Here is a 230686-nt window from a genome sequence, read left to right on the forward strand (position 1 = left end):
CATAAGTGAAGCCTCTTTGACGGTTTTTTGTTGTTATGTCCGTGCTGCTCTCTTCTGGAGCAGCGCCCAAAGCGCCGCAGGCTCTACTCTGCGGCAGACGGGAGTGAGGATGGCATGCCCTCGCACGCTCCGCCAGTCTAGCGGCGACCTTTCTGGAGGGAAAAACGTGCTTATTCCGACAGAACGACCGGTATTTACGCCAGCAACGGCGGAAGTTCTTTGTTGAGGGCGAGTTTTTCCATCACGGCGCTGCCAGTCAGTGCGTAACCCAGCAGGCGACCGCTGGCGTCACGGCACAGGGCCTTGATGTCGGCGCCCTCGCCTTCGACACTCCAGACGCCTTCGGTGCCCCGAGGCGGTGGCGAAACCACCAGCGGGCAGATCGGGGTTTTCACGGTCACTGGCATCGGGCCGTAGCTGACGGCGGTGGCGTTGCCGGCCAGGGTCTGGGCCAACGCACGGGCGCAGCTCATCAGCGGCATCACGTACAGCAGGTTCAGTCCGTCGACCTCGGCGCAGTCGCCCAGGGCGTAGATATTGGCGTGGGAGGTCTTGAGGTGGCGGTCCACCATGATCCCGCGATTGGTCTGCAGGCCGGCGGCGGCGGCCAGGTCGACGCGTGGGCGCAGGCCGATGGCCGAGACCACCAGGTCGCAGGCGATCACTTCACCGTCCGACAGGTGAGCTTCCAGGCCATCAGCGGTGCGCTGCAGGCGATTGAGCACCGGGCCCAGGTGGAAACGCGCGCCGAGGCCTTCGAGGCCGGCCTGTACCGCGGCGGCGGCGGCCGGGTGCAACAGGGTCGGCATGACTTGCTCGCACGGTGCCACCAGGTCGATTTCATAACCGCCCAGGATCAGGTCATTGGCGAACTCGCAGCCGATCAGGCCGGCGCCGAGCAGCAGCACACGGCGCTTGCCGGCAGCGGCGGCACGAAAGCGCGCGTAGTCTTCGAGGTCGTTGATCGGGAAAATCAGGTCAGCCGCATCGCCTTCAACCGGCACACGCACGGTTTCTGCGCCCCAGGCCAGGATCAGGTCGCGGTAGGCCACCGCCTCCTCGCCGATCCACAGGCGCTTGTGCCCGGGGTCGATGCCGCTGACGCGGGTGTGAGTGCGCACTTCGGCCTTGAGTTGCTCGGCCATGGCGCCCGGTTCAGCCATGCTCAGGCCATCGGCTTCCTTGTTCTTGCCAAACCCGGTGGAAAGCATGGGCTTGGAGTAGGAGCGCCCGTCATCCGCAGTGATCAGCAGCAATGGGGTTTCGCTGTCGAGCTTGCGAAACTCACGGGCCAGGTTGTAACCGGCCAATCCGGTGCCGATGATCACGACAGGTGCGTTCATTCCTTTCTCCTTGTAATACTTTTCTGAAAATCGAGAATCAACCGATTTCGATCATTTCGAAATCCATTTTGCCCACGCCGCAGTCCGGGCACAGCCAGTCTTCCGGGACGTCTTCCCAACGGGTGCCAGGCAGAATTCCGTCATCCGGCCAGCCGTCCTTTTCGTCGTAGATCAGGCCACAGACGACACATTGCCACTTCTTCATTACTTGCTTCCTCAGGAGTCCAGGCTTCTTGGCCGACGGTCGATAGACCCGCATTGCCGTACGGCTCAGGGCGTTTTGTACTGATGGTGGCCGGCAGATGCAAGCATGATCGACGCAAACAGCCGGTTGCCTCCGGCAAAAACGTTGGACGCCATGGTAAGCTCGCCGCCTCTTTTGCTGCCGATACTGACTCACCGTGCCGCACTCAATCGACCCTCCCGATGCTTGCCAATGGTTGACCCAGAGCCTCCTGGCCCCTGTACCCACGTCCTTGACCCTCAATTGGCTGTTCAACGAAGACTCGCTGACGCGGCGGTTGACGTGGCTGTCCAACGACGGTTTCAGCGTCACGCCACTGTTCGAAGGCTGGCAACCGCTACGCGATGACGAATGTGCCGCCCTGGCGCTGGCGCCGGCCAGTATCGGTTGGGTGCGCGAGGTGTATCTGCGTGGGCATGGTCAGCCGTGGGTGTTCGCACGCAGTGTGGCCGCACGCGGCGCTCTGCAGGGCGACGGCCTGCATATGGATGAGTTGGGCAGCCGGTCCCTGGGCGAACTGCTGTTCTGTGACCAGGCCTTCACCCGCCAGGCCATCGAAGTGTGCCATTACCCTCGGCACTGGTTGCCAGCGGCCGATCAGGTCGACGGGCTGTGGGCACGCCGCTCACGCTTTGATCGCGGGCCGCTGAGCGTGCTGGTCGCGGAAGTCTTCTTGCCCAGTTTCTGGCACGCGCTGCACGCCCATCCGGAGAATTGCTGATGTACCAACGTCTGCTCAAGTCCCTGAACCACCTGAACCCCAGGGCCTGGGATTTCATTCAACTGACCCGTATGGACAAGCCCATCGGCATCTACCTGCTGTTGTGGCCGACCCTATGGGCGCTGTGGATCGCCGGCAAAGGCTCGCCTTCTTTAATCAATATCGTGATCTTCGTGCTCGGCGTGGTGCTGACGCGCGCCGGTGGCTGTGTGATCAACGACTGGGCCGACCGCAAGGTCGACGGCCATGTGAAGCGCACCGAGCAACGCCCGCTGGTGAGCGGCAAGATCAGCTCCAAAGAGGCACTGGTGTTTTTTGCCGTGCTGATGGGCATCAGTTTCCTGCTGGTGCTGCTGACCAATGCCACCACCATCCTGCTGTCCCTCGGTGGCCTGGCCCTGGCGGCGAGCTACCCGTTCATGAAGCGCTACACCTATTACCCGCAGGTGGTGCTGGGGGCGGCGTTTTCCTGGGGCATGCCGATGGCGTTCACTGCCGAAACGGGTCACCTTCCCGCTACGGCCTGGCTGCTGTATATCGCCAACCTGCTGTGGACAGTGGGTTACGACACGTATTACGCGATGACCGACCGGGATGACGATTTGAAGATCGGCGTGAAATCCACCGCCATTCTATTTGGCGATGCGGATCGCGTGATCATCCTTACGCTGCAAGGGCTGTCGTTGGTGTGCCTGTTGCTGGCGGGGGCGCGATTCGAGTTGGGTGGCTGGTTCCACCTGGGTCTGCTGGGCGCGGCGGGCTGTTTTGCCTGGGAGTTCTGGTACACCCGGGACAAGGACCGCATGAAGTGCTTCAAGGCGTTCCTGCACAACCACTGGGCGGGGTTGGCGATATTTGTCGGGATTGTGGCGGACTATGCGTTTCGCTGAGGTTTTTGTGGCGGTTGTCCCGACCTCATCGGGGGCAAGCCCCCTCCCACATTTGGAATGTGTTCCCCTGTGGGAGGGGTGGTACGACGATTCGACTTGCCCCCGGTGATTTCAGCGGCACCGCGTCATCAAGGCTTGATCACGTGCCACGCCCCACCTTTGCCATCACCGGTCTTGTCACCGGCCTTGTGGTCATCCTTGTAGGTGTAGACGGGCTTACCGTCATAGGCCCACTGGCTGGTCTGGTCATCGCGGGTGATAACGGTCCATTTGCCCATCGACTTGTCAGTGGACTCTGCCTTCAACGGCGGCCAATTGGTCGCGCACTGGTCCTTGCACACGGACTTGCCGTCAGCGTCCTTGTCGAAGGTGTAGAGCGTCATACCCTTGTGGTCCACCAGCATTCCGTCTTTGGTCATCGCCGGCTCCGCCGCAAACGCCAGGCCCGGCAGCGTCAACGCAGCCGTCACCAGCAGGGCTTTCCAGGAAATCGTGCTGTAAGTCATCGGAACCTTCCTTTTGTGGTTGTCAGGATTCGGACTCAAAGCGTAGTCCAGAGAGGCGGGAATTGCCCGAGCGACTAAATTACTGTCACACGACTGCAATAATTCCGTTATCTAATGCGGCGCAAGACAGTTAAATGACAAGAGGATTTTCGAGCATGGTTGGCAGGAGCATTCTGATTGTTGACGACGAAGCGCCCATCCGCGAGATGATCGCCGTTGCGTTGGAAATGGCCGGCTATGACTGCCTGGAGGCGGAGAACTCCCAGCAGGCCCATGCCATTATCGTCGACCGCAAGCCGGACCTGATCCTGCTGGACTGGATGCTGCCCGGCACCTCCGGCATCGAACTGGCCCGCCGCCTCAAGCGTGACGAGCTGACCGGGGACATCCCGATCATCATGCTCACCGCCAAGGGCGAAGAGGACAACAAGATCCAGGGCCTGGAAGTCGGTGCCGATGACTACATCACCAAACCTTTTTCCCCACGGGAGTTGGTAGCGCGCCTGAAGGCCGTACTGCGCCGCGCCGGGCCTACCGATGGCGAAGCGCCTATCGAAGTCGGCGGCCTGCTGCTGGACCCGATCAGCCACCGCGTGACCATCGACGGCAAACCGGCCGAGATGGGCCCCACCGAATACCGCCTGCTGCAATTCTTCATGACCCACCAGGAGCGTGCCTACACCCGTGGCCAACTGCTGGACCAAGTGTGGGGCGGCAACGTGTACGTGGAAGAACGCACCGTGGACGTGCATATCCGTCGCCTGCGCAAAGCCTTGGGCGATGCCTACGAGAATCTGGTACAAACCGTGCGCGGCACTGGTTACCGCTTCTCTACCAAGGGCTGAGCCAATCGGATCCTGACTTAACAGCTGACAAGGACGCATGTTCAAGTGAACCAAAACTGGCATGGCACCCTGATCCGCCACATGCTTTTGCTGATCACCGGCTGCCTGCTGGTTGGGCTGGTCAGCGGCTATTACGGCTGGAGTCTGGCAGTCGGCATCGCGCTGTACCTGGGCTGGACCCTCAAGCAACTGCTGCGCCTGCACGAATGGCTACGCCAGCATAAACCCGATGAGGCACCACCCGATGGCTACGGCCTGTGGGGCGAGGTGTTCGACAGCATCTACCACCTGCAACGTCGCGACCAGCGTGTGCGCGGCCGCCTGCAAGCGGTGATCGACCGGGTGCAGGAGTCCACCGCCGCGCTCAAGGACGCGGTGATCATGCTAGACAGCGACGGCAACCTGGAATGGTGGAACCGCGCCGCCGAGACCCTGCTGGGCCTCAAGACCCCCCAGGACAGCGGCCAGCCAGTGACCAATCTGGTGCGCCACCCGCGCTTCAAGGAGTACTTCGAACAGGAGAACTACGAAGAAGCCCTGGAAATCCCCTCGCCCACCAATGACCGCGTACGCATCCAGCTGTACCTGACGCGCTACGGCAATAATGAACACCTGATGCTGGTGCGCGATGTCACCCGCATCCACCAGCTGGAGCAGATGCGCAAGGACTTCGTCGCCAACGTCTCCCACGAGTTGCGTACACCGCTGACGGTGATCTGCGGCTACCTGGAGACGCTGCTGGACAACGTCGACGAGATCAACCCACGCTGGAGCCGGGCCCTGCAGCAAATGCAGCAGCAAGGCTCGCGCATGCAGACCCTGCTCAACGACCTGCTGTTGCTGGCCAAGCTGGAAGCCACCGATTATCCGTCGGACAACCAGCCGGTGGCCGTGCAAAGCCTGTTGCAGACCATCAAGAACGACGCCCAGGCCCTCTCCGGCCAACGCGGGCAGCAGATCAGCCTGGAAGCCGACCCGGCCGTGCTGCTCAAGGGCAGCGAAGGCGAGTTGCGCAGCGCGTTTTCCAACCTGGTGTTCAACGCCGTGAAGTACACCCAGGACAAAGGCAATATCCGCATCCGCTGGTGGGCCGACGAACAAGGTGCGCATTTGAGCGTGCAGGACTCCGGCATCGGTATCGACGCCAAGCACCTGCCGCGCCTGACCGAGCGCTTCTACCGTGTCGACTCCAGCCGCAATTCCAACACCGGTGGCACCGGGCTCGGCCTGGCGATCGTCAAGCACGTGCTGCTGCGCCACCGCGCACGCCTGGAAATCAGCAGCGTGCTGGGACATGGCAGCACGTTTACCTGCCATTTTCCGCCGGCTCAGGTGGCGCGCTCGCGAGCCCTCGGCAACGACAACTAAACCAAAGACACCACGGGCCTACATGTGGGAGGGGGCTTGCCCCCGATGGCGGCGGGTCAGATATGAATGTGCTGCCTGACATACTGCCATCGGGGGCAAGCCCCCTCCCACAGTGGACCGGTGTTGTTTTAGAGAGTGCATTCCAGGCCCCGCCCGGCAGTGGGCACTAGGCAAGCGCCCCGTCAGCCGCTACATTGGCCGACTTGCGCCTGCCTTTCAGGCCCGCCTGCCACCCCTTACTGAACATACGGAACCTGCAAAACCCCATCATGGACCCTTCCCCTGGTATCACCCTCGCGACACTCTTCGCCGACTTCGGAATGATTCTTTTTGCTCTGATCCTGGTACTGCTCAACGGCTTCTTCGTTGCGGCGGAGTTCGCCATGGTCAAACTGCGCGCCACCCGGGTCGAGGCCATCGCCCACAAGAACGGCTGGCGCGGGCAGATCCTGCGCACCGTACACAGCCAGCTCGACGCCTACCTGTCGGCGTGCCAGCTGGGCATCACCCTCGCCTCCCTGGGCCTGGGCTGGGTCGGTGAACCGGCCTTCGCGCACATCCTCGAGCCACTGCTGGGCGCCGTGGGCGTCGAGTCGCCGGAAGTGATCAAGGGCGTGTCGTTCTTTGCGGCGTTCTTCGTGATCTCCTACCTGCACATCGTGGTCGGCGAACTGGCACCCAAGTCCTGGGCGATTCGCAAGCCCGAGCTGCTGTCGCTGTGGACGGCGGTGCCGCTGTACCTGTTCTACTGGGCCATGTACCCGGCGATCTACCTGCTCAACGCCAGCGCCAACGCCATCCTGCGCATTGCCGGCCAGGGCGAGCCTGGCCCGCACCATGAACACCATTACAGCCGCGAAGAACTCAAGCTGATCCTGCACTCCAGCCGTGGCCAGGACCCGAGCGACCAGGGCATGCGCGTACTGGCCTCCGCCGTGGAAATGGGCGAGCTGGAAGTGGTGGACTGGGCCAACTCCCGGGAAGACCTGGTGACCCTGGACTTCAACGCGCCGCTCAAGGAAATCCTTGCGCTGTTCCGTCGCCACAAGTTCAGCCGTTACCCGGTATATGACGCGGTACGCAACGAATTCGTGGGCCTGTTGCACATCAAGGACCTGCTGCTGGAACTGGCGGCCCTGGACCACATCCCCGAGTCGTTCAACCTGGCCGAGCTGACCCGCCCGCTGGAGCGTGTGTCGCGGCACATGCCGTTGTCGCAGCTGCTGGAACAGTTCCGCAAAGGCGGCGCGCACTTCGCCCTGGTGGAAGAAGCCGACGGCAAGATCATCGGCTACCTCACCATGGAAGACGTGCTGGAAGTGCTGGTGGGCGATATCCAGGACGAACACCGCAAGGCCGAGCGCGGCATCCTGGCCTATCAGCCGGGCAAGCTGCTGGTGCGTGGCGACACGCCGCTGTTCAAGGTGGAGCGCCTGCTGGGCGTGGACCTGGACCACATCGAAGCCGAAACCCTGGCCGGCCTGATCTATGACACCCTCAAGCGGGTGCCCGAGGAGGAAGAAGTGCTGGAGGTTGAAGGCTTGCGCATCATCATCAAGAAGATGAAAGGGCCGAAGATCGTACTGGCCAAGGTGCTGTTGCTGGATTGACCGTCAATTGCCCAATGCAAAATTGGGCAATGCACCGACCGGCTGATTGAACTCATATGGGATCGAGACCAGCCCCGCCCCGGGAACGCGCTGCACCACAAAATGCAGATGCGGCCCGCTGCTGTTGCCGGTATTGCCCGACAACGCCAGCGGGCTCCCCACCGCTACATGCTGCCCGACCCGGACGCTGACCGAACCTTGCTTGAGGTGCAGGTACACGCCCTCGGTGCCGTCGTCGTGGCGCACCCTCACGAAATTCCCCGACGCATCACTGCCCCGCCCGGTCTGCTCGTTCTCGGTTTTCACCACCACCCCGCTGCGCGCCGCAATGATTGGCGTGCCTTCGGGCATGGCGATATCCATGGCGTAGCGGCTCTTACTATCGGTATGGCTGAAGGTGCCGTTGGGGCCTTGGGTCAGGCGAAACGGACCGCCGCGCCAGGGCAAGGGGTAGCGGTAGGCCTGAGGCGGGTAGCGGGCCGGAGGCCTGTCGATTATCGGCCGTTCAAGCTTGCGCTCCTGGATCACGAACGCCAGGGCGCCCGGCGTATACCGGTCGCTGATAAACACCAGGCCATTGGCATCGACGGATTTGTAGAGGGTCATGGCCTGGGTCGACACGGCGACCGTTGCCAACCCGCAGCACAGCAAGAAGCGCATAAGCATGGCGTAAACCTGCCGGGATGACTGAGCGGCAGGTTAGCGCGGTTTGATGACAACTTCAGGCAGGCAGCCCGTTGAAACAAATATCCACGTTCATTTGGGCGGCCGCCGACAAATTGACCAAGGCATCCAGGGAGAGTTTGTCGATCTTGCCGGTGAGAACGTCGTTAAGTCGGGGCTGACTGATCCCCAGTCTTTGCGCCGCATCTTTTTGAGAAAGCTCCCAGCGACGAATGGTTTGGCACAGCTCCAAAAGCAATTTTGAACGCAGCCGCATATTGGCGGCTTGCTGGGGTGTGTCTTCCAGAGCATCCCAGACACAACTGAAACGCTCGCCGTAATCTTTTTGATTCGTCATGGGCTCACCCTAACTCCTGCAATCTGGCACGAGCCAGCTCGATATCACGCCCTTCGGTTTTTTGTGTGGTCTTGCGCAGCGCGTGCAACACATAGATGGCCTCTGGCCGGTTGACCACATAAAACACCCGAAAAGCGCCCGACTCTTCAGTGATCCGGATCTCGCTGACGCCCCTCCCAATGGTCTTCATCGGCTTGCAGTCAAAGGGTTGCTCACCGTGCTGCAAGAGATCCAACTGAAACCCCACTGCCCTCCGGGCATCGAGCGGAAACGCTTTGAGATCCTTGAGCGAGCTTCCTAGAAACACCACATCCTTGTGCCTTGGCATTGGCTTCTCCTTTCATGGAAAGAAAAAGCGTAATCGACGATTCGGCCAAGGAACGTGGAGGTTTGTTTCAAGGCATAGCAAAGCCTCGCTGACACCGAAGCGTTATCGAAAGCCTATATCGAAACAGATATAAATCAAGGCACGTACCGGGAATCAGACAGTCGGTCGATTCCCGGCACTCAGGGAATCACGCACCCGGCACAAAATGCTTCTGCGCCGTGCCACGTGCGATCAGGCGGGAGATGTAGTCGAGCTTCTGCGCATCCTGGTCAATAAACCGGAACGTCAGCTGCAGCCAATCGCTGTCCGGCTTCGGTTCGAAGGCGACGATGGCGTGCAGGTAGCCATTGAGGCGGGCCACTTCGGCGTTTTCGCCTTGCTCCAGGTCGAGCACGGCGCTTTCCAGTACCTGGGGCAGGACTTCACCGCGACGCACCACCAGCAGCGCTTCCTTGATGCTCAGCGCCTTGATCACGCATTGCTGGGTGCCACTGGACAGGCGCAATTGGCCCTGGCCACGACCGCCAGCCGGCGCAGCCGCTACCGGCGCCTGCACCGGTGGGCTGTTGAGCAACCCTTTGTTAGGCGCAGGAGCGGCAGCCGCAACAGGAGCCGCACGCGCCACTTCGGGTTTGCCGCCGGTCAGGGCGCTCAAGGAATCGTTGCCGAAAGCCGAGTTCATCTTGGTCGGCGCGCTGGCGACCAGGGCGTCGAGGCGACCGATCTTGTGCAGGGCCTGCTTGACCTTGTTCAGCAACTGCTCGTTGGTAAACGGTTTGCTGACGTAGCCGGAAACCCCGGCCTGGATAGCCTGGACTACGTTCTCCTTGTCGCCACGGCTGGTGACCATCACGAACGGCATGGCTTTGAGGTGAGGCTGCTCGCGGCACCAGGTCAACAGCTCAAGGCCGGACATCTCTGGCATTTCCCAGTCGCACAGCACCAGGTCGAAGGTCTCGCGCATCAGGATGGCCTGGGCCTTTTTGCCGTTCACCGCATCTTCAAGCTTGATCCCGGGGAAGTAGTTGCGCAGGCACTTCTTCACCAGGTCGCGGATAAACGAGGCGTCATCCACCACCAACACACTGACTTTACTCATCGACCCTTCATCCTATAAAAACTTCGGCACGCAAGACGCCTGACTGATGGCATTTTGCCAAAAACTCTGCAGTCACGTTGGGACTTTCTTGTGCCCCCTCGCTGAAAAATTCGGGCCCGCAAACAAAAACGCCCGACCAAAGGCCGGGCGTTAATTTCTCGGGCAACCTTACTTATCGTCAGGTACGCCCGGAACATTAGGGATTTGATCGACTGAACCTTCAACTTCGGCCTTCATGCGCTTGAGGCCCATGTGCCGCACGTCGGTGCCGCGCACCAGGTAAATCACCAGTTCGGAGATATTGCGCGCATGGTCGCCAATCCGCTCCAGGGAGCGCAGCACCCAGATAATGCTCAAGACCCGCGAGATAGAGCGCGGGTCTTCCATCATGTAGGTGGCCAGCTCACGCAGCGCAGTCTTGTACTCACGGTCGATGACCTTGTCGTACTGGGCCACCGACAGTGCCAGTTCGGCGTCGAAGCGGGCAAAGGCGTCGAGCGCATCGCGCACCATGTTGCGCACCTGGTCGCCGATGTGGCGCACTTCCACGTAACCGCGCGGCGCTTCGCCTTCTTCGCACAACTGGATGGCGCGTCGGGCGATCTTGGTGGCTTCGTCGCCGATGCGCTCCAGGTCGATCACCGATTTGGAGATGCTGATGATCAACCGCAGGTCGGACGCCGCCGGCTGGCGACGGGCGAGAATGCGCAGGCATTCTTCGTCGATATTGCGTTCCATCTGGTTGATCTGGTCATCGATCTCACGCACTTGCTGGGCCAGGCCCGAGTCGGCCTCGATCAGCGCGGTGACCGCATCGTTGACTTGCTTCTCCACCAGCCCGCCCATCGCCAGGAGGTGGCTGCGCACTTCCTCGAGCTCGGCGTTGAACTGCGCGGAGATGTGGTGGGTAAGGCCTTCTTTGCTAATCATGTTGGCGTCCTTGGAGCGTCCGGTAAGGTGCGGATAACCGCAGCGTCAGTGCAATCAGAACCACAGCTTCCTAGCCGTAGCGACCGGTGATGTAGTCTTCGGTCTGCTTCTTCGCCGGATTGGTGAACAGGGTATCGGTGTCGCCGAATTCCACCAGCTTGCCCATGTACATGAACGCGGTGTAGTCGGAAACCCGCGCCGCCTGTTGCATGTTGTGGGTCACGATAACGATGGTGAACTTGGACTTGAGCTCGTAGATCAGTTCTTCGACTTTCAGCGTCGAGATCGGGTCGAGAGCCGAGCAGGGTTCGTCGAGCAGCAACACTTCCGGCTCCACGGCGATTGTGCGAGCGATCACCAGACGCTGTTGCTGGCCGCCGGACAGACCGAGGGCCGAGTCGTGCAGGCGGTCCTTCACTTCGTCCCACAGCGCCGCGCCTTTCAAGGCCCACTCGACCGCTTCGTCGAGGATGCGCTTCTTGTTGATGCCCTGGATACGCAGGCCGTAGACCACGTTTTCGTAGATGGTCTTGGGGAACGGGTTGGGCTTCTGGAACACCATGCCCACGCGCCGACGCAGCTCGGCCACATCTTCGCCCTTGCGGTAAATGTTGGTGCCGTAGAGGTTGATGGCACCGTCCACACGGCAACCGTCCACCAGGTCGTTCATGCGGTTGAAGGTACGCAGCAGCGTGGACTTGCCGCAGCCCGACGGGCCGATGAAGGCGGTCACGCGCTGCTTGGGAATGTTCATGCTGACGTCGAACAGCGCCTGTTTTTCACCGTAGTACAGGCTCAGGCCCGGCACTTCGATGGCCACGGTTTCCTGGGCCAGGCTCAGGCTCTGCTTGTCGCGACCCAGGGCAGACATGTTGATGCCGTGAGTGTGGGTGTCTTGCTGCATGGGATGCTCCCTGTGCTACCAATTCATTGTGTGTGGGAGGGGGCTTGACCCCTCCCACATTGAAAAGCTTTAGCTGTCCAACGCTTTGTATTTTTCGCGCAGATGGTTACGGATCCACACTGCCGACAAGTTGAGCGTGGCGATCACCAGCACCAGCAGCAACGCGGTGGCGTACACCAGCGGCCGGGCGGCTTCGACGTTGGGGCTCTGGAAGCCGACGTCATAGATGTGGAAGCCCAGGTGCATGATCTTCTGGTCCAGATGCAGGTACGGGTAGTTGCCGTCCAGCGGCAACGACGGCGCCAGTTTCACCACGCCCACCAGCATCAGCGGCGCCACCTCACCGGCGGCGCGGGCCACGGCGAGGATCATGCCGGTCATCATTGCCGGGCTGGCCATCGGCAGCACGATCTTCCACAGCGTTTCCGCCTTGGTCGCACCCAGTGCCAGGGAGCCTTCACGCACAGTGCGAGGAATTCGCGCCAGGCCTTCTTCTGTGGCCACGATCACCACCGGCACCGCCAGCAGCGCCAGGGTCAGCGAGGCCCACAACAGGCCCGGCGTGCCGAACGTCGGCGCCGGCAGGGCTTCGGCGAAGAACAGGCGGTCAACCGAGCCACCCAATACATACACGAAGAAGCCCAGGCCGAACACGCCGTAGACGATGGCCGGTACGCCGGCCAGGTTGTTCACGGCGATACGGATAACCCGCGTCAGGGTGTTCTGCTTGGCGTATTCACGCAGGTACACCGCCGCCAGCACGCCGAACGGGGTCACGATCATCGCCATGATCAGGGTCATCATCACGGTGCCGAAGATGGCCGGGAAGATCCCGCCTTCGGTGTTGGCTTCCCGTGGGTCATCGCTGAGGAATTCCCAGACCTTGCTGAAGTAGAAGCCGATCTTGGTGATCGTGCCCATGGCGTTCGGCTGGTACGCGTGCACCACTTTGCCGATGCCGATTTCCACTTCCTTGCCGTTCGCATCGCGTGCCGTCAGGGCGTCACGGTTGAACTGGGCGTGCAGGTCGGCCAGGCGGGCTTCGATATCTTGGTAACGGGCATTCAGCTCGGCGCGGTCGGCGTCCATGTCGGCCTGTGCGGCGGCGTCGAGCTTGCCTTCCAGTTCCAGTTTGCGGCCATGCAGGCGGATACGTTCCAGGCCTGCGTTGATTGCGCCGATGTCGGATTTTTCGAGGGTCTTGAGCTGGGCAGCCAGCTTGTTGACGCGGTCCACACGGGCCTGCAGCTCCGGCCAGGCAGCCTCGCCTTCGGCAATGACCTTGCCATCCTGCTTGACGTTGACCAGGGTGCCGTAGAAGTTGCCCCACTCACGCCGCTCGATGGTCATGAGGTTCGCCGGCGTGGTCTGGTCCTTGAGCCACTCGCCGACGATCCAGGTGAAGTCATTGCCGTTCAGGTCACGGTTGCCGACCTTGATCAGCTCGCGGGTCATGAACTCAGGGCCCTGGTCCGGCACCGGCAGGCCGGCGCTTTTCAGGCGTTCGCGGGGCACTTCTTCCTTCTGCACCACTTCGCCGATGACGATATGATTTTCCTGGCCCGGCACGTTGTAGTTGGCCTGGATCAGGTCGGCCGGCCAGAAATGGCCCAGGCCACGCACGGCAATCACGGCCAGCAGACCAATGGTCATGATAACCGCGATGGACACCGCGCCACCGCTGATCCAGACGCCGGGGGCGCCGCTCTTGAACCATCCATTCAGGGAGTTCTGTTTCACAGACTTCTACCTTTCTTAAAGCGACGAGTATTTCTTGCGCAGACGCTGACGGATCAGCTCGGCGAGGGTGTTCATGATGAAGGTGAACAGCAGCAGCACCAGCGCCGAGAGGAACAGCACGCGGTAGTGACTGCCGCCCACTTCCGACTCGGGCATTTCCACGGCGACGTTGGCCGCAAGCGTTCGCAGGCCTTCGAACAGGTTCATCTCCATCACCGGGGTGTTACCGGTGGCCATCAACACGATCATGGTCTCGCCTACCGCACGGCCCATGCCGATCATCAGTGCCGAGAAAATGCCCGGGCTGGCGGTGAGGATGACCACGCGGGTCATGGTCTGCCACGGCGTGGCGCCCAGGGCCAGGGAACCCAGGGTCAGGCCGCGCGGTACGCTGAACACGGCGTCTTCGGCGATGGAGTAGATGTTCGGGATCACCGCGAAACCCATGGCCAGGCCGACCACCAGGGCGTTGCGCTGGTCGTAGGTGATGCCCAGGTCGTGGGAGATCCACATGCGCATATCGCCGCCGAAGAACCAGGTTTCCAGGTACGGGCTCATGTACAGCGAGAGCCAGCCCACGAACAGGATCACCGGGATCAGGATCGCGCTTTCCCAGCCATCCGGTACGCGCAGGCGCAGGGACTCAGGCAGGCGGCTGAAGATGAAGCCGGCCACCAGGATTCCGATCGGCAACAGCATCAACAGGCTGAAAATGCCCGGTAGATGCCCTTCCACATACGGCGCCAGGAACAGGCCGGCGAAGAAGCCGAGGATCACCGTCGGCATCGCCTCCATCAATTCGATCACCGGCTTGACCTTGCGGCGCAGGCTCGGGGCCATGAAGTAGGCGGTGTAGATCGCGGCGGCAACGGCCAGTGGCGCGGCCAGCAACATGGCGTAGAACGCGGCCTTCAAGGTGCCGAAGGTCAACGGGGCCAGGCTCATCTTGGGTTCGAAGTCGGTGTTGGCGGCGGTCGACTGCCAGACGTATTTAGGCTCGTCGTAGTTTTCGTACCAGACCTTGCTCCACAACGCGCTCCAGGACACTTCCGGGTGCGGGTTGTCGAGCATCAGCGGCTGCAGCTTGCCGCCCGCCTCCACGATCACGCGGTTGGCCCGTGGCGACATGCCGTACACGCCTTGGCCGTCGACCACCGGGTCCACCAGCAGGGTGCGGTGGGCGGTGCTGTGGAATACGCCGAACTGGCCGGACGCGTCGAGGGCGGTGAAGCCCTTGCGGCGCTCTTCGGCGGAAATTTCCACGATAGGCGTGGTGCCCATCTGGAAGGTACGGATCTGCTTGAAGCGCTGCTCGCCATCCGGGTCGCGGGCCATGAACCACTGGGCCAGGCCGCCCTTGGAGTTACCGATGATCAGCGAGATGCCGCCCACCAGCTGCGTGCTCGCGGTGACTTCGGCAGTCCCGTCTTCCAGCAGTTTGTAGCGACCATTGAGGCTCTTGTCGCGCAGGCTGAACACATCGGCCAAGGCACGGCCGTTGATCACATACAGCCATTGCTGGCGCGGGTCGATGAAGATTGCCTTCACCGGCTCAGTCATCTGTGGCAGCTCGATGCGCTTCTGCTCGCTGGTGACTTCGCCGGTCATCATGTTTTCTTCGCGGCTCAGGGACAGCACATTCAAGTGCGAACCGGCGGAGCCTGCCACCACCAGGGACGAATCCGTAGCGTTGAGGGCCACGTGTTCCAGCGGGCGGCCGGCGTCATCCAGCACGATCGGCGTTTCACCGTAGGGGTATTCGATCGCCGGCGTGATGGTTTTCTTGCCGTCCGGGTAGGACACCTTATAGGTGTGGCGGAATACCAGGGACTGGCCATTGGATAGACCGAGGATCACCAGCGGGCTGCCGGGCTGGTCTTCGCCGATAGAAGCAACGCTGGTGCCGGCGGGCAGGGGCAGGTCGACACGCGTGAGCTCGGCACCGGTCTCGACATTGAAGAACAGCGCCTGGCCCTTGTCGGAAACCCGCATGGCGACCTGGTTCTGTTCTTCTAGGGAGATCATCAGCGGCTTGCCCGCGTCCCGGATCCAGGCCGGGGTCAGTGCGTCTTCCTTGGTCAATGAGGCGCCTTGAAACAGTGGCGCGACGACGTAGGCCAGGAAGAAGAAAATCAGGGTGATGGCGCCGAGGACGGCGAGGCCGCCGACCAGCACGTACCAACGGGTCAGGCGATCCTTGAGCGCGCGAATGCGGCGCTTGCGTTGCAACTCAGGCGTATTGAAGTCAATGCGCTTGGGGGGAGAAGTCGTCGTCATGGTGGAATTGGCCAGATCATTCATGCGCACACCCTAGCGATCCTGTATGACAGAAAGATGACAGTGCAGTGACGCAACAAATCCGCCGCGAAGCAAGGCTGGCAGCGGACTAGAAAATTCGGATGCGGGGCCGGTACGCCGGCCCCGCAGAGGCTATCAGTTGCCTTCTTTCAGACCCAGGTCAGCCAGGGCCTTGGCGGCGACTTTGGCTGGCAGTGGGATGTAGCCGTCTTTCACTACAACTTCCTGGCCTTGTTTGGACAGCACCAGTTTCACGAACTCGGCTTCCAGCGGGGCCAGAGGCTTGTTCGGCGCTTTGTTGACGTACACGTAGAGGAAACGCGACAACGGGTATTTGCCGTTCAGGGCGTTTTCTTCGCTGTCTTCGACGAAGTCAGTGCTGCCTTTCTTGGCCAGAGCCACGGTCTTCACGCTGGCAGTCTTGTAGCCGATGCCCGAGTAACCGATGCCGTTCAGCGAAGAGCTGATCGACTGCACGACCGAAGCCGAGCCTGGTTGTTCGTTCACGTTTGGCTTGTAGTCGCCTTTGCACAGGGCTTCTTCCTTGAAGTAGCCGTAGGTGCCGGACACCGAGTTACGACCGAACAGTTGCACCGGCTTGTTGGCCAGGTCGCCGGTCACGCCCAGATCACCCCAGGTTTTCACGTCGGCTTTGCCACCGCACAGGCGAGTCGAGGAGAAGATCGCGTCGACTTGTTCCATGGTCAGGTGCTGGATCGGGTTGTCCTTGTGCACGAACACGGCCAGGGCATCCACCGCAACCGGAATAGCGGTTGGCTTGTAACCGTACTTCTGCTCGAAGGCAGCCAGTTCGGTGTCCTTCATCTTGCGGCTCATCGGGCCCAGGTTGGAGGTGCCTTCGGTCAGCGCAGGTGGCGCGGTGGCCGAGCCGGCAGCTTGAATCTGGATGTTGACGTTCGGGTATTCCTTTTTGTAACCCTCGGCCCACAGGGTCATCAGGTTAGCCAGGGTATCGGAACCAACGCTGGACAGGTTGCCCGACACACCAGTGGTCTTCACGTACGCCGGGATTGCCGGATCAACACCAGCGGCCACCGCGTTGGCGGTCGCAACGCCAGCAGCGACAAAAGTCATTGCCGCCATCAAACGTTTCAGTTTCATGCCTTGCTCCTAGCAGATAGGGATAATTGGATCGGGGCCAAGTATCGGGAGGCCGTGTGAACACTCTATGTCTGTAATGTGACAATTAGATGAAAGGCCACTACTCAACGACGCCACGGAAAGCGCGCAGGCACGAGGCCTGGGAGGGAGAGATTGAGGCTTGGAAATACGTTGAAACGTGATCGTTCCCAGGGCCGGGAACGATCATCATCCATGGCTTAGCGCGAACGCTTCCACAAATACCCACCCACCACCATCCCCATCACACACAGGGCGGCAACGTAGTAGGCCGGACCCAGCGGGCTTTCCTTCATCAGCAGCGATACCGCCAGCGGCGTCAGCCCGCCGAATACGGCGTAGGCCACGTTGTAAGAGAACGACAGGCCGCTGAAACGCACCACGGGCGGGAAGGCCTTGACCATCACGTAGGGCACCACGCCGATGGTGCCCACGAACAGACCGGTCAGGGTGTACAGCGGGAACAGCCAGTCAGGATGGTTGAAGAGGCTGTGATAGAGCGTCCAGGATGTGGCCAGCAACAGCGCACAACCGATCACCAGTACCCGGCCGGCACCGAAGCGATCAGCCAGGGCGCCGGAGGCGATGCAGCCCAGGCTCAGGGTGACGATCGCCAGGCTGTTGGACTGTAATGCCACGGTCGGGCTGAAGTGATAGAGGGTCTGCAGCACGGTCGGGGTCATCAGGATCACCACCACCACGCCGGCCGACAGCAACCAGGTCAGCAACATCGACAAGACGATGGCGCCACGGTGGTCGCGCAGCACCGCGCGCAACGGCAACTCGGCGGCCAGTGCCTTGCGCTGCTGCATCTCGGCGAAGATCGGCGTTTCATGCAGCCAGCGGCGCAGGTACACCGACAACAGGCCGAACACACCGCCCAGCAGGAACGGGATACGCCAGGCGTAATCCGAGACTTGCTCCGGGCTGTAAATAGTATTGATGGCGGTGGCCACCAGCGATCCCAGCAGGATCCCGGCGGTCAGGCCGCTGGTCAGGGTGCCGCAGGCGTAACCGATATGCCGTGGCGGTACGTGTTCGGAGACGAACACCCAGGCGCCGGGTACTTCGCCGCCAATGGCCGCGCCCTGGATGATGCGCATCAGCAGCAACAGGATCGGCGCCCACAGGCCGATCTGCGCGTAAGTTGGCAGCAGGCCCATGATCAGGGTGGGCACGGCCATCATGAAGATGCTCAGGGTGAACATCTTCTTGCGGCCCAGCAGGTCGCCGAAGTGCGCCATGATGATGCCGCCCAGGGGGCGCGCGAGGTAACCGGCGGCAAAGATGCCGAAGGTCTGCATCATGCGCAGCCATTCGGGCATGTCGAGCGGGAAGAAGAGTTTTCCGACCACGGTGGCGAAAAACACGAAAATGATGAAGTCATAAAACTCCAACGCCCCGCCCAAGGCAGACAGCGACAGGGTTTTGTAGTCGTTGCGGGTCAGCGGGCGCGAAGGTTGCGCACTGCTTGCGGGCACGGAGGACATGGCAAGGCTTCTCTTATAGTAGTCGGGACGGCAAGCCCGGGACTTGCGGCAGGCATGGCAAGATAGCAAATCGCTCGCAAAAGCACAGCGGTGAGCGAATAACCGTTCAACCGCGCGAATTATTCCGCTTTCCTGAGCGTTATCTGCGCACAGAAGCACAGTTGCCGGAAAAAGCCGCAATACAGCCGCGAATTGCCGACCAAATGAACGCCCAGAGGTCGTCGTGGCGACAACGTGTCGATATACTCGGCCCTTGCAAGCGCAAGACCCCCAGTCTTGAGGGGCTGCTGTGCCAAACCGTCGTTGGAAGCCGTCCAGCCGATTTGGCAGAGCTTCCCTTTAGTACGCCTTACGAGAAACGCATCACGCGGAGTATGTTGGTGCTGAAACGTTTTTCCATAAGACGGCTATCCACTTGAAATACCCATGAAGCGTTACGGGTCAGAGGCACCCTTGGCATGATCGAACTCGAACAAGAAGATCCTATCCCGCAAGGCGATCTCGCCCTGCAAATCACCGCCCTGCCGCGTGAAACCAACGGTTTTGGCGACATTTTCGGCGGCTGGCTGGTCGCACAGATGGACCTGGCCGGCACCGCGATGGCAAGCAAGGTCGCGGGCGGGCGTGTAGCCACCGTGGCCATTGATCGCATGGCGTTCCTGGTGCCGGTCGCCGTGGGCGCGCAGCTCTCCTTCTATACCCAGGCCCTGGAAATCGGTCGCAGCTCGATCCAGATGATGGTCGAAGTGTGGAGCGACGACCCGCTGTCCAGCGAATGGCGCAAGGTGACCGAGGCGGTGTTCGTGTTCGTCGCCATCGATGGCAGTGGCCGCACGCGTTCGGTGCCGTCGCGCGCACGTTAAACCTCACCGGGTTTTGACGGTCAATTGCCCCATTGCCTGCCATGAAGAGTGCTTTGTTATGCCGACACCCCACGTTGAAACCGTGAAAATCGACGAGTTGGACTGCTGGCGCATCCGTCACAACGGCGCCGAACTGATGGTGGCCCGACAGGGCGCACATATCTTCAGTTACCAGCGCGACGGCGAGCAGCCGCTGATCTGGCCGAACCCTGAAGCGGTGTTCAAGCAGGGCAAAGGCATTCGCACCGGCGTACCGGTGTGCTGGCCATGGTTTGGCGTGTTCGACCGCAACCCGCAGAGCGTCAAGGCGATGCGCCAGAGCGATCAGCCAGCCGGCGCCCATGGTTTCGTGCGCACAGCGCTGTGGGAATTGGCCGCGAGCGCGCTTGAAGGTGAGGCACTGCGGGTGGACTTGGTACTGCCAGTTCCAACAGGCGGCTTTCCTGGCTGGCCCCACGAGGTCGATCTTAAACTGAGCCTGTTGCTGGACGATCAGTTGCACGTCCACCTGACCAGCCATAACCGTGGCAACGATACCGTGACCCTCAGCCAGGCACTGCACACCTATTTTGCGGTGAGCGACGTACGCAAGGTGCACGTCGAGGGACTGGACGGAGCGGCGTATATCGATACCGCTGACAACTGGGCAACGAAGCAGCAAGCCGGGTTGCTGCATTTCACCGGCGAGACTGACCGTATCTACCTCGATACGCCTGCACAGCTGAGTATTGTCGATAAAGATTGGCAGCGCCGTATCCAGCTCACTGCCGAGGGCTCGACGTCAACGGTGATCTGGAACCCCTGGACCGAACGTGCCAAGGCGTTTGATGACATGGCTGACGATGGCTGGACGGGCATGTTGTGCATCGAGACAGCCAATGTGCTGGATGATGTGGTGAGTCTGGCACCCGGTGAAAGCCACACCTTGGGCGTGAGCATCAGCGCTGTCGCCCTGTAAGAACGCCAATCACAATGTGGGAGGGGGCTTGCCCCCTCCCACATTGGTTATATGTTGCCCTTTAAAGATCGGATTCCTTGACCACGCGTACTTTTCCGGCATCCAGCGCATACGCCGCATCCGCCAGATCGTTGTTCACCTTCTCCACCTTCAACGTGCCGGTGACCCACAGCGGCGTATAGATATCATCCAGCTTCAAGCCCTTGGGATAACGCACCAGCACCAACTGGTTAGGCGGTGGTGGCGGCACATGGATACATGCGCCCGGATACGGTACGAGGAAGAACAAGGTGCTGCGGCCCTTGGCGTCGGTCTCCAACGGCACCGGATAACCGCCGATGCGGATGTTCTTGCCATTCATGGCCGCCACGGTCTTGGTTGAATACATCACCGCCGGCAAGCCTTTGCTCTGCTTCAGGCCACCCTTGTCGGTGAACGTGCCTTGGGCCTCTGGCGAGTTGTGGTCGATCTCGGGCATGGCTTCGAGCGCTTTTTGATCCGACAACGGCATCAGGTCGAGCCAGTCGGTTTCCGGCAGTTCGCCGGCGTGCGCCAGGCCAGGGCCCAGCAGGAGGAGTATCAACAAAAGACGGCGCATGGAGAGGCTCGGCAAGTACAGGTGGCGAGCATTCTAGCCCTCCGCGCCTGCGCAGCGCAGAGGGCTTCGTCGCTTAGATCATTTCTTTTTCAGCAGGCCGTAGATCACCAGCAGCACGATGGCGCCAATCAGCGCGCCGAGGAAGCCTGCGCCCTGGCCTGCCTGGTAGATGCCCAGGGCCTGGCCACCGTAAGTGGCGACCAACGAACCCGCGATGCCCAGCAGGATGGTCATGATCCAGCCCATGCTGTCGTCGCCTGGTTTCAGGAAACGCGCGAGTAGGCCGACGATCAAGCCGATAAAAATGGTTCCAATGATACCCATGGCATTTCCCTCTGAATGTAGGTGAGCTATGCCAAAGCCTAGTCAGGCTTTGGCATCCTGCAATCAGAGGACGGCGGTCGCCGAATGGTTCCCGCCGCTCCCTGGCTTATTGCTCGGCGATCAACGCTTCGACCTTGAGGATCTGCGCTTGCAGCGTCGCACGGTCCTTGCAGCGCAGGTTGGCGTGGCCAACCTTGCGCCCAGCCTTGAAGGCCTTGCCATAGTGATGCAGATGGCAGTCGTCGATGGCGATGACTTTTTCCACGGGCGGCACCACACCAATGAAGTTGAGCATGGCGCTCTCACCGACCTTGGCCGTGGAACCCAACGGCAAGCCCGCCACCGCCCGCAGGTGGTTTTCGAACTGGCTGCACTCGGCGCCTTCGGTGGTCCAGTGCCCGGAGTTGTGCACGCGCGGGGCGATTTCGTTGGCCTTGAGGCCACCGTCGACTTCAAAGAACTCGAACGCCATCACGCCGACGTAATCCAGCTGCTTGAGTACACGGCTGGAATAGTCTTCGGCCAGCGCTTGCAACGGGTGGTCGGTGCTGGCCACGGACAGCTTGAGGATGCCGCTGTCATGGGTGTTGTGTACCAATGGGTAGAAGCGGGTTTCGCCATCACGGGCACGCACGGCGATCAGCGAGACTTCACCGGTGAACGGCACGAAGCCTTCCAACAGGCAGGCGACGCTGCCCAGCTCGGCGAAGGTGCCGACCACATCGGCGGCGGTGCGCAGGACTTTCTGGCCCTTGCCGTCGTAACCCAGGGTGCGGGTTTTCAGCACGGCGGGCAGGCCGATACTGGCGACGGCGGCATCCAGGTCCGCCTGGGACTGGATATCGGCGAAGGCCGGGGTCGGAATGCCCAGGTCCTTGAACATGCTTTTCTCGAACCAGCGGTCACGGGCGATGCGCAGGGCTTCGGCGCTCGGGTATACCGGCACGAATTGCGACAGGAACGCCACGGTTTCAGCCGGAACGCTTTCGAACTCGAAGGTCACCAGGTCGACTTCGTCGGCCAGCTGGCGCAGGTGGTCCGGGTCGCTGTAGTCAGCGCGCAGGTGTTCGCCCAGGGCTGCCGCGCAGGCGTCCGGCGCCGGGTCCAGGAAAGCGAAGTTCATTCCCAGCGGGGTGCCCGCCAGGGCCAGCATGCGGCCCAGTTGGCCGCCACCGATTACACCGATTTTCATCGTCAACAACCTCAGGCGATGCGTGGGTCTGGATTGTCCAGCACGCTGTCTGTCTGCTCAGCACGGAATTTTTTCAGCACCGCATGGAATTGCGGGTGCTTGGCGCCCAGGATACTGGCGGACAGCAGGGCGGCGTTGATCGCGCCGGCCTTGCCGATCGCCAGGGTCGCCACCGGGATACCGGCCGGCATCTGCACGATGGACAACAGCGAATCCACGCCCGAGAGCATCGCCGACTGCACCGGCACGCCGAGTACCGGCAGGTGGGTCTTGGCCGCACACATGCCGGGCAGGTGCGCTGCACCGCCGGCACCGGCGATGATCACCTCGATGCCACGGGATTCTGCTTCATCGGCATACTGGAACAGCAAATCCGGAGTGCGGTGGGCGGAGACCACTTTCACTTCGTAGGGAATGCCGAGTTTTTCCAGCATATCGGCGGTGTGGCTAAGGGTGGACCAATCGGACTTGGAGCCCATGATCACGCCAACCAATGCACTCATCGTCGTGCCTCTTCTCTCTGGGCGCCCACAGGCGCGTCAAAAAACAACAAGCCACGCGGGAAATCCGGCGTGGCTTGGTGTACGAATTAAGGCCGGTTGGACCGGCCGAAGGCCGCGCAGTATACCGTAATAATCCAGATAAACAGCCCCTGGGATGACCATCTGTCTAGCGGTGCAAAGTGGCGGTTTTATTGACCTTGAAGTCAGTCCAAGGCACCACGAAACCTTGTGCGAAGGGGCTCAAGTATTCTGCGCCGCCCCGCCTTCGAGCTTGCGCCACAACAACCGCACATTCGCCTTGCGTACCAAGGCACAGCGGTACAGCCGAATCTCCAGCGGCACATGCCATTGCGGCCCGCCGCAGACCACCAGCTCACCACGCGCCAGCTCGGCACGCACGCTCAACTGCGGCACCCAGGCAATGCCCAGGCCTTCCAGGGCCATGCTCTTGAGGCTGTCGGCCATGGCGGTTTCGTACACCGTGGTGAAGCGCAGCGCACGCTGGCGCAGCAGCAAATTCACCGAGCGACCGAGAAACGCGCCGGCGCTGTAGGCCAGCAACGGGACGCTGCCGTCGCCTTCCAGGTCGAACATCGGTTTGCCATCGGCATCGGCGGCACACACCGGGAGCATTTCGGTGTTGCCCAGGTGCAGCGACGGGAAGATTTCCGAATCCATCTGCATCGCGGCGTCGGGGTCGTAGAACGCCAGCATCAGGTCACAACCGCCTTCGCGCAGCGCATGCACGGCGTCGCCGACGTTGGTGGCCACCAGCCGCGTGGCGATGTTCAGGCCTTCGTTGCGCAATTGCGCGATCCAGCGCGGGAAGAAGCCTAGGGCCAGGGAGTGCGCCGCAGCCACTTGCATGACCTCACCCTGCCCGCCTTCCAGGTGATGCAAATGGCGCAGCACTTCACCGAGCTGTTCGACCACTGTACGCGCCGTGACCAGGAACAACTGGCCCGCCGCCGTCAGCTCCACCGGCGTGCGCGAGCGGTTGACCAGGGTCAGGCCCAGGGCCGCCTCCAGGCTGCGGATGCGTCGGCTGAACGCCGGCTGGGTGACGAAGCGCCGCTCCGCCGCCTGGGAAAAACTGCGGGTCGCCGCCAAGGCGCTGAAGTCTTCCAGCCATTTGCTCTCAAGGTTCATTGCTGCCTCCCGTGGGTACGCACCATTTTGGCACACACGCCCGCCATGATAACCGGGTCACACTCACATTATGCCGTTTGTGCATAGGCCAGTGCTTAACAGCATTGGCCCAAAAAGTTCTACAAGCCTAGCATTCGCAGCGTTCCGGCCAGTTCCGGGTCCATATCGAGATGATTTCCGTCATGTCCTCCGCTGCATCTTTCCGTACCGAAAAAGACCTGCTTGGCGTACTCGAAGTACCGGCTCAAGCGTATTACGGCATCCAGACCCTGCGAGCGGTGAACAACTTCCGCCTCTCGGGCGTTCCGATTTCGCATTACCCGAAATTGGTGGTCGGTCTGGCAATGGTCAAGCAAGCGGCGGCTGACGCCAACCGCGAGTTGGGCCAGCTCAGCGAAGCCAAGCACGCTGCCATCAGCGAAGCCTGTGCCCGTCTGATCCGCGGCGATTTCCACGAAGAGTTCGTGGTGGACATGATTCAAGGCGGCGCCGGCACTTCAACCAACATGAATGCCAACGAAGTCATCGCCAACATCGCGTTGGAGGCCATGGGCCACAAGAAGGGCGAGTACCAGTACCTGCACCCCAACAACGACGTGAACATGGCGCAGTCGACCAACGACGCCTACCCGACCGCGATCCGCCTGGGTCTGCTGCTGGGCCATGACGCGCTGCTGGCCAGCCTCGACAGCCTGATCCAGGCGTTCGCCGCCAAAGGCGTCGAATTCAGCCACGTACTGAAAATGGGCCGCACCCAACTGCAAGACGCCGTGCCGATGACCCTCGGCCAGGAATTCCGCGCCTTCGCCACCACCCTGGGTGAAGACCTGGCACGCCTGAAAACCCTGGCACCTGAGCTGCTGACCGAAGTAAACCTGGGCGGCACCGCCATCGGTACCGGCATCAACGCCGACCCGCGCTACCAGGCCCTGGCCGTACAGCGCCTGGCGGTGATCAGCGGCCAGCCGGTTGTTCCAGCCGCCGACCTGATCGAAGCCACCTCCGACATGGGCGCCTTCGTGCTGTTCTCCGGCATGCTCAAGCGTACTGCGGTGAAGCTGTCGAAGATCTGCAACGACCTGCGCCTGCTGTCCAGCGGCCCACGCACCGGCATCAACGAGATCAACCTGCCGGCCCGCCAGCCGGGCAGCTCGATCATGCCCGGCAAGGTCAACCCGGTGATCCCGGAAGCCGTGAACCAGGTGGCGTTCCAGGTCATCGGTAACGATCTGGCCCTGACCATGGCGGCCGAAGGCGGCCAACTGCAACTGAACGTGATGGAGCCGCTGATCGCCTTCAAGATCTTCGACTCGATCCGCCTGCTGCAACGTGCCATGGACATGCTGCGCGAGCACTGCATCGTCGGCATCACCGCCAACGAAGCCCGCTGCCGCGAACTGGTGGAGCACTCCATCGGCCTGGTTACCGCGCTGAACCCGTACATCGGCTATGAAAACGCCACCCGCATCGCCCGTATCGCCCTCGAAAGCGGCCGTGGCGTGCTGGAACTGGTGCGCGAAGAAGGCTTGCTCGACGACGCCATGCTCGACGACATCCTGCGCCCCGAAAACATGATTGCTCCACGCTTGGTCCCGCTGAAGGCCTAAGCGTTTGTTGCACCGCTCACCAGGCTGAGGGACTAGACACCTCTCACCTTTTGAGGGCCTGAAGGCTCGTTCTTCAGGCCCTTTTTTTTGCCCCGAGGTTGTGAAATGAAGCCTATAAAAACGCCAATATCGCTCTGCAGGCCCACCGCCCAGCTGAAACCTTTAATCGCCCCGAGCAGACGGATCACGTTCGCCTAGGTATAGTGCCGCCCCTCTTCGCGTCAGAGATCGTCGGTAACGAGGTCCTGTGCAGCGCGAAACCGCATGAATAACAACACCCGCAAAAGGATTGGGGTCGAACGTCGTGCACTGCCTGGTGCTGAGCGATAGCGTCGAACCGTCCTGCGTTTGCCATTAGAAAAATCAGCGAGGAACACTCCATGCTCGAAGTCATCAACGACTTCCTCTCAGGGAAAGTACTGATCGTGCTCATTGTCGGGCTAGGCGGTTATTTCACGATTCGCTCGCGTTTCGTACAACTGCGTCACTTCTTCCACATGTTTTCGGTGTTTCGCGACAGCCTGAAAAACAGCTCCGACCAGCTCAGCTCCTTCCAGGCGCTGATGCTCAGCCTGGCCGGTCGCGTGGGTGCCGGTAACATTGCCGGTGTCGGTATTGCCGTGACACTGGGTGGCCCGGGCGCCGTGTTCTGGATGTGGGTCACCGCACTGGTGGGCATGTCATCGAGCTTTATCGAGTGCTCCCTCGGCCAGTTGTACAAGCGCACCGACGCGGAAGGCACCTTCCGTGGCGGCCCGGCCTACTACATCCAGCACGGTTTGCAGAAGCGCTGGCTGGGCATGGTCATGGCGTTCCTGTTGCTGGTGACCTTCGGTTTTGCTTTCAACGGCCTGCAAGCCCACGCCGTGACACACTCGCTGAACAACGCCTTTGGCCTGGACACCACCTACACCGGCCTGGCGCTGGCGGTACTGCTGGGCCTGGTGTTCATCGGCGGGATCAAGCGCATCGCCTCGATTGCCGACCTGCTGGTGCCGGTCAAGACCCTGGTCTACATCGCCGTGACTCTCTATGTAATCGTGCTGCAATTCGACCATGTGCCGGCCATGCTCGCGACCATCGTCAAGAGCGCCTTCGGCCTCGACCAGGCCTTCGGGGGCCTGGTGGGCAGCGCGATCATCATGGGTGTGAAGCGCGGCGTGTTCGCCAACGAAGCCGGCCTGGGCAGTGCGCCTAACGTGGCGGCGGTGGCGTCGGTCGAACACCCGATCGCCCAGGGCGTGGTGCAGGCGTTCAGCGTGTTCCTCGACACCTTCGTGATCTGCACCTGTACCGCGTTGCTGATCCTGCTCTCCGGCTTCTACACCCCGGGCTTCGAAGGCGACGGCATTGCCCTGACCCAGAACTCCCTGGCGGCGGTGGTGGGCGACTGGGGTCGCATGTTCATCTCGGTGGCCCTGGCGTTGTTCGTGTTCACCTCGATCATGTACAACTACTACCTGGGCGAGAGCAATCTGCGCTTCCTGGTAGGCAACAACCGCAAGGTGCTGATGGGCTACCGCGCCCTGGTGCTGGTGCTGATTTTCTGGGGTTCCATCGAGAACCTGAGCACCGTGTTCGCCTTCGCCGACATCACCATGACCCTGCTCGCGTTCGTCAACCTGTTCGCCCTGGCGTTCCTGTTCAAGATCGCCATGCGCATCCTCAACGACTACGACAACCAGCGCGCCGCAGGCATCAAGACCCCGGTATTCGATTCCAGCCAGTTCCCTGACCTGGACCTGGACCGCAAGGCCTGGCCAGCCAACCCGGTCAAGCCTGAGCCAAGCGCTCAAACTACCGCTGAACTGAACGCTCAAGCGCAACGCTGAGTGTAGAGAGATGACACGCCGCCCGGCCTTGGGCATGCTCTGGGCCCGGCGGCGTTTTTCGTTCAGGAGAAAATTCGATGTCCCCAGCTAACAACGTGATGGTGCTCTACACCGGTGGCACTATCGGCATGCAGGCCAGCGCCAACGGCCTGGCGCCCGCTTCAGGTTTTGAGGCGCGTATGCGCGAACAGCTTGCCGACGCGCAAGTGCCCGCCTGGCGCTTCCAGGAAATGTCGCCGCTGATCGACAGCGCCAACATGACCCCCGTCTACTGGCAGCGCCTGCACGCCGCCGTGGTTGAGGCGGTGGACGCCGGCTGCGACGCCGTACTGATCCTGCACGGCACTGACACGCTGGCATACAGTGCCGCCGCCATGAGCTTCCAACTGCTCGGCCTGCCGGCGCCGGTGGTGTTCACCGGCTCCATGCTACCCGCCGGCGTGCCCGACAGCGATGCCTGGGAAAACGTCAGCGGTGCCTTGGCGGCGCTGGGCGAAGGCCTGGCGCCGGGCGTGCAGTTGTTCTTCCACGGTGCGCTGATGGCGCCGACCCGCTGCGCGAAAATCCGCAGTTTCGGTCGCCACCCGTTTGCTGCCCTGCAGCGCAATGGCGGCGTCGCCCAGGCCGAAATGATCCCGGCCGCCCTGCATTACCGTCAGCCCAAAGTCGTGGCCAACGTCGGCGTGCTGCCGCTGGTGCCGGGTATTGCCGCCGGGCAACTGGATGCACTGATCGACAGCGGCATTCAGGCGTTGGTGCTGGAATGCTTCGGCAGCGGCACCGGGCCGAGCGACAACCCGGCGTTCCTGGCCAGCCTCCAACGCGCGCACGATCAAGACGTTGTGGTGGTGGCGATCACCCAATGCCATGAAGGCGGTGTGGAGCTGGATGTGTACGAAGCGGGCAGCCGTTTGCGCGGCGTCGGCGTGTTGTCCGGTGGCGGCATGACCCGCGAAGCGGTGTTCGGCAAGCTCAATGCACTGCTCGGTGCAGGGCTCGACACCGCCGAGGTTCGTCGTCTGGTGGAACTCGACCTGTGTGGCGAGCTGAGCTGACCGGCCTGTAACTTGCTTCCCTTCCAGCCATCCCCTGGCTGGAAGTCCCCTATGCTGCACTCCCACCTGACCACTCTCAACGCCGTGTCCCTGGTGCTTAACGCTTTCAAGGCCGAAGGCTTGCCGGCCCAGGAACTGCTGGCTGGCAGCGGCATCTGCGCGGCGGACTTGAGCCGCGCCGACACGCGCATCACCACCAACCAGGAGATGCGCGTGTGTGCCAATGCCGTGGCGCGGCGTCGGGATATCGGCCTGGAACTGGGCCGGCAGATGCATGTATCGGCCTATGGCATGCTCGGCTATGCCCTGCTCACCAGTGCCACCTTTGGTGACGCCTTGCGCCTGGCGCTGCACTACCCGGCGCTGTTGGGAACACTTTTCGAGCTGAGCCTGGAGGAAGATGGCCAGCGCGTCTGGTTCACCGCCCGTGATTATCGCGAAGACCCGACGCTTGAGATGTTCAATGTCGAATTGTGCCTGGCCTCGCTGAAGGTCATCTGCGACGACCTGCTGGGCCAGCCGCTGCCACTGCTCGCCGCACGCTTCGAGTACGGCGCCCCGGACTACTGCGCGCGTTATACCGAAAGCTTCCCTTGCCCGTTGCAGTTCCAGGCCAGCGCCAACGCGTTTGCCTTCGACCGGCACTGGCTCGAACAGCCACTGCCGCTGGCAGACACCGTCACCCACCACGCCATGGCCGAGCGCTGCCGCAAGCAGAACCTGGAGTTCACCGGGCGCCAGGCCTGGCTGGGCAGGATTCGCCAGTTGCTCACCGCGCAACTCAACGCCGCGCCGGGCCTGGAAGGCCTGGCCATGCAGATGAACTGCTCGGCGCGCACCCTGCGCCGGCATTTGCACGACCAGGGTTGCAGCTACCAGGAGCTGTTGGACGAGTTGCGCTTCGAGCGCGCCAAGCAACTGCTGGCGGAGGACCAGTGGCCGATCTACCGGATTGCGGAGGCCTTGGGGTTCAGCGAAACAGCGAGTTTCCGGCATGCATTTGTGCGCTGGAGCGGCGTAGCACCGAGCCAATTTCGAGCATGATGCGCCATTGAGGGGCGAATTACGGACAGACACTTTGGCCATATTCATCCCCTTTTGGCCGCTCCTGCCGTTCTCTTGAACCGCGCCCACCGCAAGACTGCATGCACCGACCCAGCCTGCGGAGAACAAGAATGCTGACGATCTACTCGGACGATCACCACCTGCACCACGGCCGCTGCGAATTGATGGACGGGCAACTGATGCCCTGCTTCGAAATGCCCTCGCGGGCCGACCATGTGCTGCAGCGGGTCAAGGACCGCGAATTGGGGCCAGTGCAGGCGCCATACGACTTTGGCCTGGCGCCTTTGCAGCGCATTCACAACCGCGACTACCTGGATTTTTTCAAAGGCGCCTGGGCGCGCTGGACCGAATACGGCGAGGACGGCGATCTGCTGCCCTACACCTGGCCCGCGCGCACCCTGCGCCGCGTGCTGCCCACCAGCCTGCACGGCCAATTGGGCTATTACAGTTTCGACGGCGGCGCGCCGATTACCGCCGGGACCTGGCAGGCGGCCTACTCGGCGGCGCAAGTGGCGCTCACCGCACAACAGGCGATCCAGGGCGGCGCCCACAGTGCGTTCGCGTTGTGCCGCCCACCGGGGCATCACGCCGCCAGCGACTTGATGGGCGGTTATTGCTACCTGAACAACGCCGCGATTGCCGCCCAGGCGTTTCTCGACCAGGGCCACCGCAAGGTCGCGATCCTCGATGTGGACTACCACCACGGCAACGGCACCCAGTCGATTTTCTACGACCGCCGCGATGTGCTGTTTACCTCGATCCACGGTCACCCGGAGGCCGAGTTTCCGTTTTTCCTGGGCTATGCCGATGAGAGGGGCGAAGGTGCCGGCGAAGGCTTCAACTTCAACTACCCGTTGCCCGCCGGCTCCGGCTGGGACACCTGGAGCGCAGCACTGGAGCAGGCCTGCCGGGAGATCGAACACTACGGCGCCGACATCCTCGTGGTCTCACTGGGCGTGGACACCTTCAAGGATGACCCGATCTCCCAGTTCAAGCTCGACAGCCCGGACTACCTGGCCATGGGCGCGCGCATCGCACGCCTGGGCAAGCCGACGCTGTTCGTGATGGAAGGCGGTTACGCGGTGGAAGAAATCGGCATCAACGCCGTCAATGTGCTCGAAGGTTTTGAGGGGGCCGCCCAATGAATATGCTCAAGTCGCTTATGCTCTGCGCCGCCGTGCTGAGCAGCACCGCACACGCCGAAGAAAAAACCCTGAAGGTCTATAACTGGTTCGACTACATCACGCCCAAGGCGCTGGAGGACTTCAAGGCGCAGAACCCGAAGATCAAGCTGGTCTACGACATCTTCGACACCAACGAAGCACTGGAGGCCAAGCTGCTCACCGGCAACTCCGGCTATGACGTGGTGGTGCCCTCCAACGTGTTCCTCGCCAAGCAGATCGAAGCCGGCGTGTTCCAGCCCCTGGACCGCAGCCAATTGCCCAACTGGAACCACCTCGACCCCAAGCTGATGAAGCTGATCGAAGCCAATGACCCCGGCAATAAATTCGCCGTGCCCTACATGTACGGCACCATCCTGATCGGCTTCAACCCGGCCAAGGTCAAGGCTGCGCTCGGCGACAACGCTGCGGTGGACAGCTGGGACCTGATTTTCAAGGAAGAGAACATCAGCAAGCTCAAGCAATGCGGCGTAGCCCTGCTCGACTCGCCTTCGGAGATCCTGCCGTTGGCCCTGCAGCACCTGGGCCTGGACCCCAACAGCAGCAACCCCAATGACTACGTCAAGGCCGAGGCGCTGTTGATGAAGATCCGCCCGTACATCACCTATTTCCATTCGTCCAAGTACATGGCCGATATCGCCAACGGTGACATCTGCGTGGCCGTGGGTTATTCGGGCAGCTTCTCCCAGGCGGCCAACCGCGCCAAGGAGGCCAGGAACGGCGTAGTGGTGGATATGCGCCTGCCCAAGGAGGGCGCGCCGATCTGGTTCGACATGCTCGCCATTCCCAAGGGTGCGCAGAACCCACAGGACGCCTACACCTTTATCAACTACTTGCTGCAACCCCAGGTGATCGCACCTGTCAGCGACTTTGTCGGCTACCCCAACCCGAACAAGGATGCGACCGAACAGGTCGACCCGGCGATCCGCAACAACCCCAACCTGTACCCCACCGAGGCGGCGATGGCGGGGCTCTATACCCTGAAACCCCTGGGCCGTGATGCCGAACGTGCCAGGACCCGCGCCTGGACCAAGATCAAGTCCGGCACCTGATTGCCATAGATAAACACCGCCTTCCTGACGGCATGCTTCCTAGCATGGCAACACCCGGGGCTCAGCCTCGGGCGTCGCCCACCCATGCCTGTCAGGTCCCTTATGACATCAACCACAGCATCGCCTGCTTCGTCGTCAGCCTCCCGCTTCTACTCCACAGCCACTTTGATCACTCAGTTGTCTGCCGGCCCTGCCTTTCGCGAGGTGGCGGCCGCATTGCTGCGACGCGAGCTCAAAATAAACTATCCCCATCTGGATATAGACCCCAATATCACCGTGGTCGGTACGCCCGTCTGGGACATCGTCGGCGATAAGATCATCGCCAAGCCCCCTCGGTATCAGGCACTGTCCGACGTGCTGGCCAAACAGGCAGTACTCGGTGTACCGACGCTGTATGTCGAAGGGGAACACTTTCTCACCCAACTGCCTATCGCTGAACCGCCGGTGCACCTGCCCGTGCGCATTGAAGACATCGCCAACACTATCAATTTGCTGGCACCGGTGATGATCATCGGGTTTCAGGAACAACAGGCCGATTACTGGAACTTGTCCAACGGCAATGCCGTCCCCCACTGGCATCAACTCTCTAGCGCCCTTCGCAGCTTCTGGAATGTGGACAAGGTCGAGGGCTGGACCCATGAAGACTGTGTCATGGCGCGCAGCCTGTACGTTGAACCGGACCCGGATCTGCGCAAGCGCAACGACCCTTATGCATCCCGAGCCTGCCTGGTGGATATCTTCCTGATCGACGACGCAGGCAAGGCCACCCACCTCAATGACAGCTTGATCGCGGTACTGGTCGGTAAACAGAACGGCCAGGAAGTTTTACTTACATACGCGCCGGGGCACGGCTATGACAAATTCAATTCCACCGAGGCACTGGGCAATGCCCTGGAGAATTATCTGCCGGACCGCGCCCTGGGCAAGAAAATCGATTGGCGCCTGTTCGAACCCAGCGGCAACTTTTTCGACCAACAAGCCTGCATCTTGATCTCCATTCAGATCGACGCCATCGGTGCACTGCACTTTACGGACACGATGCAAAGCCTGCCGGGGCCAATCACGGCACCTGCCGCCAAGGCTGTCAGCCAAAAGACACCCGGCCTGGACTGGTACAGGGAAGCCTTGCCGGAATGGCTCATCAAGGCCTCCAGTTCGGACCAGGATGCCTATGGCCGCCACCTGAAGGATCTGGCGGCGCTGCATAGCCTGAACGAAGGCCAGGCTTACGATGACGGCATTGCGCCGATCGAGCAGTACGCGCTCGAAGCGCTGAAACTGCAGATGAGCAAAGATCACGCAGAGGCCAGGGACCTGGCTTTGGAAAAGTTCGACATCGTGATCCAGAGTCCCGTCATCTGGGGCACCTTCACCGTGCCTGGACAAACCGTGACCACCACCTTCAGCCTGGCGCAACTGGCCCTGCAAAACCTGATCGCCCTGCCCCTGGGCAACAAAACCCTGCGCAGAAGCAATGGCGGCGCAATACCCAAGTGGCTCACTGTCAGCTACCTGGAAACCTTGATTACCGGCATTGATGTCGGCAACGCCTACCCCGCGCTGATCAAAAGCAAACTGCTGGATGACCCGACGGAATCGTGGCGACGCGAGCAGCTCTACACCAGCCATCTTCGCATTCAACTGCCGCTGCTGGCGCTGCACTGCAAACTCAACCGGATCGGCGGCATCGACGAACGGGGTTATCGCTATGTGAACGCCGTGATGCAAGACAACGCGACCGATCACAAAGTCGAAGGCAATACGATCGTCATCCGGCCGCTGGCCTTTGTAAGTCGGAACACCAGCGGCAAGCCGGACACGGTTGCGAACATGTTCGTGATCGGGCCCTCCCATATGCAGGCCGGGCCCTGCCTGCTCTACCGCCCCTTGCTCGAGGACCCCTTGAGCCAATACCCCTCGCCGGCCAATCTGATCTACGCGATCCAGCAATCCCCAAGCCTGCGCGAATCGGTGCTGGCCTGGCTGCCGGACAACGTGCGCACGGATTACGCCCGGTACGTGTTCCCAAGCTCCGTGCCGTCACCCTGGTCGGTGGTGGATTTCCTGGTGGACCCTGCCAAGGTGCTGAGCCTGAGCGGTCCGTTGCGGTTGGGCGAGGAAACCCTCGATGGCGACCGGCTAGCCGCCCTGTTCAAAGCCAATGCCAATGCGCTGGTCACGTTGGCCGACAGGCAGTCGGTCTCCAATGCCGATGCGCGCTGGGCCACTTTCGAGCGCACCGGCTGGCTGATCTTCAACGCCGCTTTGCCGTTCCTGGGGCGCACGGCCGGCGTTGCGGCGTGGATCTGGCAAATCATGGATCAACTGCAAGAAGTCGTCGACGCCGAGGAGGACCCCCTGCACCGGTTACGCTGGAATGCCATCACCGACTTGCTGCTCAACCTGGGCATGGCGATCACGTTGCACCGGGTAACTCGCCGCACCGAGGCGTTGCCTCCCCCTGCGAAGCGGCCGCTGATAGAGCCAACACTACCCGAAGAAAAACCATCGACCACCATTCGCAAGATCGCAGACGTCAATACCTCTGAAACCCCCGCAGACCGCTCCCAGCCGTTGCACACCAGCGGTGCATCCCACCGCAACCCTTCGCAACTGGGAGCGTTCCTGGACACCTACAAGGTCGAGAAACCCAGCAACCTGGGCGAACCGATCAGCGAGCAAGGCCCCAGCCAACACCTTTACAAGGTCGCGGACAAATATTTCGCCCCCGTGGGAAACCGCTGGTTCCAGGTGATCATTGATGAAAGCGACTATGTCGTGATTGTCGATGGGAAACAGCTGTCGCGCCTGGGCCCCTTGTTGATCGCCAACCGCCAAGGCAACTGGTTCGTCGATACCCGCCTGCGCTTGCGCGGCGGCGGGCCTACGTTGAAAGCCAGAAGGGCCAAGGCCTTGGCGCAAGAGCGCGCGAAACACTTGCGCACCCAGTTGAGCGAATTCGAAAAAACCAAAAAAGATGCACAGGCCGAGCTGCAAAAAGCCCACGCAGACATGACCAACGGGGCCGCCGAAACGGCCGATTCACGTCGGCAACGCTATCTGCAGACCCTGGTCGATCAACGCGAAAACTATGAATCGGCCCTGCAGCAACTCAAGCAGTTGAATATCTTCGCGCCCTCATCGGACTACGCGTCCAAGGCCATCACCTACCTCAAGGCACAGATCGAATTCACCCGCGCGGGTATTCGCGAGGCCCTCACCCGCTTTGCCCCCATGATGCGCAGGGTGCTGGACCAACTTCAGAATCCAACCGATGAACGCCCCTTCGATGACGCACGCGAGATGATGGGCCTGACCCAGGACATGCTTGAGCGCCTGGACTACATGAACACGCGCTTCGACGAACTCCGGCTGTTGTCCAGGGAAGGCGTCACCTTGATCCGAGACACCAAGGGCACCTTGCCGCATTATCCTCGCGAATACCTCAAGGCCCTGCAGATCACCCTCGCCCGCCACTTGTGCCTGTCGCAAAACACACTGAGCACCGCCCCGCAGGCCTGGTCGACCATCGATGCGATTGTCGACGCCGCCGATATCGTCGTCCAATGCCTGAACGACACCTTGCAGGAGCGCAGTGAGTCGCGCCTTGATGAACGTATCGACACCTTGGGCAGCCTGGTCGGTCAGTTCCAGATGCTTGACGAACGCTTGAGTGATTTTGCCGAACGCTTTACCGAACATGTACAGACGGACCCGGTCAGGCAGCTGCACACGCACATCAGCGAGTTCAGCCAGCAGGCTTCACAGAATCTGGCACTGCTGATCGTCGAGAGAGATGCGTTCAGGTTGCGCCCCGCCCCGGCGCCCGTGAGGCCGCGCCCCCTGACCAAGTTCATCCGTACCCGCTACGATGGCATCCGCATCGGCGAAGCGCGGCTGTCGTCGGCCGGGCAGGAGACCGACCTGGTGGATATCCGCTCCCCGACTACAAACAGGATCATCGCCACTTATCACCAGAAAAGCCCGGGGGTCTGGGTCGAAAGGCTGCCCACCTCTAAAAAACCGATGCCCACGCTCAGCACGTCCGTCGCCGTCAGCGAAGGCCAGGCCCTGCTGGACACACTGCCCGACTTCCATCGTCGTACCGAATTGCGTGCCAACCAGGAGGCACGTACACCAACGGGCATCGAATTTCTTTATCACCAGCAAGCCCAGCGCCTGGAACAGGCTGTCGAAGCCATTGACCGCGCCTTGACCCAAAGCAACATCACCGACGACGACACGCTCTCGGCCAGCACTGTCAACAAGGCGCTGACAGCAGCCATCGCCGAGCTGTACAACCGCAGTCGCAATCACGTGCGCAGGCTTTACAAGAAGTTGCCGCCGACCACCCAGAGTGTCGAGTGGCTGCTGGAGCATGATGAAATAACAATCCGGAAAACGGTCTCTCGACGCAGGCTCAAGGGCCCTCGCCCGGACTTTCTCGATGAATACAGCATCACCGAGCGCAGCTCTGGCAGCCCGCTGTGGTATGCGCACTTTCGCTACAGTGCCTCCTGGACACCGGCAAAAAACTACATCGCCGCGCGGTTGAAAACCGTGGCCGAACAACGCCAGGGCCGGACCGCTGACACCACCACAGGCCTGAGCGAAACCCAGCGCATCGACTTCTACCTCAGCGAAATCAGCCTGGAGCAAGCCCGCCGGCTGTTTTTCGAGAAGCGCAGAACCTGAACCGCCCGGGTCGACCGTTAATTAACTACCATCCGCGACCTTCCTTCTGTCATTACCGTGCGCATTCGCCCGGGTCAACGACAGAAGGAGCCGAAAATGCCCACCCACGCGCACACCAACAACAACCACAACCTGAACGGGCGCCCCACCAACGCCTACGAACTGCTCACCCAACTGACCACCGGACCGTCCACCCGGGAAGTGGCGTCCGATATCTTGCGGTCGGCTCTGCGCGAGCAGTATCCGAGGCTTAACATCGACCCGGATTTGACGATGGTCGTCACGCCACGCTGGCGGGTACTCAAATCGGGCATCGTGCCCGTGCGGCCCCACGTGGAGTCCCTCACCTCGGCGCTGGCACGCCAGGTGCTGGCCTCCAACCCGGTGACCTACATCGAAGGCGAGCACTTTCTCACGCTAAACCCGGAGTCACCGAGCGCCGTGCACCTGCCCGTGAAAATCGACGCCATTGCCCATTTGATCAATGAACTGGCCGGCCTGCTGTTCGTTGCGTCCCAGGAACATCAGCTTGACTACTGGAATGCGTCGAGCGGCAGCACATGGCCACGCTGGCAAATCTTTGCCTATACGTTGCGCAAAGCCTGGAACGTCAGCGTCCATGAGGATTGGGATGTCCTTGAGTGTGCTATGGCACGGGGCCTTTACCAGTTTCCGCGACGCGCCCAACGCGCCACCAGCGACCCCTATAACAGCCGTGCCTACCTGGTGGATACCAGCCTGTTACGCGATGGCCGCACCGTACATGTCGGCGTTCTGGACATGGCAGTGCTGGTCGGCGAGTACAACCAGCGCACAATGATCCTCGCTTACTCACTGGTCAGCGGTTACGAGCGCTTCGAATCCCTTGAGCAATTGGGCCAGGCGCTGCCGGCCAAGCTGATCCAACTGCAATCGGGAACTACCCTGCAGTGGCAGCTGTACGAGCCCGGCGACAATTTTTTCGACAGCCTGGCCTGTGCCCTGATCACCATGCAGATCGAAGCGATCGGCGAGGCGGAGTCATTGATGCCCGGCTCCATTACCCCGCCACCCGAGATGCCTGCCCCGCTCCTGCGGGTGTTCCCCGGTATCGAAAACCTGAGCGATCATGCGCTGTCCAACATCCGGCAGATACACCAGCAATTACCGGATTGGCTGACCGATGCCTCGGATCAGGACATCGCCTTTTACAGCCGCTACGTCATTGAATTGGCCCAGATCCATACGGCCAACCACGGCCGTTCGTTTCAGGACGATATCCCGCCCCTGCGCGACTACGCCCTGCAGCGACTGCAAGCGCACATCCGCACCCACAAAGAAGGCGCGGGCCTTGATCCTAGAAAAATCGAGGTGGTCATCGAGAGTCCGGTGATCTGGGGAACATTCGCCCTGCCCGGCCAGGTCGATGTCACCCGGCGCAACCTGATCGATCTGACGCTGGAAAACCTCACCGGCCTGCCGACAGGCCAAGCCACCGTGTTTTATGACGGCTCCCTGGCACCCGATTGGATGACGTTCAGCTACCTCAAGGACGTCATCGAAACACTCGACATCGGCGAGCACTACCCGGCACTGATCAAAAGTACATTGCTTGGCGATCCCATCAAGACCAGGAACCGGGAGTTGCTGTACGCCAGTCATTTGCGGGTGCAACTGCCATTGTTGGCGCTGCACTTGAAGATCCAGCAACGGCAGGGCATTGACGAGTTGGGCTACCGCTACGTCGCCGCGGCGCTGCAAGTGCAGCGCCAGGAACAGGAGGTCGACGGGCAGCAGATCGTGATACGCCCGCTGGCGTTTGTTCCGACCTTGCGCAAGGGCACTCAGCGTGACGAGGTCGCCAACATGTTCGTGATCGGCCCGCTCAACGCCGCCAGTGGCCCCTGCTTGTTGTACCGACCGCTGCTGGAGCCGGTGTTGATCCAGTTTCCGTCCAGACAAAATCTGCTGGATGCCATCAAGCAGGATCGAGCGCTGCGCGAATCCGTACTTGCCTGGCTACCCGACGACGTACGCTTCAACTACGAGCAATATGTGTTCCCCGATACCCTGCCGTCGCCGTGGGTCGTGGTGCGGGTGTGGGTGGAACCGGTGACGGCGGTGCATATGAGCGGGCCTATCGAACTGAGCGACGGCAGCGTGGGCGGTGACGCGCTCACAGCGCTGTTCCAGGCCAACGCCAGTGCCATGGTCACGCTGGCAGCCCGCCAGTCGGTTTCCAATACCCAGAAACGCTGGGCGACGTTTCGCCAGACCGGTTGGCGGATCTTCAACGCCACGCTGCCTTTCCTGGGCCCCACCGTGGGGGTTGCCGCCTGGATGTGGCAAATCATGGAAGACCTGGAACAGGTGCAGGAAAGTGTAGAGCCCTCAAGCGCCGCCGACGGCTGGAGCGCGCTCGTCGACCTGTGGTTCAACCTGGGCATGGCCCTGGCCTTGCATATAGGGATGCGCCATCCGGCCAAGGAGGCTGCAGCCAAGCCCCTCAAACCGGGCCTTGAGCCACTACCCGAAAACCCCATCGACACCCTGCCCCATATCGTCCCCGAAACAACGGACCAACCGCTGCCCAAGCCCGCGCCCGTTGAAACCAGACAGTTGCAGGACCTGCCTGCCAGCGACCTCTACCCCCTGCATCAAAACACGTTGCACATCAGCGGCGCATTGAGCCGCGCACCTTCGAGCCTGGGAACCCGGCTGGACACCTTCAAGACCGAGAAACCCTCCACCTTGGGTGAGCAGAACAGAAAACCGGGGGCCTACCTGAACCTGTATCCCGATAAAGACCGGTGGTATGCACCGGTTGGTGAGCGTTGGTTCGAAGTCAACCTGGACGAAAATGATAACGTGGTCATCGTTGATCCCCTTGCGCCCGCGCGTACCGGCCCCCTGCTGGTAAGCAACCGCTCCGGGCAATGGTTTGTCGACACACGCCTGCGCCTGCGGGGGGGTGGCCTGCGTAATCGCCGGCGCACCGCTCAACAGCAGAAACCGTCACGCATCAGCGAGTTGAGGCAACACCTCAGCGAGTTCGATGCCAGGGAAAGCAGCGAGCAAGCGGCGCTTTCGGAGTCCCTCGCCGCCATCGGCTCGGAGCCGGGCCCCGCGACCGATTTGCGCCGCGAGGCGTATATCCGAGACGTCAACCGGCGGCTGGACGAATACGAAGAGCCCATCCGGCAGCTCCGGGCGTTGGGCATCATCGACACGGTTCCCCACTACCAGGTGGCGATGGCCGACTACTTGAACAAGCAGTTGCTGCTCACCCGATCTGCGGTGGAGGAGCGCTTGCGGCCCTATCGAGACACCTTGAACAGCACCATTGCGCTCCTGGACGAAGACTCCGCCACTTTGCCGGAGGACAAAGCCCGCCTCGCCGAGGAAATGTCCACGTTGAACCTGGAAATGATCAGTCGCCTGGAATATGTCGACTCGCGTTTCAAAGAACTGGAGAAGCTGGGCGTCGCGGGCGCACAGGTGATCCAGATGTCGTCGAAGGCCTTGCCCAGCCTGAGCCTGCACGACCTCAAGGCCTTACAGATCATGGTCTCGCGCTACCTGTGCATCAAGCGCGGTAACGCCCCGGAGCAGCTGCAGGCTCGCACGCGCCTGAACACCATCGTGACGAACGCCGACCTCGCCGTACAAAGCTACCTCGATACCCAACAGCCTGAAGCCGACAGCCCCTTGCCCGAACGTATCGAAGCACTCGACAGCCTGGTGGACCAATTCACGATCACCGATCAACGCCTGCGTGATTTGCACACCGACGCCAGCCATCAGGTACTCAGGGAGCCTCTCAACGAGCTGCTCAAGCTTGTCGACCAATTCAACCAGCTGGCGGTTCGCGACCTGGCCGTGTTGATAAGGGAACGCAGGGCGCTGGAACCCAAGCCAGGCCCTTCTCGCGCTGCGCCGCCGGCACGCCGCAAAATCATCAAGACACGCTTTCACGGGGTGATCGTGGGCGAACCGCGCGAGGCGGACCCGACATTGGTGGATGTCATAGCACCATTGACCGGCAATGTGATCGCCACCTTCCACGAAAAGTCGCCGACCGTCTGGGTCAAGCACATCGAGGAACGCTCCCGCCCCTCAACCTCCCGACCCGTCAACCTGGACACCAGCCTCAAGGAGGGCCAGTCCCTTCTCGACGGCGTGCCCACCGTGCTCAAACGGCTCGAGAAGTCAGGCAAACCCTGGCGCCTGCCGCTGGATGTCGAAGGGCTGTACCACTTGGAAGTGCCGCCCCTGGAGCGGGCCATCGAGCACATCGAAGATGCACTCACCCAGCGCAACCTGACGGAAATCGACCACCCCCAGGCCGCAGAACTCAAGCGCAAGCTCAATGACGCGGTGCAGCAGTTCTATGCGCAAGGTAAAAGCACGCGTATCAGGATGATCAAGCAGCAGCCGCCTGTGGCCGATCGTGTGGAGTGGCTGTACAAGCAGGGCGAGATAACCGTGAGAAAAACCCTCACGCGCAAGCGCCTGAAACGCCGTAACGACTTTCTGGACGAATATGAAGTGCTCGATCACAAGACCCGTGCCGTGCTGTGGTACGCCCACTTTCACTATCCCTCGGCGCAAGCAGAGGTGAGGGACTTTGTCGCTGGCCACTTCAAGACCGTGGAACAACAAAAACTTGGCGGGGCCGTTCAGTACACCAGGCTGAACGATAAGCAGCAGATTGAAATTGAGCGAGCCGCCATCGGCCCCTCACTGGCCACAGAGATGTTTTTCAACACTTGATGCATCGTCAGTGAACACCTTGCCATACCGTACGCAGGCGCTCCAGGGCCTGCACGATGGCAGGTTCCGGCACGGCGGCGAACCCCAGCACCAGACCGGCGCGCTGGTCCGCAGGCGGGCTGGATTGCGCGAGCCAATAACTGCTCAAGCCATTGATTTCAACCTCTACGGCCCGCGCCAGGTCGAGCAGCTGTTGCTCGCGGGCGAGGCTGTCCACGCGCACGGTCAAATGCAGCCCTGCCGCGACACTGGGCAGTTCACCCACGCCGGCCAACCCGCTTGGCCAGCCCGCCAGCAAGGCATTGCGCCGGCTCAGCGCAGCACGGCGCATACGGCGGATATGCCGCTGGAAATGCCCGGCAGCCATGAACTCGGCCATCACCGCCTGGGTGCTGACTTCGGAGTGGCGCATGTCGACGGCACGGCGCCGGGCGAACGCATCCACCAGGCCCGCCGGCAAGACCAGGTAACCCAGGCGCAACGCGGGAAAGGCCACCTTGCCGAAGGTGCCGACATAGAGCACGCGCCCACTGCGATCCAGCGCGGCCAGGGGCGACAACGGTGCACCGCTGTAGCGGTACTCGCCGTCGTAGTCGTCCTCGATGATCCAACCGCCTGTGCGCTCGGCCCAGGCCAGCAGTTCCAGGCGGCGCGCCAGGCTCATCACCACACCCGTCGGATACTGGTGGGAAGGCGTGACGTAAGCCACCCGACAATCCTCCAGGCTATTGAGCACCTGGCAATCAATACCCTCGCCATCCACCGGCACGCCGTGCAATTTGCCGCCCGCCAGGGCGAACGCATGCCCCGCCGCGCGATAGCCGGGGTTTTCCACCGCCACGCCGTCCCCTGGCTCCACCAGCAACTGTGCACAAAGGCTGATTGCCTGCTGCGCGCCACTGGTGATCACTATTTGTTCAGCCGTGCACTGCATGCCTCGTGAGCTGCGCAAGTAGGCGGCAATCAGGCCCCGCAGTCGGCCGTCGCCCGCGGGGTCGCCGTAGCACAGCAGCTCCAGGTCCGGCTTGCGCCAGAAGGCCCCGTTCAGCTTGGCCCAGACCTCGAACGGGAACAGATCGAAGGCTGGCACACCCACGCGAAATGCCCGTGGCGGGCCGGCTGGAGGCAGAGACAGGTGGTTGGTTTTTATCCGTGCCAAGCCCGCGCTGTGGATAACTTCACTGTCCAGGTCTTCCGGCAAATCCGCCCACTTTGTGGATAAGGCTGGGGATAGGCCTGTTGAAAACCCTGTGGATACTTTTGTGGATAGTTTTTTTGCGGTGGGCAATTGGGCGACATAGGTGCCATCGCCGACCCGACTTTCAATAAACCCTTCTGCATACAGCTGATCGTAGGCGCGTACCACGCTGTTGCGGGAAATCGACAACGCCGTCGCCAGGTCACGGGTGGCGGGAAGGCGCGTCCCGCTGACCAACCGACCGTCCAGCACCCGCTGGCGCAGGGCGTCATACAGCTGGCGCGTCAGGCCTTGGCGGCGATCCAGTTCAATACCAGCGGGGTTGAACGACAGGGGCGGCGAGACAGGCGACATATTGGACCTATGAAATGGGTGCCAGATGGCTCTTTCAACGAGCCATTAGCCTGCCTAGGATGCAGGCATTCGCCAAGGAATTTTTCCATGTACACACCTCGCGCCTTTGCCCTCGACGATTTGCCCGAACTGCAGCAACTGATCCAGCACACCCGCCTGGCGCAGTTGGTGACCTTTGGCGAGCAAGGCCTGCAAGCCAGTCACTTGCCCTTGCTGCTCAACCCGGATGAAGGCCCCAACGGCATGCTCTACGGGCACCTGGCCAAAGCCAATCCGCAGTGGAAAGACCTGCAGAACGGCAGCGAAGCGCTGGTGATCTTTGCCGGTGCCGAGGCCTACATCAGCCCGGCGTTCTACCCGGCCAAGGCCGAGCACGGCAAAGTCGTGCCCACCTGGAACTACATCGCCGTGCACGCTTATGGCAAAGCCGAGGTATTCAACGATGCCGATCGCTTGCTCGCGGTGGTCACTGCGCTGACCGATCGCCATGAAGGCGGCCGCGCCCAGCCCTGGAAGGTCAGCGACGCTCCAGCCGATTACATTGACGGCATGCTCAAGGCCATCGTCGGCTTCGCCCTGCCGATCGAACGCCTGATCGGTAAACGCAAACTCAGCCAGAACCGCAGCGCGGCCGACATGGCCGGCGTTCGTGCTGGCCTGGCAACCAGCGCCGATGTGCGCGACCAGACCCTCGCCCGCTTTATTCCCCAAGGAGACCCAGAATGAGCCCGATCAATATCCGCCAGGTCACCGCCGCCGACCACGCTGCCTGGTTGCCGCTGTGGCAGGCGTACTTGAAGTTCTATGAAACCGAACTGCCGGACGCGGTCAGCCAAAGCACCTGGCAACGCTTGATCGACGCCAGCGAACCGACCCACTCGGCCCTGGCCTGGCAGGACGGCAAAGCGGTGGGCATGGTCAACTTCATCTACCATCGCTCCAATTGGAGCATCGAGAATTCCTGCTACCTGCAGGACTTGCTGGTGGACCCGGCCCAACGTGGCACCGGCGTCGGTCGCAAGCTGATCGAGTTCGTCTACGCCACCGCCAAGGCCGATGGCTGCGCCAAGGTGCATTGGCTGACCCACGAAACCAATGCCACCGCGATCCAACTCTACGAACGCATCGCCGAACGCCCTGGGTTCATCCAATTTCGCAAAGGTCTTTAAGGAGCGCAGCATGACTACTTCCCTCGCCGACTGGAAAGGCGCACCGGCCCCTACCGTCACACTGCTTGAAGGACGCTTCATCCGCCTGGAAAAACTCGACCCGGCCCGCCATGGCGACGAATTGTTCCAGGCCCTCCAGGGCCCCGGTGCCGACCCCAAGCTGTGGGACTACTTGCCATACGGCCCCTTCCCGGAGCGCAGCGCCTTCAATGACTGGCTGAACAACCACGCGGCCCACAGCGACCCGTATTTCTTCTGCGTGATCGACCGCCAGACCGGCCAGGTACAGGGGCTTCTCAGCCTGATGTCCATCGTTCCCGCACAGGGCCGCATCGAAATCGGCCACGTCACCTTCGGTGCGCCCATGCAGCGCTCGCCGAAAAGCACCGAAGCGGTGTACTTGCTGGCCAAATACGCGTTCGAACAGGGCTACCGCCGCCTGGAATGGAAGTGCAACAACGCCAACGATCGCTCCAGATACGCGGCCGAGCGGTTGGGCTTCAGCTTCGAAGGGGTGTTCCGCCAGCACATGGTGGTCAAGGGCAGGAACCGTGATACCGCGTGGTACTCGATCATCGATTCGCAGTGGCCCAAGGTTGGAGCGGGGTTTGAGAAGTGGTTATCGCAGGAGAATCAGCGCGGGGATGGGCAGGTGAAAACATTGGCGGAGTGTCGCGCCTGAATCGTCAAACCTGCGTTGATCCATGTGGGAGCCAGGCTCCCACATGGATCTTCAGTGCTAGCGCCATTACCTAGAGGCTTCTGCGAACCTTCACCACGCCCATCTTCAATCCGAATGGCCGGAAGACTGCATTCAGCGATTTCAGCGTCTGATTGCCTTCGCCATGCTCGATATGCACCAAAGTGCGCACGGAAATTTTGCACATCCTGGCAAACTGGCTTTGATGCAGGCCGGTGACTTCCGTACGCAAGCGGCGTACCGCTTCGGCGATTTCCAGCGTGCCCTCTGCCAAGGCATCCTGAATGCTTTCAATCAACAGGGTTCGTTCTTCGACTGTCAAGCTCATTTCAGTCCCCATTCTTTCAACCGCTGCGGCAGATGTTTCAACGCAATGCCTGGATGGTTCATTGTCACTGCAGGCAGGCCGCTGGCATTGAGTATGTCTGGCAGGGCTGAAAGCTGTTGCGCGGCCTCCCTCAGGTCTTCGAACAGCTTCTCGCTGTCGACAAGATCACCCAGCAAATGACATACACCCCGCCAATCCACATCGCCCGCCCGTTCAAGCTCCCTGGGCCATTTGGTCGTGCGCGTGATGCCTTCGTCGTCCATTACCATCGGCGCCAAATCGTAAATGGGTGCAAGACGCAGGGCGTTCACTTCGCGAATGATCGAGGTATTGCGACCATGGTTGTCCGAGTTGCCGAGGATTTTGTTCAAAAGATCGCGCTTGAGGTACTCAGAGACCAACGCCGGTACTTGATTGGACTGACCAGCCTCTCGCCACAATTCAACCAACAACGTGACAACCTCGCGATGCGCCATGGCGCTGCCAGGCACCGAGACACCCGCCAAAGAGTAGATTGACTCCACGGCATAGCGTTCAACCCCCTGCGCAGTGACGCGTCGATCAAAACGGTGCATCCACACACTGGGCTTGCTCGCCTCCTCCAGCGACAACCCCGACTTCGCCACAGTATCAATACCCAAGGTCTGCAAGGCTTTGTAGTAGTGGAATTCACTACGCAGAATGTCCTGATCTGTCTGCGTGCCTTTGTTGCGTGCAAATTTCACAAACCAATGCTGCTTGACCTGCTTGTCGTCCAGCACCGCATCCGGAAATAGCAACCCATCCTGGTTTTCTGTCAGCAGTAACTTTGGCGCCTCCCCGCCCGCGCCCGTGGCCCCACCGATGGCTGCGCCTTGCTCATAGGCATACTCAAGGAAACGGTTGTCCCGTCGGACAACCTCATCACGTTCAAACCCCATGGGGGTTCGATCGTCCAAAGCCTCAATCGATTCTTTGATTCGCATATGGCCAATGGAGGCAGGCGTACTGCGCATCAACAGAAAAAGGTCTGCACTGACGTCAGCCGGCTTATCCCCACCAATACGCGCCATCAGAAACCGTTTAGCGGCACCCGCCGGTGCGATGTCATGTACAAAAGCAGGAGCACTCTGGGCTCTCCCACCCTCCCATTGCAGTGGGAACCTGGCACTCACGGAGGTGGCGAAGGGCGTCGCCATTTCATCAAGGTGTTCCACCAGATAGCGCTGGTCATAACCAAAACTGCACCGACTTTCGAAACCCAGTTGCGGCGTATCGACTGTCAGGAGCATGGCGTCCTGCCATTTTCCTTCGGCGTAGATTTGTAATGTCAGACGGACCATGGCTCTCACCTGCAATTTAACGCATTCACCAGCTGAAAAAGCGAACTGAAATTGCAATATAGTGCAGATATGGAACCCATGCACCCCCTATGAACGCAATAAAATGCAGATTCAAAAAGCACCGACCAAAGTAGGATCAGTTTTTAATCGCGCATCACTAGAGACAACTCCCGCAAACCAGGGGTCGATGGCCTGACAGTTATCACCACACCATCTCGCTAAATTCCCGGCCTCATTCATCAGAGGTTGGGATTTCATGCCTTTTACACCGCACAGAGTTGCCCTTGTCATTGCCCTTGCACTCAGCACCGCCAGCCTTCAAACCGCACAGGCGCGGGGCGATATCGAATACAGGCCGTACTGGTATCAGCCCTACGATCCGCTGGATGACGACTGGTTCTACACACCCGAACCCAAAGCGCTGCCCCTGGACGGTTATCTCATCCGCAAGGCCACCTCGCACAACGGCTTGCAAGTGGCAAAAGTGCTGGAGCCCGCATTGATTCGTTTGCTGAAGTCCGGAGAGCTGACTTCCGAACAAATCAAAGCCCTGGATAAATTCGGGGAAGCGCTGGAGAAACAGCCCGGCGGGATCGGTGCAAGCCTTGAGCAATTGGCCGGCAGCCAGAACGCCAACCTCGCGGGTGCAACGCAAAACACCACACAACACATCGGCAGCCAATTGCTCTCGAACCTACGCACACTGCCCGCCGACGACGAGGGACACTTCTGGGTTCAAGGCCTGGGCCACGACGGCCGCCTCGACGAACAAGGCGGCAGCGCCGGCTTGAAATACAGCACCGAAGGCCTGCTGTTGGGCGCCGACTGGGCGCTGGATCACGCCTGGCGCGTGGGTGTCATGGGCGCAAAATCCACCAGCCACCTCGATACCCCGCGCTTCGCGTCCGAGTTGGACAGTTGGCACCTGGGCGGTTATGCCGTGCGCCAGGACGGCCCGTTGGCCCTACGCCTGGGCGCGATCTACAGCGACCATGCGGGGCAGAACAAACGTAACGTCAACCTGCTGGATTACAAGGAGCAACTCAGGGGCCAATACAACGCCCAGAGCCAGACCCTGTTTTCCGAACTGGGCTATCAACTGGGCAGCGCGGATCTCAGCGTGGAGCCCTTCGCCGGCCTCGGTTTCCAGCGCTACCACCGTGACGGCTTCAAGGAAACCGGTGGCCTGAGCGCGCTGAACGTTGGCGCACAAACCCAGCAGAACCTGAGCAGCACCGTGGGCCTTCGCCTGGCAACGGTGTATCGATTCGATAACCAGGTCAGCCTCACACCTCATCTCAGCACCGGCTGGAAACACCTCTACGGCGAGGTCGAAAGCCAGGTGCGCCAGTCCTACCGCGCATTGCCAGGGCGGGTTGACGGCTTCACGGTCCAGGGCACTTCGCTGGATCGCAATAGCCTGGATCTGCAAGCCGGGCTGGACCTGGCCCTGTCGACACAACACACCGTCGGCCTGACCTACAGCGCCCAGGCCGGTACCAACAGCCGTAACCAAGGCCTGATGGGACAATGGAAGATGAGCTTCTGACCCACCAAATTCCAGGCAAAAAAAAGGGGGCACCTGCCCCCCCGAGGATTAAGCGGTAGTGTCGAAGGCTGTTTTCAGCCTTCGATTTCAATCAGGATTTCGCCAGGGTTGACCCGGTCGCCCTTGGCCACATGAACGGCAGTCACCTTGCCGGCAATCGCGGCCTGTACTTCGGTTTCCATCTTCATGGCTTCGGTAATCAGCACGGCCTGGCCGGCCTTGACCACATCGCCTTCCTTGACCAGCACGTCGACGATATTACCCGGCATCGCCGTGCTGACATGGCCCGGCGCGGTAGCATGCTTGCGGTTGCTGCTGCCACCGCTGACGAACTCGTTGAGCGGCTCGAACACCACTTCTTCCGGCATGCCATCGATGGACAGGTAGAAGTGGCGCTTGCCCTCGGCCTTGACGCCGACACCAGTAATGTCCACGCGATAGCTTTCACCGTGCACGTCGATGACGAACTCAGTCGGGACGCCTTCGCCACCGGCACGCGCCACGCCGCCCGCTTCCGGGATCGGCAGCAGCACTTCCGGCGCCAGGGTGCCTGCGTCGCGTTCTTCGAGGAACTTGCGCCCGATGTCCGGGAACATCGCGTAGGTCAGCACGTCTTCTTCGGACTTGGCCAACGCGCCGATCTCACCACGCAGCTTGGTCATTTCCGGCTTGAGCAGGTCGGCCGGGCGTACGTCAATCACCTCTTCGCTGCCGATGGCCTGGCGCCGCAGTTTCTCGTTCACGGTGCCCGGCGCCTTGCCGTAGCCGCCTTGCAGGTAGAGCTTCACTTCGTTGGTGATGGTCTTGTAGCGCTCGCCGGCCAGCACGTTGAAGAACGCCTGGGTGCCGACGATCTGCGAGGTCGGGGTGACCAGCGGCGGGAAGCCGAGGTCTTCACGCACGCGCGGGATCTCGGCCAGCACTTCGCTCATGCGGTTGAGGGCGCCCTGCTCTTTCAACTGGTTGGCCAGGTTGGAAATCATCCCGCCCGGCACCTGGTTGACTTGCACACGGGTGTCGACAGCGGTGAATTCGCTTTCGAACTGGTGGTACTTCTTGCGCACGGCGTAGAAGTACAGGCCGATCTCTTGCAGCAGTTCCAGGCTCAGGCCGGTGTCGAACTCGCTGCCTTTAAGAGCGGCGACCATCGACTCGGTGCCCGGGTGGCTGGTGCCCCAGGCGAAGCTGGAGATAGCGGTGTCGATATGGTCCGCACCGTTTTCAATCGCCTTGAGTTGGCACATCGCGGCCAAACCTGCAGTGTCATGCGAGTGGATAAAGATCGGCAGGCTCTGCTCGGCCTTCAACGCCTTGACCAGCTCACCCGTGGCATACGGCGTCAACAGACCAGCCATGTCCTTGATCGCGATGGAGTCGCAACCCATGGATTCCAGTTGCTTGGCCTGGGCCACGAAGGCTTCGACGGTGTGCACCGGGCTGGTGGTGTAGGCGATGGTGCCCTGGGCATGCTTGCCGGCGGCCTTCACCGCTTCGATGGCGACGCGCAGGTTACGCACGTCGTTCATGGCGTCGAAAATGCGGAATACGTCGATGCCATTTACGGCGGCCTTGGCGACGAAGGCTTTGACCACGTCGTCGCTGTAGTGGCGGTAGCCCAGCAGGTTCTGGCCGCGCAGCAGCATTTGCAGGCGGGTGTTGGGCAATGCGGCGCGCAGTTTGCGCAGGCGCTCCCACGGGTCTTCCTTGAGGAAGCGCACGCAGGCGTCGAAGGTCGCGCCGCCCCAGACTTCCAGGGACCAGTAGCCGACTTTGTCGAGCTTGTCGCAGATCGGCAGCATGTCGTCGGTGCGCATGCGGGTCGCCAGCAACGATTGGTGGGCGTCGCGCAGGATGGTGTCGGTGACAAAGATTTTCTTGGACATTGTTGTATTCCTCACAGGCCTGCGTGGGCGGCGATGGCGGCGGCGATGGCCAGGGCCAGCTCTTCGGGTTTGCGCTTGATCGAGTAGTTGGTCAGCTCAGGGTGGCTTTCCACGAAACTGGTGTTGAACTGGCCGCTGCGGAATTCCGGGTTGCGCAGGATTTCCTGGTAGTAAGCGGCGGTGGTCTTCACGCCTTGCAGGCGCATGTCATCCAGGGCACGCAGGCCGCGGTCCATGGCTTCTTCCCAGGTCAACGCCCATACCACCAGTTTCAGGCACATGGAGTCGTAGAACGGCGGGATGGTGTAGCCGGTGTAGATCGCCGTATCGGTACGCACGCCGGGACCGCCGGGCGCGTAGTAACGGGTGATCTTGCCGAAGCTGGGCAGGAAGTTGTTTTTCGGGTCTTCAGCGTTGATACGGAACTGCAACGCGAAACCACGGTGCTGGATGTCTTCCTGTTTCACCGACAGCGGCAGGCCGGAGGCGATGCGGATCTGTTCACGAACGATGTCGATCCCGGTGATTTCTTCGGTGATGGTGTGTTCCACCTGCACCCGGGTGTTCATCTCCATGAAGTACACTTCGCCCTCGGCGAGCAGGAACTCCACGGTGCCGGCGTTCTCGTAGCCCACGGCCTTGGCGGCGCGCACCGACAGGTCGCCGATGTAGGCGCGCTGTTCAGGGGTCAGTTGCGGGCTTGGGGCGATTTCGATGAGCTTCTGGTTACGGCGCTGGATCGAGCAATCACGCTCGAACAGGTGCACCACGTTGCCGAAACTGTCACCGAGGATCTGCGCCTCGATGTGCTTGGGATTGACGATGCACTTTTCCAGGAACACTTCCGCCGAACCGAAGGCCTTGGTGGCTTCGGAGATCACACGGGGGAAGGCTTGTTCAAGTTCTTCGCGGCTGTTGCAGCGACGGATACCACGACCACCACCACCGGAGGTGGCCTTGAGCATCACCGGGTAACCAATGCGGTCGCCTTCGGTGAGTGCCTCGTGGATATCCGCGACGTTGCCTTCGGTACCCGGCGTGACCGGCACACCGGCCTTGATCATGCTGCGGCGCGCTTCGGTCTTGTCGCCCATGCGGCGAATGACTTCAGCCGATGGACCAATGAACTTGATGCCGCGTTCAGCGCAGATGTCCGCCAGTTCGGCGTTTTCAGACAGGAAGCCATAGCCGGGGTGCAGCGCATCGCAGCCGGTTTCCACCGCCAGGTTCACCAGCTTGCGTGGGTTCAGGTAGCCGGCCAGGGGCTCGGCACCAATGCTGTGGGCTTCGTCGGCACGCTTGACGTGCAACGCGTGGCGGTCGGCATCGGAGTAGACCGCGACCGAGCGAATGCCCATCTCGGCGCAGGCACGCACGATTCGTACGGCAATTTCACCACGGTTGGCGATCAGGATCTTTTTTATCACTTGGAAATTCCCTTGAGCCGATTGCTGCGTTCTTCGACCCGCTGGAGCCGGGTCGGCGCGTGACCAAATGTTTCATGACAGTCGCGAGACACACACTAAGCCCGCCAAGGGATTAACAAAAATCAATAATTATTGGGTTGGGCATAAGTAAAGACTTATAGTCATCCGGACAGCTTGCGGCGAGAGCACTAAGAAATGCGTAAGTCACTGATGAGACTGACATTGCGTCAATTGCAGATCTTCCATGAGGTGTGCGATTTGCGTTCCTACAGCCGTGCGGCCGAGGAAATGTCCCTCACGCAACCGGCCGTCAGCCTGCAAATTCGCCAGTTGGAAGAGCTGATCGGCCAGCCGCTGTTCGATTACGTGGGCAAAAAGCTCTACATGACCGAGGCAGCCGAAGCCTTGCAGCGCGCCAGCCGCGATATCTTCGGACGTCTGGAAAACCTCGATATGCAGCTCTCGGACATGCAGGGCTCGTTGCAGGGCCAGTTGAAACTGGCGATTGAGTCCAGCGCCAAGTACTTCGTGCCGCACCTGTTCGCCGCCTTCAAGCGCCAGCATCCGGAAGTGCAGTTGCAGTTGACGGTGGTGAACCGCGCCCAGGTGATTCGCCGGCTTTCGGACAACCGCGACGACCTGGTGATCATGTCCATGGTGCCCCAGGACATGGGCCTGGAATTCCTGCCGTTCCTCAACAACCCGATTGTCGCCGTGGCGCCGCCCGACCATCCCTTGAGCCTGCAAGGCCCGCTGCGCCTGCAGGACCTGGAACCCTACACCCTGCTGCTGCGCGAGCCGGGCTCCGGCACGCGACTGGCCTGCGAGGAGTACTTCAAGGAAAAACGCGTGCACTTCACCCAGACCGTGGAAGTAGCCTCGGCCGAGGCGCAGCGTGAATGTGTTTGTGCGGGATTGGGCGTGGCCCTGTTGACGCGTCATGCGGTCAACATGGAACTGGCCACCGGCGGGCTCCGGGAGCTGCCGGTGGAAGAGCTGCCACTGTACCGCAGTTGGTGCCTGGTGCAGGCCAAGGCCAAGCGCCTGTCACCGGTGGCCCATGCGTTCCTGGGCTTTATCCGCAGCGAGAGGGTGCAGATCAGCGTACTGGCTGAGCGTTTCGCTGGGCTGCCGCGGGCGCCTGCCAGTGGAGTTCCGGGTAGTCGCTGATGCTCTGGAGCAACTGGCGCTCCTCACAGCGGTCTTCGATTGCGCGACGGAACGCCATGCGGCGCTGGTCTTCCTGCTGACGACGGGTTTTGACGGAGCTGTTGCTGTCTTCGTAAGTCCGGGCCATTTGGAGTCTCCCAATGCGAGTACGGGGAGTTCAGGATGGCCCTGGGCGATGACGCAGCGATGACAGCCTGATGAAGATTCTAGGTTTGCAGGAGATCCAAATGTGGGAGGGGGCTTGCCCCCGATTGCGGTGTATCAGCCAGCAAATTTATTGGCTGACCCACTGCTATCGGGGGCAAGCCCCCTCCCACATTTTGCTCTGTGTACCGCTTTAGTCATCGAGGGCTTTGACGGACTTGGGCGACAGACGCAGGCTGCGCAAACTGCGCTTGACGCTCTTGAGGTGGTTGACCAGGCTCGGCCCGCGCGCCATGGCCACGCCCATCGCCAATACATCGATCACCACCAGGTGGGCGATGCGCGAGGTCAGCGGGGTATAGATCTCGGTGTCTTCATGCACATCGATCGCCAGGTTGACCGTGGACAGTTCCGCCAACGGCGTCTGGCTCGGGCACAGGGTGATCAACGATGCACCGCTTTCACGCACCAGGTTGGCAGTGATCAGCAGGTCCTTGGAGCGGCCCGACTGGGAAATGCAGATGGCGACGTCAGTAGGTTTCAGGGTCACCGCCGACATGGCCTGCATGTGCGGGTCACTGTAGGCCGCAGCGGTCAGCAGCAAGCGGAAGAACTTGTGCTGGGCATCGGCGGCCACCGCACCTGAAGCACCGAAGCCATAGAACTCCACACGCTGGGCCTGGGACATGGCCGTCACGGCCTTTTGCAACTCCACCGGGTCGAGCTTCTCGCGCACTTCCATGAGCGTGTGCAAGGTGGTGTCGAAGATTTTCAGGCTGTAGTCGGCGACGGAATCGTCTTCATGGATCGCGAACTGCCCGAAGCTGGCACCGGCGGCCAGGCTCTGGGCCAGCTTGAGTTTCAAGTCCTGGAACCCGGAACAACCGATGGCGCGGCAGAATCGCACGATGGTCGGTTCGCTGATACCCACGCTATGGGCCAGGTCGGCCATCGAACTGTGCATCACAGCCGCAGGGTCAAGCAGCACGTGATCGGCAACCTTGAGTTCCGATTTGCGTAACAGGTGGCGCGACTGGGCGATATGTTGCAACAGGTTCAAAGGGCAGGACTCTTGTTATGGGCAGGGCCAGGGATGTAGCAAGCTTGTAGTTATACTACAAGAATTGCCCTTTTGCCCGTCCGACGCATCACTAAATCGCCCTGCCCCCCTTTGAATCTAAGGGCGGCCGCGTTGTAGCCACAGGGGCGCCCCCGGCGTCGTTAAGGAAATTCTGCATTTTTCCGTAACAAATCTGCCAACCCATCGGCCTGCATCGGCCGACTGATCAAATAGCCCTGCACTTCGTCACAATGCTCACCCCGCAGGAAATCCAGCTGCTGCTGATCTTCCACACCCTCGGCCACCACCTTCAGCGCCAGCCCGTGGGCCATGGCGATGATTGCCCGAGTGATGGCCGCGTCTTCGCGCCCCTGGCCAAGGCCGCGAATGAAGGTCTGGTCGATCTTCACGTAGTCCACGGGAATGCGCTTGAGGTAGCTGAGGGACGAATACCCGGTGCCGAAGTCATCGATGGCCAGCTTCACGCCCAGGTCACGCAGTTGCTGGAAGGTGGCGATGATGTGTTCGACGCTGTCGAGCAGTTGGCTTTCGGTCAGCTCCAGCTCGAGGTATTGCGGGTCCAGGCCGGTTTCTTCGAGCACCTGGCGCACCAGGCTGACCAGCTTGCCCTGGCGCAACTGGTGCACCGAGAGGTTGACCGATACCCGGATCGGCGCCAGCCCCTGGCGCTGCCATTCACAGGCTTGCCAGCAGGCTTCGCGCAGTATGAATTCGCCCAGCGGTACGATAAGGCCGGTCTCTTCAGCCAGGCCGATAAATTCCCCCGGCGGCACCATGCCCCACTGCGGGTGGTCCCAACGGATCAGCGCTTCGGCAGCATTGAGCTTGCCAGTGGCCAAGCACAGTTTCGGTTGATAGAACACCGTGAGCTGACGCTCTTCGATGGCCTTGCGCAGGTGGTTTTCCAGCTGCAAGCGCTCCAGGGTGCTGGCTTGCAGGCTGTCGGTGTAGAACTGGAAGTTGTTGCCGCCCAAGTGTTTGGCGTGCTGCATGGCCATGTTCGATTGGCTGACCAATGCGGAAATTTCACGCGCGTTGTCCGGCAACAGGCTGACCCCCATGGAAGCACTCACCACCAGTTCATGCCCCTCCACCGTCACCGGCACCCGCAGCTTGGCCAGCAGCCGCGTGGCGACCCGCGCCAGGCTCGACAAGTTGCCGTAGGCGTCGAACAACACGGCAAACTCATCCCCGGACAGGCGTGCAATGGTGTCGGCCTCGGGCAAGGCATTGATCAGGCGTCGCGCCATTTTTTGCAGCAACTGGTCGGCCACTTCATGGCCCAGGCTGTCATTCAACAGCTTGAAGCGATCGAGGTTGATGTGCAGCAGCGCCAGGCTACGCCCACCCTGGCGGACACGCTGGTGCGCCTCGCGCAAGCGTTCGCGAAACAGCGAGCGATTGGCCAGGCCGGTCAGTTCGTCGTAGTGAGTGAGGTAGCGCATACGCTCTTCGGACTCACGCCGCGCCGAGAGATCGGCGAAGAAGCCTACGATATGGCTGACTTTGCCTCGAATATCCCGCACTACGTTCAACTGCAGCCACTGCGGGTAAAGCTCACCGTTCTTGCGGGTCTCCACCAATTCGCCCTGCCACGTGCCGTGGCTGAGCAACGCCTGGCGGATCACCGGAAAATGGCGGCGGGCGTCACGACTGCTGGGCAGCTCCACTACATTGCGGCCAATCATGTCATCGGTTTCGAACCCCGTAACGCGGCTGAAAGCCTGGTTGACGGCGATCAGCTTGTAGTCCGGATCAAGGATCACAATGCCTTCGCTGGCGGCTTCAAATACGGTCGAGGCCAACCGCTGCTGTTCCTCCAGGGCCTTGCCGGCGCTGATATCGCGGCGCGTACCGAGCATGCGCGTGACCCGGCCGCTGGGCGCACGCTCCACGGCGCGGCCACGGTCTTCGATCCACACCCAGTGCCCGTCACCATGGCGCACGCGGTATTCCACCTGATAGTCCTCGCTGCGGCCCTTGAGGTGTTCCACCAGGGCATGCTTGAGCAGCGGCAGGTCGTCGGGGTGCAGGCGCGGCTTGAGGTGGCTGAGCATTGCCGTGACGTACTCCGGCTCCAGGCCGAACAGCTCCTTGAGCTGGGTGTGATGGACCTCATCGGTTTGCAGGTTCCAGTCCCACAGGCCCAGTTCACTGGCTTGCAGCGCCATGGCCAGGCGTGCTTCGCTTTTGTTCAAGGCCAGGCTGGCGGCGTCCAGTTCCTGGCTACGCTGTGCTACGCGGTCTTGCAGGCCAATCTGGGCGTCACGCAACTCCTGTTCGACCTGACGGCGCTGCTCGACTTCACGCACCAGGTCCTGATTGAGTTGCTCGCTGCGCTGCTGCGCCTGTTGCAGGTGTTCGATCAGCGCCTGGTTCTGGAAGCGGCGCAACAGCCCGCGCTGGATCAGGCGATTGACCTGCCACGCCACCAGGCTCAAGGACGCCAGCAGGATCAGCCCAAGTACACCCCAACCGCGCTGCTGCGGGTCGCCGCTCCAGAACAGGTAGAAGATGGACGGCACCAGGCACGGCAAGGCAAAGGACAGGAACGCCGGCATGCTCACGGCGTACGCCACGCTGGCCGACAAGGTCGCCGCGCCGATCAGGCCGAATACCCAGGCCTGCTGCATGAAGCTGTCACCCGGCACCAGGGCGATGGCGGCCGTTGCCAGCGTCAGGCCACTGACCGCCGAGCCGAGCAGGAACATGCGCTGCCACACCGGCTGGGCCTGGCGGCTGGGCATCGCCGAGTCGAACGCGGCCACCTGGATCACGCGCATTGCCACCAGGGCCAGCAGCCAGATCAACCAGATGCTGTCCAACAGGTATTGCTCAGGGTTCCACAGTAGCCAGGCGCAGACCAGGCCATTGACCAACATCAACAGGGTCGGCAGCAGTGAGCCTTGATAAAGCAGGCGTGTGCGCTCGACCGCCATCTCCGTGGCGTAGTGTTTACGGATAACCTGCGCGGGAGCCGCCGAGGGGCCAAGCAGGTCGGTGCTAAGGGTCATAGGCAGTGTTCTTATAATGGTGAGCCCGAAACGTCGACGGAGCATACACAAGCAAGCGCTTGGGCCAAACTGCTCCATGTCATAAAAACTGCGCGGTCATGCAGCGCAAACTTCCGGGCCAGACGGCTTGAGCGAGACGCTGCGCGGGCTGCGACCATCGACCGACCGGTCATCACCCCGAGGGTTTTCCGTCGACCAGCCGGCATTGGCATTTGCCCCACTTCCCCGGGGGCCATAGAATGCGCCGATGCGCGATGATCTCTCCCTTTTGCTGAACTCCCTCAACGATGCCCAACGCCAGGCTGTAGCGGCCCCCGTTGGCCGTCAGTTGGTCCTGGCCGGTGCTGGCTCCGGTAAAACCCGAGTGCTGGTGCACCGTATCGCCTGGTTGATCCAGGTCGAGAACGCGTCCCCGCATTCCATCCTGTCGGTGACCTTCACCAACAAGGCCGCTGCCGAGATGCGCCACCGCATCGAACAGCTGATGGGCATCAGCCCGGCCGGCATGTGGGTGGGCACCTTCCACGGCCTGGCGCACCGCTTGCTGCGGGCGCACTGGCAGGAAGCGGGCCTGGCCCAGACCTTCCAGATTCTGGACAGCGATGACCAGCAACGCCTGGTCAAGCGGGTGATCCGCGAGCTGGGCCTCGACGAACAACGCTGGCCGGCGCGCCAGGCGCAATGGTTCATCAATGGCCAGAAAGACGAAGGCCTGCGCCCGCAACATATCCAGGCCAGCGGCGATCTGTTCCTGGCCACCATGCGCAGCATCTATGAAGCCTATGAGGCCGCCTGCGTACGCGCCGGGGTTATCGACTTTTCCGAGCTGCTGCTGCGCGCCCTCGACCTGTGGCGCGATAACCCAGGCCTGCTGGCGCATTACCAGAAACGCTTCCGCCATATCCTGGTGGACGAGTTCCAGGATACCAACGCCGTGCAGTACGCCTGGCTGCGCCTGCTGGCCAAAGGTGGCGACAGCCTGATGGTGGTGGGCGACGACGATCAGTCGATCTACGGCTGGCGTGGCGCGAAAATCGAGAACATCTACCAGTATTCCGAAGACTTCCCGGACGCGGTCACTATCCGCCTGGAGCAGAACTATCGCTCCACCGCCGGGATACTCAAGGCGGCCAACGCCTTGATCGCCAACAACACCGGGCGCCTGGGCAAAGAACTGTGGACCGACGGCGGCGAAGGCGAAGCGATCAACCTGTACGCCGCGTTCAACGAACACGATGAAGCGCGCTACGTGGTGGAAACCATCGAAAGCGCGCTGAAAACCGGCCTGGCGCGCAGCGATATCGCCATTCTGTACCGTTCCAACGCCCAATCGCGGGTGTTGGAAGAAGCCTTGCTGCGCGAACGCATCCCGTACCGCATCTATGGCGGTCAACGCTTCTTCGAGCGGGCGGAAATCAAGAACGCCATGGCCTACCTGCGCTTGCTGGAAGGCCGTGGCAACGATGCGGCGCTGGAACGGGTGATCAATATCCCGGCCCGTGGCATCGGTGAAAAAACCGTCGAAGCCATTCGCGACCACGCCCGCCACGCCGATGTGTCGATGTGGGAAGCCATGCGCCTGCTCATCGCCAACAAGGGCCTGACCGGTCGCGCGGCGGGTGCGCTGGGTGTGTTTGTCGAGCTGATCGAGAACCTGGCGGCCAAGTGCGCGCAAATGCCCCTGCATTTGATGACCCAGACTGTGATCGAGCAATCCGGGCTGATCGCCTATCACGAAGCGGAAAAAGGCGAGAAAGGCCAGGCCAGGGTAGAAAACCTTGAGGAACTGGTGAGCGCAGCCCGTGCGTTCGAAAATACCGAGGAAGACGAAGAGCTGACACCGCTGGCCGCGTTCCTCGGCCATGCTTCGCTGGAAGCCGGCGATACCCAGGCCGACGAGCATGAAGACAGCATCCAGCTGATGACCTTGCACAGCGCCAAGGGCCTGGAATTCCCTTACGTGTTCCTGGTGGGCATGGAAGAAGGCCTGTTCCCGCACAAGATGAGCCTGGAAGAACCCGGCCGCCTTGAGGAGGAACGCCGCCTGGCCTACGTGGGCATCACCCGGGCGATGCAGAACCTGGTGATGACCTACGCCGAGACCCGACGCCTGTACGGTAGCGAGACCTACAACAAGGTGTCGCGCTTCGTACGTGAAGTACCGAAGGGGCTGATCCAGGAAGTGCGCCTGTCCAACAGCGTCAGCCGCCCGTTCGGCGGGGGCCAGCAGCAGAACTCCAGCAGCATGTTTGCGGGCTCGGAGATTCCGCAGACCCAGTTCAGCCTGGGCCAGCAGGTCAGGCATTCGGTGTTCGGCGAAGGGGTGATCCTCAACTTCGAGGGTGCCGGTGCCCAGGCGCGGGTGCAGGTGAATTTCGCCGAAGGCAGCAAGTGGCTGATGATGGGTTACGCGAAACTCGAAGCCGTTTGAAACATTTGCCTACATGAAGGTTCTTGGCCCACCCTTGTTTTTAACAAGCGCGGGCCAATATCTGTAATAAGTCCTACAGACCGTTCTGAATCTGTCCTACGCAAAAGCCCGAAACATTATGCCGCTAGCCACTGTCACCACACCTGTGCAACATGGCGCGCGTGCAATCCACAAATGGGAATTCCCTTTATGAAACGTTTTCTTAGCATCGCCATGGCGTTGTGCATCGGCCTGACGATGAGCCTCGACGCCAACGCCAAACGCTTCGGTGGCGGCAAAAGCTCAGGCGCAGCACCGACTCACCAGACCAGCCAAATGGCTCCATCCGCCGGTGCCGGCGGTGCTGCGGCCACCGCAGGCGCCGCCGGTGCTGCAGGCGCTGCCGCCAAGGCCGGCGGTGCTTCGCGCTGGTTGGGCCCTCTTGCCGGCATCGCCGCCGGTGGCCTGCTCGCCTCCATGTTCATGGGCGGCGGCTTCCAGGGTATGCAGATCTTCGACATCCTGATCATGGCGGTCATCGCCTTCCTGGTCTTCCGCTTTATCGCCGCTCGTCGCCGCAAGCAGCAGGAGCACCTGGCTCCAGCCGGCGCGCCAATGCAGCGTGAAGTGTTCGAGCAAAAACCAGCCATGGGTTCGATCTTCGGTGGTTCGGCAGCACCTGCCGCGGCCCGCCCGGTGATCAATGCACCGGCCTGGTTCAACGAAGAACGTTTCGTCGAGGCGGCTCGCAGCCACTTCCAGTCCCTGCAGCAGCACTGGGACGCCAACGAAATGGACAAGATCGCCGAGTTCGTGACCCCGCAACTGCTGGAGTTCCTCAAGCGCGAACGCGCCGAGATTGGCGATGCATTCCAGTCGACTTACATCGACGACCTGCGCGTGCAGCTGGACGGTGTGGATGATCGCGCCGACAAGACCATCGCCACCCTGACCTTCAGCGGTGTGTCGAAGACCTCGCGTTTCGACCAGGGCGAAGTGTTCAGCGAAAGCTGGAACATGGAACGTGCACAGGGCGACAACCAGCCATGGCTGGTCGCCGGTATCCGCCAGAACGGCTGATCCCTGCACGCTTGGTAAACAGATACAAAAAACCCCGGACCTGTCCGGGGTTTTCTATTTCACGGTTGCACTTATAGCGAGCTACTGTATAAAACGCCCCTATAAACCGCGCCATCTAGCAAGAGGATCCCGGCCGTGGAAGAAATCATCGAACAATTGCGTGAAGCCAACGAACCGGTCCCGGTTCCCTTGGAGCTGCCTGACGAAGACCAACTGGTGGAGATCGAGGAACAACTGTTCATCGACATCCCGTTTGTCTTCCGTGAATTCCTGCTGACCGTCAGCGACGTGGTGTACGGCAGCCTGGAGCCGGTGACCGTCACCGACCCGCAGTCCCACACCTACCTGCCGGACGTGGCCGCCAACGCCTGGGATGCCGGTGTCGACCGCAGCCTGATCCCGATCTGCCAGGACGGCGACGACTACTACTGCGTCGAAGAAGACGGCACCGTGGTGCTGTGGTCCGGCGAAGAAGAAATCGTCACCGAAGAAACCTGGGAATCGGTGTGGCACTGGGCGCGGGACGTCTGGCTGGAAAGCTGACAGAGCTGTTTGGCTGACCGGGCTCGCTGTGGCGAGCGGGCTTGCCCCGCGTCGGGCTGCGAAGCAGCCCTCCCAAGCCCCTCAATGCTCCGGCGTATCCTTATGGTTATCCAGCGTCTCCAACAAGGCGACCTGCATCCGCGTATGCACGCGGATGAACCACCGCCAGAGCACCGCCGCCACCGCCGCCGTCACCACGGCAATCAGCACCAGCAACTTGTTGGTCGGCAAAATACTGGCCGACAAGGCTGCCAATAGCAGGAAGATCACCAGCAACGAAAGGATCGGGATCAACTCTGCAATCACCCTTCGCACCCGCTGGGTATGCCGCCCGGCCATTTCTGGCTTCACGCTCATCTCCGCCAGCAGCATCGACAGCGCCTTGAGCTTGCGATACGCGGCAATCAAGAATGGCAGCGACAACAGCAACGCCCCTCCCCAGATCAACGCCTTCTGCCAGCTTGGATCGCCGATCCAGCCTTCCAGATACCCACCGATGCGCGCCGCGAAAAAGCTGCCGGCAAAGAAGATCGCGATCACCAGCGCCAGGTTGACCCCGACTTGCAGGATGATCTTGCGGATCATCGATGCCAGCATCGCGCCTTCACCTTGAGGCTGGATACTGCGCAGCCATTCGCCGTACATGCCGAAAACCCGGCTCAATCGCTTGGGCATAACCGCTGCGATCTTCAAGGACAGCGGGTCGGCGCCGCGAATCAGGTACGGCGTGAGCAGTGTGGTGATGGCCGAAACCGCTACCGCGACGGGGTATAGGAAATCGCTGGTCACCTGCAGCGTCATCCCCAGCGCCGCGATGATGAAGGAAAACTCGCCAATCTGTGACAGCCCCATGCCCACGCGCAGTGAGGTACGGCCATCGTTGCCAGCGATAAACGCGCCCAGGCCGCAGGACAGCATCTTGCCCAACACCACGGCCACGGTGATCACCGCAATCGGCCAGGCGTATTGCAGCAGGATCTGCGGGTCGATCATCAAGCCAATGGCCACAAAGAAGATGGCGCTGAACATGTCGCGAACCGGCTCGATCAGGCGCTCGATCTTAATCAACTGCCGGGATTCGGCCATGATTGCGCCGATCAGAAACGCGCCCAGCACCATGCTGTATTCCAGCTTGACCACCAGCAGGCAGAAACCGAAACACAGGCCCAGTACGGTGATCAGCAACATCTCGTTGCTTTCGAACTTGGCCACGTACGCCAGCAAGCGCGGCACCAGCAAAATGCCGATGACCAGCGCGACAATCATGAACAGCGAAAGCTTGCCGACGGTGGAGAACACTTCGCCGGAGCTGACCGTACCGCTGACGGCGATGCTCGACAGCAAGGCGATGATGCCAATGCCGAGGATGTCCTCGACGATCAGCACGCCGAAAATCAATTGGGCGAAACGCTGGTTCTTCATCTTCAGGTCATTGAGCGCCTTGACGATGATGGTGGTCGAGGAAATCGCCAGGATCGCGCCAAGGAACAGTGAGTCCATGGTGTTCCAGTCGAACCAGCGGCCGATTTCGTAGCCGATCCAGATCATCAGGATGATTTCCAGGAAGGCCGCGATAAACGCCGTGGCGCCGACCTTGAACAGCTTGCGCAGGCTGAATTCCAGGCCCAGGCAGAACATCAGGAAGATCACCCCGAGCTCGGCGAGGGTCTTGATGGTGTCTTCGTCGTGGATCAGGCCGAACGGCGGGGTGTGGGGGCCGATGATGAACCCGGCAACGATGTAGCCCAGCACCACCGGCTGCTTGAGGCGGTGAAACAGGATGGTGACAACCCCTGCCACCAGCATGATCACGGCCAAGTCCTGGATAAAGCTGATGGCGTGCATGGCGAGGGGCTCCTTGAGGGTACTGGTGCTTTTCCCACTTCCGCGCGCGCCTTTGAAATGTCGCAAAGTGCGGAAGGAAAAGTCTGCCTTGATCGTAAGAAATGCCCTGAGATGGGCTTTTGAAGGTTAACACCGCGACTTCCGCCGGAAAGCCGGTGCAATATATGGAAACAGATCGGTTCGCGCGTGACGGCTAGCCGCCCACCGGCGTCCCGTTATGGATGGTCCTGCAAAGATTCCAGCACCCGCAGAGGTGCCCCCCAACCAATGCCTACAACCCGTGAGTGTGCTATGGAACCCGGAAACGCCCAGCTGTCGATGACGGTATTGATGACCCCTGACATGGCCAACTTCTCAGGCAATGTCCACGGTGGCACCCTGCTCAAGTACCTCGACGAAGTGGCCTATGCCTGCGCGAGCCGCTATGCCGGCCGCTATGTGGTCACGCTGTCGGTGGACCAGGTGATCTTTCGCGAGCCGATCCATGTCGGCGAGCTGGTGACCTTCCTCGCGTCGGTCAACTACACCGGCAACACCTCGATGGAGGTGGGCATCAAGGTAGTGACCGAGAACATCCGCGAACGCTCCGTGCGCCATACCAACAGCTGCTTCTTCACCATGGTCGCCGTGGACGACCAGCGCAAACCGGCCGCCGTGCCCCCCCTGCAACCGCAGAACAGCGAGGACAAGCGCCGATTCGTACAGGCTCAGCAGCGTCGACAGATCCGACAGGAACTGGAGAAGCGCTACCAGGAAATCAAGGCAGACGCACTGTAGGCCATTTCCCGCCTTTAGGAGCGAGCAGCTGCGCTCCTACAGCCGCCAGCACTGATCATCGTGGGCACAGACATCAAAGCGCTGGTCCAACTGGCTCATGCGCTCCATATGATGATTCACGATGTCCACCATCACCGCTTTGCTGGTGTTCTTGTAGTACTGCGCCATCAACTTGTCGTTCGCCTTGACGCGCTCCACCACGGCGGCGTCCGTCGGGTTCTGCCATTGCTCCAGGATCGCATCTTCGGTGCCGCTCAGGCGCATGCGGTAAACCCGCTCATACAGCTCGAGGGTACGCGCCTTGCGGCCGGCCATTTCCTGATTTACCCGTGCATAGTTCTCACGGTATTGAGTCCAATAGGCCTCAGGCGGAGTGAACTGGCCGAACCGCGCCTTGCGCTCGGCGATTGCCTCCTCGACGGCTTGCGGGCGCTGCGCCGTGTCAGACTCCATCAACGTGATGAGTTGCATATGGGTTTCAACGATTGCGTTGATCAACGCAGTTCGGTGTGGCGTATCCGGGATCACCTTGCCGAATATCGGGCTTTTGCCCGCGCACGATGGCATGCCGTTCTCGAATATCGGCTGTGGAATGCGCACGTCCTTGCCACCGGAGCGCGTCAGGCGCTGCAACGAGGTCGTGCAGATGCCCCGCGCCATATCGAAGGTCACTTCGTACTCTTCCCCGGCCTTTGGCGTGATACTCATTGATTTGCCGCAGACATAGCTGCCGCCATTGGTGTTGATCATCAGCATGGTTTCCTTGCCGGGAGCCAGCTTGAACTCCAGCAAGCCCCTGGCCTTGGCCGGAGGGGGCACCGACATGCCGACACGCCGCCGGGTATCGACCAGGAAAATATTATTGAGCATGCCGGTGGTCTGGCCCATGCAATGTTGCGCATCGTAGACGTCGATGGTGGTGTTGGACGTATTGGAGATAAAGCGCAGTTTCGCAGCGTCCGGCTCGGTGGCGTCAGGGTAAGTGCCGTTCACACTGCAACCGCCCAGCAACGACGTCAGCACCAGAGCGGTCAGCGCCCGTGGCGAAGGGAATACGGGAGACATGGTTCTTCCTTGAAAAGCACAGGGGACTAAGAGGCGCCCGATAGTACCGGACGCTCTTTGCCTGACTCAATCAGGAATATTCCTACAATCCAATGGGAGTGGCTTCGAAACGCACGCGAGGATGGGCAATACGATCCTGGGCGCGCACCAGCTCCAACTCGTAACTGGCGCAGGCCTGGGTTTCCAACAACACTTCGTGGACCGCTGCAGCGGTGAATTCGAAGGCGGCGAGCAGGCTATCGCCCAACAGAACACGTGCCAGGAACAGCCCCGAGGTCAAATCGCCCACCCCGACCGGCTGACGTGGGAACGCCAGCAGCGGCCGTCGCAGGTGCCAACTGCCTTCGGGGGTCACCAGCAGCATCTCGAAACCGTCCGGCAACTTGTCCGGATAATCCAGGTGTTTGACCAATACGGCCTTCAGCCCACGCGCCAGCAACGCCTTGGCCATGGCCAGGCAATCGAACAGCGATTGCGGCTTGCGCCCGGCAAAGCTGTCCAGTTCCAGTTGGTTGGGGCACAGGAAGTCGGCCATGGCCGCGGCTTCGTCCAGCAGGAAATCGCTGACTTCCTGGGGAACGATGCAGCCTTTTTCCGGATGCCCCATCACCGGGTCGCACAGATACAGGGCCTTGGGGTTGATGGCCTTGATGCGCGCCACGCCAGTCAGGATCGCCCTGCCCTGATCGGCGCTGCCCAGGTAGCCGGACAGAATCGCATCGCAATTGCCCAGCTCGCCGATGGCGGCAATGCCTTCCACCAACACGGGAATCTGCTGTGGCGCCAACACTTCTCCCGCCCATTGGCCATACTGGGTGTGGTTGGAGAACTGCACCGTGTTCAGCGGCCACACGTTCACCCCAACGCGCTGCATGGGGAACACGGCGGCGCTGTTTCCGGCGTGGCCAAAGACCACATGAGACTGGATCGCAAGCAGATGAGGTGTGCGTTTCATGCGGGAGATTTCCGTAAAACCAATGAAATTCTGGCCGCGCAGTATGCGACTAAACGCAGCCTGTACGACAGACCGGCGACACAGTTAAGCTGCCCTCACTTTGTTGGAGTTTTTCGCATGCTGACCCTGGGAAACATGTTCGTGTTGATGCTACTGGCGACCGGCGCCGCCTGGGTTTGGCACAACCATGGCCTGCGCGAGCGGGCGCTGGAGCGGGTCAAGCAGCATTGCGCCAAGCTCGACATCGAACTGCTGGACGGTGCGGTGGCACTCAAGCGCATCGGTTTTGTAAAGGATGCCAACGGTCGGCGGCGCCTGGCGCGCATCTACAACTTCGAGTTCACCGTGACCGGCGAAACCCGCCATCCGGGGACCATCACACAGTTCGGTGCCCACAGCGCACAGATCGAACTGGCGCCCTACCCGTTCGAGATCAAGACGCCGTTGCCCAGTGCCGAGGTGATCGAGCTGAGCCAGTGGCGCCAGGACCACGCGTCCAAGAAGCGTCACTGACGGCTGGCGGCCAGCGCACGCTGTAACACGCCCACGTCCTGTGGCTCGCTGAAGATCAATTCGATACGCGAATCGCGCCGCCATTCGCTGGGTTGCCAGGTGAGCGGGCCGTTATCCACAGCATTGGCGGACACCCAGCCTTCGGCACTGTGGATAACCAGTTTGGCGCGGCGCCAATCAAGGCTTGTAAGCCAGTTATGCAGCTGCGGGGTGTCGAACTGCTGGCTGGGGTGCCAGCGCCAGCCAATGCTCCAGCCGCCCTCTTGAGCCTGGCTCAGGCAAATGGGCTGGTCAGGATCGGTCCAGATGGCCGGCATTTGCGCCAGGCCTTTGGGTACGGCGAAGTTGTCCACAGCCGCAGCAGCCCGCGCGTCAAGGCCAGGTAAATGCGCCAGCGGCAAATACGCCTGTCGAGTCCAGTAAAGCGGGCATTCCGGTAACTGGTGCTCGATCTGCTCGCGCTGCGCCGCATCCAGCGCTTCATCCTTGTTCAACACCAGCAACCCGGCACTCGCCAACGCCTCCTGCTGCGCTGGGGGCAGGGGCTTGTCCGCCGCCAGCGCTTGCGCATCCAGCACCAGCACGCACGGCTGGACGGCCAGCACGCTCTGCCACGGTGCTTCGCGCAACTGCTTGAGCAACTGCGCCGGATGACCCAGGCCCGAGGGTTCGATAAACAGCCGATCGGGCTTAGCCTTACGCAGCAAACGGCCAAGGCCTATCTGGAACGGAGCACCGTTCACACAACACAGGCAACCTCCGGCGACTTCGCCCAGGGCAATGCCGTCGTCATCCTGAGTGAGCAAGGCAGCATCCAGGCCGATCTGCCCGAACTCGTTGATCAGCACGGCCCAGCGCTCGTTGGCCGGGCGCTGGGCAAGCAGGTGCTGGATGAGGCTGGTCTTGCCGGCGCCCAGGGGCCCGGCAATCACGTGGGTAGGAATGTTCTGCAACATGAGGGGCATCGTTCGGACCGTGTAGAGCGTTTGATCCTACGCGGTTATGCGAGCCAATCCAGTGTCAGGATCAAGCGGCGCTCGTCGGCCCTCAGTGCGGGTGAACGGTGAATCAGGCCATGGCCTTCATTGCCATGCCATTTGGTGCCCTTGAGCAAGGCGACTTCGCCGCAGTGGATCTGCTCGATACGCTCGGTGGGTTCGGCATCCGGCTGGCTGAGCTTGCGACGGTCCATCACGCCTTCACGCAACCACTGGCTGCCGACTCCGGCATAGGTGGTGATCAGGCGCACCGGCACGTGGTCGACGTGAAAACGCGGGCACATGGCTTTATCCAACAGACGCAGGCGCACGCCGATACGCTTGGCACCAAGCAGACAGGCGAACGCGCTGACCAGCCACGACACATCGGCGATGAAGCCTTCGTAGCCCTCAAGATCACGACAACTCGACGCCAAACCCTGCAAGTTTGGCTCGGCGTCGTCGTTGTTGAGCTCGATGACCATGGAGTCGGCCAACGGCTCGTTGAGCGCCACCAGCAAGGCGCCGAACTCGGCGATGTGCAGCGGCAGCTGGCGCTGCCACAGCGCCAGGTTGACGCCGTCTTCGAGGATGTCGGACAGCGCCAGCGGGGTGTCACCGCAAGTCTGGCGAATCACGGGACGCAGGGGAATCACCGGGGCCAGCATCAGGCGGCTGCCTCCTCATACCAGGGGCCAAAAGGGTCGGCCAGCAAGCGCCAGCCTTCGACGCCCAGGGCCATTTCTTCATCGGTGAGCAAGCACGCATCCAACTCGGCGCGCATGCGGGTGAAGTCGATGTTCTGGCCGATAAACACCAGCTCCTGGCGGCAGTCGCCAGTGCTCAGTTGCCAGTTGCCCATGATCGCCGCGATGCTCTCTTCGTCCTGAGGCCATTGGCTTTTGGGCACAAAGCGCCACCAGCGGCCGGCAAACCCATGACGCATCAGGCCACCGGCCTGGGACCAACTGCCCGCATCCTGGTGTTTGCTGGCGAGCCAGAAAAAACCCTTGGAACGCAGCAGTTTGCCGTTGACCCACGGGCGGTCGATAAAGTCGAAAAAGCGCTGCGGATGAAACGGGCGGCGAGCTCGATAAGCGGTGGAGGCAATGCCGTACTCTTCGGTTTCCGGCACATGTTCACCGCGCAATTCCTGCAGCCAGCCCGGCGCCTGGGCGGCGCGCTCGAAGTCGAAACGGCCGGTGTTGAGGATCTTGTTCAGCGGCACCTCCCCCATGACCATCGGGATGATTTCCGCCTGGGCGTTGAGGCGTTCGAGGATTGCCATCAATTCTTCACGTTCGCGGCTGCTGATCAGGTCGATCTTGCTGATGAGGATCACGTCAGCGAATTCGATCTGCTCGATCAACAGGTCGGTGATGGAGCGCTCGTCTTCTTCACCGAGGGTTTCACCGCGCGAGGCCAGGCTTTCGGCGGCCTGGTAGTCGAGCAGGAAGTTCATGCCATCGACCACGGTGACCATGGTGTCCAGGCGGGCGATATCGGCCAGGCTTTGCTCGTTTTCATCACGAAAGGTGAAGGTCTCGGCCACCGGCAAGGGCTCGGAGATACCGGTGGATTCGATCAGCAGGTAATCGAAGCGACCTTCCTTGGCGAGTTTTCCGACTTCTTCCAGCAAGTCCTCGCGCAAGGTGCAGCAGATGCAGCCGTTGCTCATCTCCACCAGTTTTTCTTCGGCGCGGTTGAGGGTGACGTCGCGCTGGACTTCACTGCCATCGATATTGATTTCGCTCATATCGTTGACGATCACCGCCACCCGCAGATTTTCGCGGTTGCGCAGGACGTAGTTGAGCAGCGTGCTTTTACCGGCGCCGAGAAAGCCGGACAACACAGTAACGGGGAGGCGATTGGGCATCAGGTATTCCTCATCAGGGTTGGCCGGTCAAATCGCCCGTTTATGGCGTTCGCGCAGCTCTTCACGTTCTTTGGCTTCGATACACAGGGTGGCGGTAGGACGCAGCAACAAGCGCTGCAGGCCGATGGGCTCGCCGGTCTCGCGGCACCAGCCGTACTCGCCGCGTGCCAGCAATTCGAGGGCGTCGTCGATCTTGTCCAACAGCTTCTTTTCCCGCTCCAGCAGGCGCAGTTGCCATTGGCGCTGTTCTTCGGCGCTGCCCACATCGGCAGGGTCGCTGTTGGTTTCCTGCTCGCGCAGCAGCAGGAATTCGGCGTCGATACGCGCTTGCAGCTCATTGCGTTGCGCCAGCAGCAACTCACGGAAGAAGCCTTGCTGGGCTTCATTCATATAGTCGGCGGGCGGTTGGGCCAGCAGGTCTTGTTCGGTCATGGAGAACGGTTCACGGGTCAGGCTGTGCTTTAATGTTATAGTATAACAATACAAATAAGCCAATCCCCTCTTGCTCACCACGACGAAGGGCGCAATGCTTGAACACTTCCCTGCCACGAGAAACCTGATGAAATACCTGGTGTGCGCCCTGTTTTTGGCTGCGGCGGGACCTGCCTGCGCCCAGGCCCCCAACCTGTTGGCCCACTGCACGCGCAGCGCCAACCTGCTGGCTTGTGTCGACCCGTTGGGCAATGCCTACAGCGTGGCGACGGTCGGCAGTACCACGTATCTGCGCGGATACGAGGTGATAGGCAAGCGCTACTGGGCACAGACCAACAGCCGCTACGGGCAGCTGACCTTTTTTACCGGGTTGGCGTCGGACGGTGAGGCGTGGGTCGGCTACACGCGGCGCGTGGGCTGGACCACCCTCAACCGGTTTTCCAGTTCGGGTGGTGCCAGCGCAAAATTCACCTGCAGCCGTATAACGGGTTGCTAGACCTGGGCGTTCTTCTGTTCCTGCACCCACGCCATGTAGCTGTTCATCGGTGGGTTCTTCTGGAAATACTTTTTCAAGCCTTCGAACAACCCATCGGCAACCGCTTGTTGATGCCGCGCGGTAACCAGCCGCGCACTGTCACGCGCATTGGAGATAAACCCGGTTTCCACCAGGATCGACGGCACGTCGGGTGACTTGAGCACCGCGAATCCCGCCTGTTCCACGCGTTTCTGATGCAGGCTGGTGATGCCTTCCAGGCTGCCCAGGATCGAGTGGCCCAGTTGCAGGCTGGAGGCGATGGTAGCGTTCATCGACATGTCCAGGATTACCCCGGCCAGCATCGGGTCCTTGTCCTTGAGATTGAGCAGGCTGGTGGCGCCGAGCAAGTCGGCACCGTTTTCCCGTTGCGCCATGAACCGCGCCGTGGCGGACGTCGCGCCGCCTTCGGACAGGGCATACACCGACGCGCCCGAGGCGGTGATGCGTGGTGCCGCGTCCGCATGCACGGAGATGAACATGTCGGCATTGTGCTTGTGGGCGATCTCCACCCGTTTGCGCAGCGGTACGAAGAAATCGTCGTTGCGCACCAACTTCACGTCAAAGCCTTTCTCGCGCTTCAAGCGTTTGGCCAACAGTTGCGCAATGGACAGCACCACGTCTTTTTCACGCTGGCCCTTGGAGCCGACTGCACCCGGGTCCTTGCCGCCGTGGCCGGGATCCACCACCACGATGATGTCGCGCTTGGGGTGGGCCTTATCCACGCGCGGCGCAGGTTCAGCGGCCATCTGGCGAGGCACCTGGGTGGCGCTGGTCAGGTCCAGTACCAGGCGATGACCCTGGCCGTCCTGAGGCGGCAATAGAAAGCTGTTGAGCTGCATCGGTGCGACCAGGTCCAGCACGATGCGCGTATCGCCTTTACCAAAATGCCCCGAGCGAATCGAGGTGATGCCGCTGTTCTTCAACGCCAACTGAGAGAAATCACCGCTGAGCCCGGCCCCGCTCAGATCAATGATCAGGCGCTCCGGCGCGCTCAGGGTGAAGGTCTTGTATTGCACCGGGCCGCTGAGGTCGAACACCAACCGCAGCTTGTCGTCCGAGCGCCACAGGCGAGCATTACGAATCTGTGTGGCATGGGCGGCAAACGGCAAAGTGAACAGCGGACTGGCCAGAAGCAGGTTAAGAAGCTGACGTCTGTGCATGAAAAGTTACCGCAAAAAGGAGCGTCCCTGCTCGACATGACTGAAAAAAGGCTGGCGCAGAAAAACCATCGTCGACACAATAGTTATACTATAACATGTCCTTTTATTTCCAATGATGGACCTGCTCATGAATGCGCTGACTCTGCCGGATATCGCCGCGCAGGCTTCACGCCAAGCCTTGCCACTCGATTGGGTAGGCATGTGCGGCATCGCCCTGCCGATCCTCATCGACGGCGAGCGTCTTGCTGCTACTGCCGATGCCGGCGTAAGCCTGGATGATGGCGCCGCCCGTGGCATTCATATGTCACGCCTGTACCTGGCGCTGGAGATGCTCGACCAGCAGCCGCTTACACCTGCACTTCTGCGTAATGTACTGCAGCGTTTTCTCGACAGTCATGAAGGTTTATCTAATAACGCCTACCTGCGTATCCATACCGATCTGCTGCTCAAGCGCTCGGCGCTGGTCAGCCCGTTGGCTGGCTGGAAAGGCTACCCGGTGAGCATCCAGGCCCGCCTGGAAAACCAGATGTTCCACGTGGAACTAAAAATTGATGTTACCTATTCTTCAACCTGCCCGTGCTCCGCCGCCCTCGCCAGGCAATTGATTCAGCAGCAATTTCTTGAAGACTTCGGCAACACCCCGCTGCAGCATGAAGACGTGTTGACCTGGCTCGGCAGCGCCAACGGCATCGTCGCCACACCTCACAGCCAGCGCAGCAGCGCGCAGTTGCTGATCGAGCTGGACGGCGACCAACCCAGCCTGCCCATCACCGAACTGATCGATAACGTCGAAGCCGCCCTCGGCACCGCCGTACAAACCGCTGTAAAACGCGCGGACGAACAGGCCTTCGCCCTGGCCAATGGGCAGAACCTGATGTTCTGCGAAGACGCCGCCCGCCGCCTGAACCTCGCCTTGAAACGCTCGGATGCGGTCAACGCCTTCCACCTGAAAGTGATCCACGCCGAAAGCCTGCACGCGCACGATGCCGTGGCGGAAAGCCGCTGGACGAGAAACCCTGCATGATCACCTGCACCGCCTTACGCTGGGGCGCCCCAGGCCAACCGCTGACACCCGCCCTCGACCTCACTCTGGAAAAAGGCAGCCTCACCGGCATCATCGGCGCCAATGGCACCGGCAAAAGCAGCCTGCTCAAGGTCATCGCCGGCCTGCAAAAGCCCTTGGCGGGCAAGGTCACGGTGGCGGTTCCACGCCGTGGCGGTCTGTCGTTTCTGCCGCAGCAACAGCACCTGGACCGCCAGTTCCCCATCAGCCTGCAAGAGCTGGTCGCCGCCGGCTTCTGGGGCACCCAGCTCTCCCCGCAACAACGCGGCCGGCGCCTTGAAGCCGTGCTGGAAGACTGGTGCCTCAGCGGCCTGGAACATCGCCCGCTGATGGCTCTCTCCGGCGGCGAGCTGCAACGCGCCCTGCTCGCGCGCATGAGCCTGGCCGAAGCGCCGGTGCTGCTGCTCGATGAACCCCACGCCGCCCTCGATGAAGCAGGCCAGGCGCTGTGCTGGAAACACATCCACGCCTGGCACGATCAAGGCCGTACGCTGATCGTGGTCTGCCATGACCTTGCCTCCGTGCGCCATCACACCCAGCACGTGGTGCAGATCAAGAATACCGGCTGCCTGTTCGGCCCCAGCAAAGAGCTGATCCGCCCACAGCCCCAAATGCAGGTGGCCTGATGCACTTCGCCGCCCACCTGTGGATGCCCTTCCTCGACTTCGTGTTCATGCGTCGTGCGTTGATCGGCGGACTGGTACTTGCCTGCAGCACTGCACCGCTGGGTGTGTTCCTGATCCTGCGACGCATGAGCCTGATCGGTGACGCCGTGGCCCACGGCATCCTGCCCGGCGCCGCACTCGGTTTCTGGTTTGCCGGCCTCAGCCTGCCGGCTCTGACCATCGGCGGCCTCGGCGCCGGCTTGAGCATGGCCGGCCTGTCCGCGTGGATCACCCGTCGCACCGGCCTGCGTGAAGACGCCAGCCTCGCCGCCATCTACCCCATCTCCCTCGCCGCCGGCGTGTTGATCCTCGGCATCGCCGGCAAGCGCCTGGACTTGCTGCATCTGCTGTTCGGCTCGGCCCTGGCGGTGGATGAAACCACCCTCACCGGCATGCTCTGGGTCTCCGGGTTCAGCCTGATCGCCATGGCGGTGATCTACAGACCGTTGCTGCTGGACACTCTCGATCCGCTGTTCCTGCAAACCGTCAGCCGCCTCGGCCCACTGGCCCACGGGTTGTTCCTGACCCTGGTGGTGCTGAATCTGGTGATCGGTTTCCAGGCCATCGGCGCCTTGATGGTGGTGGGGTTGATGATGTTGCCGGCCATCGCTTCACGTTTCTGGAGCCGGCGCCTGCCGGTGTTGATCGCGGTATCGGCGGTGCTGGGAAGCCTGTCGGTGTGGCTGGGTTTGTTGTTGTCGTTCTACTACTCGTTGCCCAGCGGCCCGGCCATCGTGCTGGTGGCGGGTGCCGGGTATCTGCTGTCCGTGGTCTTCGGTCCGGTGCACGGCTTGCTGCGCCGCCCGCCCTCCCTTACATCCCAATGAGGTGTTTCCCGATGCGCGCTTTACTCGTGCTATTCAGTCTGCTGCTGCCGTTGTCGATGGCCCAGGCCGCCGACAAACTCCAGGTGGTGACCAGTTTCAGTATTCTCGATGACATCACCCAACAGATCGGTGGCGATCACATCCAGATCAGCAACATGGTCGGCCCTGACGCCGACGCCCATACCTACGAACCAACGCCGGACGACGCCAAGGCGCTGCTCAAGGCCAAGCTGATCATCAAGAACGGCCTGGGCTTCGAGCCGTGGCTGGACCGGCTGGTGGCCAGCACCGAAACCAATGCGACCGTGGTCACCGCCAGCAAAGGCGTGATTTCCCACACCATGGAAGAGGACGGCGAAACGATCCCCGACCCCCACGCCTGGCACAACCTGGCCAACGCCGAAATCTACGTGAACAACATCACCAAGGCGCTGGTCGCCGCCGACCCGGCGAACAAGGCTGACTACCTGCGCAACAGCCAGGCCTACCTGAAAGAAATCTACCGCCTGCTGGCCGAAGCCAAGGCCAAGTTCGGTGCGCTGCCAGCAGGCAACCGCCGCATCGTCACCTCCCATGACGCCTTCGGCTACCTGGGCCAGGCCTACGGCATTGAGTTCCTTGCGCCCCAGGGTCTGTCCACCGAACGTGAACCGTCCGCCGCCGAGGTCGCCGCGCTGATCACCCAGATCCGCAAAGATAAAGTCAAAGCGGTGTTCATGGAAAACATCAAGGACTCGCGCCTGCTCAAGCAGATCGCAGACGAAAGTGGCGCGCAGATCGGCGGCACGCTCTACTCCGACGCCCTCGCCGCGCAAGGTCCGGCCAGCACCTTTACCGGGCTGTTCGAATACAACCTCAACACCTTGTGCGCGGCCCTGGGCAAGCCATGACCCTGAGCATGCTCGATCTGGAAGGGGCTGCCGTGGGCAGCCGCTTTCCACTCGGACAGGTGCTCGACGCCCTGCCCTGGAACAGCGACGGCCTGATCGCCGCCATCGCCCAGCAACACGGCAGCGGTGAAGTATTGATGCTGGCCTGGATGAACCGCCAGGCCCTAAACGAAACCCTGGCCACCGGGCAAGTCTGCTACTGGTCACGCTCGCGTCGGCAGCTATGGCGTAAAGGCGAAAGCTCCGGCCATTGGCAACAACTGGTCGAAGCGCGCCTGGATTGCGACGGCGACGCGGTGTTGCTGATCGTCGACCAGCACGGCCCGGCCTGCCACACCGGTCGACCGACCTGCTTCTACAACGCTATCGATGGCGACTACGTTCACATCCTCACGGAGCCCCCAGCATGATCCGCAAGAACCCATCCGGCGATCTTCCCGTCATTGCCGAGTCAGCCTACGTCGACAAGACCGCAATCATCTGCGGCAAGGTCATCATCGGCGAGAACGTCTTCGTCGGCCCCTACGCGGTGATCCGCGCCGATGAAGTCGACGCCAGCGGGGGCATGGACCCGATCACCATCGGCGCCAACTCCAACATCCAGGACGGCGTGGTCATCCACTCCAAGTCCGGCGCGGCGGTGACCATCGGCGAGTTCACTTCCATCGCCCACCGCTCCATCGTCCACGGCCCCTGCAGCGTCGGCGACCGTGTGTTCATCGGCTTCAACAGTGTGCTGTTCAACTGCGCCGTGGGTGATGGCTGCGTGGTGCGTCACAACTCGGTGGTCGACGGTCGCGATTTGCCCGCCGCCTTCTACGTGCCCTCCACCACCCGCATCGGGCCTGCCACCGACCTGTCGCAATTCCCGCCGGTCAGCGTAAGCGCCTCGGAGTTTTCCGAAGACGTGGCGCGTACCAACGTCGATCTGGTGCGTGGCTACAAAGCCCTGCAAAACGAGTTCTGAGCCATGAGTCGCGTGCTGATTCGCAATGCCCGCCTGGTGAATGAAGGCCAGGAGTTCGACGCCGATGTACTGGTCGCCAATGGCCGTATCGAGAAGATCGCCGCCAGCCTTGACGGCTATAACGAGCCGGTGGAAATCGACGCCCAAGGCCAGTGGCTGCTGCCGGGCATGATCGATGACCAGGTGCACTTTCGCGAACCCGGCGCGCCGGACAAAGGCAGCTTCTACAGCGAATCCCGCGCCGCGGTGGCCGGCGGCATCACCAGCTTCATGGACATGCCCAACACCAACCCGGCCACCTTGAACCTGCAAGCGCTGGCCGACAAGAAACGCCGTGCCGCCCTGCACTCGGTGGCCAACTACGGCTTTCACTTTGGTGTCAGCAACGAAAATCTGGACACCGTCGCCGCCCTCGACCCGCGTGAAGTCGCCGGGGTGAAAGTATTCATGGGAGCGTCCACCGGCAATATGCTGGTGGATGACCCGCGGATCCTGGAGCGCCTGTTCGCCGAAGTGCCAACCATCCTGCTGGCCCATTGCGAACACACGCCGAGTATCCAGGCCAACGAACAACGTCTGCGCGAGCGCTTCGGCGACAATATTCCCGCCGTCGCGCATCCACTGATCCGCGATGCTGAGGCGTGCTATCGCTCCTCATCTTTTGCCGTGGAGTTGGCCAGGCGCCATGGCACGCGCCTGCATGTGCTGCACCTGACCAGCGCCCGCGAACTGGCGCTGTTCGATGACAAGCCCCTGACCGAAAAACGCATCACCGCCGAAGTCTGCCTGCACCACCTGCTGTTCGACGACCGCGACTATCACCGCCTCGGCCACCAGATCAAATGCAATCCGGCGATCAAGAGTCGTGCCGACCGCGACGCCTTGCGCCAGGCCTTGCTGAGTGATCGATTGGACGTGATTGGCAGCGACCATGCGCCTCACACCTGGGGGCAAAAACAATTGGGTTACCGAGAGGCGCCGTCCGGACTGCCGCTGGTGCAACACGCGCTGCCGGCACTGTTGGAACTGGTGGCTGACGGGCATCTGCCGCTGACCACGCTGGTGGCGAAGACCAGTCATCGCGTGGCCGACCTGTTCGCCATCCCGGATCGGGGTTACCTACGCGAAGGCTATTGGGCCGACCTGGTGCTGATCAAACCCGAGCCCCACGGCAAGCCGGTGAGCAGCGAGCCGATCCTGGCCCGCTGCGGTTGGACCCCCTTCGCCGAGCGCAGCTTTCGTCATAGCGTCGGCACCACGCTGGTCTCCGGCCACTTGGCCTGGCACAACGGTCAGGTAGTCGACAGTTGCCAGGGCCTGCCATTGCATTTCCTGCGTTAAGCGCGAGGCTTGACCGTACCGCAATCGTTGCCCAGCCACTGGGCGTGACTGTCGAGGCTGCCCTTTTGCTGAATACCAGTGGCATTGAAGGTGCCGTTGATGGTGGTGGTGAATTCCTTCTGACTCTGGAAGGTCGCCACGCCCGTGCCCTGGGCTTTCGGGCAACTGAAGCGGAATTTCCACTGGTTGCCGGTCTTGTCCGTCACTTGCTGTTTGCAGCCCGATTGCGGGTCGGTCAACGGGATAGAATCAGAGGCGACCTGCGCCGGTGTCAGGCACACCTGCACGCCTTTGCCGGCCATGGTGATGCCTTGTTTTTCCAGCATGGCGCGCTGTTCGGGGGTCATTTGTTGCTTGAGTTGACCAAGGATCAGCGACAGGTCCGGCAGGTCCTGGTTATCGACTTTCATATTGCTGGTGGTCAATTCCCACAAGCCTGGCGCCAGCATCTGCGCCTGTGCGGCCACCGGCAGCGACAACCCCATAACCATGGCTAAAGACAGCAGACGTGCATTCATCGGGTAACTCCTGGTTAATGTTGGGCGTTAGACGCCGCCAGGGCGCCAGTGTTGCACGGCAAATAAAATAGCGACATTCGTAAGCAGACATGGTCTGTTAGGCACTTGGATTGCCTGGAGTACCGTCGTCCATGGATTTCTTTGGCCCGCACCTGCTCGCCTACTTCATCGCCACGCTGCACTTTCTCGGGACTCTCGCCGCGATCCACGCGGTGCTGACCGTCAGGACCGCCCAAGGCTCGATCGCCTGGGCCTTGTCGCTGATGTTCATGCCCTACCTCACGTTGATCCCCTACCTGATCTTCGGCCGCAGCACGTTCGACGCCTACATCCAGGCCCGCCGCCAGGCCAACCAGGAAATGCACACCGCGATCACCGCGCTGAACTGGCGCCCCTGGGTCGAGGAAGCCCTCGCGGCGCGCAACTCCAGCGCGTACACCTCTTTGCGCGCCATGCCCAAGCTGGGCCGCATGCCGTGCCTGGCCAACAATGAAGTGCGCTTGTTGATCAATGGCGAGGCCACGTTCAGCGCAATCTTCGAGGCCATTCGCAACGCCAGGACGGCGGTGCTGTTCCAGTTCTTCATCATTCATGACGACGAGCTTGGCCGCCAATTGCACGCGCTGTTGAAGGAAAAAGCGGCTGAAGGCATAGACATCCACGTGCTCTATGACCGCATCGGCAGCCACGCCCTGCCCCACCGATATGTGCAATCGCTGCGGGACGCCGGAGTGAAAGTCAAAGCGTTCGCCACCCGCGGCGGCTGGCTCAATCGCTTCCAGGTCAATTTCCGCAACCACCGCAAGATCGTGGTGGTGGATGGCATCACCGGGTTTGTCGGCGGGCATAACGTCGGCGATGAATACCTGGGCAAGAAACCACCGCTGGCGCCGTGGCGCGATACCCATGTGCAGGTGACCGGCCCGGTGGTGGCGTGTTTGCAAGAGTCGTTTGCCGAAGACTGGTTCTGGGCTGCACGCGAGCTGCCGCCGCTGATCCTGCCGGACGCCTACCCGGAAGACGGCGTGCTCTGCCAATTGCTCGCCAGCGGTCCCGCCGACCCGTATGAAACCTGCTCATTGTTTTTTGTCGAGGCCATTCATGCGGCGACCGAACGCGTATGGATCACCAGCCCGTACTTCATCCCCGACGAAGCGGTGTTCGCCGCCCTGCGCCTGGCAGTGCTGCGCGGGGTCGATGTACGCCTGTTGCTGCCCTCACGGCCCGACCATCGCATCGTCTACGCGGCATCAAGCCTTTACGCGATCGAAGCCGTGCGCGCCGGAGTACGGGTGTTCCGCTACACGCCGGGCTTCCTGCATCAGAAAGTCGTGCTGGTGGACAGCGAAATCAGCGCCATCGGCAGTGCGAACATGGACAACCGCTCGTTCCGGCTGAATTTCGAAGTGATGCTGCTGACAGTCGACGAAGCCTTCGCCCGGGAAGTGGAGCTGATGCTGCTGGACGACTTCGCCCTGGCCCATGAGGTCAGCCAGCAAGAAAACCGCGAGACGCGCCGCCTGCAACAACTGGGCATGCGGGTCGCGCGGCTTATTTCACCGATTCTTTAACACACTGCGTTGAACCCTGTGGGAGGGGCTTGCCCCCTCCCACACTTGGACCTTCATTTTTCGCAGAAACGGGGTTAGCGGTAGATATCTTCCCGCGTCCACGGCAGGTCATGGCTGCCATCGGCATGGGGTTTCACCGCCAGGATCTGGTGCAGGTTGATCCAGCCCCGGGCAAACGCATAGGCGCAACCGGCCAGGTACAGGCGCCAGATGCGTAGCGCCTGCTCCGGCACCATCTTCGCCGCCGCCTCCAGGTTGTCTTCCAGGCGCTCGCTCCAATGGTCCAGGGTACGCGCGTAGTGCAGGCGCAGGCTCTCGACGTCGACCACTTCCAGCCCGACTTCACTGATCTCGGCGGTCATCATCGCCAGGTGCGGCAGCTCACCGTTGGGGAACACATAACGCTCGATGAACTCCCCGGCGCCACGACCGACCGGGCGGCCATCGGTGTGCTTGGCGGTAATGCCGTGGTTCATCACCAGGCCGCCTTCGCGCACGGCGCCGAACAGGGTCTGGCAGTACTGCGCCAGGTTGGCGTGGCCGACGTGTTCGAACATGCCCACGCTCACCACTTTGTCGAAACGGCCGTCTTGCGGCAGGTCGCGGTAGTCGAGCAATTGCAGGTCCACCTGGTCTTCCAGGCCCTCGGCCTTCACCCGTTCCCGGGCCAGGGCCAACTGCTCCTTGCTCAGGGTGATACCAAACACCTTGACCCCGAACTCCCGCGCAGCAAACCGCGCCAACCCACCCCAACCACAACCTACGTCGAGCAAATACTCGCCCGGCTGCAGCCGCAGCTTGCGGCACAGATGGCGGAATTTGTCTTGTTGCGCCTGGTCGATGGATTCGCTGCCGGTTTCGAAATAACCGCAGGAGTACGCCATGTCCTGGTCCAGCCACAGCTGGTAGAACTCGTTGGACAGGTCGTAATGGTAGGAAATAGCCGCTGCGTCAGTGGCCTTGTCGTGGATCGAGCGCACCGGACGACTCCCCTCGTCGTCTTCGATCAGGGCGTGACTCAATTCGTCACACACCCGGATGACCTCGGAGATGGAGCCTTCCAGCTCCAATTTACCCTCGACGAAGGCTTCGCCCAATGAATCGAGCGTGGGATGGGTCAGTTTGTTAACAACCGTGGGGTCCTTCACCACGATGGTCACACTGGGCTCGGGGCCCAAGTTGAATTCATGGCCATCCCAGAGTCGAAGACGCAGCGGTAGCTGAAGATTCTGTAAGGCCGGTGGAAGTTGCGCGAGCATGAGTAGTCCCCCCTTGTTTCAGACGTCTGCTGTGAGGGTAGACCATCCGAAGACAAAGTAGGAGGCTATCGATTTGATAGCGGTCCTCTATGGGGCTCGGCGCTCGAGCAAACCATCCTGGACCCACTGTTTCAGCCACGTCACGGCTTGCAGTGGAGCACCCTCTGCATAAGTGACTGCCAGTTCCGCGCACAGTTCTGAAAAACTCCAGCCGGTGGTCACCATGCCTGCCAGGGCGCAGACTTCAGCAGGTTCCAGGCTGCGGTAATGGCACACATTCTGGTGCCGCCATACCAGGCAGATCTGCACCGGGTCCAGGGCCTGGCTATGGGGGAAGTCTGACTCATCCTTGCTGGCTCGCCAGATCGCCACGGTATTGAAGCGGCAGAAGACTTGTTGCACGGAGGGCGCCAGCGTCACCTGCAGGCCCGGCCAGTCTTCAGGGGCCAGGCTTGCCATGTCGTGAAGGGTCAGCGGTTCGCCCTGCGGCGCGTCGAATGCCAGGGTAAACGCCCACTCCAACCGCGCCAGCTCCGCCAGCGGCACACCTTGCTCCGCCACCAGATGCTCAAGGATAAACGTCGGGAAACGCTCGCCCAGCCAGCGCAGGCTGTAATGGGCCGAGGGGTAGCGCCGCACATAGGCTTCGGTCAGCGCGGCAAACTCGTCATCCCCCAGCCAATAGAGAATGGCGCTGAAGTCATGCCGCAAGACGTCCTGCAACCGCGAGATATAGGCGTTGTGATAAATCGCCAGGCCCGTGTCCACATCCAGCGTCGGCCCGCCCAGCAGGGTCGCGGCGAAGCCACTGTTGGCGACAGGTGTTTCGGATAAAAGGTGCTGTTCGAAGGCCAGCTGCCAATCGGTCAGGCGCATAACGATCTCCTGGCCAACGCCATGGCGCCCAGTTCACGGGCTTTGCTGAGCTCGGTAAGCAACTCTTCGAAGGGTGGGAAATGGTCGTCCCGCTCCAGTAGCGTCGACACCGGCCCCAGGTGCTCCAGCGTCTGTTGATAGAGGTCCCACACCGGGTCACACACCGGATGGTCATGGGTATCGACCACGTAGTCGCCGTAGTCCATGTGCCCGGCCAGGTGCAGCTGGCGGATGCTCTGCGGCGGCAGGTTGCGGATAAACGTCCAGGCATCGAAGCCATGATTGCGCGAGCTGACGTACACATTGTTGACGTCCAGCAACAACTGGCACCCCGACAGGTGGGCCAGGGCGTTGAGGAATTCCCACTCGGTGAACTCATCGGCCTTGGAACGCACGTAACTGGAGACGTTTTCCAGCACCAGCGGGCGTTCCAATGTGTCCTGCACTTGGCGCACGCGGGCGGCTACGTGATAGAGGCTTTCTTCGGTGTAAGGCAACGGCAGCAGGTCGTGCAACTGGTGGGCGCTGCCGCGGCTCCAGCACAGATGATCGGACACCCACGCCGGCTGGATACGCTCGGCGAGCTGTCTGATCTGCTTAAGATAGTCGGTGTCGAGGGCATGGGGCCCGCCGATGGACAGGGACACCCCATGCATCACCAGCGGATAACGCTCGGCTATCGCGTCCAGGTAGTACAAGGCTTTACCGCCCTGGACCAGGTAATTCTCGGAGATCACTTCGAACCAATCCACAGCCGGCGATTGTTCAAGGATCTGTTCGTAGTATTCGTTGCGTAAACCCAGGCCGTAACCCAGGAAGGGAAGAGACATGGCCATTGCGGACTCCTGGAAAAGTGTCCGCAGCGGCTTGAAGGCTCGCTGCGGTTGCACTCGGCTTGCGATTACTCGCCGACCTTGCCGCCGGCAGCGTCGCAGGCGGCCTTGGTCATGGCCTTGAAACCGTGGCCTTTGCAGACAGCCTGGCCTTTACAGGCGTTTTCAGCGGTCTTGCAATCGTTCATGCCTTTGCAGGAGGTGACGCCGTAGCAATGAACAGTAGCGTCGGCGGCCTGTGCCTGGGTAGCGACACCGGCGAACATGGTGGCGGCAGCGATAGCCAGGGCAGCACCGGAAACGGCATTTTTGATGTTCATTTTTTGTATTCCTCAACGATCAGTAGGGGTGTCGGGCTGAACGGATTGTTCAGTCTCGACACACCACTAGAGTGAGGCCCCTCATCCGCGTTACAGGGGTGCGCAAAAATTTCTGAAATTATTCTTCAAGCTTCAAAAGGGGCTCCTGGAAGCGCAGCAAGCGCCCGGCATTACCCAGGACCAGCAAGGTGCTGAGGTTATGCAACACCGCAGCAATCATCGCCCCGGCAGCGCCCAACCAGCCAAACGCGGCGAATATAACGATCGCCAAGGTCCAGCCCAGACCGATGATCACGTTGACCTGCAACGTCTGCCGGCACTGACGACTCAAGCGCACGCACGTCCCCAGGCGCCGCAGGTCGCTGCCGATCAACACCACATCCGCCGATGCCAGGGCGATATCCGCCCCGCCCGCGCCCATGGCCACGCCGACCACACCGGCCTTGAGCGCCAGCGAATCATTGATGCCATCCCCCACGACCATCGGCCGGAAACCGCTGCCGATTTCACCCAGCACGCGGTTGAGCTTGTCTTCCGGCAGGGCCTGGGCTTGGACGTCACTGATGCCCACATCCAGCGCCAGGCTGTCGGCGACGCTCTGGCGGTCGCCGGTGAGCAACAGTTGACGACCGAGGCCAAGGTCGCGCAGCTCTTGCAGGGCCTGGCGGGCCTCCGGCTTGACGCTATCGGCCAGCAACAGCCAGGCCAGAAACTGACCGTCCAACGCCAGCCCGGCGATGGGCCCATCGTGGTTCGGCACCGGCGTGGTCGCGATGCCCAACTGCTCGAACAATTCCGGGCGGCCCAGAGCCGCTTCGCCCTGATCGGTCTGCGCCACCACGCCGAGGCCCTGGCGTTCGCGGATATCCGTCAGCGCCAGCCTGTGTTCCTGCGTCGCCAACCCCGCCAACGCCCGGCTGACCGGGTGGCTGCTGGCCGAACCCAGGCTCGCCGCCAGGTTCAACAACACCTGCCGGTCCGGCGCCGTGGTGTCGATGGCGTGCAGACGCAGAGCGCCATAGGTCAGGGTGCCGGTCTTGTCGACCACCAGGGAGGTCAGGTCCGCCAGTTCTTCGAGGAACGCCGAGCTGCGAATCAGAATCCCATGCCGTGCCGCCACGGCGATCCCGGCAATCGCCGTGGCCGGCGCCGACAGCACCAACGCACACGGACACGCCGCCACCAGCACGGCAAGCATCGCCTGGGCATCATTGGTCACAAACCAGGTCACCGCCGCCAGCAGCAGCACCAGCACCATATAGCTGCCGGCGTACCGCTCCAGCAACCGCGTGATCGGCGGCTTGGAACGCTCAGCGTTCTGCATCAGTGCGATGACTTTGCCCAGGGTGGACTCGTTACCGGTGCGGGTCACTTGCAGGCGCAGCAACCCATCGAGGTTGATCGCCCCACCAAACACCTGCACACCCACGCTGGCTTCCAACGGCACCGACTCACCGGTAATCGGCGCCGTGTCCAGGCTCGCCTGGCCTGACAGCACCACGCCATCCGCCGGCACCCGGTCGCCGGCACGCACCTCGACGATGTCACCGGTATTCAGCGTGCCATTGTCGACTTCCCGGATGCTGCCATCGGCCTGCACCAAACGCGCATGGCTGCGGGTCAGCTTGCCCAGGGCATGGATCGCCTCCTGGGAGCCGATCACGCTGCGCTCTTCCAGCACATGACCAAAAATCATGATGATCGGCAGCAACGCGGCGGTCAGCAGGTCACCCGTGGCCCAGGCGCCGAGCATGGCCAGGGCGATCAGTTGGTCGGTGATGCCATGCAGGCTGGGGAATCGCAGGCTGTACCACGCCGAACGCATCACCGGCACTGCCACCAACAGCGATGCGACACCCAGCAGCAACTGGCTCACACCGCTCTGGTCCGGCGCCAGCCAGCGCCACACCAGGCCCAGCGCCAGCAACCCCAGGGCCAACATAGCCAGGGTCAATTGCCGGGCAGCGCTGCGCTGTTCTGCAGAGGTCAGCATGGGTGCGCTCATTGTTCGGCTCCCTGGATGATCAAGCGAGCGTCGTCTTTCGGATCGACCGTGGTCACGGAACCAGCCTGGCCGAGAATCTTCGGCAGGCGCTCGCGGTACAGGCGCAGCAGCAAGCCCGGGTCTTTCACCTGGGCCAGGCTGGCGACGGTGGCGGTCTGCGCCTGGGCATTGGCCAGGCGTTCACTGGCCTGGGCATGGGCAACTTGCACCAGGCGGTCGGCCTGCTGGGTCGCGGTCTGGGTGAGTTTCTCGGCGTCGGTGCGCGCATTGGCCACCGCCTTGTCGGCCTGCTGGCTGGCGGTGAGTACCGCATTGAAGGCATTCACCGCCGGGCCCGGCAGGCTCGACTGCACGTCGACGCGAGTCACTTCGATGCCCAACCCCAAGCCTGTGGACGCTAGCTCCACGAGGCGCTTGTTGATGCCTTGCACCAGGTCGCCGCGCAGCCGTTCGCGACGTTCGGCAGCGCCGTTGTCGGTGCCGATCAGTTCGGGGCGAGCCACCAGGATCGTGTCCAGGTCACGTGCGGCGGCCAGGGCCACGGCGCTGCGGGTCACCAGTCGATCCAGGGCCGGCAGCACATGCTCACCCTGCAACACAAAGGCGTAAGGCTCGGTGACTTTGTAGAACACCCGCACATCCAGTTGCACCACGCCGGCATCGCCGGTCAGCAGGTACCCGGAGCCGGCCAGTGCATCACTCAGCGGCGTGGCGAAACTGGCTACGCGGTCGGCCTGGGTCGCCGCATCGGAGCGCAACAGGTTCTCCACCCGACGCTCGATCACCCGGTCAGCCGCCGGCAACAGCACCACCTGCTCGAACGGCTGCGGCCACGCCAGCAACAGCCCGGCATTCTGGATGCGGTCGAGGGCGCCGAAGTGCAGCACCACGGCACGGTTCTGCGGGTCGATCTGGCGCACATTGGAAAACGCCCAGGCCAGTGCCGCCAGCACCGTCACTGCGTACAGCGCCAGGAACGTCAGGCGCCCGGCCTGTATCCATGGGCTGTCCGGGCTCTCACGCTCGGTCATGGCTGGATGTCCTTCGGTCCGTCTACCAAGGCACGGAACGGCGCAGCGTCGGTGCGCAGGATGATCTTGGTGCCCGGCGTGACCACGGTGCCCAGGGTATCCAGCGAGCGCAGCAGGTTATACAGCTGTGGATTGCCGGCGTAGGCACGGCCGTAGATCTGCGCGGCTTCGACCCGGGATTGCGCTTCGATATCGGCGGCTTTCACCGTGGCATCGGCCTGCATGATGCGCGCATCACGCTCGGCGGCAGAGCGGATCTGCGCCGCCTCGCGCTTGCCCACGGCGGTGCGTTCGGTGGCGATGGTTTCACGCTCGGCACGCATGCGGTCGACGGTGGCCGTCAGGGTGACCGACGGCAGCGTCAGCCGTTCGATACCGACCTGTACCACACGCACCCCGTAAGTATTGAGCAATTGTTGATCAATCTGCTGGCGCAGTTGTGCTTCGAAATCAGCGATGCGCACCTGGCTGGCGTCGGTGTTGATCAGGCTCGACAGGTCGAAGCTGGCCGCCGTGGTTTCCAGCGCCGAGCCGACGAAGGTGCGGATCTGCCGCGCCGCTTCATCCGGCTGGTTCTGCACCGCACGCATGAAGCGCTGCACATTGTCCGCATCGCCCTGCACCTGCCACGCCACGTAGGCCTGCACGATGATGCGCAGGCCATCGCGGCTGCCCACATCCTGCAGACCGCTGGAGGTGGTGCGCAGGCGCAAATCCACCGGGATCGCCGCTTCGAACGGCGCTGGCCAACGCCAGCCCAGGCCGGGCTCCAATAGCACCCGCGCCGGGTTGCCAAACCGGGTAATCACCGTGGCCTCGCCGGACCGCACCTGCACCAGGCTGGCGGCTGCAACTGCAAACAGCACCAGCAACGCCGCCCAGGCCATGCGCCGCCAGGGGAATGGGCCGGCAGCGTGCTCGTCACCGTGATGATGGTGGTGATGGCCATGATGATGACCGTGATCGTGGGAATGAGCGCTCAACGGACCGACTCCTTATTGAACGGCTTTACGCGGCAGCGAAGGATCGGCCGGCAAGGTAAAAGAACGCAGATCGATCGTCGGCGCGCCATCGGCGCCCAGGCGGTGATCCAGGATAAGCAGCTTGGCGTGGGCCAGGCCCTGGCTGAGTAGACCGAGGTACTGTTCCAGCACGAACGCCTGCCCGGCGGTGGCATAGGCTTTTTGTTCAGCGGCAAAACGCAGGTCGGCCGCCTGGGCGCCAGCGTTCACTTCGCGGGCGCTGGCCGTGGCCTGGTCGCGGGCGGTACTGGCTTGCAACAAGGCCTGGTTGGTTTGCTCGCTGGCCGCGCCGCGCTCGCGGGAGATCAGCGCCTGGGCGCCGATCTGCGCGGCTTGCACGCCGTGGTAGGCGTTGGCGGCACCGGCCGGCGGGTGGATCGCCTCGACCACCGTGGCGAGGATTTCCACGCCACTGTCGAGTTTTTGCAGGTCGGCCTGCACGGCGCGGCCGATTTCGTCGGCCAGGCTGGTGCGTTGTTCGCCGAGCAATTCGTCGAGAGTGCGCGATGCGAAGTCATGTACGAGGATGCGGCTGGCGGTGCTGCGGATCAGGGTCGGCACGTCCGCGCTGTTATAGGTGGCGGCGAGCGCGGCCTGGTCGCTGAGGCCGATGCGGTAGACGAAACGCACGTCCATGTTGACGATCTGGAAGCCCTGCTTGTCGCCGCTGCTGCTGGCGATCACCTGGGACTTGTCGTTCACATGGCTGGCGTCCCACAAGCGGTTGGCGATCAGCGGCGCCGGGCCTTCGGCGGGCGTCAACGCCGGCGCGGCGGCGTCGCTGACACTGGTGGCCAGCTCGTGCACCACGCCGTTTTCGACGCTGATCACGCGGCCCAACGGCCAGGGCAGGCCGGCATGCAAACCGGGGCCGAATACCTGGATGGGTTTACCGAAGCGTTCATAAATCCCACGGCCTTGCAGCGGCACTTCATGCACGCCGGTCAGTGCCCAACCTACTGCCAGCACCACCAGCAGCACCGGCAGGAACGCCCGGCGCATGTAGGTAAACGCCCAGATCTGGCGCAGGTCGATGCCGAAGCGGTTATGCAATTCGTGCTGCAAGGCGAGCAAGGGTTGAGGCGGCCAGCGCAGCAGCCCGGCGATAAAACTGTGCGCCATCAGGCGGGGCTCAAGGCGGGGCTGGCGTGGGCTGAACAGCGACAACACGGCCCTCAGTACAAACTCCAGCGAGACCAGCGCGGGCAGCAGGCCGATCAACACCGCCAGGCGCAATGGCCAGATGGACTCGGCACCAGCGAACAGCAGGCAAATCGCACTGAGCACCAGGCACACAATCGCCACCCGACTCAACTGCGCGAGCTGCCCGGCTTCCGGCCATTGCGCGGCGGTTTCCTGGGCCAGGCGACGTTCAAATACCAGCAAGCCAAACGCCAGGGCCAACGCCAGCGCGGCGCCGATGCTGGCCGACTGGCCGACCGGAGCAGCGGGCAACCCCAGGTTCCAGAACTCGACAATGCTGATCAACGCCAGCAACGCCCAGCCGCCAAGCCACAACACGGGCGTGCCGATCTGCGTGCCAAAACGCTGCATCAGCCGTGCATAGCGGCCGGGATCTTCAAGCGGCACTTCAGCCGCGGGTTGCTCCATCGCCTGGGCGCGCCAGTCCGCCACCCACCACGCCGATTGCAATCCGGCCACCAGCAGCAGCAACGCCGACGCACAGTTGATCAACACAACCGGCCAGATCGACAGCGGCGCAAACAGCGCGACAAACAGCGCCAGCACCCAACCGGCAACGGCCAGCACCGTCAGGCTGATACCAGCCTGGCGCAATCGACGGGCATGAAACGACCCTTGTTGAAAACGCGGAAGGCCTTCCACCGAAGCGCCGTCAGCTTCCAGATCCACTTGCATCCACTCAACGCTCACGTGTACATAATTCGTTACGATATAACACGGAGCGTGAAATTTTTGTTCGAAAAACATTGCTTTAAGCGGTGCGCCGTTCCCGTGTGGGAGGGGGCTTGCCCCCGACAGCGGTGTGTCATCCAACACCGGTTTCAACTGGCCCACCGCCATCGGGGGCAAGCCCCCTCCCACATTTGATCTACCGCACCGTCAAGATCGTGATTAACCCCCCATAAACGCGAGCCATCACTAGTGCCGGCAACGAATTATCGTCACACTCCAGAACAGTTTTTCGCGGGCTCACGGACAAGGAAGCGTCACCCCCCATGATTTCGATCTATCAGCTCAAGCCGCGTTTTCAAAACCTGCTGCGTCCACTGGTGCAGCGCCTCTACGACAACGGCACCACCGCCAATCAGATCACCGTTTTGGCCGGCGTGATTTCGCTGCTGGTCGGCCTGCTGATCGCCAGCTTCGCCACCCACCTGTGGCTGTTCGCGCTGATCCCGCTGTGGATGATCCTGCGCATGGCGCTCAACGCCATCGACGGCATGCTCGCCAGGGAATTCGGCCAGCAATCGCGCCTGGGCGCCTACCTGAATGAGCTGTGCGACGTAATCGCCGACAGCGCGCTGATCCTGCCATTCGCACTGATCCCAGGTGTGAGCCTGGTGCCGGTGCTGCTGGTGGCGCTGCTGGCGGTGTTCAGCGAGTACGCCGGTGTGCTCGGTCCGATGGTCGGTGCTTCGCGCCGCTATGACGGGCCGATGGGCAAGAGTGATCGTGCCTTTGTGCTCGGCGTACTGGCCACCGGCGTGGCGCTGGGCTGGCTGGGCGTCGGCTGGGTCGACGCGGTGATGTGGCTGGTGGCCGCCCTGCTCGCCTACACCCTGGTCAACCGGGTGCGCCAGGGCCTTAAAGAACAACAAGAAACCTCACCGATTGCATAAGGATTTTTGCGATGCGCGAACAGCAAGAGCACACCTTCAGTACCCATGATGGCGTCGAGCTTTTTTATCGCCACTGGCCGGCCACGGAAACCACCGGTCAGCGCCAGGCCATCGTGCTGTTCCATCGCGGCCACGAGCATTCCGGGCGTATCGCCCACCTGGTGGATGAGCTGAACCTGCCGCAATTCGACTTCTTCGCCTGGGACGCCCGCGGCCACGGCCAATCCCCCGGCGAGCGCGGCGACAGCCCCAGCTTCGCCACCAGCGCCCGCGATGTGCAGACCTTCTGCGACCACATCGGCGCCACTTACGCCATCGAGGAAGAAAATTTTGCCGTCGTCGCGCAAAGCGTCGGCGCGGTGATTGCCGCGACCTGGGTGCATGATTACGCACCGAAAATCCGCGCGCTGGTGCTTGCCTCCCCGGCGTTCAAGGTCAAGCTCTACGTACCCTTCGCCCGGCCGGGCCTGGCGTTGATGCGCAAGTTTCGCGGCAACTTTTTCGTCAACAGCTACGTGAAGGCCAGGTTCCTCAGCCATGACCCGGAACGCGTGGCGTCCTACGACAGCGACCCACTGATCACCAAGGCCATTTCGGTCAATGTGCTGCTGGGCCTGTACGAAGCCGCCGACCGGGTCGTAGCCGATGCCCAAGCGATCCAGGTGCCGACCCAGTTGCTGGTCTCCGGCTCCGACTTTGTGGTGCACCGCAAGCCCCAGCAGCAGTTCTTCGACCGCCTGGGCAGCCTGAAAAAAGAGCTGCACATTCTCCCCGGTTTCTTCCACGACACCCTCGGCGAACGTGATCGCGCCACGGCTTTGAGCAGTGCCCGGCGCTTCATCCTGCAGAACTTCGAACACCCGCTGGATCGCGCTTCGCTGCTGGACGCCGACAAACTCGGCGCCACCTGCGCCGAATCCGAAGCCCTGGCCGCACCGCTGCCACGCAACTCCCTGCGCGACCTGTACTGGCGCATGACCCGCGCCAGCATGGGCCTGGGCAAGAACCTGTCGGACGGGGTGAAACTGGGCTTCGATACCGGTTTCGACTCCGGCAGCACCCTGGACTACGTGTACCGCAACACGCCTACCGGCAAAGGCGGGCTGGGGCGGATGATCGACACCAATTACCTCAACTCCATCGGCTGGCGTGGTATTCGCCAGCGCAAGCTGAATGTGGAGGAACTACTGCGCCTGGCCATGGCCAAGTTGCGCGGTGAAGATCGTGAAGTGCGCATCGTGGATATCGCCGCCGGCCACGGTCGCTACATCCTGGAAGCCTTGCAGGGCGTGTCGCCGCTGCCGGAATCGATCCTGCTGCGCGACTACAGCGACATCAACGTGCGCGACGGTGGCGCGTTGATTCGCGAGAAGGGTTTGGGGGATATCGCGCAGTTCGTCAAAGGTGATGCGTTTGATCGCCTGGACCTGGCGGCACTCGACCCCAAGCCGACCCTGGCGGTGGTGTCCGGGCTGTATGAGTTGTTTGCCGATAACGGCATGGTCGGCGGTTCGCTGGCCGGGCTGGCCGAAGCAGTCGAGCCCGGCGGTTACCTGGTCTACACCGGCCAACCCTGGCACCCACAGTTGGAATTGATCGCCCGTGCCCTGACCAGCCACCGCCAGGGCCAGGCCTGGGTGATGCGCCGGCGCAGCCAGGCGGAAATGGATCAACTGGTGGAGGCGGCCGGTTTCCGCAAAATCACCCAGCGTGTGGATGAGTGGGGCATTTTCACCGTGTCCCTGGCACAGAAGATCTGAACATGCGCGAACCCGGTTTATTGAAACCCGCAGTGCTGTGGCTGCTGCTGTTGGCGCCGCTGTTCTTCAGTACCTACGGCTTTGCCACCTGGGTCACCAGCCAGCGCAGCGACGTCGGCACGCTGGTGTTCGGCTGGGAAACCCATATGCCGTTCTGGGCATGGACGATCGTGCCTTACTGGTCCATCGACCTGCTATATGGGTTTTCGTTGTTGTTGCCCAACACCCGGCATGAGCTGAAGCAACATGCGCTGCGCCTGCTGAGTGCCCAGGTGATTGCCGTGAGCTGCTTCCTGCTCTGGCCGTTGCGCTTTACCTTCGAACGGCCGGAACTGGATGGTGTGTTTGGCTGGCTGTTTGCGGTGTTGGCCGGGTTCGACAAACCGTTCAATCAGGCGCCCTCGCTGCACATCGCGCTGCTGGTGATCCTGTGGGTCATGTACCAGCGCCACACCCAAGGCGTATGGCGTTGGCTGGTACATGGCTGGTTCGCGTTGATCGGTATTTCGGTGCTGACCACTTATCAACACCACTTTATCGACTTACCCACAGGCGCCCTCGCCGGGTGGCTTTGTGTGTGGCTGTGGCCGGTGGAACATCCGAGCCCGTTGTTGAGTGCACGGCTGACGCGAGATCCCAAGCGCTGGCGGTTGGGCGTGCGCTATGGGCTTGGCGCGGTACTGTTGGCGATTCCAGCGTTTGTACTGGGCGGTTGGTGGCTGTGGCTACTGTGGCCGGCGGTTTCCCTCGCCTTGATCAAGGCCAATTACTTGGTGCTGGGGGCTTCGGGCTTCCAGAAACGCACTGACGGCCAACAGACGCCCGCCGCACGCTGGCTATATGCACCCTATCTGGCCGCCGCCTGGATCAACTCGCGCCTGTGGACACGCAAGCATCCACAGCCCGACCTGATTGTGGATAACGTCTGGCTCGGGCGTATTCCTGCCACAAGCGAGCAAGTGCCCTTCAAGGCCATCGTCGATCTGTGTGCCGAATTACCGATTAATCCACAGGGGCGGACCTATCAATCCATCCCGGTACTCGACCTGATCGCGCCCACGCCTGCCGAATGCCTGCAAGCCGCCCAAGCCATCGAACGTCTGCGCGCCAGCGGCCCCGTGCTGGTGTGCTGCGCCCTCGGCTACTCGCGCAGCGCTACCGCCGTCGCCGCCTGGTTGCTGCACACCCGGCGCGCCGCGACGGTAGAGCAAGCGCTGTCTATCATTCGTACAGCACGGACCGATGTGGTCCTGCGCCCCGCACACCGAGAAGCGTTGGAGGGATTGCCCCATGCCCGCTGATATGGAACTGCAGGTGGTCGCCAGCCTGCTGCGTCGTGGCCGTTCGCTGGATCAGTTATCCACAGGCCTGACGCTGGCCGGTGTGCTGTTCGGCATGGCGCAGTTGTTGATGGCGAGTATTTCGATCATCTGCCTGCTGCTCAGCCTGTGGATGATTATCCTCGGGCTGCTGCAAAAGTACTGGGCGCTGCGCGTGGCGTTCGACGCCGACCTGTTCGCCCTGCTGGCTCGCGACATCGAGCGCACGCCGGACCTCGACCAGGCCCTGGTGACGCTCGGCCTGCAATCGGCCAAGCGCATTGGCCGGCCCTGGGCTGAACGCCGTCGCGGCGCGCTCAAACTGTTGCGCAAACAAGCCTGGCTGCTCGGCGCGCAAGCGCTGCTGACCCTGGGCGTGATCCTCGCCAGCCCTTGGCTGCCTTTCGCCGGATAAGGAATCCCCATGTTCGAACCCGTGGTCGCCACGCTGATTACCTCCATGGCCCGCACCGTCACCGGCGCCCGCAGCCTGTGGCTTGGGTGCGCGCCGGTGCCGGTGCAACGCATCTACTTCGCCAACCACAGCAGCCACGGCGACTTTGTGTTGCTCTGGGCGTCATTGCCGCAAAACCTGCGTAAATTCACGCGCCCGGTGGCCGGCAGTGATTACTGGAACAAAAGCGCCCTGCGCCGCTACATCATCAACCGGGTGTTCAACGGCGTGTTGATCGACCGCGAACGCAAGGACCCTGTGGATAACCCTCTACAGCCGATGCTCGACGCCCTGGAAGGCGGCGACTCGCTGATCATCTTCCCGGAAGGCACGCGCAACCTCGAAGACGGCCTGCTGCCGTTCAAAAGCGGCCTTTATCACCTGGCGAAAAGTTACCCACAGGCCGAGTTGATCCCCGTGTGGATCGCCAACCTCAACCGCGTCATGCCCAAGGGCCGCGTGCTGCCGCTGCCTTTGTTATGCACCACCAGTTTCGGCGCCCCGCTGCAATTGGAAGACGGCGAAGACAAAGCCGCCTTCCTGGCCCGTACCCGCGATGCTCTGCTCGCCCTTGCTCCGGAGCACGTCTGACATGGATAGCCAAACCCTGATGTTGTTCGGCGGTATCGGCGCGATTCTGGTACTGGCCTCGCTGATCGGCCTGATCCTCAAACTGCGCACCCGTGGCACGCCCAACGCGGTGATCGACAACCTCAACGCCCGCATCAACGCCTGGTGGGTGATGGTGGTGGTCATCGGCATCGCCTTCTGGCTCGGCACCGGCGCGGTGATCTTGCTGTTCTACGCCGTCTCGTTCTACGCCCTGCGCGAATTCCTCACCCTCACCCCCACCCGCCGCAGCGACTATCCCGCGCTGGTCGCCGCGTTCTACCTGGCGCTGCCGCTGCAATACCTGCTGATCTATTCGGACTGGTACGGGCTGTTCTCGATTTTCATCCCGGTGTACGTGTTCCTGCTGCTGCCGATCCTCGCCTCCCTGGGTGGCGACAGCACGCACTTCCTCGAACGTGCCTCGAAAGTGCAATGGGGCCTGATGATCGCAGTGTTCTGCGTATCCTTCGTGCCCGCCCTGCTCACCCTCGACATCCCTGGCTACGAAGGCCGCAACCTGTTGCTGATTGCCTACCTGGTGATCGTGGTGCAACTGTCGGACGTGCTGCAGTACGTGTGTGGGAAGTTGTTCGGGAAGCACAAGATCGCACCCAACCTGTCGCCCTCCAAAACCGTCGAAGGCTTCGTCGGCGGGATTCTCCTGTCATCCCTGATCGGCGCAGCCCTGTGGTGGACCACGCCGTTCAACCCGTGGCAGTCGTTCCTGATTGCGCTGCTGATCAACCTGCTCGGCTTTGCCGGCGGCATCGTGATGTCGGCGATCAAGCGCGACCGGGGCGTGAAGGACTGGGGGCATATGATCGAAGGGCACGGCGGGATGCTGGATCGGTTGGATTCGGTGTGCTTTGCGGCGCCGATCTTCTTTCATCTTGTGCGCTACTGGTGGACCTGAGGTCCGCTCTAAAGCCAGATAACGATCTGGCAGGTGGTGAGTTGGGCTGCGCAGCAGCCCCATGACAAACCGCGCCTCGGCGGCGCGGCGTATCAGTTGTGAGGTGCGCCTCACTTTTGTGCAACACGCCTGGCGGGACGGTGTATCGACGTCATCTTTTGTATCAAAGACGCGTGTAAGATACGCCGCACTTAGCCAGGGATGCTCACCATGTTCGATTCGTTCAAAGCGATCAGCCGCCGTATTCTCGGTGCGTTATTGACTGTGGTGGGGGCCGTCTTTGGCCAGTGGCATCCGCCGGTCTGGCTGCGTGCCGTTGGCCGTGGGCTGGCTAACCTGGGCAGCCAAGCCCGCGCTTATCCACGTCAAACCGGTGCCGGCGTAGTAGGCCTGGCGTTGCTGGCGGCCGCTGGTTTCTATGGCTGGCACTGGTATTCCAACCTGCCGCAACCACATACCGCGAGCTATTCGCTGCACAAACCGAACCTCACCGACTACACCCAGCCCACGCCGGTTGTGGATAACTTGCAGGTGCGCTTCGGCGAATCCGTGGCCCCGCTGGCGGCCATCGGCAAGCCGGTCACTGAGGGTATCACCCTGAAACCTGCGGTCGCAGGCACCTGGCGCTGGGCGGACGACCGCACCCTGTTGTTCGTCCCGGAAAACGACTGGCCCATCGACGCCCATTACACCCTCGACCTGGCGAAGAAAAACCTGCTGGCCGATGGCGTATTGCTGGACCAATACAGCACGCAGTTTTCCACCCAACCGTTCCGCGCCACCCTGGCGCAAAACGAGCTGTATCAGGACCCGTCCAACCCGACGCTGAAACAGCTGGTGGCGACCTTCCATTTTTCCCACCCGGTGGATGAAGACACCCTACGCAAGCGGGTGAGCATGACCCTCGGCAAAGGCCTGGCCTACCGCGACGCCCAGTTGCCCAACCGCCCGGAAATTACCTTCGACGAGAAGAAACTCAACGCCTACGTACGCTCCGCCGCCCTGGCCACGCCACTGGAAAGCACGCCGGTCAGCGCCCGGCTCGACGAAGGCATCAAGGCCCGCGACGGCGGCAACGCCAGCACTGCGCCGCTGGTGGCGGAAGTCACCGTGCCCGGTCGCTATCGCCTGACCTTCACCGGCGCCGAAGTCAGCTTTGTCGACAACCAACGTGGTGAGCCGGAGCCCGTGCTGATGTTCAGCAGTTCCAGCGCCGTGGCCGATGAGACCATCGCTGGCAAAGTACAGGCCTGGCTCCTGCCGGAAAAAGCCCAGGACGACACGCGCCCCTATAGCAGCAACGACATCGATGACGCCCTGCTCGCCCGCAGCACCAAGGTCAACCTGACCCACGTGCCCAGCGTCGAGCCGCTGAACACCCTGCACGCCTTCAAATTCAAGGCTCCGGCCGGTCGCGCCCTGTATGTGCGAGTGCCCGCCAACCTGGAAGCCATCGGCGGCTACCTGGCAAAAAATCCTACGGCGTCGCTGATCAGCATGCCGGCGTATCCGCGTACCTTGCAGTTCCTGTCCGACGGCGCCTTGCTCAGCCTCAACGGCGAAAAACGCCTGGGCTTCATGGCCCGTGGCGTGCCCGGCGCCCATGTGGAAATCGCCCGCCTGCTGCCCAACCAATTGCAACACCTGGTGGACCAGAGCAGCGGCAGCTTTGCCCGGCCGAATTTCGGCAATGAGTATTTCGATCGCATGGTCGAGCGTCAGGCGTTGGATATCCCGCTGTCCTCCAATGACCCGGCGAAAACCGTCTACGACAATGTCGACCTCAGCCACTACCTCACCGCCAACGGCGGTCGGCGCGGCATTTTCGTGCTCAAGCTCAGCCCCCAGGACGACCCGACCACGCGCACATTCGAGTACGAGCGCAGCAGCACCAGCGACCTGCGTTTCATCGTGGTGACAGACCTGGGCATCATCGCCAAGCGTTCCAGTGATGGCAGCCATGACGTGTACGTGCAATCCATCGGCAATGGTTCACCAGTGTCCGACGCGCAAGTCGACATCATCGGGCGTAACGGTTTGCCGGTGAGCAGTGGCCGCACCGACGCCGAAGGCCACGCGCACTTCGCCAAGCTGGATGAACTGCGTCGTGAGAAAACGCCATTGATGTATGTGGTCACGCGCGGCAATGACCAGTCGTTCCTGCCGATCGCCCGCCAGTCCCAGCAGTTGGATTTGTCGCGTTTCGACGTAGGCGGCCTGGAAGAAGACGGTGCGATTGATCGTCTCAGCGCCTACCTGTTTACTGACCGCGGCCTGTACCGGCCCGGTGAAACCGCGCACCTGGGCATGATCGTGCGCAGTGGCAACTGGAAGGGCATGCTGCAAGGCCTGCCGGTGGAGCTGCAAATCACCGACCCGCGTGGGCTGGAGGTGATTCGCCAGCCGTTGAAACTGTCCACCAGCGGCTTTGAAACCTTTGATTTCCCCAGCAGCGAAGTCGCCCCCGCCGGGGAGTACACCGCGACCTTGCAGTTGATCGGCCAGAAGCAGACGCGCACCGACCTGGGCAGCGTGAACTTCAAGGTCCGCGACTTCGAGCCGGACCGCATGAAAGTCAGCCTGAGCCTGCATGACACGCCGGTGCAGGGCTGGATTGCACCGGACCAAGTGGTGGCCAAGGTCACCGCCATGCACCTGTTCGGCGCTCCGGCTGCGGGCCGTCGTGTCACCGCGAAGATGTCCCTGAGCCCGACGCTCGCGGCGTTTGATCGCTACCCGGACTACCGTTTCCGCCTTAACGATTCCCTGGAAGACGCCACGACCGAAGATCTGGCCGAAACCACCGTCGACGACAACGGCCAGGCCGTGATCGACCTCAACCTGCAACGCTTTGCCAACAGCACCTATCGCTTGCAGGTGATGACCCAAGTGTTCGAGGCCGAAGGCGGTCGCAACGTGGCGGCGCAAAGTGCCTTGCTGGTGTCGTCCGCGCCCTACCTGGTGGGTGTGAAAAGTCAGGATTCGCTGTCTTACGTCGCCAAGGATGCACCGCGCCAGGTGCAATGGCTGGCCGTCGCGCCGGACCTGACACCACTGGCGGTGGACGGCCTGACCAGCGAAGTGGTCGAGCACCGTTACGTGTCGGTGCTGGTGAAACAGTCCAACGGTACCTACAAGTACGAATCGCGCATCAAGAACATCAGCCAGCCCGCGTCACCGTTGGTGATGACGAAAGACGGCGCCAGGCAGACGCTTAACACGTCGGCACCGGGCGATTTCACCCTGCAGTTGAAGGACGCCAACGGCAACCTGCTCAACCAGATCGACTACAGCGTGGCCGGGCGTGGCAACACCTCGCGCTCGCTGGAACGCAATGCCGAGCTGCAACTGCGCCTGGATAAACGCAGCTATGCCACCGGTGATGAAATCGCCATCAGCATCCGTGCCCCGTACACCGGCGCCGGCTTGATCACTATCGAACGGGACAAGGTCTACACCCAGCAGTGGTTCAAGGCCGACAGCACCAACAGCGTGCAACATATCCGTGTTCCCGCAGGGCTTGAGGGCAATGCCTACGTGAACGTGCAGTTTGTGCGCGACATGGGCTCGGCCGAGGTGTACATGAGCCCGCTGTCCTACGGCGTGGTGCCGTTCAGCATCAACCTGGATGCGCGGCGCATGGCCTTGAAGGTGGAGGGTCCGGCGAAGATCGAGCCGGGGCAGACGCTGGATATCAAGGTCAACGCTGATCGCCCGGGCCGCGCCGTGGTATACGCCGTCGATGAAGGCATCCTGCAAGTAGCGCGCTATCAGACACCGGATCCGCTGGGCTTCTTCTTCCAGAAGCGTGCGCTGGAAGTCGGCACCAGCCAGATCCTTGACCTGATCCTGCCGGAATTCAGCCGCCTGCTCAGTGGCGCGGCGCCCGGTGGCGATACGGAAGGTGCGCTGGCCAATCACCTCAACCCGTTCAAGCGTAAACACCAGCCGCCGGTGGCCTGGTGGTCCGGGCTGGTGGACTTGCCGGCCGGCGAAACCGTGCTGCATTACCAGGTGCCGGACAGCTTCAACGGCAAGCTGCACCTGTTTGCGGTGGCCGTGGACAGCGACAGCGTGGGTGTAAGCGAAGCCAGCACCGACGTACGCGGGCCGATCGTGATCACACCGAACGTGCCGGCCTTTGTGGCGCCGGGGGATGTGTTCAACGTCAGCGCCGGGGTGTTCAGCAACCTCGACGCAGCGGCGAACGTGAAGTTTGAAGTGCAAACCAGCGACGGTCTGGTGGTGCAAGGCGATAAGGGCAGCACACTGTCCCTGCAACCGCGCAAGGAAGGCACGGCCGAGTTCAAGATCAAGGTCGGCGACACCCTTGGCTCGGCGGATTTGCGCTTTGTCGCGGTGTTGCCGGATGGCAAGCGCATCCAGGTCGCCGAAACCACCTCGATCCGCCCGCTGAGCGAACATCGCGTCGCCCTGAGCCTGGGCCGCTTCGACAGCGCCAGCAAAGAGCTGAAACCGACCCGCGAACTGTTCAGCCAATTGCGCGATGTGCAACTGGGCGTGGCCGCCTCGCCGCTGGTATGGGCCAACGGCCTCAAGCATTACCTGGACGACTACGGCTACGCCTGCACCGAGCAACTGGTGTCCAAGGCCATGCCGGCATTGATCTGGGGCGGCAACGCCCCGGAAGCCGAGCAAGCGTTCGGCAGTGCAGTACGCATGCTGCGCCAGCGTCAGAATCAGGCCGGTGGCTTTGGCTTGTGGGCGGCCAACCCGGATGTGGCGCCCTACGCCAGCCTCTACGCCACCGACTTTCTGATCGAAGCCAAGGAGCGCGGGCTGCCAGTGCCGGAAGACCTGCTGGTGCGCTCGAATGCGTACCTGACAGATCTGGCCAATGGTCCCAGCGAAGGCCTGTCGGAATTGCGCAACCGCGCCTACGCCAGTTACCTGCTGAGCCGTCAGGGGATTCTGGTGAGTGGTGCACTGAGCGATATCCGCGAGCGCTACGAAAGCTACTTCAAAGACACCTGGCAGAACGACCTGGGCGCCGCTTACCTGGCAGCCAGCTACAAGCTGCTCAAGCAGGATCGCCAGGCCGATACCCTGTTCCGCAAGGTGCCATGGCGCGCCCTTGTGGATAAGTGGGACAGCGACGGCCTGTATTACGACCCGCTGGTGCACGACGCCGAACACCTGCATCTATTGGCACGACACTTCCCGGAGCTGATGGACGATGTGCCTACAGCGCTGTTGGATAAACTCGGCAAACGTCTCAACGAACAGCGCTATAACTCGCTGTCGGCGGCCCTGTTGCTGCGTGCCCTGGACAACTACGGCCAGCGTGCGCAAAGCGACATGACCCTCAAGGCCACCGCCTGGCTGGGTGACAAGCAACAGCAATTGCTGGAGATGGCCGGCCAGCCGCCGCGCGCCGCCGTGCCGGGCAACACGCAAAAGCTGGTGATGGAAAAATCCGACGGCCCGACCGCGTTCTACATGCTCAGCGAAGCCGGTTTCGACAAGGGCGCCAAGCTCAAGCCGATCAACAATGGCCTGGACATCATCCACGAATACCTCGACCTCAAGGGCGAGCCCGTGAGCAAGGTTGCGGTGGGTGATGAGTTCCTGGTGCGCCTGCGCCTGCGCGCTACCGACCGCGATCAGGTACAGCAAGTGGCCGTGGTCGACCTGCTGCCGGGTGGCGTCGAGCCTGTGTATAACTTGCCGCCGGAGCCGGAAGCCGCCAGCACGGAGGAAAACGAGGGCGAAGAGTCCGAGTACGTGGAAGCAGACAGCCAGGAAGAGCAGAGCTGGCAAGCCCCCATCGGCGAAACCGAGCTGAGCAACTGGCAGCCGGACTACGTGGATGTGCGTGATGATCGCGTGGTGTTGTACGGTACCGCGCTGCGTGATGTCGGCACGTTCGTCTACCGTGTACGCGCCACCAACGCCGGCACCTTCAACACGCCACCGGCCTACGCCGAAGGCATGTACGAGACCACCCTGCAAGGGCGCGGCAAAGTAGGCCAGCTTGAAATTACCAAGCCTTAAGCGCCTGGCGCCGCCGCTGCTCGTAGCGGCGGCGGTGCTGGTGGGCCTGCGGCTCTGGCCCCATGCCCCGCTGGCACAGGCTGTCAGCTCATCGCGGGTAGTGTTGGCCGACGATGGTTCACTGCTGCGCATGACGCTGGCGGATGACGGTCAATACCGCCTGTGGCTACCGCTGGAGCGGATCTCTCCTTCGCTGGTCCAAGCCTTGCTGCTCAAGGAAGACCGCAATTTCTACTGGCATCCGGGGATCAATCCCCCGGCGTTGCTGCGGGCGGCCATGGCCACCTACAGCGGTGGCCAGCGCCAGGGCGGCTCGACCTTGAGCATGCAACTGGCCCGGCGCCTGTGGGACCTGAACACCCGCCAGGTGCCGGGCAAGTTGCAGCAGATGGCGCTGGCGCTGTGGCTGGAGGCACGCTACAGCAAGCACGATATCCTTGAGGCCTACCTGAACCTGGCGCCCATGGGCGGCAATATCGAAGGGGCTGAAGCCGCAAGCCGTATCTACTTTGGCAAGTCGGCGACGCAGCTGTCGCTGTCCGAAGCGCTGGCGCTGGCGGTGATTCCGCAACAGCCGGGGCGGCGGGCGCGCTTCGGGCCCTCACTGCAAGATGCGCGACTGCGCTTGATGGCGGACTGGCGCCAGACTTATCCACAGGACCCGCGCAACGACAGCCTGCTCGATTTGCCTTTGGAAGCGCGCAACCGCCAGCAGATCCCGTTCCTCGCCCCGCACCTGAGTGAACAGCTACTGGCTTCCCAAGCCGGCAATGAATTGAACAGCACCCTCAACCTGCCGTTGCAGCAATTGCTCGAACGCCTGATCACCGGGTTTATCGCCGAGCGGCGCAGCACAGGGGTGGAAAACGCCACGGCGATCCTGATCGACAGCCGCGACCAGAGCGTCAAGGCACTGGTGGGCTCGGCGGATTACTTATCCACAAACCTGCACGGTCAGGTGAATGGCGTGCTGTCGCGACGCTCGCCGGGGTCGACGCTCAAACCCTTTCTATATGGGCTGGCGCTGGACCAGGGGGTCATCCACCCCATGAGCATCCTTAAAGACTTGCCCAGTAACTTCGGCTACTTCCAACCGGAAAACTTCGACGGCAGTTTTGTCGGCCCGCTGACAGCGCGAGATGCGTTGATCCGCAGTCGCAACATCCCGGCGGTGTGGCTCGCCAGCCAAGTGAAGTCCCCGTCTCTATACGGATTGCTGCAACGCGCCGGCATCAAAGGCCTGCGCGACGAAAGCCACTATGGCCTGGCCCTGGCCCTCGGCGGCGGCGAGATGACCCCGGAAGAACTGGCGCGGCTGTATGTGATGCTGGCCGGTGACGGGCACCTGCGCCCGTTGCGCTATTTGCAGGAACAGCCGCAATCCACCGGCGCGCCGTTGCTCACGCCCCAGGCCGCGTTCATGGTGCGCGACATGCTGCGCCGTAACCCACGCCCGGATGGCCTGCCCAGTCGACATTGGCGCACTGCCTGGAAAACCGGCACGTCCTGGGGCTTTCACGATGCCTGGAGCGCGGGCCTGGTCGGCCCTTACGTGCTGGTGGTGTGGGTGGGTAACTTCGATGGCCGCCCGAACCCGGCGTTTATCGGTGCCAAGACCGCTGCGCCGCTGTTCTTCCGCATCGCCGACGCCCTGCCCCTGGCCTTGCCCAACACCGTCATCAAGCCTGACAAACCGCCCGCCGGGCTGGTGCGCATCGACGTCTGCGCCGCGTCCGGCGAACTGCCCAACCGTTGGTGCCCGCAAACCCGCAAGACCTGGTACATCCCCGGTGTCTCGCCGATTCGCGTGTCGAACCTGCACCGCCCGGTGCTGATCGACACCCGCACCGGCAAGGCCGCCTGCCCGCCGTTCGATCCGCAGTACACCCGCGAAGAAGTCTTCGAATTCTGGCCCAGCGACGTGCAACGCCTGTACCGCGCCGCCGGCCTGCCCCGGCGCACGCCGCCCAGTGTGATGAAAAACTGCCAGCCCAACCGCCTGAGTGACCAGAGTGAAGCGCCGCAGATCCGCTCGCCACTGACCCAGGTGAGCTACCAGTTGCGCTTGTCTCAACCCCAGGAAAGCATCCCGCTGAATGCCAATGCGGCCAGCGATGCGGCGACGCTGTATTGGTTTGCTGATCAAACCTTGATCGGCCAGGGTTCGCCGCAGACCACGCTGAACTGGCGGCCGGGCAAGTCGGGGGAATATCGGGTGCGGGTCAGTGATGATCAGGGGCGCAGTGCGAGCCGGGGGTTGAAGGTGGAGTTTGTACCTTAGGCGGGCTGCCGCACTTAACGTAATTTGAATCCTCACCTCCCCGAGTTGATGCTGGAGACCCTGTCGGGCCTCCAGGGTGTGGCGGGTTACTCCACCGTCACCGACTTCGCCAGGTTACGCGGCTGGTCCACGTCGGTGCCTTTAAGCACGGCCACGTAGTACGACAGCAATTGCAGTGGGATGGTGTAGAGAATCGGCGACAGGGTGTCGTGGATGTGCGGCATGTTGATGACATGGGTGCCTTCACCGTTGGTCATGCCGGCTTTTTCGTCGGCGAACACCACCAGTTGGCCGCCACGGGCGCGGACTTCCTGCAGGTTGGACTTGAGCTTCTCCAGCAGTTCGTTGTTCGGCGCCACGGTGACCACGGGCATGTCGTCATCCACCAGGGCCAATGGGCCGTGTTTGAGTTCTCCGGCCGGGTAGGCTTCGGCGTGGATGTACGAGATTTCCTTGAGCTTGAGCGAGCCTTCCATCGCCACCGGGTATTGCGCGCCACGGCCGAGGAACAGGGTGTGGTTCTTGTCGGCGAACAGCTCGGCGACTTTTTCCACGGTGCTGTCCATGGCCAGGGCTTCACCCAGGCGGGTTGGCAGGCGGCGCAGTTCTTCGACCAGGGTGGATTCGACGCCTTCGGCGAGGGTGCCGCGAACCTGGCCCAGGGACAGGGTCAGCAACAGCAGGCCAACCAGCTGGGTGGTGAAGGCTTTGGTGGACGCCACGCCGATCTCACGACCGGCCTGGGTCAGCAGGGTCAGGTCGGATTCACGCACCAGCGAGCTGATGCTGACGTTGCAGATGGCCAGGCTGGCGAGGAAGCCCAGCTCTTTGGCATTGCGCAGCGCGGCCAGGGTGTCGGCGGTTTCACCGGACTGGGAGATGGTCACGAACAGGGTGTCAGGCTGCACCACCACTTTGCGGTAGCGGAACTCGCTGGCAACTTCCACTTGGCACGGGATGCCGGCCAGTTCTTCGAGCCAGTAACGGGCAACCATACCGGCGTGGTAGCTGGTGCCGCAGGCGACGATTTGCACGTTGCGCACTTTGGCGAACAGCTCGGCAGCTTGTGGGCCGAAGGCATTGACCAATACCTGGTGCTGGCTCAGGCGACCTTCGAGGGTGCGTTGCACCACTGCGGGTTGCTCGTGGATTTCCTTGAGCATGAAGTGGCGGTACTCGCCCTTGTCGGCCGCTTCGGCACCGTCGCGGTATTGCACGGCTTCGCGCTCGACGGACTGACCGTTGACGTCCCAGATCTGCACGCTTTCACGGCGGATATCAGCAATATCGCCTTCTTCCAGGTACATGAAGCGGTCGGTGACCTGGCGTAGCGCCAGTTGGTCGGAGGCGAGGAAGTTCTCGCCCAGGCCCAGGCCGATCACCAGCGGGCTGCCACTGCGCGCGGCAACCACGCGGTCGGGCTGGCTGGCGCTGACCACGGCAAGGCCATAGGCGCCGTGCAGTTCCTTGACCGTGGCCTTGAGGGCAACCGTCAGGTCACCAAGGTCCTTGAGCTTGTGGTTGAGCAGGTGGGCAATGACTTCGGTGTCGGTGTCCGAGGTAAATACGTAGCCCAGGCCCTTGAGTTGTTCGCGCAGTACTTCGTGGTTTTCGATAATGCCGTTGTGGACCACGGCCAGGTCGCCGGAGAAATGCGGGTGGGCATTGCGTTCGCACGGTGCACCGTGGGTCGCCCAGCGGGTGTGGGCAATGCCCAGACGGCCTACCAGCGGCTCGCCAAGCAGCGCTTGCTCCAGCTCGCTGACCTTGCCCGGGCGGCGCATGCGCTCAAGTTTGCCGGCATTGGTGAAGACGGCCACACCGGCGCTGTCATAGCCACGGTATTCAAGGCGCTTGAGGCCTTCGAGCAGGATGGGAGTGATGTTGCGTTCAGCGACTGCGCCTACGATGCCACACATGGTGTTTCTCCTAGATGATTGCCGCGCATATCAGCGTAATGCCGCGGGCTTGGATCTGGTCGCGGGCCTCGAGCGGCAGGCGATCATCGGTGATAAGGGTATGGACACTGCTCCACGGCAGTTCCAGGTTGGGAATCTTGCGGCCGATCTTGTCGGACTCCACCATCACCACCACTTCACGGGCGACCTCGGCCATGACGCGGCTCAGGCCCAGCAATTCGTTGAAGGTGGTGGTGCCGCGCTCCAGGTCGATGCCATCAGCCCCAATGAAAAGCTGGTCGAAGTCGTAGGAACGCAGTACTTGCTCGGCGACTTGGCCCTGGAATGAATCCGAATGCGGGTCCCAGGTGCCGCCGGTCATCAGCAGCACCGGCTCGTGTTCCAGTTCGCTCAAGGCACTGGCCACGTGCAGGGAGTTGGTCATCACCACCAGGCCGGGCTGGTGGCCCAGTTCAGGGATCATCGCGGCGGTAGTGCTGCCGCTGTCGATAATGATGCGGGCGTGTTCGCGCAGGCGCATCACAGCCGCACGGGCGATGGCGCGCTTGTACACCGAGATGGGTTGGGTGGCGTCGCCCACCAGTTCCTGGGGCATGGTGATCGCGCCGCCGTAGCGACGCAGCAGCAGGCCGTTGCTTTCCAGGGCAGCCAGATCTTTACGAATCGTAACTTCCGACGTTTCGAAACGCTTGGCCAACTCGTCCACGCTGACTTCGCCCTGTTCATTGAGCAAGGTCAGGATGTTGTGGCGCCGCTGGGGTGTATTTCGTTTCGACATGGTGATGATAAGTTTCGTTTCGAAAGATAACGAAGGCAATCAAAACCTATTGTCGCGAAGTCGTCAAGCGCCAGCTGGAGTTTTCAGCAATGCAGAGCGGGCCCGACGCTCGGCGAGGGGTCAATGCGGACTCAAGCAATCGCCGGCTGCCGCCCCATGGAAAGTGCCGGCGTGACAATGCCAATGTTCACCAGGTAAGCCAGGATATCGTCTGCGATTTGCTCGGGTGCCTTGCCGCTGGTGTCGATTTCCAGGTTGGCCTGGGTGGGTACTTCGTAGGGCGAGTGAACGCCGGTGAAATTGGGCAAGCTGCCCGCCCGGGCTTTTTTGTATAAGCCCTTGGGGTCGCGACGTTCGCATTCCTCAAGCGGGGTGCTGAGGTAAATTTCCACATATTCATTGTGATTGAGGATGTTTTTCACGAATTCGCGATCCTTGCTGTAAGGCGAGATAAACGCACACAGCACGATCAGCCCCGCGTCGGTAAACAACCTGGACACTTCCCCGACGCGACGGATGTTCTCCACCCGGTCTTCGGCGGAAAACCCCAAATCCTTGTTCAACCCCTGACGCAGGTTATCGCCATCCAGTACATAGGTATGGCAGCCCATACGGTTGAGCAACTGGTCCAGCGCATTTGCGACGGTCGATTTGCCGCTGCCGCTCAAACCGGTGAACCATACGGTGCAGGGCTTGTGGCCCTTCAAGGTGGAGCGGTCGGTTTGATCCAAATGGTATTCCTGCCAGCGCGTATTGTTCATAAGAGTTCCTTTCTTCACCAAAACCAATTCAGGCCGCCTGCTTGATCAGGAATGCCAGGGTTGCCTCACAGATGCCGTGCAATTTTTGCTTGTCGACGGCCGTCTCATAACGGTCATCGATATGATGGAAAAAGCCGTTCCCACCCTGAATCGACAGATAGTCATCACCGCGCGGGATGAATGCGCCCTCACCGGACGGCTCTCCACCGGTGGGCGCGACAATGTCGGGGGCTGCCTCGGCGCGTTGCAGCTGTTCCAGGTAGTGTTCTTGAAGTGGCGTCGTGGAGGCCTGCATGAAAAACAGCGGGTCCTGTGCGGCGGCAAAGTTGGCGCCCAGGTGTAGCCACAGATGAACCTTTGGCCCCTGCGCCCATTCGGCACTCGCGTGTTGCATGCCCAAGTAGCCGAGTTCGTGCCCGCAGGTCACCAGGAATACAACGGAGCGCGACAGTTCGATATCGCTCAGCCGCTGTGCCATATGAAGCAGGCAGGCGACGCCACCACCGCGCTCGGAAGCGCAATGCCACCAGCCGGTTCGGGGGGTAAACACAATGATGGGCGACAGATGCGGTTGGGTGCCGTGCTTCGTCGCGATGATGTTGGTCGACTGCGCCGGGGCAAAACACAGGCTCGACTCGATTCTGGCCCTGCCGTGAGTCTTGAGCAGGCTGCGTATAAGGTCGCGGTGTTCACCGGAGACAAAAAAACCCGGCTGGGCAAAGGGCGTTTTGAATTCATCGGCATTGAGTGGCGTCAGCCCAGCAAGCGACCCCATGGTAAAAATGATCATGGCGGCGGCGCCCGACGATTGCTTCAGGTCCGCCAATTGCTGATTGCCCATCGTCGACACTTGAGCCAGACGGATATCGCAGGGCTCGGAAAAGCCAATGGTGCCTTCCAGATTCATATGCTCAGGCAGCTGCGTATCCTGGCACGGCATCAGCTCAAATCGATTCTCGCCCAGCAGCAGCCAGCACTGATGGGTCTGCACGGTGGTAAAGGCCAATGCCTGAGTGCGCACTTCGAGCCCCGCCTCGCTTAAAAGCCCTTGCATCCACTCGGAAACCAGAGGGTCCTGGGGCTGACCTGTTCGATGGGGGCCCATCCCATCGTAGGTTTTCAACAGTTCGCTGATAAGGCTCATCCTTTGACTTCCTTATGCCTACAGGGATAACCCGAATTGTTTTTGCATAGAGCAGGCACTCGCCACTTGCACCAACAGCGCATCGGCACCGGCTTGTACGTTGACGGGAAGGTTGGGCAGGTTGGTAACCAGCGCCAGCAGCTTCTTGGTGTCGTAGAACGGCAATGACTGCGCCTCGGTGCTGCTAAGGGTGTCGCAGATAAACTCCTGCAATGCGCCGAAGCTGTGCCGGGAAACCGTTGGGGCCATGAACGGTTGTTTCTGGCGGTCGTAGACGCGCTGAGGGATCAACTCCCGTGCTGCCTCGCGCAACAGATGTTTTTCGCGATCAAGATGGATTTTCTGGTGCACCGGCAACCGGGCGCAAAACTCGGCCAGGGGGTGATCAAGAAACGGCGGGCGACCTTCAATCGAATGGGCCATTTCCATCCGGTCGCCAAGCACGCTGAGCATGTAGTTGGGAAACGAGGTCTTGCACCACAGGTACAAAGACTGATTCACCGCATCGCGCCCTCTGAGCCGGGCGCTGACATCGATCCCGTCCAGAAACGCCGCGATACTGTCGCGCCCGCTGAGCATCTGCGAGAACGCCGGGGTATAAAACGAGGAATACAGCTTGAAGCGCCGGATACTGCCCGCCAGTTGCGCCGGGATGTAGCCCAGCATGGCTTTGATATAGGCAAGTTCGCTGCCCGACTCCTCCGAGAGCAGCAACCCGATAGACGTTTTGTTGGCCTGCTTCAACTGCTCAAGCTTCAGATTCACGGCATCCTGGCCCAGTATCGCGGCGCTGGTGGTCAACATGTCCTGACGGAAGATGGGATAGCCGGCGAGAATTTCATCGGCGCCTTCACCGGTCAGGACCACCTTGATCCCCTGCTCGCGCACCTTACTCGACAAGATGTACTTGGCCACCCCATGGGGGTTGATGAACAGCGACTCGGCGTGCCGGACCGCCTGGTCAAAATGGTCCGCCAGGTTCTGCTGTGTCACATCGACCCGATGCAAACGTGAACCAGCCAGCGCGGCCATTTCCTCAGCCATCGCGTATTCGTCGTACAGGTCATCATCGAAGGAGATGGTGAAGGCTTCCAGCTTCCTGGCACTGAGGCTGTTGGCCATCCCCAGGATGCTGCAGGAGTCCAGGCCACCACTGAGGTAGCAACCTACGGGCACATCCGCTTCCAGGCGCACCTTCACCGCATCGGTAAAGAGTTGCCGGAATTCTTCAACATAATCGGCACTGGTACGGCGGTCGGCCTCCAGTTGCTGCGTCGTCAAATAGTCAAGGTCCCAATAGCTGACCGTGCGCAGGTGTCCCTGGGTGACCAGAATGAAATGGCCAGGTGCAACCTGCTTGATGTTTTTGAAGAATGTGCGGTCGTTGTGCAGGATGCCTGAGTCGAAGTCGTACACGCTCTCTACATCCCACTCGGCCGGCGCGCCCATGGCCAGCAGGGCTTTGATTTCCGAGGCGACCATGAATTTTTCCTGGTCCTGGTAGTAGAACAACGGCTTTACGCCAAACCGGTCGCGGGCGGCAAACATCTGCTGTTTGCGCCGGTCCCAGATGACGAACGAGAACTCGCCGCGCAGGTGTTCAAGGCAGGCCGAGCCGTATTCCAGATAGAGCGCCAACAGCACTTCACTGTCTGAGTGAGTCTGGAACGGATAGCCCTTTTGCTGCAGGCTCGCGCGCAATTGGCGGTGGCCGTAGATTTCACCATTCACCACCGCAACAACATCGTGCGCGGCGCTCAACAGCGGCTGATGTCCGCCTGCCAGGTCGACGATGCTCAGACGGTTGTGGGCCAGCACGACCTTGCCATCCTCCGAGCTCCAGAGCCCACGGTCATCGGGCCCGCGGTGCTGCATCGTGTCCATCGCGCGATGCACATGTTGAAGAGCGAGCGGTCCTTGCGTCATAACGCCGAAAATTGCGCACATATCAATCCCTGCCTGATAAAAGTATTAACAGCCCACTAAGGTCTTTTGGAGTCGCGAAGCTTTTGCGAGGTGGTGCGGATATCCCAGACCAACCCCACCTTACCCAGCAGGCGAATAATCAGCCCGGTTATATCCAGCTGCCACCATTCAACCCGGGTCGTGGCAGAAGCCGGGAAAGCATGGTGATTGTTGTGCCAGGAGGCACCGAGGGTTGGTAGCGCCAGCCAGGCGTTGTTGGTGCTTTTTTCCTGAGTGACGAAGGGCCTGGAGCCGAAGCGGTGGCACACTGAGTTAACGATGTAGACACCGTTTTGCACGCACCAGATGCGCGCCAGCCCCGCCAGCACAAAGCCATTGAGCACTCCCTGCCAAGTCCCCGCCAGCGCCCCGCAGATCGCAGCCGGTAGTGCCAGCCCGAGCAGTACCCAGTACAAGTAATAGTGCGTTACGAACGCGACGGTTTTATCGCGCACCATATCGGAGGCAAACGCGGCGACGTTCACGTACTGATCACCGAACGACCAGCCAACATGGGCATGCCAGAGCCCGCGCAACCCCTTGAGCGCGCCACGATGATCGAACCACGGCGAGTGGGTATCCAGTTCGGTATCGGTGTATTGGTGATGGCGTCGATGGTTAGCGACCCAGAATGCCACCGGCCCCTGGGCGGCGGTCGCGCCCATGATTGCCAGGATCAGCTTGCCGGCCGTGCCGGTCTTGAACGCACGATGAGCAAAGAAGCGGTGGTAGGCGCCTTCGATGCCGAAGAAACTCAGCACATACATCAGCACGAACACACTGACATCGACCCAGCTGAAACCACGGGTCAGGCCGATGTACAAGGCCGCACACACGCCCAGCAACGGCAGCCCGTTGAACAACAGGCTCAGCAACCGCTGGCGGCGGATTAAGACCGGATTGCTCAGGGTAACGCGCACACTGGCGGTGGCCGGCGTCTCCTCGGTCACAGGCCGGCGCAATGGTGGCGGCATATTCACGTTCATAGCGTCATTCCTTGTCCCGGACATGGCTCACTCCAGAATCCCGTTAAGCACAGCGACCACTTGCTCCGGGCATTCCACATGCAGGTTGTGGCCGCCCTCCAGCGTATGGATGCGCTGCGGCGCGACGGCCGCGTGGAACACCTCAAGGTCGGCTTTTCGGTTGGAGCGGCTTTTCGAACCCAGGACCAAATGGGTTTCCAAAGGCAGGCCCTGCAGTAGCTCGATGTACTCAAGCCTGCTGATGCCCAGCCCCATTCCCGCCCGAAAACGCAGGCGCGCATCCCAGGTCCAGCAGATGCCCTCTGGCGCAGGCCGGGTAATGCGTCGCGCCAATTCAAGCGCCTGGGCCGGCAACAGGCTGGGTGTGACTGTGCGCAGGCGCGAGGCGGCCTCTTCAAGGTCGGCCATGGGTTTGTGCACGTGCTGCGTCTTGAGAAACTCGACAAGCTCGCGGTAGCGCTCCACCTGCGGCGTGAAGCGTTGCACCGGTAACACCGGCTCAACCAGGGTCAAGCTCTTGACCGCCTGCGGGAACGCCGAAGCGTAGGCCACCGCGATAACCGAGCCGAACGAATGGGCCACCAGATGCAGGGGCGCCATTGCGTATTGCTGATGAATGGCCTGCATATCCAGCACGTAGTCGAGCAGCGTCGCCAATTGCTCGGACGAGCCATGACCGCTGCGGCCGTGCCCGCGAATGTCGGGGGCCACGTAGCGGCGGGAGCTCAGATCCAAATGCTGTACCAGCGAATCCCACACGGGCCCCTGTTCCAGCAGCCCATGCAGGAACAACATCGAAGGCGCAGACGACGGCGCCCCCCACTCACTGACGCACATCGGTTCGGCCAACGAGGTGACAAACGACTCTCGCCGCTGGACACCGAGCGCGGCAGGCATCGGCGCATACCCCAGCCGTCGGGCCAGCGCCTGGGTCTGGGCGCTGAGCGCGCGCGGGCTCGCTTGGTTTTTCCACGCATCGGCCAATCGCGGGTCGATGGCTTCACGAGTCTTGAAATTTGGGTCCTCAATGGCCATGGAGGTCGCGTGCACCCCGTCACTCATGCGGTCCTGGGCATAGGGGTTCAACATGGCGGCGTCGTAATCGACGCCGAGGAAATCACACAAGCGACGGATAACCGGCTCGGGTTCGCGCACCAGGTCTTCGTAACAAATGTGGATAACCCGCTGCGGATCGACATGCGCCTGGAAAAAATCGAGCACATTCTGGTTGCCGCTCTGCCAGATCTTCTGCGCCGTGGAAAACCCATCCTCGGCCTCGGCCCCAATCAGCTTGTGCATACGCATGCGGGTAAACGACTCGATGACCGGCAGGGGATGACGCACCAGGTGAATATAACGCGGCCGCTCGAACTGGCTTTCAGCATTGACCAATGCCTGCGCCGAAGAGGCGTAACTGGGCGATTTGTCCACCAGCAACGGGCACCGGGTGTGGTCGAGCAAAAATTGGTACACCTCGCTGACCGGCGTATTTTCACGCACCCAATGGTCGATGCGTTCACTGGCGGCCTGGGCATCTTCCAAAAAAATTTCCATCAGTGCGCGCTGCAAGCCCTGATCGAAATAGTTGGACTCGGACGCGGCTTTCCATTCGCCAATGGTCGCGTAGGCCAACAGATGCAATTCAGGCGGAGCAAAGATCTGTGGGTGGCCCTGGACCATTGCGCGTAGCAAGGTGGAACCCGAGCGTGGGCTGGACAGCAGGAACACAACGCCTTCCCTGACCTTGATGTCGGCATCAATGACCGGCAGCTCAGCGGGGAAAGCCTGCGCACCGGCAAGCGACTCGTCGTCATCCACGGTTGCACCTGGAGCGTCGGTACTGAACAGCTGCTCATACAGGTAGCGGGAAAACAGGCGAATGCTGTTGTGGGTGAAAATCTCACGGGGATAAATGATGAAATCCAGGTCGCGTTTGACCTGACTCAACAGCTCCATCAGTACCAGTGAGTCTAGGTTCCATTCGCTGATATTGCTGTCGAGCGTCAATGGCGCATCGCGGCTGTCGGAAAAACGCTGGAACAGTTCGCTGAGGTACTGTTCCAGGCAACTGATCGCCGCCTCGCGATCCTTCAGACCTGCCAGGTGTTTGAGCAGCCTGGATTGAGGGCCGGCACTTTGCGCGGGTGCTTGCGCTACCAGGTCCGCCAGCAACCGGCTGCCCAGCTTGTGACCCACCAGACGTTGGATGGTGACCCAATCGACCTCGGCGATCAGTTGCTGTCGCGGGCCGCCATTCAGGCCGCGCAACGCTTGCAGGGCCTGCTCGGGCACCAATGGCTGAACGCCAAGAGATGCCCAAATACCCGCGGCATCCTGTCCGTGACGGGTGGCCATGCCGACATTGAGCATCGGCCCCCAATTGATGCAGAACACCTCAGCTTGGCGCCCACGGGCCAACTGATCCAGAAACTCGTTGGCAGCGCTATACATGCCCGCCCCACGCGTACCGATCACCGAAGCGATGGACGAAAAAAAACAATGACGAATATCGGGCGCGTCGAAAAACTCCAACAAGTTGATCGCGCCCATCAACTTGCCCTGAAGCACCTCGATGTCTTGCTGGGTATCACTGTCGACGAACAAACCCTCATGCAGGCTGCCGGCCAGGTGAAAAACGCTGTCGATGCTGATGTCCTGAGCAGCCAGGGTGGCTTTGAGGTCAGCGAGGGCCAGCGGACGGGTAATATCGACGACGCTGTAGATGACCTCCTCCCCCAGCGCTTGCCGCACGGCAATGCGTGAATGAGCGGTTCGTCCCACCGCCACGATCTTGCCCGCACCCTGGCTGCGCAAAAAATGCACCAGCTCTCGCCCCAGCGCCCCCATACCACCCACCACCAGACAATTACCCCATGGGCGCGACTTGGCCTCCACGTCGGGTGCGGGGCGCAACGCGAGCGCGGGAAAGTAGACGCGGTCCTCAACCAGTTTGACCTGACGCTCGCTGCCCGACGCCACCGCCAGGAGGTGTGCCAGGCTTTGCTGGCAGTCGGCTCCCTGGTCTACGGTGGTGACCGTGGCAAGGTCCAGCTCCAGGTTCAGCGCTTTACCCAAGCCATGGAAGATCGCCGGCAGTGGCAACCAGCCCAGGCTTTGGTCGCCGGTACTTATCGCGCCGTGGGTCAGGAAAAGCAGGTTCAAATCATCCGACTCAATCCTGTTCAGAACATCGCGCAGCTCGCTCAGCAACGTCGCCAGCCGTGCAAAATCATCATGGGACGGCGAGTCATCAGTGGCCCACAGTGTCGCGACATCAACCACCAGTGTCAGCGGGTCCTGCCGGGCCAGCTCAGCCAGGCGAGCACTCAGCGTCGCAGTGGATGGGCCGCTCGTACTGCGCTCGTGCATGGTGCCACAGCGTAACCGCTCAAGCAGGTAAGGGTCGGCTGTCCAGGCCAGGACAGTGCGGGGTGCGACGCGGGGGGCCGCTTGCAGGTAATCCTGCAGCTCGGCGGAACGCCAGCACACGTCATACGCACTGACGCCCTGGTGATGGCTGCGCGGAGTAAAGTCCGCATCCACCGCGTAATCATCATGCAGCCGTGCGACCACTGCCATCAGCTGTTGCCGGGTAAACCCTTCCAGTTGCGTCAACAACGAACTATCCACACTCATTCCCTATTCCCGACCATGACCCTGATTACGCGCGACCCGCCCGGGCCTGCGTGATGACACGCGCCAGCTGGCGTTCAAATGCAAGGCTGGCGCCGCTCCAGCAGCACCGGTATCTGGCCTTCCGGGCCCATCACGATTCTGCGCAAACTGGGTGCGGCACTGTCCGCGTAGTCGATGGCGTTGTTGATTCGATAGCGCTGCATCACCGTCGCTAGCAGCAAGATGCCGTCCATCATGGCCATGCCCATGCCGATGCAGGATCGCCCTCCGCCGCCGAAGGGAATGAATGCATGTTTCTTTTCCTCGCTCAGGCGTTCGAGGTCGAACCGAGAGGGATCGAAGGCCAGCGGGTTATCCCAGTAATCACGATGGCGGTGCATGGAATAGATGTTCAGCACGATCATGGTGTTGGCCGCAATCGTGTAGCCGGCCAGTTCGGTCTGCTGCTTGGCACAGCGGATCAACATGGAGCCAGGCGTGTAGTGACGCATGGTTTCGTTGAGGATTTTGCGGGCATAACCCAAGCGCCCGACATCCGAAACGGCAGGCAAGCGGCCTTCCAGCAGGGTGTCGATATCGTGCTCCAGCCGTGCTCTGATATCGGGGTATCTGGACAAAAAATGGAAGGCATAGGTGAAGGTGTTGGCACTGGTTTCGTAGGCCCCGAAACACAGGGTCATGCACTCGCTCAGCAGTTGCTCGTGCTCCATAGGCTGGTTGTTATCGGCGTACCTGGCCTGCATGAACATCTGCACCATCGAGCGGGTGGGCGTAGGTGTCGTGGTGTGGTGCTCGATCACCTTCTCGATGAGGGCCAGCATCTTCTTCTTGGCCTTGATAAAGCGCACGTTTTGCGGGGTCGGCACCCATAGAGGCAAAGGCAGCACTTGGCGTGCCCGCTCCATCGTCAGGATGTTGGCCACTTCAAACGACTCACGCAGGGTCTGGGCTGCCTGATGAAAATGCTCGTCGACGCCAAGGACGTTTTCGCAAATATTGCGCCGTGTGAGCGCCAGCACTTCTTCCTTGAGATTGACCCGGGTGAGCTTCTGCGCATCCCAGCGATCCATCATCTCTTTGGCCGCGTTCACCATCGGCGCAGCAAACTGATCGGTCAGCATCGGGTTGAAGGTTGGCTTGAGCAACTTGCGCTGACGCTTGTTGAACTCACCGTCGCTGGTAAACAGGCTATTGGTAAAAAACCGGTCGATTTCCTTGAAATTGCGGTTACCGTTTTTCTGAAAGTGACCATACCGGTCACTCAACACAGTGCGGATATCATCGGGATGGGAAATGATCACGGCCTGTTCTTTGAGGCCGAATTTGATCCGGCAGATATCACCATAGGTCTCGTTGAATTCCACCAGTGCCGCCAGAGCGTTGCGGCGCAACTTGTTCACCGTCCCCAGAACCCCCGCGGGGCCGGGCAGGTCTTTACCAAGGCCCATGGTTCGCGCATCGGTGGGTAGCTGTGACAGGGTAAAATCTTCGGCTTGCTGAACAGGCAGGTTCATGGGTATTCCCTCGTGGCTATCAGGCGGAAATTTCTTTCATCAACAGATCCATCACCTGCTCGTCGGTCATCGCGTCAATCGCGGCATGGGACGTTGAGGTTTCTGCCGTTGGCGTGTCCAGGGGTTTGTCCACCGGCGGGCCAACGCTGTTGCGGCCTGCCAGTTCACAGACCAGGTAAGCCGCCAGCTCGTCGATGCTGGGGTAGTTCCACAACAGCGTGGCGTCCAACTCAAGGTCCAGGAACTGTTCGAGGTCGTGGACGATTTCCACGGCGTCGGTGGAGTCCAGGCCAAAGCTGGTGAAGGGCTCGTTACCGTCGATCTGTTGCGGTGCCACCGCGATGCAGCGCGCCACCCAGGCTTTGATCCACTGTTGCAACTCGACAGGTGAAGGCCCCTGGCCGACAGCCACAGATACCCGGGCGGGTGCCGGCTCGGCCTGAGGCGTCAGCGCTGCAACCTGGGCAGACGTTTCCTCGACTGCCTCCTTTTGCAGGTAGGCATCGAGCATTTGGTTGTCTGCCGGCAACTGTTGCTCGATATCGGCGATATCGGCCATCAAGTCATCGATTTCGTTGCATACCGCGTCAATCCCGGTAAGCGCCACTTCACACGGCGCACCGTACAGGGCCGCCTGTTTGAGTTGCTCGAAACGTGCGCTGGCCCAGTCGTACGCGCGCTTGAAGCGCGGCTGTGCACTGCTTTGCATGGCGAGGTGCAAAAACCCCTGCAGTACGCCAAAGGTCGACACTTCACCCACTTTGTACTGCACCCACTTTTTCGTCAGAAGCGCATCGCCCTGCACAAAGGCATGGCTGCCGGCCCGCTCCTGGATCTGGCGGGCCGTCTGGGCAATCGCCTGGCTGATATGCGGCGCCAGCAAGGTGGTGTCCAAAAAGGCGAAAAAATCCGCGCCGCCCTTGAGGATTCGACCGCCCAGGTACATGTTCATGGTTTCCGTGGGGCCTTCGAACACCCGCAGAATCCTGGCGTCCCGGAGCAGCTGGGGCGCGCCATTGGTTTCGATATAGCCGCGGGCACCGAGCAATTGGGTCAAGTGATCCGCCGCCTCGCCAAACAGCTCCGGCGCACTGGATTTACAGGCGGTGAACACCTCCGACGGAATGGTCACTCCCTGGTCCATGAAGCGCCCGACACTGAACACCAGGGTATCCACGGCCGTAATGGCCGCAGAAACATCGCTCAGGTGTGCCTGTGTCACCGGGTTGTCCAGCAGCAACCCGGTGGAAATCCTACGCCGCCGGGCATAACGCAACATCAACTGCGCACAGCGCTTCATGCCCCCCAGGCTCAGACCGGCAATGCCCAGGCGGGCATGCATCATGATGTCCTGGGCAATATCCATCCCGACGTTTTTGCTGCCCAGCAGGTACTTTTCCTCGACCTGTGCGGCATCGAACTTCACCGTGTTCTGAATCATGGCGCGCATGCCCATGGTCAAGGCTTCGGGCCCCTGGCTCACACCTGCCGTATCGGCCTTGAGTACGTAGCCACTAATGCCGCTCGGCCGCTGCTGGTCATCTAACTGCTGGACAAACACCGTGGTCACACCCGCCCAGGCGCCGGAACCGATCCACGATTTCTCCCCACTGATCGCCTGCCGCTGCGAGCCGACCGGTACGGCGAAGGTCCTGATCGAGCGAGCATCCGAGCCGGCGCCAGGTTCAGTGAAGGCAAACGCAGCCAGCTCACGGCCCCACGCCAGACGAGGCAGCAACTCAAGTTTTACCTCTTCACTGGCGTACATCTGGATCGGCCAGATGCCCAGCCAGTTATTGAGCCCGACGAAGGTACCCAACGTCATATCAATAGCGGTCAGCTGTTGAATCACGCGCATCAGATCAACCGTGGACAGCTCCAGGCCACCGTAGCGCTTGGGCACCTGCATCCCCAGGATGCCTTTGTTGCCCAGGTCCAGGATGATGTGCGGCGCGATAGTGCGGCGCTCATCCATCACCCTGGAGTTGATCCGGGTGGTTGCGTATTGACGAATCCAGCTGATCAATTCCTCAGCCTTCTGGTGACTTTCCAATTGATCGATGGTCATGACATTCCCTGCCAAAAAAGAGAGTTGTTTACGGGTGCAACCGCGCCGGGCACGGGTTCACGTGTACCAGCACAGCGAGTGGTCAAATTGATACGAAGGCGCTAACGGCCATATGTCGCAGCCCTGCGTGTCGACCCCAGAGCTATCCAGCGCATAGCCACGCAGGAATAACTGTTGGATCAGCACGGGCAAATCTACGGTAGAAAAAATCGAGTCGTCGGCCAGCGTGTAAACCGACCGGGCGCCGCCATCGAGCGGTTCGCCGATGTACAACAGGGGTGCTTCGGCAGGCGTGGGGCCAGGTTGTTGATAATTCGCCAACAGCCCTTGGTTAGTGAGAACCTGCATGAGTTGGCGCGGGGTGGCTTTTTGTTCGCAGTAGGCCGACACTAGCCGCCCCAGCCCCTCGTAATGAAACGTGGTGCCCAACAAACCGAAAGCCCGCAGCCTTTCAACGGCGCTCAGGCACGCCAGGAAGTTGCGCACGCCCGGGTGCTCGACCTCTGCGATCTGACGGGTCCCCACAAGCGCCTCGAATGCTTGGGGCACGGGCGAATTGCGCGACCTGTCCGGCCGCGCCAAGGCAGTGAATCTCACGCACAGCGCCAAGGGTTTGCGCTTTTGGCTTTCAACGATAAAGACCGCGGGCAGAGCGGCGATGGTCCGGATCTTCTCGGCCAATTCACCCACCGAGTAAGCCACCATCGCCACGCGAAACCTGAACTTCTCGCGGCACAGCAGCTCCCTGCACAGCTGCGGTAAATCCTCGTCCAGGTACCCAGGCAAACACTCAAGCAGCTTCTTGAGTTGGGCAACAAGGGCCTGGGAAGATCTAGCCGACAGCACGAACACGTGCTCAGGTTGTGCGACGAGGTCGGGAGCCGTTGATGGCGCAGCCGACTTGAGCAGCGCGAACGCGTTGGTGCCGCCAAAGCTGAACGTGCTGACCCCCAGGCATTTATGCGCGATCGAGGGGGCCGGCTCATGCGCCATGCTGACCCTGAGCTGCCCCGCCTCATATTTATAAAAACGGTTGGGCGTGGTGTAGCCACAGGTTGGATAAAACTCCCGGTAATAGGCCATGCACGCCACTTTAATCAACGACGCCATGCCCGACGCCGACTCCAGATGACCGATATTGGTTTTGACCGAACCGATCTTCACCGAATCGTTCGGCGCACCCAGACGCACAATATCGTTCAGGACCTTGAGCTCGACCGCGTCTCCCATCAGCGTGCCTGTGGTGTGAGTCTCGACGTAGCAAAGATCGGCGACAGCATGGTCGCTGGCGGCGAACGCCTCCTGGATCAAACGTTTTTGCGCTTGGGCGTTGGGGGCGGTAAAGCCATTGCTGGCACCATCATGATTGACCGCAGTCGCGCTGATCAGCGCCCAGATTTTGCGCCGGGCGGCCACCGCATCCGGTTGGCGCTGCAGGATCACCACGCCGCAACCCTCCGAGCGCACATACCCATTGGCTGCATCGTCAAAGGAGTGGCAGGCGCCATCGGCAGAAAGAATGCCGGCGTGGAAGTGGGCCAAGGTGTTATTGGGGTGCAAAATACAATTGACCCCGCCTACCACAGCCATATCGATCTCGCCGCGCTTGAGCGCGCCGACCGCGCTGTCAAGCGCGACCAGCGACGAAGAACAGCCGGTATCCACCACCTGGCTGGGACCAATCCAGTCATAGAAATAAGACAATCGATTGGCGGCGGTGCCCAACGCGGTGCCGGAGGCACTGAACTTGCTCAGCAGGGTGTGATCGGCAAACACCATCCTGTGGTAGTCGGCATTGGTCGCGCCGACGAACACGCCTGTACGGCTCTTGCGCAGACTCGCAGGCTCAATACCGCCATTTTCCAAAGCCTCCCACGACACCTCCAGCAGCAGGCGCTGCTGGGGGTCGAGGTGGTCCGCTTCTTCCTTGCACAGGTTGAAAAAACCCCAATCGAACAGCTTGATATTCGGCAGAAAGCCGCCCTTGAGCATGTCCGGGCTCAGCGCCTCAAGGGAACCTTGCAAGTGGCCAAAGCGGTCCTGGGGATAATCGGTGACCGCGCGGGCTCCGCTGCGTAACAGCTCGATAAAGGAAGCCAACCCACTGGCTCCCGGAAACCTGCAGCCCATGCCTACGATAGCGACGTCCATGGCTATGCCTTCCTCACGGGTACGTTCAGTCTTTGAGACTGGCGGCAGGGTGGTCGATACGCTTGAGGGTCAAGCGCGCCAGTCCCATCGTTCCGGATTTGAACCCCACCATGCACATCTGCAGGTACGTGTTATAGCGTTGGAAAATATCTACGCCGTAGGTGGTGCAGATCGCCTCCTTATTGTTCTTGAGCCCCTGCCACCAGGCCTTCTGAGTCAGGTAGTAGTGTTCCCGGTCATTGCGTACACACTGTATTTCGAACATCCCGTCGCAGGCCTGAGCAATTTCGTACAGGCGCGGCAGATCGGACTCCGGGAAAATCTCCTTGGCAAAAAAGGGACTGAAATCTTCACGTGTAGCGTTTTCATAGGTGATGGTTTGCAGGGACACTTTGCCACCGTCTTCCAGCCAGCCGTGACAACGTTTGAAGAACTGGCGGTAACCGAGGATTTTCTCTTCGGCGGTCTGTTCAAGGTTGGCGAAGTGCTCAAACGCGCCGATGGAGATGATCGCGCTGTACTTGGCCGCGGGCACGTGGTCCTGCCAGTTCTCGAGGCGCACGTCGACACCTGGAAGGTCGAGCTGCTCGACGTAATTTTTCTGCGCATCACTCAAGGTCAACCCCACCGCCCGGTCAACCCCATAACTCTGAACCAGACGCTTGAGGGTACCGCCCCAACCACAACCGATATCCAACACATTGGCGCCGTTGCGCGAGCCAGATTGTTCGATGTGGTAATCGAGTTTGCGCAGCTGCGCCTCTACGAATGTATCTCCCGGCTCCCACAGGGCTGCCGAGTAACACTTGGTCACGGGATCGAGCCACAGATGATAGAAGTCATTGCTCAAATCGTAGTGCGATTGGATCGCTTCCATCGATGCGCCAATTGCCGCAGAAGAAGACTGTGTCATTTACAAATCCTTTTGTGAGGTCAAACCAGAATTTCTTCAGCGTCCATGGCGTGTTGCGCAAGGCCTTCGATGGTCGGGTATTCATACACAATGGTCGGATCGATCTCTTTTCCCAACCAGTCCGATAAGTCACCCGTCATACCAATGACCGCCGCAGAGTCGAGCCCCAAAGCGCTGAACTGCGACTGTTCGCTGATGGCTGTTTTTTCGACGCCCGTGAGATCGGCGATATAATTGATCAGCCACTCTTGTAATTTCGCTACATCATTTTTCATCACAACCTCCAGTAGATACTTTTTTAGATGGGGTTCGTATATCCCAGGCCAACCTGCACACTTCCAAGAACTTGATTGCGTAATAACCGATATCGATATCTTTCCAGTCATGTGCAAAGCGCGCGGAGGCAGGAAACGCGTGATGGTTGTTATGGAAAGATTCCCCCACGGTAATAATGCCCATCCACCAAATATTCGTGCTGCGGTCCCGCGTTTCATGCCGACGGCTACCGATCATGTGCGATAAGGAATTGATACTGCTGGTGGCGTGATAACTTAGAAATATCCGCACCAGTCCACCCCACAAGAACCCCTCCAGCGCCCCATATAAGCTCCAGGTATATAGCCCACCGATAATGGCCGGCAGGATCAAGCCAAGAGCAACCCAATAAAAATAACGCGCCGACACCAGGCAAATATCTCGATCGCGCAGCAAGTCTTTGGCATATCGGGTGGAGTTGGTCAGTTCATGCTGGAAAGTCCAGGTGACCTGGGAGAACCATAGGCCCTTGAGCTTATCCAGCACGCCGGGCCGCTCAACGGCGTATGGCGAATGCGGATCACCGTTGCGATCACTGTACTCATGGTGGCGGCGATGGTTGCTGACCCAGTAAATCGGCGAGCCTTGGGCCGTCATGCTGCCCAATACAGCCAGCAGGACTTTTACCCCGCGCCCGCATCTGAACGCCCGGTGAGCGAATAACCGGTGGTAGCCAACCGACCCGCCCAGCATCGTCAGAAGATAAAAAAGTGCAAACACTCCGATATTGACGGGTGAAACGCCATGGATGAAATACAACACGATGGCCACACCCGTGCCCACGGCGGGCAATAGCAATAACACCAAAGCATGTATCAGCTGAAATTTCTTGAGTTGAGGGCTGGACAGCGTCACGCCCTTCAACGACTCCTGATTAACGTCATGAACAGCAGCAGCAACTTCCATGGAGACTCTCCTGGGGTGGCACAGGTATCAACCTCACAATGCTTCGAGCGCACCTTGCGTGAACAACTGTGCAAGCGCGGAACGGCGCAATTTACCGCTGGATGTTTTCGGTATTCCCTTGGGTTTTATCAAGATGATCCGATGGGGCGAAACACCAAAATGGTTAATCACCGCTTGTCGAATGCATGTTGTTACCGAGGCTTTATCCAGTGTGTTGATGTGACTCTTTTCAACTTCGTAAACAATGACTAATTGTTCTTCAGAATCAGCATTAGTTGAAAAGGCCACACCGCAGCCTTCCCTCAATCCCGCAACGGCGCCATAGGCCACTTGCTCGATATCCTGGGGGTAGTAGTTGCGACCTCGCAGAATGATCACATCCTTCAAGCGCCCGGTTATGTAGAGTTCGCCATCGCGCAGGAAACCCAGGTCGCCGGTGCGATAGAAGTCGGCACTGCCTCCTTCGGGCTGACAGGCAAAGCGTTGCGCAGTGGCCGAAGGGTTATTCAGATAACCCGCAGCGATTGAACTTCCCGCAACCCAGACTTCCCCAACCTGGTTTTCGGCAAGTGTGCCGCCACCTTCAGGGTGGACGATGACCACGCGTTGACCATTGATGGCTTTGCCATTACTGACGTAAATGTCCGAAGGTGAGCCCTCAACGCCCGGTAGTACCTGCCCGTCCGCCAGCGCTTGCCGGTCTACGCTCAGCTTGCGCATACCGCTGCCCGCCGTCGGGCCAGTGACGATAAGGGTGGTTTCAGCCATTCCATAACAGGGGTAGAAACTGCTGGCGTTGAAACCAAATGGCGCGAATCGCTGCGCGAAGGCATCCAGTACCTGCGCGTTCACCGGCTCGGCGCCGCAATAGGCCAGCCGCCAGGAGCTCAAGTCAAGGCCTGCGCAGTCCTCCTCCTTGATTCGAGCCAGGCAATGGGCATAGCCAAATGTCGGCCCCCCTGAGGTGGTGCCTTTGTAATCACTGATCGCCCGCAGCCAACGAACCGGCTTCTGCACAAACTCCAGCGGCGACATATGAATGCAGGTGATGCCCAGCCAAATGGGTTGCAGAACATTGCCCACCAGCCCCATGTCGTGGAACAGTGGCAGCCAGTTGACCCCGACAATGTGCTCATCATTGCCGAAGCCGCTCTTGATCATCTCCAGATTGCTGATCAAATTGCCGTGGGTGATCACTGCACCCTTTGGATCGCCCGTCGAACCCGAGGTGTATTGAATAAAGGCCACATCACCAGGCTGCGAGTCGTCAGGCTGAAAATCGGGCTCGGCGATCGGCACTTCATCCACCAGCAACGCAGGGATGTCCCAGTCTTGAATCTTGTATCGTGCGTACAGGTCGGCTGTTGTCAGCACCCTGCCGATAGCAGCGTCCTGCACAATTTTCTCGAAACGGTCCACAGACGATGTCTGGGTCGGGGTATTGACGGGTACCGGGATGACATTGGCGTAAAGGCAACCCAAAAACGCCTTGATGAACTCCAAGCCTGGCGTGAAGACCAACAGCACGTTTTGCCCGGCAAGATTATGGGCGAGCAGAGTACTGGCGATATTGCTTGCACACTTGTCCAACTCGGCAAACGAGAGCGTTTGCTCCTGTGCGCGAGTAATAAATACAAAAGCGGCTTTATCAGGATGCGCGAGCACATGTGCCTTGAACATAGTGACCAGGCATGAAAATCCAGCGTCGTCGACACGCCCATAATTTGTGGAACTCATAATTTCTCATCCGTGATATACGACTAAGACGTTGAAAAAGGCTTATGTAAGGCTGACTGCCTTCAGCACGTTTTCGAACTCGCCTACCGATAGTTGGCGTTTTAAGGCTTTCTCTGGAAAGTATTCCGTTTGTGCAAACTGGTAATGCGGCAATACATCCGGCTCGCAGGTTACCGTTGGAACAATCGCCGGCCAATTCAATATCCGGCCATGTTGATATAAATAACTCAGCACTTTTGAAAGTTGCTGCAAGTCCGGTGTAGCACGATCCAGGCTGGCACAGGCTATATGCTCATTCTGGTGATCCAGTGCGTTAATGATCGACGTCAATTGAGAACTCGGTCCAATCTCAATAAACAGAGTGGGCCCGCCCTCCATCACTTGACTGACTGCACTGGAAAATTTCACGGTGTCACGCACATTGCGTAGCCAATAGCCGGAAGTGGTCAACAACGCAGCCTCAGCAGTACCCGTGACAGTAGAAACGAATTCAGTCACGGGCGTCTTCAGTTCAACAGAATCCAAATAGGATGCGAACAGACCAAGAACCGGTTCCATTAAATAAGAATGGAATCCACGGGCCACATGCAGCCGCTTATAGTGAGTCGAATGCAGGCCCAGTGTTTGTTCCAGCGCAGCAGCATTAACATCGTCGACCGAAATAACACAGGTGTCCGGTGTGTTTTCAACCGCGATCGAATGAGGGATTTCATCAAGAAGAGCCTCCGCGCAACTTGAGGAGGTCGAAACCACGTACATTCCACCGGGCCGGGTATGCGCCTGGATAAGTCTGCCCCGATACCACACAAGGCGTGCAGCGCACTCCATGGTCATCACGCCCGATGCGCAGGCTGCCGCGTACTCGCCAACGCTATGACCGATCACTACCGTTGGCGTAATACCCCAGGCTTTCCACAACGCCGTCAGCGCGTATTGCACACTGAACAGAGCCGGTTGCACCTCTTCCACTTGAAAGTCGGATTCAGGACTGAAGAGAACCTTCAGCAAATCAAAATCAAACGTCTGGCAATAGAATTGCGAGACACGATCCAGTGCTTGTCGGAATACTGGCGTCGATGCATACAGGTTACTTGCCATTTGCTTGTATTGAGCGCCCTGGCCACTGAACACAAAGCAGGTTTTTGCCATCAACCCAGCGGTTGGAACCACAGACTGCGCGATGACCTCACGCACCTTGTCGAGCAGCATGATTTTGTCGCTGGCCGGCGCACTAAACTTGACAGGAAGATGCGTACGGCAACGATTGGACCGCGCGCAAAGAGCCGCCAGTCGATCCTCGGCGAGGCCGTCGAGATGCTTCTCGAGTTGCTTGAGCTGGGTCAGCAATGAAGCAGAGTCCTTCGCGCTGAGCGTCAGGCATTGCGGCAGTGTCGAAGACGCGACCGTTACCGATTGATCATGACTGGACACTACCACATGGGCATTGGTACCGCTCATACCGAAGCTACTGACGGCTGCATGGCGTACCGGGGCGCAATCCGGCCAGTCTTGTGTGGTAGTCGCAACGGCAAGGTGGCTCTGCGTCCACGCAAATTTTTTGTTGGGTACCTCACAGTTCAATGAGGCCGGAATTCTCCCGTGCTTGACCGCCAGCGCAGCCTTGATCAGGCCCGCCAGACCTGCCGCCGCCTCAAGGTGACCGATGTTGCTTTTGACCGCTCCCAACCAGGTGCGGTGCGTGCGCCCATAGAACTTTGACAACGCCATAAGCTCAATCGGATCACCCAACGGCGTAGCGGTACCATGGCACTCGACATAGCGAACCGCTTCAGGCGCGAGTTGAGCTTTGCGCAAAGCCTCGGCAATCACCTCTTGTTGAGCCAAACCGTTGGGCGCCGTCATGCCGTTGGATTTGCCGTCATGATTGATCGCACTGGCGGAGATCACCGCATGAACAGGCAACCCTTCCTTGATCGCGTCGGACAAGCGCTTGAGAACAATAACCCCGGCCCCTTCGCCACGGACATAACCGTCGGCGCCTTCATCAAACGGCCGGCACTCACCGCTGGGCGACAACGCCTGCATGGTCGAAAACGCGACCGAAGCGCCGGGCGTAAGGATCAGATTAGCGCCGCCCACGACAGCCATGTTTATCTCGTGATTGCGCAGCGCGGAGCAGGCAAGGTCTGCCGCCACCAGTGCTGACGAGCAACTCGTGTCCAGTTGCAACGCAGGGCCACGAAAGCCAAAGAAGTAAGAGATTCGTCCGGGGGCGATGCTCTTTCCGCACCCCAGTGCGGACAACGGGGAAATTTTTCCTGTATCCCCTGAGCGAGTATAAAAGTCGGCATAGTCATCACTGGACAAGCCGACATATACCCCGGTTTTTGAACCGGCGAGTATGCGATAGTCCAGACCCGTGTCTTCGATGGCCTCCCAACTCAGTTGCAGGAGTAAACGTTGTTGTGGATCGGTGCGGCGAACTTCAAGTTCTGACATGCCAAAAAAATTGGCGTCAAAATTATAGATGTGATCAATAAGCCCAGCCGTCTTTTGATAATTTTTTCCACTCTCACCAGGAACGGCACTGTTCCATAAAAGGCTGTCCCAACGCTTGTTAACCATTGGCGCTATGGCACTTTTGCCTTCACAGAGATTGTTCCATAACTGCTCAGGCGTCAACGATCCACCCGGAAACCGGCAACTCATCCCAATAATTGCAATTGGCTCTGAAGCCTGCGCTTTCATAGCAGCAAGCTCTTTTTTTAATTGATTAATTTTAATAAGTGACTGTTTGAGTATTTCGGGTCCGGCGTGCCCCAAGACTGATTGTCCACTGTCATCCATGACACACCTACCTGAGGGTCTTCCATCTTCCACAGGGGTACAGGTGGAGAGGATATTGTTGATTTAGTCGCTGGTGGCATAACTATATGTCAGCAAAATCTGAACTAGCAACTAAATATGAAAGACCGAAAAATCGAGGTAGATCACAAACCAAAATCTGTCAAAAAAATAATTATTATATTTTTTAGCCACCTTGTAACGCACGCGTTATAAGGGTCACAGCTTTTTCTGCTGCGAACGAAGCACGGCAAGAAGCGAAAATTTTGTTGCTTTGAAGGCAATCTGAAATCATTTAGAAAATAAATGTTACAAATACCAGCGCTTTTTTGACTCACAAGTCGGGCATGTGCATAAGATTGGTCTACTAGCAATATTTCTATCTTATTCAACTGACGACTGAAGCATAAGGGAACCTGGCCCCCACTTGAAGAGCAGCCGGTTCGCAGGCAAAAAAAACCTGCTGGCCAGCGCCAGCAGGTTTTTTCATTGTGGATAACTCAGGTCTTCTTGATTTTGACCGGGCGTTTCCAGCCGTCGATGTTGCGTTGGCGGGCGCGGGCTACGCCGAGCTGCAAGTTATCCACATCCTGATTGATAGTCGAACCCGCTGCGGTGGTGGCGCCATCGCCTACTTTTACTGGGGCAACCAATGAATTGTTGGAGCCGATAAACACGTCTTCGCCCAGCACAGTCTGGTGCTTGTTCGCGCCATCGTAGTTACAGGTAATAGTGCCGGCACCGATGTTGGTGCGCGCGCCAATAACTGCATCGCCCAGGTAAGTCAGGTGACCGGCTTTTGCGCCTTCACCCAAGTGGGCGTTTTTCAGTTCAACAAAGTTACCCACATGGGCCTTGGCCTCCAGCACACTACCCGGACGCAACCGCGCAAACGGCCCGGCATCGCTGCCCTCGCCCATCACGGCACCGTCGATATGGCTGTTGGCCTTGATCACCACGCCCTTGCGCAGGGTACTGTCCTTGATCACGCAGTTAGGGCCAATCACCACGTCGTCTTCGATGACCACACGGCCTTCGAGGATCACGTTGATATCGATCAGCACATCACGGCCGACGGTCACTTCCCCGCGCACATCGAAACGCGCAGGGTCGCGCAGGGTCACGCCCTGGGCCATCAGGCGGCGGCTTTCGCGCAATTGATAGTGACGCTCCAGTTCGGCCAGTTGCTTGCGGTCGTTGGCGCCCTGCACTTCCATCGGGTCGTGGGGTTGCTCGGTGGCGACCAGCAGGCCATCGCTCACAGCCATCTCGATGACGTCAGTGAGGTAGTACTCGCCCTGGGCGTTGTTGTTGGACAGACGACTCATCCAGTCGGCGAGCTTATTGGCAGGGACCGCGAGAATGCCGGTATTGCCTTCGGTAATGGCGCGCTGGGCTTCGCTGGCATCCTTGTGCTCAACGATGGCAGCGACCTTCCCGTCGGCATTGCGCACAATGCGCCCATAGCCGGTGGGGTCATCCAGCTCAACGGTCAGCAGGCCCATCTGGCCAGGCACGACGTGCTTCAGCAGGCGTTGCAGGGTTTCCACTTCGATCAGCGGCACGTCGCCATACAGGATCAGCACGGTGTTCGCCGTGATGAAGGGCACGGCCTGCGCGGTGGCGTGGCCGGTACCGAGTTGCTTGTCTTGTAGAACGAAATTCAAGTCGTCTGCGGCGAGACGCTCACGCACCACATCGGCACCGTGACCGATCACTACGTGAATGCGCTGGGGGTCCAGTTGCCGGGCGCTGTGGATAACATGGCCCAGCATGGAATTGCCGGCAACCGGGTGCAACACCTTGGGCAGGGCCGAACGCATGCGGGTGCCCTGGCCTGCGGCGAGAATAACGATTTCAAGAGACATGAGTGGCTACCAATCCTGGGCGGTCCGGCTTCAGACCAGAGAAGTGTTTTGCTGAAAAAGAAAAAGGGTAGCCGAGGCTACCCTTTTTAATCAATCGCGCATGATGTACGACGGCTAGGCCGCTTACTTCTTGCGCAACTGCTGGAGCGTGCGCAGCTGGGCTGCAGCCTCGGCCAGACGTACAGCAGCAGCGCTGTAGTCGAAGTCCGCACCCTTTTCGTTCAGGGCCTTCTCGGCAGCCTTGACGGCTTCCTGAGCGGAGGCTTCATCCAGGTCGCCAGCACGTTGCACGGTGTCGGCAAGTACCTTGACCATGTTCGGCTGAACCTCGAGGAAACCACCGGAGATGTAAAACACCTCCTTTTCCCCGCCCTGCTTGGTCAGCGTGATCGGACCTGGCTTCAAGCTGGTGATCAACGGCGCGTGCCCCATGGCAATGCCAAGGTCACCGAGTTCGCCGTGTGCAATCACCATCTCTACCAGACCGGAGAAGATTTCCCCTTCCGCGCTGACGATATCGCAATGGACTGTCATAGCCATCTGATTGCCTCAACCTGATGAGCGCCCGTTTCCGGGCGCCTGGATTACAGTTTCTTGGCTTTCTCGATCGCTTCTTCGATGCCGCCGACCATGTAGAACGCTTGTTCTGGCAGGTGGTCGTAGTCACCGTTGAGGATGCCTTTGAAGCCAGCAATGGTGTCTTTCAGGGAAACGTATTTACCCGATGCACCGGTGAAGACTTCAGCCACGAAGAACGGCTGCGACAAGAAGCGCTGGATCTTACGAGCGCGGGATACCAACTGCTTGTCGGTTTCCGACAGCTCGTCCATACCCAGGATCGCAATGATGTCCTTCAGCTCTTTGTAACGCTGCAGCACGTACTGAACGCCGCGAGCAGTGTCGTAGTGCTCCTGGCCGATCACGTTCGGGTCCAGCTGGCGCGAAGTCGAGTCGAGTGGATCGACCGCTGGGTAGATACCCAGGGAAGCGATGTCACGGGACAGTACGACGGTGGCGTCCAAGTGGGCGAAGGTGGTCGCTGGCGACGGGTCGGTCAAGTCATCCGCAGGTACGTATACCGCTTGGATCGAAGTGATCGAACCTTCCTTGGTCGAAGTGATACGTTCTTGCAGAACGCCCATCTCTTCAGCCAGGGTCGGCTGGTAACCTACTGCCGAAGGCATACGGCCCAGCAGTGCGGATACTTCAGTACCGGCCAGGGTGTAACGGTAGATGTTGTCGACGAACAGCAGAACGTCGTTACCTTCGTCACGGAACTTCTCGGCCATGGTCAGGCCAGTCAGTGCTACGCGCAGACGGTTTCCCGGCGGCTCGTTCATCTGACCGTAAACCAGTGCCACTTTGTCCAGAACGTTGGAGTCCTTCATCTCGTGGTAGAAGTCGTTACCCTCACGAGTACGCTCACCCACACCGGCGAACACGGAATAACCGCTGTGCTCGATGGCGATGTTACGGATCAGTTCCATCATGTTTACGGTCTTGCCTACACCGGCACCACCGAACAGACCCACTTTACCGCCCTTGGCGAACGGGCAAACCAGGTCGATAACCTTGATGCCGGTTTCCAGCAGGTCGTTGCCGCCAGCTTGTTCGGCGAACGAAGGTGCTGGACGGTGAATGCCCCAGCGCTCTTCGGTGTCGATAGGGCCAGCTTCGTCGATCGGGTTGCCCAGTACGTCCATGATCCGGCCCAGGGTCGCTTTACCGACCGGTACGGAGATGGCAGCGCCAGTGTCGACAACGTCCAGACCGCGCTTCAAGCCTTCGGTGGAACCCATCGCAATGGTACGAACTACGCCGTCGCCCAGCTGCTGCTGAACTTCCAGAGTAGTTTCCGCGCCTTGTACTTTCAGCGCGTTGTAGATGCTCGGTACGCTGTCGCGTGGAAATTCCACGTCGATAACGGCGCCGATGATTTGAACGATACGTCCGCTACTCATAGCTGGATCCTCTGAATATTTGAACCGTTAAACCGCGGCAGCGCCGCCGACGATTTCCGAGATCTCTTGGGTGATCGCAGCCTGACGCGCCTTGTTGTAGATCAGCTGCAAATCGCTGATCAGATCACCGGCGTTATCGGTAGCGTTTTTCATCGCGATCATCCGCGCCGCTTGTTCAGCTGCGTTGTTCTCGACCACCGCCTGGTACACCTGCGACTCCACGTAGCGCACCATCAAGCCGTCAAGCAGCTCTTTGGCGTCCGGTTCGTAGAGGTAGTCCCAGTGGTGCTTGAGTTCCTGATCCGGAGTCGCCACCAGTGGAATCAACTGCTCCACGGTTGGCTGCTGGGTCATGGTGTTGATGAACTTGTTGGATACCACGGACAGGCGGTCAATCCGGCCTTCCAGGTACGCATCCAGCATCACCTTCACACTGCCGATCAAATCATTGATCGACGGCTCTTCACCCAGGTGGCTGATAGCTGCAACGACGTTACCGCCGAAGTTGCGGAAAAAGGCCGCACCCTTGCTACCAACGACACACAGATCGATCTCGACGCCGTTTTCGCGGTTTACCGCCATGTCCTTGACCAGGGCCTTGAACAGGTTGGTATTCAGACCACCGCACAAACCACGGTCACTGCTCACAACCACATAACCCACACGCTTGACTGCGCGGTCGATCATGAACGGGTGGCGGTATTCCGGGTTGGCGTTGGCCAGATGCCCAATTACCTGGCGGATACGCTCCGCATAAGGACGGCTAGCAGCCATGCGCATTTGTGCCTTGCGCATTTTGCTGACCGCCACTTTTTCCATGGCGCTGGTAATTTTTTGCGTGCTTTTGATGCTCGCAATCTTACTGCGAATCTCTTTTGCGCCTGCCATGTAACACCTATCAGGTTAGCAAGCGGGAGCCTTGCGGCTCCCGCTGCGGCTTACCAGGTTTGGGTGGCCTTGAACTTCTCGATACCGGCTTTCATGCCAGCGTCGATATCGTCATTGAAGTCACCCTTCACGTTGATCTTCGCCATCAATTCGGCGTGATCGCGGTTGAAGTAAGCAATCAGCGCTTGTTCAAAGCTGCCGACCTTGGCGATTTCAACGTCGGTCAGGAACCCACGCTCAGCGGCATACAGCGACAACGCCATGTCAGCGATCGACATAGGGGCGTATTGCTTCTGCTTCATCAGCTCGGTAACGCGCTGACCATGCTCAAGTTGCTTACGGGTCGCTTCGTCCAGGTCAGAAGCGAACTGGGCGAATGCCGCCAGTTCACGGTACTGAGCCAGAGCGGTACGGATACCACCGGACAGCTTCTTGATGATCTTGGTCTGAGCGGCACCACCCACACGGGATACCGAAACACCGGCGTTCACTGCAGGGCGGATGCCCGAGTTGAACATGGCCGATTCCAGGAAGATCTGACCGTCGGTGATGGAAATCACGTTGGTCGGAACGAACGCGGAAACGTCGCCAGCCTGGGTTTCGATGATCGGCAGTGCGGTCAGGGAACCGGTTTTGCCGGTCACTGCGCCGTTGGTGAACTTCTCTACGTACTCTTCCGAAACGCGGGATGCGCGCTCCAGCAGACGGGAGTGGAGATAGAACACGTCGCCTGGGTAGGCTTCACGGCCTGGTGGACGGCGCAGCAGCAGGGAAATCTGGCGGTAAGCCACTGCTTGCTTGGACAGATCGTCATAAACGATCAGCGCGTCTTCACCGCGGTCGCGGAAGAATTCACCCATGGTGCAACCGGAGTACGGTGCCAGGAATTGCAGCGCAGGAGATTCCGAAGCACTGGCAGCCACGATGATCGTGTTGGCCAGGGCGCCGTTTTCTTCCAGCTTGCGAACCACGTTGGCAATGGTCGATTGTTTCTGACCGATAGCTACGTAGACGCAGAAAATGCCGCTGTTCTTCTGGTTGATGATCGCGTCGATCGCCAGAGCGGTCTTACCGATCTGACGGTCACCGATGATCAGCTCACGCTGGCCACGGCCGACTGGGATCATGGCATCGACAGCCTTGTAGCCAGTCTGTACAGGCTGGTCTACCGACTTACGCCAGATCACGCCTGGAGCAACTTTCTCGACCGCGTCGGTCTCGGTGTTGCCCAGTGGACCTTTACCGTCAACAGGGTTACCCAGTGCGTCGACTACGCGACCCAGCAGTTCCTTACCAACCGGAACTTCCAGGATGCGGCCTGTGCACTTGGCGCTCATGCCTTCAGCCAGACTGGTGTAAGCGCCCAATACAACGGCACCTACGGAGTCTTGCTCCAGGTTGAGGGCCATACCGTAGACGCCGCCCGGAAACTCGATCATCTCGCCGTACATGACGTCGGCCAGACCGTGAATCCGCACGATGCCGTCAGATACGCTGACGACAGTGCCTTCGTTACGGGCTTGGGAGGTCACATCGAGCTTGTCGATGCGGCCCTTGATAATTTCACTTATTTCGGAAGGATTGAGTTGCTGCATTGCTCTGCTGCCCCTTCAAACTCAAGATTTCAATGCTTCGGCAAGTTTCGCGAGTTTGCCGCGAATCGAGCCATCGATAACCAGGTCGCCGGCGCGAATGACAACACCCCCAATGAGGGATGGGTCTTCCGCAACTTGCAGGCGCACTTCCCGGTCGAGTCGTGCACTGAGAACCTTGGCGAGTTTGTCTTGCTGTTCTTGGTTCAATGCAAAAGCACTGGTCACTTCAACGTCTACCGACTTCTCTTGCTCGGCCTTGTACAGGTCGAAAAGAGCGACAATCTCCGGCAACAGCGGGAGACGGTCGTTTTCGGCAACGACGTGGATGAAGTTCTGCACTTTCACATCAAACTTGTCGCCGCACACGTCAATAAACGTGGCGGCCTTGTCTGCGCTCGTCAGTCGCGGGGCCTTGAGCACGCGCTGCATGGTGTCGTCTTGCGACACTGCTGCAGCCAGGCCGAGCATGGCTGACCAAGAGGCCAGCTGCTGGTGGGCCTGGGCGTGCTCGAAGGCTGCCTTAGCGTAAGGTCGGGCCAACGTGGTCAATTCTGCCATGATCGCCCTCGCTTAAATTTCAGCAGCCAGTTTGTTTACCAGCTCCGCGTGCGCGTTTTGATCGATTGTGGTACCCAGGATCTTCTCAGCACCGCCGACGGCCAGAGCACCCAGTTGGGCACGCAGCGCATCTTTGACACCGTTCAGTTCCTGCTCGATCTCGGCCTGAGCCTGAACCTTCACACGGTCAGCGTCGATACGGGCTTTTTCAACAGCCTCTTCAACAATCTGATTACCGCGTTTCTTGGCTTGCTCAATGATTTCAGCTGCCTGTGCCTTAGCATCGCGCAGTTGATGGCCCGCTTTCTCTTGGGCCAACTCCAGGTCGCGAGCTGCACGGGTGGCAGCGTCCAAACCATCCGCGATCTTCTTCTGACGTTCTTGCAAAGCCGCGATGACCGGAGGCCACACGTACTTCATGCAAAACCATACAAAAATGAAGAACGCAACGGACTGGCCAATCAGGGTTGCATTAATGTTCACGCCAACACCTCGCTCGTTCGTTGTCCATCACACCAATCAACTCGAAAATTCGAGTGATCAGCCAGCGAGTTGACCAACGAAGGGGTTCGCGAAGGTGAAGAACAGAGCGATACCAACGCCGATCATGGTTACGGCGTCGAGCAGACCGGCAACGATGAACATTTTAACTTGCAGCATTGGAACCATTTCTGGCTGACGCGCTGCGCCTTCCAGGAATTTGCCGCCCAGCAGGCCGAAACCAATGGCAGTACCCAGTGCGCCCAGGCCGATCAACAGTGCAACAGCGATAGCGGTTAGACCAACTACAGTTTCCATCTTTCCTCCCGACTTTTACGTCGTATGGTTTAGGTTTTTTAGATTTTAAAGCGGTAAAACAAATCGTTTCATAGCCCTTGTGGGCCACCTTCCCGTTTGACCGGAAAGGACATCAGACTAGTCAAGACTGGCCTTAATGGTTCTCTTCGTGCGCCATCGACAGGTAGACGATGGTCAGCATCATGAAGATGAATGCCTGCAGGGTAATGATGAAGATGTGAATCAGGGCCCATGCCACTTGCAATACGGCGCCGATACCACTCAACCACAACAGACCACTGCCAAACATTACGGCGATCAAGATAAACACCAGCTCACCGGCATACATGTTGCCGAATAGACGCAGCGCGAGCGAAAAGGGTTTAGCGATCAAAGTGACGAATTCAAGCAGGAAGTTGACCGGAATCAGCAGTGCCTGAAGGAAAATATTGCTGCTGGAGAACGGGTGTAGCGTCAGCTCTCCAATAAAACCACCCAATCCCTTGATCTTGATGCTGTAGAAAATGATCAAGCCGAACACGGAAAGGGACATGGCCATTGTCGCGTTCGGGTCAGTAGTCGGTACGGCCCGGAAGAACAGATGATCATTGCCCGCGATTTTGGCAGCGGCAAACGGCAGCCAGTCGACGGGAACCAGGTCGATGGAGTTCATCAGGAACACCCAAACGAAAATGGTCAGCGCCAGCGGTGCAATCAGCGCATTACGGCCGTGAAAGGTGTCTCTGACGCTGCTGTCGACGAACTCGATCAGCACTTCGACGAAGTTCTGCAAGCCGCCAGGCTGCCCTGAGGTCACCTTGCTGGCCGCCATACGGAACAGTACGACGAAGATCAGCCCCATCAGAACCGACCAGCCGAGCGTATCGACGTGGAAAGCCCAGAAGCCCATTTCTTTGGCCTCTGCTGCGGAGTGGGCAAAGCCCCAGCCGCCATTAGGAAGCTGACCGAAGGTCAGGTTCTGCAAGTGGTGCTGGATATAGCCCGAAGCGGTTGTTTCTGCCATGGTTGCCTCAAACGCCCTAAGGTTTCGAAAGTCTTGTTTTCATTAGCAGGGGAGCGAACCAGCTGACCAGTTGGGTCAACACGAAGACGCCGAATACAGCCAGCGGCGCCAATGGCTTCACACCTGCAAAGGTCAGTGCAAACAGCACTGCCGTCAAAATCAGTTTCCCTGCCTCGCCGGCATAAAATGACCGGACGATAGCCTGGGCTGCTCGGGCGCCGGAAAACCGAAAGGCCCTGTGAGCGAAATACATATTGGGCAGCAAGGCTATCAGGCCTCCGCAGAGTCCTGAATATCCGGCTACGACTCCATGCCAGTACCAAAGCGCCAATGCGGCGATCAGCAAGATGACAAATTGAGCCAATAAAACCGGAAAAACGGCCAAGCGATGGAACGGCAACGTGTTTGGCGTGCGGGTTTCCATCACTCTTGCTCCTCAATGGTCGGCTGCCGGAAATCAATAACTTGGCATAATTTGTGCCGACAAAATGCGCGCAGAGTATAGGGGCGGTTCTGCCCCTATTCAACTGCCGGGTAGTGATTTCCGATCACTCGCTACATAAGCAAATGTTTCAGCGGATGTGGGCAAGGACGCCCTGAAGCTCATCGAGGGAGTTATATCCGATAACCAATTGGCCTTTGCCTTTTTTCCCGTGGCGAATTTGCACCGCAGAGCCCAGGCGCTCGGCCAGGCGCTGCTCGAGGCGGGCGATATCCGGATCAGGTTTGGCCGTTTCGACCGGTGCAGGTTTGCCGCTGAGCCATTGGCGAACCAGGGCCTCGGTCTGACGAACGGTGAGCCCCCGTGCGACAACGTGTCGCGCCCCTTCAACCTGTTGATTTTCCGGCAAACCGAGCAATGCACGGGCGTGACCCATTTCCAGGTCGCCGTGGGACAACATGGTCTTGATGACTTCCGGCAACGCGATCAGACGCAGCAAGTTGGACACGGTCACACGGGATTTACCCACCGCCTCGGCCACTTGTTGCTGGGTCAGCTGGAATTCCTGCTGCAAGCGCTGCAGGGCAATGGCTTCTTCGATCGGGTTGAGGTCTTCGCGCTGGATATTCTCGATCAACGCCATGGCGATGGCGGTTTCATCCGGCACATCGCGCACCATCGCCGGGATGGTTTCCTTGCCGGCCTGCTGGCTCGCGCGCCAGCGGCGTTCACCGGCGATGATTTCAAAACGGCCGCCGCCAATCGGACGCACCACGATCGGTTGCATCACACCCTGGGCCTTGATCGAATTGGCCAGTTCTTCCAGCGCCTGGGGGTCCATGTCCCGGCGTGGCTGGTATTTGCCGCGCTGGATCAGGTCCAGCGGCAGGTGTTGCAGCTCGCGCTCGTCGGCCTGCACCGCCTGTTCTTCAAGCGATGTGACGGTCGGACCACTCAACAGTGCATCCAGTCCACGTCCGAGACCTCGTTTCTTGACGGCCATGGGGATTCCTTAAGTTGGCTGGGCTGCAGCGGTGCGTGAATTGCGGCGCTGACGGCGAACCATCTCGCCGGCCAGCGCCAGGTAGGCAATGGCACCACGGGATTGTTTGTCATAGGCCAAAGCCGGCATGCCGTAGCTCGGGGCTTCGGCCAAACGGATGTTGCGCGGGATCACCGTGTCGTACAGCTGGTCACCGAAGTGTTCCTTGAGCTGCGCCGATACATCGTTCATCAGGCTCAGGCGCGGATCGAACATGGTCCGCAGCAAGCCTTCGATCTGCAGGTTCGGGTTGAGCAATTCGGCAATGCGCTTGATGTTATCCACAAGGTCGCTCAACCCTTCCAACGCGTAGTACTCGCACTGCATGGGGATAATCACCCCATCGGCGGCCACCAGCGCGTTCAGTGTCAGCATCGACAGCGACGGTGGGCAGTCGATCAGGATGTAGTCGTAATTCTCGCGGATTGGCGCCAGGGCGCTGCGCAGACGGCTTTCTTTCATCTGCATTTCCAGCAGCACCACTTCCGCCGCAGTCAAATCGCGGTTGGCCGGCAGCAGTTGATAACCACCATGTTCGGAGTAGTGCATGGCCTGGGCCAGGTCGCACTCGCCAATCAGCAAGTCGTAGACCGAGTTTTCCAGGCCGTGTTTATCCACACCGCTCCCCATGGTGGCGTTGCCCTGTGGATCGAGATCGATCAACAGCACCCGGCGCTTGGTTGCGACCAGGGATGCTGCGAGGTTGATGCAGGTGGTGGTTTTGCCCACGCCACCTTTCTGGTTCGCTATCGCGAATACCTTAGCCATTCTTGCTTGTGTTCCCAATCATGCCGTGCGGCGCAGTATCAGCAGATGGCGTTGGCCTTGGCAACCGGGTACGGCCAAGGCGTGTTCGCTATCGAGGTGGAAGTCTGCCGGCAATGCTAACAGCTCATCGCTTGGATGGACGCCCTTCATTGCCAGCCAGCGGGTGTCGCGGTCGCCCAGATGGCGGGTCCAGTTGCTGAAGTTCTCCATGCTGCTGAACGCCCGGGAAACGATTCCGTTGAATGGCTGTTCAGGCGTGAAGGCTTCGACGCGACTGTGGATAACTTGCAGGTTATCCAGCTTGAGTTCGAGTTTGACCTGGGTCAGGAAGCGGGTCTTCTTGCCGTTGCTGTCCAGGCAGGTCACTTGCGACCCGGGAAACAGAATGGCCAGTGGGATGCCTGGCATGCCGCCCCCACTGCCGACGTCGAGCCAGCGACCGTTTTCGATGAATGGCATCACGCTCAAGCTGTCGAGCAAGTGACGGGACACCATTTCGTCGGGATCACGCACCGCGGTCAGGTTGTAAGCCTTGTTCCATTTGATCAACAGGGCCAGGTAGCCCAACAGCAATTCGTGCTGGGCCGGGGTCAGGTCGACGCCCAACTGGCGCGCACCTGTGGATAACTCTTCGGCGTGTTGCGAGGTGACCAACGAACTCAAGCGCTTTGCTCCAACTGACGGCCCGCGCCGCGTTTTTTCAAATGAATCATCAACAGCGAAATGGCTGCCGGGGTGACGCCGGGGATACGTGAAGCCTGGCCCAGGGTCTCTGGCCGAGTTATCCCCAGCTTGCTTTGGATTTCTTTCGACAGCCCGGAAATCCCGGTGTAGTCGATATCCACAGGCAGCTTGGTGTCTTCACTGGCGCGCAGGCGGGCGATTTCATCCTGCTGGCGGTCAATGTAACCGGCGTATTTGGTCTTGATTTCGACCTGCTCGGCGACCTGTGGGTCTTCTGCACCCTGCCCGGTCACTTCGACCAGACCAGCGTAGTCGATTTCCGGACGCGACAGCAGGTTGAGCAAGTTGTATTCGTGGGTCAACGGCGTGCCGAATTTTTCGGCAATCGCATCGCCCTGTTCGGTGCCCGGGCGGACCCAAGTGCTTTTCAGCCGCTGTTCTTCCAACGCGATGCTTTCGCGTTTTTTGCAGAAGGCAGCCCACCGTGCGTCGTCGACCAGGCCCAGTTCGCGACCTTTCTCGGTCAGACGCAGATCGGCGTTGTCTTCGCGCAGGATCAAGCGGTATTCCGCCCGGGATGTGAACATCCGGTACGGTTCCTGGGTACCCAGGGTAATCAGGTCGTCGACCAACACACCGATGTACGCCTCATCGCGACGCGGGCACCAGCTGTCTTTGCCCTGCGCGCGCAGTGCAGCATTGGTTCCGGCCAGCAAACCTTGGGCACCTGCTTCTTCGTAACCGGTGGTGCCGTTGATTTGCCCGGCAAAGAACAAACCGCCGATCACTTTGGTTTCCAGGCTGTACTTGAGGTCACGCGGGTCGAAGTAGTCGTACTCGATGGCGTAGCCCGGACGCACGATGTGCGCGTTTTCCATGCCGCGAATTGATTGCACGATCTGAATTTGCACGTCAAACGGCAGGGAAGTGGAGATACCGTTCGGGTACAGCTCATGAGTGGTCAAGCCTTCGGGCTCGATAAAAACCTGGTGGCTTTCCTTGTCGGCAAAGCGGTGGATCTTGTCTTCGATCGACGGGCAATAGCGCGGGCCGATGCCTTCGATCACCCCGGAGTACATCGGCGAACGGTCGAGGTTCGCGGCAATGATTTCGTGGGTGCGCGCATTGGTGTGGGTGATCCAGCAGCTCACCTGTTTCGGATGCTGTTCCTTGGAGCCCATGAACGACATGACCGGGATCGGTGTATCGCCTGCTTGCTCGGTCATCACCGAGAAATCTACGGAGCGCCCGTCAATACGCGGCGGGGTCCCGGTTTTCAGCCGACCGACACGCAGCGGCAGTTCGCGCAGACGCTTTGCCAGGGCAATCGACGGCGGATCACCGGCACGGCCACCGGAATAGTTCTGCATGCCAATGTGGATAAGTCCGCCGAGGAATGTACCGGTGGTCAACACCACGGATTCTGCGAAGAAACGCAGACCCATTTGGGTGACAACTCCGCGCACCTGGTCCTGTTCGACGATCAGGTCATCTGCTGCTTGTTGAAATATCCACAGGTTCGGCTGGTTTTCCAGGGTTTCGCGGACTGCAGCCTTGTACAGGATGCGGTCGGCCTGAGCCCGGGTAGCCCTTACGGCCGGGCCTTTGCGGCTGTTGAGCACGCGAAATTGGATGCCACCTTTATCGGTAGCCATGGCCATCACGCCGCCAAGGGCGTCGATTTCCTTGACCAGATGGCTTTTACCGATCCCACCGATGGCGGGGTTGCAACTCATGGCGCCGAGAGTTTCCACGTTATGCGTCAACAACAGGGTTTTTACGCCCATTCGTGCTGACGCCAGTGCTGCCTCGGTACCGGCATGACCGCCGCCGATGACGATCACTTCAAAACGGGAAGGGAAATCCACCACGCACCTCGTGCCTGCTTATGTAGGTAATCAGGAATTGATTGTTGAAAGAGTTTTAGAGCTTTGGCGGCAAGTATAGGGACTTAGCCCTTCCTAAAGAACCCTTTGCACAAAATTTAACCAGCTGTGGATGAATCACAGACAATAGAAATTAAAAGAGAGAAATTTATTAAATCTTTGTTTTTATGTTTATTTCTACTGAGCATACTTTCTGTGGATAGATCTACACAGGCCTTTATTTACGGCGTGTACAGAGATTCAAAAGTCTGTGGTCATGTGCCAATGAGGCCCTTGGATAAGTCCTTTAAGCCTGTGGATTAAACAGACGGTTATCCACAGAGGCCTTTTTACTCAGGTTTCAGGGCCTGTTATCAACTGGGCACAGGGGCGGTTATTCACAGAGCTTAATCCACAGAAATCGGCAAATCTGTCTGTATTCAGTCCGCCACAACGCCAACCGAAACCTTTCACTCGGTGGTGAGCACAGCAAAAAGAGATCTGTTGTGAGAAAACGGCGGGGCAGTTAATAATAGCGATTATCATTAACCTACCTTGTCATGCCCTATGTCCTCTTCTTCACACACGGCTGCGGTCCAGCACATTTATGAGCAGCACCACTCCTGGCTGCGCGGGTGGCTCAAAGGGAAGCTACATAACGCCTGTGATGCGGCCGATGTGGCGCACGATACGTTCGTGCGCATTCTGGGCGGGCGGCATGCGGCACAGATCGTTGAACCACGTGACTACCTGGCGACCATCGCCAGAGGCCTGGTGATTGATCGTTACCGTCGAAACGCCATCGAACAGGCCTACAAACAGACCCTGGCCGAACGGCCTGAAGCCATAACCATCAGTGAAGAAGACAAAGCCATCATCATCGAGACGTTGGTGGCTGTGGATAAAGCCTTGTCTGCACTCGGCGAGCGAGCACGGCGGATATTCATGCTGTCCCAGGTCGAGGGGCTGACTTATCAACAGATTGCCGATCAGCTTCAGGTTTCACTGACCACGGTGAAGAAGCACATGATCCGTGTATTGACTGAATGCTCACTGATCATGGCCAGCCTGTAATGGCGGCGCCCGATCGCAAAACCTTTGAGGCTGCTGCCAGTTGGTACGTACAGTTTCAATCCCAGACGCCTACCGCCGACGAGCGCCAAGCCTGGCAACAATGGCTCAACGGCGATCCCTCCCATCAGGCCGCATGGAATCAGATGGAACAGTTGCAGCGCAGTCTCGGCGCCCTGCCTCCGGATTTCACCCGCCGCGCATTGTCGGCCACACAGCAACGTCGCCAGGTACTCAAGTGGATGTTGGTGCTGGGCGGCACCGGGTACCTGGGGTGGAATGTTCAGCAACACACGCCCCTGGGTAATCTGTGGGCCGATTACCGCACGGTCGTAGGTGAACGCCGGCGTATTGAATTGGCCGACGGCACGCGGATTGACCTGAATACCGGCACGGCGATTGATGTGCTATTTGATGAGCGCCAGCGTTTGATCCGCTTGCGCGAAGGTGAAGTACTTATTCACACCGGCAAGCTGGGTGTGCAGACGCCCTTTTATGTCGAAACCCGCCAAGGCCGCGTCCAGGCATTGGGTACTCGGTTTACCGTACGCCAGTTGCAGGACTCAACCCGCGTTGGCGTTCTGGAGGATCGGGTGAATGTGTCGCCTGGTGACCAGCCCCTCCAGGCCCGGCTGCTCAATGCTGGCGAAAGCGCAGACTTCGATCGCCAAAAAGTGCAGCCAAACACCGTTTACCGCAAATCCCAGGCCGCCTGGGTCGATGGCCAACTGATCGTATTGGATGCACGCCTCGGTGATGTTATCGAAGAGCTCGCCCGCTATCGCCCAGGTGCCCTGCAATGCGACCTGGCCTCGGCACATCTGCGTGTTTCCGGGACCTTTCGCCTGGATTCCACCGACGCAGTGCTGGCCAATCTGCAGGCCACCCTGCCGATTCAGGTGAAATACTTCACTCGCTATTGGGTTTCGGTGAAGCGAATCGGTTGATCGAAAAAATATCTGCACGCGGGGTTATCTTTTTTTTACCTGACACGGCCCTACAGGTAATCACGATGCCACCTTCAGGGCTTACTCACCTATGCGCGTTCCCACCAAGCTCCGCCAGCGACTTTCCTACCACGGTATGACATGCAGCCTGCTGCTCGGCACGGCCACCACTGTCAGTGTGTTGTTATCCACGGGCGCCCAGGCCGCCAGCGCGGTGCAACACTACGTTATTGCGGCCGGCCCCCTGGATAACGCCTTGAGCCAATTTGCCGCCAAGGCGAATGTGATCCTGTCTTTTTCACCTCAACAAACCACACGTTTAAACACAGCAGGCTTGGAAGGTGACTACTCCGTGGACCAAGGTTTTGCGCTGCTGCTGCAAAACTCCGGTTTACAGGCGTTAGTCCAGGCACCTGGCAGTTATGTCCTGCAGGCCGCTTCCACCGGCGAACTCACCCTCGCGCCCACCACAGTCAGCACTTATCAACAGGGCGGTTTCAATCAGGAGATTGCTGGGGATGTGGGCTACAAAGCGCAGAACAGCAGGGTCGGTACAAAGACCAGTACGCCGCTGTCGGAAACACCACGTTCGGTATCGGTCGTCACCGGCCAGCGTATCAAGGACCAGAAGTCGCAAACCCTGACCGAAGTGTTGGGTTACGTGCCCGGTATCTTTGCACCGCCCTTTGCCGCAGGTGATGGGCTGGCGGGCGATCTGTTCTTCATTCGCGGTTTCAATGCCACGGATTACGGCTACGGCCTGCTGCGAGATGGCCTGCGCGTACAAGGTAATCGGTACGACACCACCAGTGAGCCCTATGGCCTGGAGCGGGTCGAAATCTTCCGCGGCCCCTCTTCCCTGCTCTACGGTGAAAATGCGCCTGGCGGTCTGGTGAATCTGGTGAGCAAACACCCTACTGCTACGCCACAAGGTGAAGTGCAGTTGGGTTATGGCTCCAATAATCGGCGTCAGTTAGGTGTGGATATCTCTGGGCCGCTCAATGACAGCGGCAATATCCTCGGCCGGGTTGTGATGCTCGGTCGCAAATCCGATACGCAGACCGACCATGTGCCAGACGATCGCCTGTACATCGCGCCATCACTGACCCTGAATTTCGACGACTACAACACCCTCACCCTGTTGGCCAATTACCAGAAAGACCACACTAATCTGGAACTCGGCCTACCGGCTGCCGGCACCTTGCTTACAAATCCCAATGGCAAGCTCTCCAAGCACACCATGCTCGGCGACCCGGATTGGAATACGTTCGAACGCGAAACCTGGAGTACCGGTTACGAATTCAGCCACAGCTTCAACGATGACTGGCAGTTCCGTCAGAACTCGCGCTACATGCAGTCACGCATCAACCGCCATGAAACCTGGCCCAGTGCCCTGAATAACCGCGGCTTTGGCACTCAACTGAACATGACCGCCTATGACCGCTATAACAAGTCGATGGTCTATTCGCTGGATAACCAGCTGGAAGGAAAATTCCAGGTCGGTGGCCTGGAAAACACGGTGCTGTTTGGCGCCAGTTATGACCGCACCTCGTTCAATCAGGATTGGGATGCGGGGTTTGCCGGCACCATCAATGTGTATAACCCGGTGTACCTGCGTGACCCGTTGACGCCGGTGGCGGTGCAAAACACCCTGCTCGAGCAGCAGATGAAAGGCGTTTATGCACAGATCCAGAGCAAATACGATCACTGGCTGTTCCTGCTCGGCGGCCGTCAGGACTGGGTCGACAGCGATTTCCGTGACAAGGTGAACAAGGCCGGCAATACCGGGTCCGAAGACCGCAAGTTCACCTATCAGGGCGGGGTGATGTACCAGTTCGACAACGGCCTGACGCCGTATGTCAGCTACTCCACTGCCTTTGTCCCCGTGCAGCAGATCTCCAACGCCGGCTCGCCCTTGAAACCGATCACCAGCAGCCAGTACGAAGTGGGCGTGAAGTACGAGCCGATCGGCTGGGATACGGCAATGACGGTGTCGGTGTATGACTTGCGCAAGGAAGACGACACTTACCTTGACGCCACCACCAATAGCTATCGCCAGGTAGGCGAAAGCCGGGCCAAGGGCGCTGAGGTAGAGGTCAACAGCAATCTCACGCCTAACCTGAATGTCACCGCAGCCTATACCTACACTGACGCGAGAATTACCAAGGATTCGGCGACGTCGTTGGTCGAGGGCCACCAGATGACCGGGGTTCCGCGTAACCAGGCCTCAGTGTGGGGCAAGTACCGCTTCTTCGATGGCCAACTCAAGGGCTTGTCCCTGGGCGGTGGCGTGCGTTATTTCGACAGTACCTTTTCCTACACCGCACCCACGCTGTATGGAAAGTTGGATGCAGGAAGCGTCACCTTGGTGGACGCAGCCGTTGGCTATCAGATCGACAAACACTGGTCTGTAGATGTGAACGCCAAGAACCTGTTCGACAAGGAATATGTATCTGGTTGCAACGATGCGGGCCGCTGCTATTGGGGTGACAGCCGTACCCTGCTCGGTACGGTGTCTTACAATTGGTAGGACGCTGTGGATAACTCGGTTATTTACCGATGCAGAAGCTGGAAAAGATCCGCCCCAACAAATCATCGGAGCTGAACGCGCCGGTGATTTCGCCTAACAGCTGCTGCGCCTGACGCAGATCTTCCGCCAGCAGCTCCCCGGCGCCCGCCAGGGTCAACTGCGCCCGACCGTGCTCCAACGCTGCGCTCGCATGGCGCAACGCCTCCAGGTGCCGACGGCGCGCACTGAAGCTGCTTTCCGAGGTCTGCTCGTAGCCCATACAGGCTTTGAGGTGCTCGCGCAGCAGTTCCAGGCCTTCACCGGCCGACTTCGCACTCAGGCTGATCGTGACGTGGCCATCCGCGCTGGTTTCCAGCGCAATGGCCTCTCCCGTCAAGTCAGCCTTGTTGCGAATCAAGGTGACCTTGGCCGGGTCCGGCCGGTGCTCGAGGAATTCCGGCCACAGGGCGAAAGGATCCACAGCCTCGGGCGCCGTTGCGTCCACCACCAACAGCACCCGATCCGCTTCGCCGATGGCTTTGAGCGCGCGTTCCACACCGATCTTTTCCACCTGGTCGTCGGTGTCGCGCAAACCGGCGGTGTCTACAACGTGCAACGGCATGCCGTCGATGTGGATATGTTCGCGCAGGATGTCCCGTGTGGTGCCGGCAATCTCAGTGACGATGGCGGCTTCCCGCCCCGCCAGGGCATTGAGCAAGCTGGATTTTCCCGCATTGGGCCGCCCCGCGATCACAACGGTCATGCCGTCTCGCAGCAAAGCCCCCTGCCCGGCTTCACGCAGCACTGTGGATAACTCATCGCGAACTTTATCCAGCATCGCCAGTACGTGGCCATCGGCGAGAAAGTCGATTTCTTCTTCCGGAAAATCAATCGCCGCCTCGACGTAGATACGCAGGCTGATCAACTGCTCGGTCAAGTTATGCACACGCAGGGAGAAAGCACCCTGCAGGGAGCGCAATGCATTACGTGCCGCTTGTGCAGAACTGGCTTCAATCAGGTCGGCAATTGCTTCGGCCTGGGCCAGATCCAGCTTGTCATTCAAAAATGCCCGCTCGCTGAATTCCCCTGGACGTGCCAGGCGGCAGCCCAATTGCAGGCAGCGTTGCAGCAACATATCCAACACAACCGGACCGCCGTGTCCCTGCAACTCCAGGACGTCTTCCCCGGTGAATGAATTCGGCCCAGGGAAATAAAGCGCTAACCCCTCGTCCAGCACGTTGCCGTCAGCATCCAGGAACGGGCCGTAATGCGCATAACGGGCCTTCAACTCACGGCCACTCATGGCTTTGGCTGCCACACTCGCAAGCGGCCCCGAAATTCTAACGATGCCGACACCGCCGCGACCTTGAGCGGTAGCGACAGCAGCGATGGTTTCACGAGGAGCGCTCATCAACAGGTTCCAGACCAAAAGTGACAGAAAGCAAAACGCCCCACTAGGGGGCGTCTTGAGTGGTTATCCACAGAGTAAGTTACGCAGAGGCTTTTGCGGTAGCCGCTTCGATCTTGCGTGTGATGTACCACTGTTGGGAGATAGACAACACGTTGTTGACCACCCAGTACAGCACCAGACCAGCTGGGAACCACAGGAAGAAGAAGGTGAAGATGATTGGCATCATTTTCATCACCTTGGCCTGCATCGGATCCGGCGGAGTCGGGTTCAGGCGCTGCTGGATGAACATCGTCGCGCCCATGATGATCGGCAGGATAAAGAACGGGTCTTTGATCGACAGGTCGGTTATCCACAGGATGAACGGCGCCTGACGCATCTCCACGCTTTCCAGGAGCACCCAGTACAGCGACAGGAACACCGGCATCTGCACCAGAATCGGCAAGCATCCACCCAGCGGGTTGATCTTCTCTTTCTTGTACAGCTCCATCATGGCCTGCGACATTTTCTGCCGGTCATCGCCATGTTGTTCTTTCAGCGCCGCCAGTTTCGGAGCCACCGCACGCATGCGCGCCATCGACTTGTAGCTGGCTGCCGACAGCGGGAAGAAAATCCCCTTGATCAGCATGGTCAGGAAGATGATCGAGAAGCCCCAGTTACCCACAATGCTGTGGATATGTTGCAGCAACCAGAAAATCGGCTGGGCGATGAACCACAGGAAGCCGTAATCCACAGTCAGCTCAAGACCTGGGGACAACTCTTTCAGCACAGCCTGGCTTTTCGGGCCGGCGTACAGGATAGCGCTGGTTTCAGCCTTGGCGCCGGGTGCGACGGTCAACGCCGGGCCAGTGAAGCCAATGATGTAGTTACCCTGGCTGTCCTTGCGGGTTTGAACCAGGTTGGCCTCACCCTTGTTCGGGATCCAGGCGGTCACGAAGTAGTGCTGCAGCCAGGCAACCCAGCCGCCTTGCACGGTTTCTTTCAGCGAGCCCTTGTCGATATCTTTCATCGACACTTTTTTGTACGGTTCGCTACTTGTCCACAGGGCGGCGCCCAGGTAAGTCGCGGTGCCGGTGGCAGTGCTGGAAGAAGGATCGGAGCTGGCGTCACGCTTGAGCTGGGCAAACAGGTTGCCGCTCCATGGTTTGTCGCTTTCGTTGTCGATCAGGTAAGTGACCTTCAAGTCGTACAAACCACGGGTGAAGCTGAAGCGCTTGATGTAGTTGACGCCGTCGAGGCTGAATTTCAGGTCGACGTTCAACTGGTTCTGGCCATCAGCCAGTTGATAAGTCTTCTGCTCGGTCGAGTAAATCGGACGACCGGTAGCACGTGCATCCGGACCATTGGTGCCGGTCAGGCCGCTTTGCGCCAGATAAGTACGCTCACCACCGTTATCGAACAGTTGGAACGGAACATCCGGATGGTCTTGGCGACGTGGATACAGCGGCAGTTTCAACTGCGCGATATCACCACCTTGTGGGTCGATAGCCAGGTCGAGCACATCCGTTTTCACGTGGATGAGGTCTTTGTTGGTGACCACTGGCGTTTCTAACGGGGCGCTTGTCTCGCCATTCGCGCTGGGAACATCGGCACTCGCGGACGCATTGTTACCCAGCGGGGTGTCCGGAATAGCCGGCGCAGCCTGGTTGGTAGCAACATTCTGAGTCGGCAGGGCAGCCTGGCCATAGTCCTGGTTCCACTGAAGAACCATGACGTAGGACACGATTGCCAGGGCGACGATCAGGATCGTGCGTTTAATATCCATGATTACTCGGCCATCGAAGAAGAACGGGAGGTAGGGATAGGTGGAACCGGGTCATAACCACCGGGATTCCACGGATGACAGCGACCTAAACGACGAAAGGTCAGCCAGCCACCGCGCAGAAGACCATGGTTTTCTATGGCCTCTAACGCGTAGCAGGAACAACTGGGGTAGAAACGACAGTGGTTGGCCATCAGAGGACTAATGGCATAGCGATAAAACTGGATCGGAACGAGGGCCAGTTTACGCATCAAGGCTGTCTACCCCTACAGTTTCGGTGCTGACTGCTGGTGCTGGCTTGTGGGTACGCGCCAAACGTTTCCAGAGCTTGCCGAAATGCTGAATCAATTCGGGGTTTTCTACATCCCCCAAGCCTTTGCGCGCGACGATAACAATATCCCAACCAACCAGAGTGTCCTGGTGGAGGCGAAACGATTCGCGCATCAGACGCTTGAGGCGATTGCGCTCAACGGAGAGCTTTACGCTCTTCTTGCCGATCACCAACCCGAGTCGGGGGTGATCCAGATCGTTGTTACGCGCAAGGAGCAGGAGATTTTTCCCCGGAACCTTGCCGGTGGGGGAGTCAAAGACTGCCTTGAAATGCCGGGGGGTTAGCAGACGCTTTTCCCGACTGAAGTCCTGACTCACCACCAGTACCGGATTATCAAACTGCCAGACGCGCACGACCTTTGGCGCGACGACGCGACAGGACAGCACGGCCGTTCTTGGTAGCCATGCGAGCACGGAAGCCGTGGGTGCGGGCGCGTTTGATGGTGCTTGGTTGGAAAGTACGTTTCATGGCGTTGTTACCTGGTTCGTCCACAACGGGCCGGAATGGCCCCCGTTTTAAGAGACCGGCGATTCTAGTGAAAGCAAGCCTCTAGGTCAATTTCCAACCAGCTTTTCCTTTAATTAGATCTCCACAGGCCATCGGCTCTTTTCTGTCCGCTTGGCTTCCAGTGCTCATGGGATAGATATAAAAATAAAGAAGGAAGTTATTTAAAGCTTTTCTGTAAAGCTTATAAAAGCTAGACAGGCATTCAGCTGTGGATAACTGCCTTTAGGCCATATACCACGTGATGTACAGAGAATGACAACACGGGGGAGAAACGGTGCTCTGCCTGTGCTGCGCTGTCGGATAAGCTGTGTGTGGAATGGGCTGTTATCCACAGGCTGGTTACCCACAGACTTTCGCCCCTACTTGTGCAACGATCTCAGGGCCGCTTATCCACAGAGCTTATGCACAGACCATTGGTCGCCTTTATTGCTGTTAAGACGTTGATTTTGGCTGGCCTGTGATCAAGCTACATGTGGATAAGTGGACGGCTCGCCGCTACAATGGCGGCTGTTTTTGCCTCACCGGCTTTCAACTTAGGGGATATCCGTGTCAGTGGAACTTTGGCAGCAGTGCGTGGAGCTTTTGCGCGATGAGCTGCCTGCCCAGCAATTCAACACCTGGATCCGTCCGCTACAGGTCGAAGCCGAAGGCGACGAGTTGCGTGTCTACGCACCCAATCGTTTTGTTCTCGATTGGGTCAACGAGAAATACCTGAGCCGCGTTCTCGAATTGCTCGATGAACATGGCAACGGCCTCGCGCCCGTGCTCTCCTTATTAATAGGCAGCAAACGCAGCTCTGCACCTCGCGCTGCGCCGAATGCGCCATTGGCTGCTGCGGCGTCGCAAGCCCAGGCAGCCGCCGCACCGGCCGCCAGTGCGCCTGCTCCTGCACCGGCATCATCCAAATCGTCTGCGAGAAAAAGCGCGCCAGAAAATGAAGAGCCGTCCCGCGACAGCTTTGACCCGATGGCAGGCGCCGCGTCCCAGCAAGCCCCGGTCCGCGCCGAACAGCGCACCGTCCAGGTCGAAGGCGCGCTCAAGCACACCAGCTACCTGAACCGTACGTTCACCTTCGAGAACTTTGTCGAAGGTAAATCCAACCAGTTGGCTCGCGCAGCCGCCTGGCAGGTCGCCGATAACCCCAAGCATGGCTACAACCCGCTCTTCCTTTATGGTGGCGTTGGCTTGGGTAAGACTCACTTGATGCACGCTGTGGGTAACCACCTGTTAAAGAAGAACCCGAATGCCAAGGTCGTGTACCTGCATTCGGAGCGTTTCGTCGCAGACATGGTCAAGGCCCTGCAGCTCAACGCGATCAACGAGTTCAAGCGGTTCTACCGCTCGGTTGATGCGTTGCTGATCGATGACATTCAATTCTTTGCCCGTAAAGAGCGTTCCCAGGAAGAGTTTTTCCACACCTTCAACGCCCTGCTCGAAGGTGGCCAGCAGGTCATCTTGACCAGCGACCGTTATCCGAAGGAAATCGAAGGCCTGGAAGAACGCTTGAAGTCGCGCTTCGGCTGGGGCCTGACTGTTGCGGTAGAGCCGCCGGAGCTTGAAACCCGCGTCGCGATCCTGATGAAAAAGGCCGATCAGGCCAAAGTCGACCTGCCACACGATGCCGCCTTCTTTATCGCCCAACGCATCCGCTCCAACGTGCGTGAGCTCGAAGGTGCACTCAAGCGGGTCATCGCGCACTCACACTTCATGGGCCGCGATATCACCATCGAGTTGATTCGCGAATCCCTCAAAGACTTGTTGGCGCTGCAGGACAAACTGGTGAGTGTGGATAACATCCAGCGCACCGTGGCCGAGTACTACAAGATCAAGATTTCCGACCTGCTGTCCAAGCGCCGTTCGCGCTCGGTTGCACGTCCCCGTCAGGTGGCCATGGCGCTCTCCAAGGAGTTGACCAACCACAGCCTGCCGGAAATCGGTGATGTGTTTGGCGGACGCGACCACACCACGGTCTTGCACGCGTGCCGCAAGATCAACGAACTTAAGGAATCCGACGCGGATATTCGCGAGGACTACAAGAACCTGCTGCGTACACTGACTACTTGATGACACCAGCGCAGCTTATTAAGGCAAGGGACTAGACCATGCATTTCACCATTCAACGCGAAGCCCTGTTGAAACCCCTGCAACTGGTCGCAGGCGTCGTCGAGCGCCGACAGACCTTGCCGGTGCTCTCTAACGTATTGCTGGTCGTCGAAGGCCAGCAATTGTCCCTGACCGGTACCGACCTGGAAGTCGAGCTGGTCGGTCGTGTACAGCTGGAAGAACCCGCCGAGCCTGGCGAGATCACCGTGCCGGCGCGCAAGCTGATGGACATCTGCAAAAGCCTGCCGAACGATGCGTTGATCGACATCAAGGTTGATGAAGCGAAGTTGGTCGTCAAGGCCGGCCGCAGCCGCTTCACCTTGTCCACCTTGCCGGCAAATGATTTCCCGACGGTTGAAGAAGGCCCGGGTTCTCTGACGTGCAGCCTGGATCAGAGCAAGCTGCGTCGCTTGATCGAGCGCACCAGCTTCGCCATGGCCCAGCAGGATGTACGCTACTACCTCAATGGCATGCTGTTGGAAGTGTCGGAAGGTATTATCCGCGCGGTGGCCACCGACGGTCACCGTCTGGCGATGTGTTCGATGCGTGCCGATATCGGCCAACCGGATCGTCACCAGGTGATCGTGCCGCGCAAGGGTATCCTTGAGCTGGCGCGTCTGCTTACAGAGCCGGAAGGCAACGTCAGCATCGTGCTGGGGCAGCACCATATCCGCGCGACTACCGGCGAATTCACGTTCACTTCCAAGCTGGTTGACGGCAAGTTCCCGGATTACGAGCGAGTGTTGCCTAAAGGTGGCGACAAGCTGGTGCTGGGCGATCGCCAAGCGCTGCGTGAAGCGTTCAGCCGTACCGCGATCCTGTCCAACGAGAAGTACCGTGGTATCCGTCTGCAACTGGCCAACGGTCAGTTGAAAATCCAGGCGAACAACCCGGAGCAGGAAGAAGCGGAAGAAGAAGTGGGCGTTGACTACAACGGCGGTTCACTGGAAATCGGCTTCAACGTTAGCTATCTGTTGGACGTACTGGGTGTGATGACCACCGAACAGGTTCGTCTGATTCTGTCGGACTCCAACAGCAGCGCCCTGGTGCAGGAATCCGACAACGATGACTCGGCTTACGTTGTCATGCCGATGCGCCTGTAACCATGCTCAGCAGAAGCTAGATGTCCCTCAGTCGCGTCTCGGTCACCGCGGTGCGCAATCTGCACCCGGTGACCTTCTCCCCCTCTCCCCGCATCAATATCCTCCACGGCGCCAACGGCAGTGGCAAAACCAGCGTGCTGGAAGCCATTCATCTGTTGGGGCTTGCCCGTTCCTTTCGCAGCGCTCGCCTGTTACCCGTCATCCAGTACGAACAATTGGCGTGCACGGTGTTTGGCCAGGTCGAACTGGCTGAAGGCGGGCACAGCAGCCTGGGCATATCCCGAGATCGCGGTGGAGAGTTCCAAATCCGCATTGACGGGCAAAATGCTCGCAGTGCCGCGCAGCTGGCGGAAATTCTGCCGCTGCAATTGATCAACCCCGACAGTTTTCGTTTGTTGGAAGGTGCCCCGAAAATCCGCAGGCAATTCCTCGATTGGGGAGTGTTCCACGTGGAACCACGTTTTATGGCCACGTGGCAGCGCTTGCAGAAGGCCCTGCGGCAGCGGAACTCATGGCTGCGGCATGGTACACTTGACGCCGCTTCGCAAGCGGCCTGGGACCGTGAACTGTGCCTGGCCAGCGACGAAATAGATGAATACCGCCGCGCCTATATCAAAGCCTTGAAACCAGTCTTTGAGCAGACCTTGAGTGAGTTGTTGGACCTCGAAGGGCTGACGCTGAGCTACTACCGTGGTTGGGACAAAGAGCGTGAGCTGAGTGCAGTGCTCGCGACGTCCCTGCAGCGGGATCAGCAAATTGGTCATACCCAGGCCGGACCACAGCGGGCTGATTTGCGCCTTAGATTAGGCGCTCACAATGCTGCGGACATCTTGTCCCGTGGCCAGCAGAAGTTGGTGGTGTGCGCACTGCGGATTGCCCAGGGCCACTTGGTGAGCCAAGCCCGGCGCGGTCAGTGTATTTATCTGGTGGACGACTTGCCGTCGGAACTCGACGAGCAGCACCGCCACGCGCTATGCCGCTTGTTGGAAGAATTACGCTGCCAGGTGTTTATCACTTGTGTAGACCACGAATTATTGAGGGAAGGCTGGCAGACGGAAACGCCAGTCGCTTTGTTCCACGTGGAACAAGGCCGTATCACCCAGACCCACGACCATCGGGAGTGAAGGCATGAGCGAAGAAAACACGTACGACTCGACCAGCATTAAAGTGCTGAAAGGTTTGGATGCCGTACGCAAACGTCCCGGTATGTACATTGGCGACACTGATGACGGTAGCGGTCTGCACCACATGGTGTTCGAGGTGGTCGACAACTCCATCGACGAAGCTTTGGCCGGTCACTGCGACGACATCAGCATCATCATCCACCCGGATGAGTCTATTACCGTGCGTGACAACGGTCGCGGTATTCCAGTAGACGTGCACAAAGAAGAAGGCGTCTCGGCGGCGGAGGTCATCATGACCGTGCTCCACGCCGGCGGTAAGTTCGACGACAACTCCTATAAGGTCTCCGGTGGTTTGCACGGTGTGGGCGTTTCGGTAGTGAACGCACTGTCCGAAGAGCTGATCCTGACCGTGCGCCGTAGCGGCAAGATCTGGGAACAGACCTACGTCCACGGTGTTCCACAAGAACCGATGAAAATCGTCGGCGACAGTGAAACCACCGGTACGCAGATCCACTTCAAGCCATCGGCTGAAACCTTCAAGAATATCCACTTCAGCTGGGACATCCTGGCCAAGCGGATTCGTGAACTGTCGTTCCTTAACTCCGGCGTGGGTATCGTCCTCAAGGACGAGCGCAGCGGCAAGGAAGAGCTGTTCAAGTACGAAGGCGGCTTGCGTGCGTTCGTTGAATACCTGAACACCAACAAGACTGCGGTCAACCAGGTGTTCCACTTCAACATCCAGCGTGAAGACGGCATTGGCGTGGAAATCGCCCTTCAGTGGAACGACAGTTTCAACGAGAACCTGTTGTGCTTCACCAACAACATTCCTCAGCGCGACGGCGGTACTCACCTGGTGGGTTTCCGTTCCGCACTGACGCGTAACCTGAATACCTATATCGAGGCCGAAGGCCTGGCCAAGAAGCACAAAGTCGCCACCACCGGTGATGATGCGCGTGAAGGCCTGACCGCGATTATTTCGGTGAAAGTGCCGGATCCCAAGTTCAGCTCCCAGACCAAAGACAAGCTGGTGTCTTCCGAAGTGAAGACTGCCGTTGAACAGGAAATGGGCAAGTATTTCTCCGACTTCCTGCTGGAGAACCCGAACGAAGCCAAGCTGGTCGTTGGCAAGATGATCGACGCTGCACGTGCCCGTGAAGCGGCGCGTAAGGCACGTGAGATGACCCGCCGTAAAGGTGCGCTGGATATCGCTGGCCTGCCAGGCAAACTGGCTGACTGCCAGGAGAAGGACCCTGCCCTCTCCGAACTGTACCTGGTGGAAGGTGACTCTGCTGGCGGTTCCGCCAAGCAGGGTCGTAACCGTCGCACCCAGGCCATCCTGCCGTTGAAGGGTAAGATCCTCAACGTCGAGAAGGCGCGCTTCGACAAGATGATTTCTTCCCAGGAAGTTGGCACCTTGATCACAGCCTTGGGCTGCGGTATCGGCCGCGACGAGTACAACATCGACAAGCTGCGCTACCACAACATCATCATCATGACCGATGCTGACGTCGACGGTTCGCACATCCGGACCCTGCTGCTGACCTTCTTCTTCCGTCAGTTGCCGGAGCTGATCGAGCGTGGCTACATCTACATCGCCCAGCCGCCGTTGTACAAAGTCAAAAAAGGCAAGCAAGAGCAATACATCAAAGACGACGACGCCATGGAAGAGTACATGACGCAGTCGGCCCTGGAAGATGCCAGCCTGCACTTGAACGATGAGGCTCCGGGCATCTCCGGTGAAGCGTTGGAGCGTCTGGTTAACGACTTCCGCATGGTGATGAAGACCCTCAAGCGTCTGTCGCGCCTTTACCCTCAGGAGTTGACCGAGCACTTCATCTACCTGCCAGCCGTAAGCCTGGAGCAACTGGGCGACCACGCGCACATGCAGGATTGGCTGGCCCAGTACGAAGTGCGTCTGCGCACTGTCGAGAAGTCCGGCCTGGTGTACAAAGCCAGCCTGCGTGAAGACCGTGAACGTAACGTATGGCTGCCGGAGGTCGAACTGATCTCCCACGGCCTGTCGAACTACGTCACATTCAACCGCGACTTCTTCGGCAGCAATGACTACAAGACCGTAGTAACGCTGGGCGCACAACTGAGCACCCTGTTGGACGACGGCGCTTATATTCAACGTGGCGAACGCAAGAAGCAGGTCAAGGAATTCAAGGAAGCCCTCGACTGGCTGATGGCCGAAAGCACCAAGCGCCATACCATCCAGCGCTACAAAGGTCTGGGTGAAATGAACCCGGATCAGCTGTGGGAAACCACCATGGACCCTGCTCAGCGTCGCATGCTGCGCGTGACCATCGAGGACGCCATTGGCGCGGACCAGATCTTCAACACCCTGATGGGTGATGCGGTCGAGCCTCGTCGTGACTTCATTGAAAGTAATGCCCTGGCGGTCTCCAACCTGGACTTCTGATTCTGATAGTCTGCTGAACCCAAAAGGCCAACGCTATGCGTTGGCCTTTTTTATTGGGTGAATATCGGCTGTCTGCTGAATGCTCCACGTGGAACATTCTGGTTTTCAGCCCTGTTGCGAGGGCACCGCTACACTTTCCAATCGGTAACCGTACCCATAGATCGTCAACAGCTGCCACCCCCTATCCGCGGTCAGTCCCAACTTATTACGCAGTCGATAGATGTGCGTATCGAGCGGCCGCGACGACACCATTTCTTCGTGGGTCCAAAACCGCTCATAGAGATACTCTCGGGAAAGCGGTCGGGCCAGGTTGGCAAACAAGCAACTGGCCAGACGGTACTCGCGTTCGGTGAGGTTGATCGGTTTTCCCGCCCGGGTCACGGTCAACTCCGCATCATCAAAGGTCAGGTCGTTGAAGCTCTGCACTTCATGGTTGGCTGATTTCTGCAGGCCGTGGCGACGTAGAACCGCCGTCACCCTCGCCTTCAGTTCATTGGGACGGAAGGGCTTGCTGACATAATCATCGGCACCACTGTTCAGCGCAGTGACGATATCGCTCTCTGCATCGCGGCTGGTCAGCATGATGACCGCAGGCGGCGACTCCATGTGTTCACGGGTCCAGCGCAACAGAGCAATACCGCTGATATCCGGCAATTGCCAATCGAGTATCAACAGGTCGAAGGTTTCCCGGCGCAATTGGCGTAGCAGGTCTTCACCGCGTTCGAAGCAGTGCAGGGTCCAGGGTTGTTCGGCAGTGCTGGGGATTTGTCGCAGTGTCTGTTCCACCCGTCGCAGTTCCGCGGGTTCGTCATCCAGTATTGCGACACGCATGGGTGGGTCCTTTCTTCTTGAAAAATACGGCAGCCGTCAGCCGGGTTAGTGATGGGCACGTACTGCGCAGATGCCGGTCTCTGAATCTGAAGAATTGTGTTCAGATCCGTCGACCCCTTGGATCTCTCGGTACGCTGGCATCAATGTGCGATTAACCCATTGAAAGTCCTTGATACCGATGTGGGAAAGATACCGGCTCCCGCCCATAAGGAAAAGGATCAGCCGACGCATGCGCTGCCGTACACTCCTGCGTGCTGGTGTCAGATACCTTCTGGAACCCAATCTTGATGAGCACCATGATCCTTTCTTCGAACCGCCTGTGCCGTGCCCTCCCCTCATTGTTGATCATGGCTGTAGGCTCTGCAGGGGCGGTTGGCAAGACGCGCACGCCTTACATTGATGATCACATGCTGTGTCGCCCCCAGCCCCTGCCGGCGGTGGTTCAGCATCTCACCGGGGAAGCCTGGAAAATTGATACCAAGGGCCAGGCGAGCCTTTTGCTGGAAGGCATGACCATTGATGAACAGGAAGGCGTGAAGACCTCGGCGTCCGCGTTCGTCAGCCTGTTGCTCGGTGACGGATCCCGCGTGGTGTTGCCCGCAAGTTCACAGGTTCGATTGCATCTGGAGCGCAAGCTGTCGATTCCCCAGGTTGTACTCGAACAGGGCCAGGCGGAAGCGTATGTGATCAAGCGTGCCAGCGACCATGATCGTTTTCAGATCGTGACCCCCGTGGGGGTGTTGGGCGTACGCGGCACGCATTTCCGGGTGCGTAACGACGCAGAGCAATCGGTGCTCGAAGTGTTGGATGGGCAGGTTGCCGTCAGCCGCGAGGCAAAAAACCAGCCGATGGAACAGGAGGTAAAAATCGGTGCCCGGCAAGGTCTGCTGTTCAGGAAGCAGGGAGACCTGAAACCGGTTGAGCTACTTGCTGCACCGAAGCTCGTGGGTCAGGACGGCCAGAAAGGTGATGCGCCGGTCTGGAGCCTGTACCTGCGGCCTTTGCCCGGAGCCCAGCGATACCGGGCACAGGTCGCTACCGACAAAGCCTTCATGGACATCAAGCAGGAAAACTTTTCCAGTGCGCCGAAAATGAGCTTCACTGGGCTCAAAGCCTCGTTCTACCACGTGCGCCTTTCGGCCTACGATGAAAACGGGCTGGAGGGAGAAACCGGGGTCTATGACATCTTTTACTACCCACCCACCACCCAGGCACATTGACCTATGAAGCTCTGGGGCAAGACCGAGAAACGCCAGCCCACCCATGCCCAGCGCCTGTTTCATGGTCTGGTGCGCGAGTGGTTGTGGATCGGTTTGCTGTTGCTGCCTGTTACCGTCTATCTGTCGTTGAGCCCAGGCCTGGCGTTGAATAATCCGCTGTACGACAGCCTTCGGCGCCTTACCCCGCTTCCTGTAGACCCGCGCATCCTGCTGGTGACCATTGATGACGCCAGCCTGAAAAAGCTTGGCCAGTGGCCCTGGCCACGCAGCTTGCACGCCGACCTGATCGACCGCCTCAGCGCCGGGCAACCGGCGGGTATCCTCCTCGATGTGATCTTCAGTGAGCCCGGCGATCCCGCCAATGACAAACGCTTGGCCGAAGCGGTATGCAATGCAGGCAACGTCTTGCTGCCTCTGGTACGTGAGGGCACTTCAAGTTATAGCCAGCCCGGTGGTCAGATGCTGGCGTTGCATAAGTGCGCCAAGGGCGTGGGCCACATCAATGTCGAAGCGGACAGCGACGGCGTGGTCCGCAGCCTGTATCTACGTGAAGGCCCTCCCGAGACGACGGCACCGCAACTGGCCTGGCTGGCCTATGAGATGAGCGGCGAGCTATCGGACATGCCGGGCGAGCCGCAGCAGGCGATCGCACAACACTGGCACCGTGAACACGCCATCCGCATCCCGTTTATCGCACCCCATACCCATTTCCCCAGCGTGTCCTACGTCAGCGTATTGCGCGGTGAGGTTCCTCCCGAGCAGCTACGAGGCCGCCTGATCCTGGTGGGTTCAACGGCTTCCGGTATGGGGGATCGGTTCGTCACCCCCCTCTCCTCCACGGTCGGTACAACGGCGGGTGTGGAAATCCAGGCCAATGTGCTCAACGGCTTGCTGCAAGGTCGCAGCATTGTCGACCTGCCGGGCTGGCTCGCGGCGCTGATGGCGACCTCCCTGGTGGCGTTATTGCTGGGCCTGCTGCTCTATCGCCCGCGCTATGCACTGTGGATGACCCTGGGCTGCATGATCGCTGCGTTGCTCGGCGCCTGGGCCTTGTTGCGTCTTGGCCACTGGTGGTCGCCCGCCGCGTGCCTGATTGGTTTGCTGCTCAGCTACCTGATCTGGAACTGGCGTCGCCTGAGCGTGATCCTCGCCTACTTCGGCTGGGAATTGGCACGCCTGGATAACGAACCCAAAGTCCTGCCCGAACGCCGCCGTGCGCCCGCCAGCAAAGGCGACGTGCTGCAAGCGCGTATCTTTGCCCTGGAGCAGGCCGTAAGCCGCACGCGGGATACGCGGCGCTTCATGGCCGATGGCCTGGAGTGCCTGCCGGTAGCGACGCTGATTACCGACCCCATGGGTAACATCCTGCTGGCCAACCGCATTGCCCGCGAGGTGTTCGGCAATGACCTGGTCACCGAAAACCTGCTGGAACAATTGGCCGACCTGGGCTACCCGCCGCTGCACAATGGTGTGCGCCCCGCCCTCTCGGCGCTGGAGCTGGTCGAGTTCCGCGACATCCATCAACGCAGCCTGCGCATGGAATTGGCACCCTTGCTGCCGGCCGAAGGTGATGTTGCACTGGGCTGGCTGTTGAGCCTGACGGATTTGAGCAAGGAGCGTGATGCGCAACAGCACCGCGAAACCATGTTGCGTTTCCTCTCTCATGACTTGCGTGCACCGCACTCGGCGATCCTCGCGCTGCTGGATGTGCATAACGGCGAGTCCCCAGTCTTCGCCCAGATAGAACAACAGGTTCGCCGCGCCCTGGGCCTTACCGAATCCTTCGTGCAACTGGCGAAGGCCGAAGCTGACGGTTACCAGTTCCAGCCGACGCTATTTGCGATGTTGGTGATGGACGCCTTTGATCAGGTGGCGCTGATCGCCCAGCTCAAGGGGATCCACCTGGTTCATGATCTGGATGAGGCCGACGAGGGCATGGTCTCCGCTGACCAGTCGCTGCTCACTCGTGCGTTGTTCAATGTGCTGGAGAACGCGATCAAATACTCCTCTTCCGGTACCACCGTCAGGTTGCGGCACAGCAGTGCGCAGGGCTGGTTGGAATGCCGTATCAGCGATCAGGGGCCGGGGATTGCGGCAGAGGATTTGCCGGAGCTATTCAGCCAATACCGGCGCTTTGAGTCCGCTCAGGGTAGTGAAGGATTAGGGTTGGGGTTGACCATGGTCAAGGCGGTAATCGAGCGCCACGGTGGACATATCCGTTGCGAAAGCGTGGTAGGCAAAGGCACCACGTTCAGCCTGCAACTACCGCTGCTGGAAGACTGAAAAAACGTACTTTTCTGCTGTGCATGAAAAACCGGTCGCAAGGACCGGTTTTTTTATGCGGAAAAACTTATGCACCTTTTCAGCGATTTTATGAGCTTGGGAAATATGCAATAAAATCAAGATGTTATGATTAAAAAAGCACAATTCGCCAACAAACCGTACACAGGTTATCCACAGATGCTCAGGTCACCGGAGTGTCGACCACAACAGGCTCTGGCGGCAGCGAACCCATTGCCCGTTGCTGCGCTTCATTCCACGCCTGAGCGCGGTCATTCAGCGCTGCAATGGCACGTGGGCCTTCACCTTCTGCGTACATCGGTTCGCCAATCACCACGGTGATGATGCCTTCGCGCTTGGCCCATCCGGTCTTTGGCCAGAACTTGCCGGCGTTATGGGCAATCGGCAGCACGGGCAAGTTGGCGTTGACTGCCAAAGCCGTACCCCCGCGTGAGAACTTGCCTACGGTGCCGTAGGGCACGCGAGTCCCTTCCGGGAAGATCAGTACCCACACGTTATCCTTGAGCAGTTCATCGCCCTTCTTGGCCACGTGCTTGAGCGCTGCCTTGGGGTTGTCGCGGTCGATGGCGATCGGACGCAACATGGCCATGGCCCAGCCGAAGAACGGCACATACAGCAACTCACGCTTGAGCACCTGGCTCAACGGCGAGAAGTACGCCGAGAGAAAGAACGTCTCCCAAGTGCTCTGGTGGTTCGACAGAATCACGCACGGCTGGTCCGGGACATTTTCCGCGCCCCTGATCTCGAAGCGGATGTTCAGGAACACCTTGGTCAGCCACAGCGCGCAGCGGCACCAGTAAACGTTGATGAAGCGATAGCGCGCCTTGAACGGCAAGAAGGGCGCAATAAAAAAGCTCAGGGTGCACCAGAGAAACGAACTGGTGCCCAACAGCAGGTAAAAGAAAAAGGTTCTGATGGCCTGCAAAATCGACATGGCGGCATTTACCGTTGCGGGACAACGCCCGCCTGTTAAAAGCGCACTCCCGAACAGTCCTTGGTCAGGAAGTCGAGGGCGGCTAGTTGTTGATAAGTTCTGCGGCAACGGCCGCCAGATCGTCAAAAATCAAGGTGCCTACCGGCAGGTTTTTCGCCTGGGTCTTTTCGCCTTTCCCGGTCTTGACCAAAACTGGCTGAGAGTCGACGGCTTTGGCCGCCTCCAGGTCACCGAGGCTGTCCCCGACGAACCATAGCCCAGCCAAGGGCACCTTGTAATGTTCTGCAATGGTTTTCAACATGCCAGGCTTGGGTTTGCGGCAATTGCAGCCCTCATCCGGCCCGTGGGGGCAGTACACCACCAGCCCCACCTCACCGCCCTGCTCGGCCACCAGTGCACGCAGGCGTGCGTGCATGGCGTCCAGGGTGGCGATGTCGTAGTACCCGCGAGCAATTCCGGACTGGTTGGTGGCGATCGCCACCGTCCAGCCGGCTTTGCTCAACTGCGCGATGGCCTCGATGGAGCCGGGCAGTGGAATCCATTCCGCCACCGACTTGATGTAAGCGTCGGAGTCGTAGTTGATCACCCCGTCCCGATCGAGAATCAGCAGTTTCAACATGGTCAGCTCAGCGTCGAAATGTCAGCGATGTTGACGAACAAGCCACGCAGGCGCGCCAGCATGGCGTAGCGGTTTTTCCGCACGCCGGCATCGTCGGCATTGATCATCACCGCTTCGAAGAACGCATCCACCGGCTCACGCAAGGTGGCCAGGCGCGCCAATGCTTCGGCGTAGTTGCGCTCAGCGATCAGCGGCTTCACCGCGTTTTCCGCCTTGGCGATGGCCGAGTTCAGCGAGAACTCCTTGGCATCGGCAAACAGGCCAGGGTCGACGTCAGCGTTGCCCAGGCCTTCGGCCTTGCTCAGCAGGTTCGACACACGCTTGTTCACGGCGGCCAGGGCGTCGGCTTCCGGCAGTTTGCGGAACGCCTGCACGGCTTGTACGCGCTGGTCGAAGTCCAGCGCCGAACCCGGCTGCAGGGCACGTACCGACAGGTACACCGACACGTCCACGCCTTCGTCTTCGTAACGCGCACGCAGGCGGTCGAACACAAACTCCAGCACTTGCTCGGCCAGGCCGGCCTGTTTGACCTTGGCACCGAACTGGCCGACCGCGAACACCACGGCCTGGGTCAGGTCGAGGTCCAGCTTTTTGTCGATCAGGATACGCAGCACGCCCAGGGCCGCACGGCGCAGGGCATACGGGTCTTTGCTGCCGGTTGGCAACATGCCGATACCGAAGATACCCACCAGGGTGTCCAGCTTGTCGGCGATGGCCACGGCTGCACCGGTCAGGGTGCTTGGCAATTCAGCGCCGGCACCGCGCGGCATGTACTGCTCGTTCAGGGCCAGTGCCACGTCGTCCGGCTCGCCGTCGTTGAGGGCGTAGTAGTAACCGGCTACGCCTTGCATCTCCGGGAACTCGCCGACCATCTCGGTGGCCAGGTCGCACTTGGACAGCAGGCCAGCGCGGGCAGCCCAGGCGGAGTCACCACCAATGCGCGGCGCAATGTAGGCGGCCAGCTTGGAAACCCGCACAGCTTTGTCGTAGACGCTGCCGAGTTTTTCCTGGAACACCACGTTCTGCAGGCGCAGGTTGAAGTCTTCCAGCTTCTGTTTCTTGTCTTGCTTGAAGAAGAACTCGGCGTCGGTCAGGCGCGGGCGCACGACTTTCTCGTTACCGGCGATGATCTGCTGCGGGTCCTTGCTCTCGATGTTGGCCACGGTGATAAAGCGCGGCAGCAATTTGCCGTCCACGTCCAGCAGGCAGAAGTACTTCTGGTTGTCCTGCATGGTGGTGATCAGGGCTTCCTGCGGCACGTCGAGGAAACGCTCCTCGAACGAGCACACCAGCGGCACCGGCCATTCAACCAGCGCGGTCACTTCGTCGAGCAGGCTTGGCGGCACGATGGCGGTGCCCTCCTGCAGGCGGGCCAGTTCTTCGGTGCGCTTGCTGATCAGCTCGCGACGCTCGTTGGCATCAGCCAGCACATAGGCAGCGCGCAGATCGTTGAGGTAGTTGGCCGGCGAAGTGATACGTACCGCTTGCGGATGATGGAAGCGGTGGCCACGGGAGTCACGGCCGGCCTTCTGGGCGAGGATGGTGCAGTCGATGACCTGGTCACCGAGCAGCATCACCAGCCATTGGGTTGGGCGTACGAACTCTTCCTTGCGTGCACCCCAGCGCATACGCTTGGGGATCGGCAGGTCGTTCAACGAATCTTCGACGATGGTTGGCAGCAGGCTGGCGGTCGGCTTGCCCGTGATGACCTGGCTGAACCGCAGTTTCGGGCCGCTCTGGTCGATCTCACTCAGTTCCACGCCACACTTCTTGGCGAAACCCAGGGCAGCCTGGGTCGGGTTGCCTTCGGCGTCGAAAGCGGCCTGGCGCGGTGGGCCGTCGAGGTTGATGCTGCGGTCCGGCTGCTGGGTTTCCAGTGCGGTCAGCAACACGGCCAGGCGGCGCGGCGCGGCGTAGACTTTTTTCGCGGCGAACTTCAGGCCGGCGGTTTGCAGGCCCTTTTCGATACCGGCCAGGAACGCATCGGCCAGGGTGTTCAGTGCCTTGGGTGGCAGCTCTTCGGTGCCCAGTTCAACCAGGAAATCTTGAACACTCATTGTGCAGCCTCCAGCTTAGCCAACACTTCATCACGCAGGTCCGGGGTGGCCATCGGGAAGCCCAGCTTGGCGCGAGCCAGCAGGTAGGCTTGGGCGACGGAACGCGCCAGGGTGCGTACACGCAGGATGTATTGCTGGCGCGCGGTTACCGAGATGGCACGGCGCGCGTCCAGCAGGTTGAAGGTATGGGAGGCCTTCAACACCATTTCATAGCTTGGCAACGGCAGCGGCTGGTCGAGCTCGATCAGGCGCTTGGCTTCGCTTTCGTAGAAATCGAACAGTTCGAACAGCTTGTCGACGTTGGCGTGTTCGAAGTTGTAGGTGGACTGCTCCACTTCGTTCTGGTGGAACACGTCGCCGTAGGTGACCTTGCCGAACGGGCCGTCAGCCCACACCAGGTCGTAGACCGAGTCCACGCCCTGCAGGTACATGGCCAGGCGCTCGAGACCGTAGGTGATCTCGCCGGTCACCGGGTAGCACTCGATACCACCGGCCTGCTGGAAGTAAGTGAACTGCGTCACTTCCATGCCGTTGAGCCAGACTTCCCAGCCCAGGCCCCAGGCGCCCAGGGTCGGCGATTCCCAGTTGTCTTCGACGAAACGGATGTCGTGGACCAATGGGTCCAGGCCCACATGCTTGAGCGAGCCCAGGTAGAGTTCCTGGAAGTTGTCCGGGTTCGGCTTCAATACCACCTGGAACTGGTAGTAGTGCTGCAGACGGTTCGGGTTTTCGCCGTAGCGGCCGTCAGTCGGGCGACGACTGGGCTGCACATAAGCGGCGTTCCAGGTTTCCGGGCCGATGGCCCGCAGGAATGTAGCGGTGTGGAAAGTGCCGGCGCCTACTTCCATATCGTAGGGCTGAAGTACCACACAACCTTGCTCGGCCCAGTATTGCTGGAGGGCGAGGATCAAGTCTTGGAAGGTACGCACGGCTGGCGTAGGCTGGCTCACGAAATTCACCTGTTACTTGGGCTGCGATTTAAAGAGCGGGAGTATACCCGATTCGGCCCCGCCACCACTCCCTGGAGCCTTATGCCACGCTGCTTTTGGTGTTCTGAAGATCCGCTGTACATGGCTTATCACGATCAGGAGTGGGGAACGCCGCTGCGCGATGCGCAGGGTTTGTTCGAGTTGCTTTTGCTCGAAGGGTTCCAGGCGGGCCTGTCCTGGATCACCGTTTTACGCAAACGCGAGCATTATCGGAAGGTCTTGTTCGGGTTTGATGCGCAGCGCTTGGCCCAACTGAGCGACGCCGAGATAGACGCGCTGATGCTCGATCCGGGCATCGTGCGCAACCGCCTGAAGCTCAACGCCACTCGGCGCAACGCCGCTGCCTGGCTGGCGCTGGAGGACCCGGTGGGTTTGCTCTGGTCCTTCGTCGGCGGCAAACCCAAGGTCAATCACTTCAAGGACCGCAGCGAAGTCCCGGCGATCACGCCCGAAGCCGAAGCCATGAGCAAGGCCCTGAAAAAAGCCGGTTTCACCTTCGTCGGGCCGACCATTTGCTACGCCTTCATGCAGGCCTCGGGCATGGTCATGGACCACACTCAGGATTGCGACCGTTACGCGGACTTGGCCAACGCCGGTTAGAATGCGCGCTTTGCGCACCACACACGATCAGGAGTGACCTGTGGAAAAGTTTAAAGGCGCCTTGCTGGTAGGCGCTCTGCGGTTGTTTGCCCTGCTGCCCTGGCGCGCTGTCCAGGCGGTTGGCACGGCCATCGGCTGGATCATGTGGAAAACCCCCAACCGCTCCCGTGACACGGTGCGGATCAACCTCTCCAAGTGCTTCCCGGACATGGAGCCGGCTGCCCGTGAGCGCCTGGTCGGCCAGAGCCTGATGGACATCGGCAAGTCCCTCACCGAAAGCGCCTGCGCCTGGATCTGGCCGGCCCAGCGCTCCATCGACCTGGTACGTGAAGTCGAAGGCCTGGAAGTGCTGCACGAAGCCCTGGCCTCGGGCAAAGGCGTGGTCGGCATCACCAGCCATCTGGGCAACTGGGAAGTGCTCAACCACTTCTATTGCAGCCAGTGCAAGCCGATCATTTTCTACCGCCCGCCCAAGCTCAAGGCGGTGGATGAACTGCTGCGCAAGCAGCGCGTGCAACTGGGTAACCGCGTGGCCGCGTCGACCAAGGAAGGCATCCTCAGCGTGATCAAGGAAGTGCGCAAGGGCGGCCAGGTGGGGATTCCCGCCGACCCGGAGCCGGCCGAATCCGCCGGGATCTTCGTGCCCTTCTTCGCCACCCAGGCGCTCACCAGCAAGTTCGTTCCGAACATGCTTGCTGGCCACAAGGCGGTGGGCGTGTTCCTGCATGCACTGCGGCTGCCGGATGGCTCGGGCTACAAGGTGATTCTGGAAGCGGCGCCGGAAGACATGTACAGCACCGATACCGCCACGTCCTGCGCGGCGATGAGCAAGGTGGTGGAACGTTACGTCGGTGCCTACCCGAGCCAGTACATGTGGAGCATGAAGCGCTTCAAGAAACGCCCGCCGGGTGAAGAGCGCTGGTACTGATTCAAGATCAACGCAAAACCAATGTGGGAGGGGGCTTGCCCCCGATAGCGGTTGCTCAGTCAAATATGTATCGACTGACACACTGCCATCGGGGGCAAGCCCCCTCCCACATTTAAGTCCTGCTCAGGCTTGGCGATCGAGTTTTTTCAGGAACACGGTCATCTCTTTCTCTGCCTGCTTGTCGCCCTGAGCAAGCGCCGCTTCTATCCCCTTCTCCCACGCCAGCCGCGCCGCTGCACGATCTTCCAACCCCAACAGCGCCTTGCCCAACAACTTCCACGCCGCCGAATACTTCGGGTCGAACTCGACGCACTTGCTCAAATGCTCCGCCGCCTTGGCGTTGTCCTTCAGATCCAGATAACCCTTGCCCAAGCCAAACCGCAGCAGCGCGTTATCCACACCCTTGGCGAGCATTTTCTCTAGGGATTCGAGCATGCCGTTCACTCCATTCGATCAGAAAAAGCTCAACCCCACGTGGAACAGCTTCTCCACATCGCGGATATGTTTCTTGTCCACCAGGAACAGAATCACATGGTCCCCGGTTTGGATCACCGTATCGTCGTGGGCAATGATCACCTCTTCGTCACGGATGATCGCGCCAATGGTGGTACCCGGCGGCAAGCCGATATCGCGGATGGCCTTGCCGATCACCTTGCTCGACTTGGAGTCGCCATGGGCAATCGCCTCGATGGCTTCCGCCGCACCACGGCGCAGGGAGTGCACGCTGACGATATCGCCACGGCGTACGTGGGCGAGCAAGGTGCCGATGGTGGCCAGTTGCGGGCTGATGGCGATGTCGATATCACCGCCCTGGATCAGGTCCACGTAGGCCGGGTTGTTGATGATGGTCATCACCTTCTTTGCGCCCAGCCGCTTGGCCAGCAACGACGACATGATGTTGGCTTCGTCATCGTTGGTCAGTGCCAGGAAGATGTCGGCGTCGGCGATGTTTTCTTCCATCAGCAGGTCGCGGTCCGAGGCGCTGCCTTGCAGTACGACGGTGCTGTCCAGGGTGTCGGACAAATGCCGGCAACGTGCCGGGCTCATCTCGATGATCTTGACCTGGTAGCGGCTTTCGATGGCTTCGGCCAGACGCTCACCGATCTGCCCACCGCCGGCGATGACGATGCGCTTGTAGGTCTCATCGAGACGGCGCATTTCGCTCATCACCGCGCGAATATTCGCCTTGGCGGCGATGAAAAACACTTCGTCGTCGGCCTCGATCACCGTATCGCCCTGGGGCAGGATCGGACGGTCACGCCGGAAAATCGCCGCGACGCGGGTTTCCACATTCGGCATATGCTCGCGCAACTGGCGCAGTTGCTGGCCCACCAGCGGGCCGCCGTAGTAGGCCTTTACCGCGACCAGTTGCGCCTTGCCGCCGGCAAAGTCGATCACTTGCAGAGCACCCGGGATTTCGATCAGGCGCTTGATGTAGTGGGTTACCACCTGCTCCGGACTGATCAGTACGTCTACCGGAATCGCATCGTTGTCGAACAGCCCGGCGCGAGTCAGGTAAGCCGCTTCGCGTACGCGGGCGATCTTGGTCGGCGTGTGGAACAGGGTGTGGGCCACCTGGCAGGCGACCATGTTGGTTTCGTCACTGTTGGTCACGGCCACCAGCATGTCGGCGTCATCCGCACCGGCCTGGCGCAGCACGGTCGGGAACGAGGCGCGGCCTTGGACGGTGCGGATGTCGAGGCGGTCGCCGAGGTTGCGCAGGCGCTCGCTGTCGGTGTCGACCACGGTGATGTCGTTGGCTTCGCTGGCCAAATGTTCGGCCAAGGTGCCACCAACCTGCCCTGCCCCAAGGATGATGATTTTCATCCGGTCACTCCCTTTAACCCGTTCAGCCGCGCGCGGCGGCGATCTTGATCAGTTTGGCGTAGTAGAAGCCATCGTGTCCGCCTTCTTGCGCGAGCAACTGGCGGCCGTGGGGCTGCTTGATGCCAGCGGCGGTGGCGAGGTCCAGCTCCCGTGCACCGCTGGTGCGGGCGAGGAAGGCTTCGATCACCTCGGTGTTTTCCGTCGGCAAGGTGGAGCAGGTGGCGTAGAGCAGGATGCCGCCGACTTCCAGGGTCGGCCACATCGCGTCGAGCAACTCGCCCTGCAGCACGGCCAGGGCGGCGATGTCATCGGGTTGGCGGGTGAGCTTGATGTCCGGGTGGCGACGGATTACGCCGGTGGCGGAACAGGGTGCATCGAGCAGGATGCGCTGGAAGGGTTTGCCGTCCCACCACGTAGCGGTGTCACGGCCGTCGGCGGCAATCAGCTCGGCGCTGAGGCCCAGGCGCGCCAGGTTTTCACGCACGCGCACCAGGCGCTTGGCTTCCAGGTCGACGGCGACGACACCGGCCAAGTCCTTTTCGACCTCCAGAATGTGACACGTCTTACCGCCTGGCGCGCAGCAGGCGTCGAGGACGCGTTGGCCCGGTGCCAGGTCGAGCAGGTCGGCAGCCAGTTGTGCGGCCTCGTCCTGCACGCTGATCCAGCCTTCGGCAAAGCCCGGCAGGTTGCGCACATCGGTGGCCGCTTCGAGCACGATGCCGTCGACGCTGTACACGCAGGGCGTGGCATTGATGCCGGCGGTAGTGAGCAATTGCAGGTAGGCATCACGGCTGTGGTGACGGCGGTTGACCCGCAGGATCATCGGCGGATGCGCATTGTTAGCCGCGCAGATGGCTTCCCACTGTTCGGGCCAGAACGCCTTCAGGGATTTTTGCAGCCAGCGCGGGTGAGCGGTACGCACCACCGGGTCATGTTCCAGCTCGGCCAGCAGCGCTTCGCTTTCGCGCTGGGCGCGGCGCAGCACGGCGTTGAGCAGAGCCTTGGCCCAGGGCTTTTTCAGTTTGTCGGCGCAACCGACCGTCTCGCCGATGGCTGCGTGGGCCGGCACACGGGTGTAGAGCAACTGATAGAGGCCCACCAGCAGCAGCGCTTCCACATCGGCATCGGCGGCCTTGAACGGCTTCTGCAGCAACTTGGTCGCCAGTGCCGACAGGCGTGGCTGCCAGCGCGCGGTGCCGAAGGCCAGGTCCTGGGTGAAACCGCGATCGCGGTCTTCGACCTTGTCCAACTGGGTCGGCAATGAACTGTTCAGCGACGCCTTGCCGTTGAGGACGGCGGCGAGAGCCTTGGCGGCAGCCAGACGTGGGTTCATTGGGCTGTCCCGAGGATGGTGCCTACAGCAAATTTCTCACGACGGCTGTTGAACAAATCACTGAAATTAAGCGCCTTGCCACCCGGCAATTGCAGACGGGTCAGGCACAGCGCCTGCTCGCCGCATGCGACCAGCAGGCCGTCCTTGCTGGCGCCGATGATTTCACCTGGAGCGCCTTTGCCCTCGGCGAGTTTGGCGGCCAACACTTTTACGGCTTCGCCATTGAGGGTGCTGTGGCAGACCGGCCAGGGGTTGAAGGCGCGTACCAGGCGTTCCAGCTCCACGGCCGGGCGGCTCCAGTCGATACGCGCTTCGTCTTTGTTCAGTTTGTGGGCGTAGGTGGCCAGGCTGTCGTCTTGGACTTCACCCTCCAGGGTGCCGGCGGCCAGGCCGGCGATGGCCTGGATCACGGCGGGCGGGCCCAGTTCGGCGAGGCGGTCGTGCAGGCTGCCGCCGGTGTCTTCGCCGGTGATCGGGGTGGTGACCTTGAGCAGCATCGGGCCGGTGTCCAAGCCCGCCTCCATGCGCATCACGGTTACGCCGCTTTCGCTGTCGCCGGCTTCCACGGCACGTTGGATCGGCGCCGCACCGCGCCAGCGTGGCAGCAGCGAGGCATGGCTGTTGATGCAGCCCAGGCGCGGGATATCCAGCACCACTTGCGGCAGGATCAAGCCGTAGGCTACGACCACCAACAGGTCAGGCTTCAGTGCTGCCAGCTCGGCTTGGGCTTCGGTATTACGCAGGGTCGGCGGCTGCAGCACGGGAATATTGTGCTCCAGCGCCAGCTGCTTGACCGGGCTTGGCATCAGTTTTTGCCCGCGACCGGCCGGGCGATCCGGCTGGGTGTACACCGCGACGATGTCATAAGGGCTGGCAAGCAGGGCCTTGAGGTGTTCGGCGGCGAATTCTGGAGTGCCGGCAAAAACAATGCGCAGTGGCTCGGTCATGGGAGGTCTCGGTTAAAAGCAGTCACAAAAGAAAAAGGCTTGCCGCAGCAAGCCTTTGGAAGAAGGGCATCAAGCTTGCTGGCGGTGCTTTTTTTCCAGCTTCTTCTTGATCCGGTCGCGCTTGAGCGTGGACAGGTAATCGACAAACAGCTTGCCGTTGAGGTGGTCGCATTCGTGCTGGATGCACACCGCCAGCAGGCCTTCGGCAATCAGCTCGAACGGCTTGCCGTCGCGGTCCAGGGCCTTGATCTTCACGCGCAGCGGGCGCTCGACGTTCTCGTAGAACTCGGGCACCGACAGGCAGCCTTCCTGGTACTCGCCCATCTCGTCGGTCAGCGGTTCGAACTCGGGGTTGATGTACACCATCGGTTCGCTGCGATCTTCCGACAGGTCCATGACCACGACGCGCAGGTGTACGTTGACCTGGGTCGCGGCGAGGCCGATGCCCGGGGCTTCATACATTGTTTCAAACATGTCATCGACCAACTGACGAACCTTGTCGTCCACTACGGCCACCGGCTTGGCGATCGTGCGCAAACGCGAGTCGGGAAATTCGAGGATGTTCAAAATAGCCATAAGCGTAATTGCTGCACATGTGAGGTAAAGGCAAATCGGCGTTGGGATGGACCCAGACAGCCGGTGTGAAACGCCCCGAAGCCGCGAAGGCCCTGGCATTTCACGCGAACGCACATAATAAAGGAGATTCACCCCATGAGGAAATCGCTACTCGTCTTGCTGCTGTGGGCCCCGTTTGCCATGGCCCTGCTGCCCCAGCCCGTCCAGCGCCTGGATCAATCGACACAACAGGCCATCCAGCGCTTTTTACTGCACAACCGCATTCTTGATTCGCCACAGGACCTGGACAGCGCGCCGTACATTGTTGCCGCTGATGCGGGTCGAGTGCTGGGGGGCAACGGTGAGCGGGTGCATGCCAGGGGCAACCTGGATCCTTCCCAACCCCATTACGGAATATTCCGACGCGGCAAGGTCTACACCGACCCGCAGACCCAAGAACTACTGGGCATCAACGCCGACGATATCGGCACTGCCCGTTTCGTCACGGCTGGCGACCTCACCACCCTGGCCGTGCAGCGAGTGACCCAGGAGGTGCGCCCGGGTGACCGCCTGCTACGTGCGCAATCTCCTGTCGATCCGGCCACCCTTGAGGTCATTTCAACGGCACCCTTCATCGAAGGGCACATCATCGATATCCCCAAGGGTGTCACCCAGATCGGCGTGCTCGATGCTGTCACCCTGAACAAAGGCCGCCGTGACGGCCTGGTCGAAGGCCAACTGCTCAGCGTGATCAAGGCTGGCGCCACCGTGCGCGACAGCCTCACCGGCACGCCGACCAGACTCCCCGATGAACGTGCCGGCACCCTGCTGGTATTTCGCACCTACGAAAAGCTCAGCTACGGCCTGATCCTCAATGCCTCGCGACCGCTGGCGGTGATGGACCGTTTCGAGACTGCGCATCAAACACAATGAATAGGTTGCTAAATAAGTTACCAACAGAGTTATCCACAGCTTGTTCCGGTCAAGGATGATCAAATGAATCCGATAAACAGTCATGAAATATCCCCGTCAGAACTGGAAGCCCGACTACGCTTGCACAGGCTGCCGGAACTGGGCCCCAAGCGTTTTCGCTTATTGATCGAAGCGTTCGGCTCTGCGTCAAAGGCCATCAGTGCTCCCGCCAGTGCCTGGCGTTCGCTAGGGTTGCCGGCCATCAGCGCCGATGCCCGGCGCAGCCATGAAATCCGCGAGGGCGCCAGCGCGGCATTGGCCTGGCTGGGGTGCCCTACCCAGCATTTGCTGATGTGGGACCAACCGGAGTACCCCGCACTGCTCGCCCAGATTGACGACGCGCCGCCGCTGTTGTTCGTCGCGGGTGACCCTCTGATCCTGGAAAAACCGCAACTGGCGATGGTGGGAAGCCGCCGCGCATCCCGTCCTGGCATGGACACCGCCGCTGCATTTTCCCGCAGCCTGGCGAGCGCGGGTTTTGTCATCACCAGCGGCCTGGCCTTGGGTATTGACGGCGCCGCCCATCAAGCCGCATTGGACGTGGGCGGCCAGACAATCGGCGTCCTCGGCACAGGGCTCGAAAATTTTTATCCACAGCGCCACCGACGGCTGGCGGCGGCGATGATTGACCAGGGCAGCGCCGTGGTTTCCGAGTTTCCGCTGGACGCCCCGCCTCAGGCCGGCAACTTTCCCAGGCGTAACCGCATCATCAGCGGGCTGTCCCTTGGCGTATTGGTGGTGGAGGCGAGCATGGCCAGTGGTTCGCTGATTACGGCTAAGCTGGCGGCCGAGCAGGGACGCGAGGTGTACGCGATTCCGGGCTCCATCCATCATCCCGGCGCCAAGGGTTGCCATCAGTTGATTCGCGACGGTGCGGTATTGGTGGAGACCATCGAGCACATTCTTGAAGGCTTGCGCGGCTGGCAGGCGCTGTCCCGTCCGGCGCCGATGCCGGTGACCCATCCGCTGGTAGCGCTGCTGCACGCGGCGCCGCACACCAGTGAAGCGCTTGCGATTGCCAGCGGGCGGCCGTTGTCCCAGGTGTTGGCGACGCTTACGGAGCTGGAGCTTGAAGGCCAGGTCATCTGCGAAAGCGGGCGCTGGCTTGCGCGCTGCTAGGTTTTGTAACGAAGATCGGTAAACTGCGCAGAGCTTTAGTCTGGAGAGTGAACAATGGTCAACCGGTGGCGTGTGCTGGAAACCGCACGAGAAATTCGCGCAGGCGCAGTGATTGCCTACCCAACCGAAGCGGTTTGGGGCCTGGGCTGCGACCCGTGGAACGAAGAAGCAGTGGACCGTTTGCTCGCCATCAAGAATCGCTCGGTGGACAAGGGCCTGATCCTGGTGGCGGACAGCATCCGCCAGTTCGACTTTCTCTTCGAAGACTTCCCGCAGGAATGGATCGACCGCATGGCCGCCACCTGGCCCGGGCCGAATACCTGGCTGGTGCCCCATCAGGACTTGCTGCCGGAATGGGTGACAGGTGTGCATGACACGGTGGCGCTGCGGGTGACTGACCATCCGCTGGTGCGGGATTTGTGCTCACTGGTAGGGCCGTTGATTTCCACCTCGGCCAACCCTCAGGGTCGCCCGGCGGCGCGTACGCGGATTCGCGTGGAGCAATACTTCCGTGGCCAGGTGGACCTGGTGTTGGGTGGCGCCCTGGGTGGGCGCAAGAACCCCAGCCTGATTCGTGACCTGGTGACCGGCGAGGTTGTGCGGCCTTCCTGAGACCGAGGGCGGCCATCGCGGGCAAGCCCGGCTCCCACACCTGATCCGCGTCTTTCATGACAACGCGGTCAAGTGTGGGAGCCGGGCTTGCCCGCGATGAGGCCCTTACAGACTCCAGATATCGGTTGCCTTACGGCAGCAGAATGGTCGACCCCGTCGTGCGCCGTGCCGACAACTCAGTCTGCGCCTTGGCTGCCTCTGCCAGCGAGTACCGCTGGTTGATATCAATGCGCACCTTGCCGCTCTTGATCATCGAGAACAGGTCATCGGCCATCGCCTGCAGGTTCTGCGGGTTGTTGGCATAGGTCGCCAAGGTCGGCCGGGTGACGTACAGCGAACCCTTGGCCGACAGGATCCCCAGGTTCACTCCATCCACCGCGCCCGACGCATTGCCGAAACTCACCACCAGCCCGCGGGGCGCTACGCTGTCCAGCGAGGTCAGCCAGGTGTCCTTGCCGACGCCGTCATACACCACTGGGACTTTTTTGCCGTCGGTCAACTCCAGCACGCGCTGGGCGACGTTTTCCTTGCTGTAGTCGATGGTTTCCCAGGCACCGAGGGATTTGGCCAGGGCGGCCTTTTCCGGCGAGCTCACCGTACCGATCAGCTTGACGCCCAGGGCCTTCGCCCACTGGCACGCCAGGGAGCCTACGCCGCCGGCAGCTGCGTGGAACAAGATGGTTTCACCGCCTTTGAGTTCATAGGTCTGTCGCAGCAGATACTGCACGGTCAGGCCCTTGAGCATGGCACCGGCGGCCTGTTCGAAGCTGATATCGTCCGGCAGGTGCACCAGGTTGGCGGCGGGCAACACATGCAGTTGGCTGTAGGCGCCCAGCGGGCCACTGCCGTAGGCCACGCGATCGCCGACTTTGAATTGGCTGACTTCACTGCCGACGGCATCGACCACGCCGGCGCCTTCTGCGCCCAGCCCCGATGGCAAGGCCGGCGGCGCGTACAGGCCGCTGCGGAAATAGGTGTCGATGAAGTTCAGGCCGATCGCCTCGTTACGCACGCGAACCTGCTGCGGGCCAGGCTCGGCCGGCGTGTAGTCCACATACTCAAGCACTTCGGGGCCGCCATGGGCGCTGAACTGGATACGTTTGGCCATCTGCACTTCTCCTGGGTTCGAATCGCGTAGCCCCCTATCGGACTCCTAAGCTTGATCTTCGTCAACTGCGACGCACATGGGTGCGGTGTTATCCTGTGCGCCCATTTGCCGCCGACGCCCAATGGCCTCGCGTAGCTTTGCCCGATTCAAGGTGATGCCATGACTACCCGCACCGAGGCTGTAAAGGCCTACCTGCTTGACCTGCAAGACCGCATTTGCAGCGCCCTGGAAACCTTCGAGACGGACACTCGCTTTATCGAAGACGCCTGGACCCGGCCTGCCGGCGGCGGCGGTCGCACCCGTGTGATCGAGAACGGTACGGTGATCGAAAAAGGCGGCGTTAACTTTTCCCATGTGTTTGGCAGCGGCCTCCCTCCTTCTGCCAGTGCGCATCGGCCCGAGCTGGCCGGTCGCGGTTTCGAGGCCCTGGGCGTGTCGCTGGTGATCCACCCGCACAATCCTCATGTGCCGACGTCCCACGCCAACGTGCGGTTTTTCATCGCAGAAAAAGAAGGCGAAGAACCGGTGTGGTGGTTCGGCGGTGGCTTCGACCTCACGCCTTACTACGGCAACGAAGAAGACTGCATCCACTGGCACCGGGTGGCCGAGCAGGCCTGTGCGCCGTTCGGTCCTGACGTGTATTCGCGCTACAAAGCCTGGTGCGACACTTACTTCCACATCAAGCACCGCAACGAACCGCGCGGTATCGGCGGCCTGTTTTTCGATGACCTGAACGAGTGGGGCTTCGACACCTGCTTCGCCTTCATCCGTGCCATCGGCGATGCCTACCTCGACGCCTACCTGCCGATCGTGCAGCGCCGCAAGGCCATCGCCTACACCGAGCAACAGCGCGAATTCCAGGAATTCCGCCGAGGCCGCTACGTTGAATTCAACCTGGTCTACGACCGTGGCACCTTGTTCGGGTTGCAATCGGGCGGGCGTACCGAGTCGATCCTGATGTCGCTGCCGCCGCAAGTGCGCTGGAGCTACGACTGGAAGGCCGAGGCCGGCAGCGAAGAAGCACGCCTCACCGACTACTTCCTGCAAGACCGTGACTGGCTTGGCCTTGACGCACCCAAGGCGGCTGTCTGATGGACCGTTATGTCGTCTTCGGCAACCCCATCGGCCACAGCAAGTCGCCGCTGATCCACCGCATGTTCGCCGAGCAGACCGGCGAGCAACTGGACTACAGCACACTGCTGGCGCCCTTGGATGATTTCACCGGCTGTGCCCGTGAGTTCTTTCTGCAGGGCCGTGGCGCCAATGTCACCGTGCCGTTCAAGGAAGACGCCTACCGACTGGCCGACACCCTGACCGAGCGCGCCCAACGTGCCGGTGCGGTGAATACCTTGAGCAAGCTGGCAGACGGCAGCCTGTTGGGCGACAACACCGATGGCGCCGGCCTGGTGCGCGATCTCACCATCAACGCCGGGCTGAGCCTGCAAGGCAAACGCATCCTGCTGCTGGGCGCGGGTGGTGCGGTGCGTGGCGCGCTGGAACCGTTGCTGGCCGAGCAGCCGGGCTCGCTGATCATCGCCAACCGCACCGTGGAAAAGGCCGAATTGCTCGCCGAGCTGTTCGACGACCTGGGCCCGGTATCTGCCAGCGGTTTCGACTGGCTGCGTGAGCCGGTGGACGTGATCATCAACGCCACGTCCGCCAGCCTGTCAGGCGATGTACCGCCGATTGCGGGTAGCCTGATCGAGCCGGGCAAGACCTTTTGCTACGACATGATGTACGCCAAGGAACCGACCGCGTTCTGCCGTTGGGCGACGGAGCACGGTGCAGCGGTGGCGATGGATGGCCTGGGCATGCTGGTGGAACAGGCGGCGGAAGCCTTCTACCTGTGGCGCGGCGTGCGCCCGGATTCGGCGCCTGTATTGGCTGAACTTCGCCGCCAGTTGATCTGACACTGATCCAAATGTGGGAGGGGGCTTGCCCCCGATGAGGGAGTGTCAGTTGATACATCCATGGCTGACACACCGCTATCGGGGGCAAGCCCCCTTCCACATTGTTGATCGTTTTCAGTCTTGGAACTGGATGGGGCAATTGTCGGCCCCTTCCAGCTTTCTCAACTCTTCCACCACCTGCGGCCTGGCCCGGCGCAGCGTCAAACTGCGGCCCAGCCCACGCAAGCGCCGAGCCTCCTGGTGCAGCATCTCCACCCCTGAATAGTCGATAAAGTTGATCTGCTGCGCCTCGATCACCACCCGCTCGCCCTGCAGGCTTTGCAGACGCACTTGCAGGTAATGGCTGGCGCCGAAAAAGATCGAGCCGCCCACGCGCAGCACATCCTCATCGCCATCTCGCCACTGTTGTACCCGTGGCTGGGAGGTGCGCTTGAGGTAGAAAAACAGCGACGCCAGCACCCCTGCATAAATGGCGGTTTGCAGCTCCAGCAACAAGGTGGCCACACACGTCAAGCTCATCACCACAAACTCGGCGCGACTGACGCGGAACAGCGCACGAATGCCGCGACGGTCCACCAGCCCCCAACTGATCAGCAAGATGCTCGCGGCCATGCTCGGGATCGGGATATGGGCGATCAGGGCCGCGCCAAATAACGCGAACAACGCCACCCATAACGCGGAAAACACCCCGGCCAACGGCGAGCAGGCGCCCGCCTCGTAGCTGAGGCCGGAACGTGTGAACGAGCCGGCTGACAGGTAGCCGGAGAAAAATCCGCCCACGATATTGGATAGACCCTGTGCACGGACTTCCTGGTTGGCGTCGAGCAATTGCTGTGAGCGCGCCGACAACGAGCGGGCAATCGACAGGCTGGTCACCAACCCGAGCATGCCCACCGCCACGGCGCTCGGCAGCAGGCGCAGGAGCATGTCCAGGTCCATCGGCAACGGGCTGAACGGCGGCAGTTTGCCCACAAACGAACTGACCAGCGCTACGTGCCCGAACATCGCTGGCCACAGCCACGCCACCAGGCTGCCCAGTGCCAGCGCAATCAACAGCGTTGGCCAGCGAGGCACCAGGTACTTGAGCAGCGCGCCGACCAGCAACGTGCCAAACCCCAGTAAGAGGGACGCGTGGTCCCATTCGCCGCTGTGATGAATCAGTGCCAACAAGCTATTGATGGCGGTGGCCTGGCTTGGCAGATCCAGCCCCATCAGGTTGGGCAACTGGCCGAGGGCGATCACCACGGCGGCACCCAAGGTGAACCCGAGCACCACCGAGTGCGATACAAAATTTACCAACGCGCCGAAGCGCAGCATGCCCAACAGCCACTGGAAAACGCCGGCGAGGAAGGTCAGCAGCAGGATCAGGGTGATGTAGTCCTGTGACCCCGGCACGGCCAATGGACTGACGCTGGCGTACAGCACAATGGAAATCGCCGCCGTGGGCCCGCAGATCAAGTGCCAGGACGAACCCCAGAGGCAAGCGATCAGTACCGGGATGATCGCGGCGTACAGGCCGTACTCGGGTGGGAGACCGGCAATCAGCGCGTAGGCAATCGACTGTGGCAGGGCGAGGACTGCGCCACTGAGGCCGACGATTGCATCCCGGCCGACGCTGGCACGGGTTTGGCGCGGGAGCCAGCTGAGGAAGGGAAAGAGTGTGTGGCGGTTGGGCCGGGGCATCGCGGACTCGGATCGGAAGGTTTGCATCAGAGTATCAGTACACACAGGGCCTATGTGGGAGGGGGCTTGCCCCCGATGAGGGAGTGTCAGTTGATACATCCATGGCTGAGACACCGCTATCGGGGGCAAGCCCCCTCCCACATTTGAATTGCATCAGGCCTCAGAGTCTGGCTTTAACTGCAGGGAGTGCGTCTTTACCGTCCAGTGTTTTTACACCCTCAAGCCACTTATCCAATACCGCCGGATTGGCCTTGATCCACGTCTTCGCCGCATCGGCGTTGCTGACCTTGTTGTTGGCGACCTCGGCCATGATGCCGTTCTCCATCTCCTGGGTAAAACTCAGGTTGGTCAGCAGTTTTCCTACGTTCGGGCAGGCCTGTGCGTAACCCTTGCGGGTCAAGGTATACACGCTGCCAGTGTCACCAAAGTATTTCTCGCCACCCTTGAGGTAGCGCATTTTCAACTGCACGTTCATCGGATGCGGGGTCCAGCCGAGGAAGGTGACGAATTTCTGTTTCTTCACCGCTCGCGACACTTCGGCCAGCATCGCCTGTTCGCTGGACTCGACCAGCTTCCACTGGCCCAGGTCGAAGTCGTTCTTCTTGATGATTTCCTGCAACGAGATATTTGCCGGCGCGCCGGAGCCGATGCCGTAGATCTTCTTGTCGAACTTGTCGGCAAACTTGTTCAGGTCGGCAAAATCATGCACCCCGGCGTCCCACACATAGTCGGGCACAGCGAGAGTGAACTCGGTGCCGTCGAGGTTTTTCGCCAGTTGCACCACATCGCCATTGGCCACGAACTTGTCGTAGAAGCCCTGCTGTGCCGGCATCCAGTTGCCGAGGAACACGTCCACCTGGCCGTCCTTGAGCCCGCCGAAGGTGATTGGCACCGCCAGGGTGTCCACCTTCGGTTTGTAGCCCATGCCGGTCAGCAGGAAACCGGCGATGGCGTTGGTGGCTGCGATATCGCTCCAGCCCGGATCGGCCATTTTTACCGTTTCACAACTGGCGTCCGCGTACACGTTGGCGCTGGTCAGTACCAACAGGCTCAACATCACAGTCAACTTTTGCATGGCCTTCCCTCTGTATTTATTGGTTTTGGCAGGGTTGTGGATAACGTGCCTTGCGCTCCAGGTCGTCGAGGTCGATATGGTTGCGCATGTATTGCTGACTGGCGTCCACCAGTGGCTGGTGATCCCAGCTCTTCAGCTTGCCCTGGGTGAGTGCCTCGAATACCAGGCGACGACGGCGTTGACTGGCGAGCACCTGCTGGTGGATCGCCGGGATGTCCCATTTGGCCCGCGCCTCACTCAAAAACGCCTCGAACAGTGGCCGGTGTTCCGGTGACTGGCTGAGGTTCTCCCGCTCGTGCGGGTCGTTGTGCACATCGAACAGTAGACAAGGGTCGTCTTCGCTGTAGATGAATTTGTAGGCGCCTCGGCGAATCATCATCAGCGGCCTGATGGTGCCTTCGGCCATGTATTCGCCGAACACTTCGTCGTGCCCGCCCTGCCCTTGCAAGTGCGGGACCAGAGAGCGGCCGTCCAGCGGCAGGCGCGGGTCCAGTTCGCCGCCGGCCAGTTCCACCAGGGTCGGCAGCAGGTCGGCGGTGGACACGGCTTGCGTCACTCGGCCCGCCGCGAATTGCCCCGGCGCACTGACCAGCAGCGGTACGCGCGCGGCCATTTCGAACCAGTGCATTTTGTACCAGAGCCCGCGCTCGCCGAGCATGTCACCGTGGTCGCCGGAGAAGATGATGATGGTGTCATCGGCCAGGCCGGTGTCTTCCAGGGTCTGCAGCAGCTTGCCGACATTGCTGTCGATGTAGCTGCACGCGCCGAAGTAGGCGCGGCGCGCATCGCGGATCTTATCCACGGGCAGCGGTTTGTCCCACAGGTCGTAGACCTTGAGCAGGCGCTGGGAGTGGGGGTCGAGTTCAGCCTGGGCAGGCGTTGCAGGCAGGGGGATGTCGGCGTCGTCGTACAGGTCCCAGAACGGCTTGGGAATGGTGTACGGGTCGTGCGGGTGGGTCATCGATACCGTCAGGCAGAACGGTCGTTCGCCGTCTTCGCGGATATGGTCGAACAGGTATTGCCGGGCCTTGAACACCACCTCTTCGTCGAAATCCAGCTGGTTGGTGCGCACGCACGGGCCGGCTTGCAGCACCGACGACATGTTGTGGTACCAGGTGGGGCGCACGTGCGGCTCGTCCCAGTTCACCGCCCAGCCATAGTCGGCGGGGTAGATGTCACTGGTCAGGCGTTCTTCGTAACCGTGCAGTTGGTCGGGACCGCAGAAGTGCATCTTGCCCGACAGCGCGGTGCGGTAGCCGAGGCGGCGCAGGTAGTGAGCGTAGGTCGGCACGTCGGCGGGGAAATCGGCGGCGTTGTCGTAGGCGCCGATCTTGCTCGGCAACTGACCGCTGACCAAGGTAAAGCGCGACGGTGCGCACAGCGGGCTGTTGCAGTACGCGGCATCGAACACCACGCCCTGTGCGGCGAGGCGGCTCAGGTTGGGCAATTTGATGGGGGAAGGTCCGTAGAACGGCAACATCGGCGCGGCCATTTGATCGGCCATGATGAAAAGAATGTTCTTGCGCTTCATGATCTATCGGCATTCCATAGGCGGTGTTTATGCGAATGAGCATGCAGCCCATGGAAAATGGGGTAAAGCCCATGAAAAGCAATGTCTAGGATAAGCACCGCTTATGTATGAAGCCCTTGGCGACCTGTCCCTCGATCTGCTGCGCGCGTTCGAAGCAGCGGCGCGCCACCGCAGTTTTACCGCCGCTGCCATGGAACAGGGCACCACCCAGCCCGCGATCAGCCAGCAGATCAAGCGCCTGGAGGAACAACTGGCGATCCGCCTGTTTGATCGCATCTACCGTGGCATTGAGTTGACCGATGCCGGCGCCCTGTTGTTCGAGCATGTGCAGGGCGGTTTGCAGGGCATCAACCAGGGACTGAGCCTGATTACCCAGCAGGATCAGCATGAAGTGCTGCAAGTGGCGACCGACTTCGCCTTCGCCGCTTATTGGTTGATGCCGCGTTTGCACCGCTTCCACCAGGCCAACCCCCAGGTGGACGTCAGCCTGGTGACTAGCGAACGCAACCACGCGACCTTGCGCAGCGATATTGATGTGGCGGTACTGTTTGGCGACGGCCGTTTCAAGCAGGGCGATAGCCTGTGGCTGTTCAACGAGGAAGTGTTCCCGGTGTGCAGCCCGCAGTGGCTCAAAGAACAGGCCACGCCACTGACTAAGCAAAATTTGCACGATTTTCCGTTGTTGCACCTGCGCCAGGAAAACAACAGCCAGTGGTTCGACTGGAGTGGCGTGTTTCGCGAACTGGGCATCACCACTGCGCCCACCCCCGGCCAGTTGCGCTTCGATAACTACACCCTGTTGATCCAGGCTGCGATTGCCGGCCAGGGCGTGGCCATCGGCTGGCGCCATCTGGTGGACAACCTGCTGGAGCAGAACTGGCTGTGCCGACCGATCCACGACACGGTGATCTCGCGTTTCGGCTATTACGTGGTGCAACCCCAGCGCAAACGCCGAGGGCAGTTGGTGGAGCGGTTTGTCGACTGGCTGGTGGCCGAGCAGGCCAGCAGCGCGCAGTCGCTGACCGGACTGGCCCTGCCATCGATTGCGGTCTAGCATCTGGCGCATATTGGATCCGGAGTCCGTCATGCAACGTATCAAGGGCTATCACGCCCATATCTACTTCGACGCGAACACTATCGAACAGGCACGCACCTTGTGTGAAGACGCTGCCAAACTGTTCCCGCTGCGCATGGGCCGTGTGCACGAGCGGCCTGTAGGGCCGCACCCGGACTGGAGCTGCCAGTTGGCGTTCGACCCGGAATACATCGGTGTGGTGTTGCCGTGGCTGGTGATCCATCGCAATGGCCTGGTGGTGTTCCTGCACCCCGATACCGGCGATGACCTGAAGGACCACACTGACTATGCCGTCTGGATGGGGGCAATGCGGGAGCTGAACTTGTCAGCCTTTTCTTAAATTAAATCCCTAAATATGGGATTGATATTTATATATTGAGACTTTCTGCGCCGTAGGTTTATATTCGCTGCATCCGCTCAGAACTCAGGTGAAGCGATGCAGGCGCAATTGATCGCGCTCGATTGGGGTACCAGTTCCCTTCGTGCTTATAAACTCGGCCCCGTCGGCGCAGTGCTGGAACAGCGCTCGCTGGCGTGGGGCATCATGCATTTGCCCAATGAACCCCGGGACATTGCTGGCGTGCGTTGCAGCGATGGCTTCGAGTTGGCGTTCGATGCGGCGTGTGGTGACTGGCTCGACGCCGAGCCCGGTTTGCCGGTGATTGCCTGCGGCATGGTCGGCAGTGCCCAGGGCTGGAGCGAAGCGGCTTATCGCAACACCCCTGTCGATGTCGCCAGCCTTGGCCAGGCGCTGCATAAGGTGCGCAGCCTGCGTGGCGTGGATGTGCATATCGTGCCGGGCGTGATCGAGCAGATCGGCTTGCCCAACGTGATGCGCGGCGAAGAAACCCAAGTGCTGGGCGTGCTTCAAGGGCTGAGCACCAATGGGTTGATCGGCCTGCCCGGCAGCCATTCCAAGTGGGTCGAGGTGGTCGATGGCTGCATCACTCACTTCGACACCTTCATGACCGGCGAGCTGTTTGCGGTGTTGAGCAAGCACAGCATCCTCGGGCGTACCCAGCAACAATCCGCGCAATTCCAGGCTGACGCCTTTGACCGCGGCGTGCAGGTGGCGCTGTCCAAAGACGGCGAGCGCGGCGTGCTGTCGACGCTTTTCAGTGCGCGCACCCTGGGCCTCACCGCTGAACTCACTGCCGAGCAGCAGCCCGATTACCTCTCCGGCTTGCTCATCGGCCATGAACTCGCCGGCCTGCCCGGCAGTGCCCGGCACAAGCCGATCATCCTGGTCGGCGCCGCGCCCCTCTGCGCCCGCTATCAACGCGCCCTCGCCCTCTGCGGCTTCGCCCACGTCAGTCTGGCGCAGGAGGCCACCGAGCGCGGACTGTGGCAATTGGCGGTGGCATCCGGGCTCACTCAACCTGTATTAGAGGCCTGACATGCTCAAGCACGCACTCGCACAAAACGGTTTGATCGCGATTCTGCGCGGCATCCGCCCGGACGAAGCCCAGGCCGTCGGCCAGGTGTTGTACGAGGCCGGGTTTCGTGTGATCGAAGTCCCGCTGAATTCGCCCGATCCTTACACCAGCATTCGCACCCTGCGCGACAGCCTGCCCGCCGATTGCCTGATCGGCGCAGGCACGGTGTTGCTGCCTGAGCAGGTCGAGCAGGTGAAGGCGGCCGGTGGCCAGGTGATCGTGATGCCCCACAGCGATGCCAAGGTGCTGCGAGCGGCGAAAGCCGCAGGCCTGTTCCTGTCGCCAGGTGTTGCGACACCGACCGAAGCTTTCGCCGCCCTGGCCGAAGGTGCTGACGTGCTGAAGCTGTTCCCCGCCGAGCAGATGGGCCCGGCGGTGATCAAGGCGTGGCTGGCGGTACTGCCGGCAGGCACCTTGCTGCTGCCGGTCGGCGGCATTACCCCGGACAACATGCAGGTGTTTGTCGATGCCGGCGCCAAAGGGTTCGGGCTGGGTTCCGGGTTGTTCAAACCGGGTATGACAGTGGATCAGGTAGCGAGCCGTGCCCAGGCTTATGTCGCCGCCTGGAAAGTCCTGAGCTGACATCAAGTTCCGCGCCCCTGGCGCTGCATCTATAAGAGAGACAAGAGATGAAAATCACCAAACTGACGACCTTTATCGTCCCGCCGCGCTGGTGCTTCCTCAAGGTCGAGACCGACCAGGGCGTGACCGGCTGGGGTGAGCCCGTGGTCGAAGGCCGCGCCCATACCGTGGCGGCTGCCGTCGAAGAACTGTCCGACTACCTGATCGGCAAAGACCCGCGCAACATCGAAGACATCTGGACCGTGCTCTATCGCGGCGGCTTCTACCGCGGCGGTGCGGTGCACATGAGCGCCCTCGCCGGTATCGACCAGGCGCTGTGGGACATCAAGGGCAAGGCCCTCGGCGTGTCCGTCAGCGACTTGCTCGGCGGCCAGGTGCGCGACAAGATCCGCGTGTACTCGTGGATCGGTGGTGACCGCCCAGCCGACACCGCCCGCGCTGCCAAAGAGGCTGTGGCTCGAGGCTTCACCGCGGTGAAGATGAATGGCACCGAAGAACTGCAATTCGTCGACAGCTTCGAAAAGGTCGACCTGGCCCTGGCAAACGTCGCCGCTGTGCGTGATGCGGTCGGCCCCAACGTCGGCATCGGCGTCGACTTCCATGGCCGTGTGCACAAGCCCATGGCCAAGGTGCTGATGAAGGAGCTGGATCCGTACAAGCTGATGTTTATCGAAGAGCCGGTGCTCAGCGAAAACTACGAAGCGCTCAAGGAACTCGCGCCGCTGACCAGCACCCCGATTGCCCTGGGCGAGCGCCTGTTCTCGCGCTGGGACTTCAAGCGTGTGCTCAGCGAAGGCTATGTCGACATCATCCAGCCCGATGCTTCCCACGCGGGTGGCATCACCGAAACCCGCAAGATCGCCAACATGGCCGAGGCCTATGACGTGGCCCTGGCACTGCACTGCCCGCTGGGTCCGATTGCCCTGGCGGCGTGTTTGCAACTGGATGCGGTCTGCTACAACGCGTTTATCCAGGAGCAAAGCCTGGGCATTCACTACAACGAGAGCAACGACCTGCTCGACTATGTGCGCGACCCCGGTGTGTTCGACTATGACCAGGGCTTCGTGAAGATCCCCAACGGGCCGGGGCTGGGCATCGAGATCAATGAGGAATACGTGATCGAGCGCGCGGCCATCGGCCACCGCTGGCGCAACCCGATCTGGCGGCATGCCGACGGCAGCTTCGCCGAGTGGTAAGCACCCTGCAGGAGCCGGGATGCCGGCTCCTGCAAGCCCTCAATAAGCATAAGAAGAGGCAACCCCCATGCACCCTGAATCCTTCACCGGGCAGGCTTCTTTAGTCACGCCTACCAAAAAGCGTTTTTTCATCATGGTGCTGCTGTTCATCACCGTGGTGATCAATTACCTCGACCGCAGCAACCTGTCGATTGCAGCCCCGGCGCTGACCAGCGAACTGGGCATCGACCCGGTTCAGGTCGGGCTGATTTTCTCCGCGTTCGGCTGGACCTACGCAGCCATGCAGATCCCTGGCGGCTGGCTGGTGGACCGCGTGCCGCCGCGCATTCTCTATACCGCCGCGCTGATCTTGTGGTCCATCGCCACCGTGATGCTCGGCTTCGCTGCCAGCTTTATCGCGTTGTTCGTGCTGCGCATGGCGGTGGGTGCCCTGGAAGCCCCGGCGTATCCGATCAACAGCCGCGTGGTCACCACCTGGTTTCCCGAGCGCGAACGCGCCACGGCGATTGGCTTCTATACCTCCGGGCAGTTTGTCGGGCTGGCATTCCTCACGCCGGTACTGGCCTGGCTGCAACACGCCTTCGGCTGGCACATGGTGTTTGTCGTCACCGGTGGCGTTGGCATCCTGTGGGGGATCATCTGGTACGCGGTGTATCGCGAGCCGAAGGATTTCAAAGGCGCCAACGCCGCTGAAATCGAGCTGATCCGCGAAGGCGGCGGCCTGGTGGACATGCAGGAAAAAACCGCCAAGGCCCCGTTCAGCTGGGTCGACCTGGGGATCGTGCTGAGCAAGCGCAAACTCTGGGGCATCTACCTGGGGCAGTTCTGCCTGAACTCCACGCTGTGGTTTTTCCTGACGTGGTTCCCCACCTACCTGGTGAAATATCGCGGGATGGACTTCATCAAGTCCGGCCTGCTGGCATCGTTGCCGTTCCTGGCGGCGTTTGTCGGCGTGCTGTGTTCCGGGATCTTTTCCGACTGGCTGATTCGTCGCGGTGCGTCGGTGGGGTTTGCGCGCAAGTTGCCGATCATTGGCGGGCTGCTGATTTCCACGGCGATCATCGGCGCCAACTATGTGGACTCGACGGCCTGGGTGATTGCGTTCCTGGCGGTGGCGTTCTTTGGCAATGGCCTGGCGTCGATTACCTGGTCGCTGGTGTCGACCCTGGCACCGGCCCGCCTGTTGGGGCTGACCGGTGGGGTGTTCAACTTCATCGGCAACCTGTCGGCGATTGCCACGCCGATTGTGATCGGCTTTTTGGCCAGCGGTGATTCGTTTGCGCCGGCGATTACCTACATCGCGGTGCTGGCCTTGCTCGGGGCGCTTTCCTACGTGTTGCTGGTCGGTAAAGTCGAGCGGATCGAGTTGTAAAAACGGGCGACCTTGCGGTCGCCCTTTTTCATTTCGGCTCAGGGCACCGACATCTCGTTACGGAACACATTCAGCGGGTCCCAGCGCTGCTTGGTGCGGCGCAGGCGGCTTTCAATCATGAGGTCGGGGAAGAAGATCTTGTACCACTGCGGGTTGGGTCCCTTGCTGGGGTCGCCGTCGATAAACAGCATGTCGCGGTCGGGGTAATTGATGTAGCACCCTTCGAACTGGGCATTGACCGGAACGCCGTTGTCATTGGCAAATGCCGCGAAAAACAGTCCCTGGATCCATTGCGCATGGGCTTGATCCGAAGTGCTGCTTTCGTCACGCCAATAGCATTGTGGTTGCCACTTCAAGTAGGACGAACGCTGTGCAACCGATGATTCCCGCCGCACGGCGGCGCTGGCCTGATTGATTTGCCCGCCGAAGGACTGGATCTGGATCAGGCTTTGAGTCAGCCGTTTATCGGGATCGTCCCACGTCAGCGTGTCCCAGATCGCCTGCAGCACAGTGGCGGTGAAAATACCCTTCTGGTAGGCCGACTTATACCGGCCACGCTGGTTGGGCCCTGAGCCGTTGAGTGTCTGCTGGCAATGCAGCCAATCCATTCGACGGGCCGCCGCCAGGGCAGACGCCAGTGAATTGATCGTCGGCCCTGGCGGGTTGCTGCGTGGCAAGTGGGTCGCTGGGGAAGGATTCAGGCATTCGGTAGCGGGAATGCCAATGGCATTGAGCATCGAGCTGACAAAGTCTTCAAAGGGCGCTTGATCATTCAGCTCGCCCTGCTTGTCCACGTAATGAACATCCATCGTGACGTTGCCAGTGTTCTGATGGCGCATCTCAAGTTTGGTCGCCAGGCCCCAGGTGTCCGGGTTGGCCTGGTTGCGGGCAAACCAGCCCTGATAGGCCGCCAGCAATCTGTCGAGGGCTGGCTTGGTCAGCAGGGACCAGTCCCATTCCAGTACCAGCCACAGCACTTCCTTGGGGGCTTGTGGCAAACGTTCGAAGTAGTAACTGGTGATAATCCCGAACTGCCCGCCGCCTGCGCCGCAGCAGGCGGCGAACAGATCCAGTTCGTCCTGTTGGGTGCTATTGCGGGCGACATGCACAGGGACCAGGCCGTTGCCCTGGGCGTTCGGCACCAGGATGTCGACGCCGCTCAACCAATCGCACACCAGGCCATCCTTGCGTGACAGCAGCCCGTAGCCACCGCCGCAAATATGCCCACCCAGCCCGACCGAATAGCACGAGCCGCCGGGCAAGCTCGTGTTGGCCAGTTTGTACAGCGCCACATAGGCATCCCAGTTCTGGCCGCCCGCTTCCAGGCGGTAGCTGTAGCGATGAGGCGAGGCGGGCACCAGTTGTGAGGCAATCTGCCCCGTGGCGTCGTAGACCACTTGGTTCAGTTGGCTGATATCGATGATCGAGAGCACTTCGTTGGGACTGCCGGGCATCTTGTTCGCGACAAAACCCTCATAGCAGTGGCCACCGCTGCGCACCGTAATCCGGCCATCGGGGATCGCCAACGCCTGGGCGGCGGCGTCGATGATGTCCTGGGGGCTGTAACAGAGATAAATCAAGTTGGCGCCGTTCGACGACGATTCACCCTGCACATTGCCCAGCGGCCAGCGCAGGTTGAAACCTTTTTGCAGCGTTGAATGACGACGATCCGCAGCGGTAATGAGATCAAATGCCATGATGTACTCCAAAGAGCCAAGAATGACTTCTGATGCGACTAACTTAACGACCGGGAGGGCAAGGAATGCGGGGCTTGCGCAGGCGGTTAGACGGCAATAGGCATGAAGTGCGTTGAGGGAGGACGCAATGTCCACCCTCAAGCCTAGCGGAAAAAGCTGAAAGCGCCGGGCGCTTACTTACGGGCGTTACGCACGCCTTCCGACAGCGCCGCACACAGGCTCAACACGCCGTCGATGGCTTGCTGGTCGTTCTTGGCATTGGCGATGTGATCGATCAGCGCCGAACCCACCACCACACCGTCGGCCAGCCGGGCGATGGCCGCCGCTTGTTCCGGTGTGCGGATACCAAAGCCGATGCTGATCGGCAGGTCGGTGTGGCGGCGCAGACGGGTCACGGCTTCTTCGACGTGTTCCAGGGTCGCCGCACCGGCACCGGTCACGCCGGCGACCGAAACGTAATACACGAAGCCTGAGCTGCCGTTGAGCACGGTAGGCAGGCGTACGTCGTCGGTGGTCGGTGTGGTCAGGCGGATAAAGTCGATGCCTGCGGCCTGGGCCGGGTCGCAGAGCTCGCCGTTATGCTCGGGCGGCATGTCGACCACGATCAGGCCGTCGACCCCGGCTTCCTTGGCGTCGGCGATGAACTTCGGTACGCCGTATTTGTGGATCGGGTTGAAGTAGCCCATCAACACCAGCGGCGTGTCGTTGTTGTCCTGGCGGAACTCGCGGACCATCTGCAGGGTTTTCACCAGGTTCTGCCTGGCATTCAACGCACGGATGTTGGCCAGCTGAATGGCCGGGCCGTCCGCCATCGGATCAGTGAAGGGCATGCCCAGCTCGATCACATCGGCACCGGCGGCCGGCAGGCCTTTGAGGATCGCCAGGGAGGTGTCATAGCCAGGGTCGCCAGCGGTGACGAAGGTTACCAGGGCGGCACGGTTCTGTTCTTTCAGCTGGGCGAAGCGGGTGTGCAGGCGGCTCATCAGTGTTTCTCCTGCTGCGACTGTTCCATATGGTGCATGACGGTTTGCATATCTTTATCGCCACGCCCCGACAGGTTGACCACCATCAGGTGATCCTGCGGCAGGGTCGGGGCGCGCTTGAACACTTCGGCCAGGGCGTGGGCGCTTTCCAGGGCCGGAATGATCCCTTCCAGGCGGCAGCATTTGTGGAAGGCGTCGAGGGCTTCGTCATCGGTCACCGAGGTGTACTGGACGCGGCCGATGTCATGCAACCAGGCGTGTTCCGGGCCGATGCCGGGGTAATCCAGGCCGGCAGAGATGGAGTGGGCGTCGATGATCTGGCCATCGTCGTCCTGCAGCAGGAAAGTACGGTTGCCGTGCAGTACGCCAGGTACGCCACCGTTGAGGCTGGCGGCGTGCTTGCCGGTTTCGATGCCGTGGCCGGCAGCTTCCACGCCGATGATCTCCACGCTCGTGTCATCCAGGAACGGGTGGAACAGACCCATGGCGTTGGACCCCCCGCCGATGCACGCCACCAGGCTGTCCGGCAGGCGGCCTTCCTGGGCTTGCAGTTGGTCGCGGGTTTCCTTGCCGATCACGGCCTGGAAGTCGCGCACCATGGCCGGGTACGGGTGCGGGCCGGCCACGGTGCCGATCAGGTAGAAGGTGCTGTCGACGTTGGTTACCCAGTCACGCAGGGCTTCGTTCATCGCGTCCTTGAGGGTGCCGGTGCCGGCGACCACCGGGATCACTTCGGCGCCCAGCAGCTTCATGCGGAACACGTTGGCCTGTTGGCGCTCGATATCAGTGGTGCCCATGTAGATCACGCATTGCAGTCCAAAGCGCGCAGCCACGGTGGCAGTCGCCACGCCGTGCATGCCGGCGCCGGTCTCGGCGATGATGCGTTTCTTGCCCATGCGCCGCGCCAGCAGGATCTGGCCGATGCAGTTGTTGATCTTGTGTGCGCCGGTGTGGTTCAGCTCTTCGCGCTTGAGGTAGATCTTGGCGCCGCCACAGAACTCGGTCAGGCGCTCGGCAAAATACAACGGGCTTGGACGACCGACGTAGTCACGTTGGAAGTAGGCCAATTCCTCGTTGAACGCCGGATCGATCTTGGCCGCTTCGTATTCTCGGGCCAGGTCTAGGATCAACGGCATCAGGGTTTCAGCGACGTAACGGCCGCCGAACGCGCCGAACAGGCCGTTGACGTCTGGGCCGTTGCGTAGATCGGTCTGGGACTGAGTCATGGGACGCTCCAGGAGAGAATGGGTGTAGGAAGCAATGAGGGCCACTCTACCCCTGACGTCCTGCGCTGAAAACCGATAAGATCGCCGCAACCTGTCAGGAAAACTCACAGATGAGTCGAGACCTTCCACCCCTCAATGCCTTGCGTGCCTTTGAAGCCACCGCCCGTTTGAACAGCGTCAGCCAGGCAGCCGAGCAATTGCATGTGACCCATGGGGCGGTCAGCCGGCAGTTGAAAGTGCTGGAGGAGCACTTGGGCGTGAGTTTGTTCGTCAAGGAGGGGCGCGGCCTTAAACTCACAGATGCCGGTACTCGTCTACGTGACGCCAGCGCCGAGGCGTTCGAGCGGCTGAGGGACGTGTGCGCCGAACTGACCCAGAGCAGTGCCGACGCACCGTTCGTGCTGGGTTGCTCGGGCAGCTTGCTGGCGCGCTGGCTGATCCCGCGCCTGGGGCGCTTGAACGCGGACCTGCCGGACCTGCGTCTGCACCTGTCGGCGGGTGACGGTGACCTTGACCCGCGCCGCCCCGGCCTGGATGCCCTGTTGGTGTTCGCCGAGCCACCCTGGCCTGCGGATATGCAGGTGTATGAACTGGCCAGCGAACGCATCGGCCCGGTGATGAGCCCGCGTTTCGCCGGCTACGAGCGGCTGCGCCGGGCACCCGCGTCGGCGTTGTGTGGTGAAGCGCTGTTGCACACCACCTCACGTCCGCAAGCCTGGCCCAGTTGGGCGCGGCAACACGGCATCGAACCCGGCGCGTTGAAACACGGCCAGGGGTTTGAGCATTTGTATTATTTGCTGGAGGCGGCAGTGGCCGGGCTGGGCGTTGCGATTGCGCCAGAACCGCTGGTGGTCGAAGACTTGCGCGCGGGTCGCCTGGTGGCGCCGTGGGGTTTCAGTGAAACCCCGGCGCACCTGGCGTTGTGGCTACCCAAGCGCGCCGCGGACGGACGCGCCGGGCAACTGGCGCAGTGGCTCAAGGCTGAGCTGTTGCGCCAGCCAGATTAGTCACCGCGCTTGCACAGCAGGTAGGCGGCCAGCAGGCCCAGTGCGCCTATGGCAACACCGGCTGTAGTCCATGGGTGTTCTTGTGCGTAGTCCCGGGTTGCAACACCGGTTTCGCGAATTTTGACTTTGCTTTCTTCGTAGGCATCGCTGATCAGGTGGCGGGAGTGCTTGAGGGCATTCTCGGCATTGCTTTTCAGGGCCTTCAAGGTTTTGCGCGATTCGTCAGACGCATCGTCCTTGAGGCTTTCCAGAGACTTGAGCAGGCTCGAAATCTCGGCTTCCATGCTTTCCAGCGACGCTTTGCGTAAAGAAGTGTTGGCCATGTGGACTCTCCTGAAGTGATTGAGTGGCGTGTGTAGATACCGACTGCGGCCATTTCAGAAAGTGCAGTTAATCTGAACTTTCAGGTAGGAACGGTCGCCAGAAGCAGTACGAACATTGACTGCTACGCTTGCTTAACGACCCTTAGGAGAACTGCCATGAGTGATCATCACACCTACAAGAAAGTCGAATTGGTTGGCTCGTCGACCACCAGCATCGAAGACGCGATCAACAATGCCATCGCTGAGGCCAACAAGAGCATCAAGCATCTCGAGTGGTTTGAAGTGACTGAGACACGTGGCCATATCGAGAATGGCAAGGTTGCGCACTATCAGGTCACCCTCAAGGTAGGGTTCCGAATTGCCAGTAGTTGATCGCAGCGGTTGAACTTGCTGACTGGCCGATTGCCATAACCTGCGCTACAACCAATGGGTGCCGATGCCGCAAGCGTCGGCACGCTCTTTTTGATCAGCGCAAGGAAAGTAACGGATGAAGAAGTTCCTGTTAGCGGTAGGTTTGTTGAGCATTGCAGGCACAGCCCTGGCGGCAGGCAAGCCTTGTGAAGAGCTGAAAAGCGAGATTGCGGCGAAAATCGACGCCAAGGGCGCTTCGGGTTATTCGTTGGAAGTTGTGGATAAAGGCGCTGCAGCCGATGGCTACACGGTAGTCGGCAGCTGCGAAGCCGGTACCAAGGAAATCGCCTACAAGCGCGGTTAATCCCGTGTTGCAGACGTAAAAAACCGACGCGAGTGCGTCGGTTTTTTTTCGCCTGAGGGTTTTAGCCCTTCATCACTTGCGCCAGCAGTTCGTAGGAATGAATCCGATCGGCGTGCTCGTACAGGTCGCAGGTAAAGATCAGCTCATCGGCGCCGGTTTGTTCGATCAGCACCTCCAGCTTGGCGCGGATCTTCGCCGGGCTACCGACCATGGCCAGGCCGAGGAAGCTGCCGACCGCGTCTTTTTCATGGGGCAGCCACAGGCCGTCCATGGTTTTCACCGGTGGGCGCTGCACCAGGCTTTGCCCGCGCATCAGCGCGAGGATGCGCTGATAGACCGAGGTGGCGAGGTATTCAGCCTGTTCATCCGTATCTGCAGCGACCAGCGGAATGCCAAGCATCACGTAAGGCTTGTCCAGCACGGCCGAAGGCTTGAAGTGATTGCGATACACGCGAATCGCCTCATGCATCAGGCGCGGTGCGAAATGCGAGGCGAAGGCGTAAGGCAGACCGCGTTCACCTGCCAATTGCGCGCTGAACAGGCTGGAGCCCAGCAGCCAGACCGGTACGTTGGTGCCGGTACCGGGGACGGCGATTACCCGTTGGTCGGGGGTGCGTGGGCCGAGGTAGGCCATCAGCTCCGCCACATCTTCGGGGAAATCGTCGGCACTGCCGGAGCGCTCACGGCGCAGGGCGCGGGCGGTCATCTGGTCGGAGCCGGGTGCGCGGCCCAGGCCCAGGTCGATACGGCCGGGGTAGAGGCTTTCCAGGGTGCCGAACTGTTCGGCGATCACCAGCGGCGCATGGTTGGGCAGCATCACGCCGCCAGAGCCGACGCGGATCGTCGAGGTGCCACCGGCCAGGTAACCCAGCAGCACCGAGGTGGCCGAACTGGCGATACCGTCCATATTGTGGTGTTCAGCTACCCAGAAACGGTTGTAGCCGAACTTTTCTACATGCTGGGCCAGGTCCAGGGAATTGCGCAGTGACTGCGCCGGACTGCCGTTGGCGCGCACGGGCACCAGGTCGAGGGTCGAGAACTTTACGTCGGACAGCGATTTCATAAGCCTGCTTCTCCAAAGGGGCCGCAGGCTTTTTAGACGAACCAAAACCTGCCGCTTCATGTGCATGCTCTATGCAATGAGGGCATATACCCGAGATTCAATAGCAGGCCAGGAAATTTCCTACTGAATCGCTAGGTTTTTCTCACAAGATGAACTTTGCCGGGCCGACTATCCTCAGAACCCTTACTGACGCAAAACCACCGTTCGAGGAGACCGCTATGAGTATCGTTAAAAAAGCATCCGCGCATTGGGAAGGTGACCTGAAGACTGGCCTGGGCTCTATTTCCACGGAAACCGGCGTACTGCGTGAAGCGCCCTACGGCTTCAAGGCCCGTTTCGAGGGCGGCAAGGGCACCAACCCGGAAGAACTGATCGGTGCGGCCCACGCCGGCTGTTTCTCCATGGCGTTTTCCATGATTCTCGGCGATGCCGGGCTCAAGGCTGACAGCATTGATACCCAGGCCGAAGTGACTCTGGACCAGGTTGACGGTGGTTTTGCGATCACCGCTGTGCACCTGATCCTCAAGGCCAAGATTCCGGGCGCGAGCCAGGCGCAGTTCGATGAACTGAGCAAAAAAGCCAAGGAAGGGTGCCCTGTGTCCAAAGTGCTGAACGCAAAAATCAGCCTGGATGCCACCTTGGTCAGCTGACACAGCCCGTCCAATGTGGGAGGGGGGCAAGCCCCCTTCCACATTTAGCCCTGCGTTGGATCAGAACTCGTGTTTTGTAAGTGTGGTCCTATTACCATGCAGCCTAGGCGCACACCCGTGCGCAATGCATTCAGGGAGCTTCACACATGAAACGTTTTGCCTTGGCGATCATCTGCGGTGTATTGGCCACATCGGCTGTGGCCGCGCCAAAAGACTGCGAAGAGCTCAGGAAAGAGATTGAAGTGAAGATCCAGGCCAAGGCGATTCCTTCGTACACCCTGGAAATCATCACCGCCGAAGAAGCCAAGAATCACGACAGTGCGATGATTGTCGGTTCGTGCGAAAACGGCACCAAGCGCATCATCTACCAGAAAAACAACAACTGATCAGATGCAGTTGACGCTGCGTTCCTCCGCGAGCAACTGACGCGCCGAATCGTACAACCGGATATTCGGCGTGAAGGCCAGCGAGCGTCCTTCCAGCACATAACGCTGGCCAGCCTGGAAGTGGTCATATTCCAGGGTCATGAAGCAGGTGCGATACATCATCTGGCTGAGCCCACCCAAACCGCCGCCGGCCGGGACTTCAAAGTCGAAGCGCACCATCAGTTCATGATGGCCGGGTGGCATTTGGAAGAAACGTCCGTCATCCAGGTTCTTGCCGTCCAGGCGCTGCGCCATGACCAGCTTGGAGCCCGGCGTCGGCGTAGTGAAATCGACCCACGCCTGTTGCGGATCCATCGGTGGTACGGGTGTTGTCGTGCAGGCGCTGAGGAACAAAGCGGCGACGGGTAACAAGAGCTGGCGCATGGCAGGCACTCAACGGGAAGATAGAATTGAGCCTGCTGCGACGGCGGCAGACCTCCCATGAGTATAAACACGTCGCGCCATGGAAAAATTCTGCCTGGGCGCGATAGTCTGGCGAGCAAATTACCCAGGAGCGGTCGGGGCATGGTCAGGCGTTTTCTTCCAGGGTTGATGGTTGTGCTGCTCAGCGGCTGTTCCAGTGTCAGCTATTACAGCCAGTTGGCCAGCGGTCAGTGGCAATTGCTGCGGGCCCGGGAGCCGGTGGCGCAGGTGATCGCCGACCCTTCCCGCCCACCGTTGTTGCGCGAACACCTGGCGCAATCGCAAAAGGCGCGTACGTTCGCCAGTGAACACCTGCATCTGCCTGACAACCAGAGTTACAGGTTGTACGCCGACATTGGCCGACCCTATGTGGTCTGGAACGTCTTCGCCACGCAGGAGTTTTCCCTGTCTCCGGAAACCCATTGCTTCCCCATTGCGGGCTGTGTGGCCTATCGCGGCTACTACAACCAGGGTGCGGCGCGTGGTGAGGCGGCGTTGTTGAAGCAGCGAGGCATGGACGTGTCGATCGGCGGTGTCGAGGCCTATTCCACCTTGGGCTGGTTCAATGACCCGATCATGAATTCGATGATGAACTGGGGTGATGAGCGGCTGGCCACGTTGATCTTCCACGAACTGGCGCATCAGCGCTTCTATGTGAAGGACGACACCGAGTTCAATGAGTCGTTTGCCAATTTCGTCGAGCAGGAAGGTACGCGTCAGTGGCGCGCTGCACGTGGCTTGGCGCCGCAGAGCCTGTCGGCGTCGAAGCAGCGTGATGAGTTCATTCAGCTGATCCTCGATACCCGCCAACGATTGGAAAAACTCTATGCCCAACCCTTGGCCACTGATGTGATGCGCCAGGCGAAGGCGGCCGAGTTCGAGCGTCTGCGTCGCGATTACCGGCAGCTGCGCGACAGCCAGTGGGGCGGGGACAAACGGTATGACGCGTGGATCAACCAACCCATGAACAATGCGCGGTTGTTACCGTTCGGGCTGTATGACCAGTGGGTGCCTGTGTTTGCGGCGTTGTTTGCGCAGGAAGGTGGGGATTGGCTGAGGTTTTATGCGGCGGTGGAGAAGCTGGGCGGATTGCCGATGGAGCAGCGCAAGACGGCGTTGAGGCAGTTGCAAGGTATTGGCCTTCAGGGCCTCATCGGGGGCAAGCCCCTCCCACATGCTAATTTGTGAACACACTCCACTGTGGGAGGGGGCTTGCCCCCGATAGCGTCCTTAAGTGCGCTGCAAAAATGCCTGGTGCATCTGCGCCAACGTCTCGAAATGCCAGGTCGGCGCCTCGGCATCCAGCTCCTCGAAACTGCCGAACCCATACCCCACCGCCGCCGAATCCAGCCCATTCTTGTGCGCGCCGATCAGGTCATGCTTGCGATCACCAATCATCAAGGTGGTGGCCGGGTCCAGGCCTTCCTCGCTCATCAGGTGGGCGATCAGTTCGATTTTGTTGGTGCGCGTCCCGTCCAGCTCGCTGCCGTAGATCACCTTGAAGTGCTTGGCAAAGTCGAAATGCCGGGCGATTTCGCGGGCAAACACCCAGGGCTTGGAAGTGGCGACGTAGAGCTGGCGGCCTTGATCGTTCAATGCTTCCAGCAGCGGCATCACGCCGTCGAACACACGGTTTTCGTACAGGCCGGTGACCTTGAAACGCTCGCGATAGAAATTCACCGCTTCCCAGGCCTTGGCCTCGTCGAAGCCGTAGAACTGCATGAACGCCTGCAGCAAGGGCGGGCCGATGAAGTGTTCGAGTTTGGTCAGGTCCGGCTCGTCGATACCCAACTTGCCGAGGGCGTACTGGATCGAGCGGGTAATGCCCTCGCGTGGGTCGGTGAGCGTGCCGTCCAGGTCGAACAGGACGGTTTGGTAAGGCAAGGTCATCGGTCGAATCCTTCAGCCAGGTGCAGGTCTTTGAGCTTCACGTAGTTCGCGGCGCTGTAGGTGAAAAAGGCGCGTTCCTTGTCAGTCAACGGGCGAATCTGTTTGACCGGGCTGCCGACATACAGGAAGCCGCTTTCAAGTTTCTTGCCCGGCGGCACCAGGCTGCCGGCGCCGATGATCACGTCGTCCTCGACCACGGCGCCATCCATCACGATGCTGCCCATACCGATCAGGATGCGATTGCCGACTGTGCAGCCATGCAGCATGACCTTGTGGGCGATGGTCACGTCGTCGCCGATCAGCAGCGGGAAACCGTTCGGGTTGAACGGCCCGGCGTGAGTGATGTGCAGCACACAGCCATCCTGCACGCTGGTGCGCGCACCGATACGGATGCGGTGCATGTCGCCACGGATCACGGTCAGCGGCCAGACCGAGCTGTCGGCGCCGATTTCGACATCGCCGATCACCACCGCCGAAATATCGACAAAAGCCCCGGCGCCCAGGGCCGGCGTGTGGTTCTGATAGGTGCGAAGGGTCACGATAGCCTCTCTCTCTTCTGCTGATAGCTGCGGTGGGCGTTGATTGTAATTAAGATGGCCCCATCTTTGTTCTTACATGTTTCTTCAGCCAAGGTGCCAACCGTGAGCGCGAACAACCCTCTTCTGCAGTCCTACGACCTGCCGCCGTTCTCGGCGATCCGTGCCGAGCACGTCCAGCCGGCCATCGAACAGATCCTCGCCGACAACCGCGTTGCCATCGAAGGCATCCTGCAAAGCCAGGGCAAAAATCCGACATGGGCCGGCCTGGTGCTGGCCATGGACGAGCTGAATGATCGTCTGGGCGCCGCGTGGAGCCCGGTCAGCCACCTCAACGCCGTGTGCAACAGCGCCGAACTGCGCGAAGCCTACGAAGGCTGCCTGCCGGCATTGAGCGCCTACTCCACCGAGATGGGCCAGAACCGTGCGCTGTTCCAGGCCTTCGAAGCCCTGGCTAACAGCCCGGAAGCCGCCGGTTTCGACGTGGCGCAGAAAACCATCCTGGAACACTCCCTGCGTGACTTCCGCCTGTCGGGCATCGATCTGCCGCCGGAGCAGCAAAAACGCTACGCTGAAGTGCAGAGCAAGCTGTCGGAACTGGGCAGCAAGTTCTCCAACCAGTTGCTGGACGCCACCCAGGCCTGGACCAGGCACGTCACCGATGAAGCCACCCTCGCCGGGCTGACCGACTCGGCCAAGGCGCAAATGGCCGTCGCCGCCCAGGCCAAAGGTCTCGACGGCTGGCTGATCACCCTCGAATTCCCTAGCTACTACGCCGTCATGACTTACGCTCAGGACCGTGCCCTGCGTGAAGAAGTCTACGCGGCCTACTGCACCCGCGCGTCGGACCAAGGCCCGAATGCCGGTCAGAACGATAACGGCCCGGTGATGGAACAGATCCTCGACCTGCGCCAGGAACTGGCCCAGTTGCTGGGTTATGCGTCGTTCTCCGAACTGAGCCTGGCCACCAAGATGGCCGAGTCCAGTGACCAGGTGCTGAGCTTCCTGCGTGACCTGGCCAAGCGCAGCAAGCCGTTTGCCGCCCAGGACCTGCAACAGCTCAAGGCCTACGCCGCCGAACAAGGCTGCGCCGACCTGCAAAGCTGGGACAGCGGTTTCTACGGCGAAAAACTCCGCGAGCAGCGCTACAGCGTGTCCCAGGAAGCCCTGCGCGCCTACTTCCCGATCGACAAAGTGCTGGGCGGCCTGTTCGCCATCGTGCAGCGCCTGTACGGCATCGAGATCGCCGAGCAGAAAGGCTTCGACACCTGGCACCCGGATGTCCGCCTGTTCGAAATCAAGGAAAACGGGCAACACGTGGGCCGCTTCTTCTTTGACCTGTATGCCCGCGCCAACAAGCGCGGCGGTGCCTGGATGGACGGTGCCCGCGACCGTCGCCGCACCATCGACGGTGTGCTGCAAAGCCCGGTGGCCAACCTGGTGTGCAACTTCACCCCGGCCGACAGCGGCAAGCCTGCCCTGCTGACCCACGATGAAGTCACCACGTTGTTCCACGAATTCGGCCACGGCTTGCATCACCTGCTGACCCGCGTAGAACACGCAGGCGTGTCCGGCATCAATGGCGTGGCCTGGGATGCGGTGGAACTGCCGAGCCAGTTCATGGAGAACTGGTGCTGGGAGCCGGAAGGCCTGGCGCTGATCTCCGGCCACTATGAAACCGGCGAGCCGCTGCCCCAGGACCTGCTGGAAAAAATGCTCGCGGCGAAGAATTTCCAGTCCGGCCTGATGATGGTGCGCCAACTGGAGTTCTCGCTGTTCGACTTTGAATTGCACGCCACCCACGGCGATGGTCGCAGCGTGGCGCAGGTGCTGGAAGGCGTGCGCGATGAAGTGTCGGTGATGCGTCCGCCGGCCTACAACCGCTTCCCCAACAGCTTTGCGCACATCTTCGCGGGCGGTTATGCGGCGGGTTATTACAGCTACAAGTGGGCCGAAGTGTTGTCGGCGGATGCCTTCTCCAAGTTCGAAGAAGACGGCGTGCTCAACGCCGAGACCGGCCGTGCCTTCCGCGAAGCGATCCTGGCGCGTGGCGGCTCCCAGGAGCCGATGGTGCTGTTCGTCGACTTCCGCGGACGCGCGCCGTCGATTGACGCACTCTTGCGCCACAGCGGCCTGAGTGAGGACGCGGCAGCATGAGTGAAGGGCCTGTGATTACCAAAAAGCAATTTATCGCCGGGGCGGTCTGCCCGGCATGCAGTGAGCCGGACAAGCTGAAGATGTGGACCGAGGACAACGTGCCGCACCGTGAGTGCGTGGCCTGCGGCTATACCGACACGCTGAATGATCAAGGGTTGTCGGTGCCCAAGGAATTGGGCACGCGGGTCAATACCACGGCGTTGAAAGCACCGGCGGACCCGAAGGTGCAGGCGGTGCAGTTCTTTCCTAATCCGAAGTTGAAAAAAGACTGACGGGCGGCCCTCTGTAGGAGTTCGGCCAGCCGGGCTCCTACAGTTATTTCTCGTCTTTTCCCGTCGTCGTGATCCAATCCTTCATCGAGCACAACGCGAACGCGCTGGTGCTGCAATCGCCATTCGCCAAGGCCGTGCGTAACTTGTCGATATCGGCCCTCATCATGTAGCGAACGCCGTCCTTGAAGCCATTGCTGGTGCCAAACCCGCCCAAGGTCATTTCGTTCAGCGCGTCTTCCTTGCTCCATCCCTGAATCACTACCCGATACATCGCCGCCATCAGGCCAGTGCGGTCAGAGCCGTGCTTGCAATGCATCAGCACCGGGCCGTTGGCTTCGGCTTCCCGGATGGCCCTCAGCGCCGCCAACACGTCCGTATCATCTACATGGTTGGTGCGATACGTCAGTTGAACCTGACGGATGCCAGGCGATTTGAGCCAGTCGGCATCCGACTCCGGCAGGAAGTTGATCACGGTGCCGATCTTCAGTTGTTCCAACAGCGGCCCGGCGTTGCGATCCGGTAGTGCGCTGCGGTAGAGGGTGGGCGTCATCTGGTGCAAGTTGTATTGATTACCCACAGGCTGGGCCCACTCCGGTGAACGGATGGAGACGGTGTCGTCGGCTTGAGCGTAAGCGCAGGTGAACATCGCGATGATCGCGAGGCCGAGGCCCGACAACCATTGATTCTTGAGCATGGGTGACATAACCGAGCAAGGAGTGGGTGGTGCTCAGGTTCGTCCAGAGGGGGTCAATGAGGCGTGAGGAGGCCGTCAAAGAATCGTGAATCCTCAGTCTTTAGTCGCTGAAACGGTTCTGTGAATTCATAGCCTGCTATCATTTGTAACTATTGATTGCCTAAAAGGCCAAGCCGCTCACTAGAAGCCGGCCGATATTCCCGTGACCACATGATGAGGTGCCACCATGTCTGATCAAGATCAAGACAACCCCCGGCGTGACTTTTTGCGCAAATCCTTGACCTTGATCCCGGTGGTCACGGTTGCCAGCACTGGCCTTGGCGGCTCGATGCTGATGGCAACGCCTGAACCGGCGCAGGCCGCTCCCGCCAAGCCTGTGGTGAGTGAAAAGGCCTACGAGCCTGCTTACTTCACGGCTGAGGAGTGGGCGTTTATCAACGCCGCCGTCGAGCGCCTGATTCCCGCCGATGAGCAAGGCCCGGGCGCCCTGGAAGCCGGTGCGCCGGAATATATCGACCGTCAGATGAACACCCCGTACGCCAGCGGCGCGCTGTGGTTCATGCAAGGCCCGTTCAACGCGGATGCCGCTCCAGAGATGGGCTGGCAGTCCAAACTGGTGCCCAAGGACATCTATCGCCTGGGCATTGCCGCGACGGATGCCTGGTCGAAAGCCTTCAACGGTAAAGCTTTTGCTGCGCAAGACAGCGCTACCCGAGACGATATGTTGCGTCGTCTGGAAGCTGGCGGCAGTGAAGTGACGGCGCATTTTGAAGCGGTGCCGCCCAAGATGTTCTTCAACCTGTTGCTGCAAAACACCAAGGAAGGGTTCTTTTGCGACCCCATCCACGGTGGCAACAAAGGCATGGTCGGCTGGACCATGATCGGCTTCCCCGGCGCTCGTGCCGATTTCATGGACTGGGTTGAACGCAACGAGCAATACCCCTTCCCGGCAGTTTCCATCCGCGGTGAGAGGGCATAAACGTGGCGACCATCATGAAGAAAGTGGATGCAGTGATCGTAGGCTTCGGCTGGACCGGCGCGATCATGGCCAAGGAGCTGACGGAAGCAGGCCTCAACGTGGTTGCGCTGGAGCGTGGCCCGATGCAGGACACTTACCCGGACGGCAACTATCCCCAGGTCATCGACGAACTGACCTACAGCGTGCGTAAAAAACTCTTCCAGGACATTTCCAAAGAGACCGTGACCATTCGCCATAGCGTGAATGACGTCGCCCTGCCCAACCGTCAGTTGGGCGCGTTCCTGCCGGGCAACGGTGTGGGCGGCGCGGGCCTGCATTGGTCGGGGGTGCATTTCCGTGTCGACCCGATCGAGCTGCGCATGCGCAGCCACTATGAGGAACGCTACGGCAAAAACTTCATCCCCAAGGACATGACCATCCAGGACTTCGGCGTGAGCTATGAAGAGCTGGAGCCGTTTTTCGACTACGCGGAAAAAGTCTTCGGCACCTCCGGCCAGGCCTGGACCGTAAAAGGTCAGCTGGTAGGCGAAGGCCGTGGCGGCAACCCGTATGCACCGGACCGTTCCAATCCGTTCCCGTTGGAAGCGCAGAAGAATACGGTCTCCGCACAGCTGTTTCAGAAAGCGGCTGCCGAGGTGGGTTACAAACCCTACAACCTGCCGTCCGCCAATACCTCGGGGCCCTATACCAACCCCTACGGTGCGCAGATGGGGCCGTGCAACTTCTGCGGTTTCTGCAGCGGCTATGTCTGCTACATGTATTCCAAGGCCTCGCCGAACGTGAACATCCTGCCGGCGTTGCGCCAGGTACCGAACTTTGAGCTGCGGCCCAATTCCCACGTACTCAAGGTCAACCTCGACAGCACCAAGAGCAAGGCCACCGGCGTGACCTACATCGACGCCCAGGGCCGGGAATGCGAACAGCCGGCAGATCTGGTGATTCTCGGCGCCTTCCAGTTCCACAACGTGCGTTTGATGCTGTTGTCGGGCATCGGCAAGCCCTACGACCCGATAACCAATGAGGGCGTGGTGGGCAGGAACTTCGCCTACCAGAACATGGCCACCATCAAGGCTTTCTTCGACAAAGACACTCATACCAACAACTTCATCGGTGCAGGCGGCAATGGCGTGGCCATCGATGACTTCAACGCCGACAACTTCGACCACGGCCCCCATGGCTTCGTGGGTGGCTCGCCGATGTGGGTCAACCAGGCCGGCAGCCGGCCGATTGCCGGTACGTCCAACCCGCCAGGCACACCGGCCTGGGGCAGCGCGTGGAAACGCGCCACCGCCGATTACTACACCCACCAGGTGTCGATGGATGCCCACGGTGCCCATCAATCCTACCGGGGCAACTACCTGGATCTGGACCCTGTTTATCGCGATGCCTACGGCCTGCCGCTGCTGCGGATGACGTTCGACTGGCAGGAAAACGACATCAAGATGAACCGCTTCATGGTCGAGAAAATGAGCAAGGTCGCCGAGGCGATGAACCCCAAGGCGATTGCCCTGCTCGGCAAAAAGGTCGGTGAGCATTTCAATACGGCGTCCTACCAGACCACCCACCTCAATGGCGGCGCGATCATGGGCACCGACCCGAAAACCAGCGCGTTGAACCGCTACCTGCAGTGCTGGGATGTGCACAACGTGTTTGTCCCAGGTGCGTCCGCTTTCCCACAAGGCCTGGGCTACAACCCTACCGGCCTGGTGGCGGCGCTGACCTACTGGTCGGCGCGGGCCATTCGCGAGCAATACCTTAAAAATCCCGGCCCACTGGTTCAGGCATAAGGAGCGATGATCATGAAAGCACTTGTTATCGCCACCTTCGCCCTGTTCAGCAGCTGCTCTGTAAGTGCGGCTGAAACCGATTTGATCAAGCAAGGTGAATACCTGGCCCGCGCCGGTGATTGCGTGGCCTGCCACACCGCCAAAGGCGGCAAGCCCTTCGCCGGCGGGCTGCCGATGGAAACGCCGATCGGCGTGATCTATTCCACCAACATCACCCCGGACAAGACCGGCCTGGGCGACTACAGCTTCGAAGACTTCGACAAGGCCGTGCGCCATGGCGTCGCCAAGAGCGGTAGTACGCTTTACCCGGCGATGCCCTACCCGTCTTATGCGCGTGTCAGCGACAGCGATATGCAGGCGTTGTATGTGTATTTCATGAAGGGTGTCGAGCCGGTCGCTCAGCAGAACAAGGACAGCGATATTCCGTGGCCCTTGAGCATGCGCTGGCCGCTGGCGGCGTGGCGTTGGATGTTTGCGCCGGCTGTCGAAGCGCATCAGGCGCAAGCCGCCGTCGACCCGGTGGTCAGCCGTGGCGCCTACCTGGTGGAAGGCCTTGGCCATTGCGGCGCATGCCACACGCCACGGGCCCTGACCATGCAGGAAAAAGCCCTGAGTGCCTCTGACGGCAACGCCTTCCTGTCCGGCAGTGCGCCGCTGGAGGGCTGGATCGCCAAAAGCCTGCGCGGTGACCACAAGGACGGCCTCGGCAGTTGGAGTGAGGAGCAGCTGGTGCAATTCCTCAAGACCGGCCGCAGTGATCGCAGCGCGGTGTTTGGTGGCATGAGCGACGTTGTCGTCCACAGCATGCAGTACATGTCGGAGGATGACCTGACGGCTATCGCCCGTTACCTCAAGAGCTTGCCGGCGGTGGACCCCAACGACCAACCGCATCAGTACGACAAGCAGGTGGCCGAGGCGCTGTGGAAAGGCGATGACCGCAAGCCGGGCGCGTCGGTATACATCGACAACTGCGCGGCCTGCCACCGTACTGATGGGCATGGCTACACGCGGGTGTTCCCGGCGCTGGCGGGCAACCCCGTAGTGCAGACGGCGGATGCCACGTCGTTGATCAACATCGTGTTGAATGGCGGCACCTTGCCGGCTACCCACGCGGCGCCCTCGACCTTCACCATGCCGGCGTTCGCCTGGCGTCTGTCGGATCAGGAAGTGGCGGATGTGGTCAGTTTCATTCGGGGCAGTTGGGGCAATAAAGGTGCGCCGGTGAAAGCCAACGAAGTGGCGGACCTGCGCAAGAACGATATGCGCACCACTTCGGGCGATGACCTGGGCCAGGTCACGCAACGGCACTGATCCCTGGCTGACCGCCAAACGGCACTGGTCAGAAGCCTTGCGCCTCGATACTGTATATAAAAACAGTATCGAGGCGTTTTCATGTCTACTCCGTTGCCGCCCCGTGGCCGGGGCACGGCCACCAACCTGCACAACCGCTTCGCACCGACTGTCAGCGTGGTCGAGGATGACGGCTGGTTCCAGGAAGTGCCGCCGACCCAGGGCACTGAAGTGCGCATCGAAACGGCCAAGACCATCATCACCCGCAACAACTCGCCGGACTTGCCGTTCGATCGTTCGATCAACCCCTACCGTGGCTGTGAGCACGGCTGTATCTACTGCTACGCGCGGCCGAGCCATGCCTATTGGGACATGTCGCCGGGGCTGGATTTCGAAACCAGACTGATCGCCAAGACCAACGCCGCCGATGTGCTGGAACAGCAGTTGTCGAAACCGGGTTACGTGTGCGCGCCGATCAACCTTGGGTCCAACACCGACCCGTACCAACCGATCGAGCGCGAGTACAAGATTACCCGGCAAACCCTGCAAGTGCTGCTGCGCTATCGCCATCCGGTGACCATCATCACCAAGGGCTCGCTGATATTGCGCGATCTGGACCTGCTCACCGAGTTGGCGCGCCAGCGGCTGGTCGCCGTGATGATCAGCCTCACCAGCCTGGACGACGAACTCAAGCGGATCCTGGAGCCACGCACGGCGGCGCCCAAGGCGCGCCTGCGCGCGATCCGGGTGATGCGTGAGGCTGGGATCCCGGTGGGCGTGCTGTGCTCGCCGATGATTCCGATGATCAATGACAGTGAGCTGGAAAGCCTGCTGACCGAAGCTCACGCTGCGGGCGCGCAAAGTGCGGCGTACATGATGCTGCGCCTTCCGCTGGAGGTGGCGCCGTTGTTCGAGGAGTGGCTGGCGGCGCATTACCCGCAGCGTGCGGCCCATGTGATGAGCCTGGTGCGCCAGGTGCGTGGCGGCGAGGTGTATGACAGCCGCTTCGGCGTACGCATGCGTGGCGAAGGGCCGTTTGCCGACTTGCTGGCGCAGCGCTTCAGCAAAGCCATCAAGCGGCTGGGGCTCAACCGGCGGGAAGGGTTTGACCTGGATTGCACGGCGTTCTGTCCTCCGGGCAGACAGATGGCATTGTTGTAGACTGACAGGGCAGAACGCACCGTTCCTGTAGGAGTGGTCGCGTTTTGACATCACTGAAACCCGCGATCTAGAGCGGTTCATTCAGTTTGAGTTAAGTTTCGGCGGTTACCTTGTTCAGCGAGTGACTGATGAGTCGGCACTGTGGCCCCTGGCGTTTTACAACTAATCCACTGGCCAAGCGTCCAACTGACCTGAAAACTCCCCTGCATTAATCAAGAGGATGAATCATGAGTGACAAGGATAAACAGCCGTTGGCTGCGTCGGCTTCTGCCCCTCAGGTGGCTGAAACCGCCGATGCAGCGCTGAAGCATATCGTTGACGGCTTTTTGCATTTCCATCACGACGTCTTCCCCCAGCAGGAAGAACTCTTCAAAAAACTCGCCACGGCCCAGAGCCCACGGGCGATGTTCATTACCTGCGCCGACTCGCGCATCGTGCCTGAGCTGATCACCCAGAGCTCTCCTGGCGATCTGTTCGTGACGCGTAACGTCGGCAACGTCGTACCGCCTTACGGCCAGATGAACGGCGGTGTTTCCACGGCCATCGAGTACGCGGTACTCGCCCTTGGCGTGCAGCACATTATCGTCTGCGGGCACTCCGATTGTGGCGCCATGCGCGCGGTGCTCAACCCTGACAGCCTGGAGAAGATGCCGACGGTCAAGGCCTGGCTGCGGCATGCCGAGGTTGCCAAGACCATGGTCCATGACAACTGCGACTGTGCCAATGAAGGCGAGAGCATGAAGGTGCTCACCGAAGAAAACGTCATCGCCCAACTGCAACATTTGCGCACCCACCCCTCCGTGGCTTCGCGCATGGCCAATGGTCATTTGTTTATCCACGGTTGGATCTACAACATCGAGACCAGTGAAATCCGCGCCTACGATGCCGACCAGTCGACGTTCCGACCGTTGAGCGGCGACGGACCGATCCCTTGCGCGACGCCTAAAGCGCGCTTCTAACACACTTCCCTGCCGGGTAAAGCGGTGGCTGCCATGGACGCAGCCAGGCTTTACCGCGCCCGGCGAATGCCTCGGGAGAGTCATCATGCGTGCTGCTCAATTGAAAGCTGTATTGCCAAGGGAGCTGCTCGCTTCCGTGGTTGTGTTTCTGGTCGCCCTGCCCTTGTGCATGGGGATTGCGATCGCCTCTGGCATGCCGCCGGCCAAAGGCCTGATTACCGGGATTATCGGAGGCCTGGTGGTGGGCTGGTTGGCGGGCTCGCCGTTGCAAGTCAGTGGCCCGGCGGCGGGCCTGGCGGTGCTGGTGTTCGAGTTGGTGCGCCAGCACGGCATGCTGATGCTCGGGCCGATCCTGCTGCTGGCGGGATTCCTGCAACTGGTTGCCGGGCGTTTGCGCCTGGGCTGCTGGTTTCGCGTCACGGCACCGGCGGTGGTGTACGGCATGTTGGCGGGGATCGGCGTGCTGATTGTACTGTCGCAGATCCACGTGATGCTCGACGGCGCGCCCAAGCCTTCGGGGCTCGACAATCTGGCAGGCTTCCCGGCGGCACTGGCCGACGCAATCCCGACCCTGGGCGGTGGCCTGGGCTGGCAGGCCGGGTTGCTCGGTTTGTCGACGATGCTGGTGATGTACGCCTGGGACAAATTGCGCCCGCAGCAGCTGCGCTTTGTGCCCGGTGCTTTGCTGGGCGTGGGCCTGGCCACGGTTGTCAGCCTGGTGCTGGCGTTGCAGGTCAAACGTGTCGAAGTCCCGGAAAACCTTGCTGATGCCATCGACTGGCTACGCCCCAGCGACCTGTTGAACCTTGCCGATCCCCAACTGTTGATCGCCGCATTTGCCGTGGCGTTTATCGCGAGCGCTGAAACGCTGCTGTCTGCGGCGGCGGTCGACCGCATGCACAGCGGTCAGCGTTCGGATTTCGACAAGGAGTTGTCTGCTCAAGGGGTGGGCAACATGCTCTGCGGCCTGGTCGGCGCCTTGCCGATGACCGGCGTGATCGTGCGCAGCTCGGCCAACGTGCAGGCCGGTGCAACCACGCGCTTGTCGGCGATGTTCCATGGCCTGTGGCTGCTGGCGTTCGTGCTGTTGCTGTCGAGTGTGCTGCAAAGCATCCCGGTGGCGAGCCTGGCGGGTGTGCTGGTGTACACCGGTATCAAGCTGGTCGACATCAAGGCCTTCAAGGCACTGGGACGCTATGGGCGGATGCCGATGTTTACCTACGCGGCCACGGCGCTGGCGATCATCTTTACCGACCTGCTGACCGGCGTATTGGTGGGCTTCGGGCTGACGTTGGTCAAGCTGGCGTTCAAGGCTTCGCGGTTGAAGGTCAGCCTGATCGACCTGCCTCAGGACGGTGAGATGGAACTGCGCCTGACCGGTGCGGCGACCTTTCTGAAAGTGCCCGCGTTGACTCAAGTCTTGTCGACGGTGCCTGCCGGGACGACCGTGCATGTTCCGCTGAGCAACCTGAGTTACATCGACCATTCCTGCCTGGAATTGCTGGAGGAATGGGGGCGGGCCAATGCGGCCAAGGGCTCGACGTTGGTGATCGAGGCGCGCGGGTTGAAGCGTCGGCTGGAAGGCCGGGTGAGGACGACGACGGGGATAGGCTCCGCGCCAGCTTGAACAGCAAAACAACGCCTGTAGGAGCCGGCAAGCCAGCTCCTACAAGGCGGGATCAGGCCGGCTGATCCAGCGCCAACTCAACCCCCAGCTGTCGCGACAGGCATGGCCAACGCTTCCACGCGGCTTCCGTGTCGGGGCTCTTGAGCTGTTCGCGATAAGCCTCCACGGACTCCAGCGCAAAGCTTTCTTCGTTGAGCATTTCATCCACTGCGTGGTGTACCGCTTCATCCAGCTGGTTGGCGAAGGTTTCGCCGATCAGCTGATGGGCAATGACATTGGCCACCGTGGTATCGGCCGGAATCAACGGCTGGCCGAAGTGCTTGATATACAGATCGTTGACCTCTTCGACCAGGCGATGAGCCAGGTAGGCCTCATCCAGCAGGCCATCGAGACCTTCATGGCCGGCCAGGATGGCAGGCGGTTGCAGGAAGAAGTGCTCGGCGATTTTCAGTACCGGTTTGATCTGGCTTTCGATACCGGCCTCGCGGGCCACGTCGTTGGCGGCGTCCAGCAAGTCCGGGACCAAGTCGATGTAGGCGGTGACAAAGCGGGTCATGACAATGTTGCGATCACCGTCAGCCAGGGAGATGGCCGAATGCAGGTGCGGCAATTGTTTTTCCAGTTGCAGGGCAAGCTGGCCAGTGCTGGCTTCGTGTTGATGGGCACGGGAAATCTGCTCGCGCAATGCGGCGGTGTTCATGAAAGCTCCAGTGATGCAGGCGTAGGAAAAGGGAGAAGATAAGGTAGCTCGTTTATACGAGCGCCTCAGACGCATTTGTCATAATTATTTCATGGTTATGCGCCCGCGTTATATCGAATTGCCATCGTTCGTCGGATAAACGATTCCGTGCCCGGTTCTATTGACTCCAGCCAGTCATTTCTACTCATTTGCCCCTACACATTGCGGGGTTGCAGAGCCTGTCTATACTCGGATTTGTACGCGATTAGCTGATGACGCCAGACTGCATAAGCAGGCAAGGCCAGGCGGTTGTAAGCAGTATGGAAGCCGCTCCCTTCGACGCAGGTGCAAACCGGCGGGATAACAAGAACGATAAGGGGAACCCGCAATGATGCGACATCCACATGTTTGGATGGGCCTCCTGTTGTGGTCGGTATTCGGCCAGGCACATGCCGCCTGGACAACGAATATGGCGCCAGGGGCGACAGAAGTCAGTCACGCTGTGTTCGACCTGCACATGACCATATTCTGGATCTGTGTGGTGATCGGCATCATCGTGTTTGGCGCGATGTTCTGGTCGATGATCGTTCATCGCCGGTCTACGGGCCAGGTCGCGGCCAAGTTCCACGAGAGCACTACCGTGGAGATCCTCTGGACCGTCGTGCCCTTGCTGATCCTGATCGCGATGGCCATTCCGGCCACCAAGACCCTGATCAATATCTACGACAGCAGTGAGTCGGATATCGATATCCAGGTCACCGGCTACCAGTGGAAATGGCATTACAAATACCTGGGCCAGGATGTGGAGTTCTTCAGCAACCTGGCCACGCCCGCCGAGCAGATCCACAACCAGGCGACCAAGGGCGAACACTACCTGCTGGAAGTCGACCAGCCGCTGGTGTTGCCGGTGGGGGCCAAGGTGCGCTTCCTGGTGACCGCCGCCGATGTGATCCACTCCTGGTGGGTGCCGGCGTTTGCGGTCAAGCGCGACGCGATTCCCGGCTTCGTCAACGAGGCCTGGACCCGTGTCGAGAAGCCCGGCATCTACCGTGGCCAGTGCGCCGAGCTGTGCGGCAAGGACCACGGCTTCATGCCCATCGTGGTCGAGGTCAAGTCCAGGGCCGACTACGACACCTGGCTCGGCGAGCGCAAGGCAGAGGCCGCCAAGCTCAAGGAGCTGACCTCCAAAGAGTGGACCCTGGAAGAGCTGGTGGCCCGTGGCGACAAGGTCTACCACACCACCTGCGTGGCCTGTCACCAGGCCGAAGGCCAGGGCCTGCCGCCGATGTTCCCGGCGCTCAAGGGTTCCAAGATCGCCACCGGTCCCGCCGCCGATCACCTGAGCCTCGTGTACCACGGCAAGCCCGGCACCGCGATGGCGGCGTTCGGCAAGCAGCTCTCGGAAGTGGATATCGCCGCCGTGGTGACCTACGAGCGTAATGCCTGGGGTAACAACAAAGGCGACATGGTCACGCCTAAAGACGTGCTGGCCATCAAGCAGGCGGAAAGCAAATGACCTCTCTCATGGCATTGACCGCGACCCGCCCCGCCCACTCGCTTGCAGGAGAACGACCATGAGCGCTGTGATCGACGACCATGGTCACGCCGACCATGCCCACGGCCCCGCCAAGGGCCTGATGCGCTGGGTGCTGACCACCAACCACAAAGACATCGGCACCATGTACCTGTGGTTCGCCTTTGCCATGTTCTTGCTCGGCGGCTCGTTCGCCATGGTGATCCGGGCCGAGCTGTTCCAGCCCGGCCTGCAGATCGTGCAGCCGGCGTTCTTCAACCAGATGACCACCATGCACGGTCTGATCATGGTGTTCGGCGCGGTGATGCCGGCGTTTGTCGGCCTGGCCAACTGGATGATCCCGTTGATGATCGGCGCGCCCGACATGGCCCTGCCGCGCATGAACAACTTCAGTTTCTGGCTGTTGCCGGCGGCCTTCCTGCTGCTGGTCTCGACGCTGTTCACGCCAGGCGGCGGGCCGAACTTTGGCTGGACCTTCTACGCGCCGCTCTCCACCACCTACGCGCCGGAAAGCGTGACGTTCTTTATCTTCGCCATCCACCTGATGGGTATCAGCTCGATCATGGGCGCGATCAACGTGGTCGCCACCATCCTCAACCTGCGTGCCCCGGGCATGACCTTGATGAAAATGCCGCTGTTCGTGTGGACCTGGCTGATCACCGCGTTCCTGCTGATCGCGGTCATGCCGGTGCTGGCCGGGTGTGTGACCATGATGCTGATGGACATCCACTTCGGTACCAGCTTCTTCAGCGCGGCCGGCGGCGGTGACCCGGTGCTGTTCCAGCACGTGTTCTGGTTTTTCGGCCACCCCGAGGTGTACATCATGATCCTGCCGGCCTTCGGCGCCGTCAGCTCGATCATCCCGACCTTTTCGCGCAAGCCGTTGTTCGGCTACACCTCGATGGTCTACGCCACGGCGAGCATTGCATTCCTGTCGTTCATCGTGTGGGCGCACCACATGTTCGTGGTGGGCATCCCGTTGGTGGGCGAGTTGTTCTTCATGTACGCCACCCTGCTGATTGCCGTGCCCACCGGGGTGAAGGTGTTCAACTGGGTCAGCACCATGTGGCAGGGCTCGCTGACCTTCGAAACGCCGATGCTGTTCGCCGTGGCCTTCGTGATCCTGTTCACCATTGGCGGTTTCTCCGGGCTGATGCTGGCGATTGCCCCGGCGGACTTCCAGTACCACGACACCTATTTCGTGGTGGCGCATTTCCATTACGTACTGGTGCCCGGCGCGATCTTCGGCATCTTCGCCTCGGCCTACTACTGGCTGCCGAAATGGACCGGCCACATGTACGACGAAACCCTCGGCAAGCTGCACTTCTGGCTGTCTTTCGTTGGCATGAACATGGCGTTTTTCCCAATGCATTTTGTCGGGCTGGCGGGCATGCCGCGCCGGGTGCCGGACTACAACCTGCAGTTCGCTGACTTCAACATGGTCTCGTCGATCGGCGCGTTCATGTTCGGCGCCACGCAGATCTTCTTCCTGTTTATCGTGATCAAGTGCATCCGTGGCGGCCCGCCGGCGCCGGCCAAGCCCTGGGATGGCGCTGAAGGCCTGGAGTGGAGCATCCCTTCGCCGGCGCCATACCACACCTTCACCACGCCGCCGGAGGTCAAATGAACACGCCTTGGCACTGCTTACACGGCCAATGTGGGAGAGGGCTTGCCCCCGATGGCGGTGTGTCAGCCGACATCATGATTGGCTGTAAAACAGCTATCGGGGGCAAGCCCCCTCCCACAATGGCCTCATTCACATTGGGTGGGCGTCATGGCTGAATACTTGCCGATCAAGCGCCTGGTCACACGGCTGCTGATCCTGGTGGTGGCGATGTTCGCCTTCGGCTTTGCGCTGGTGCCGATCTACGACGTGATGTGCAAGGCGTTCGGCATCAACGGTAAGACCGCCGGGCAGTATGAGGGCGAGCAGGTTGTCGACCCGACGCGCCAGGTGCGCGTGCAGTTCCTGTCTACCAATGCCATCGACATGGTCTGGGATTTCTATGCCAAGGCGGACGAAGTGGTGGTCAATCCGGGCGCGGTGACCGAGATGCTGTTCGTGGCCCACAACCCGACCGACAAGCCGATGACTGCCCAGGCCGTACCGAGCATTTCCCCGGCCGAAGCGGCGATGTATTTCCACAAGACCGAATGCTTTTGCTTCACCCAGCAAGTGCTGCAGCCGGGCCAGCGGATCGAAATGCCGGTGCGCTTCATCGTCGACCGCGACATGCCCAAGGATGTGAAGCATCTGACCCTGGCGTACACGCTGTTCGATATCACTGCGCGCCAACCGCCGGTGGCTGTGCATACCGGCGGCTAGCTACTGTTTGCCCCCTCAATCAGGAGAGCGAATACATGTCGACTCATGATACGTACTACGTACCAGCGCAAAGCAAATGGCCGATAATTGCCACGATTGGCATGCTGGTCACCGTGTATGGACTGGCTGTGTGGTTCAACGACCTCAAGGCGGCACGCCCGGAATCCCATGGCCCGTGGATCTTTTTTGTCGGTGGGCTGCTGCTGGCTTACATGCTGTTTGGTTGGTTCGGTGCGGTCATCAAGGAAAGCCGCGCCGGTTTGTACAGTTCGCAGATGGACCGTTCGTTCCGTTGGGGCATGACCTGGTTCATCTTTTCCGAAGTGATGTTCTTTATCGCGTTCTTCGGTGCGCTGTTTTATGTGCGGCACATGTCCGGCCCGTGGTTGGGCGGTGAGGGTCACAAGGGCATTGCGCACATGCTGTGGCCGAACTTCGAGTTTGCCTGGCCGTTGCTCAACAACCCTGACCCCAAAATGTATCCCGCGCCTGAAGGCACCATCAGCCCGTGGGGTCTGCCGCTGGTCAATACCATCCTGCTGGTGAGCTCCAGCGTGACCATTACCATCGCCCACCATGCCCTGCGCAAAGGTCATCGCGGTGCGTTGAAGATCTGGTTGGCGATCACGGTGCTGTTGGGGCTGGCGTTCCTGGGGTTCCAGGCCGAGGAGTACATCCACGCCTATAAAGAGCTGGGCCTGACGCTGGGCTCCGGCGTGTATGGCGCGACGTTCTTTATGCTCACCGGCTTCCACGGCGCCCACGTGACCATCGGCACCCTCATTCTGTTCGTGATGCTGATGCGCATCCTCAAGGGGCATTTCAATGCCGAGCACCAGTTCGGCTTCGAGGCGGCCAGTTGGTATTGGCACTTTGTGGACGTGGTGTGGATCGGACTGTTTTTCTTCGTTTACGTGCTGTGAGGCGGCTTACCACGGCGCATGAGAAACCAGTTGGCCGCTGAAAAAGCCCCAGGTGATCAAGGCCAGGGTGATCACGGCCAGTACGACACGCACGGTCAGGGCGTTGACGAGGCGATTGGAGTTGCCCTCGTCCTTGACCAGGAAGAACAAGCCACTGAACAGGCTCACGACGGTCGCGATCAGCATCAGGGCAATAGCAGCTTTGAGCATGGTCGGGCTCCACGGGGATGGGCGGGCAATGAAAACAAGTATAGCCAGCGCCGCAAAACGCTTTCGTCCTGGGATCGCACCCACCTTAGTGGTGCTGGTACTGCTGCCCCTGATGGTGGGGTTGGGGTTCTGGCAACTGTCGCGCGGCCATGAAAAGCAGCTGCTGGTGGACAGTTATGCCGAGCGGCGCGCAGCGGAGCCGATCAGCAGTGCGCAACTCAATGACATGGCCGACCCGGCCTTTCGCCGCGTGCGCTTGCGCGGGCAGTTGGATGCCGGGCACAGCGTGTTTCTCGATAATCGCATGCGCGACGGCAAGGCCGGCGTAGAGCTGCTGCAACCCTTCCACGATCAGGCCAGCGGCCTGTGGCTGTTGCTGAATCGCGGCTGGCTACCCTGGCCGGACCGGCGCACGCCACCGGTTTTCAGTACCCCGGAGCAGCTCTTGAATCTGGATGCCTGGGTCTACGTCGCCCCTGGCGAAACCTTCCAATTGCACGCCGACCCCGCCAGTGCGCAATGGCCACGCCTGCTGACGGCGCTGCACCCTGCCGCGTTGTGGGCGCAATTGGGCCGCAGCGGTTTCGCCTATGAGCTACGTGCCGAGCCCGGCCCCGGCACTTACGAAACCAGCTGGCCCATCGTGGCCATGGGGCCGGAAAAACACCTGGCGTATGCCGTGCAGTGGTTCGCCATGTCGCTGGCGTTGCTGGCGCTTTACCTCTACCTCGGATGGCACAACAAAAAGGAGAAGCCCCATGGGAGCGGCCATGAATCCACCCAACATGTCTGAGGTGCCTGATCGGCGCAAAGGCCGTTGGCAACTGATTCTGATCCTGATGATGGTGATCGGCCCGATGGCGCTGGCCACTTTCATGTACAAGCTGCAGTTCTGGGTGCCGCAAAGCCGCAGCTACCACGGCGAGATGATCGGCAACGGCCAGACCCGCGCCGACATTGGCGTGCCGGCCGATGAGCAGCGCTGGCAACTGCTGGTCACCGCGCCCGCCGCCTGCGCCGCCGATTGCCAGCAACTGGTCTACCTCGCGCGTCAATTGCAGATTGGCCTGGGGCGCGATGCCTCCCGCGCCAGCCATGCCTTGGCCAGTGCGCAGCCGCTGGACAGCGACTATGACGCCAAGCTCAAGGCCGAGTACCCGCAACTGCAACGCTACCCGCTGGACCTGTCGACCTTCAGTAAAAACGCCGCTGCACCGGGGGATGCTCAGCTGTGGATCGTCGACCCCCACGGCAACCTGGTGCTGCGCTATGACACCAAGGTCAAGGGCAAGGACTTGCTCAACGACCTGCGCCACCTGCTGAAACTGTCGAACATCGGATAGGGGCACCGTCATGGCCAAACCTGGATTTCGCCTCGCGTTGTTTGCCACCTTGCTGGCGCTGATCGTTGTGCTGCTCGGCGCTTATACCCGCCTGACCCATGCGGGTCTGGGCTGCCCGGACTGGCCCGGCTGCTATGGCTTCATCGGCGTGCCCAACACCGAAGCCCAACTGGCCCACGCCGAGCTGCACTTCCCCGATACGCCGGTGGAGGCGGACAAGGGCTGGGCCGAGATGACCCATCGCTACTTCGCTGGCACCCTGGGCTTGCTGATTGTGTTGCTGGCGGCGCGCTCGTGGAGCCATCGGCGCGATCCGGGCCAGCCGGTGAAGCTGCCGCTGTTTGTACTGGCGGTGGTGTTCGCCCAGGCGGCATTTGGCATGTGGACGGTAACATTGAAGCTGTGGCCGCAGGTGGTGACGGGGCATCTGTTGGGTGGCTTTGCGACCTTGAGCCTGCTGTTCCTGCTGACCCTGCGTTTGTCCGGCGTATTGCCCGCGCTGATCGTGCCCAAGCGCCTGCAATATTGGGCGACGGCAGGCCTGGTGCTGGTGATCGGCCAGATTGCCCTGGGCGGTTGGGTCAGTTCCAACTACGCGGCGGTGGCCTGTATCGATTTGCCAACGTGCCATGGGCAGTGGTGGCCGGCAGCGGACTTTGCCAACGGCTTCCACCTGACTCAACACATCGGCCCCAATTACCTCGGTGGGCAGTTGGACAGCGAGGCGCGCACCGCCATCCACCTGACCCACCGCATCGGCGCCGTCATCGTCAGCCTGGTGCTGCTGGGCCTGGCCTGGCAGTTGCGCGCAGTCGGCATGACGCGGTTGGCCGGCTTGCTGTTGATCGCCCTGGCGGCGCAAATCTGCCTGGGCCTGAGCAATGTGTATTTCCACCTGCCGCTGCCGGTTGCGGTAGGGCATAACGCGGGCGGTGCGGCGTTATTACTGACGCTGGTACTGGTCAACTATCACGCGCGCACCAGTCTGGTCCGGGTGCGCAACCAGTTGCCGTTCGGCTGGCGCTTTATTCCACGCAAACACGTATCGGGCCTCGTTACCCTTAAAGGAGAGATGCCATGGCGACCTTGATCGGCGCACGTCACGGCCAGGCCATCTGGCGTGATTATCTGGAGCTGACCAAGCCCAAGGTGGTGGTGCTGATGCTCATCACCTCGCTGGTGGGGATGTTCCTGGCGACTCGCGCTGGTGTGCCGTGGACCGTGCTGGTGTTTGGCAACCTGGGGATTGCCCTGTGTGCAGGCGGCGCGGCGGCGGTCAACCATGTAGTGGACCGACGCATCGACGCGGTAATGGCGCGCACTCACAAGCGGCCGTTGGCGGAGGGCCGGGTGTCACCGCTGGCGGCGTTGGCCTTTGCTTTGTTTCTGGCTGTTGCCGGGTTGGCCCTGCTGCTGGCATTCACCAATCCGCTCGCAGCCTGGCTGACGCTGGCCTCGCTGCTCGGTTATGCGGTGATCTACACCGGTTTTCTCAAGCGTGCGACGCCACAGAATATTGTTATCGGCGGCTTGGCCGGTGCAGCGCCGCCCTTGCTGGGTTGGGTCGCCGTCACCGGGCATGTCAGCGCCGAGCCTCTGCTGCTTGTGTTGATCATCTTCGCCTGGACCCCGCCACACTTCTGGGCCTTGGCCATCCATCGCAAGGAAGAATACGCCAAGGCCGATATCCCGATGCTGCCGGTGACCCACGGCGAGCACTACACCAAGGTGCATATCCTGCTCTACACCTTTGCCCTGCTGGCGGTGAGCCTGATGCCCTATGTGATCCACATGAGCGGCCTGCTGTACCTCGGCTGCGCCCTGGTATTGGGCGGGCGCTTTCTGCAATGGGCCTGGGTGTTGTACCGTGGCGGTCGGCCGCACGCGGCGATCAACACCTTCAAGTACTCTATCTGGTACTTGCTGCTGCTGTTTATCGCCCTGCTCGTAGACCACTACTTACTGTTGAACCTATGACTCGAACTCAAAAGACTGTCTTCATCCTGGTGGCCCTGGTGGCATTGATCATGGGCCTGACCGTTAACAAAGTGCTCTCGGGCAAGGGCCAGGGCGACCCTACCGCGCTGATCGACGCAGGTATCATCCTGTTGCCGCAAAGCCGTCAGTTGCCGCCGGTGACCATGACCAACCAGGACGGCCAGCCGGTGCTGGTCAACGAATTGAAAGGCAAGTGGAGCCTATTGTTCTTCGGCTACACCTTCTGCCCGGACATTTGCCCGACTACCCTTGCCCAGCTGCGCCAGATCAAGAGCGAGCTGCCTAAAGAGGCTGTGGATAAGTTGCAGGTGATTTTGGTCAGTGTGGACCCGAACCGCGATACGTCGACCCAGCTCAAACAGTACCTGGGCTACTTCGACCCGCAGTTCCAGGGCCTGACGGGCGCGAATGTGGAGGAGGTGCAGAAGGTCTCGAATGCGGTGAGCATCCCGTTTATTCCGGCGGACACCAGTAAGCCGAACTACACCGTCGACCACAGCGGCAACCTGGCATTGATCGGGCCGGATGGGACTCAGCGCGGGTTCATCCGTGCGCCGTTGAACAACCAGAAGCTGGTGGCGCAGTTGCCGGGGTTGTTGAAGCGTCAGTAACAGGCGACACATAACAAATGTGGGAGGGGGCTTGCCCCCCGATAGCAGTGGGTCTGCCACCAGATGCAGTGACTGACACTCAGCAATCGGGGGCAAGCCCCTCCCACATTTTTTGATCTTCAGCGTGTTGGAGATCGAATCAGATCAGAACGCCGGCTTGATCGCGCCTTTGTACTTCTCTTCGATGAATTGCTTCACTTCAGGCGTGTGCAGGGCTGCAACCAGCTTCTTCACGGCGTCCGAGTCCTTGTTGTCTTCGCGGGTCACCAGGATGTTCACATAAGGCGAGTCGCTGCCTTCGATCACCAGCGCATCCTTGGACGGGTCCAGCTTGGCTTCCAGCGCGTAGTTGGTGTTGATCAGCGCCAGGTCGACCTGGGTCAGTACGCGCGGCAGGGTGGCGGCTTCCAGTTCGCGGAATTTCAAGCCTTTCGGGTTGGCGGTGATGTCCTTGATGGTCGACAGGATGTTGGTCGGGTCCTTCAGGGTGATCAGGCCGTTCTTGGCCAGCAGCAACAGGGCCCGGCCGCCGTTGGTGGCGTCGTTGGGGATCACCACATTGGCGCCGCTTGGCAGTTCGTCCAGCTTCTTGTACTTGCTGGAGTAGGCGCCCAGGGGTTCTAGGTGCACCGCGCCGACGCTCACCAGGTGGGTGCCCTTGGCTTTGTTGAATTCATCCAGGTACGGCTGGTGTTGGAAGAAGTTGGCGTCCAGGCGCTTTTCCGCGACTTGTACGTTCGGCTGCACGTAGTCGGTGAAGACTTTGATCTGCAGGTCCACGCCTTCTTTGGCGAGGGCAGGTTTCACGAATTCGAGGATTTCCGCGTGTGGGACCGGCGAAGCCGCGACCGTGATGGTCTCGGCGTGGGCGGAAAACGCGGCAACGGCGGCGAACGCAACCAGTAGTTTCTTCATCCAACAAGCTCCTTGTTCGGGCATGTGCCGGCTTATCCCCGGCAATGGCCGTTATTTTCGAGAAAAGTGCACCACCAGCTTGTCGCCGACGGTTTGCAGAATTTGCACCAGGATCAACAGCATCACCACCGTGACCACCATCACGTCAGTCTGGAAACGCTGGTAACCGAAACGGATCGCCAGGTCACCCAGGCCGCCGGCACCCACCACACCGGCCATGGCCGTGTAGGACACCAGTGTAATCGCGGTCACCGTAATCGCCGCGAAAATGCCTGGGCGCGCTTCGGGCAGCAAGGCGTTGGTGATGATCTGGCGCGTGCTGGCGCCCATCGATTGCGTGGCTTCGATAATGCCGCGGTCCACTTCACGCAGCGCGGTTTCCACCAGGCGTGCGAAGAACGGCGTCGCGCCCACCACCAACGGCGGAATCGCACCAGCCACACCCAGCGAAGTGCCGGTGATCAATACGGTGAACGGGATCATCACGATCAGCAGGATGATGAACGGCAGCGAACGCAGGATGTTCACGATCAGCGACAGCAGCGCGTACAGGCCCTTCTGTTCGAACAGTTGGCGCGGGCTGGTGAGGAACAGCAGCACGCCCAGGGGCAGGCCCAGCACTACGGTGAAGAACAGTGAGCCGAACAGCATGGTCATGGTGTCGCCGGTGGCGAGCCAGATTTCGGACCAGTCGATATTGGCGAAGAAACTCAACAGGACGTCCATTAGCGCAGGATCTCCATGTGGACGTCAGCAGCGGTGAAGCGCGCAAATGCGGCGTCCATGTCGCCACCGGTGACGGCGAGGGTCAATTGCCCGTAAGGGATGTCTTTGATGCGGTCGATACGACCGGCGAGGATGCTGTAGTCCACGCCCGTTTCGCGTGCGACGGTGCCCAGCAGCGGCGCGTAGGTCGCTTCGCCCTGGAACGTCAGGCGCACGATGCGGCCGGGTACGTGAGCGAAGTCATCGCGTTGCTCGTTTTCGTCGACCTGCTCGGACTCTTGCACGAAACGCTTGGTGGTTGGGTGCTTGGGGTGCAGGAATACATCGGCCACCGAGCCTTGCTCGACGATCACGCCGGCGTCCATTACGGCCACCTGGTCGCAGACACGGCGGATCACGTCCATTTCATGGGTGATCAGCACGATGGTCAGCTTCAGCTCGCGGTTGATCTCGGCCAACAGTTGCAGCACCGAGGCGGTGGTCTGCGGGTCGAGGGCGCTGGTGGCTTCGTCGCACAGCAGGATCTTCGGCTTGGTCGCCAGGGCGCGGGCGATGCCGACGCGTTGTTTCTGGCCGCCGGACAACTGCGCCGGGTACTTTTTGGCGTGGTCCGACAGGCCGACGCGGGCGAGCAGTTCTGCGACGCGCAGGTCGATGTCCTTGCGCGACAATTCGCCGGCCAGGGTCAGTGGCAGTGCGACGTTGTCGGCGACGGTCTTGGACGCCAGCAGGTTGAAGTGCTGGAAGATCATCCCGACCTGCTGGCGGAAACGGCGCAGGCCGTTGGCGTCCAGGGCGGTGACTTCTTCGCCATCTACCCTGATGGTGCCGCCGCTCGGTTCTTCGAGGCGGTTGATCAGGCGCAGCAGGGTGCTTTTGCCCGCGCCGGAGTGGCCGATGAGGCCGAACACCTGGCCGTTTTCGACACTCAGACTGGTGGCGTGCAGCGCGGGAATATCCCTACCGGCGACGCGGTAGGTTTTATGGACGTTTTGAAACTCGATCACGTAGCGAACCTTGTGGGGCGCATGGAAAAGGGATCAGCGGTTAGCCGGGCGCGCATTTTAGCCTGTCTGTATAGCGTTTCTTAGCATTTATTTCGTATTCAACCAGCGATTTGGCAATAACGCGATCAAAGGTCATAAAAAAGGAACGGTACAAAACCGCGTCAGTCACTACTTAAGCAACTCGATTTCCCAGGTGCCGTGCCTGGGGTTTTGCTCAAACGAGCCGGGGACCGCTCTGGCCACTTTGAATAAGGAGTTTTGACTGATGAGTAGCAAAAAGCCAAAGAGCGAGCTAGCGGGCACCGACACCCTGGATCGTGGTAACACCAACGCCAAGCTGCAGGCCCTGGAGGCCTTCCGCTCCGATGCGACCGGTCAGGCCCTGCGTACCAATCAGGGCGTCAAGATTTCCGACAACCAGAACACCCTGAAAGTGGGCTCCCGTGGCCCATCGCTGCTGGAAGATTTCATCATGCGTGAAAAAATCACGCACTTTGACCATGAGCGTATCCCGGAGCGCATCGTGCATGCCCGTGGCACCGGTGCCCATGGCTATTTCCAGACCTACGAGAACCATTCGGCGCTGACCAAGGCTGGTTTCCTGCGTGACCCTGGGCATAAAACGCCGGTCTTCACCCGCTTTTCCACTGTGCAGGGCCCGCGTGGTTCGGGTGACACGGTGCGTGATGTACGCGGTTTTGCCGTGAAGTTTTTCACCGAAGAAGGCAACTTCGACCTGGTGGGCAACAACATGCCGGTGTTTTTCATTCAGGACGCGATCAAGTTTCCTGACTTCGTGCACGCCGTGAAGCCCGAGCCGCACAATGAAATTCCTACAGGCGGGTCGGCGCACGATACCTTCTGGGACTTCGTCTCGTTGCAGCCTGAATCGGCGCACATGGTGATCTGGGCGATGTCTGACCGTGCCATTCCAAAGAGCCTGCGCAGCATGCAGGGTTTTGGCGTGCACACCTTCCGCCTGGTGAACGCCGAGGGGAAATCCAACTTCGTAAAATTCCACTGGCGTCCTACGGCGGGTACTTGCTCGCTGGTGTGGGACGAAGCGCAAAAGCTGGCCGGTAAAGATACCGACTACCACCGCCGCGACCTTTGGGAAGCCATTGAGATGGGCGACTACCCTGAGTGGGAATTGGGCGTGCAGGTGATTCCCGAGGACAAGGAGCATGCGTTCGACTTCGATATCCTCGACCCGACCAAGCTGATCCCTGAGGAGCTGGTGCCGATCACGCCGCTGGGCAAGATGGTGCTCAACCGCAACCCGGACAACTTCTTCGCTGAAGTCGAGCAGGTCGCGTTCTGCCCAGGCCATATCGTGCCGGGTATCGACTTCTCCAACGATCCACTGCTGCAAGGTCGGCTGTTTTCCTACACTGACACGCAGATCAGTCGACTCGGCGGGCCGAACTTTCATCAGTTGCCGATCAACCAGCCGGTCACGCCGCTGCATAACAACCAGCGCGATGCCATGCACCGCAGCACCATCGATAAAGGGCGAGCCTCTTATGAGCCGAACTCCATCGATGGCGGCTGGCCGAAGGAAACGCCACCGGCTGCGCAGGATGGTGGTTTTGAGTCCTACCCTGAGCGCATCGACGCGCACAAGATCCGTGAGCGCAGCGAGTCGTTCGGCGATCACTTCTCCCAGGCGCGTCTGTTCTTCCACAGCATGAGCAAGCACGAACAGGAGCACATCATTGCGGCTTACAGCTTTGAGCTGGGCAAGGTCGAGCGCGAGTTTATCCGCGCGCGTCAGGTCAACGAGATCCTGGCCAACATCGACCTGGAACTGGCCAAGCGCGTGGCGCAGAACCTGGGGCTGCCCGCGCCGACCCAAGGCACGGTGCCTGTCCGTAAAACCCAGCCGGAACGTTCGCCGGCATTGAGCCAGGCAAACCTGCTGCCGGGTGATATCAAAACGCGAAAAGTGGCGATTCTTGCCGCGAACGGCGTTGATGGTGCTGCAATTGATGCGTTGAAGAAGGCACTGGAAGCCGAGGGCGCACATGCCAAGCTGCTGGGGCCAACCTCGGCACCGGTAAAAACGGCTGATGGTAAAAGCCTGAAGGTGAATGCCTCCATGGAAGGTATGCCGTCGATTGCGTTCGATGCGGTATTTGTCCCTGGCGGGAAAGACTCTGTTAAAGCCTTGAGTGGTGATGGCGTGGCGTTGCACTTCCTGTTGGAAGCGTACAAGCACTTGAAGGCGATTACCGTCGCCAACGACGCTAAGTCATTGCTGGATCTGTTGAAGCTTGAGGCGGATGCGGGACTGATCGTCGGGTCGGATGCCAAGGCGTTCAAGGCATTCTTTGCCGCGATTGCCCAGCACCGGGTCTGGGATCGTGAGCCTAAGGCCAAGGCGATTCCGGCTTAAGTCTTTGGTTGTTTGTTAGATCGTCATCGGGGGCAAGCCCCCTCCCACATTTTGAGCTGTGAATACATTCAAAGTGCGGGAGGGGGCTTGCCGCCGATGGTTTTATTCCGCTTTGCGCGGAATAAGCACAACCTGCGCCGGAATCTTCTTCAGAATCTGCCGGTGAATCTTCAGGTCATACCCCGAATCAATTCGCTTCACCCGTTTGGTCAGCAACGTGGCCAGCCACGGGTAATCCTCTGTGCGCGGCGCCTGGATGCTCACATCGCATTGGTAATTCACCACGTCGGTGGCAATTGCATCCAGCTGATGGCGCAGTTCTTCGATGTTGGTGAGGTTCAACGCCACGGTGGTGCTGGGCGCCGTGGGGTCGATGACCTTGGCGGCGGGCTTGGCCTCGGCGGCTTTCAGGTCGGCTTCGGCTTTGTCCAGTTCGGCCTTGCGCGCATGGCTGATGGCGCTGTTGACGCCACCGGTCAGCGCGGGTGCCTTGGGCATCAGGGCGCGGGCACGGCTCAGAGCGGTCGCCGCAGCGTTTACGTCGCCCTTTTGCAGCACGATCTGGCTGCGTTGCAAGTAGGCTTCAGCCAACTGCCGCTGGTAGGTTTCCAGCGCCGGGTCGTTGGGCGACTGGGCTTGCAGCGCCGCTAGCTGGTCTTCTGCGGTGGCCAGTTCGCTGCTGGCCAGGTTTTGCTCCAGCTGTGCGATGGCCGCAGCGCGTGCGTCCGGGGCCTCGGGGACGGCGGGCGGTGTGCTTTGACAGGCGCCCAGCAGCAGGGAAAATGCGGCAAGGAGCAGATAACGGGAGGTGAACGGCTTCATTCCTGCGACTCTCTATTTGCGCAAAAAGCGAGCAAGTCTACACCCCTCGACGGGGCAGGACAAAACTCAGCAGAAACAGGGCGGCGGCCGTGACCACAATCGACGGCCCGGCCGGCGTGTCCTTGAACCAGGACAACGCCAGGCCCCCGCACACAGCGAGCATCCCCAGCAGGCTGGCGCCCACCGCCATCTGCTCCGGTGAGCGGGCGTGGCGCTGGGCAGCGGCCGCAGGAATGATCAGCAGCGACGTGATCAACAATACGCCGACAATCTTCATCGCGACAGCGATCACCACGGCGATCAATAACATCAGGGCCATGCGCAGGGCCGGCACGGGCAAGCCTTCTACCGTGGCCAGCTCTTCGTGCACGGTAATCGCCAGCAGCGGGCGCCACAGCGCGACCAGCAGCGCCAGTACGGCCGCGCTGCCGCCGAGGATCCACGCAAGGTCGCCGGGGCTGATCGCCAGCAGGTCGCCGAACAGGTAGGCCATCAAGTCGATGCGCACTTCATGCATGAAGCTCAGCACCACCAGGCCCAGGGACAGGGTGCTGGGTGCCAGGATGCCCAATAGGGTGTCGGAGGCCAGGGGCTGGCGCTGTTGCAGGGTCACCAGCAGTACCGCTAATAACAGGCAGCCAACGGTCACGGCGATGGTCGGGCTCACATCCAACAGAAAGCCCAGGGCCACGCCCAGCAGCGCGGCGTGCGACAGGGTGTCGCCAAAATAGGCCATGCGCCGCCAGACCACGAACGAGCCCAACGGGCCCGCCACCAATGCCAAAGCCAAGCCTGCCAGCAGGGCGTAGAGCAGAAAATCAGCCATGCTTGCAGCTATCTCCATGAACGTGGGTATGAGGGGCGGCGGGGTCATCGACGACGGCGCCATGCAGGTCGTGGGCGTGGTCGTGATGGTGGTGGTAGATCGCCAGGCTCTGGGCGTTCTTGCCGAACAGCTCGACGAACGCCGGGTCGCCGCTGACCTGTTCCGGATGGCCCGAGCAGCACACGTGGCGGTTGAGGCACACCACCTGGTCGGTGGTGCTCATCACCAGGTGCAAATCGTGGGACACCATCAATACGCCGCAGCCATGGCGGTCGCGCAGACGGGTAATCAAGCTGTACAGCTCGGCCTGGCCGGCGACGTCGACGCCCTGCACGGGCTCATCCAGCACCAGCAGTTCCGGCTCGCGCAACAGGGCGCGGGCCAGCAGCACGCGCTGCATTTCGCCGCCGGAAATGCTTTGCACCGGGCTGTCGATCACCTGTTCGGCGCCGACTTCCCTGAGCGCCGCCTGGGCGCGGGCACGGTCTACGCCGGGCACCAGGCGCAGGAAGCGCAGGACTGACAATGGCAAGGTTGGATCGACATGCAGCTTCTGCGGCATGTAGCCGACGCGCAGCTTGGGCTTGCGCCACACACTGCCGGTGTCGGGCTTGAGCAGGCCCAGCACGGCACGCACCAGGGTGGTCTTGCCGGCGCCGTTGGGGCCGATCAGGGTAACGATCTGCCCCGGCTCCACGCTCAGTGCGATGTTATCCAGCACGTTTTGCCCGGCGAACGTGACCCCGACCTGCTCCAGGCGGATTAACGCGTTGCTCATCAAGCCCCCTGGCAGCCCGAGCACAGGCCGACCACTTCGACCGTTTGCCCTTCGACCCGGAAGCCGACCTCGGCAGAACTCTTGATGATGGCGTCGCTGATGCTTTTTTGTTCAAGCTCGATGGCGGCGTGGCACTCGCGGCAGATCAGGAACTGGCCCTGGTGCGCGTGTTCCGGGTGGCTGCAGCCGACGAAGGCGTTAAGCGAGGCGATGCGGTGCACCAGGCCGTTTTCCAGCAGGAAGTCCAGTGCGCGGTACACGGTGGGCGGCGCGGCGCGGCGGCCGTCCTGCTCGCTGAGCACGCCGAGAATGTCGTAGGCGCCCAGCGGCTTGTGGCTCTGCCACACCAATTCCAGCACGCGGCGGCGCAGTGCGGTCAGGCGCAGCCCCTTCTGTGTGCACAGGGTGTCGGCTTCCGACAGCGCGGTATGCACGCAGTGAGAGTGGTCGTGGGGACGGCTGGCAAGCGGTGTTTTTGGCATGAGCGGCGACAGATATTTGATAGAGACGTTATTATGTTACCCGTTCCTACGCCATTGAGTGGTCATCGTGTCCCGACTTTTTCCCGTTTTTGTCGTGTTTGTCACCAGTTTGTTCATGGCTGGCGCCGCTCAGGCCGAGGTCAAGGTGTTGACCAGCATCAAGCCGTTGCAGTTGATTGCTGCGGCGGTGCAGGACGGCGTGGCGGTTCCGGAGGTGTTGTTGCCACCGGGCGCGTCGCCGCATAACTATGCGTTGCGACCATCCGACGTACGGCGTGTGCAGTCGGTGGACCTGCTGTACTGGATCGGCCCGGACATGGAGAGTTTCCTGCCGCGCGTGTTGAAAGGTCGTACGGCAACAACGGTAGCAGTGCAGGACCTGCCGGGCATGAAGCTGCGCCGTTTTGCCGAAGATAGCCACTCCCACGCCGATGAAGCCGACGAACATGACCACGATCACCGCCCAGGCAGCCTGGACGCGCACTTGTGGCTGTCCACGATCAACGCACGGGTTATTGCTGCACGCATGGCCACTGACCTGGCTGCTGCCGATCCGGCTAATGCCTCGCGTTACCAGAGCAACGTGAAGGCCTTCGACGAGCGCCTGGATGCCCTGGATGCTCGCCTGAAAGCCCGTCTTGCGCCGATCGATGGCAAGCCCTACTTCGTGTTCCATGAAGCCTTCGATTACTTCGAAGACGCTTATGGGCTCAAGCATGCCGGCGTGTTCAGCGTGGCCGCTGAAGTCCAGCCTGGCGCCCAGCATGTCGCGGCGATGCGTACCCGTTTGCAGGAAGTGGGCAAGACGTGCGTGTTCAGTGAACCGCCGTTGCGTCCGCGCCTGGCTGAAACGCTGGTGGCCGGGTTGCCGGTGAAGTTGGCAGAGTTGGATGCGCTGGGGGGTTATACCCCGGCTACCGCTCAAGGCTACGAGCAAGTGCTGGATAAGTTGGGCAACGACTTGGCGGGTTGCCTGGAGTCGCTCTGACAGCAAACGACGACCAAATGTGGGAGGGGGCAAGCCTCCTCCCACACTTTTTGATCTCACGGGCTTTTAGAGGGCAAATGGCAGTTGCACGGTGACCCGCTGACGCTGCATCAGTCGATGCTCGAACTCCGCCGGGTCGTGGATCAGCACATCCTGTCCCGCAAAGGATTCAGCCGCGATCAGGCGTGACAGCCAGAATCGCACACAGGCCACGCGCAACATCGTCGGCCACAGCTCGGCTTCCTTCGCGGTAAACGGCCGCAGCCCTGCATACGCTCCCAGCAAGGCCCTGGCGCGTTGCCCATCAAGCACGCCATCGGCGTCCGAGCACCAGTCATTCAGGGCGATCGCCACGTCGTACAGCATCGGGCCGGAGCAAGCGTTGTAGAAGTCGATCAGGCCGGTGAGGTGCGTGCCTTCGAACATCGCGTTGTCGCGGAACAGGTCGGCGTGCACGTTGGCGCGTGGCAGGGCGAGGATCTCGGCCTTGTGCGCTGCGATCTCGGTCAGAGCATCCTGCAACAGGCGTTGCTGTGCGGCGTTCAGGTGCGAAATCAGTTGCGCGCCTTCACTGAGCATCCAGTCCAGGCCGCGATCGGTCTTGCGCTCGAGGACTCTCTCGCCCTGCGTCGCCAGGTGCAGATGGCCCAGCAGGTCACCGACCTGGGCGCAGTGCTGGGCGTTGGCGTCCTTGATGTGCTTGCCGGCCAGGCGCGGTTGCAGCAGTGCCGGTTTGCCTTTGAGTTCGCGCAAGGCCACGCCGTCGGTGGTGCGCAGGGCGTAGGGCACCGGCAGGTCGGCGTCGTGGAGTACGTCGAGCAGTTCGATGAAGAACGGCATTTGCGCAACCGGGCCACGCTCGACCAGGGTCAGGACAAACTCACCCTGCTCCAGGCTGATAAAGAAATTGGTGTTTTCGCTACCGGCGGCAATCCCCTGGAAGTCGATCAGGCGGCCGAGGCCGTAAGGGGCGAGAAAGGTTTCCAGCTCGGGCCGAGCCAGGGGGGTGAACACAGACATGGTTAAAACTGCCAGTACGGGCGCCGCGGTGCGCGGCGCCAATTGAAGTTAAGAAATCATTTCCATTCGAAGATCTTCCATGACGGGATCAGCATATCCGGCTGGTCAGAACGGATGAAGTTCGCATCGGTTCCGTCCGCGCGCACCAGGAAATAAGGAGGTGCGCCCTTCGGGATGACCTTGATTGCGTAAAGGAAACCGTTCTGGCGGTACTCCTGAATGGTCTTGTCGCCTTCCGTGCGAATGGTCACTTCCGGATCGCCCCCAGGCGCATCGTCTGCCGCCACGGCAGCCATCGGAGCGAGTGCAATCAAGCCAGTCAACAGCAGGCGATTGAATGTACGCATGATAACCTTGTCCCTTTGTCGTCATTGGTCCGGCTATTCTAGCGCCTGACCCGCCGAAAAGGTTGATTCTGCTCATGAGCCAAGCACCCCTCGTCCTGGTGGACGGTTCTTCGTATCTGTACCGTGCCTTCCACGCATTGCCACCGCTGACCACTTCCAAAGGCCTGCCCACCGGCGCGGTCAAGGGCGTGTTGAACATGCTCAAGAGCCTGCGCAAGCAGTACCCGGACAGCCCGTTCGCGGTGGTGTTCGACGCCAAGGGTGGGACCTTTCGCGATGACATGTACGCCGAATACAAGGCCAACCGCCCGAGCATGCCCGATGACATGCGCGTGCAAATCGAGCCGTTGCACCAGAGCGTGATCGCGCTGGGCTTCCCGTTGCTGTGCGTCGAAGGCGTCGAGGCCGACGATGTGATCGGCACCCTGGCGCGCAGCAGTGCGGCGGCTGCCCGCCCCGTGGTGATCTCCACCGGTGACAAGGACATGGCGCAACTGGTCGACGGGCACATTACCTTGGTCAACACCATGACCGGTAGCGCGATGGACATCGAGGGCGTGAAGGAGAAATTCGGTGTCGCTCCCGAGCAGATCATCGACTATCTGGCGCTGATGGGCGATTCGTCCGACAACATCCCGGGTGTTCCGGGTATCGGTCCGAAGACCGCTTCCGGCTTGCTGGTCGGCGTGAACGGCGGCATCAAAGAGCTTTATGAGCAGTTGGATATTGTGCCGACCTTGCCTATCCGAGGCGCCAAGACGTTGCCGGCCAAGCTGGAAGAACATCGGGAGAGTGCTTTTCTTTCCTACCAGTTGGCGACGATCAAGTGCGATGTACCGTTGGATATCGGTCTGGATGATTTGCACCTGATCGAGCCGGATCGCGAGAAGCTGCTGGAGTTGTACACGCTGCTGGAGTTCAAGAGCTGGATTGATGAGGTCCAGCGCGATGCCAAACGCGTGGAACTCAAGGCTGCGCCGGTTGCCGAGCAAGCCGTCGAGGCAGTAGCACCGGCAGAGGCCACCTACACCACCATCCTCGATCAGGCGACGTTCGACCTTTGGCTGAAGAAGCTCAACGACGCGAAGTTGTTTGCCTTCGACACCGAAACCACCGGTATCGATGCCCAGCAGGCGCAGCTGGTCGGCGTCTCCTTCGCCGTGCAGCCCCATGAAGCGGCCTACATCCCGTTGACCCATTCCTACATCGGCGCGCCGGAGCAGTTGGACCGCGACACCGTCCTGCTGGCTCTGAAACCGCTGCTGGAAGACCCGACCAAGCTCAAAGTCGGCCAGCACGCCAAGTTCGATATGAATATCCTGGCCAACTGCGCTATCGGCGGCGACCCGGCGCAGGGCATTACCGTGCGTGGCATTGCGTTCGACACCATGCTTGAGTCCTATGTGCTGAACTCCACGGCAACCCGTCACGACATGGACAGCCTGGCCAAGAAGTACTTGGACTACGACACTGTTGCTTTCCAGGACATCGCCGGCAAGGGCGCCAAGCAGCTGACCTTCGATCAGATCGCCCTGGAGCAGGCCGGCCCTTATGCGGCGGAAGATGCCGATGTGACCCTGCGTCTGCACCAGGCTTTGTTTGCACAGTTGACGGCCATCCCGAGCCTGGCGAGCGTGCTCACGGATATCGAGATTCCATTGGTGCCGGTGCTGGCCCGTATCGAGCGCCAGGGTGCACTGGTGGACAAGGACCTTCTGGGTATCCAGAGCATCGAGCTGGGCAACAAGATGGTCGAACTGGAGCGCCAAGCCTTCGAGATCGCCGGCGAGGCGTTCAACCTCGGTTCGCCCAAGCAGCTCGGCGCGATTCTTTACGAAAAACTCGGCCTGCCGGTGCTGAAGAAAACCGGCAAGGGCCAGGCCTCCACCGCCGAAGAAGTGCTGGCCAAGCTGGCTGAGGATGACTATCCGCTGCCCAAGGTGCTGATGCAGTACCGCAGCATGAGCAAGCTGAAAAGCACCTACACCGATCGCCTGCCGGAACAGATCAACCCGCGTACCGGACGTATCCACACCTCCTATCACCAGGCGGTGGCGGCGACCGGGCGCTTGTCTTCCAGTGATCCGAACCTGCAGAACATCCCGGTGCGTACCGCCGAAGGGCGGCGGATTCGCCAGGCGTTTGTTGCACCCAAGGGCTACAAGCTGCTGGCGGCGGACTATTCGCAGATCGAGCTGCGGATCATGGCGCACCTGTCCAAGGACGAGGGCTTGATGAACGCCTTCCGTCACAACCTGGATGTGCACACCGCCACGGCGGCCGAGGTGTTCAAGGTTGAGCTGGGCGAGGTCACCTCCGACCAGCGCCGCAGTGCCAAGGCGATCAACTTTGGTCTGATCTACGGCATGGGCGCGCAGAAGCTGGGCAAGGACATCGGCGTCGATACCAAGACGGCCAAGGCCTACATCGATGTGTATTTCGCCCGTTATCCGGGGGTTCGCGAGTACATGGAGCGCACCCGCGCCCAGGCCGCTGATCAAGGCTACGTGGAAACCTTCTTCGGCCGTCGCCTGTACTTGCCCGAGATCAACTCCAACAAGCCCCAGGAGCGCGCGGCCGCTGAACGCACCGCGATCAACGCGCCGATGCAGGGCACGGCGGCCGACATCATCAAGAAAGCCATGGTGTTGGTGGACAACTGGCTGACCGATTCGGGCCTGGATGCCAAGGTGATCCTGCAGGTGCACGATGAATTGGTACTGGAAGTGCGTGAAGATCAGGTGGCGCAGGTCAGCGAAAAGATTCGCGAGCATATGAGTGCGGCCGCGAAGCTGGACGTGCCGCTGCTGGTGGAAGTGGGCGTCGGCAATAACTGGGATGAAGCGCACTGACTTGCGGGCGCTGCCACCGCGCTGTGTGGTGGCAGAGTGCTTTAGTGCGGAAATCGCCGTTGGTTATTTCAAATAGTTTTTCTGACTTGCCGGAACTTAACCCGTGAACTGCTACTCAGAGTTACTGAATGGGTGGTGAAGCCCTTCAATGCTCCTATGTTGTGTTAAGTGTTGGCAGATATCTGGACCCCGCCCTAGCGGTCCGGAACTTGAACCCCGAACTTCCCCTCCCCATACGAAGTCCGGGGTTTTTTTTTGCCCGCAGAAAAGTTATTCCGCGAGTTCCGCGCCTTTGTCCGCCAATTCCATCCAACCGGCCAGCACGGTATAAGCCTCTTCCAGGCCCATGCGCTTTGGTGCCGAGAACAGCTGGATCGTGATCGCGTCGCCCCAGCCCTTACGGATTTCGGACTGCACTTTGAGCAAGGTGTTCTTGGCCGCGCCGTAGGTCAGCTTGTCTGCCTTGGTCAGCAGGATATGCATCGGCATGCCGCTGGCGACCGCCCAATCGAGCATCAACAGGTCGAAATCGGTCATCGGATGGCGGATGTCCATCATCAGAATCAAGCCTTTCAAACTCTCCCGGCCACCCAGGTAAGCCTCCAGGTGACGCTGCCAGTGCAACTTCAGCGGGATAGGTACTTTTGCATAACCGTAACCCGGCAGGTCGACCAGACGCCGATCATCGTCTAGCTTG

General features: G+C 60.7%; 202 protein-coding genes and 1 pseudogene (2 of these 203 cut by a window edge). 90 read left to right on the forward strand and 113 right to left on the reverse strand.

Annotated elements, in window-relative coordinates:
- The 3 genes from BM110_RS22770 to BM110_RS22780 form a co-directional block, all read right to left on the reverse strand.
- Positions 1–3, reverse strand: the 5' portion of a protein-coding gene (locus BM110_RS22770) for an HU family DNA-binding protein (protein ID WP_003176958.1). Its footprint begins 273 nt before the window's first position; 3 of the gene's 276 nt are visible here — the first part of the coding sequence; its start codon is at positions 1–3; its stop codon lies beyond the left edge, outside the window.
- 191 nt (positions 4–194) lie between these two features.
- Positions 195–1343 carry an NAD(P)/FAD-dependent oxidoreductase gene (locus tag BM110_RS22775; RefSeq protein ID WP_092241630.1) on the reverse strand — a complete coding sequence of 383 codons (1149 nt, stop codon included), beginning with the start codon at positions 1341–1343 and terminating at the stop codon, positions 195–197.
- A gap of 37 nt (positions 1344–1380) precedes the next feature.
- Positions 1381–1548 carry a rubredoxin gene (locus BM110_RS22780; protein ID WP_015886569.1) on the reverse strand — a complete coding sequence of 56 codons (168 nt, stop codon included), beginning with the start codon at positions 1546–1548 and terminating at the stop codon, positions 1381–1383.
- 196 nt (positions 1549–1744) lie between these two features.
- Here BM110_RS22780 and BM110_RS22785 point away from each other — a divergent pair, with 196 nt between their 5' ends.
- Both BM110_RS22785 and ubiA read left to right on the forward strand, forming a co-directional pair.
- Positions 1745–2308, forward strand: coding sequence for a chorismate--pyruvate lyase family protein (locus BM110_RS22785; protein ID WP_092241628.1), 564 nt, complete (start codon positions 1745–1747; stop codon positions 2306–2308).
- Positions 2308–3198, forward strand: coding sequence for a 4-hydroxybenzoate octaprenyltransferase (ubiA, locus tag BM110_RS22790; RefSeq protein ID WP_093514212.1), 891 nt, complete (start codon positions 2308–2310; stop codon positions 3196–3198). Before BM110_RS22785 ends, ubiA begins: the two co-directional genes overlap by 1 nt.
- 128 nt (positions 3199–3326) lie before the next feature.
- On the opposite strand, the gene BM110_RS22795 is transcribed toward ubiA, so the two are convergent.
- Complete coding sequence (locus BM110_RS22795) at positions 3327–3704, reverse strand: COG4315 family predicted lipoprotein (RefSeq protein ID WP_071490818.1); 378 nt, start codon at positions 3702–3704, stop codon at positions 3327–3329.
- A gap of 155 nt (positions 3705–3859) precedes the next feature.
- On the opposite strand from BM110_RS22795, the gene phoB reads away from it, so the two are divergent.
- The 3 genes from phoB to BM110_RS22810 all read left to right on the forward strand — a co-directional run bounded on the left by phoB (position 3860) and on the right by BM110_RS22810 (position 7527).
- The gene (gene phoB, locus BM110_RS22800; RefSeq protein WP_003176964.1) at positions 3860–4549 is read left to right on the forward strand and encodes a phosphate regulon transcriptional regulator PhoB; all 690 of its coding nucleotides are present in this window, start codon (positions 3860–3862) and stop codon (positions 4547–4549) included.
- Between the two features lie 81 nt (positions 4550–4630).
- On the forward strand, positions 4631–5917 hold the full coding sequence (gene phoR / locus BM110_RS22805; protein WP_219731685.1) for a phosphate regulon sensor histidine kinase PhoR: 1287 nt from the start codon (positions 4631–4633) through the stop codon (positions 5915–5917).
- A 269-nt stretch (positions 5918–6186) separates the two neighbouring features.
- Entirely contained in the window at positions 6187–7527 is a 1341-nt protein-coding gene (locus tag BM110_RS22810; RefSeq protein WP_010207573.1) for a hemolysin family protein, read from the forward strand.
- Positions 7528–7530: 3 nt separating this feature from the next.
- Here BM110_RS22810 and BM110_RS22815 read toward each other — a convergent pair whose 3' ends face one another.
- The 10 genes from BM110_RS22815 to BM110_RS22860 form a co-directional block, all read right to left on the reverse strand.
- The gene (locus BM110_RS22815; RefSeq protein ID WP_093514214.1) at positions 7531–8193 is read right to left on the reverse strand and encodes a M23 family metallopeptidase; all 663 of its coding nucleotides are present in this window, start codon (positions 8191–8193) and stop codon (positions 7531–7533) included.
- Positions 8194–8248: 55 nt separating this feature from the next.
- Positions 8249–8548 carry a helix-turn-helix domain-containing protein gene (locus BM110_RS22820; RefSeq protein ID WP_092241620.1) on the reverse strand — a complete coding sequence of 100 codons (300 nt, stop codon included), beginning with the start codon at positions 8546–8548 and terminating at the stop codon, positions 8249–8251.
- A 4-nt stretch (positions 8549–8552) separates the two neighbouring features.
- The gene (locus tag BM110_RS22825) at positions 8553–8876 is read right to left on the reverse strand and encodes a type II toxin-antitoxin system RelE/ParE family toxin (protein WP_092241617.1); all 324 of its coding nucleotides are present in this window, start codon (positions 8874–8876) and stop codon (positions 8553–8555) included.
- A 187-nt stretch (positions 8877–9063) separates the two neighbouring features.
- Positions 9064–9975 carry a response regulator gene (locus tag BM110_RS22830; RefSeq protein ID WP_092241615.1) on the reverse strand — a complete coding sequence of 304 codons (912 nt, stop codon included), beginning with the start codon at positions 9973–9975 and terminating at the stop codon, positions 9064–9066.
- A gap of 168 nt (positions 9976–10143) precedes the next feature.
- Positions 10144–10905 carry a phosphate signaling complex protein PhoU gene (gene phoU / locus BM110_RS22835; protein WP_058424288.1) on the reverse strand — a complete coding sequence of 254 codons (762 nt, stop codon included), beginning with the start codon at positions 10903–10905 and terminating at the stop codon, positions 10144–10146.
- A 70-nt stretch (positions 10906–10975) separates the two neighbouring features.
- Positions 10976–11809, reverse strand: a complete 834-nt coding sequence (pstB, locus tag BM110_RS22840) for a phosphate ABC transporter ATP-binding protein PstB (protein WP_025856391.1) — start codon at positions 11807–11809, stop codon at positions 10976–10978.
- A 69-nt stretch (positions 11810–11878) separates the two neighbouring features.
- Positions 11879–13549 (reverse strand): phosphate ABC transporter permease PstA, encoded by a 1671-nt coding sequence (gene pstA / locus BM110_RS22845; RefSeq protein ID WP_093514215.1) that lies wholly within the window; start codon positions 13547–13549, stop codon positions 11879–11881.
- A 15-nt stretch (positions 13550–13564) separates the two neighbouring features.
- On the reverse strand, positions 13565–15850 hold the full coding sequence (locus BM110_RS22850; RefSeq protein WP_093514216.1) for an ABC transporter permease subunit: 2286 nt from the start codon (positions 15848–15850) through the stop codon (positions 13565–13567).
- 132 nt (positions 15851–15982) lie between these two features.
- A complete protein-coding gene (locus BM110_RS22855) occupies positions 15983–16969 on the reverse strand; it encodes a phosphate ABC transporter substrate-binding protein PstS (protein WP_092241611.1) in 987 nt (328 codons plus the stop codon).
- 218 nt (positions 16970–17187) lie between these two features.
- Positions 17188–18477: an MFS transporter gene (locus BM110_RS22860; protein ID WP_093514217.1), complete on the reverse strand. Its 1290-nt coding sequence runs from the start codon at positions 18475–18477 to the stop codon at positions 17188–17190.
- A gap of 458 nt (positions 18478–18935) precedes the next feature.
- Here BM110_RS22860 and BM110_RS22865 point away from each other — a divergent pair, with 458 nt between their 5' ends.
- On the forward strand, positions 18936–19340 hold the full coding sequence (locus BM110_RS22865; RefSeq protein WP_003176975.1) for an acyl-CoA thioesterase: 405 nt from the start codon (positions 18936–18938) through the stop codon (positions 19338–19340).
- A gap of 58 nt (positions 19341–19398) precedes the next feature.
- A complete protein-coding gene (locus BM110_RS22870; protein ID WP_093514218.1) occupies positions 19399–20298 on the forward strand; it encodes a D-hexose-6-phosphate mutarotase in 900 nt (299 codons plus the stop codon).
- A 61-nt stretch (positions 20299–20359) separates the two neighbouring features.
- On the opposite strand, the gene BM110_RS22875 is transcribed toward BM110_RS22870, so the two are convergent.
- From BM110_RS22875 to BM110_RS22895, 5 genes are all read right to left on the reverse strand, one after another.
- Positions 20360–20896 carry a DUF3299 domain-containing protein gene (locus BM110_RS22875; protein WP_071490826.1) on the reverse strand — a complete coding sequence of 179 codons (537 nt, stop codon included), beginning with the start codon at positions 20894–20896 and terminating at the stop codon, positions 20360–20362.
- A gap of 78 nt (positions 20897–20974) precedes the next feature.
- A complete protein-coding gene (locus BM110_RS22880; protein WP_058424295.1) occupies positions 20975–21220 on the reverse strand; it encodes a GlsB/YeaQ/YmgE family stress response membrane protein in 246 nt (81 codons plus the stop codon).
- A 106-nt stretch (positions 21221–21326) separates the two neighbouring features.
- On the reverse strand, positions 21327–22412 hold the full coding sequence (locus tag BM110_RS22885) for a 5-(carboxyamino)imidazole ribonucleotide synthase (RefSeq protein WP_015886586.1): 1086 nt from the start codon (positions 22410–22412) through the stop codon (positions 21327–21329).
- 11 nt (positions 22413–22423) lie between these two features.
- Positions 22424–22915: a 5-(carboxyamino)imidazole ribonucleotide mutase gene (purE, locus tag BM110_RS22890; protein WP_003176980.1), complete on the reverse strand. Its 492-nt coding sequence runs from the start codon at positions 22913–22915 to the stop codon at positions 22424–22426.
- Positions 22916–23155: 240 nt separating this feature from the next.
- The gene (locus BM110_RS22895; protein ID WP_093514219.1) at positions 23156–24064 is read right to left on the reverse strand and encodes a LysR substrate-binding domain-containing protein; all 909 of its coding nucleotides are present in this window, start codon (positions 24062–24064) and stop codon (positions 23156–23158) included.
- A 182-nt stretch (positions 24065–24246) separates the two neighbouring features.
- Here BM110_RS22895 and aspA point away from each other — a divergent pair, with 182 nt between their 5' ends.
- From aspA to BM110_RS22935, 8 genes are all read left to right on the forward strand, one after another.
- Positions 24247–25671, forward strand: a complete 1425-nt coding sequence (aspA, locus tag BM110_RS22900; protein WP_092241603.1) for an aspartate ammonia-lyase — start codon at positions 24247–24249, stop codon at positions 25669–25671.
- A gap of 380 nt (positions 25672–26051) precedes the next feature.
- Positions 26052–27503, forward strand: coding sequence for an alanine/glycine:cation symporter family protein (locus tag BM110_RS22905; protein WP_071490830.1), 1452 nt, complete (start codon positions 26052–26054; stop codon positions 27501–27503).
- Positions 27504–27580: 77 nt separating this feature from the next.
- Positions 27581–28558, forward strand: coding sequence for an asparaginase (locus tag BM110_RS22910; RefSeq protein WP_093514220.1), 978 nt, complete (start codon positions 27581–27583; stop codon positions 28556–28558).
- A gap of 51 nt (positions 28559–28609) precedes the next feature.
- Complete coding sequence (locus BM110_RS22915) at positions 28610–29602, forward strand: AraC family transcriptional regulator (RefSeq protein ID WP_092241599.1); 993 nt, start codon at positions 28610–28612, stop codon at positions 29600–29602.
- Positions 29603–29733: 131 nt separating this feature from the next.
- Entirely contained in the window at positions 29734–30768 is a 1035-nt protein-coding gene (locus tag BM110_RS22920) for a histone deacetylase family protein (RefSeq protein WP_093514221.1), read from the forward strand.
- The gene (locus BM110_RS22925) at positions 30765–31856 is read left to right on the forward strand and encodes a polyamine ABC transporter substrate-binding protein (RefSeq protein WP_093514222.1); all 1092 of its coding nucleotides are present in this window, start codon (positions 30765–30767) and stop codon (positions 31854–31856) included. Before BM110_RS22920 ends, BM110_RS22925 begins: the two co-directional genes overlap by 4 nt.
- A gap of 177 nt (positions 31857–32033) precedes the next feature.
- Positions 32034–36551: a hypothetical protein gene (locus tag BM110_RS22930; protein ID WP_371914799.1), complete on the forward strand. Its 4518-nt coding sequence runs from the start codon at positions 32034–32036 to the stop codon at positions 36549–36551.
- Between the two features lie 96 nt (positions 36552–36647).
- Positions 36648–41303, forward strand: coding sequence for a dermonecrotic toxin domain-containing protein (locus BM110_RS22935; RefSeq protein ID WP_093514224.1), 4656 nt, complete (start codon positions 36648–36650; stop codon positions 41301–41303).
- Positions 41304–41310: 7 nt separating this feature from the next.
- Here BM110_RS22935 and BM110_RS22940 read toward each other — a convergent pair whose 3' ends face one another.
- Entirely contained in the window at positions 41311–42855 is a 1545-nt protein-coding gene (locus tag BM110_RS22940; protein ID WP_093514225.1) for a MocR-like pyridoxine biosynthesis transcription factor PdxR, read from the reverse strand.
- A gap of 87 nt (positions 42856–42942) precedes the next feature.
- Here BM110_RS22940 and BM110_RS22945 point away from each other — a divergent pair, with 87 nt between their 5' ends.
- Genes BM110_RS22945 through BM110_RS22955 form a run of 3 tightly spaced genes read left to right on the forward strand, consistent with a single transcriptional unit; the run spans position 42943 to position 44706 of the window.
- Positions 42943–43581 (forward strand): FMN-binding negative transcriptional regulator, encoded by a 639-nt coding sequence (locus tag BM110_RS22945; protein ID WP_092241589.1) that lies wholly within the window; start codon positions 42943–42945, stop codon positions 43579–43581.
- The gene (locus tag BM110_RS22950; protein ID WP_093514226.1) at positions 43578–44024 is read left to right on the forward strand and encodes a GNAT family N-acetyltransferase; all 447 of its coding nucleotides are present in this window, start codon (positions 43578–43580) and stop codon (positions 44022–44024) included. Before BM110_RS22945 ends, BM110_RS22950 begins: the two co-directional genes overlap by 4 nt.
- Positions 44025–44034: 10 nt before the next feature.
- Positions 44035–44706: a GNAT family N-acetyltransferase gene (locus BM110_RS22955; RefSeq protein WP_092241587.1), complete on the forward strand. Its 672-nt coding sequence runs from the start codon at positions 44035–44037 to the stop codon at positions 44704–44706.
- Between the two features lie 70 nt (positions 44707–44776).
- Here the strand turns inward: BM110_RS22955 and BM110_RS22960 are convergent, their stop codons facing one another.
- Together BM110_RS22960 and BM110_RS22965 are read right to left on the reverse strand one after the other, a co-directional pair.
- Positions 44777–45052: a helix-turn-helix domain-containing protein gene (locus BM110_RS22960; protein WP_092241585.1), complete on the reverse strand. Its 276-nt coding sequence runs from the start codon at positions 45050–45052 to the stop codon at positions 44777–44779.
- On the reverse strand, positions 45049–46374 hold the full coding sequence (locus BM110_RS22965) for a type II toxin-antitoxin system HipA family toxin (RefSeq protein WP_092241583.1): 1326 nt from the start codon (positions 46372–46374) through the stop codon (positions 45049–45051). The genes BM110_RS22960 and BM110_RS22965 overlap by 4 nt, the downstream gene beginning before the upstream one ends.
- Before the next feature lie 256 nt (positions 46375–46630).
- On the opposite strand from BM110_RS22965, the gene BM110_RS22970 reads away from it, so the two are divergent.
- Complete coding sequence (locus tag BM110_RS22970) at positions 46631–47923, forward strand: autotransporter outer membrane beta-barrel domain-containing protein (protein ID WP_092241581.1); 1293 nt, start codon at positions 46631–46633, stop codon at positions 47921–47923.
- Between the two features lie 74 nt (positions 47924–47997).
- Here BM110_RS22970 and oadA read toward each other — a convergent pair whose 3' ends face one another.
- Together oadA and BM110_RS22980 are read right to left on the reverse strand one after the other, a co-directional pair.
- Positions 47998–49806 carry a sodium-extruding oxaloacetate decarboxylase subunit alpha gene (gene oadA, locus BM110_RS22975; RefSeq protein ID WP_058424313.1) on the reverse strand — a complete coding sequence of 603 codons (1809 nt, stop codon included), beginning with the start codon at positions 49804–49806 and terminating at the stop codon, positions 47998–48000.
- A gap of 11 nt (positions 49807–49817) precedes the next feature.
- Positions 49818–51233: an acetyl-CoA carboxylase biotin carboxylase subunit gene (locus BM110_RS22980; protein WP_003195732.1), complete on the reverse strand. Its 1416-nt coding sequence runs from the start codon at positions 51231–51233 to the stop codon at positions 49818–49820.
- Between the two features lie 195 nt (positions 51234–51428).
- Here BM110_RS22980 and BM110_RS22985 point away from each other — a divergent pair, with 195 nt between their 5' ends.
- Entirely contained in the window at positions 51429–52403 is a 975-nt protein-coding gene (locus BM110_RS22985) for a LysR family transcriptional regulator (protein ID WP_093120277.1), read from the forward strand.
- Here the strand turns inward: BM110_RS22985 and BM110_RS29935 are convergent.
- The 3 genes from BM110_RS29935 to BM110_RS23000 form a co-directional block, all read right to left on the reverse strand.
- On the reverse strand, positions 52333–52530 hold the full coding sequence (locus BM110_RS29935; protein ID WP_083351517.1) for a PA3496 family putative envelope integrity protein: 198 nt from the start codon (positions 52528–52530) through the stop codon (positions 52333–52335). The genes BM110_RS22985 and BM110_RS29935 overlap by 71 nt on opposite strands.
- A 210-nt stretch (positions 52531–52740) precedes the next feature.
- Positions 52741–53607 carry a transcriptional regulator HexR gene (hexR, locus tag BM110_RS22995; RefSeq protein WP_003177007.1) on the reverse strand — a complete coding sequence of 289 codons (867 nt, stop codon included), beginning with the start codon at positions 53605–53607 and terminating at the stop codon, positions 52741–52743.
- A gap of 161 nt (positions 53608–53768) precedes the next feature.
- Positions 53769–56642 (reverse strand): EAL domain-containing protein, encoded by a 2874-nt coding sequence (locus tag BM110_RS23000; protein WP_093514227.1) that lies wholly within the window; start codon positions 56640–56642, stop codon positions 53769–53771.
- Between the two features lie 247 nt (positions 56643–56889).
- On the opposite strand from BM110_RS23000, the gene uvrD reads away from it, so the two are divergent.
- From uvrD to BM110_RS23015, 3 genes are all read left to right on the forward strand, one after another.
- Positions 56890–59073: a DNA helicase II gene (gene uvrD / locus BM110_RS23005; RefSeq protein WP_092241575.1), complete on the forward strand. Its 2184-nt coding sequence runs from the start codon at positions 56890–56892 to the stop codon at positions 59071–59073.
- Positions 59074–59262: 189 nt separating this feature from the next.
- Positions 59263–60132 (forward strand): Tim44 domain-containing protein, encoded by an 870-nt coding sequence (locus tag BM110_RS23010; RefSeq protein WP_071490847.1) that lies wholly within the window; start codon positions 59263–59265, stop codon positions 60130–60132.
- 135 nt (positions 60133–60267) lie between these two features.
- Positions 60268–60675, forward strand: coding sequence for an SMI1/KNR4 family protein (locus BM110_RS23015; RefSeq protein ID WP_028618538.1), 408 nt, complete (start codon positions 60268–60270; stop codon positions 60673–60675).
- Between the two features lie 81 nt (positions 60676–60756).
- On the opposite strand, the gene BM110_RS23020 is transcribed toward BM110_RS23015, so the two are convergent.
- The gene (locus BM110_RS23020; protein ID WP_093514228.1) at positions 60757–62520 is read right to left on the reverse strand and encodes a cation:proton antiporter; all 1764 of its coding nucleotides are present in this window, start codon (positions 62518–62520) and stop codon (positions 60757–60759) included.
- 291 nt (positions 62521–62811) lie between these two features.
- Between BM110_RS23020 and BM110_RS23025 the strand changes: the two genes are divergently transcribed.
- Positions 62812–63297, forward strand: coding sequence for an acyl-CoA thioesterase (locus tag BM110_RS23025; RefSeq protein ID WP_033897247.1), 486 nt, complete (start codon positions 62812–62814; stop codon positions 63295–63297).
- 36 nt (positions 63298–63333) lie between these two features.
- Here BM110_RS23025 and BM110_RS23030 read toward each other — a convergent pair whose 3' ends face one another.
- Together BM110_RS23030 and pdxY are read right to left on the reverse strand one after the other, a co-directional pair.
- The gene (locus BM110_RS23030) at positions 63334–64362 is read right to left on the reverse strand and encodes a hypothetical protein (protein WP_092241571.1); all 1029 of its coding nucleotides are present in this window, start codon (positions 64360–64362) and stop codon (positions 63334–63336) included.
- Positions 64363–64444: 82 nt separating this feature from the next.
- Positions 64445–65317 carry a pyridoxal kinase PdxY gene (gene pdxY, locus BM110_RS23035; protein ID WP_093514229.1) on the reverse strand — a complete coding sequence of 291 codons (873 nt, stop codon included), beginning with the start codon at positions 65315–65317 and terminating at the stop codon, positions 64445–64447.
- A gap of 117 nt (positions 65318–65434) precedes the next feature.
- Between pdxY and BM110_RS23040 the strand changes: the two genes are divergently transcribed.
- Positions 65435–65830, forward strand: coding sequence for a DUF3301 domain-containing protein (locus BM110_RS23040; RefSeq protein WP_092241567.1), 396 nt, complete (start codon positions 65435–65437; stop codon positions 65828–65830).
- Here BM110_RS23040 and BM110_RS23045 read toward each other — a convergent pair.
- From BM110_RS23045 to dksA, 4 genes are read right to left on the reverse strand one after another with little or no spacing between them, the layout of a single operon-like run.
- Positions 65824–66786, reverse strand: a complete 963-nt coding sequence (locus BM110_RS23045; protein ID WP_093514230.1) for a CobW family GTP-binding protein — start codon at positions 66784–66786, stop codon at positions 65824–65826. The genes BM110_RS23040 and BM110_RS23045 overlap by 7 nt on opposite strands.
- A gap of 44 nt (positions 66787–66830) precedes the next feature.
- Positions 66831–67475: a DUF1826 domain-containing protein gene (locus tag BM110_RS23050; protein WP_071490852.1), complete on the reverse strand. Its 645-nt coding sequence runs from the start codon at positions 67473–67475 to the stop codon at positions 66831–66833.
- Entirely contained in the window at positions 67475–68683 is a 1209-nt protein-coding gene (gene zigA / locus BM110_RS23055) for a zinc metallochaperone GTPase ZigA (protein WP_092241563.1), read from the reverse strand. Before zigA ends, BM110_RS23050 begins: the two co-directional genes overlap by 1 nt.
- 27 nt (positions 68684–68710) lie before the next feature.
- The gene (gene dksA, locus BM110_RS23060) at positions 68711–69115 is read right to left on the reverse strand and encodes an RNA polymerase-binding protein DksA (RefSeq protein ID WP_058424325.1); all 405 of its coding nucleotides are present in this window, start codon (positions 69113–69115) and stop codon (positions 68711–68713) included.
- 127 nt (positions 69116–69242) lie between these two features.
- Between dksA and BM110_RS23065 the strand changes: the two genes are divergently transcribed.
- On the forward strand, positions 69243–69611 hold the full coding sequence (locus BM110_RS23065; protein WP_093120259.1) for a glutamine synthetase: 369 nt from the start codon (positions 69243–69245) through the stop codon (positions 69609–69611).
- Here the strand turns inward: BM110_RS23065 and BM110_RS23070 are convergent.
- Positions 69608–70810, reverse strand: a complete 1203-nt coding sequence (locus BM110_RS23070) for an N-acetylmuramoyl-L-alanine amidase (protein WP_093120256.1) — start codon at positions 70808–70810, stop codon at positions 69608–69610. The genes BM110_RS23065 and BM110_RS23070 overlap by 4 nt on opposite strands.
- 127 nt (positions 70811–70937) lie before the next feature.
- Between BM110_RS23070 and folE2 the strand changes: the two genes are divergently transcribed.
- From folE2 to BM110_RS23105, 7 genes are read left to right on the forward strand one after another with little or no spacing between them, the layout of a single operon-like run.
- Positions 70938–71834: a GTP cyclohydrolase FolE2 gene (gene folE2 / locus BM110_RS23075; protein ID WP_093514231.1), complete on the forward strand. Its 897-nt coding sequence runs from the start codon at positions 70938–70940 to the stop codon at positions 71832–71834.
- Positions 71831–72499: a metal ABC transporter ATP-binding protein gene (locus tag BM110_RS23080; RefSeq protein WP_093514232.1), complete on the forward strand. Its 669-nt coding sequence runs from the start codon at positions 71831–71833 to the stop codon at positions 72497–72499. The genes folE2 and BM110_RS23080 overlap by 4 nt, the downstream gene beginning before the upstream one ends.
- The gene (locus BM110_RS23085; RefSeq protein ID WP_071490858.1) at positions 72499–73365 is read left to right on the forward strand and encodes a metal ABC transporter permease; all 867 of its coding nucleotides are present in this window, start codon (positions 72499–72501) and stop codon (positions 73363–73365) included. The genes BM110_RS23080 and BM110_RS23085 overlap by 1 nt, the downstream gene beginning before the upstream one ends.
- A gap of 11 nt (positions 73366–73376) precedes the next feature.
- Positions 73377–74255, forward strand: coding sequence for a metal ABC transporter substrate-binding protein (locus BM110_RS23090; RefSeq protein ID WP_093514233.1), 879 nt, complete (start codon positions 73377–73379; stop codon positions 74253–74255).
- Positions 74252–74665, forward strand: coding sequence for a phosphoribosyl-AMP cyclohydrolase (gene hisI, locus BM110_RS23095; protein ID WP_093514234.1), 414 nt, complete (start codon positions 74252–74254; stop codon positions 74663–74665). The genes BM110_RS23090 and hisI overlap by 4 nt, the downstream gene beginning before the upstream one ends.
- Positions 74662–75222: a gamma carbonic anhydrase family protein gene (locus BM110_RS23100; protein WP_093120247.1), complete on the forward strand. Its 561-nt coding sequence runs from the start codon at positions 74662–74664 to the stop codon at positions 75220–75222. The genes hisI and BM110_RS23100 overlap by 4 nt, the downstream gene beginning before the upstream one ends.
- Positions 75223–75225: 3 nt before the next feature.
- Positions 75226–76563, forward strand: a complete 1338-nt coding sequence (locus tag BM110_RS23105) for a dihydroorotase (protein ID WP_092241547.1) — start codon at positions 75226–75228, stop codon at positions 76561–76563.
- Here the strand turns inward: BM110_RS23105 and BM110_RS23110 are convergent.
- The gene (locus BM110_RS23110; RefSeq protein WP_092241545.1) at positions 76560–77081 is read right to left on the reverse strand and encodes a DUF3617 domain-containing protein; all 522 of its coding nucleotides are present in this window, start codon (positions 77079–77081) and stop codon (positions 76560–76562) included. The genes BM110_RS23105 and BM110_RS23110 overlap by 4 nt on opposite strands.
- A gap of 131 nt (positions 77082–77212) precedes the next feature.
- Between BM110_RS23110 and cls the strand changes: the two genes are divergently transcribed.
- Positions 77213–78652: a cardiolipin synthase gene (gene cls, locus BM110_RS23115; RefSeq protein WP_092241543.1), complete on the forward strand. Its 1440-nt coding sequence runs from the start codon at positions 77213–77215 to the stop codon at positions 78650–78652.
- Positions 78653–78726: 74 nt separating this feature from the next.
- On the opposite strand, the gene cfaB is transcribed toward cls, so the two are convergent.
- The 8 genes from cfaB to hflK (BM110_RS23155) all read right to left on the reverse strand — a co-directional run bounded on the left by cfaB (position 78727) and on the right by hflK (BM110_RS23155) (position 87876).
- On the reverse strand, positions 78727–79911 hold the full coding sequence (gene cfaB / locus BM110_RS23120; RefSeq protein ID WP_092241541.1) for a C17 cyclopropane fatty acid synthase CfaB: 1185 nt from the start codon (positions 79909–79911) through the stop codon (positions 78727–78729).
- Between the two features lie 87 nt (positions 79912–79998).
- The gene (locus tag BM110_RS23125) at positions 79999–80787 is read right to left on the reverse strand and encodes an HvfC/BufC N-terminal domain-containing protein (RefSeq protein ID WP_092241539.1); all 789 of its coding nucleotides are present in this window, start codon (positions 80785–80787) and stop codon (positions 79999–80001) included.
- Complete coding sequence (locus tag BM110_RS23130; RefSeq protein WP_092241537.1) at positions 80778–81623, reverse strand: MNIO family bufferin maturase; 846 nt, start codon at positions 81621–81623, stop codon at positions 80778–80780. Before BM110_RS23130 ends, BM110_RS23125 begins: the two co-directional genes overlap by 10 nt.
- A 65-nt stretch (positions 81624–81688) precedes the next feature.
- Positions 81689–81940, reverse strand: a complete 252-nt coding sequence (locus tag BM110_RS23135; RefSeq protein ID WP_071490868.1) for a BufA2 family periplasmic bufferin-type metallophore — start codon at positions 81938–81940, stop codon at positions 81689–81691.
- A gap of 118 nt (positions 81941–82058) precedes the next feature.
- Positions 82059–83945: a cation-translocating P-type ATPase gene (locus BM110_RS23140; RefSeq protein ID WP_092241535.1), complete on the reverse strand. Its 1887-nt coding sequence runs from the start codon at positions 83943–83945 to the stop codon at positions 82059–82061.
- Positions 83942–84976, reverse strand: a complete 1035-nt coding sequence (hflK, locus tag BM110_RS23145) for a protease modulator HflK (protein WP_092241533.1) — start codon at positions 84974–84976, stop codon at positions 83942–83944. Before hflK (BM110_RS23145) ends, BM110_RS23140 begins: the two co-directional genes overlap by 4 nt.
- Positions 84973–85959, reverse strand: coding sequence for a protease modulator HflC (hflC, locus tag BM110_RS23150; protein WP_092241531.1), 987 nt, complete (start codon positions 85957–85959; stop codon positions 84973–84975). The genes hflK (BM110_RS23145) and hflC overlap by 4 nt, the downstream gene beginning before the upstream one ends.
- 12 nt (positions 85960–85971) lie before the next feature.
- Complete coding sequence (hflK, locus tag BM110_RS23155) at positions 85972–87876, reverse strand: protease modulator HflK (RefSeq protein ID WP_093514235.1); 1905 nt, start codon at positions 87874–87876, stop codon at positions 85972–85974.
- A 320-nt stretch (positions 87877–88196) separates the two neighbouring features.
- On the opposite strand from hflK (BM110_RS23155), the gene BM110_RS23160 reads away from it, so the two are divergent.
- The 8 genes from BM110_RS23160 (at position 88197) to pbpC (ending at position 102174) form a co-directional block, all read left to right on the forward strand.
- On the forward strand, positions 88197–88820 hold the full coding sequence (locus tag BM110_RS23160; protein ID WP_071490873.1) for a CDP-alcohol phosphatidyltransferase family protein: 624 nt from the start codon (positions 88197–88199) through the stop codon (positions 88818–88820).
- An 11-nt stretch (positions 88821–88831) separates the two neighbouring features.
- A complete protein-coding gene (locus tag BM110_RS23165) occupies positions 88832–90580 on the forward strand; it encodes a bifunctional alpha/beta hydrolase/class I SAM-dependent methyltransferase (RefSeq protein ID WP_093514236.1) in 1749 nt (582 codons plus the stop codon).
- Between the two features lie 2 nt (positions 90581–90582).
- Positions 90583–91881 carry a phosphatase PAP2/dual specificity phosphatase family protein gene (locus BM110_RS23170; RefSeq protein ID WP_093514237.1) on the forward strand — a complete coding sequence of 433 codons (1299 nt, stop codon included), beginning with the start codon at positions 90583–90585 and terminating at the stop codon, positions 91879–91881.
- A complete protein-coding gene (locus tag BM110_RS23175; protein WP_071490876.1) occupies positions 91871–92314 on the forward strand; it encodes a hypothetical protein in 444 nt (147 codons plus the stop codon). Before BM110_RS23170 ends, BM110_RS23175 begins: the two co-directional genes overlap by 11 nt.
- A gap of 9 nt (positions 92315–92323) precedes the next feature.
- Positions 92324–92944: a lysophospholipid acyltransferase family protein gene (locus BM110_RS23180; protein ID WP_071490877.1), complete on the forward strand. Its 621-nt coding sequence runs from the start codon at positions 92324–92326 to the stop codon at positions 92942–92944.
- A 1-nt stretch (position 92945) separates the two neighbouring features.
- Positions 92946–93878, forward strand: a complete 933-nt coding sequence (locus BM110_RS23185) for a phosphatidate cytidylyltransferase (RefSeq protein ID WP_017528659.1) — start codon at positions 92946–92948, stop codon at positions 93876–93878.
- A 210-nt stretch (positions 93879–94088) separates the two neighbouring features.
- On the forward strand, positions 94089–99893 hold the full coding sequence (locus tag BM110_RS23190) for an alpha-2-macroglobulin family protein (RefSeq protein ID WP_093514286.1): 5805 nt from the start codon (positions 94089–94091) through the stop codon (positions 99891–99893).
- On the forward strand, positions 99874–102174 hold the full coding sequence (gene pbpC, locus BM110_RS23195) for a penicillin-binding protein 1C (RefSeq protein WP_093514238.1): 2301 nt from the start codon (positions 99874–99876) through the stop codon (positions 102172–102174). The genes BM110_RS23190 and pbpC overlap by 20 nt, the downstream gene beginning before the upstream one ends.
- An 86-nt stretch (positions 102175–102260) precedes the next feature.
- On the opposite strand, the gene glmS is transcribed toward pbpC, so the two are convergent.
- From glmS to mnmG, 29 genes are all read right to left on the reverse strand, one after another.
- Positions 102261–104093, reverse strand: coding sequence for a glutamine--fructose-6-phosphate transaminase (isomerizing) (gene glmS, locus BM110_RS23200; protein WP_092241519.1), 1833 nt, complete (start codon positions 104091–104093; stop codon positions 102261–102263).
- Between the two features lie 10 nt (positions 104094–104103).
- Positions 104104–104871, reverse strand: coding sequence for a DeoR/GlpR family DNA-binding transcription regulator (locus BM110_RS23205; protein WP_058424356.1), 768 nt, complete (start codon positions 104869–104871; stop codon positions 104104–104106).
- Between the two features lie 131 nt (positions 104872–105002).
- Positions 105003–105632 carry an adenylyl-sulfate kinase gene (gene cysC, locus BM110_RS23210; protein ID WP_093514239.1) on the reverse strand — a complete coding sequence of 210 codons (630 nt, stop codon included), beginning with the start codon at positions 105630–105632 and terminating at the stop codon, positions 105003–105005.
- A 28-nt stretch (positions 105633–105660) separates the two neighbouring features.
- The gene (locus BM110_RS23215) at positions 105661–106776 is read right to left on the reverse strand and encodes a M28 family peptidase (protein ID WP_093514240.1); all 1116 of its coding nucleotides are present in this window, start codon (positions 106774–106776) and stop codon (positions 105661–105663) included.
- 18 nt (positions 106777–106794) lie between these two features.
- On the reverse strand, positions 106795–108723 hold the full coding sequence (gene asnB / locus BM110_RS23220) for an asparagine synthase (glutamine-hydrolyzing) (protein WP_093514241.1): 1929 nt from the start codon (positions 108721–108723) through the stop codon (positions 106795–106797).
- A gap of 35 nt (positions 108724–108758) precedes the next feature.
- A complete protein-coding gene (locus tag BM110_RS23225) occupies positions 108759–109727 on the reverse strand; it encodes an acyl-CoA desaturase (RefSeq protein WP_158243782.1) in 969 nt (322 codons plus the stop codon).
- A gap of 27 nt (positions 109728–109754) precedes the next feature.
- Positions 109755–113363 carry an alpha/beta fold hydrolase gene (locus BM110_RS23230; RefSeq protein WP_093514243.1) on the reverse strand — a complete coding sequence of 1203 codons (3609 nt, stop codon included), beginning with the start codon at positions 113361–113363 and terminating at the stop codon, positions 109755–109757.
- A gap of 74 nt (positions 113364–113437) precedes the next feature.
- A complete protein-coding gene (locus tag BM110_RS23235; protein ID WP_093514244.1) occupies positions 113438–114877 on the reverse strand; it encodes a cytochrome P450 in 1440 nt (479 codons plus the stop codon).
- Positions 114878–114896: 19 nt separating this feature from the next.
- Positions 114897–116945, reverse strand: a complete 2049-nt coding sequence (locus tag BM110_RS23240) for an acyl-CoA dehydrogenase family protein (RefSeq protein WP_093514245.1) — start codon at positions 116943–116945, stop codon at positions 114897–114899.
- 57 nt (positions 116946–117002) lie between these two features.
- Positions 117003–119096, reverse strand: coding sequence for a beta-ketoacyl synthase N-terminal-like domain-containing protein (locus BM110_RS23245; RefSeq protein WP_093514246.1), 2094 nt, complete (start codon positions 119094–119096; stop codon positions 117003–117005).
- Positions 119097–119121: 25 nt separating this feature from the next.
- Positions 119122–120009, reverse strand: coding sequence for a class I SAM-dependent methyltransferase (locus BM110_RS23250; RefSeq protein ID WP_093514247.1), 888 nt, complete (start codon positions 120007–120009; stop codon positions 119122–119124).
- Between the two features lie 20 nt (positions 120010–120029).
- Complete coding sequence (locus tag BM110_RS23255) at positions 120030–120284, reverse strand: acyl carrier protein (protein ID WP_093514248.1); 255 nt, start codon at positions 120282–120284, stop codon at positions 120030–120032.
- Positions 120274–121230, reverse strand: a complete 957-nt coding sequence (locus BM110_RS23260) for an acyl-CoA desaturase (RefSeq protein ID WP_093514249.1) — start codon at positions 121228–121230, stop codon at positions 120274–120276. Before BM110_RS23260 ends, BM110_RS23255 begins: the two co-directional genes overlap by 11 nt.
- A 33-nt stretch (positions 121231–121263) precedes the next feature.
- The gene (locus BM110_RS23265) at positions 121264–122967 is read right to left on the reverse strand and encodes a fatty acyl-AMP ligase (RefSeq protein ID WP_093514250.1); all 1704 of its coding nucleotides are present in this window, start codon (positions 122965–122967) and stop codon (positions 121264–121266) included.
- Between the two features lie 42 nt (positions 122968–123009).
- Positions 123010–125775: a type I polyketide synthase gene (locus BM110_RS23270; protein ID WP_093514251.1), complete on the reverse strand. Its 2766-nt coding sequence runs from the start codon at positions 125773–125775 to the stop codon at positions 123010–123012.
- Between the two features lie 497 nt (positions 125776–126272).
- Positions 126273–127640, reverse strand: a complete 1368-nt coding sequence (glmU, locus tag BM110_RS23275) for a bifunctional UDP-N-acetylglucosamine diphosphorylase/glucosamine-1-phosphate N-acetyltransferase GlmU (RefSeq protein ID WP_093514252.1) — start codon at positions 127638–127640, stop codon at positions 126273–126275.
- Between the two features lie 123 nt (positions 127641–127763).
- Positions 127764–128180 (reverse strand): F0F1 ATP synthase subunit epsilon, encoded by a 417-nt coding sequence (locus tag BM110_RS23280; protein WP_058424358.1) that lies wholly within the window; start codon positions 128178–128180, stop codon positions 127764–127766.
- Positions 128181–128224: 44 nt separating this feature from the next.
- The gene (gene atpD / locus BM110_RS23285) at positions 128225–129601 is read right to left on the reverse strand and encodes a F0F1 ATP synthase subunit beta (protein ID WP_015886645.1); all 1377 of its coding nucleotides are present in this window, start codon (positions 129599–129601) and stop codon (positions 128225–128227) included.
- A 27-nt stretch (positions 129602–129628) separates the two neighbouring features.
- A complete protein-coding gene (atpG, locus tag BM110_RS23290) occupies positions 129629–130489 on the reverse strand; it encodes a F0F1 ATP synthase subunit gamma (protein ID WP_003233565.1) in 861 nt (286 codons plus the stop codon).
- Between the two features lie 50 nt (positions 130490–130539).
- Positions 130540–132084, reverse strand: a complete 1545-nt coding sequence (gene atpA, locus BM110_RS23295; protein ID WP_003177064.1) for a F0F1 ATP synthase subunit alpha — start codon at positions 132082–132084, stop codon at positions 130540–130542.
- Between the two features lie 21 nt (positions 132085–132105).
- Positions 132106–132642, reverse strand: a complete 537-nt coding sequence (locus tag BM110_RS23300) for a F0F1 ATP synthase subunit delta (RefSeq protein WP_093514253.1) — start codon at positions 132640–132642, stop codon at positions 132106–132108.
- Positions 132643–132654: 12 nt separating this feature from the next.
- The gene (locus BM110_RS23305) at positions 132655–133125 is read right to left on the reverse strand and encodes a F0F1 ATP synthase subunit B (protein ID WP_093514254.1); all 471 of its coding nucleotides are present in this window, start codon (positions 133123–133125) and stop codon (positions 132655–132657) included.
- Between the two features lie 57 nt (positions 133126–133182).
- On the reverse strand, positions 133183–133440 hold the full coding sequence (gene atpE / locus BM110_RS23310; RefSeq protein ID WP_002555987.1) for a F0F1 ATP synthase subunit C: 258 nt from the start codon (positions 133438–133440) through the stop codon (positions 133183–133185).
- Between the two features lie 133 nt (positions 133441–133573).
- Positions 133574–134443, reverse strand: coding sequence for a F0F1 ATP synthase subunit A (gene atpB / locus BM110_RS23315; RefSeq protein WP_093514255.1), 870 nt, complete (start codon positions 134441–134443; stop codon positions 133574–133576).
- 16 nt (positions 134444–134459) lie between these two features.
- Complete coding sequence (locus BM110_RS23320; protein WP_010565865.1) at positions 134460–134867, reverse strand: F0F1 ATP synthase subunit I; 408 nt, start codon at positions 134865–134867, stop codon at positions 134460–134462.
- 148 nt (positions 134868–135015) lie between these two features.
- Positions 135016–135888 (reverse strand): ParB/RepB/Spo0J family partition protein, encoded by an 873-nt coding sequence (locus tag BM110_RS23325; protein ID WP_016970690.1) that lies wholly within the window; start codon positions 135886–135888, stop codon positions 135016–135018.
- Between the two features lie 9 nt (positions 135889–135897).
- Positions 135898–136695, reverse strand: coding sequence for a ParA family protein (locus BM110_RS23330; RefSeq protein ID WP_010207696.1), 798 nt, complete (start codon positions 136693–136695; stop codon positions 135898–135900).
- A gap of 18 nt (positions 136696–136713) precedes the next feature.
- Positions 136714–137358: a 16S rRNA (guanine(527)-N(7))-methyltransferase RsmG gene (rsmG, locus tag BM110_RS23335; RefSeq protein WP_092241515.1), complete on the reverse strand. Its 645-nt coding sequence runs from the start codon at positions 137356–137358 to the stop codon at positions 136714–136716.
- Positions 137355–139247, reverse strand: a complete 1893-nt coding sequence (mnmG, locus tag BM110_RS23340; protein ID WP_025854394.1) for a tRNA uridine-5-carboxymethylaminomethyl(34) synthesis enzyme MnmG — start codon at positions 139245–139247, stop codon at positions 137355–137357. The genes rsmG and mnmG overlap by 4 nt, the downstream gene beginning before the upstream one ends.
- Before the next feature lie 564 nt (positions 139248–139811).
- On the opposite strand from mnmG, the gene BM110_RS23345 reads away from it, so the two are divergent.
- From BM110_RS23345 to BM110_RS23355, 3 genes are all read left to right on the forward strand, one after another.
- Positions 139812–140318 (forward strand): sigma-70 family RNA polymerase sigma factor, encoded by a 507-nt coding sequence (locus tag BM110_RS23345; RefSeq protein WP_093514256.1) that lies wholly within the window; start codon positions 139812–139814, stop codon positions 140316–140318.
- Positions 140318–141262 carry a FecR domain-containing protein gene (locus BM110_RS23350; protein WP_093514257.1) on the forward strand — a complete coding sequence of 315 codons (945 nt, stop codon included), beginning with the start codon at positions 140318–140320 and terminating at the stop codon, positions 141260–141262. Before BM110_RS23345 ends, BM110_RS23350 begins: the two co-directional genes overlap by 1 nt.
- A gap of 91 nt (positions 141263–141353) precedes the next feature.
- Positions 141354–143792 carry a TonB-dependent siderophore receptor gene (locus BM110_RS23355; protein ID WP_093514258.1) on the forward strand — a complete coding sequence of 813 codons (2439 nt, stop codon included), beginning with the start codon at positions 141354–141356 and terminating at the stop codon, positions 143790–143792.
- 19 nt (positions 143793–143811) lie between these two features.
- Here the strand turns inward: BM110_RS23355 and mnmE are convergent, their stop codons facing one another.
- The 5 genes from mnmE to rpmH form a co-directional block, all read right to left on the reverse strand.
- On the reverse strand, positions 143812–145182 hold the full coding sequence (mnmE, locus tag BM110_RS23360) for a tRNA uridine-5-carboxymethylaminomethyl(34) synthesis GTPase MnmE (RefSeq protein WP_071490888.1): 1371 nt from the start codon (positions 145180–145182) through the stop codon (positions 143812–143814).
- 79 nt (positions 145183–145261) lie between these two features.
- Positions 145262–146944, reverse strand: coding sequence for a membrane protein insertase YidC (yidC, locus tag BM110_RS23365; protein ID WP_071490889.1), 1683 nt, complete (start codon positions 146942–146944; stop codon positions 145262–145264).
- Between the two features lie 2 nt (positions 146945–146946).
- Positions 146947–147192 carry a membrane protein insertion efficiency factor YidD gene (yidD, locus tag BM110_RS23370; protein ID WP_003213574.1) on the reverse strand — a complete coding sequence of 82 codons (246 nt, stop codon included), beginning with the start codon at positions 147190–147192 and terminating at the stop codon, positions 146947–146949.
- Positions 147185–147592 carry a ribonuclease P protein component gene (gene rnpA / locus BM110_RS23375; RefSeq protein ID WP_020302575.1) on the reverse strand — a complete coding sequence of 136 codons (408 nt, stop codon included), beginning with the start codon at positions 147590–147592 and terminating at the stop codon, positions 147185–147187. The genes yidD and rnpA overlap by 8 nt, the downstream gene beginning before the upstream one ends.
- 13 nt (positions 147593–147605) lie before the next feature.
- On the reverse strand, positions 147606–147740 hold the full coding sequence (gene rpmH, locus BM110_RS23380) for a 50S ribosomal protein L34 (protein ID WP_003213577.1): 135 nt from the start codon (positions 147738–147740) through the stop codon (positions 147606–147608).
- 585 nt (positions 147741–148325) lie between these two features.
- Here rpmH and dnaA point away from each other — a divergent pair.
- From dnaA to gyrB, 4 genes are read left to right on the forward strand one after another with little or no spacing between them, the layout of a single operon-like run.
- The gene (gene dnaA, locus BM110_RS23385; RefSeq protein ID WP_092241502.1) at positions 148326–149843 is read left to right on the forward strand and encodes a chromosomal replication initiator protein DnaA; all 1518 of its coding nucleotides are present in this window, start codon (positions 148326–148328) and stop codon (positions 149841–149843) included.
- Between the two features lie 38 nt (positions 149844–149881).
- On the forward strand, positions 149882–150985 hold the full coding sequence (gene dnaN, locus BM110_RS23390) for a DNA polymerase III subunit beta (protein WP_058424368.1): 1104 nt from the start codon (positions 149882–149884) through the stop codon (positions 150983–150985).
- A 20-nt stretch (positions 150986–151005) separates the two neighbouring features.
- Positions 151006–152109, forward strand: coding sequence for a DNA replication/repair protein RecF (gene recF, locus BM110_RS23395; protein ID WP_058424369.1), 1104 nt, complete (start codon positions 151006–151008; stop codon positions 152107–152109).
- A 4-nt stretch (positions 152110–152113) separates the two neighbouring features.
- Positions 152114–154531, forward strand: coding sequence for a DNA topoisomerase (ATP-hydrolyzing) subunit B (gene gyrB / locus BM110_RS23400; protein ID WP_025854386.1), 2418 nt, complete (start codon positions 152114–152116; stop codon positions 154529–154531).
- 105 nt (positions 154532–154636) lie between these two features.
- On the opposite strand, the gene BM110_RS23405 is transcribed toward gyrB, so the two are convergent.
- Complete coding sequence (locus tag BM110_RS23405; protein WP_071490891.1) at positions 154637–155362, reverse strand: response regulator transcription factor; 726 nt, start codon at positions 155360–155362, stop codon at positions 154637–154639.
- Positions 155363–155649: 287 nt separating this feature from the next.
- Here BM110_RS23405 and BM110_RS23410 point away from each other — a divergent pair, with 287 nt between their 5' ends.
- Positions 155650–156582, forward strand: a complete 933-nt coding sequence (locus tag BM110_RS23410; protein ID WP_092241498.1) for a FecR family protein — start codon at positions 155650–155652, stop codon at positions 156580–156582.
- 3 nt (positions 156583–156585) lie between these two features.
- Entirely contained in the window at positions 156586–158865 is a 2280-nt protein-coding gene (locus tag BM110_RS23415; RefSeq protein WP_093514259.1) for a CHASE2 domain-containing protein, read from the forward strand.
- 181 nt (positions 158866–159046) lie between these two features.
- Here the strand turns inward: BM110_RS23415 and BM110_RS23420 are convergent, their stop codons facing one another.
- The 4 genes from BM110_RS23420 to glyQ form a co-directional block, all read right to left on the reverse strand.
- Positions 159047–159817: a lysophospholipid acyltransferase family protein gene (locus BM110_RS23420; RefSeq protein WP_092241494.1), complete on the reverse strand. Its 771-nt coding sequence runs from the start codon at positions 159815–159817 to the stop codon at positions 159047–159049.
- A gap of 82 nt (positions 159818–159899) precedes the next feature.
- A complete protein-coding gene (gene gmhB, locus BM110_RS23425) occupies positions 159900–160436 on the reverse strand; it encodes a D-glycero-beta-D-manno-heptose 1,7-bisphosphate 7-phosphatase (protein WP_162276392.1) in 537 nt (178 codons plus the stop codon).
- A gap of 2 nt (positions 160437–160438) precedes the next feature.
- On the reverse strand, positions 160439–162493 hold the full coding sequence (glyS, locus tag BM110_RS23430) for a glycine--tRNA ligase subunit beta (RefSeq protein WP_071490895.1): 2055 nt from the start codon (positions 162491–162493) through the stop codon (positions 160439–160441).
- Positions 162490–163443, reverse strand: coding sequence for a glycine--tRNA ligase subunit alpha (glyQ, locus tag BM110_RS23435; protein ID WP_003187265.1), 954 nt, complete (start codon positions 163441–163443; stop codon positions 162490–162492). The genes glyS and glyQ overlap by 4 nt, the downstream gene beginning before the upstream one ends.
- An 81-nt stretch (positions 163444–163524) precedes the next feature.
- Between glyQ and BM110_RS23440 the strand changes: the two genes are divergently transcribed.
- Positions 163525–164082, forward strand: a complete 558-nt coding sequence (locus tag BM110_RS23440) for a DNA-3-methyladenine glycosylase I (RefSeq protein WP_071490896.1) — start codon at positions 163525–163527, stop codon at positions 164080–164082.
- A gap of 40 nt (positions 164083–164122) precedes the next feature.
- Positions 164123–165010 carry a lysophospholipid acyltransferase gene (locus BM110_RS23445; RefSeq protein ID WP_093514260.1) on the forward strand — a complete coding sequence of 296 codons (888 nt, stop codon included), beginning with the start codon at positions 164123–164125 and terminating at the stop codon, positions 165008–165010.
- Positions 165011–165133: 123 nt separating this feature from the next.
- On the opposite strand, the gene BM110_RS23450 is transcribed toward BM110_RS23445, so the two are convergent.
- From BM110_RS23450 to def, 5 genes are all read right to left on the reverse strand, one after another.
- A complete protein-coding gene (locus BM110_RS23450; RefSeq protein WP_093514261.1) occupies positions 165134–165445 on the reverse strand; it encodes a hypothetical protein in 312 nt (103 codons plus the stop codon).
- An 18-nt stretch (positions 165446–165463) separates the two neighbouring features.
- The gene (trkA, locus tag BM110_RS23455) at positions 165464–166837 is read right to left on the reverse strand and encodes a Trk system potassium transporter TrkA (protein WP_071490899.1); all 1374 of its coding nucleotides are present in this window, start codon (positions 166835–166837) and stop codon (positions 165464–165466) included.
- Positions 166838–166859: 22 nt separating this feature from the next.
- Positions 166860–168170, reverse strand: a complete 1311-nt coding sequence (rsmB, locus tag BM110_RS23460) for a 16S rRNA (cytosine(967)-C(5))-methyltransferase RsmB (protein ID WP_092241493.1) — start codon at positions 168168–168170, stop codon at positions 166860–166862.
- The gene (gene fmt / locus BM110_RS23465; RefSeq protein WP_092241492.1) at positions 168167–169117 is read right to left on the reverse strand and encodes a methionyl-tRNA formyltransferase; all 951 of its coding nucleotides are present in this window, start codon (positions 169115–169117) and stop codon (positions 168167–168169) included. The genes rsmB and fmt overlap by 4 nt, the downstream gene beginning before the upstream one ends.
- Positions 169118–169186: 69 nt before the next feature.
- Positions 169187–169693, reverse strand: coding sequence for a peptide deformylase (gene def, locus BM110_RS23470; protein WP_029290229.1), 507 nt, complete (start codon positions 169691–169693; stop codon positions 169187–169189).
- 135 nt (positions 169694–169828) lie between these two features.
- On the opposite strand from def, the gene BM110_RS23475 reads away from it, so the two are divergent.
- The 3 genes from BM110_RS23475 to BM110_RS23485 all read left to right on the forward strand — a co-directional run bounded on the left by BM110_RS23475 (position 169829) and on the right by BM110_RS23485 (position 172375).
- Positions 169829–170605 (forward strand): peptidoglycan-binding protein, encoded by a 777-nt coding sequence (locus BM110_RS23475; protein ID WP_093514262.1) that lies wholly within the window; start codon positions 169829–169831, stop codon positions 170603–170605.
- Positions 170606–170668: 63 nt separating this feature from the next.
- Positions 170669–171763 carry a DNA-processing protein DprA gene (gene dprA / locus BM110_RS23480; RefSeq protein ID WP_093120190.1) on the forward strand — a complete coding sequence of 365 codons (1095 nt, stop codon included), beginning with the start codon at positions 170669–170671 and terminating at the stop codon, positions 171761–171763.
- A gap of 54 nt (positions 171764–171817) precedes the next feature.
- Complete coding sequence (locus BM110_RS23485; RefSeq protein WP_071490904.1) at positions 171818–172375, forward strand: L-threonylcarbamoyladenylate synthase type 1 TsaC; 558 nt, start codon at positions 171818–171820, stop codon at positions 172373–172375.
- Positions 172376–172505: 130 nt separating this feature from the next.
- Here the strand turns inward: BM110_RS23485 and BM110_RS23490 are convergent, their stop codons facing one another.
- Positions 172506–173483: a quinone oxidoreductase family protein gene (locus tag BM110_RS23490; protein WP_093514263.1), complete on the reverse strand. Its 978-nt coding sequence runs from the start codon at positions 173481–173483 to the stop codon at positions 172506–172508.
- 159 nt (positions 173484–173642) lie between these two features.
- On the opposite strand from BM110_RS23490, the gene hemF reads away from it, so the two are divergent.
- Entirely contained in the window at positions 173643–174575 is a 933-nt protein-coding gene (gene hemF, locus BM110_RS23495; protein WP_092241486.1) for an oxygen-dependent coproporphyrinogen oxidase, read from the forward strand.
- A complete protein-coding gene (gene aroE, locus BM110_RS23500; RefSeq protein ID WP_092241484.1) occupies positions 174575–175393 on the forward strand; it encodes a shikimate dehydrogenase in 819 nt (272 codons plus the stop codon). Before hemF ends, aroE begins: the two co-directional genes overlap by 1 nt.
- 114 nt (positions 175394–175507) lie before the next feature.
- On the opposite strand, the gene BM110_RS23505 is transcribed toward aroE, so the two are convergent.
- The 3 genes from BM110_RS23505 to betC all read right to left on the reverse strand — a co-directional run bounded on the left by BM110_RS23505 (position 175508) and on the right by betC (position 179682).
- Positions 175508–177076 (reverse strand): SulP family inorganic anion transporter, encoded by a 1569-nt coding sequence (locus BM110_RS23505; RefSeq protein ID WP_093120894.1) that lies wholly within the window; start codon positions 177074–177076, stop codon positions 175508–175510.
- 160 nt (positions 177077–177236) lie between these two features.
- Entirely contained in the window at positions 177237–178151 is a 915-nt protein-coding gene (choX, locus tag BM110_RS23510; protein ID WP_093514264.1) for a choline ABC transporter substrate-binding protein, read from the reverse strand.
- A 16-nt stretch (positions 178152–178167) separates the two neighbouring features.
- Positions 178168–179682, reverse strand: coding sequence for a choline-sulfatase (betC, locus tag BM110_RS23515; protein WP_093514265.1), 1515 nt, complete (start codon positions 179680–179682; stop codon positions 178168–178170).
- A gap of 103 nt (positions 179683–179785) precedes the next feature.
- Here betC and BM110_RS23520 point away from each other — a divergent pair, with 103 nt between their 5' ends.
- The 6 genes from BM110_RS23520 (at position 179786) to BM110_RS23545 (ending at position 185343) form a co-directional block, all read left to right on the forward strand.
- Positions 179786–180736, forward strand: a complete 951-nt coding sequence (locus BM110_RS23520; protein ID WP_093120181.1) for a choline sulfate utilization transcriptional regulator — start codon at positions 179786–179788, stop codon at positions 180734–180736.
- Between the two features lie 31 nt (positions 180737–180767).
- On the forward strand, positions 180768–181097 hold the full coding sequence (locus BM110_RS23525) for a DOPA 4,5-dioxygenase family protein (RefSeq protein WP_058424390.1): 330 nt from the start codon (positions 180768–180770) through the stop codon (positions 181095–181097).
- A gap of 96 nt (positions 181098–181193) precedes the next feature.
- The gene (locus BM110_RS23530; RefSeq protein ID WP_092241478.1) at positions 181194–182153 is read left to right on the forward strand and encodes a 2-dehydro-3-deoxygalactonokinase; all 960 of its coding nucleotides are present in this window, start codon (positions 181194–181196) and stop codon (positions 182151–182153) included.
- Position 182154: 1 nt separating this feature from the next.
- Positions 182155–182775, forward strand: a complete 621-nt coding sequence (locus BM110_RS23535) for a 2-dehydro-3-deoxy-6-phosphogalactonate aldolase (RefSeq protein ID WP_092241476.1) — start codon at positions 182155–182157, stop codon at positions 182773–182775.
- Between the two features lie 47 nt (positions 182776–182822).
- On the forward strand, positions 182823–183971 hold the full coding sequence (gene dgoD / locus BM110_RS23540) for a galactonate dehydratase (protein WP_003170741.1): 1149 nt from the start codon (positions 182823–182825) through the stop codon (positions 183969–183971).
- A gap of 67 nt (positions 183972–184038) precedes the next feature.
- Complete coding sequence (locus BM110_RS23545; protein WP_092241474.1) at positions 184039–185343, forward strand: MFS transporter; 1305 nt, start codon at positions 184039–184041, stop codon at positions 185341–185343.
- A gap of 38 nt (positions 185344–185381) precedes the next feature.
- On the opposite strand, the gene BM110_RS23550 is transcribed toward BM110_RS23545, so the two are convergent.
- The 3 genes from BM110_RS23550 to trpB form a co-directional block, all read right to left on the reverse strand.
- Positions 185382–187040: a BBE domain-containing protein gene (locus BM110_RS23550; protein ID WP_093514266.1), complete on the reverse strand. Its 1659-nt coding sequence runs from the start codon at positions 187038–187040 to the stop codon at positions 185382–185384.
- Positions 187041–187213: 173 nt separating this feature from the next.
- Positions 187214–188023 (reverse strand): tryptophan synthase subunit alpha, encoded by an 810-nt coding sequence (gene trpA, locus BM110_RS23555; protein WP_092241470.1) that lies wholly within the window; start codon positions 188021–188023, stop codon positions 187214–187216.
- Positions 188023–189249, reverse strand: a complete 1227-nt coding sequence (trpB, locus tag BM110_RS23560) for a tryptophan synthase subunit beta (RefSeq protein ID WP_092241468.1) — start codon at positions 189247–189249, stop codon at positions 188023–188025. The genes trpA and trpB overlap by 1 nt, the downstream gene beginning before the upstream one ends.
- 110 nt (positions 189250–189359) lie before the next feature.
- On the opposite strand from trpB, the gene BM110_RS23565 reads away from it, so the two are divergent.
- Positions 189360–190256 carry a LysR family transcriptional regulator gene (locus BM110_RS23565; RefSeq protein WP_093514267.1) on the forward strand — a complete coding sequence of 299 codons (897 nt, stop codon included), beginning with the start codon at positions 189360–189362 and terminating at the stop codon, positions 190254–190256.
- On the opposite strand, the gene BM110_RS23570 is transcribed toward BM110_RS23565, so the two are convergent.
- A complete protein-coding gene (locus BM110_RS23570; protein WP_093514268.1) occupies positions 190253–190579 on the reverse strand; it encodes an ElaB/YgaM/YqjD family protein in 327 nt (108 codons plus the stop codon). The two genes, BM110_RS23565 and BM110_RS23570, sit on opposite strands and share 4 nt — an antisense overlap.
- Positions 190580–190735: 156 nt before the next feature.
- Here BM110_RS23570 and BM110_RS23575 point away from each other — a divergent pair, with 156 nt between their 5' ends.
- On the forward strand, positions 190736–190951 hold the full coding sequence (locus tag BM110_RS23575) for a dodecin (RefSeq protein WP_032885105.1): 216 nt from the start codon (positions 190736–190738) through the stop codon (positions 190949–190951).
- A 115-nt stretch (positions 190952–191066) separates the two neighbouring features.
- Positions 191067–191294, forward strand: a complete 228-nt coding sequence (locus BM110_RS23580) for a DUF1161 domain-containing protein (RefSeq protein ID WP_012721486.1) — start codon at positions 191067–191069, stop codon at positions 191292–191294.
- Positions 191295–191355: 61 nt separating this feature from the next.
- Here the strand turns inward: BM110_RS23580 and BM110_RS23585 are convergent, their stop codons facing one another.
- A complete protein-coding gene (locus BM110_RS23585; RefSeq protein WP_093514269.1) occupies positions 191356–192357 on the reverse strand; it encodes an LLM class flavin-dependent oxidoreductase in 1002 nt (333 codons plus the stop codon).
- 218 nt (positions 192358–192575) lie between these two features.
- On the opposite strand from BM110_RS23585, the gene BM110_RS23590 reads away from it, so the two are divergent.
- Together BM110_RS23590 and BM110_RS23595 are read left to right on the forward strand one after the other, a co-directional pair.
- On the forward strand, positions 192576–193007 hold the full coding sequence (locus tag BM110_RS23590; RefSeq protein WP_017253980.1) for an OsmC family protein: 432 nt from the start codon (positions 192576–192578) through the stop codon (positions 193005–193007).
- Between the two features lie 146 nt (positions 193008–193153).
- The gene (locus BM110_RS23595) at positions 193154–193393 is read left to right on the forward strand and encodes a DUF1161 domain-containing protein (protein ID WP_092241461.1); all 240 of its coding nucleotides are present in this window, start codon (positions 193154–193156) and stop codon (positions 193391–193393) included.
- On the opposite strand, the gene BM110_RS23600 is transcribed toward BM110_RS23595, so the two are convergent.
- A complete protein-coding gene (locus tag BM110_RS23600; protein WP_071490919.1) occupies positions 193394–193816 on the reverse strand; it encodes a PA0061/PA0062 family lipoprotein in 423 nt (140 codons plus the stop codon).
- Positions 193817–193957: 141 nt separating this feature from the next.
- Between BM110_RS23600 and BM110_RS23605 the strand changes: the two genes are divergently transcribed.
- Positions 193958–195043: an aminopeptidase gene (locus BM110_RS23605; RefSeq protein ID WP_093120170.1), complete on the forward strand. Its 1086-nt coding sequence runs from the start codon at positions 193958–193960 to the stop codon at positions 195041–195043.
- Positions 195044–195085: 42 nt separating this feature from the next.
- On the opposite strand, the gene BM110_RS23610 is transcribed toward BM110_RS23605, so the two are convergent.
- Both BM110_RS23610 and BM110_RS23615 read right to left on the reverse strand, forming a co-directional pair.
- The gene (locus BM110_RS23610) at positions 195086–195745 is read right to left on the reverse strand and encodes an HAD family hydrolase (RefSeq protein WP_093514270.1); all 660 of its coding nucleotides are present in this window, start codon (positions 195743–195745) and stop codon (positions 195086–195088) included.
- Positions 195742–196284: a gamma carbonic anhydrase family protein gene (locus tag BM110_RS23615; RefSeq protein WP_092241455.1), complete on the reverse strand. Its 543-nt coding sequence runs from the start codon at positions 196282–196284 to the stop codon at positions 195742–195744. Before BM110_RS23615 ends, BM110_RS23610 begins: the two co-directional genes overlap by 4 nt.
- Positions 196285–196338: 54 nt before the next feature.
- Here BM110_RS23615 and prlC point away from each other — a divergent pair, with 54 nt between their 5' ends.
- Both prlC and BM110_RS23625 read left to right on the forward strand, forming a co-directional pair.
- Positions 196339–198438 carry an oligopeptidase A gene (prlC, locus tag BM110_RS23620; protein WP_175538863.1) on the forward strand — a complete coding sequence of 700 codons (2100 nt, stop codon included), beginning with the start codon at positions 196339–196341 and terminating at the stop codon, positions 198436–198438.
- A complete protein-coding gene (locus BM110_RS23625) occupies positions 198435–198710 on the forward strand; it encodes a YheV family putative zinc ribbon protein (protein ID WP_003187322.1) in 276 nt (91 codons plus the stop codon). Before prlC ends, BM110_RS23625 begins: the two co-directional genes overlap by 4 nt.
- Positions 198711–198753: 43 nt before the next feature.
- Here BM110_RS23625 and BM110_RS23630 read toward each other — a convergent pair whose 3' ends face one another.
- Complete coding sequence (locus BM110_RS23630; protein ID WP_071490924.1) at positions 198754–199404, reverse strand: phosphatase domain-containing protein; 651 nt, start codon at positions 199402–199404, stop codon at positions 198754–198756.
- A 226-nt stretch (positions 199405–199630) separates the two neighbouring features.
- On the opposite strand from BM110_RS23630, the gene BM110_RS23635 reads away from it, so the two are divergent.
- The 6 genes and pseudogenes from BM110_RS23635 to BM110_RS23660 all read left to right on the forward strand — a co-directional run bounded on the left by BM110_RS23635 (position 199631) and on the right by BM110_RS23660 (position 207207).
- Positions 199631–200383, forward strand: coding sequence for a gluconate 2-dehydrogenase subunit 3 family protein (locus BM110_RS23635; RefSeq protein WP_092241451.1), 753 nt, complete (start codon positions 199631–199633; stop codon positions 200381–200383).
- Positions 200384–200385: 2 nt separating this feature from the next.
- Positions 200386–202170: a GMC family oxidoreductase gene (locus BM110_RS23640; protein ID WP_092241449.1), complete on the forward strand. Its 1785-nt coding sequence runs from the start codon at positions 200386–200388 to the stop codon at positions 202168–202170.
- Positions 202171–202176: 6 nt separating this feature from the next.
- A pseudogene (locus BM110_RS23645) lies at positions 202177–203492 on the forward strand (cytochrome c).
- 70 nt (positions 203493–203562) lie between these two features.
- Complete coding sequence (locus BM110_RS23650; RefSeq protein ID WP_092241445.1) at positions 203563–204621, forward strand: PA0069 family radical SAM protein; 1059 nt, start codon at positions 203563–203565, stop codon at positions 204619–204621.
- Positions 204622–204848: 227 nt separating this feature from the next.
- The gene (locus BM110_RS23655; RefSeq protein WP_071490929.1) at positions 204849–205580 is read left to right on the forward strand and encodes a carbonic anhydrase; all 732 of its coding nucleotides are present in this window, start codon (positions 204849–204851) and stop codon (positions 205578–205580) included.
- 85 nt (positions 205581–205665) lie between these two features.
- Positions 205666–207207: a SulP family inorganic anion transporter gene (locus BM110_RS23660; RefSeq protein ID WP_071490930.1), complete on the forward strand. Its 1542-nt coding sequence runs from the start codon at positions 205666–205668 to the stop codon at positions 207205–207207.
- A 52-nt stretch (positions 207208–207259) separates the two neighbouring features.
- Here BM110_RS23660 and BM110_RS23665 read toward each other — a convergent pair whose 3' ends face one another.
- Complete coding sequence (locus BM110_RS23665) at positions 207260–207907, reverse strand: hypothetical protein (protein ID WP_058424413.1); 648 nt, start codon at positions 207905–207907, stop codon at positions 207260–207262.
- Between the two features lie 367 nt (positions 207908–208274).
- Here BM110_RS23665 and coxB point away from each other — a divergent pair, with 367 nt between their 5' ends.
- The 4 genes from coxB (at position 208275) to BM110_RS23685 (ending at position 212669) form a co-directional block, all read left to right on the forward strand.
- On the forward strand, positions 208275–209402 hold the full coding sequence (coxB, locus tag BM110_RS23670; RefSeq protein ID WP_093120150.1) for a cytochrome c oxidase subunit II: 1128 nt from the start codon (positions 208275–208277) through the stop codon (positions 209400–209402).
- Positions 209403–209460: 58 nt separating this feature from the next.
- Positions 209461–211047, forward strand: a complete 1587-nt coding sequence (gene ctaD / locus BM110_RS23675; protein WP_016978771.1) for a cytochrome c oxidase subunit I — start codon at positions 209461–209463, stop codon at positions 211045–211047.
- A gap of 147 nt (positions 211048–211194) precedes the next feature.
- Positions 211195–211746: a cytochrome c oxidase assembly protein gene (locus BM110_RS23680; protein WP_071490934.1), complete on the forward strand. Its 552-nt coding sequence runs from the start codon at positions 211195–211197 to the stop codon at positions 211744–211746.
- A 35-nt stretch (positions 211747–211781) separates the two neighbouring features.
- Positions 211782–212669, forward strand: a complete 888-nt coding sequence (locus tag BM110_RS23685) for a cytochrome c oxidase subunit 3 (RefSeq protein ID WP_071490935.1) — start codon at positions 211782–211784, stop codon at positions 212667–212669.
- Between the two features lie 6 nt (positions 212670–212675).
- On the opposite strand, the gene BM110_RS23690 is transcribed toward BM110_RS23685, so the two are convergent.
- Entirely contained in the window at positions 212676–212879 is a 204-nt protein-coding gene (locus BM110_RS23690; RefSeq protein ID WP_058424417.1) for a twin transmembrane helix small protein, read from the reverse strand.
- A gap of 28 nt (positions 212880–212907) precedes the next feature.
- Between BM110_RS23690 and BM110_RS23695 the strand changes: the two genes are divergently transcribed.
- From BM110_RS23695 to BM110_RS23715, 5 genes are read left to right on the forward strand one after another with little or no spacing between them, the layout of a single operon-like run.
- Positions 212908–213672, forward strand: a complete 765-nt coding sequence (locus BM110_RS23695) for an SURF1 family protein (RefSeq protein ID WP_071490936.1) — start codon at positions 212908–212910, stop codon at positions 213670–213672.
- A complete protein-coding gene (locus tag BM110_RS23700) occupies positions 213638–214222 on the forward strand; it encodes a hypothetical protein (RefSeq protein ID WP_092241439.1) in 585 nt (194 codons plus the stop codon). Before BM110_RS23695 ends, BM110_RS23700 begins: the two co-directional genes overlap by 35 nt.
- A 10-nt stretch (positions 214223–214232) precedes the next feature.
- Positions 214233–215312 carry a COX15/CtaA family protein gene (locus BM110_RS23705; protein WP_092241437.1) on the forward strand — a complete coding sequence of 360 codons (1080 nt, stop codon included), beginning with the start codon at positions 214233–214235 and terminating at the stop codon, positions 215310–215312.
- The gene (gene cyoE, locus BM110_RS23710; protein ID WP_071490938.1) at positions 215300–216199 is read left to right on the forward strand and encodes a heme o synthase; all 900 of its coding nucleotides are present in this window, start codon (positions 215300–215302) and stop codon (positions 216197–216199) included. The genes BM110_RS23705 and cyoE overlap by 13 nt, the downstream gene beginning before the upstream one ends.
- Positions 216196–216831 carry an SCO family protein gene (locus BM110_RS23715; protein ID WP_071490939.1) on the forward strand — a complete coding sequence of 212 codons (636 nt, stop codon included), beginning with the start codon at positions 216196–216198 and terminating at the stop codon, positions 216829–216831. Before cyoE ends, BM110_RS23715 begins: the two co-directional genes overlap by 4 nt.
- A gap of 144 nt (positions 216832–216975) precedes the next feature.
- On the opposite strand, the gene BM110_RS23720 is transcribed toward BM110_RS23715, so the two are convergent.
- The 3 genes from BM110_RS23720 to BM110_RS23730 are packed head-to-tail and all read right to left on the reverse strand — an operon-like array spanning position 216976 to position 219479.
- Entirely contained in the window at positions 216976–217746 is a 771-nt protein-coding gene (locus BM110_RS23720) for a MetQ/NlpA family ABC transporter substrate-binding protein (protein WP_093514273.1), read from the reverse strand.
- 51 nt (positions 217747–217797) lie between these two features.
- Positions 217798–218472, reverse strand: coding sequence for a methionine ABC transporter permease (locus BM110_RS23725; RefSeq protein WP_010207814.1), 675 nt, complete (start codon positions 218470–218472; stop codon positions 217798–217800).
- On the reverse strand, positions 218472–219479 hold the full coding sequence (locus BM110_RS23730; protein ID WP_093514274.1) for a methionine ABC transporter ATP-binding protein: 1008 nt from the start codon (positions 219477–219479) through the stop codon (positions 218472–218474). The genes BM110_RS23725 and BM110_RS23730 overlap by 1 nt, the downstream gene beginning before the upstream one ends.
- 265 nt (positions 219480–219744) lie before the next feature.
- Here BM110_RS23730 and katE point away from each other — a divergent pair, with 265 nt between their 5' ends.
- Complete coding sequence (gene katE / locus BM110_RS23735) at positions 219745–221874, forward strand: catalase HPII (protein WP_093514275.1); 2130 nt, start codon at positions 219745–219747, stop codon at positions 221872–221874.
- 102 nt (positions 221875–221976) lie between these two features.
- On the opposite strand, the gene BM110_RS23740 is transcribed toward katE, so the two are convergent.
- From BM110_RS23740 to BM110_RS23755, 4 genes are read right to left on the reverse strand one after another with little or no spacing between them, the layout of a single operon-like run.
- Positions 221977–222696: a PA5502 family lipoprotein gene (locus tag BM110_RS23740; RefSeq protein WP_071490943.1), complete on the reverse strand. Its 720-nt coding sequence runs from the start codon at positions 222694–222696 to the stop codon at positions 221977–221979.
- 37 nt (positions 222697–222733) lie between these two features.
- Positions 222734–223522 carry a zinc ABC transporter permease subunit ZnuB gene (gene znuB / locus BM110_RS23745; RefSeq protein ID WP_071490944.1) on the reverse strand — a complete coding sequence of 263 codons (789 nt, stop codon included), beginning with the start codon at positions 223520–223522 and terminating at the stop codon, positions 222734–222736.
- Positions 223515–224300 (reverse strand): zinc ABC transporter ATP-binding protein ZnuC, encoded by a 786-nt coding sequence (znuC, locus tag BM110_RS23750; RefSeq protein ID WP_092241423.1) that lies wholly within the window; start codon positions 224298–224300, stop codon positions 223515–223517. The genes znuB and znuC overlap by 8 nt, the downstream gene beginning before the upstream one ends.
- A complete protein-coding gene (locus BM110_RS23755; RefSeq protein ID WP_025854323.1) occupies positions 224300–224782 on the reverse strand; it encodes a Fur family transcriptional regulator in 483 nt (160 codons plus the stop codon). Before BM110_RS23755 ends, znuC begins: the two co-directional genes overlap by 1 nt.
- 58 nt (positions 224783–224840) lie before the next feature.
- On the opposite strand from BM110_RS23755, the gene BM110_RS23760 reads away from it, so the two are divergent.
- Entirely contained in the window at positions 224841–225770 is a 930-nt protein-coding gene (locus BM110_RS23760; RefSeq protein ID WP_092241422.1) for a zinc ABC transporter substrate-binding protein ZnuA, read from the forward strand.
- Positions 225771–225836: 66 nt separating this feature from the next.
- On the opposite strand, the gene BM110_RS23765 is transcribed toward BM110_RS23760, so the two are convergent.
- Together BM110_RS23765 and BM110_RS23770 are read right to left on the reverse strand one after the other, a co-directional pair.
- Positions 225837–226790, reverse strand: coding sequence for a homoserine kinase (locus BM110_RS23765; RefSeq protein WP_092241420.1), 954 nt, complete (start codon positions 226788–226790; stop codon positions 225837–225839).
- A gap of 56 nt (positions 226791–226846) precedes the next feature.
- A complete protein-coding gene (locus BM110_RS23770; RefSeq protein WP_071490948.1) occupies positions 226847–227137 on the reverse strand; it encodes a DUF2782 domain-containing protein in 291 nt (96 codons plus the stop codon).
- Positions 227138–227211: 74 nt separating this feature from the next.
- Here BM110_RS23770 and polA point away from each other — a divergent pair, with 74 nt between their 5' ends.
- The gene (polA, locus tag BM110_RS23775) at positions 227212–229989 is read left to right on the forward strand and encodes a DNA polymerase I (protein WP_092241418.1); all 2778 of its coding nucleotides are present in this window, start codon (positions 227212–227214) and stop codon (positions 229987–229989) included.
- Between the two features lie 270 nt (positions 229990–230259).
- Here polA and yihA read toward each other — a convergent pair whose 3' ends face one another.
- Positions 230260–230686 carry the 3' portion of a ribosome biogenesis GTP-binding protein YihA/YsxC gene (yihA, locus tag BM110_RS23780; protein WP_010207832.1) on the reverse strand. It continues 215 nt past the right edge of the window, so only the last 427 of its 642 coding nucleotides appear in the window; the start codon falls outside the window, past its right edge; the stop codon is at positions 230260–230262.

This window comes from Pseudomonas sp. NFPP28, from assembly GCF_900115535.1.
In the GTDB taxonomy this organism is placed as follows: domain Bacteria; phylum Pseudomonadota; class Gammaproteobacteria; order Pseudomonadales; family Pseudomonadaceae; genus Aquipseudomonas; species Aquipseudomonas extremorientalis.

Coding starts and splice junctions, on each gene's coding strand:
- BM110_RS23350 (WP_093514257.1), top strand. CDS start 140,318: ATGGCGGCGCCCGATCGCAAAACCTTTGAGGCTGCTGCCAGTTGGTAC.
- BM110_RS22895 (WP_093514219.1), bottom strand. CDS start 24,064: ATGAACCTTGAGAGCAAATGGCTGGAAGACTTCAGCGCCTTGGCGGCG.
- hisI (WP_093514234.1), top strand. CDS start 74,252: ATGACCCTGAGCATGCTCGATCTGGAAGGGGCTGCCGTGGGCAGCCGC.
- BM110_RS23030 (WP_092241571.1), bottom strand. CDS start 64,362: ATGTCTCCCGTATTCCCTTCGCCACGGGCGCTGACCGCTCTGGTGCTG.
- BM110_RS23420 (WP_092241494.1), bottom strand. CDS start 159,817: ATGTCGATTTTGCAGGCCATCAGAACCTTTTTCTTTTACCTGCTGTTG.
- BM110_RS23355 (WP_093514258.1), top strand. CDS start 141,354: ATGCGCGTTCCCACCAAGCTCCGCCAGCGACTTTCCTACCACGGTATG.
- BM110_RS23025 (WP_033897247.1), top strand. CDS start 62,812: ATGGAACCCGGAAACGCCCAGCTGTCGATGACGGTATTGATGACCCCT.
- BM110_RS23235 (WP_093514244.1), bottom strand. CDS start 114,877: ATGAACCTGCCTGTTCAGCAAGCCGAAGATTTTACCCTGTCACAGCTA.
- atpG (WP_003233565.1), bottom strand. CDS start 130,489: ATGGCAGGCGCAAAAGAGATTCGCAGTAAGATTGCGAGCATCAAAAGC.
- BM110_RS23345 (WP_093514256.1), top strand. CDS start 139,812: ATGTCCTCTTCTTCACACACGGCTGCGGTCCAGCACATTTATGAGCAG.
- mnmE (WP_071490888.1), bottom strand. CDS start 145,182: ATGAGCGCTCCTCGTGAAACCATCGCTGCTGTCGCTACCGCTCAAGGT.
- BM110_RS23415 (WP_093514259.1), top strand. CDS start 156,586: ATGAAGCTCTGGGGCAAGACCGAGAAACGCCAGCCCACCCATGCCCAG.
- BM110_RS23250 (WP_093514247.1), bottom strand. CDS start 120,009: ATGACACAGTCTTCTTCTGCGGCAATTGGCGCATCGATGGAAGCGATC.
- BM110_RS23105 (WP_092241547.1), top strand. CDS start 75,226: ATGAGTCGCGTGCTGATTCGCAATGCCCGCCTGGTGAATGAAGGCCAG.
- BM110_RS23755 (WP_025854323.1), bottom strand. CDS start 224,782: ATGCCAAAAACACCGCTTGCCAGCCGTCCCCACGACCACTCTCACTGC.
- BM110_RS23595 (WP_092241461.1), top strand. CDS start 193,154: ATGAAACGTTTTGCCTTGGCGATCATCTGCGGTGTATTGGCCACATCG.
- purE (WP_003176980.1), bottom strand. CDS start 22,915: ATGAGTGCATTGGTTGGCGTGATCATGGGCTCCAAGTCCGATTGGTCC.
- BM110_RS23575 (WP_032885105.1), top strand. CDS start 190,736: ATGAGTGATCATCACACCTACAAGAAAGTCGAATTGGTTGGCTCGTCG.
- BM110_RS22985 (WP_093120277.1), top strand. CDS start 51,429: ATGCGTAAGTCACTGATGAGACTGACATTGCGTCAATTGCAGATCTTC.
- choX (WP_093514264.1), bottom strand. CDS start 178,151: ATGCAAAAGTTGACTGTGATGTTGAGCCTGTTGGTACTGACCAGCGCC.
- yidD (WP_003213574.1), bottom strand. CDS start 147,192: ATGCGTAAACTGGCCCTCGTTCCGATCCAGTTTTATCGCTATGCCATT.
- prlC (WP_175538863.1), top strand. CDS start 196,339: ATGGCCCCATCTTTGTTCTTACATGTTTCTTCAGCCAAGGTGCCAACC.
- BM110_RS23600 (WP_071490919.1), bottom strand. CDS start 193,816: ATGCGCCAGCTCTTGTTACCCGTCGCCGCTTTGTTCCTCAGCGCCTGC.
- recF (WP_058424369.1), top strand. CDS start 151,006: ATGTCCCTCAGTCGCGTCTCGGTCACCGCGGTGCGCAATCTGCACCCG.
- cysC (WP_093514239.1), bottom strand. CDS start 105,632: ATGAACAATACGCGCTGGCAGGAATACCATTTGGATCAAACCGACCGC.
- BM110_RS23660 (WP_071490930.1), top strand. CDS start 205,666: ATGCGTGCTGCTCAATTGAAAGCTGTATTGCCAAGGGAGCTGCTCGCT.
- BM110_RS23020 (WP_093514228.1), bottom strand. CDS start 62,520: ATGCACGCCATCAGCTTTATCCAGGACTTGGCCGTGATCATGCTGGTG.
- BM110_RS23110 (WP_092241545.1), bottom strand. CDS start 77,081: ATGAATGCACGTCTGCTGTCTTTAGCCATGGTTATGGGGTTGTCGCTG.
- pdxY (WP_093514229.1), bottom strand. CDS start 65,317: ATGAAACGCACACCTCATCTGCTTGCGATCCAGTCTCATGTGGTCTTT.
- BM110_RS23000 (WP_093514227.1), bottom strand. CDS start 56,642: ATGACCCTTAGCACCGACCTGCTTGGCCCCTCGGCGGCTCCCGCGCAG.
- cfaB (WP_092241541.1), bottom strand. CDS start 79,911: ATGCTCGCGCAACTTCCACCGGCCTTACAGAATCTTCAGCTACCGCTG.
- BM110_RS23320 (WP_010565865.1), bottom strand. CDS start 134,867: ATGGAAACCCGCACGCCAAACACGTTGCCGTTCCATCGCTTGGCCGTT.
- BM110_RS23205 (WP_058424356.1), bottom strand. CDS start 104,871: ATGTCGAAACGAAATACACCCCAGCGGCGCCACAACATCCTGACCTTG.
- BM110_RS23715 (WP_071490939.1), top strand. CDS start 216,196: ATGACTCGAACTCAAAAGACTGTCTTCATCCTGGTGGCCCTGGTGGCA.
- BM110_RS23255 (WP_093514248.1), bottom strand. CDS start 120,284: ATGAAAAATGATGTAGCGAAATTACAAGAGTGGCTGATCAATTATATC.
- glmS (WP_092241519.1), bottom strand. CDS start 104,093: ATGTGTGGCATCGTAGGCGCAGTCGCTGAACGCAACATCACTCCCATC.
- BM110_RS23505 (WP_093120894.1), bottom strand. CDS start 177,076: ATGCCCCGGCCCAACCGCCACACACTCTTTCCCTTCCTCAGCTGGCTC.
- rsmB (WP_092241493.1), bottom strand. CDS start 168,170: ATGAACCCACGTCTGGCTGCCGCCAAGGCTCTCGCCGCCGTCCTCAAC.
- BM110_RS23450 (WP_093514261.1), bottom strand. CDS start 165,445: ATGCTCGAATCCCTAGAGAAAATGCTCGCCAAGGGTGTGGATAACGCG.
- BM110_RS23325 (WP_016970690.1), bottom strand. CDS start 135,888: ATGGCCGTCAAGAAACGAGGTCTCGGACGTGGACTGGATGCACTGTTG.
- BM110_RS23485 (WP_071490904.1), top strand. CDS start 171,818: ATGGTCAACCGGTGGCGTGTGCTGGAAACCGCACGAGAAATTCGCGCA.
- dnaN (WP_058424368.1), top strand. CDS start 149,882: ATGCATTTCACCATTCAACGCGAAGCCCTGTTGAAACCCCTGCAACTG.
- phoR (WP_219731685.1), top strand. CDS start 4,631: ATGCTTTTGCTGATCACCGGCTGCCTGCTGGTTGGGCTGGTCAGCGGC.
- BM110_RS22875 (WP_071490826.1), bottom strand. CDS start 20,896: ATGCGCCGTCTTTTGTTGATACTCCTCCTGCTGGGCCCTGGCCTGGCG.
- aspA (WP_092241603.1), top strand. CDS start 24,247: ATGTCCTCCGCTGCATCTTTCCGTACCGAAAAAGACCTGCTTGGCGTA.
- BM110_RS23175 (WP_071490876.1), top strand. CDS start 91,871: ATGCCCGCTGATATGGAACTGCAGGTGGTCGCCAGCCTGCTGCGTCGT.
- BM110_RS22910 (WP_093514220.1), top strand. CDS start 27,581: ATGTCCCCAGCTAACAACGTGATGGTGCTCTACACCGGTGGCACTATC.
- BM110_RS22965 (WP_092241583.1), bottom strand. CDS start 46,374: ATGGTCCGTCTGACATTACAAATCTACGCCGAAGGAAAATGGCAGGAC.
- asnB (WP_093514241.1), bottom strand. CDS start 108,723: ATGTGCGCAATTTTCGGCGTTATGACGCAAGGACCGCTCGCTCTTCAA.
- dgoD (WP_003170741.1), top strand. CDS start 182,823: ATGAAAATCACCAAACTGACGACCTTTATCGTCCCGCCGCGCTGGTGC.
- BM110_RS23065 (WP_093120259.1), top strand. CDS start 69,243: ATGAAATACCTGGTGTGCGCCCTGTTTTTGGCTGCGGCGGGACCTGCC.
- BM110_RS23130 (WP_092241537.1), bottom strand. CDS start 81,623: ATGGCCATGTCTCTTCCCTTCCTGGGTTACGGCCTGGGTTTACGCAAC.
- ctaD (WP_016978771.1), top strand. CDS start 209,461: ATGAGCGCTGTGATCGACGACCATGGTCACGCCGACCATGCCCACGGC.
- BM110_RS23160 (WP_071490873.1), top strand. CDS start 88,197: ATGATTTCGATCTATCAGCTCAAGCCGCGTTTTCAAAACCTGCTGCGT.
- BM110_RS23520 (WP_093120181.1), top strand. CDS start 179,786: ATGTATGAAGCCCTTGGCGACCTGTCCCTCGATCTGCTGCGCGCGTTC.
- oadA (WP_058424313.1), bottom strand. CDS start 49,806: ATGTCCAAGAAAATCTTTGTCACCGACACCATCCTGCGCGACGCCCAC.
- BM110_RS22780 (WP_015886569.1), bottom strand. CDS start 1,548: ATGAAGAAGTGGCAATGTGTCGTCTGTGGCCTGATCTACGACGAAAAG.
- BM110_RS22825 (WP_092241617.1), bottom strand. CDS start 8,876: ATGCCAAGGCACAAGGATGTGGTGTTTCTAGGAAGCTCGCTCAAGGAT.
- BM110_RS23405 (WP_071490891.1), bottom strand. CDS start 155,362: ATGCGTGTCGCAATACTGGATGACGAACCCGCGGAACTGCGACGGGTG.
- BM110_RS23570 (WP_093514268.1), bottom strand. CDS start 190,579: ATGGCCAACACTTCTTTACGCAAAGCGTCGCTGGAAAGCATGGAAGCC.
- BM110_RS22860 (WP_093514217.1), bottom strand. CDS start 18,477: ATGTCCTCCGTGCCCGCAAGCAGTGCGCAACCTTCGCGCCCGCTGACC.
- BM110_RS22865 (WP_003176975.1), top strand. CDS start 18,936: ATGATCGAACTCGAACAAGAAGATCCTATCCCGCAAGGCGATCTCGCC.
- cyoE (WP_071490938.1), top strand. CDS start 215,300: ATGGCGACCTTGATCGGCGCACGTCACGGCCAGGCCATCTGGCGTGAT.
- yidC (WP_071490889.1), bottom strand. CDS start 146,944: ATGGATATTAAACGCACGATCCTGATCGTCGCCCTGGCAATCGTGTCC.
- BM110_RS23215 (WP_093514240.1), bottom strand. CDS start 106,776: ATGAGCCTTATCAGCGAACTGTTGAAAACCTACGATGGGATGGGCCCC.
- polA (WP_092241418.1), top strand. CDS start 227,212: ATGAGCCAAGCACCCCTCGTCCTGGTGGACGGTTCTTCGTATCTGTAC.
- glmU (WP_093514252.1), bottom strand. CDS start 127,640: ATGTCTCTTGAAATCGTTATTCTCGCCGCAGGCCAGGGCACCCGCATG.
- BM110_RS23475 (WP_093514262.1), top strand. CDS start 169,829: ATGAGGAAATCGCTACTCGTCTTGCTGCTGTGGGCCCCGTTTGCCATG.
- BM110_RS23280 (WP_058424358.1), bottom strand. CDS start 128,180: ATGGCTATGACAGTCCATTGCGATATCGTCAGCGCGGAAGGGGAAATC.
- hemF (WP_092241486.1), top strand. CDS start 173,643: ATGACTACCCGCACCGAGGCTGTAAAGGCCTACCTGCTTGACCTGCAA.
- BM110_RS23040 (WP_092241567.1), top strand. CDS start 65,435: ATGCTGACCCTGGGAAACATGTTCGTGTTGATGCTACTGGCGACCGGC.
- BM110_RS23165 (WP_093514236.1), top strand. CDS start 88,832: ATGCGCGAACAGCAAGAGCACACCTTCAGTACCCATGATGGCGTCGAG.
- BM110_RS22850 (WP_093514216.1), bottom strand. CDS start 15,850: ATGAATGATCTGGCCAATTCCACCATGACGACGACTTCTCCCCCCAAG.
- BM110_RS23330 (WP_010207696.1), bottom strand. CDS start 136,695: ATGGCTAAGGTATTCGCGATAGCGAACCAGAAAGGTGGCGTGGGCAAA.
- BM110_RS22810 (WP_010207573.1), top strand. CDS start 6,187: ATGGACCCTTCCCCTGGTATCACCCTCGCGACACTCTTCGCCGACTTC.
- trpB (WP_092241468.1), bottom strand. CDS start 189,249: ATGACTCAGTCCCAGACCGATCTACGCAACGGCCCAGACGTCAACGGC.
- atpD (WP_015886645.1), bottom strand. CDS start 129,601: ATGAGTAGCGGACGTATCGTTCAAATCATCGGCGCCGTTATCGACGTG.
- betC (WP_093514265.1), bottom strand. CDS start 179,682: ATGAAGCGCAAGAACATTCTTTTCATCATGGCCGATCAAATGGCCGCG.
- trkA (WP_071490899.1), bottom strand. CDS start 166,837: ATGAAAATCATCATCCTTGGGGCAGGGCAGGTTGGTGGCACCTTGGCC.
- BM110_RS23070 (WP_093120256.1), bottom strand. CDS start 70,810: ATGCACAGACGTCAGCTTCTTAACCTGCTTCTGGCCAGTCCGCTGTTC.
- BM110_RS23535 (WP_092241476.1), top strand. CDS start 182,155: ATGCTCAAGCACGCACTCGCACAAAACGGTTTGATCGCGATTCTGCGC.
- BM110_RS29935 (WP_083351517.1), bottom strand. CDS start 52,530: ATGGCCCGGACTTACGAAGACAGCAACAGCTCCGTCAAAACCCGTCGT.
- BM110_RS22855 (WP_092241611.1), bottom strand. CDS start 16,969: ATGAAACTGAAACGTTTGATGGCGGCAATGACTTTTGTCGCTGCTGGC.
- gyrB (WP_025854386.1), top strand. CDS start 152,114: ATGAGCGAAGAAAACACGTACGACTCGACCAGCATTAAAGTGCTGAAA.
- trpA (WP_092241470.1), bottom strand. CDS start 188,023: ATGAGCCGCCTGCACACCCGCTTCGCCCAGCTGAAAGAACAGAACCGT.
- BM110_RS23525 (WP_058424390.1), top strand. CDS start 180,768: ATGCAACGTATCAAGGGCTATCACGCCCATATCTACTTCGACGCGAAC.
- phoB (WP_003176964.1), top strand. CDS start 3,860: ATGGTTGGCAGGAGCATTCTGATTGTTGACGACGAAGCGCCCATCCGC.
- BM110_RS23230 (WP_093514243.1), bottom strand. CDS start 113,363: ATGAGTGTGGATAGTTCGTTGTTGACGCAACTGGAAGGGTTTACCCGG.
- BM110_RS23565 (WP_093514267.1), top strand. CDS start 189,360: ATGAGTCGAGACCTTCCACCCCTCAATGCCTTGCGTGCCTTTGAAGCC.
- BM110_RS23705 (WP_092241437.1), top strand. CDS start 214,233: ATGGCCAAACCTGGATTTCGCCTCGCGTTGTTTGCCACCTTGCTGGCG.
- folE2 (WP_093514231.1), top strand. CDS start 70,938: ATGAATGCGCTGACTCTGCCGGATATCGCCGCGCAGGCTTCACGCCAA.
- atpA (WP_003177064.1), bottom strand. CDS start 132,084: ATGCAGCAACTCAATCCTTCCGAAATAAGTGAAATTATCAAGGGCCGC.
- BM110_RS22820 (WP_092241620.1), bottom strand. CDS start 8,548: ATGACGAATCAAAAAGATTACGGCGAGCGTTTCAGTTGTGTCTGGGAT.
- BM110_RS23100 (WP_093120247.1), top strand. CDS start 74,662: ATGATCCGCAAGAACCCATCCGGCGATCTTCCCGTCATTGCCGAGTCA.
- BM110_RS22950 (WP_093514226.1), top strand. CDS start 43,578: ATGAGCCCGATCAATATCCGCCAGGTCACCGCCGCCGACCACGCTGCC.
- BM110_RS23720 (WP_093514273.1), bottom strand. CDS start 217,746: ATGAAGAAACTACTGGTTGCGTTCGCCGCCGTTGCCGCGTTTTCCGCC.
- BM110_RS23180 (WP_071490877.1), top strand. CDS start 92,324: ATGTTCGAACCCGTGGTCGCCACGCTGATTACCTCCATGGCCCGCACC.
- BM110_RS23585 (WP_093514269.1), bottom strand. CDS start 192,357: ATGAAATCGCTGTCCGACGTAAAGTTCTCGACCCTCGACCTGGTGCCC.
- BM110_RS23245 (WP_093514246.1), bottom strand. CDS start 119,096: ATGGACGTCGCTATCGTAGGCATGGGCTGCAGGTTTCCGGGAGCCAGT.
- phoU (WP_058424288.1), bottom strand. CDS start 10,905: ATGATTAGCAAAGAAGGCCTTACCCACCACATCTCCGCGCAGTTCAAC.
- BM110_RS23740 (WP_071490943.1), bottom strand. CDS start 222,696: ATGAAGCCGTTCACCTCCCGTTATCTGCTCCTTGCCGCATTTTCCCTG.
- BM110_RS22960 (WP_092241585.1), bottom strand. CDS start 45,052: ATGAGCTTGACAGTCGAAGAACGAACCCTGTTGATTGAAAGCATTCAG.
- BM110_RS23170 (WP_093514237.1), top strand. CDS start 90,583: ATGCGCGAACCCGGTTTATTGAAACCCGCAGTGCTGTGGCTGCTGCTG.
- BM110_RS23650 (WP_092241445.1), top strand. CDS start 203,563: ATGTCTACTCCGTTGCCGCCCCGTGGCCGGGGCACGGCCACCAACCTG.
- dksA (WP_058424325.1), bottom strand. CDS start 69,115: ATGACCGAACAAGACCTGCTGGCCCAACCGCCCGCCGACTATATGAAT.
- BM110_RS23090 (WP_093514233.1), top strand. CDS start 73,377: ATGCGCGCTTTACTCGTGCTATTCAGTCTGCTGCTGCCGTTGTCGATG.
- aroE (WP_092241484.1), top strand. CDS start 174,575: ATGGACCGTTATGTCGTCTTCGGCAACCCCATCGGCCACAGCAAGTCG.
- atpE (WP_002555987.1), bottom strand. CDS start 133,440: ATGGAAACTGTAGTTGGTCTAACCGCTATCGCTGTTGCACTGTTGATC.
- cls (WP_092241543.1), top strand. CDS start 77,213: ATGGATTTCTTTGGCCCGCACCTGCTCGCCTACTTCATCGCCACGCTG.
- BM110_RS23490 (WP_093514263.1), bottom strand. CDS start 173,483: ATGGCCAAACGTATCCAGTTCAGCGCCCATGGCGGCCCCGAAGTGCTT.
- BM110_RS23045 (WP_093514230.1), bottom strand. CDS start 66,786: ATGTTGCAGAACATTCCTACCCACGTGATTGCCGGGCCCCTGGGCGCC.
- BM110_RS23300 (WP_093514253.1), bottom strand. CDS start 132,642: ATGGCAGAATTGACCACGTTGGCCCGACCTTACGCTAAGGCAGCCTTC.
- BM110_RS23605 (WP_093120170.1), top strand. CDS start 193,958: ATGGTCAGGCGTTTTCTTCCAGGGTTGATGGTTGTGCTGCTCAGCGGC.
- BM110_RS23545 (WP_092241474.1), top strand. CDS start 184,039: ATGCACCCTGAATCCTTCACCGGGCAGGCTTCTTTAGTCACGCCTACC.
- BM110_RS22870 (WP_093514218.1), top strand. CDS start 19,399: ATGCCGACACCCCACGTTGAAACCGTGAAAATCGACGAGTTGGACTGC.
- BM110_RS23765 (WP_092241420.1), bottom strand. CDS start 226,790: ATGTCTGTGTTCACCCCCCTGGCTCGGCCCGAGCTGGAAACCTTTCTC.
- BM110_RS23550 (WP_093514266.1), bottom strand. CDS start 187,040: ATGGCATTTGATCTCATTACCGCTGCGGATCGTCGTCATTCAACGCTG.
- BM110_RS23080 (WP_093514232.1), top strand. CDS start 71,831: ATGATCACCTGCACCGCCTTACGCTGGGGCGCCCCAGGCCAACCGCTG.
- BM110_RS23050 (WP_071490852.1), bottom strand. CDS start 67,475: ATGCTGGCCCCGGTGATTCCCCTGCGTCCCGTGATTCGCCAGACTTGC.
- BM110_RS22925 (WP_093514222.1), top strand. CDS start 30,765: ATGAATATGCTCAAGTCGCTTATGCTCTGCGCCGCCGTGCTGAGCAGC.
- uvrD (WP_092241575.1), top strand. CDS start 56,890: ATGCGCGATGATCTCTCCCTTTTGCTGAACTCCCTCAACGATGCCCAA.
- zigA (WP_092241563.1), bottom strand. CDS start 68,683: ATGCCCAATCGCCTCCCCGTTACTGTGTTGTCCGGCTTTCTCGGCGCC.
- rpmH (WP_003213577.1), bottom strand. CDS start 147,740: ATGAAACGTACTTTCCAACCAAGCACCATCAAACGCGCCCGCACCCAC.
- znuB (WP_071490944.1), bottom strand. CDS start 223,522: ATGGCTGATTTTCTGCTCTACGCCCTGCTGGCAGGCTTGGCTTTGGCA.
- ubiA (WP_093514212.1), top strand. CDS start 2,308: ATGTACCAACGTCTGCTCAAGTCCCTGAACCACCTGAACCCCAGGGCC.
- BM110_RS23260 (WP_093514249.1), bottom strand. CDS start 121,230: ATGGAAGTTGCTGCTGCTGTTCATGACGTTAATCAGGAGTCGTTGAAG.
- katE (WP_093514275.1), top strand. CDS start 219,745: ATGAGTAGCAAAAAGCCAAAGAGCGAGCTAGCGGGCACCGACACCCTG.
- BM110_RS23580 (WP_012721486.1), top strand. CDS start 191,067: ATGAAGAAGTTCCTGTTAGCGGTAGGTTTGTTGAGCATTGCAGGCACA.
- atpB (WP_093514255.1), bottom strand. CDS start 134,443: ATGGCAGAAACAACCGCTTCGGGCTATATCCAGCACCACTTGCAGAAC.
- BM110_RS22970 (WP_092241581.1), top strand. CDS start 46,631: ATGCCTTTTACACCGCACAGAGTTGCCCTTGTCATTGCCCTTGCACTC.
- BM110_RS23630 (WP_071490924.1), bottom strand. CDS start 199,404: ATGCTCAAGAATCAATGGTTGTCGGGCCTCGGCCTCGCGATCATCGCG.
- glyS (WP_071490895.1), bottom strand. CDS start 162,493: ATGAGTGTTCAAGATTTCCTGGTTGAACTGGGCACCGAAGAGCTGCCA.
- BM110_RS23270 (WP_093514251.1), bottom strand. CDS start 125,775: ATGGATGACAGTGGACAATCAGTCTTGGGGCACGCCGGACCCGAAATA.
- BM110_RS23140 (WP_092241535.1), bottom strand. CDS start 83,945: ATGAGCGCACCCATGCTGACCTCTGCAGAACAGCGCAGCGCTGCCCGG.
- BM110_RS23440 (WP_071490896.1), top strand. CDS start 163,525: ATGCCACGCTGCTTTTGGTGTTCTGAAGATCCGCTGTACATGGCTTAT.
- BM110_RS23265 (WP_093514250.1), bottom strand. CDS start 122,967: ATGAGTTCCACAAATTATGGGCGTGTCGACGACGCTGGATTTTCATGC.
- znuC (WP_092241423.1), bottom strand. CDS start 224,300: ATGAGCAACGCGTTAATCCGCCTGGAGCAGGTCGGGGTCACGTTCGCC.
- BM110_RS23690 (WP_058424417.1), bottom strand. CDS start 212,879: ATGCTCAAAGCTGCTATTGCCCTGATGCTGATCGCGACCGTCGTGAGC.
- dprA (WP_093120190.1), top strand. CDS start 170,669: ATGAATCCGATAAACAGTCATGAAATATCCCCGTCAGAACTGGAAGCC.
- BM110_RS23085 (WP_071490858.1), top strand. CDS start 72,499: ATGCACTTCGCCGCCCACCTGTGGATGCCCTTCCTCGACTTCGTGTTC.
- BM110_RS22920 (WP_093514221.1), top strand. CDS start 29,734: ATGCTGACGATCTACTCGGACGATCACCACCTGCACCACGGCCGCTGC.
- BM110_RS23125 (WP_092241539.1), bottom strand. CDS start 80,787: ATGCGCCTGACCGATTGGCAGCTGGCCTTCGAACAGCACCTTTTATCC.
- BM110_RS22880 (WP_058424295.1), bottom strand. CDS start 21,220: ATGGGTATCATTGGAACCATTTTTATCGGCTTGATCGTCGGCCTACTC.
- BM110_RS23530 (WP_092241478.1), top strand. CDS start 181,194: ATGCAGGCGCAATTGATCGCGCTCGATTGGGGTACCAGTTCCCTTCGT.
- gmhB (WP_162276392.1), bottom strand. CDS start 160,436: ATGTTGAAACTGCTGATTCTCGATCGGGACGGGGTGATCAACTACGAC.
- BM110_RS23680 (WP_071490934.1), top strand. CDS start 211,195: ATGGCTGAATACTTGCCGATCAAGCGCCTGGTCACACGGCTGCTGATC.
- BM110_RS23700 (WP_092241439.1), top strand. CDS start 213,638: ATGGGAGCGGCCATGAATCCACCCAACATGTCTGAGGTGCCTGATCGG.
- BM110_RS22795 (WP_071490818.1), bottom strand. CDS start 3,704: ATGACTTACAGCACGATTTCCTGGAAAGCCCTGCTGGTGACGGCTGCG.
- BM110_RS22955 (WP_092241587.1), top strand. CDS start 44,035: ATGACTACTTCCCTCGCCGACTGGAAAGGCGCACCGGCCCCTACCGTC.
- BM110_RS23625 (WP_003187322.1), top strand. CDS start 198,435: ATGAGTGAAGGGCCTGTGATTACCAAAAAGCAATTTATCGCCGGGGCG.
- BM110_RS23610 (WP_093514270.1), bottom strand. CDS start 195,745: ATGACCTTGCCTTACCAAACCGTCCTGTTCGACCTGGACGGCACGCTC.
- BM110_RS23410 (WP_092241498.1), top strand. CDS start 155,650: ATGAGCACCATGATCCTTTCTTCGAACCGCCTGTGCCGTGCCCTCCCC.
- BM110_RS23185 (WP_017528659.1), top strand. CDS start 92,946: ATGGATAGCCAAACCCTGATGTTGTTCGGCGGTATCGGCGCGATTCTG.
- BM110_RS23695 (WP_071490936.1), top strand. CDS start 212,908: ATGAAAACAAGTATAGCCAGCGCCGCAAAACGCTTTCGTCCTGGGATC.
- hflK (WP_093514235.1), bottom strand. CDS start 87,876: ATGCAAGTGGATCTGGAAGCTGACGGCGCTTCGGTGGAAGGCCTTCCG.
- BM110_RS23590 (WP_017253980.1), top strand. CDS start 192,576: ATGAGTATCGTTAAAAAAGCATCCGCGCATTGGGAAGGTGACCTGAAG.
- BM110_RS23225 (WP_158243782.1), bottom strand. CDS start 109,727: ATGAACGTGAATATGCCGCCACCATTGCGCCGGCCTGTGACCGAGGAG.
- BM110_RS23010 (WP_071490847.1), top strand. CDS start 59,263: ATGAAACGTTTTCTTAGCATCGCCATGGCGTTGTGCATCGGCCTGACG.
- BM110_RS22905 (WP_071490830.1), top strand. CDS start 26,052: ATGCTCGAAGTCATCAACGACTTCCTCTCAGGGAAAGTACTGATCGTG.
- BM110_RS22885 (WP_015886586.1), bottom strand. CDS start 22,412: ATGAAAATCGGTGTAATCGGTGGCGGCCAACTGGGCCGCATGCTGGCC.
- BM110_RS22815 (WP_093514214.1), bottom strand. CDS start 8,193: ATGCTTATGCGCTTCTTGCTGTGCTGCGGGTTGGCAACGGTCGCCGTG.
- BM110_RS22945 (WP_092241589.1), top strand. CDS start 42,943: ATGTACACACCTCGCGCCTTTGCCCTCGACGATTTGCCCGAACTGCAG.
- BM110_RS23240 (WP_093514245.1), bottom strand. CDS start 116,945: ATGACCATCGATCAATTGGAAAGTCACCAGAAGGCTGAGGAATTGATC.
- BM110_RS23190 (WP_093514286.1), top strand. CDS start 94,089: ATGTTCGATTCGTTCAAAGCGATCAGCCGCCGTATTCTCGGTGCGTTA.
- def (WP_029290229.1), bottom strand. CDS start 169,693: ATGGCTATTTTGAACATCCTCGAATTTCCCGACTCGCGTTTGCGCACG.
- coxB (WP_093120150.1), top strand. CDS start 208,275: ATGATGCGACATCCACATGTTTGGATGGGCCTCCTGTTGTGGTCGGTA.
- BM110_RS22915 (WP_092241599.1), top strand. CDS start 28,610: ATGCTGCACTCCCACCTGACCACTCTCAACGCCGTGTCCCTGGTGCTT.
- BM110_RS23135 (WP_071490868.1), bottom strand. CDS start 81,940: ATGAACATCAAAAATGCCGTTTCCGGTGCTGCCCTGGCTATCGCTGCC.
- BM110_RS22935 (WP_093514224.1), top strand. CDS start 36,648: ATGCCCACCCACGCGCACACCAACAACAACCACAACCTGAACGGGCGC.
- BM110_RS22940 (WP_093514225.1), bottom strand. CDS start 42,855: ATGTCGCCTGTCTCGCCGCCCCTGTCGTTCAACCCCGCTGGTATTGAA.
- BM110_RS22775 (WP_092241630.1), bottom strand. CDS start 1,343: ATGAACGCACCTGTCGTGATCATCGGCACCGGATTGGCCGGTTACAAC.
- fmt (WP_092241492.1), bottom strand. CDS start 169,117: ATGACCGAGCCACTGCGCATTGTTTTTGCCGGCACTCCAGAATTCGCC.
- BM110_RS23725 (WP_010207814.1), bottom strand. CDS start 218,472: ATGGACGTCCTGTTGAGTTTCTTCGCCAATATCGACTGGTCCGAAATC.
- BM110_RS23635 (WP_092241451.1), top strand. CDS start 199,631: ATGTCTGATCAAGATCAAGACAACCCCCGGCGTGACTTTTTGCGCAAA.
- BM110_RS23685 (WP_071490935.1), top strand. CDS start 211,782: ATGTCGACTCATGATACGTACTACGTACCAGCGCAAAGCAAATGGCCG.
- BM110_RS22830 (WP_092241615.1), bottom strand. CDS start 9,975: ATGAGTAAAGTCAGTGTGTTGGTGGTGGATGACGCCTCGTTTATCCGC.
- pstB (WP_025856391.1), bottom strand. CDS start 11,809: ATGCAGCAAGACACCCACACTCACGGCATCAACATGTCTGCCCTGGGT.
- BM110_RS23770 (WP_071490948.1), bottom strand. CDS start 227,137: ATGCGTACATTCAATCGCCTGCTGTTGACTGGCTTGATTGCACTCGCT.
- BM110_RS23655 (WP_071490929.1), top strand. CDS start 204,849: ATGAGTGACAAGGATAAACAGCCGTTGGCTGCGTCGGCTTCTGCCCCT.
- hflK (WP_092241533.1), bottom strand. CDS start 84,976: ATGACCGAGCGTGAGAGCCCGGACAGCCCATGGATACAGGCCGGGCGC.
- BM110_RS23665 (WP_058424413.1), bottom strand. CDS start 207,907: ATGAACACCGCCGCATTGCGCGAGCAGATTTCCCGTGCCCATCAACAC.